This window comes from Paenibacillus daejeonensis DSM 15491, assembly GCF_000378385.1.
Lineage (GTDB): Bacteria > Bacillota > Bacilli > Paenibacillales > Paenibacillaceae > Paenibacillus_D > Paenibacillus_D daejeonensis.
On sequence record NZ_KB899663.1, the window covers coordinates 99,088 to 329,773 of the forward strand.

Below are 230,686 nucleotides of genomic sequence, written 5' to 3' on the forward strand. Positions count from 1 at the left end.
ATCACCGCAGGTATCACAGGACTGCCTGGCGTAGTGCCGCATCAGATTACCGAGGGTGGGCATTGTTCTTACTGGTTCTATATGTTCCGCGTCGATGAATCGCAGCTGACCTGCACACGCGACGAGTTCTCGGCAGCATTGGCAGCCGAAGGCATTCCGAACAGTGCCGGCTATATCCCGACAACTGTCTACATGAGCGAGCTGTTCCAACACAAACAGGCCTACCTGGGAAGCCATTACCCGTTCGAGCTGTCGGATGCGGAGTATGGCGAAGGGCTGTGTCCCAATGCCGAGGAGATCCTACGCAAAGCCATCATCGTACGGGCTAACGAGTTTTTCACGGATGCAGATATCGAGGATATTATCGCAGCCATTGGCAAGGTCGCGGATGCGTATGCCAAAGATTGAGGAAGGCGGGGGCGGGATCGTTCGATTCGGCGTCATCGGGGCGGGACTGATCGCGGATTTCCACCTCCGGGCGCTTCAGGCAATCCCCGGTGCAGTGGTGGTGGCCGTCTCCAGCCGCCGCGAGTCGCGGGCCCGCGAGGTGGGCGAGCGGGAGGGTTGCCCGTGGACGACAGACTACGGCGAGCTGCTGGCCCGGCCGGACCTGGATGCCGTCTGTGTCACAACCAGCAGCGGCAGCCATTATGAGATTGGGATGGCGGTCCTGCGTGCAGGTAAACATCTGATCATGGAAAAGCCGCTGGCCATGACAGGCGCGCAGTGTGAGGGGCTGGTAGAGGAGGCGCGATCTCGAATGCTGCTGCTCTCAACCATCTCACAGCGCCGGTTCGAACCTCAGCATCAGGCCATCCAGGAGGTGATAGCCGCCGGCAAGCTGGGCCGCCTGTTATTGGCAGAGGCGGAATGCCCTTACTACCGCGATCAAGCGTATTATGACAGCGCGGACTGGCGCGGGACCATCGCTGAGGATGGAGGGGCCTTGATGAACCAGGGCATCCACTCTGTCGATCTGCTGCTATGGCTGGTGGGTTCCCCCGTGCACAGGGTATATGGGTGTGTGTCGACGATGACACACCAGATGGAAGCGGAGGACATAGGGCTGGCGTTCCTTCAGTTTCGTAGCGGCACGCTTGGCAGGATTATGGTCTCGACCAGCATTGTGCCGGGATTTGTACCGAAGCTGGCGTTGTACGGTGAATACGGCACGATAGTTGTAGAAGGCTCGACGATCACGCACTGGTCTGTACCGGATATGGAGAAGCCGGTGGCTAAGAAGCCAGACGGGACCGGCGGCGGGGTGAGTGACCCAGGTGCAATTTCGTGGGAGCCGCATCGCCTGCAGCTCATGGGCATTGTGGATGCCATTCGCGAAGGACGGCCGGCTGCCGTCACGGGCGAGGATGGCTGGCGCGCAGTCGCTCTGATCGAAGCCATCGTCCGGTCCTCGGATGAGGCAGCCGAAGTAGGTGTGGACGGGGAAGGAAGCTAATAGATGTAGGGGCATGACATGCTGGAGGCGATTATTCAGACGTTGTATGCTGGAGTGTCTGGCTATGGCTACTGTGGATAGACGCCTTAGCAGGGGCATGGTACCCTTGAGACAGGAAGGAGCAGGTGCGTTATGACGATGAAGATAGGTATGATCGGTCTGGACACCTCGCATGTCCAGATTTTTGCCGAGATTCTGCATGATCCGGAGCACCCGTATCATATTCCGGGCGCCCGCGTCACCGCAGCGTATCCGGGTGGCTCGCCAGACTTCCCGCTCAGCATAGGCCGGGTTGAGGGCTACACGAAGTTCCTGTCCGATGCGGGAGCCGAGATTGTGGAGAGTCCGGCAGAAGTGGCCAAGCGGGTAGATGCTGTCATGCTGGAGTCGGTAGATGGCCGGGTGCATCTGGAGCAGTTTCGTGAAATCGCTCCCTTGTGCAAGCTGGTGTTCATCGACAAGCCGTTCGCCGTCACGAGCCAGGATGCAGAGGCAATCGCAGCACTGGCGCAGACTCACGGTGTGACGCTGATGAGCAGTTCCTCTCTGCGCTACGCGCAAGGGCTGGAGGATCTGCTCGCTGTAGAGGGCGAAGGCGAGATTCAGGGAGTCGATTGCGCGGGACCGCTGACGCTGGAGTCGACGCAGCCCGGGTTGTTCTGGTACGGCATCCATTGCGTAGAGATGCTCTACCGGGTGCTGGGACCCGGCTGTGTGAGCGTGCAAGCAGCGACCACCGAGCTGCATGATGTCATCACAGGTGTGTGGCAGGATGGACGAATCGGTACGCTGCGCGGCAACCGAGCGGGCAACGGTCGTTTCGGTATCACGGTGCACCGTGAACAGCGCAGCCGCTTCGTGGATCTGATGGAGCACCCGAAGCCATACTACGCCAGCTTGCTGGAGCAGGTGATGACGATGTTCCGGACGGGCGAGTCCGGGGTGCCGGTCACAGAGACGGTGGAGATCGTCCGCTTCATGGAGGCAGCCAACCGCTCCCGGGACACCGGTGAGAGCATCCTTCTGGATGAGGTGCCTGCGGCACGTTGATTGAGAAATGGAGAAGGCCGCCCCTGGTGTCACGTGTAATGACGCCGGGGGCGGCCTTTTTTTGCGTTGGGGCCGGTGTGACGCGATTCAGGTGGAAAATGTTACTTGAATGAAGCGATATCGCCGCATGAAAAGGAATTAAGTAACAAATGTTACTTGGTTTTGCGACAGATGCTGTCTGAGCACGAAATAGGTGCAGAATGTTACTTGAATGAAGCGATATCGCCACATGAACGGGATTTAAGTAACAAATGTTACTTGGTTTTGCGACAGATGCTGTCTGAGCACGAAATAGGTGCAGAATGTTACTTGAATGAAGCGATATCGCCGCATGAAAAGGAATTAAGTAACAAATGATACTTGGTTTTGCGGCATGTGCTGCCTGAGCACGAAATAGGTGCAGAATGTTACTTGAATGAAGCGATATCGCCACATGAACGGGATTTAAGTATCAAATGTTACTTAGTTTTGTGACATGTGCTGCCTCCCCGCCAAACGCCAGATCCAAGTAACATTTTGCCCTTAGTTCGTGGCTCTCCCCACCAGAAGTCGGATCCAAGTAACATTTTACCCTTGGTTCGTTGCTCCCCCGCCAAACGCCGCATCCAAGTAACATTTTACCCCTTATTCGTCGCTCTCGCCGCCAGAAGTCGGATCCAAGTGACATTTTACCCCTTATTCGTCGCTCTCCCCGCCAAACGCCAGATCCAAGTAACATTTTGCCCTTGGTTCGTTGCGCTCCCCGCCAAACGCGCATCAACGGCATAAAAAGTGGGCCCGAAGGCCCCTTACCAAACATCGGGTTAAGCTGCTTACTGCGCAGTTAAGGTCAAATTTAGTACGCCCATGCTGCCTGGCGTATCAAACCGCAGGGTGTGCCAGCCTGGCGTGAGAGTCACGGTGCCCAGATCATGCGTCGACGTACGAAGCGTCGAGGATACCAATGTCTCTGCCGCGAGCGGCGCATTGTCGATTGACGCTTGGTAGGCGGAATCGCCGATAAGTCGCTCCAACGTAACGGAGTAGTCGGCTGAGGCTGGAGCGGTGTCAGGCACAAAGATCGAGTAGGCGATACTGCCTTTGAAGGTCGTATGGCCATAGATGCCATTCGTAAACGGACCCGTGACGCTCACAGGAGCCAGATCCTTAAAGTGGAAGCGGTAGCTGTCAGCCGGACTAACGGCAACCGGCGGCACGTACGTTGACGAAGCAGGCGCTACACCCAACTCCAGCTCCGCCCCAATCGCACTGGCGAACGGGAAGTATAGCTGTGCGGGGTAGCTCAGCATGGAGCTGGCATCAACGTTCAAGTCGATGCTAAGCGGCGGGGCCATTCCGCCAACCATTTCCGTGCCCCCTGCTGCAGGAATAGCCAGACCACTATTAGGCATCGTGTCCGTCAGCCGGTCGAAGTCCGGTGTCAGGGTCACATCGTAGGCGATGCGGTACATCTCCCCTTTGGCCAGAGACCAAGGCAGGACCATACCCTCTGTCTCCAATAATTCGGGCATAACTGTCAGAACGGCATCGCGCGATGGATCAACCGTCCAGTCAGGTTCACCCGACGTCGGTGGCACAACGCGGGAGACCCGAACATCTAGCGAGGCAGGACGCACGGTTTCGGTTCCCAACTCGTCGAACCACACTACATCCGCGTATTGTCCTTCTCCGTTGACCTGAACATAGGTAACAACGGTCAGGGTTTCGTCTGGAGCAAGGGTGCCGTCATAAGCTTTTAGCGCCTTCAGATGCCGTGAACCCTGATACCACAGCCCCGTCTCCGCAGTCATGTCGTAAGCGTCCAGCCATACGTCTTCCTCCGGACCGATCTCAACACCAGCTTCCTTCAAATAGGCAAAGGCATGCATAGCGTCCCACACCAGCATGATCTCATGACTCTGATCGAGCACGGCTCTGGTCGTATTGAGTGGATTCTCGGCTGCATCATAGAAGAAAGCTCTATCATACTCGTACTCTCTCACCAGATACCAGAGCAGGCCGCGGGCGAGCTCCAGCATTTTGGCATCCTGCTTCAGGTAACCCAGTTGAGCCAACAGATGGGCTTTGGCCGCATTGACATTGTCCGACGCATCGCCAAGCGGGTTGCTGGCATCGTCCGGTATCCCCGTCGTTGATGGACCATACCCCGTATAATAGTAGGTTCTGCCTCTGTAGCTGCCCTTATTGAAGCCTGTGCGCGGAAATTGATAATACGCATAGTCGTAGACGGCATCCAGCAGCTCAGGGTCACCGTTGACATGATACGCATGGATCAAACGGGCGCCAATCTGGGCATTGACGTGGCCATCCGGCGAGTGCTTGGGATACGTATAGCCGTAAACATTGGTCCAGTTCCAGTTGAATTTATAGTCCCAACCGCCACGATAAGCTACATTACGTCCAGTGTCGAGCAGCGTCTGCCACTCGTCGGGGTAATGGTTGCGCACAAAATCGTTGTCCCCATCAGGCGTATACTGCGTATAAAAGCTGAAATTAACCATATCATCGGACCGGTCCCGGAAGCTGGGATCTCCAGTCAAACGGTTCATGACGGCATGGTTACCGGCCGCAGACTGGTTGCCGCCTTGGTAATACTCATTTCCCGGCCCTGTAGGTGACACAATGGGATTGTACGGCAAATCTCCAGCGAAAACACTTGAAGGATCATTCGGACCTGCCGCCACACCCACGGTCACTGGTAGCGTGGATAATTGACCAAGGGCAAGCTTGTTGTTAATCGGCGAGTAGGCATTCAGATAGTAGTAACCGTCCAGTCCAAAAAAGTGCCGCCGCACCAGCTCGCTCGTCCACACCGACCCTTGTGCAGGCGTGGTGGTCGCTTCGGGTATGAGAGACCAGTACACGTCTGGTGGAATTTCATTGGACCAGTCATAAGCCATCTCAATATCGGAAGCCAGGGTGCCGTCGGCCTTATACAAATCCAGCCACGGCTCGATTGTAATACCGTCCCACCGTGTCTCACCTACGCCTCCACCGGAGATCAGCTCCAAACGCAGCTGTGCAGCATCTTCAGGCTTCAGGAGCACCTGAGTCAGTCGCCGCCACTCTCCGGATGAATCAAAGGCCTCAGCTTCAAAAGGGGCCCATGCCCCCAGAGGCATGCCGGTTGCATCCAGCCAGGTCAAGCGTACACGAGACTGGTGTGTTGAATCCGTATCAACAATCTGGTACAGGACGTTGATTTTGAAGCGGCGGATGCCATCGACCAATGGGATAGGTGACTGGTTCAATATGACCTCCTCGGCGGTACCGCTGGTGGTGACCTGCATGGCTCCGCCGAGATCATGCCCCCCTGCGGCCAACCATTCGGTCGTCGCTCCAGACGAGGCGGGAGAGGTGACTGTGTCCCATCCATTGTTCGGAACCGGACGCTCAAAGCTGCCGTTCACGACCTGGTTTGCAATATCCTGAAACACGACTGTGTCTACCCAGACCAAGCCATACTCTACCTCCGCGACCACTGTAGCGCTAACCGCTCCCGGCGGGGCAGTGACATCGAGCTCTGCCGAAGTCGCAAAACGGTCATGCTCCTCGGTCATCAAGGTTGTGTAAGGATTGGACAAGGTGAGGCCATCGGCACTTTTGAACAGCACTTGCAGCCGAGCTTCGCCCGACACGAATGACGTCCGGTACTTAAATGATGCCCGGTAGGTCGAATAAGGCTCCACAGGGAGCGCGGCTTGGGTTAAGGCCGCGTGGTCGCCAGCCCCCGGCGCGTCTAGCCGCACAGCACTGCCACTATGCCGGTAGCCAGCTGTATTGGCGCGGGTAATGCTGCCTGAACCACCAGTATTGAAAGTCCAGCCGGGTAGCGAAGTGCCACTCCAACTGTCCAGGTTGGCATTGGTGAGCAGGTTGGGTCCGCGATCCGGGAGTGAGCTGTCTGTAATGACCACATCAACTTCCTCCTCTGGTCCGGTCGAGAATGTAATGGTTAGTGTTAGAGGGCCGGTCAGTTGAGCAGCCAGGAAGGCACGACTAATGACGATCTCTCCGCCAAGAATCCAATAGTCAGAGCCCTTGGTCAGGGTGCTCAAACCGTCCGAGAGGCCAGTGACGACCCGTCCGGTTAGGTCAATGGAGAGTGTCAGGTCTGCCTGCAGGGCAGGTTTTTTGTCGAAGGTCAAAACAGGCGGGGGTTCCACATAGGGAGCGAACCGGGCGAGATCCAGATCCAGCCGGCCGCCGTTACGGATATCCCATTCATAGGTAACGGATGCAGCATTTGCAGGAGCATTCACAATAGCAGAGTAAGGTGTGTAATTGGAAGCTGCGGTTGCAGGCAGCTGGACGACATGCGTCGGCGTAATGGCTGTCCCTTGGGAGGTTCGATAGGTGAGGCGGAAGTTGTGAATGGAGGTGGAGGTATTGGCGGGCTTGCGATAGACAAAAGAAACCTCATAGGGCTCGCCGCCGGTGACCGGGATACCGTCGACTCTCAGATCCGAACGGTCTCCTGCCAGAGGGGCGCGAAGCGACACGGAGCTATCCCCGTCGGCTACGTCTGCAGCCAGAGTGAGTCGCTCGACGGTGGCGCTTCCCACTTTTAACAAGGTCCAACCGGTGGGAGATGTGCCGTTCCAGCTCTCGAAACCGGGATTGGCGAGAAGATTGGTACTATTACTCCAGCCAGTCTGAGGATGCGAGACGACAAACAAAGATGTCAACAAAGCGAGAACCAACGTTCGAAGGATAAGCTGCGTATAGATGCGAGTGGGCATAAACATTCCTCCTGTATAGGATATGGATACGAGAACAGAAGGATGGTAGAGAAAAGGACAAATATTACATGTGTTGTTATGTACTTGTATGTTACATGTACCATCCCTGTATGGTATTGTAACGTCACCAACCCATTCTGTAAATGATTTTCTAACCACCTATGTGTGAGGGTGGAAGTTCTTTACATTAAACTTCCTTTTGAAGTATGTTTATATGGATAGATTCCATGCCATTGCATAGAGATAGGAGAGCGTGAACAAATGAGCGAGCATACTTCTGCTTTTGTGACCAGAGTTAGCTTTGAAAAGAAGCTTGAAGATTTGGGCATTACAGCCTTTCAACCATTAAATGAAGAGTGGTTAGTGTTCTCAGGGGCCGTAGAGGAAATTGAGCAACAACTAATCGAAGTTTCGAAAGAGGTACCCATTCTCTATTTTACGCACTCGGAGGACTTGGGATGGGAGTATGTGCTACTGGCAAGTGGTGAGGAAAAAGCGAGATTTAGTTATTCCTACATGATTGATCACGAAGCAGTAATCGAGCTGCTGGAGTCAAAGTATCCGAACCAAGACCCGCACGATCTGCTCTATGGAGATGCAGGAGATCTGGCCGAGGCAGTGAATGAGTTGATCGGTCAGTTTTATAATGATGGAGCTTATGAGGCACTGGTGCGGAAAGCCCTTGAATCAGTTGAATTGGATGCACTGGCTGTCCTTGGCAAAGAAGAAGACAGAATAGAAGCACTCAAGAAGGCCATTGCTTACCAGGGCCAAGAGATGAAGCATTCTGAAATCGTGGAGTACTTCCTGGCGATTATGAATCTGGAGGAAATTATCGCATGAGGTGTTGGAAGCAATGGTTGGCTGGCGGGCTCGTCGCAGGTGTGCTGCTAGGAGGCATGCCGACGATGGCTGCGACAGTGGATGATCTTGAAGGGCATTGGGCGGAGGAAACGATTCGTCAATGGATTGCAGAAGGAAGATTACAGGGCTATGGTGATGCAGAGTATGCTCCAGACCAAACGATTACTCGAGCCGAGCTTGTTACCCTAATGAGCCGCAGTTTCAAATGGAACGGTGAAGGGGAAGTGCATTTTGATGACATGCTTCCTACCCACTGGGCCTATTCAGAGATAGCGAGTGCTATTGCCTTGGAGTATGTCATAGGCTACGAAGATGGTACCTTTCGTCCCCAGGCAGTAGTGTCAAGGGAGGAAGCAGCCGTGATAACGGCACGTATGTTGGGGTTCGAACCCGCACCGAGGCTCCTTCTGTATGCGGATGCGGAAGATTTGGCGGAGTGGAGTCGGGACGCAGTATCGGCCCTTTTTCGTGCCAGCCTAATGGAGGGGGATCCTGATCGTCAATTTCGACCCAAGGCAGGCTTGACCCGGGCAGAGGCTATAACGTTGCTGCAGGCCGTCATTGAATACCAAGACGATTCCTGGGCCGATATATCTATTCCGGGCTATACTTTTACATCTTTTGAAGATAGCCTCTATCCGATCCCCACACGAAATTATATTGCGGTCCCCACAGAACGTTCCGAAGAAACTTTTACGGTGACAGTGGACATTCCTTACGAGATCACGACGCCAATGTCGTTCGATTTGAGTGAGGAGTTTGGTCCGAATGTTCATGGAGGGTGGCTCTCCGAAGAAGTGAGTTCATTTGAGCTTACATTAGACCCGGAAAAGTCCTATACCCTAACAATTATTTTATTTGCGTATGTCGGAATGCCTGCAAAAATGATTAATATTTATTTGGAACAGTAGATGGACAATTATTCTGCCTTTGAGTTTTTTGTTGAATACGTGTTAATCTGGCTGATTCTTGGCTTTACCTTGTTCCTGGCCTTAACATCCTTAGAACGTTTAAAACGCTATTACGTACAGGTATTTAAATGGTTTGGCTGGGGATTTACGATTCTGATGGTTGTATTATTTGTTCGTCTCCTGCTAAATCCTAAATTGATTTATGAACGAGTCGCAGATGATCCATTTATCCTGCTCGTCCCAGTATTAACATCTATTATTCTTATTGCGATTCAAAAGATATTCGACAAGGTTAAACAAAAAGAGAATCAGGAAACCTGATTCTATCTATTTGTGGCGTCGATTTGTGTGTAATTGTGCAAAAAATATGATGATTATTGTCGATATGCGCAACTTACGTCAAGGTATGCTATACTGAGTGCATCTTTCAAACAAAAGGGAGGCAAAGGTTGTGCTCAAAACTGGTTATATTGATGTGCTGTCGATTGTATCACGAAAAGTATATGACGCTGCAGCACATCTGATCGAGACAGCCAGCAGCTTAATCCCTGCAAATACATTTTGTATCGCTAATCTTGATCCAGATAACACGAAAGTCATCAAAGCGTTCAATCGCGAGAAGGTTATGCTAGGAGAAGGACTTGTGGTCGCTAATGAAGAGTCCTACTGTGCGCTTGTTACGGAGCACATGAAAGGTCCCCTTGTTATAGAAAACAATCTGACCCATCCGTTGACCAAGGATATGGATGCGACCGAGTTTGTAGGCGGCTGCTCCTTTTTGGGCGTCCCCATTATTGATGCTGAGGGTGAGATGTACGGCTCTTTATGCGCATTTGACCATGAGTACTATTCCTATGACCCCAAAGATGTTGAGTTAATGGTAGCGTTGTCCGATTTCTTCACCAAATTATTGGAGATGGAATTTGCATTAAATCAGCTGCGGCAAGCGGAAGAGAAAGTAGCGATGCAGATGAAGGAGAAGTCGAATCTGCTGGCCGTTCTCAGCCACGAAATCCGTACACCGATGAATGGTATTATTGGCATGACCTCACTGCTTCAATCGACAGATTTGACGGAGGAGCAGAAGAGTTATGTCGATGTCATTGAGACGAGTGGCTCTTCGCTACTGTCCATGATGGACCAGATTCTAACCTACTCCAAGAATGAAGCAGAGACCATTGAACTGGCGGATCACCCGTTCCAACTGAGTGAACTGTTCGATTACATCGGGAAGCTGTTCACACCAGAAGCCAATCGCAAAGGGGTACAATTCACTACCGAGCTGGATGCAAATATGACTTTGATCGGAGATAGCAACAAGTTCCGTCAGATTCTGATTAACCTGATCGGCAATGCCTTGAAGTTTACGGAGCAGGGGCAAGTGAAGCTGACGGTGCATGTGGAAGCAGGGGCGGGGGATACGGCTGTTATCAACTGTGAAGTCCGTGACACTGGAATTGGTATTCCGGAGGATCGGCATGAGTTGCTGTTCCGGTCATTCTCCCAAGTTCATGATGAGAAGGCCTCAGGCAAGTATAGTGGAGCAGGCCTGGGCCTCTCCATCTGTAAGCAGTTAGCCGAACGCATGCACGGCGATGTCTGGCTGATGGAGTCTAGCTCCGAGGGAAGCTGCTTCGCATGTCGAATTATTATGAGACAAGAGCAAGCGGTTAGCGTATAAGAAGATTTAGAGTAGACCTGCAGGCTTCGGCCTGACAGGTCTATTTTTTGTCACGCGAAGAGATCGCGGATTTGATATACTAGTAGGAAATGGAAAAGGGGTTAGAAGCATGTCGGAGTTGAAGCAAGGACTGGACCTTGAACGGATTATTTTCATCGGACGCACGTATGAAGAATATATAGCCATGTTTAATCTTACCGAAGCGGACATTCTGCAAAATGAAATCCTGGATTGCCCGGCAGGCGCTTGCTCCTTCACGGCTTACGCCAATCAGATGGGCGGTGATGTTACGGCAGTGGATCTCGCCTTCGCATTCGAACCCGAGGAGTTAAAGATCAAAGGATTGCAAGATATCAAACATGGCGTAGAGCAAGTGGAAAAGGTGAAAGCGGGCTACTTGTGGACGTATTTTGACAATACAGAGGCATTGAAACAGCACAGGATACGGGCGCTCGAAGACTCCACCGCGGATCGGCTGCAGCATCCGTCCCGTTACCTCCATGCCGTCTTGCCTGAGCTGCCGTTTGCCGACGATTCATTTGATATGACGCTGTCCGCTCATTTGCTGTTTATGTACTCAGAACGGCTGGACCTGGCATTTCACCAAGCTGCACTGCTGGAGTTGATGCGGGTCACACGCCGGGAGATCCGGATCTTCCCCCTGGTGGATCAGCAGAGTGAGCAGTCAGTTCATCTCGATCCAATCCTGGCATTAATTGAGCAGGAGCAGTGGCAGACAGAGGTATGCACCTCCAGCTATGAGTTTCAGCAGAATGCCAATCAATATTTGCGGATTTATCGACCCTAAACGGAAGAGGTGACGGATCATGCGGCTCTTGTTCATTCGACATGGTCAAGGAGAACATAATCTGCCTGTTCCTGATCGGCTGAATATTCTTCATCCTCGTCTTACGGAATTGGGGGTAGCTCAAATCAGAGAGCTTCAACGGAGGCTTAACGTCACTTCCAGGGACCTGATCTTTGTCAGTCCGACCGTTCGCACGATTGAGGCGGCTCAAATTTTAGTGACAGATGCAACCGATACAGCCATACTTACGTCTCCGCTGATCGGACCGAGAATGTACCCGCAGTTCGGAGAAGAAACAGATCCGTTGCATCCGAACTGGGCGCCGCTAAGGTGTGACCAGACGCTGACTCGGCAGGAAATTGAGCAAGCTTATCCTTCCGTTTGCATTGTGAGTAGGGAGCCGGCGGATTGTTGGGATGAGGGGATCAACCAGATGCCGACAAAGGATTTCTATGCAAGAGCTCGTGCGTTCTTGGCATCAATTAAGGTTCTGGATTTCAATAGAATACTCTTCCTTACCCATGACGGGACGATCACGAGCTACAGAGAGATGTTAGGGGAGGAAAGACTATCTCGAGCTGATTTTTTGGGCGAGGCGGGCATATACGAAATGCCTAATTCTTAAGACCAAGGAGGCAACCATGTCGAACCTTCAAGCCATCTTATTTGATCTGGATAACACCTTATTGGATCGGACACAGACGTTCCAGGCATTTACGGATCTATTTGCATCGACCTATTTTGCCCATCTTTCCTCTACGACAGAGCTGTGCGAGCTTATTATTGAACGGGATCAGGATGGCTATAAGGACAAACACCAGTTATTCAATGAATTGCTTGAGGAGCTGCCTTGGCGCGAACGTCCGACGGCCTCGGAGTTGATGGACTTTTATATGGCGGAGTACGTGAATAACGCGGTGCTGATGGAACAGGCCAAGGAGACGCTTGCGCTGGTCAGAGAAGCGGGCTACCTCACAGGACTAATTACCAACGGCAGGAATGAGGTTCAGTATGGAAAAATCGACCGGCTGGGCATCCGGGATGCCTTCGATGTCATCCTCGTATCCGAGGAGGCGGGAATAAAGAAACCGGATCCCGCCATTTTCAAAATGGCAGTCGAAAGACTGGGCGTAGATACGCAAGCCTGTCTATTCATCGGTGATCACCCCATCAATGATATTGAGGCAGCTGCCAAGCTGGGTATGAAGACCATATGGATTCAGGTCAATCAGCCTTGGCAGGAGGAACTGGCGACAACGCCCACTCATAGCATCAAGCACTTGGGGGAATTACGCGATTTGTTCTCAACACTATAATGGAATTAGCTGGAGGGACTATGCAGAATGAACGTAACCGTATATCATTATGAAGCTTTTTCAACACAACCGGGGAAAGGGAATCCGGCAGGCGTCGTTCTGAATGGGGAAGCGTATACCGACCAGGACATGCAGGCTGTTGCTCACCAGGTGGGCTTTAATGAAACCGTGTTCGTACTTCCATCAGAGCGAGCGGATGTGAGATTGAAATACTTCACGCCGGGTCATGAAATTAACCTGTGCGGACACGCTACCATGGCAGCCTTGTATGCATTGAAAACGAGAGGGTTTTTGTCGGATTCCAACGAGATTTTGATTGAGACCAATGTTGGGGTACTGCCGATCGCTTTTGAGATTGTGGATGGGGTGATCTATATTACGATGCAGCAGGACCAGCCGAAGTTCCTCCCCTTTCACGGGGATACGAAAGCCCTGGCTGTCTCGATGGGACTTCGCGAAGAGGACTTGGATGAAACACTGCCGATTGTGTATGGGAGCACCGGGACCTGGACCTTATTGATCCCCATCAAACAGCTGGACGCGTTTAAACAGATGAAACCCCGGAACGAGCAATTTCCCGATATTTTGACAGAGAACCCCCGCTCCTCCATTCACCCGTTTTGCTTGGAGACTTACGATCCCGAGGCATTCATGCATGCCCGGCATTTTTCATCGCCTTATTCCGGCACGGTGGAAGATCCGGTGACGGGCACGGCATCCGGTGTCATGGGTGCTTATTATTTGACTTATATCAACCCGAATGCGAATCATTTCAGATGCATCATTGAGCAAGGCCAGGAGATTGGCAAGGATGGAAGGGTTAGTGTGAAAATAGACAAAAACCGACAAGGGATGACGGTGACTATTACGGGTACGGCTAACTTTGTGAAACCTATGGAGGTTGTGATTCCGCATGACTAGGGTTCTGATGATTAGTGATATTCATGGTTGTCTTGCCCCATTGAAGGAACTCTTAAGCGAGATGAATTATCAGCCGGATGCGGACAAGCTCCTCCTGCTTGGCGATTATGTGGACCGGGGGCCTTGCAGCAGAGAAACGGTCGACTATATCATGGAGCTGATGCAATGCAATCGAGTCATTGCATTGAAAGGCAATCATGACCAGCGGTTGGTCGATTGGGTACGCAGCGTTGACGGGACAGTGACGGACAGGTTTTTGGCACATGGCGGCCTACAGACTATCCATAGTTACTGTAAGATAACATCCGAATTAAGCACAGAGGGATTTGAGCAAGCAAGGCAGGAGATTGGGAGGCACTACGAGCACCATCTCGCCTTTTTGGATTCGCTGCCTCTCTACTATGAGGATGACCAACATATTTATGTGCATGCCGGCCTTAACCCGAACTATCCTAACTGGCGAGACCAGCCGGCTTATGATTTCATGTATATTAAAGAGCCGTTCCATCGTTCACCTGCTTTGCGGAATAAAACGGTTGTGTTCGGCCATACACGGGCGGTCGAGCTCCATGGGTCGCCAGATGTCTGGTTCGGACCAGGGAAGATTGGGATCGACGGCGGATGTGCGTACGGCCTGCAGTTGAACGGGCTGATCCACGAAGGCGGAAGCTATTCTACCCTATGTATTCAAAATTCCCTGCAAGAGGAGATGTAAAATGACAGACATAACCTCCGTTTTACCCCACCGCTATCCATTTCTGATGGTAGACCGGATCGTCGAGTTGGAGTCAGGACAACGGGTGACGGGCTATAAGCTGGTAACTACGAATGAATGGTATATGTCGGAGCATGACCCTGTCATGCCTCATACGATGATCATTGAAGCCTTGGCGCAGCTTGGGGCATTTACGTCAATTCAAGGGGAGCACAGTATTGGCTTCTTCTCCTCGATGAAAGGTGTAGCGTGCTATGGTCAAGCCAGGCCCGGCGATCGTGTCGATATGACTTATGAGGTGACCAAGGCCAAGCGAGGTTTTGTCATGGGCAGGGCGGAAGCTTCAGTGGGTGGTCAAGTGCTTGTACAAGCGGAGGAGATCACGATTTTTATTCAATCGGGAGCGCGCGGGTGAGATGCCGTAGCGCTCTTTTTTTGTGTTACCTTCATTGTTCGGAATACATCACCAAGAGGCGAGTATTGATCATCGACCGGATGGACAGGCTCATGTAAGCTGAGATGGCATGAGATGAAGCACAAGGGGATTGCTAACCACGTGTCACGGAGTCGATAATTTGTAAGCGCTTCATATCCTGAGTGAAAAGGTGATGAGCAGATGAGACAGAGTTGGGTTCGAATGGTTCAATGGCTGGTAATGGTGGTACTGCTTACTGGAATCTGGGGGACGGCTGTCCCGCCACAGGCATTGGCATCTGATGCGTATGATGCGATGCGGGAAAAGCGCAAGGTAATGCTGACCGGTGAAACGGGACTGACCTGGACAGATCCTGATCTCACGGCCGCTGCGGCACGAATCACGGATCAGGCCGAGCAATACTGGTCGACGATGAATGTCTCGCCGTCACGGACACACCTGTGGAGTGACCAGGCGGGTACGGGTAACTCCATCCACATCCGCATCACTTACGAAAGACTCAAGGCGCTGGCACTGGCTTATGCGACGGAAGGCTCCGAGTTGCACGGTGACCCGACGCTGGCTACGGATCTGATTGGAGCGCTCGACTATATGTATGCAACCCGCTACCACGAGCATGTGACGACCACACCGAGCGGCACCAGCAATTGGTGGGATTGGCAGATCGGTATCCCGATGCAGCTGGGTGACATTGTTATCCTGATGTACGATCAGCTTACCCCGGTGCAAGTGACGAACTATATGAACGCGGTGGAGCGCTTTACGCCGCTAGTTAATCTGACGGGCGCCAATCGCTCTTGGAAAGCCATTGTGGTTGCCGTACGCGGTATCCTCGTCAAGGATTCAACCAAGCTAACCATGGCTCGTGACGGGCTATCGGCTATCTTCCCTTACGCCTTGAGCGGCGACGGTTTTTACCGGGATGGCTCCTTTATTCAGCACGCAACCATCCCTTACAATGGCGGTTACGGCTTGGACCTGCTGCTCGCGGTTAGCGATCTCATGGCCATGCTGCACGGTTCGCCATGGGAGGTGACGGATCCGAACAGCGCCAATGTATGGGGCTGGGTCTACGATGCCTACGAGCCGCTGATCTACAAAGGCGCAATGATGGATATGGTACGAGGACGCGAGATTTCGCGGGTGTACCGCCAGGATCATGCCGCAGGTCATGTTGCGATCCAGGGCATTCTGCGGTTAGCCGAGATCGCGCCAGCGCCCCAAGCGCTGGACTTCCGAAGGATGGTCATTGGCTGGCTACAGGCGGATACGTTCCTCAGCTTCTACGACGCTGCTCCGGTCCCGTTGATTGCAGAAGCCAAGACACTCATGACAGATCCGTCCCTTGCGCCCCGGGATGCGCTCATGCTGTACAGGCCGTATCCGGCAATGGATCGGGCGGTTCAGCACCGCCCGGATTATGCGATCGGTCTGGGGATGTACTCCAGTCGCATCAGCAGCTTCGAAGCTATCAATAGCGAGAATGCGAAGGCTTGGTATACGTCTGCAGGGATGATCAGTCTCTACAACAGCGACCTCGGGCATTATAGCGAAGACTATTGGCCGACCGTGGACCCTTATCGGCTGCCGGGCACAACCGTGTTGTCCCAGACGGCAACGCCAACCCATCGGAGCTCCAGTCCCTGGACTGGCGGAACGGTGCTGGATGAAGAAAATGGGGTCGCCGGAATGGATCTGAATTACTCGGGGCATGCGCTGAACGGCCGTAAATCCTGGTTCCTCTTCGACGACGAGGTGGTTGCGTTAGGCAGCGGGATCACGAGCACAGACGGCGTAGCGGTCGAGACGATTGTGGAGAACCGCAAGCTGGATAGCACCGGCCAGAACGCATTAACGGTGGATGGTGCCCTGAAGCCGCAGCTTCCAGGCTGGTCAGACACGTTGGTTGGCGTTTCCTGGATGCATTTGGCGGGCAGCAACGGACCTGGTGCAGATATTGGCTACTATTTTCCTCAAGCAACAGACGTCAAAGCCGTCCGCGAAGCGCGCACAGGCAATTGGCGCCAGATTAATATCCGGTCGGTGACGCCCACAACACCGGTCACCCGAAACTATCAGACCCTCTGGCTGGACCATGGCGTGAACCCTGCGGATGAGAGCTATCAATATGTTCTGCTTCCTGGCCGTTCGGCTGCCGAAGTGGCAAATTACGCAGCCTCTCCTGAGATCGAGGTGCTGGCGAATACACAGCTCGTGCAGGCGGTCAGAGAAACCGGGCTGGGCGTGACGGCGGTGAACATCTGGACGGATCAGTGGACGAGTGCAGGCGGCATTTCTGCCAACCGCAAATCCTCCGTCATGACACGTGAAGATAGCAATGGCGGATTGAGTGTTGCTGTCAGTGACCCGACGCAGTTGAACAGCAGCAGTATTGAACTGGAGCTGGACTATTCGGCTAGCAGCTTCACTGCCGAGCCGGGGATCACCGTTACCCAGCTCAGTCCAACGGTCAAGCTGACTGTTCAGGTGGCGGGCGCCAAGGGGAGGGCGTTCACGGCTTCCTTTGAACCAGGCACAGCGCCGCCACCCCCACCGCCGCCCGTCAGTATCATCCTGGACAATGCAGATCCTTCGGGTGTGACACGAATCGGAGCCTGGAAGACTGCCAGCACACAGATTGACCGGTATGGGCCCAACTATCTGCATGATGACAATCGCGACAAGGGAACCAAGTCCGTTGTCTATACGCCAGATATTCCGACCACCGGGAATTACCGTGTTTATATGATGTGGCCGGCACACTTTAACCGGTCAACAGCTATACCCGTGGACATCATTCATAGCGGCGGTTCCAGCAGTGTCACCATCGACCAGACGCAGAATGGTGGGGTGTGGGTGGAGCTGGGTAACTATCCATTCAATGAAGGAACCTCGGGCAGCGTAACCATCAGCAACACTGGTACAACGGGCTTCGTCGTAGCTGACGCCGTGAAGCTTGAGTTGGTCGAGTAGAGCCGTCTTACCAATAAAAGGGTTGACAGAACAGGCAACGCCGTTTTATGATGATTGCAATTCATTACGAAGGGAGGCCGATGGGTCATGACAATTACACATAGTAGAGCAGCAATTGCATATACACAACTCGATACCATCGGTCTTCATCGGACAACATGATGCGCAGATGACGTGCGTCGCGGGCGGGATCAGAGCTTGGCAGGAGGAACGGAAATGCCTTTCCTGCTTATGCTCTACCGCCAGAATGTCGAAGCCATGGCTATTCGAGCCATGGCTTTTTTGCATATAAATTTACCTGTAACGGAATAAGAAAGGACTAAACCTATCGTATGGAAACACAAATAAACCCATCGGGTGAACATGCCCGTTATCAACACGAGGTGGAGCTGCCGGGCGGACGCTTGCGCGTCTATGCCAATGAAGAGCAGTTTGCCACGCTGGACTACAAGGTCCTGGATATGGCCAATAACAATTTGCATATTCCTAACATTCGTTATATGAGCTATACTCCAGATGTACATGTAGGTGTCGGAACCTGCATTGGCACGACGGCGGTCTGGCAAGAACAAGGGGGCTATGTATCCCCATCTATTGTCGGCAGTGATATTGGCTGCGGCATGAGGGTGCATCTCACCAACCTCCACAAGCGGGACCTGCAAAGCGTAGAGCTTCGCCGCAAGCTGGTCCGGCGCATCGAGCGCTATCTGCCCATGGAGGCGCATCAGCGTGGTCAGTTCTCCGACATCCGGCTGGAGCATATCGTTCGCAAGGGGCTTCATGGCCTGCCTGGCAAGTATCTGCCGGACAGCTACACGCCGCGCAAATCGACGGCGCTGACCCATGTCGAGAGCAGCCGGTTTGCCTTTGACGAGAGCGTCCTGGATGCTATTCCGGACGCGACCTGGCACCGGGCGCACCGGCAGTTGGGAACGCTCGGCGGCGGCAATCATTTTGCTGAAATCCAGGCTATTGAGATTGCTGAGGAGCAACGTGAGATTGCGGAGGCCTGGGGTCTGTACGACGGTCAGATCGTTGTCATGATCCACTCGGGCTCGCGGGCCTGGGGCGGCGCAGTCAGTCAGGGCAGTACGGCAGGCTTCAGCCGGGTGATGCGCGAGCTGGGACTCGGCACCGCCGATCCCAAGTTGTTGTTCGCGCCACTAGATCATCCGGAAGGCCAGCGCTATGTGAATTTAATGTACTCCGCCTTGAATTATGCGGTGGTGAACCGGCATCTGATTGCCTACGCCATCCGCGAAGCATTCCGCGATGTATTCGGCACCAAATGCGAGCTGCCGACGCTCTACGACCTGATGCACAACTATGCCTGGACAGAACAACACGATACAGAGGGAGAGCTGTTCGTCCATCGCAAGGGTACCACACGGGCGCTGCCTGCCGGGCATCCTGACAATCCCAAGCCTTACCTCGGAACTGGACATCCGGCGCTCATTCCCGGGTCGATGGGGACGGCCTCGTATCTGATGGTCGGTCAGCCAGGCGGCGCAGAGAACTTCTACTCGATCTGCCATGGAGCCGGGCGCATCCGCTCGCGGTCTGCCACCAAACGAGTCGTGTCGGTCGAGCAATTCGCCCGTGCGATGAATGTGGGGACAGAAGATGAAGTGGTCGTCAACCACCATTCCCTCGAGTCCATCATCGATGAGTCACCGCAAGCTTACAAAAATGTAGATGAAATTATGGATAGTGTTACAGGTGCAGGGCTGGCAGCCGTTGTGGCCAAGTGCAAGCCGCTGGCTACGATCAAAGGAACCAAATAACGAAGGAAAACTTTGAGGAGGATGGGGATGGACGAGAAGCGCGTCATTGGACAAGGGAATACGGCAACCGTATATGCTTGGGGCGAGAACAAAGTGTTGAAGCTGTATCGTGCGGGGTATGCGGAAGATGCCGTAGCAAGGGAATTCGATAATACACAGGCCATTCGGGAGCTGGACTTTCCCAAGCCGATTGCGTATGAGCGGGTTGTGCATGAAGACCGACAGGGAATTATTTATGATCTCGTGGATGGTGATCCGCTGCTGGAATGGACGATGCGTACTGGCGATCTACAGGAGTGTGCAACGTATCTGGCTGACGTACATCGTTCACTGCTCAAGCAGCAGGTTTCTGGAGTTCCCTATTACAAGGATTTCTTGAGATGGGGCATCGAAAGGCCGTCGGTTGCCGATCCCGAGACGAAAACGGAGGCACTCCGTGTGCTGGACCAACTTGCTGATGGCGATACGCTCTGCCATGGAGATCTCCATCCGGGCAATATTCTATTGACCGATACCGGCCCGGTCGTTATCGATTTCCTAAATGTGTGCCGCGGCGTCCGCCATTACGATATTGCCCGCAGTGTGTATCTCATGCAGTACACCCCTTACTCTGCGACTGCTCCTGATCGTGAAGAAATGCTGCGGCTTAAAGTCCAGCTCACCGATCTCTACCTGGAGGCTATGGGTGTGACGCGGGAAGAGCTGGCCCCCTACCTTGAGGTTATCCGGGTCGCCCGCATGGGGGAGAATCCGGAGGAGTTCGAATGAATGCAGAGCAATTGAAGAAGGTGGCGCTGGGGTGGCCGGGCACAACGGTCCGCTGCCCGTTTTATCCGGATATGCCTGTGCTGTTCGTGGGCAGCAAGATGTTTGCCTTGCTGAGCACCTATGACGGTGTCGAGAGCGTCAATCTCAAGACTCTGCCCGAGGAGGCTTGGTTACAGCGGGAAACCTACCCTGGCGCGGTGATCCCTGGCTATCACATGAATAAAAAGCATTGGAATACTGTGCTCCTGGATGGTCGGGTTCCAGAGCCAGTCATTCTTACGATGCTGCAGGAGTCGTACCGACTCGTATGGGCAAAGCTGACCCGTGCCGAAAGAGAAGTGGTTGGTGAGCTTCCAAGATTTGAGGAGAATGGGGTGGAAGGATGAGTCAGGAGAAACTGTCCCATCCACGGTTACATAGCAAATGGCTCCAGCCGCATTCTCATGCTTGGTATGCCCAACTCGGTAGGCTGACAGGACGGTATGAATGGAACTGGCAATCCACGATCACAGAGCCCAACGGAGAGACCATGTTTGAGCGTGAGGTCGCAGGGGCTGTTCCGGGCAAGCGGGTCTTGATGTGGGCTGCGGCCATGGCGAGTTCGCCCTAAGGTGGAGTGAGGTAGCCGAGCAGGTCGTCGGTATTGATGCAGCCAGCGAGTATAACCGGTTAGAGATGGGAGACTTGCCGGGCAATGTCTCCTTCGTGACCGCGAATACGAAGGAGGCACTTCCCTTTTCGAATGGGGCATTTGACGTCGTGTACAATCGAAGAGGGCCAACCTCTGCTTACCTGGATGTGAAGCGTGTGCTGGCTCCCGGCGGGCGTCTGCTGTCCATTCATCCTGGCGATGTAGAAGCTAATGAGCTAGCAGAGATTTTTCCTGAATGGTGTGGATCGCCGCCAGCTCCCGGGACGCCAATTCTTGATGTTCTGAAGCAACGGCTGCAACAAGGCGGATTCGAGCATACCGAGATTGAAACTGTAACAAGCGTGGCTTACTTGCATGCGCCCATTGATGTGCTGCAGATGATACTGTTCGGGCAGACGCCTGCGTTGATTGAAGAGTTGAAATCTAGAGATTTGTGTGAAATCACACGACGATTTGAGCGCCATGCTACAGAGGCGGGGCTGGCGACGACTTTTGTGCGTTATCTGGTTCGGGCAACGGTCTAGTTGGAATGCGTCTTGTCTTTGACTCGATACCAATAGTGATAAGCCTCAGTATACCCCAGCTTGGCATAGAGCCGCAGCGCTGGCGCGTTCGCTTGAACGACCGCCAGATAGCTGCGGCTCGCGCCATGTTCACGACCCCAATGCAGCAGATGAAGCAGCAATTGCTCCCCCAACCCGCGATTCCTCAGTTGAGAGTCAATGACGATGTCATACAACCCGATGTAGTCCCCCTCTACAATCCCCAGACCGCAACCAACGACGTTATCTCCGCGATATAGCAACAGATAACCAGCATCTGCAGCAATCGAGCTCAGCATCTGGTACATCGTCTGCAAATGTTTTTCCTCCAACTGAGCCAATTCGCAAAAATGCTGAATCCATTTCTCAGAGAGTGGACCAATAGTCGCAGCTGTTTCTTTGGAAGTGGGCGGCAGGTCACTCAACTCCAGCGTTTGCACCATGGATGGTTCCACCACGTAGTACCCTCTGCGATCTAATTCTGTATCCAACTCTGCTGGCTCCGAGAAGGGCGTCAGCTTAAAAATGGTTGGCAAGTCTCGCCTACTGTAGCTATCTTCGCAGGTTGCAATTTTTTGATCCATAGACAAATTTGAGGCGTACATCGGGCTGACGGAGTTGGCCCGCTTCGTATACCCATTGGCAAACCGCAGCACCCAGCCATCATACAGCGTGGTTGTGAGCGGCTGCCAATGATTCAGGGTCATTTCCTCAAGCGTTCGGGCAGGTGCGGTCATCTAGCGGACTCCTCTCGGTATAATTGAATAATTATATATAATAATGAATAATTATTCAATTGATTCCGCTAAGACAGACCTTTCGGGCGGCATGCTGCTAATATGACGCATATATTCCGTTACTGGTTGCAATTGCGGCGGTAACCAATGGTTACTAATGGATTAGCGGAAAATATGCGTCGTATGCAACAATTTTTAATGAAAATCAGCATAATAACGGAAAATAGACGGCGTTTTATAGATGGAGCTTGGTAGGCGTGCGGATGTAGGCCTCCCCAAAAAACACCTTCACCCCTACGGCTACCGTGGGCATGAAGGTGCTGGGCCATGCTTTATGTGGCAGAGGGTGTTCTGCGTCTATTCCTCGGGCTTGTACACGCGTCCCCAGCCATAGCCGGCTTCCTCGGAGGTGTCCTCGGGCATGCCGGGCAAGATCAGGCCACCGTCTATACGCAGATTGACGCCCGTGATGTAGGACGCCTGCGGGGAGGCAAGCCAGGCAATCGCTTCGCCGATGTCGGCGGGTGTGCCCATCCGTCCCATTGGAATTTTTCGACCGAGTGGTTCCTCATAGGCATCCTGGTCCAGGTTATGCACCGTCGCGCCCGGCGCCACACAGTTGACTCGGATGCCATGTGGGGCCCACTCAAGTGCCAGGGATCCGCAGGAGCGAATGAGTCCGGCCTTCATCCCGCCATAGATGCTGTCGCCAGGGTAGGCACGTTCGCCGCGGGAAGACGTAATGAAGTGAATGCTGCCGGGAATCTCCTGTTCGATCATCGCTGCGGCAGCGTGCTTGGCTACCAGCATGGGACCAACATAATCCAATTGGACAATGGCATTTATATCCTCTGCCGACATCTCCATCAGAGGCTTGTTATTGCCGCCTCCCGCATTGTTAACCACCAGATCAATCCGTTCGCAGGCTTCGAGTGTTTCAGAGACCACTCGTTTGGCGTCCTCCGGTTTCGTCAAATCGCATTTCACCACGAATGGCTGTGCGCCAAAGGTATGGCGCATATCTTGGGCAAACGATTCAATACCCTCCGAGCTGCTGTGATAGGTAAGCGCCAACCGGTAGCCCTTTTGCGCCAGTACACTGGCGATGCCGCGGCCAATGCCCTGCCCGGCGCCAGTGACCAGTGCGACCCGGCTTTTTTGTTGTGGAGCGTTCATATTTTCAACTCCTTCCTAACGATTGATGGTACTCGGCATAATGCCGTTTCATTTCCTACATTACCCTTTTATAGCGGATGTTACTCCGGCAGAAATGCACATGGTACAATAAACAGACTACATACGGAGCAAGGAGCCATTTGATGAGAAAGCTATTTATTACCGATATTCACGGCGAGCATACGGGCTTGATGAAGTTGCTGGAGCATGCGCGGTATGAGCCGGCAAGCGATCAACTGGTCGTCGGTGGAGATATGGTCAGTCGGGGACCATCGAGCGGAGAGGTGCTGCGGGAACTGCGGAACTTGGCTATTGCATACCCAGAGCAAGTTATTGTGCTGACTGGCAACCACGAGGAAATGATGAGCTGGTATTATGACGGCCGTTCAGACATGTGGCTCACTCATGCAGGGAAGGGGACTCTGCCTTCATTGAAAAAGGCATTTCGCCGAGAGAGTGAACTCCGTGCGTGTACGGACTGGGTCGGTACTCTGCCGCTCGTATTCGAGGACGAGGATTATGTTTATACCCATGCGGGGTTGGTGCCTTATGATGCCCCGGATCGGCAGGACCGCGAAATTGTCTGGATGTCGGAGCTCGATTTCTACGCCTATCCCCGGGAACTCATTCTGAACTGTACGCAAGGCCGACCGATCATTCATGGTCATACCCCTTGCGAATTTATTCTTCATGACGGTGCCCGGATGAACTGTGACCTCGGCGCGCATACCTATGCCATTGAAGCCTCACGTTCCCTCGCGCTCGTCGATCTCACGCACCGCCTCTATTATGTATACAACATCGCTTCATGTCAGATCGCAGAGCGAACACTCCCTGGTCCATCCAGGTGAATTTTCCATTGCATAAAGCTATGAACAATTTTAAGCTGCCTCAGCGCGACGTAGTTCGCGTTTTTTTTGCATGCATAGTTGTGAGGAACCATGTGTTGTTTTCCAAGCTACTGCGCACCACTGACCGTTTAAATCGCTTGCGCGCCGCAACGCACAATAGGATGGGTATTCCGCCACACGCTAACGGAACTGACAGACGTTATCCAAGCACAAAGCCCTAGTTTTCAAAATCTAACGGAACTGAAAGACGTTATGCAGGCTAAAACCTACGTTTTTATTGGCGTTTTCCTTAAATAACAACGCTGAGTTCCGTTAGAATGTAAAAACACACTGAAAAACTAAGATAAGGTCTCTCAGTTCCCCTAGTGGTTGGCGATCCTCTATTATCGTTCTATTACCACGGTTGCTCATCAATAATCGATACTCTCGCCACGGAGCTTATTTTGCCTTAATTTATGCTTTCCGAAATGTAATGCAATCACTCAGGTCACTCATTCGGCGAGGAAGGTTAATTCGTTGCAGCTCGCTGTCGGGTGTTGGCTCCTGCGTTTGGGTAGCTGTCGGGGCGGGAAATCTAATGTTAGTTGTGAAAATTATCAAGGGCAGCTGCACGGTAGCAAGGCGCAGAAAAATAAATTTCATTCCACATGTAGCGGATTGCGTGCGATGTCCGTCTAAAAGGTTGGAGGTGGTTAACCGATGAAGCCGGCCGGCTCAGACGCATATGAACCCTACCCGGATGATCCTAACCGGGCTATAAGCAAGATGATGGATGCGCATGGCAATGACGTGTTGCGAACGGCTTATTTTTATACAAGGGACCGGCACCTCGCGGAGGATATCAGCCAAGAAGTGTTCCTGCGGGCTTACCGCAACTGGCGGGGATTCAAGGGAGACAGCAAGGTGCTGACCTGGCTGACCCGCATCACCCTCAATCTGTGCCGCGACAAGCTGGCGCTCCGCTCCGCCTCCGAACAACCGACCGATCCCGGGCTTCTGGCCCTGAACCGAATAGGCAGCGTGGAAGAAGAAGCGATGGCCCGATTGAATCGAAGCGAACTCCTGCGGCACTTGGCTAGCTTGTCGCTCCCCTACCGGGAAGTGCTGTATCTATACTATTATCTGGACTTCACCACGACGGAAATCGCCGAAGCGACCAGCACGCCTGAAGGCACAGTACGCGGCCGCTTGCATCGGGCAAGAGAACAACTGGCACGTGCGATGAAGAAGGAGGAAATAGGCGATGACGAATCACAACAAGGACGACAACGATAGAATGAATCGTTCACCTCAAGATGCTTCACACGACGCAAATACCAGATCCGCAGAGGATAGGGTGTTGGGACAGCAATTCAAAAGCGAGCTCGATACCCATCTGTTCGAAGATCTCAAATTAGATTCAAGTACAACAAAGGAGTGGATGAAGATGATTAACCAAACAGAAGCAGCAGCACCGAAAAAAAGCTGGTGGACAGCTGGACGGAAACGGGTGGTCACCGGAGCTGTCGCCGCAGCGATCATGCTTGGAATCGGTATTCCGCTCTTCCAGAATATCGATCCGGTGCCGGTTCCCGGTTCGGGTATCAGCCAGCCGGAGGGCACGGTAGAGCCTGCACCGGGTACCAATGGCGGAGCTGCCGGTCCCGGCAACTTAACGGAGGTCTCCCCGTTAGTTACTGAAGTTGTGGGTACGCTGGAGGAGGCGGAGGCCGCATTTGGCGGGCCGATTGTCCTGCCCGATGGCCTGCCCCAGGGCTATGAACTCAAGGAAATCGCAACAGTAGGCTATCCGGGAGAAGATGCCCTTCGGGTTCATTTCCAGTATGAAGCAGAAGGTGACGGACACCTGACGTTTAGCGTCGACAAACAGGAAGCTGTATACCCCGAAGATCTGTTCACGACTATAGAGCTTGGCGGTACCGAGGGGCAGGTATTTGCTCAACCCGCATTGACGGAACTATTCTGGAAGCTGGATGACATCCAGTATTCTCTTATGGGCACCCTCACAGAAGAGCAGGCCGTCGCGTTGGCGCAATCGACCCTATCCTAAGCGAAGCCTTACAGCATGCTATGAGCCGGATTCCATCCCCTGCGCGGGAAGGGGAATCCGGCTTTTCAACCTTCGTTGCCAGAACCGAAAAGCGATTGTTGAAACTTTTGCCTTCTATATATCGTATCTTTTACATATACCTAGGAGTCTAAAAAGCGGTAAAATAGGACAAGCGAAGAACATTTGCCAAACGGAGGTAGCCTCATGCGTACAATGGGACCCATGCCAACGAGAGAATACATAGCTGCAATTGAAGCTTCAGAAATGGACTATTTATCCGACCGGATGATTGCGATCCGCGAGCGTTCAGACAATCCGGAGGGGGTGGAGCTCAAGGCCGTTGGAGAGGCGGTTTGTTTCTACAGCCAAGGGATGCCTTGGCCTTCCTTTAATACCGTCAAGGGTGCTGGCGCTGCCGAAGCGGCGGCGATTGATGAGATGGTGGATTTCTACAAAACGAGAGAACGCAAACCGCAATTCGAGATTGTTCCGGGGATTGAGGATCGCCGGACGCTCCAAGCTTTGTCACAGCGGGGGTTCTTTGCATCAGGCACACATGCTTCGCTTGCGCTAGATCTGGCGGCCTGGGAGCCGAAATCCTTCGCCACGCCACGGGTTCGGATCAGCAAGCTGCAGGAGAGTGAGATTGAGACGTATGCAGCCATTCACTGCAAATCCTTTGGCTTGCCGGAGCATGGCATTGCCCCGGTGGCTGCCAATAACAAGGTGCTGCTGGGTCGACCGGGCTGGACGTTCTTCATCGCTTATGTGGAGGATCGTCCTGCCGCGGCAGCTGTTATGTATATCAAGGACCGCACGGCTTCGCTGACCTTTGCAGCCACGTTGCCGGAATATCGCAAGACCAGCTTGCACGAGCAACTGCTGCATCGGAGATTCTCCGAGGCCAAGCAGCAGGGCTGTGACCTGGTTGTCGGGCAGTGTGCGTTCTTGTCGCCAAGTCACCGCAATATGGAACGGGTTGGCATGAAGGTTGCTTATGTTCGGACCACCTGGACAGAAGCGTTGGGAGGTTAGGGGAAGTGAAGGTGAAGCGGATCGACCGGCGTGTGGCGCTGGAAGCGGGTGTTGCTGGTGTAATCACAGGAGGAGCGCTTGTTACAGGAGGTTTTATCGTCATGGGCATGGCGCAGACCAAGGCCTATGTTCCAGATATTGTTAACTCCTATGCAAGTGTGGACTATTTGCAGCAAAAGGTGTCTTTTGGCCATACGGGAAGTCAGTGGCCTGCTCTAGCAGTTGTCGGCATCTCGTCGATCCTGATGGGAATGATTTATTATCGGGTAAGAAGCAAGTATAAACGCCAAGCTTCACCACCATCCTGAAACCAAGGAGTGATGTGTAGATGAGCAAGTGGCAACTGCCGAGCAAGGGCGGCGTCAACCTGAAGGGGATCGATCCGCAAGACACGGGCAAGTTCAAGAACAAGCGTGAGACCGTCAAGGAAATGAACCAATTGCGCAAGGAATTGCAGGAGGAGCAGGAGAAGCTGGCCGCCAGACAGGAGCAAGCGCTGCTGGTTGTTGTTCAGGGGATGGACTGCAGCGGCAAGGACGGAGTGATTCGTCAAGTGTTCTCCGGTGTGAATCCGCAGGGAATATCCTCGTACAGCTTCAAGAAGCCGACGGAGGAAGAGGCCCGTCACGACTTCCTGTGGCGGGTCCATCGGCATGTACCTGATTTGGGGCGCATCACCACGTTCAACCGTTCTCACTATGAGGAGGTCTTGATCAACCGTGTGCATGGCCGCGTATCGGATGCCGAGGCGAAGGCCAAGTTCAAGCAGATCAATCAGTTTGAATCCCTGCTGGTGGATAACCGGGTGACTCTGGTCAAAATCTTTCTCCACATCTCACCAGAGTTTCAGCTCGAGAAGCTGCGCAAGCGGATCGAGAATCCGCGCAAGCACTGGAAATTCGATCCGAGCGACATTGAAGAGCGTCAGCATTGGGACCGGTATCAGGCCTATTACGAGGAAGCTATGGCACAGTGCAATGAGGCTGCCCCCTGGCATGTGGTCCCCGCAGATAACCGGTGGTATCGCGATTATGTTGTGCTGCGACTCACCGTCGAAGCGTTGCGCGGCATGAAGCTGAAGGAGCCGGATCCGGTGCCGGGGATCGAGAAGTATTTGGAGATGTTGAAGGACTCGGCTGACGTCCGTTAGTCATCAACCAGCCGATTCTCCACCATCGTTTGTTCTGAATGTAGAGGGGGGAGGTTCGGCATGCCAGTAAAAGGCCTGATTTTTGATATGGACAATACGCTGCTGCGGTCCCGCATTAATTTTGACCAGATGAAGCGGGAGACCTATGCGTATCTGGAGGCAGGCGGAATTCTGTCCGGTGATGTTGATTTGGAGCAGCATACGACATCTACGCTGATGCTGACGGCGGAACGCACCGGGCGAATGTCGGAGGCCATGATCGCGGAGATGTGGGACATTGCGAACCGGATCGAAAAGGCGGGCATGCACGAAGCTGCAATGGAACCGGGGGCTGCTGAATTGCTGCGGGCTCTGCATGGGCGGCTGCCTCTGGTCATTGTGACGAACAATTCGACCGAAGCCGCCGAGTTGGCCCTACGGGAAAATGGGGTTCACCAGTACTTCGATGATGTCATTGGCAGGGATCGGGTCAAGGCGATGAAGCCGGAGCCGGATGCCTTCTTGCTCGCGTTGGATGCTTATCCGGCCATTCCTACTGAGCATTGGCTATCGGTAGGGGATGCCTGGATTGACGGTGCGGCATCGAGCCGGGCGGGCATCCGCTTCATCGCCTACAACGGAGATGGGGAACGGATGCGGGCGATGGGCGTCGAGCCCTTCGGGGAGATTCAGGAGTTGGAGCAGCTGGTAGCGTTTTTGGATGCTGAGCGGTAATTCAGCGCCCAGTTGGCTGCGAGAACGGAAATAAATACCGCATGACAAACAGGAGGCGGCGTGCCTCCTTTAGATTATTCATAAGGTTCCCTTTGCCGATCGTATGTGCCCAGAGAGCTGATCCTGCCAATAAGCTTGATTTTTCATATTTATTTGAACCTCATGAAGCAAAAGGTCCAAATAAGCTTGAAATATCAAGCTTATTTGGTGATTTTCTTGATTTGCCCTGAAATAAGGTCGAAATTTCATATTCGTTGATCTAAAAAGAGCCGGAGAGGCACGGAATCGAATCTGGTCAACGCTTGTCTAGCAGAAAGCGACATCGGGAGCATATGCTGCGGAGCGTTCGCCTGAGAGCTTTTCGCAGAAAAGCTGGCTTCGGAAGCATACGCTGTTTACATCAGCGATCGGAAGATCTAAAGTAAGATTTCCCATCTACTTGGCTTATATTTTTCTGGAATGAAACGCGCTCGCGCCGTCAGAAGACGGCGGCAGCCGTTTCACCTTGGTAATAGTCTATACTATCAATTCGTTTGTTAGCTCCCCCCTCGCTTATCCAGCCTGACTTTCACGCCCTGACAATAACGACGGACTTCCGGTTTACATCAGCTTTGAATTTTTGGGAGTGAAGCTGGCTGCCCCTTCATAAGGCAATGTCTGCCGCTTCACCTTGCGCCTCTCCATCTCCTTTATCTCCCGTATGTACAGCCCATCCTCCATTTTCTCCGCGATCTCACACAGTCTTTCGATGTCCGAGAAGGAATATTTGCGCGTGCCGCCTGCGGTGCGCTCGGGAAAGATCAACCTTCGCTCCTCGTAATACCGAATTTTGCGTTCCGACAATCCTGTTAATTCGCTCACCAGTCCGATAGCAATGACCTTCTTCTCCTTGTACATCTTAAGTGTCACCCCTTCGTGTAAACGATCGGAATGGATCGCTAATCTCCTTACTATATTGGCGTATTTTTCGGTGCCTGAACATAGTTCTGTTAGATTATCTTACGTTAAAACTTTGTCGAAACGACTGTTAGCAAAAACAATGTTAGAAAATATAACGCAAATGAGTACAAGGAAAATATTCAGGTGCTATGCTTGGTTCCGAGAACGGCGCTCATGAAGGCGACGAAGGAGGAAGCAGAGTGACAGAACATGTGGGATCTCAAATGTCTCGAAGGCAATTTTTGATGCAAGTCGGCAAAGCTGGCGGTGCGGTGGCGGTCTATAGTGCCATGAGTACGCTTGGACTGCTGGGTCAGTCCTCCGCTGGTGCGGCAACACTGCCTCCTCCAGCTGAGGTGAACGCGGCAAGTCGGAACGGCAAGAAAATTGTCATTCTCGGCGCAGGTCTGGCCGGCATGGCAGCCGCTTATGAGATGTCCAAATCCGGATACCAGTGCGTGATCCTCGAAGCAAGGGCGCGGCCAGGTGGCCGGAACTGGACGATCCGGCGCGGCGATGCGGTGACTGAGGTGGGCGGGGTCAAGCAGGTAGCTCGATTCGACGAGGGATTGTATTTCAATCCGGGTCCGGCCCGAATTCCGCAGCATCACATCACGATGGATTATTGCAGGGAGCTGGGTGTCCCGTTGGAAGTGTTCGGCAACGTCAACGAAGCGTCTTACTATTATAGCGAAAACGTCGGTCCGCTCTCTGGCAAAAAGGTAACCAAACGCGCGGCTAAGGCGGATATGCGTGGCTATACGAGCGAATTGCTCGCCAAGGCGGTCAGCCAGAATGCGCTCAACCTGCCCCTTAGTCAGAGTGACAAGGAAAAGCTCGTCGCCTATTTGCGCCGCGAAGGCGATCTCAATGCGGACCTGTTCTACAAAGGGTCGGGGAGAAGGGGCTACAAGGTGCTGCCGGGCGGCGGTGAGACGCCAGGGGTGCAAGAAGATCCATATAATCTGAGTGCCATTATTCAATCCGGATTTGGCAATAGCTTCAGCTCCGAGTATTCCATTGATCAGCAGATGATGATGTTCCAGCCGGTAGGCGGGATGGATCAGATCGGCAAGGCTTTTGCCCGTAAGGTCGGACATCTCATTCAATACCAAGCCGTGGTGCAGCGGATCCGTCAGGGCGAGAGCGGCGTTGCGGTTACGTATCGCGCTGCGGACGGTTCGGTTCAGGAGGCAACGGGCGATTATTGTATCTGTACCATCCCGCTCAGCGTGCTGAAGGATATTCCGGGGGATTTCAGCAAGGAGATGAGTGAGGCCATTGGCAAAATCTCGTATGCGACGACTGGCAAGATCGGCTTCCAGTTCCGACGCCGGTTCTGGGAAATCGATGAGGGAATCTACAGCGGGATGACGACGACCAATATGGATATTAACCAGATCTGGTATCCGTCCCATGATTACTTGAGTCGTAAAGGCGTGGTTGTCGGTTACTATAACTTTGGCGAAGCGGCGGTACAGCTGGGTGACATGTCGCTGGCTGCACGTGAAGAATATGCGCTGAAGCAAGGGGCTAAGATTCATCCCCAATATCATAGAGAGTTCGAAACCTCCTTCTCCATCGCTTGGCAGAAGACGGCCTACAATATGGGGGGATGGGCGAGTTACTCCTCTGCGGACCGCAAGGATTATTATCCGACGCTGAACAAGCCGGATGGCCGGATCTATCTGGCCGGGGAGCATATGAGTTATTTGACAGGCTGGATGGCAGGGGCGTTTGAGTCGGCGCGTCTGACGGTCAAGGCCATTCAAGAGCGGGTCATGAAGGCTTAGAAGACAATATAGAAGATAAGGAGTGGCGCTATGAACAGCAAAAAGAAATGGATGCTCACCGTGCTCCTGGCCGCATCGGTCAGTGCGCTGAGCATCACGGCCTATGCGGCCAGCCCGCTGACGCCTAATAAATACACGGCTGAGCCGATTCATGAGGTGGAGTTTTATGGCTCTCCTACCTCGTCCATTGCCTCTGGCGTCTCGGTACCGCAAGATATGGCGTACCTCTGGACGAGCGGTACTGTGCCGCCGCAGCTCAACCGTGAGGGCAAAACGATTCATGAGCGGTTTGGGGATACCAAAACTCAGGCGGTCGGGATTCTGAAACGAATTGAAACGGACCTCAAGGCCAAAGGGCTGACGATGAAGGATGTAGTCTATCTCCGTGTCTATCTGGTTGCCGATCCCGAGAAGGAAGGCAAAGTCGATTATGATGGCTGGTTCGAGGCTTATGGCGAGTTTTTTAATACGGAAGACAATCCAACCAAGACGGCGCGTTCAACGCTGGCAGTTGCGGGGTTGGTCAACAGCGATTGGCTGATCGAGATCGAAGCGGTGGCGGTCTATCCCAAGAGGCGGTAATGCGTAACGGAGGGGTATAAGTGTAAACCAATTACAATGGAGGTGCAAGCCATGCTGCAGAGTATCGGAATCCCGGGACTGATCCTTATTCTGGTCATTGCCCTGGTTATCTTCGGCCCGTCCAAGCTGCCCGAGATCGGGCGGGCCTTCGGCCGAACGCTCAATGAGTTCAAGCGCTCAACCAAAGAGCTGGTGCAGGAGGAGGAGCCTCCGATTCGCGAGCTCCATGATTCACGGGATGCCCGCGAATCGCGCTCCAATATCTCGGTAATGGATGCCAAGCCGGAAAAACCGGCAGCGATGTAGCAAGTGTAAGTGGAGAGGGGGGTGACGGGAGGCCGTCCGCCTCCCTCTTTGCGCATCAGGAGAGGAGTGGGAGCATGGAGGAGACGATGAATTTGGTTGGCCATTTGGGTGAGCTCCGCAAACGGCTGATGATTACCATGGCGGCCTTTGTCGTGTCGCTCATCGTGGCTTTTTGTTTCGTTGAACCGATCTACGACTGGTTGACCCGGGGGCTGGAGGTGAAGCTCGCGCTGCTTGGGCCCAGCGATATCTTGTGGGTCTACATGCTCATTGCTGCCGTATTTGCTGCAGCGGCAACAATCCCCGTGCTGGCCTATCAACTGTGGGTGTTTGTTAAGCCTGCATTTACGGAGCAAGAGCATCGGGCAGCGTTTCGGATGATTCCGGCGGTGACCCTCCTGTTTATTGTAGGGATCTGCTTTGGTTACTTTATCGTGTTTCCAGTGGTGTACTCGTTTCTTGGCGGGCTCACGGACGGCCAGTTCGATATGGTGTATACTGCGGAGAAATATTTCACCTTCATGGTTCATATGACGCTGCCCTTTGGCGTGCTGTTCGAAATGCCCGCGGTGGTGCTGTTCCTGACCAAGCTGGGCATCCTCAATCCGCAGCGGCTGGCCAAGGCACGCAAAGGCGCTTACTTTGTGCTGGTCGTCGTGGGTGTGCTGGTGACACCGCCGGATCTCGTATCGGACATTCTGGTCATCATCCCGCTGCTGCTGCTGTACGAATGCAGCATTAGCCTGTCGCGCATCGTCTACCGCAAACGCCTGCAGCAGCAGGAGCGGGAGGCAAGCGAGGAGCATGGCGATGGGATGGTGAGGGCATAGACGGGCAATAAGCTGTTAAGCGAGCCTGGAACCGCGAAGTCAAATGTCTCCGAACCGTTTGACGGTCCGGAGATTTTTTGCGTTCGTCTAGATTCTGACGGTGGAATGACAAAAACAATGACAGGTTGTAACTGTCGGATCGGCATAGGCCCCCTATACAATGGTAACAACGAAAGGGAGCATATTGAATCCGGGAGGAATGAGCATGAGTTTTTTGGATAAGGTGAAGTCGGGACTGTCGGAAGCAGGCAGCAAGGCGAAGACGGCAGTCGAGGTCAACAAGCTGAAAATGCAACAGAGCGCCAAGCAAAAGGAGATTGAAAAGCATTACCAGACGATCGGCCGGATCGTCTTCCTGACGGCGATTGAGCGGGATACGGGAGAGCTCGGGGAGGACTACCAGCCCGAGGTCGAAGCGATCCTGGAGCTGGAAGAGGAGGTGCAGGCACTTCTTAAACAGATTAAGGTTCTCACTGGCGAGAAGGACTGTATCTGCGGCCAGTCAGTAGCAGTTGAGGTGAAGTTTTGTCCCTCGTGCGGACATACCTTCACCGAAGCGGAATAAGAGGCGGGGACGATGAGGAACCGTTTGTTAAAGATCACCAAAACAAAGCTGGCCCTCGCCGCAGCTGCGTTAGCGTTGATGCTGGCAGGGGCGGGCTTTATCTTTTTCCTCGGGGATGGCGAGGCCGTTGATCCGAAGGAGCAGACGGTCTCCGTACTGTCGGGACGCACAGGCTCCTACGAACCTGTCAAGGAACGGCCGGCCAGGCTGGTGTATCCGATCGGTGCCTGGGATACCGCCGTCCCCTACATTAATCCGTTCGGCAGCCAGAGCAGCTACCGCTCGGCGGCCTACCTGGCCAATCAGCAGCAGGAGCTGCGGTATATCGATCTGGATAACCGGGAGACGAGCCGATTGACGGCGGGGGAGAAGTGGGAGCTGGAGGTAGAATGGACCGATCAGGGCGCCGATCCGATCGACGATCTGATCGCATACGCCGTAGAGCTGGATTCGTCGTTCTACCGCGGTGTGCAGGAGGGACAGTGGATCATCCACGCCCGCGACCAGGAGGAAACCGACTGGTGGGCAATTGCCGCAGAGGGCGGCTCCGGATACCGGCTTACGGTGTATAAGGAGCTGCGGCTGCAGCCCGGTCAGACAGTGACGGCCGGAACCGGGGACTATGACACGTCCGAGCTGTACTTCGTCACGAACAATGAGAATCTGCGGTACCAGAGCCTGAAAGTGTCGCTTGACAAGGGCCAGCTTCAGTTGACGGGCAAGGGCAGTTATGTCCAAGGACAGTATCGCCGGGATCTCAGCTACACCCGGACACTGGATGCGGTGAAGACGCGGGATTACGTGCTTGGCGATCTGCCGCAGGACCCCTCTGTCCCATTGCTCTGGAAGATGACATGGAGCGCATCAAGCGACCCTGGTGAGATCGCCATCACGCTTGATGAAAAGGGAGAGCTGCAGCCGATCCGAGACGGCGAACGGCTCGGGGCATTGAAGGTGCGAGGCGCGCAGCTCGGCCATATTAAAGTCGAGGCTTCTCCGGGAGTGGCGCTGCAGCATCCGGAGCTGAGTCTGATGGGCGACCAGACGCCGGAGGGCGACACGCTGTTCTGGCTCCCGCCGGGCTACTGGAATGTTGTTGTCGAGCAGGACGGCCGTCCGGACGGCAACGCACCGCTGCGAACCAGACTGATCCCGGTCAGCAGCGGCGAGATGACGGAGCTGGATATGAAACCGCTCATCGTGGGGAGCTACCGCACGGTGGAGATGGGCGACGCCAGCGGCGCCGACAGTGAGCTGAAGATCGAATCCGTCAGCGAGCAGGGGGATACGGCAATCGTCCGCTTCATGCTGCTAGACGCGCAGAACCGGCAGTTCGTCCCCACGGTCAAGGATGTAGAGATTCTGGAAGGCGGGCAGCCTGGCAAGCTCGTCAAGCTGGAGCGACTGGAGACGCCGCCGAGCGTCGTGCTGGCGCTGGATTCCTCAGGCTCCATGGCAAAGTCGATGACTCAGGTGCTAAGTGCCGCCCGCAGCTTCATCGAGGGCCTGCCTGACCATACCTATATCCGGGTTATCGACTTTGACTCGCAGGTGCAGGTACTGGAAGGGACAACCAAGCAGGAGGTCCTCGCCGGTCTGTCGCAGGTCAAGGCCAAAGGCAATACGACACTGTACGATGCTATCATCCGGGGCGTCGAGCTGCTGAAGGAGAAGGAGCGTCCGACTGTGGTTGTCTTCAGTGACGGCGTCGACAGCGACGTCGAGAAGGCAGGCACCGGCAGCAAAGCGAGCAAGGAGGAGGTGATGCAGACGGTGCAAGCTTCTGGCATCCCGCTCTATACAATCGGATTCGGACCCGGGCACGATGCTTCGACGCTGCTGGAGCTGGCTGCGCTGTCGGATGGCACCTATTATGCAGCTGATGACACTGAGGCGCTGAACCATGTGTTCTTGGCGATCCGCGACAGATTGGGCAACCGGTTCGAGGCAACCTATCAGCGGCCCAATAAGCAGGCGCCGTCCGACGTGTCGGTCGTCTCGCTGACGCTGGACGTCAGCGGCTCGATGGACGTCGAGCCCGAGAGCGGCAACGGCGCATACCGGCTAGACAAGATGAAGGCGCTGTTCCACGAATTCATCAGTCAGAAGCCGGACAGCAGTCTGATGCAGCTGGTCAGTTTCTCCTCCGAGATCTCGTTCGAGCAGATGTTCACCAATCGCAAGCCGGAGCTGCTGCAATCGCTAGGTATGCTGCGGGCCGGCGGCGGCACGGATATCTTCAGCTCGACGGACCGGACGTACAACTCGCTGAGCAGGATTCCTTCCGACAAGCGGGTCATCGTCTATCTGACCGATGCGGCGCTGGACGTCGAGCTCGAAAGGAAGGCGGCCTTTGAGACATTGCTGACGAGAATTAAAGAAGAAGGCATCCAAGTTCTCTGGGTTGGCCTGGGGACAGAAGACGGCGAGGAAGCGTTCCGGTGGGCGGCTGAGAAGTCCGGCGGCTCGTATGTGATTTCGGAGGATCCCGCAGTCCTGTCAGAGGCGTTCAATGCGATGCTCGCCAAGGTAGAGCAGCAGCCAGCTGAGAAGGTAGCCCTGTCGCTATCCATTACCAGCCCGGCTGCGGACGGAGAGACTCGCGTCTATGACGCGAATACGCTTGCCGATTTTCCCTTGCAGCTGAGCGAAGATAACAAGGCCGTGCTTCAGACCATAAGCTATGAGCCTGGCGGCAAGATCGCCCAGTACGAAACTGGTGCGGCCTCGCTCCTCTATGGCAGCGATCTGCCCGGCCAAGAAGTGAAGATTCTTAAACGGATCCCACTGGATGCCGAAACCGAAAATAAAGCGATGGCATGGTCGGCAAGAGAGCTGCTATTCCTGAAGCGGCTGGGCGGTGTGGATGCGCCTGCGGGCCGTAGCTTCGTGGCTGTCGATATGGAGCTGGGGAGCACGCAGGCCAAGGGAGCGGCTTATGTCATCCCGGACTTTGCCTCCCACTTCTTCCTGGAGACCAACGGCATGGGCAGTTATCCCGCCTCCACGACAACTTGGCTAGCCGAAGCACCGCTGGCTCCGCCAGGCGAGAGCAGCGTGACGGTGAAGTCGGGGGAATCGGTACGCGGGATATTGGTCTTCCTGGTGCCGGATGAGCGGATGGAGCAAGCGGCGTTGCACTTTTACGACACTAACAACGGCCATCTGACCTTGCCTCTCATCGGTCGTACGGAGCGGTCGGAGATCGCACTGACGGCGCTGCCTACAACGGCGGAAGGCAAGCTCTCCGATACGTTTCGGCTGAAGCTGACGGCTGCCAGCGAACAGGACACTCTCGGGCCAGTCCAGTTCAAGCCGCAGACAAGTCTGTTCAAGGTTGTGGAGGGCGACCTGACCTCAGCCGTGCAATCCCGACTGAAGTTCGATCCGCAGCAGCGCTTCTATCTGAGGATGACGACCGGCAAAGGACCGTTCCTCGTCCCGGTCCATACCGGAACAGCGCTGCTCCCGCACGGTCTGTTGCGGCCAGTCACACTGGCGCCGGGCTCGACGAATAAGATAAGGCTTGCCTTCCAGATCCCGGCGGCGCTGCAGCAGACGCCATCAGAGCTGTATGTCGATCTGTTCGGCGTCGCAGCCATACTGCCGGTCGGTGGGAAGGCTCAGGAGGCAGGTCAGCCAGCCGCAGGCGAAACGGTATATCAGGGCCAAGGGGTCAAGCTGCGCGTCCATGCCCTCTCCCGGATTCAGGACATCGAGTCGAGCCGGGGCGACTACGTCGTTGCGGATGTAACGCTCATGGACGCCGCTGACGGCAATGGCGTCTCTGGGTTCCGTGATACCTTCCGGCTGATCCCGGAGGGCCGGGAGGAGGCGGATGGTCTGCGTCCCGACGAGATTACCGATGAGCTGGTATTCGGAATGGACCAGGACTGGTCTGTATTCGATGGCACCTCGCGGCGCGGCCTGCTCGTCTTTGCACTGCCGGAGGGTAGCGGAGACCGGGCTTGGAACCTGCGTTCCGAGCTGTTCGGCGAGCTGAGTCTGCCTGTCGGACAGAACAGCTATCCGGAGCCTGGACTGCTGGTCAAGCACGTAACCCTCCCGCAGGATAAGGCGTTTGATATCGCCTTGTCCACCGCCTTGACCGAGGCGATCCGCCATCATCGGGCTCGGGTCTCGGCAGATGCCGAGCGGGAGACCCTCCAGCTCGCCGTCCTGGATGAAGGCCGCGAACGACCGGAGCAGGTGCCGGCGCCACTGCCGGTGCTGCATGGGCTATGGCAGCTGTCGGAAGTGAAGACGATGGAGGCGATGCAGTCGCTCCTAGAAGAGGTGCGCTGGCTTCCTTCTTCCGATCCGTATTATGCGTACCGCCACTCTCCCGAGGCGGTGCTGACCCAGGGCTGGGGCACTGAGGGTGACTTGGCCCGGTTGACGGGAGGGCTGCTGGCAAGGCTTGGGGCTACGCCGTCGCTGCGCAAGGTAAAGCTGACGGAAGAGGGCAAGCAGGCGCTGCTCGAGCTGAGCGGCGCCGAGGAGGTCAAGGCCGAATATCTGCCGGCCTGGTCCTATGAGGATGAGGCGGGCGAAGCGCGTATCTTCGTGGTCCCATTCATGAGGGATCTGTCAGAGCTGGGCGGACTGTTGTACTACCCCGGCGCTCAGGACGTGCAGGCCCTGACGACCATCGAACGCATAGTCAGCGTGTCCTATCTGGTGATACCGCAAGACGACCAAGGGGTAGGCGGCATCACCGGCAGCATCGGCGACGTGCTGGGTGGTGGTGGTGGCGAATCTGAGCCAGCCGTAGAGGAGATCCGCGTGCTGGATGCCGCGCTGCGTCTGGATCAGCTCGGCAACGAGCCACTCGATATCCGGGCGGGAGCCTCGGGCGAGCTCTACACTGCCATACTGGAGAATGAGACGTTCCAATTGATCGGCAAGCAGGCCGTAGACATCAGTAAAAACACCATCGTCGGCGTACGCGTCGAAGTGCAGCTGCCTGGGGAGAAGCGGGTGCACGAGACAATGTTGAAGCCGGGAGAGTCGATCGATGGCGTGTTCCATACGATTGCCATCAATCTGCCTGATCTGCCGGAGCCTGCCACAGATACGCTTCAGCGAGCGGCAGACCGCGATTACAGTCAGGCTGGTAAACCGGATGACGCCTCCGCGCTGCGGTGGTATACGCGCAACATTATATATCGGTTTGTGACTAATCAGACGGCTTATGAGCGTGAACTGGCAGACAGTCTGGATGTTGTCTCCGGGCGGACCGACAAGGAGCGAGTAATCGTCGTTACTGTCCGTAGACCGAACAAGGGCGCCGAGCTGCATACGAGCATCGACCTGCAGCAGACCGCCAGCCGGCTGCATGCAGGCAGCGAAGAGGCGAAAGTGGCCTTCCAGATTGCCAGCGGATTGTTTGCCTCCCGTCTCGAGGGAGTGGTGCTGTCGGGCAAGCAGACGGACTTCATGGATATCTGGCTGCAAAGCCCGGAGGATACGCAGCTGTTCCTGAGTCTGTACAGCAACCGCCAAGCCGATCTCACCCACATGGAGGAAATGGAGCTGCCCGAGATTCTGATCGAGCGTGCGCGTACATCGATGAAGGCATTCCTAGTACCGGATCAGCCATCCATGATTGGCGGCGAAGCGCGCTGGGCCTGGCTGGAGATCGACCCGGTGACGTACGAGACGATCTCGGTGCTGGATACGGGCGAGCATGGGGGATTTGCGGAGTATTTGATGCAGCTGGAGAGGGTGTCGCCGGTCGGCGACGACTATCTGGCATTCATGGCGGGTGCATTCATCGGCGTCAGCAGTGCAGTCTGGAGCGTCGGCGCGTACGCGCTGGAGCTGGATGATTACGAGCAGATTATCAATGCGGCCAAAATGTACACGTACGGGCTTGGTGAAGTGCTGGGCGCGATGATGAGCAACAAAGACTTGCCGAAGCTGGAGTACAGCATCAGTCCGCTCAAGCTGAAGCTGGTCAACAGGGAGTTTGATTACCTGGCCAAAAGGGTTGAAAAGGTAAAGATGGGCAAGAGAGGGGATTATGGTGCCGATATCGTCGGCTTTGCCCAAGGCTTCAAAGCCGGAGCGGCTTATTATTTCCAACAGGCGGAGCCGCCGAAGCAGGAGAAGCCGGGTGCGCGGCCTGGGGCAGCCCCCAAACGATAAGTCACATCGGAGGTGCCGCTGCGAGTAGCGCGGCGCCTTCGAACGTATCTGTACGATTCGGGCGGCGTCTGCTACACTCATATCAAAGTGATGTAAAATGATGGATTATTCGAAGATAGAAGGTAGGCGGAGGACATGATTTCGATCCTCATTGTGGACGATCAGAGGCTGCTCCGGGAGGGACTGCAGACCATTCTCCAAATGGAGGACGGGCTGCGCATCGCAGGCATCTGCGCTAATGGGGCAGAGGCGCTGCAGGCGGCTCAAGCGCACAAGCCCGATGTCGTGTTGATGGATATCAAAATGCCCATATTGGACGGTATCGAGGCGATGAAGCGGATAAAGCGGGAGTTGCCCGGCACCGTAGTGCTGATGCTCACGACGTTTGCGGAGGATCGCTTCATCGTCGATGCGATGGCTGGCGGGGCGGATGGTTTCCTGCTCAAAGACATGCCCTCCCGGGTCATTGTGCAGACGATCCGCGAGGCGATGAACGGGGTGGTCATGCTGCCGGCGGCGATCGCTTCCAAGCTCGCGGCCAAGTTGTCCGTGCTCTCCGAGGAGCGGGCGGATGCACTTGATGAGACGAAGCTGAAGTCGGGCGGCTATGTGTTTACGGAGCGCGAGCGCAAGATTATCTTGCTGATGGTCGAGGGCTACAGCAATCGTCAGATTGCTTCGTTGCTCTTTATGGGAGAAGGAACAGTACGCAACTATATCAGCGTCATCTACAACAAGCTGGGTACAAGCGACCGTCAAGTGGCAATCGCCTTGCTCAAAGACTTGCTCTTGGAGGATGCGTATTGAAGCCGAAGCTGCTGGAGCGCTGGTCACTTGCCCTATGGCTGCTCGTATGCGGCATCACCTTCTGTACCTTCCTCCCTGCGCTGTTGATCGATCAGGACAGCCGGATGGACAGGGGGCGTGAACCCTTCGCGGCTCTGACTCGGGAATGGGAGGTAGGCTGGGGATCGCAGCAACCGGCGGCAGGGGGGTGGCAACCGCTGGATGCCGAGGCCCGCGCGGTGCTGGACGACTATGCCGGCGTCGTCTGGCTGCAGCGCAGCTTGCCGGAGCTGCCGTGGCGAAGCCCATACCTGTTGTTCTCGCAGATGCCGCGCTTCGAGGCTTGGTTGGATGGAGAGCCGCTGTATCGGTTTAATGTGGACGGTAAACAGAAATTTATCAATCCGCTGAAGTCAATGCACCCGGTACCGGTAGGCGGGGATGCGCGGGGACAACAGCTGCTGATCCGGGCAGTATGGGACGGAGAGACGCTCTTTGGCCACGATATGGTACTTGCCGGAGAGCTCGACCAGGTGTTGTATGCGCTACTGCACGCCGAGCTCTCTTATCTCCTCTATGGGCTACTCAGCGTGACGACAGGAGTCGTAGGTATGGTGCTGGCGATCAGGCGGCGGGAGGCGCTGTACGGCTGGTTTGCGCTGTTTGCCGGATCCATCGGAGGCGCGTTCCTGCTGTCATGCCGTTCACTGCAGTGGTTCGTGCCGATGCAGGGGGTGTATTACTGGCAGGAGCTGCTGACGCCGATCGCGATCTGGGCGTGTTTCAGCTTCTATGCCGCCGCCCTGTATGCAGACAACCCGAAGCTCCACCAGGCTATCCATCTGGCGGCCGCACTATATATGATACTGGCAGTCAGTACTGCAATCTGGCTGCCTCGGCTGTTCCTGGCCGTTGCGCCGGATGTGCATGCGATGCTTGCTTTTGCAGGATTCGCAGTTATCACATGCGCGCTGGCAGGGTTCGCGGTGGTTACCTATTCGTGGGTTCGTTCCCCCTGGCGCAGGGTCCAGCAGCCACACAACCAGCGGGAGGAGAGGACCTGGCTCATGCGGGGGTACTGGACTTTTACGCTGTGTGCACTGGTCAGTCTTGGCGCCGCGATGTTTCCGGGCTTGCTTACCCATCTGTTGAATACTCATTCCTATCTGTATCGTGTGTTCGAGGGACTGCTTCCCAACGGCCTGCTGCTGTTTATGATCTGCATGGTCATGTTCATGATCAGCAGGATGCGCCGGATCCATCTGGAGGCTGAACGAAGCGCTTCAGAACTGCTGGCCAAGCATCAGGAGCTGGCCTTGTTCCATCGCAATCTGGAAGGGCTGGTCGAGACGCGGACGGCGGAGCTGGAGAAGACGAACCGGACACTGGCCGTGACGCTGCGGGAGAAGGCGGAGACGCTGGCTGAGATGTCGGTGCTTGAGGAGCGTAACCGGATTGCCTATGAGATGCATGACGGGGTCGGCCATACCTTGACGGCGGCGATTGTACAGCTGGAAGCGACGAAGCGGCTGACGGAGCGAAACGGAGCGATGCCGACAGAGAAGCTGGACCTGCTGAGCGGGCTGGTGCGCAAAGGGCTGGACGATATCCGCCGAACCGTCCGGCTGATGAAATCGGACGAAGTTCAGCCACTGTCGCTGGAAGCGTCGCTGCGGGAGCTTCTGCAGTATACGGAGGACACGATGGAGATCCGGATCGACGCAGAGATTATACTGCCGGACGATCTGGAGCTGGGCCGGCTGACCGAGCAGACCTTGTATCACGCGCTCCAGGAAGGACTGACCAATGCGATTCGTCATGGCCGCTGTACCCATGCCCGCTTCACTCTGCAAGTCGTAAGAGACCTGCTGCAGTTCCGCCTCGTCAGTGACGGCGAGCCGTTCGGCGCAGCTGCGCCTGGCTTTGGCCTTAATTCGATGACAGAGCGTGTGGAGCTACTGGGCGGCGAAGTGTTGATTCGCTCAGACGAAGACGAGAGCGGTTCCCCCCGGGGCTGCCGGCTGTCGATTAACTTGCCCGTGGCGTGAGAGGCGCCGCGGGCTTTTTTTGTACTTGTAGAATTTATAGTTTCCGGGGCCCCCTCAAAGTACCTGATTACGCTTCGAAGCCAAGCCCCACTTTGTGGGGATATTTTATTGTGCCTTTTTATCCTTCGCCACCGGGCGCTGACAAGTGACAGCCATGACAACATTGATGACAGTCTGTAACTATTGCTGGCGGCTGGATTCTCCTACAATTAAGGTAATCCACTTCGAGTCAGGAAAGGATGTCATCTAGCGTGAAAGTCAAAACTACGGTCGCTATTGCCGCTCTCACCCTGCTGCTGATCGCCGGAGGCTGCTCTGGCGAGTCCGCCGACGAGACTACCCCTCCCGCTCCAACCCCCACCAATGAACAAGGCTCGATAACATTTGAGACGCCCGCCGGCGGCGAAATGACCGCATCAAGCGAGAACAAGCGCTCGGAGATGCTCCATGAAGATATTCCCCTTCCGGACCAAGTCATCATCTCTGCCACGATGGAACAGCCGGACCAAGGGGCCGTGACGATCTCGTTTGATGTCAAGCAGCCGCTTGAAGAGGTCATCCAGCTCTATAAGGATGCGATCACCACAAGTGGTTTTACGGAGACAATGCCTACCACGCAAGAAGAGGATCACTTTTGGTTTTCGGGCACAAGAGACAATGAGCAGTTGGTCGTTATCCTGAACAAAAACTTCGACCAGGATGGATGGGTATACGGCTCGATTGCCTACACCAACAAAGGATAAGGAAGTGATTAGAGGATGAACAACCGCAAAAAAGCGCACCAATGGCTGACGGTAACAAAAATGTTGGCTGTTCTCGTACTGGCCTTGATTGCTGTCGGACCGGCAGCGATGGCACAGCAGAATGTGAAGGTATATGTGGGAGGCCAGTCGTTGCAGTTTGGCGGGCAGCAGCCAGTGATTATCAAAGGAACGACGCTGGTGCCGTTCCGGGCCATGTTCGAGGCATTGGGCTTTGATGTGGTTTGGCATGCGGGGAGCAAGACGGCTGTCGGAACCAAAGACGGCTTGAAGATCGAGCTGACAGTAAATAAGGGCACAGCGCTTGTGAACGGCAAGTCCCAGTCGCTTAGTGTACCTGCACAGGTCATGAAAGGCAGTACTATGATTCCGCTGCGCTTCGTCTCGGAACATAGTGGCTATGAGGTGAATTATGCCAAAGAAGCGGGCGCGACAGTCATCCGGATTGGCGGTGGCAGTGGCGGTCCCGCGCCAGGTGGCGCGGGCGCTCCGAGTCCTGGTACAGGAGGGCACACGGTTGTCGAGCCGGGCATCGTCAAAGGCCGGGTTGTCGATGCCGAAGGCCAGCCGCTGCAAGGCGCTCTGGTGACGGCCGACAACCAATTGCTGTACAACAGCAATGCGCAGGCGGTAACAGACGCTAATGGTTATTATCGCATCCCGCTGGGCATGGAGGCCTCTACGTACATGGCATATGCCGAATACGCGACGACGCTTAACGGTCAGAAATATGTTATGGACCTTGTGTCTGTCAATGATGCCCCATTTGCCGGCACGGAAGGGGCGATCCGCGACTTCAAGCAGGTCCTGGACAGTTCCGGGCCATCGGGCGGCAGTGGCTACGTCCTGTTCTACATGATGGATCTTATCCATCCGCTCGATCCGATCGCCGTGCCGCCTGACCGCGACGATGTGACGCTGACGCTTAAGCCTGTATCGCCTGGGCTGAACGGCAAGGTCGGACAGACGATCGTAAGCAAGGGCAGCAATTCCAATAATGGATATGGTGTGCATCATGTTCCGATCGGCACGTACGAGATTAGCGCGACTTACGCGCCTCCCGGCGAGGAGCCGCAGCAGATGCTGATCCGCTTGGTGGAGCGGGGGCAGGATAAGCCATTCTATAAATCGGTAACGACAGATTTTGAAACGGTAGTATCCAAAATATATAGGATCCAACTGGAACTCAAGCTGGATGTCGTCCCGCCGCCGCCACCTTCCTACGATCCTGACGATTGGGAATGGTAAGTTGCTGGGACAAAATAAAAGAAAGGCGCTGACCTAACTATGAGTCAACAAGAGCTGGCAATGGACCAAACGGATATCGACAAGCATAAAGGCGTTGCGGCACTCGGATATATTATCTTTCTGATTCCGATCCTCGCGGCGCGGGATTCGCGGTACGCCATGTACCATGCCAATCAAGGGCTGGTGCTGCTGCTCGTCGCGGTGGCGATCAATATCATCGGCATGGTGATCCCAATCATCGGCTGGCTGCTGATTGCGCCGCTGGGGACGATCGGCGTCCTCATCCTAGCTATCATCGGTATCCTCCATGCGGTGAACGGGCAGAGCAAGCCGCTGCCACTGATTGGCGGCATCAAGTTGTTGAAGTGAGGAGATGCATGAACGTGACTAAGATACGGAAAAGCGTGGTGGCCAGCATTATGCTGGCCGCCATCCTGATGACGGTAGGATGTTCTTCGCCCCATAACAGGATGGGGCATACGGAAGACGGCAAGAAGACCACGTACTCAAGCGAACAGGTGCTTCCTGAAGATTTCCCCGACGATATCCCGTTCCCTTCAGACTATATTGTGACAGGTTCAATCACGACGGAGATGGGGCACACGGTCACCTTTGAGTCAACGGAGCCGTTTGAAGTCGTCGCGAACCTGTATAGAGACTACACGGAGCAAGCGGGATACGAGGAGAGTTACTTGATGGATGAAGCGGACTTCTACAATTATACAGGAGCCAAGGGTGATGAGAATTTTGTCAGTACTCTGACGCTCGATTTGGAGGACAACAAGACTGTAACCGGCATAATCGTCTATGGGAAGGGACGTTAGTCTGATGAAACGATTGAATGCCAAGTTCTTACCGATTCTGCTGGTCTTTGCGCTGCTGATCGGACTGCTGCCCGAACCAACTATTCGTGCGGTAAGCTCAGAGGGTTTATTCCCGATGCTGCCTCCAGATGAGTCCATCACGATATCGGAGCAGGTGCTCCAAGGCGATACGGCGATGCTGTCGGATCTTGCCCCCCCTGAATTGGAAGAAGCGCCGGCTTATATTACCGCTTCGCCCTATGTCATCCGGGGACGAGCGCCGCTCGGATCAGAAGTCACACTAACTATGCGGTGGGCCGACGGCATGCGTTATTCGTATCGGGGCTCAGCATCGGAACCGGTGTCAGGACAGCCGGATTGGGGTGCTTTTGCGATTCCTGTCGGGTTCACGGATCAGGGCGTACATGAATGGTCGGCCTATGCCGAGCTGGAGGGTCTGCGCAGCGCGGATTCCGTGGTCCGGCGGACGAACTTCGATTCCGTGGCTCCCAATGCGCCGTTCTCGGTCAGGATCAGCGAAGGTGAACCCAATCAGCTTGTTTTGGAATGGGAGCAGCCGCTAGTTGAGGGGCCGGGTGGCGAGGCGATCCCCGACGACAGTGTAGTTCACTACACCCTTACGCGCAACGGCGAACCCGCAGCCACGACATCGGATCTGTTCTATATCGATAGCGGGCTGGAGGAGATGACCTTCTATCGTTACGAAGTTCGAGCAGTCGACGCAGCGGGCAATGTATCGTCTCCCTATCCTGCCGAAGCGGCGACCTTTCATCGCAATGCGGAGCTGATCGCCCGGATTCAGGACGGTGAGTCGTATCAGCTGCAAAAGCCCGTTATGAGCAAAGATGGCGGGACGCTCGCTTTTGTCTCCGATGCGCCTGATCTGCCCGACGCGTCGGAGGAGGGGAAACCGGGCATCTACGTGTACAGGAGCTCCGATACTTCAATCTCCCGCATCGATGATACAAACTTGTATACAGAACGAATCACAAGAAAACTGGCAGTTAGCAGAGGTGGGCGTTATCTAGCTTACATCAAGCACGACGGGTTGCCTGGTCAAGAGAATGTCCACCTCTACGATCATACGACTCGTGAGATTACGGCGGTTACCGAAGCTTCTGTTGGCGCGATTCTCGATCTCAGTATGAGCGACGACGGGGCCAGGCTTGCCTTCGTCTCCGATGCAGATGGCATCGTGCCGGGGGATGAGGACGGAAGCCTGGATGTCTTCTTGTATACCCTGTCGGGCGGCGACATCCGGCGCCTGCCGAAGACAGATAATACTGGGCGCATGCTGGAGGACCCAGGTGCTGCTGTCCTGAGCGGAGACGGCAAGCAATTGTTTTTTCATGCGAGGAGAGCTAGTGAACCTGGCGGCTCGGGCTATTCGAATTGGGAAGCGTTCGTCTACGATGTGGCCAGCGGGGAGATCAAGCCGCTCGGGATCGAACTCGGCAGTGGCGAGCCCCTGTTTGTAACTCAAATCAGCCCTTCCTATGACGGCCGACACCTCGCACTGATCGCCAGTCAGGGGTTGCAGCCCAGACGTGCGTATATCCATGACAGAGAAGCAGGAACAACCGTGCCAGTGTATGCTGCGGGAGGCTTGCCTGGGGATGTCTCTGTTAGCCGGGCGGAGCTCGACGACGCAGGCCGCTATGTATTGCTTCACTATACAAACCGGAATTCTGTGAACGACCCGGCTGCCGGTCCGTTCAACTCGCGAGTAGGCGTCATTCGTTTTGATTGGCGGACACAGGAGTTCCGGTATGTCGGTAATCGTTCTCGAGAAACGGTGGAGGCGAGTATTGGCGGCGACGGCGAGCGGGCGGCATTCTTGGTCTACAAGTCGCTGTATACCGTCTGCCTCGCCGAGGAATGTCCTGATACCCCCCCGCCCGGTCCGGGGATCAGTCGGGTGCTGGTATCGGTGCAATCGCCTGTCAATGGTCATATTCCCTTAGAAGGCAAGCTGACTGTGGCCGCCTTCGGTCCGCCGGACGGCGAGCTGGCTGCCGTAATCGGGTACCGGGATCATACGGGGGAGTCGCAGGAGTCGCGCCTGCCCTTGCCGGAGACGGCGGGAGGTGCAGGTGTCTACCGGGAAACATGGCAGCTACCGCCTCACGTGCGGATGATTACGTCGCTCCGGGTAGAGTCGGTATCGGATCCGCAGGTTCGCCTCGATGTCGAAGAAGGCTTGCTGCCGATTCGAGTCGCCGGGGAATTGGAGGCCGTTCTGACTTCGGCGCACAGAGAAGGCCTGACAGGAGCTTATATCACGGTTCAAAGTCCATCCAACAAAGGGGCCGCCGGCACGGTCATCGATGGTCGGGACCGTTACCGTCTGTCGCTGCCGGAAGGCGACGACTATCGGCTTCGCATTGTGTCGCTGCAGGGCACGCTGCTGCAGGAGAGTGGGCCGGTTGCAATCGTGGGCGGAGAGCGAGTGGCGGCTGAAGTTACAGCGGAGCCGGTAGCGTCGCTGGCTGTTCGGCTGGAGCTGCCCACAGGAGCCGTGCTTCGCGCGGCTGAAGTTGTTTTTGTCCACTCAGATTCGGGGGAGAGAATTCGGACCAAAGCCGATCTCAATGGTAACTATGTGCTCCCTGGGGTCCATTATGCGGGAGCGCAATGGCGAATAGAGACGACGGTTCAGGAGCCTTACGCTACGCCCCCTGCGGATCAAATCACGCTGCTTCCGGGTAGCAATGTCAGAGTTTACCCGATGAGGCTGCAGCCGGACGGGGCAGTACAGGGAGTGGTCACGACAATGGATGGCAGTCCTGTGGCGGGGGCTCAAGTCAAGCTGCTGCGAAGCTCGGAAGGAGAAGTAGCCATCGCTCGAACGGACGAGGATGGTAAGTACAGGGTCGCTGCTCCGCGCGGCAGCTACAAGCTCACCGTGGTTCCGGCTGTCCCGCCCTTCAATGTCGATGCTTCTGCTGTGATCGATCTGGTGCCGGGCGTTGAGAAGAACCAAGACTTCAGCCTGGTGCCGCTGGAGCGGGCAAGGATTAATCTGAATGTGGTGCAAAAGCGGCTGCAGGAGGATTGGATGCGGATTCCGATCAAGGACGTCACCGCTTACAATTCCTACGCTATGACAGTTACAGGTACTAATGGCCGATATTCCAGTTGGTTGAATGTCAAAGAAAATGCCGTCATTGTCGACGGCAAGCCCGGCGACGGACTGAGGGTGTGTATTGATGGCGCGGCTTTTGGGATGACTGCTTCTTGTGTGAACGAAGTCCTGGATGACTATAACGAAGCGTCGGTGCGTCTGGAGATCGAAGAGAAAGCAAGGATTAGCGGTTCCGTGGCTTCATACAGGCCAGGAGACAACATCACTCTTATTACCCAAATCTACAATGAAGGCTGGCGTACGGTTAGCAGGAAATCCCAGATAGCAACCAGCGGGCACTTCGAGATTCCGCTTCCGGATACGGGCCGCATCAGACTTCAAATTCGTCGCACGGTGGCTTCCGTAATGACGACCACGACGGTAGAAAGGGAGGTCGGAGACGGCGAAATCCTGAACCTGGGCTCAGTCGAGCTGCGCGATGCAGGCGATTTGTTCTATGGTCTCGAGGGCAACGGACTGGATGTCCGCGGGGAAGCGCTGCCCGGAGAGAGTGTGAGTGTGCATGGTAGCTACCGCCTGCAGCCCAGACCTGCTCGTACACTGCAGGACGCTAGGCTACGGATCGAAGTGCCAGCCGGCGCTGAGCTCATCACGGGCAGTGTTGTGAAAGACGCCGTACCAGTCGAACCGGTCAGTGTTAGTGAGCACATCTATGAAGTGCCGATCGGCACTCTGACGGCAGGGGACGGAGGTTCAATCTCCTATCGGGTGCGGCTGGATCCGGATCTATCTCGTGCCGTCGATCCGTCTCTGCATATCGCTTATCGGTCATCATCGGAAGCGGCGCTAATCGAGGAGTTAATCGGCTCGGCGCGCGTGGTTCCAGTGCGTATTACGCTGACGGCACCGGAGCGCAGCAGCCGTGCACTCATTCAGGTCAGCGGGCGGGCGCCCGCCGGCAGTGAAGTTACTGTGTATGCCGGTGGCGTAGAGAGCGGTCTGGCCCGGGCGTCTTCCGGCGGGCTTTGGCGGACGGAAATCGTGCTGCCAGAGCGGGGAGATGCTCCACTCTGGGGTGAGGAAGCCACGCATCGACTTGTCGCGGTTGCGGCCAGTAACGGAGGCTACACTTCATCCAATGCGGCTTACGTTGCTTTTGACCCCCGCCTGCCGGTCATGACCGGGATCAGCATGAGGCAGACGGACGGGCGGGAATACCATTTCGACCCAGGTGAAGGCGTCGCACGATTTCCGTTTGTAGTTGTACCTTACAAAGATATTCGGTTTCGTATCCACTTCGACCATCCGGAACGGGTGACGAATGTCAGAGTGGCCTTCGATCATCAATCTTACGGAGCCTATTATTTGAGCAAAGAGGGCCATTATGAATCTTACGTCAGGCTGGGTAGTGGATTGTCCAGTCCCGTATATGTGACGTATGACGTGATCCCGCCGACGCTCCCGCCGGCTCCCGCCGTCGTCAGCGATGAGGCGGCTCAGGCTGCCGCGGCCAGGCTGCCTGCTGCGTGGAGCAAGGCGTCGTATGCGATACTCGATGATGAAGAGGCGGTCGAAGCCTTGGGCCTGGAAGCCGTAAAGCCTGCGGGACCTGGGGAATACCGATCTCGGGTCATTCGAACGACGATGGGCAACCCCGAAGGATATGTCGGTTACACCCAACTTACGGCGACAAGGACCAGGGGCGCCTCGGGCTCACGTCCTTACCGTGATGTGGCGACTGAAATGGAAGCGACGGACAAAGGTCTGCGGCTGACGATGCGGGCAACGTTCGATGCAGCCTTCCTAAGCGGTGAAGCCGCTGGAAGGATATCGGCTGACAGTGCCCGCAACAAAGACGATGTGGACCAAGTGGTCATCGCGCTGTCCACGCTGTATCCGACCAGCGGCGCGATAGGCGCGCTGGATATCGCCAACAACCTCCGCAGCTATGTAACCGATATGGATGATTTCTTCGACTATGCGGAAGAGCTGTTGAAATTCCAGGACGAGATTGCCTATACCGAATGCCACGCGCCGAGCCGGCAGCACTACCATGAGATGACCGAGCTGCTCTATCAGCGAGCTCAAAACGGGCTGGTCATTAAAAACGGCATCACGGGGATATCTCTTATTACCTCTGCGATCGGAACCGTGCCGGCTTGGCTGGGCTTCAGCTCCAGCCAGGTGTTGCTGAATCTCGGCTCGGCGGCGAAGAACGCGTGGCACGACCGATTGAACGAGCTGAAAGCAGACTTCAAGGAAAATCAGGCTTGGCGAGACACGATGGCGGGAGCCGGGGCCATCGACCGCTGCCGGACGCCCAAGGACGAGGAGCAGCGAGATGAGCGCGGAGAGCGCAGGGAGCGCCCGGACAAGGTGGCCGATCCAGTCTGGATTTGGGACCCCAGCGGTTATGTATACGAGGCTGTGCCAAGCAACCGTCTGGAAGGCGTCAAAGCCGTGTTGTATGAGCTTAATACGGATACCGGTGAATGGCTCCAGTGGGATGCGGAATGGTACCTGCAGCAGAATCCGCTGCATACTGACCAGGAAGGTCGCTATGGCTGGGATGTGCCGGAGGGTATCTGGCAGGTGCGTTATGAAAAGGATGGCTACGAGCCAGCGGAGAGCGCAGAGTTGACCGTACTGCCGCCTCACTTCGACGTTAATATCCCGATGGTGTCGCGCAAGCCGCCGACGGTCGCTTACGCTGCCGGTGACGACGCGCCATCGGTGGAAATCGCCTTCAGCAAGCCGATGCTTGCGAACAGTCTGCACACCGGCGTGATCCTGCTGGCAGATGAGGAAGGCTTGCCGGTGGCGGGCAGCATAACCGCTGTGTCGCCCGAACCGATGGCCGATGGCCGAACGGTCGCCAGCCGGTTTGTGTTCGAGCCTGGCCAGACGCTCGCAGCCGGCGCAACGTACCGGTTGACCGTGCTGCCGGAAGTGCTGAGCTATGCTGATGTCCCGATGACGAGTCCATTCGAGACTAAGCTGCTCATCCGTGCCGCGGGCGCACCGCCCACAGAGCAGGTTCAGGAGATGGAGCTGGTCCCGGGAGTGCGCGAGATGATTGTGAAATGGCAATCCGCCGAGTCTCCGGAGGCTGGCGCCGTCAGATTGTACTGGCGGCAAGCCGACGGTGAGTTTCATGGGCCGTTCGAACAGATGGCAGGGGAGGGCTTCTATGTCTTGAACGGACTGGAGCCCGGATCGCGTTATGAAGTCAGGCTGGCAACAGCAGGAAGAAACGGTGCGGAATCGGTCGGTGTCACGATGATTGGTGAGACGTTGGAAGAGCCGGAGTTCGAAGTGGACCAAGTACCGCCTGGCGAAGTGAGCGGCCTGGTCGTGCAGCGTGCCGGAGCGCAGGCCCTGCAACTGGCGTGGCGGGATCCGGCCGATGCAGACCTGCGTTCGGTCCGGATAGCCTGGCGGGCGAAGGGGGAGCGCGAGTACGGTAACGCCGTTAGCGTACCCGCAGGTAGGCAGGGACTGCGTATCGATTCTCTGTCCGTGAATACGGATTATGAAGTTCTGGTGAGCACGGTCGATCGCCGGATGAATCGTTCGGACGGACTTGCCGCGCAAGGCAGCACGAAGCAGCCGGCGGAGCCGCCGCCTCCCGGAGGTCCACCCCCGGGTCCGGTGCCGGGCGGCCCGCCTCCCGGAGAGAAGCCTGGCCCTGATCCGCAAGTCCCACCGCCAGGAGCTGGCAGTGCAGACGAGGAAGTGCAGGTTGGCCGTGCGGCGAGTACGTGGTCTGGCTTTGATGGAAGCATCGCCCTGGAGATCGTTGCCAACACCTTCGCCGACGGGCAGCGACTACGCATCCGACGGCTACAAGATACAGAAGCTCCAATTCCGTCTGGGATGCTGGTCTACAGCGACGCTTTCCGGATCGAGGCGGAGAGGATCCGTGAGTTTGGCCGGCAGCTCAGACTGCTCCTCGCCTATGATGAGAAACAGGCGCAAGGGCTTGATCTTCGCAAGCTCAGTCTCTTCCGCTATGAAGAAGGCTCCCGCAGCTGGAGTTATATCGGCGGCGTAAAGGACGCGGGAGGGCAGAGAATCGCCGCAGAAATCCGGCAACCCGGGGTTTATGCAATCCTGTCTGCGAAGACGACGTTTGCCGATCTGCAAGGTCATTGGGCTCGTGAAAGCATCGAAGTCTTGGCTGGACGGACGATTGTGAATGGGAGGCGCCCGGATCGGTTCGAGCCCTCGGGCATGTTGACCCGGGCGGAGCTGGCCAAATTACTGCTCGTCATGAACGGCGGCGCGGCAATGGCGGTTAACGGCAATCATGGCCATGACAGAAGGGTTGGCGCTGGCCCTAACGCCGCACAGGCATTTGCCGACGTGCCAAGTCATGCCTGGTATGCCTCTTATGTGAACGAGGCCGCTGCGGCGGGATGGATGCAGGGCAGCGGTACCGCCTTCCGGCCGGATGACTGGGTGAGTCGACAGGAACTGGCTGCCGTCTTCGTCCGATTGCTGGGATTGGAGGACAGGGCAGTAATAGCCATGCGGGAGATGCAGAATAGCGGAGCCATCCCTGGCTTCAAGGACGGCCAGGCCGTGGCTTCCTGGGCTGTCGGCTACGTGGAGACCGCGCGCTTGGCTGGGCTGATGAAGGGCGACACGGACTCCGCGTTCCGGCCTCTCTCAGGTGCCACCCGGGCCGAGGCCGTGATACTGCTGCTCCGCGCGATGGAGCAGCTCGGCTTGGTAGACCAGGCACTGTAAGGATATAAACTCATCTACTGGAGGAATCAATACGATGCAGATATCATCTAGCGCATACCAAAATTACAAGACGAAAGGATTGGCAGTGCTGCTCATCGCAGCGCTGCTGATCAGCCAGCTGGTATGGCCCAAACAGCCGTCCTACGGACAGACGATCAAACCGCTCACAGTCTATGACGATGCTGTATCGGATGAATTCGTGAACTATAGCTGGGCCAACCACAGCTTGGAGGAAACATCGATGGTACGCGGCGGCGAGCGCTCGATCCGCTTCGTGCCGGGCGAAGGGCAAGCGCTCTACTTCTACAAGCATCGCGTCATGAATGCAGGTGATTATAAGACTCTGCGCTTCTGGGTACACGGTGGGCCGGGCGGCGGCCAGCAATTCAAACTGATTCTCACACTCGGGGGAGGAGCGCTGGCGGAGATTGCTTCCAGCCAACTCTTCCCGGGCGGCGTGCCGGCTGGCGAGTGGCGTCAGGTCGAGGTGCCGCTGAGGCAGCTTGGTGTTACTGGTCTTCTCGACGGCATCCAGTTGTGGGGCCAGGGCCAGGGGAGCCAAGAGCCGCTGTACCTGGACGATATCGCCTTCTTCGGAGGAGACGGCGGCACTGATCCGGCGCCTGAACCCGATCCCGGCGGCGATCTGGAGGTGACCGGACTGGCTTTTGAGCATAGCGAGCTGGTCATCCGTCAGGGACAGACCCGGACCGCCGTCCTGCACATGATCCTGGAAGATGGTACGCGAACCGCGCCTCGGGAGGGAGTGGAATGGCTGATATCCGACGAAGCCGTCGCTACGGTAAGCGGAGGCAGAGTGCAGGCGCAGTCACCGGGCTCCGCGGTGATCCGCGCCGCCTATGGCAGCTTCAGCGCCCAACTGACGGTGCAGGTATTGGCAGTCGATCCGGAGCGGCCGGTCGAGTCGGTTGACGGACTGCATATCTTCGCTGATGCACTGGCCGAGACGGTAACCAATAACAGCTGGGGGGATGTGAGTCTGGATGAGACGGACATCGTCTACTCCGGCACGGAAGCGATCCGATTCCGTCCGATTGGCGATGCTGCACTCTATCTGTACAGCCACCGGATCCTGACGATGAATGAATACGACAAGCTATCCTTCTGGATCCATGGCGGTGAAGCGGGCGGCCAGGATGTACTGCTCAAGCTGACAGCCGGGGGGACAGCGGTATCGGAGCGCAGACTGGCTGAGGTGATTCCGGGCGGCATCCCTGCAGGTGAGTGGGCATATGTGGAGCTCCCGTTAACTGAGCTTGAGCTGCCTGACCGGCTGTTTGACGGTCTGCAATTCACAGGCGCTGCAGCGGGCGAGCAACCAGCGATCTACCTGGATGATATCGCCTTGACGGCCAAGCGTGCGGCGCAAGCCCGCATCGTCGAGATCCGCACCGACAAGCATGGGCTGGTCATGCTGCCCGGCGAGGTGCAACAGCTGGCGGGAGAAACGTTCCTCGCTTCCGGTGAGACCGGCGATATTACGACATTAGGCGAGTGGGCGGTCGACCGTCCCGAGGTCGCTACAGTAGAAGAGGGTCGCATCACGGCCCATGCCGAAGGCATAGCAAGAATTACGCTGTCTTATGGGGATTTCAGGACGGATGCATTTGTGCAGGTGACCGATGTCGTATCCGAGAACGTCTATGACGACCGGTTGGCAGCGGGTTACCGCAACTACAGTTGGCATGAGAAGGATTTCGCCCACACGGCCCAGGTTCGTTCGGGTCAGTATGCGATTGCTTTCGACCCGAGCGGCTGGGACGGGGTCTGGATCTCGGGCGAGCAGAAGAAGCAGGTTGATCAGTATTACGGCTTCCGGTTCTGGCTACATGGTGGGACGACGGGCGGTCAAGAGCTGCTCCTGCATGCTTATGACGGTGGACAGTCGATGGGGGCGGTGAATTTGGAACGTTTCTTGCCAGACCAATCGCTTCCTGCCAGTACATGGACAGAAGTGACAGTCAGTATGGCCGATCTGGGATTGGAATATGGCACGTTCGACGGCCTGATCCTGCAGGCGGGTACAGACCGCAGTCAGGGGCGAATCTATATTGACGATGTATCGCTGCTCCGCAACCCTTCGCCTGGAGAGCTGCCAGAGCCGCAGATGCCTGTAATCGGCATCCAGGTGGATCGAGATGCAGAGCGACTGCCGATCAGTAGCCAAATCTATGGCATAAACTTTGATGAGCAGCATCCGACGACCTCTAAGCTTGCGTTCCCATTGGAGCGATGGGGAGGTAACCAAACGACTCGTTACAACTGGGAGCTGGATACGGCCAACCGGGCGGCAGACTGGTTTTTTATTAATTATCCTTACGGCAATGACGATCCCGGCCAGCTGCCGTACGGCTCGACATCGGACCGCTTCATCGACCGAGTACTGGGGCGTGGAAACGATGTCCTGATGACGATCCCGACGATCGGTTGGACGCCGAAGGAGCGTGCGGTAAGCTCAGGCTTCTCGATCAGGAAGTATGGCGCGCAAGAAAGCTGGGCTCCTGAACTACGAGATGCTGGCAATGGTGTCCGGCCTGGAGGCGAGCTAATTACGGGCAATGATCCGGAGGACACCTCGAGGCGCGTCGACGAGACGTTCGCCACCCGCTGGGTAGAACATATGGCGCAGCTTTCAAACGGCGGGGTGCGATTGTATGCGTTGGACAACGAGCCGGAAATCTGGCATGTCACGCATCGCGATGTACATCCGGATGCGCCGACCTACGATGAGCTATGGGAGAAGACAAAGTTATACGGCTCGGCGATTAAAGCGGTCGATGACGATGCCCAACTGCTCGGGCCGGTATCCTGGGGCTGGTGTGCATACTTCTATTCTTCCGCGGACCAATGCGCCGACGGGCCCGACCGTCAGTCGCACGGCGGCACGCCGTTCCTGGAATGGTATCTTCAGCAGGTGGGGCGTCATGAAGATGAGACGAATGTGCGCCTGATTGATTATTTGACCGTCCACTATTACTCCCAAGAGACTGCAGTACCTTCTGCGGACGAGAGTCCGGCTACGGCCAAGCGTCGCTTCCAGGCGCTCAAGGCGCTCTACGATGAGGATTTCGTCGACCGTTCGTGGATTCAGGAGCCGATTCGTCTGATTCCTCGAATGAAGGAAATCATTGAGCGCAATCTGCCGGGAACGAAGCTGGCGATTACCGAGTACAACTTCGGCAACGGCAACGGCATCACCGCAGGCCTGGCGCAGGCGGAGGCGCTGGCGATCTTCGGCCGCGAAGGTGTCGATCTGGCGACCCGCTTCGGCAATTTTCAGTCCGATACGCCGATTGAAGATGCCTTCAAGATCTATCTGGATTATGACGGCAACGGCTCTCGGATCGAAGGCAGCAGCGTGCGCACGTACTCTACGCTGTTTGACGCCGTAGGTTCCTATACGATTGAAGGCAATGACGGCAAAACGTATGTACTGCTGTTCAACAAAGATACGCTGAGCCGTCAGATTGATCTGGATGTCGGTTTGGAACAGCCGGGTGCGGCTGAGTTGTATCGGTTCAGCGCCGCTTCCAGACTCGCCCCAGCAGGTGCGATCCGGCCAGGTGACGACGGGCGATTCGCCCTTACGCTACCGAAACGCTCGGCGACCCTGCTAGTGCTGAATGAAGCGTAAGCGTTAATTGGAAGATCATTTATTTGTTAAGGAGAGAACCCCATGGCTATTGTGTCTCAAGGCTTGCTGCGAACAGGCGGATTGATTCTACTGCTTGCCGGACTCGCTAATTTCATTACACACACCTTGCATCTGCAAGAGGACACGCCGCTGTCGCTGGAGCAGCTGCCGCATTTCCTGGATATGGCTGTCGGTACCCATATAGCGCTGTTTCTGGCGACGCCGCTGATGCTGATCGGGCTCACCACGTTGTTCATCAGGCATGCCGGCGCCATAGCCTGGTGGGGTTGGATCGGCTATGTGTGCTTGTTCTTCGCGTTCGTCATCGAATCGGTTCATTCCGTGCTCCAGGTCTACCAGTACCCTGTGTTGTTCGATGGCATCACCAGTGAAGAACAACTGGCGGCCGCTTCGGACATCGCCAACCGAACCCTGATGGCTGAAGGCTTCCCCAGCCTTCTTCAGATGGCGGGAGGAATCATGGTGCTGCTCGGCATTGTCGTGACGACGATCTCGTTTTACCGCGCTGGCGTTTTCTCCAAATGGCTTGCGCTTGGCTTTTTGATCATGCCCTCGACGTTGTTTTTCCCATGGGAATATTACGGCAGATTCGTCTTTCCGGTGTCCTTTCTGGTCTACGCCGTGTACGGTCTGCTGATGCTAACCGACCGCCGCGAGACCAAGAATTTTACGCTGAGCGCTTAGCATCCCTATAAGAACTAAGAACTGCCCTTCTGCCGTGTCCCTTGGCGGAGGGCAGTTTTTTTGTTTTGTTGATTTTTTACACTCCGGAATTGAATAGTATCATTTTTCGTTGTTTGGGCTTCTTTCGGGGGCCCCGCTCCGGGCGATACAATGACAACAGACAACACACGAGTCAAGGGGGATGCATGATGGCCCAGGTTTCCACAAGGGACGAGCTTGCGTCGCCGAACCGCAAGAAAAATCTTATTGTTCGTATGTTCAAGCAATGGGATATTCAATTAATGGTTTGGCCCGCACTGCTGCTCATTTTTGTTTTTCAGTACATTCCGATGTATGGCGTACTTATGGCCTTCCAGGATTACAGTATTTTCAACGGTTTCCTGGCGAGTCCGTGGGTCGGACTGAAGCATTTCGAAATGTTTTTTAACTCACCGGAATTTTATACCGTCATGCGCAACACGATCGTCATCAGTCTGTTGAAGTTTTTTATCGGCTTCCCGGCGCCGATCGTTCTGGCCCTCATGCTCAATGAGGTGCGTCACATGGCTTTCAAACGAATTGTTCAAACGGTCAGCTACCTGCCGCATTTCATGTCTTGGGTTATCGTTGCGGGCTTGGTGATGTCCTTGCTCTCCACAGACAACGGCAGTGTGAACATTCTCTTGGGCCAGACAGGCCTGATCGATGAACCGATCAGCTTCCTCTCCTTGCCGGAGCTGTTCTGGTCGATTCTGGTCTCCACCAATGTGTGGAAGGAGATTGGTTTTGGCTCGATCGTCTATCTGGCTGCTATTGCGGGTATCGATCCGAGCATGTACGAAGCGGCTTCCATGGATGGCGCAAGCAAATTCAAGCAAATCTTCCTGATCACGATTCCGTCGATTATGCCAGTCGTTATCATCTTCATGATCCTGGCAATCGGTAATCTGCTCAATGCCGGCTTCGAGGATATCCTCCTGCTGGCGGTCAACCCCGTGCTCCGAGAAGTGTCAGATGTCATAGACACCTATGTGTATAGGGTAGGCTTGCAGAACTCGAGGTACTCTTATGCCACGGCCGTCGGTTTGTTCAAAGCGGTCATCAGCGTCGGTTTGCTGACGATGGCCAACTACATTGCGCGCCGAGCTGGCAGCAGCCTCTGGTAGAATCACGGAAAGGCGGAGAATGAATTGATCAGGTTAACTTATGGCGACCGGTTTATGATGATTTTCATTTACACGGCGCTTGCACTCTTGGCTTTTATGACCTTTTATCCCTTCTGGAATGCCTTAGTCATTTCGTTTAACTCCGGAGCCGATACCGCCAGAGGCGGAATCACGTTCTGGCCGAGGATATGGACGCTAGAGAATTACAAAATCGTTTTCCAGGACGAGCGGTTGGTAGGCGCATTCTTCATCTCGATTGCCCGGACCGTCGTCGGTACCTTCTTATCCATCTTGTTCACGGCCGTCTTTGCCTATGGCATCTCCAAAAGAGAGCTGATTGGCCGGAACTTCTACATGGTACTCTGTATCATTACGCTCTACTTCAGCGGCGGCTTGATCCCGACCTTCCTGCTCATCCGGGAGTTGCAGCTGATGAATACGTTCTGGGTGTTCATTATTCCTTCGCTGATCAGCGTATGGAACATGATTATCTTCCGTACCTTCTTCCAGGGTCTGCCCAAGGGGCTGGAGGAGTCGGCCAAGATTGACGGCAGCGGCAACTGGGGCATTTTCTTCCGGATTGTCATCCCGTTGTCCGGACCTGTCATTGCGACATTGTCTCTGTTTACGGCGGTTTTCCACTGGAACGACTGGTTTGGTCCAAGTATCTATATTACCAATGAGAATCTTCTGCCGATTCAGACGATGCTCAAGCAGATTCTCAATTCCAATATTGTATCGGATCAGATGGCTCAGCTGGATTCCGCAGCGCAAGGTCAAATGTCCCGAATGCGCTCAGTAACTAGTAAATCGCTGTCTATGGCCACGATGATGGTCGCCACGATTCCGATTATTCTCGTGTATCCGTTTGTACAGAAGTACTTTGTCAAAGGCGTGCTGATCGGCTCGCTGAAGGAATAGGTTTGAAGCGCAAGCTTTAAATAGATAAACTTATAGATTGAAAGGGGAACGCAATACATGAAACCAACACGCAAATGGCTCACACCTGTCCTGTCCGTTGCCTTGTCCGCTGCCCTGCTCGCAGGCTGCAGTGGAGGCAACAATGGACCGGCTGCCAGTCCTGGTAATGGCGAAGCGCCGTCGAACGGCGAGCAGACGGGAGGGGGCTTTGAACTTGGGGCACAGCCGCTTTCCTTCACGATGTATGGCCACTATGACTGGTACACCATGCCACCATGGGGTGGGGACGAAGCGAGTGCCTGGATTAAAGAGAATAAAAAGGTAGACATTCAGGCGATTCACTCCGGAGGCTCCGCTTCACAAAAGCTAAATACGATGATTGCTACGGGTGACCTGCCGGATGCCATCTGGCTCGAGCGCTCCCAGGTTGAACGGTTGCGGGGAGCGGGACTGCTGGCGCCGCTCGATGAATATTTGGACAAGTATCCAAATCTGAAGGAATGGCTTGGGGAAGAGAATATCAATCTGCTTCGCTCCGAAGACGGACATCTGTATCAGATTCCGAACTGGTATACCCAACAGCCGAACGGCAACGGCGGTTATGTCGTAAACCGCAAGATCTACAAGGAGCTGGGCGAGCCCAAGCTGGAAACAACTGACGATCTGTATGAATACCTGAAGCAAGTGAGAGATAACTATCCGAACGTCGTACCATTCGAGCCATACCTCGGCAAGGACGGACAAGGACTGGACGTCCTGATGACGGCATTCCGGGAGGATGATCAGAAGTATACGGGCTTGCGTGCTGTTCCGAAGGGCGACCAGTTGACGTCGATCTTTGAGGATGACATCTTTATAGAAGGTCAGCAGTACGTATCCAAGCTGTTCCGTGAGAAGCTGATTACGCAAGATGCGCTGACGCAAACGGTGGATCAAGTGACGGAGAAGGTCATGACTGGCCGCGTAGCGGTCTATGCATCTGCGAGTGCGACAGACACGCCACAAGATGCGCATAATGAGTTGATCAAGGACGATCCGGATGCAGGCTATTTCATGATTTGGCCGATTCACAAGGAAGGGTTGGACAAGGACAAGATTTTCCCTGGTACCTACACGAGTCTGGGGTGGAATGTAACCGTCATCACCAAAGCGGCTGAAAATCCGGAAGCGATCTTCGCCTACTATGACTGGCTGACTGGACCGGAAGGACAGAGCACCATCATGTGGGGACCTGCCGGCAAGTTCTGGGATGGGATGGAAGAGGATGGCAGAACGCCGAAGTTTACAGAAGCTTACGTAACCGAAGCTGCGGAATTGACTCAGCTGCAAACCTCTACGAGCAATTTGAACTGGGCTGGCAACACGGTCTATGTGGATCGTACCAAAGCTGCTTTTGAAGAAAATCTGCCAGTAGAACAGCAGAACTGGGCAACGCGTTGGCAGCGTGAAATTACCTGGAAGACACAAAAGGATGCGACTGAATTCATTAATATTGATCCGCAGCCCGATTCGGAGGAAGGCATTATCCGCCAACGGGTAGAGGATATCTTCACCGAGATGCGTGCTAAGGTATTGTACGCCAAGAGTGATGAAGAGGTCATTGCCATTATCGAAAAGGCTGGACAGGACGCGGATGCGGCAGGTTATGATAAACTGCTGGCGTACAGAACTCAGAAATGGCAGGAAAATCTGGCTGCGATGAAGGGATAACATCAGCTACAATAGGAAACAGAGTCGGGTATGCCGGGAATCGGCATGCCCGACTTGCCATGTTACGAAGAATGGAGAGGATCAGGGATGTACCGAGTGCTGCTTGCCGATGATGAGAAGCTGGACCTGGAGGGGATGCGGACCTTTATTCCTTGGCAGGAGCTGGGGATGGAAGTAGTCAAGGGCGTGACGAACGGATTCGACGCCTGCCGCGTGCTAGAGACCGAGAAGATCGATATTCTGGTGACGGATGTCCGTATGCCTAACATGTCCGGCCTGGATCTGGCAAGACGAGCGCTGGAGATGAACGGGAGCATCCGGATTATTTTTATAAGCGGGTACCAAGATTTCAGCTATGTGAAGCAGGCGCTATCGCTCAATGCAGTGAACTACGTGCTGAAGCCGATGGATGACCAGGAGCTGATTGATTCCCTGGTGAAGGTGCGGGAGGCCCTGGATCAGGAGCGGGAACGAAGGGATGTTTATGGTCAGATGGGGCCAATTGTGAAGCAGCAGTACCTGCTTCAGCTGCTAGAGGGAACCATTGATGAGGCGTCGCTCTACAGTCTGCAATCTGATTATGGGATGGAGGATGTATGCTGGCCTGTGCAGGTGGCTGTCATCGAAATTGATGAACGGCCACTCGATCCATCTCCTGCCGACGGCAGCCTGGAACAGGTTATCGCGGCTTGCGAGGCACGCGGCATTTGTCATTATGCCAAGAAGAGCAGTGCGCGTCTGACGATCCTATTGGAAGCGAGCGAGAGGGAGATGCTGCCAGACCAGTTGGTCCAAGAGCTGCAAACGCTCCAGATGCCGCTAGTGCTGACCATTGGGATCGGCGGAGCGGCGACAGATTGGGAGGCTCTGGAACGCTCGTCGCGTGAAGCGCTGGAGGCGCTGGATCTGAAGATTTTCTACGGGAAAGGGCAGGTTATCGCGTATGGCGGACTGCAGCCTGCGGAGCAAGAGGATGCCCGTCAACTGGATGCCCGTCTGGAGTCGCTGTTTCTAGCGATGTCTGGCTATGAAATTGTTAGAATTCATGATGAACTGGACGAATTATTCAAGGTGGTCCGCAGCCTGCGCTCACGAATCATTCTGCGCAGTTATGCAATGTATATTTTGATGCGGCTGGATCAGTACCTGCAGCGGACCAACGAGGATGTGTATCAGCTGCTGGGGATGGATCTGACTCACTACGATGTGATTGACCAGTTTGAGACAATCCAGGACATTCATCGGTGGCTGCGCAGCCGGGTATATGAAATTTCGGAGACACTGCACACGAAGAAGCAAAAAAAGAACTGGCGTCTTATCCAGGAAATGATCGATTACATGCGGGAGCGCACGGGACAGACGATTACGCTGCGGGAGCTGGCCGAGCAGTTCTCGATGTCGCCCAATTACCTGGGGCTGATTTTCAAGGAAGAGACAGGCAAGAACTTTAGTGACTATTTCATCCAGCTTCGTATGGAGCGGGCAGCGGATCTGATGAAGTCGACGCATCTAAAAGTGTACGAGGTCGCTGACCAGGTAGGCTATCGGCATTTGCCTTATTTTAGCCGTCAATTCAAAGAAACGTTCGGTATGACGCCGCTGGAGTACCGTCGGTCATGAACAGGCCAGGTACGATTAGGGAACACCGCTATATTCCATTTGGCATCAAGCTCATGCTGACTTACGTCATCTTCATCGTCATCCCAGTCGTATTAATCGGCTACACGGCTCATTCCATGTTCACGGTGTCCATTCGTGACCGGACCCAAGACATCTACCGTGGCACGCTGGAGCAGATGCAGGACAATATTCAATATAAGATGAATGACATGTCGCGTGTGTCCGGGATGCTGTATTTTGATACCAGTTTGTCCTCTGTGCTCCGTCACTACGAGGAAGGCTGGGTGAGCTATGAGGCAACGACCAAGCAGCTGCTACCCAAGATTCAGACGACGGTCGAAGCGGCCAACAACCGGATGCGGCTCGTGCTTTATCTGCACAACACCTCGCTGCCGGAGATCTATCGCATCTATGGGGATGACGACCCGCTTGGCTTCGATGGCATTTTGTTTGATCTGTACCACGTTCAGCGAATCCAGGACCGTAGTTGGTATAAGAATTACCCTGAGGAAGTCTATGGCGAGACGATGCAGTGGCGGCAGATCGAACGGGATGGGGAGTTGGGGCATATTTCTCTGCTGCGGAGGCTGGTGGACACCACCTCTCCTCTGGAGGTCAACGAAATTGGATTTATGCGCATCACCATCATGTTGTCAGAGCTGCTGGAAAGTGTGGATTCCAAAAAAATCGGGGAGGGCACTCGAATCTATGTGGTTGATCAAGAGCAGCGCATTTTATTTGCTTCTGGCGTCACGGCGGAGGGGGAAGGTGGCTATTTAACCGGTGAACTGCTTTCGAATACATGGGTCATTGAGAGTGAACTGGAGGGTCTGGATTGGCAGCTGGTCGCCTTGGTGCCTACGGATATTGTCGAGGAATACTCGCGCAAGGTGAAGATGCTGACGATCATCATCAGTTTGGCTTGCTGTGTTGTATTTATCGTGGCCGGTCTGTTCCTCTCCCGGGTGTATTCCCGTAAGGTATCAAGGATTGTGCGGCAGCTGGATGCCTTCCAGGAAGGTGATTTTGAGAAAATGGTCCACTTCAAGGGCAAGGACGAGTTCAGCCGAATCTCCGTGGCGATCAATGAGATGGGGCAGAACATCGATGAGCTGATCCATGAAGTGTACATGACCTCAATGAAAAAGAAGGAAGCGGAGCTGGAGACGCTACAGGCACAGATTAATCCGCATTTCCTGTACAATACGCTATCTTCCATTAGCAGGCTCGCCAAGTTCGGCGAAGTGGATAAGTTGCAGCGCATGGTATTGGATCTGGCGAAGTTCTACCGGTTATCTCTGAACGAGGGGAGAACGGTCATCCCGGTCAGCCATGAGCTGGACCAGGTGACGGCCTACCTGAACATCCAGAAAACGAAGTTCGCCGAGGGCCTGGAAGTCATGTATGATGTCGATCCCGCGATTCTCCAGTACACAACGGTGAAGCTTATTCTGCAGCCCTTTATCGAAAATGCGCTGGAGCATGCCTGGTACGGCGAGCGGATTCATATCCGGATCGTAGCCAAGCTCGACGGAGACCGCATCGACTTCCGTGTCATTGACGATGGGGCGGGCTTTCCGCCGGATACGCTGCAGCAGCTGTCGGATCCGATGGCCCGCATGACACTGGGCTATGGCATCCGCAATGTCGATGAGCGCATCCGCCTGCACTACGGCGAAGCCTACGGCGTGACCGTCGCCAGCGGCCGCGGCATCGGCACCACGGTGCGAATTGTGATCCCCGCTGTGGTGGAGGGTGAAGGGGAAGGAGAAGGAGCGGGTCAAGGCTAAGCATAACGGGATGAACAGTTGGAGGAGCAAGGCGAGTATGGCTTTGCAGGGTATGATGCCAACGGTGAGTTGCACCAACCAATCCCCAGCTTGTTACTCGTCGTTAAGGCGTGAGCAGGCGGGGATTTTTGGCGTCTATTTGTGGATTTACTGAGGGTCGATGTCTGTTAATTGCGCTTTGGCTGCTGTAACGGCCACCAGTGCAGCTATTGGAGTCAAAATTGATGGGTTGGAATTCTAACGGACATGGGGGCGCTTATTGGAGTGTTTTCGCCGGTGTGTGGCCCATTTTTGGCCAAATAACTGCGCTGGTGGCCGTTAGAATGGGAAAGGTGTGTTTAGAGCTGAAATAAGCGCTGTGGTGGCCGTTAGCGCAGTAAGTATGTGAAGCTCTGGACCGTCGGCCATTGCTCTTCAAACCAATGAGTAAACCGTATCCGGGAGTGAAGGAAGGAACGTGTTACCTCGCGCATTTTCAAAGGACGCCGTCAGGCGTTTTTTTTATTGGCTGTAGGCTAGCTAGAATCATAGTTATTTCATGAGATGGTTAATTTATCTTAACTCCTTAAATCCTAGCACCCCTGGTACTCATATTGTTACCGTCAGATAGTAGATAAAATAATGTAAGTATTTATAACATATATTTTGTTGTTTCCTTTTATTTACGAATGATACGTTTGGTAGCATTCAGACAGGTTTGGAGGATAATGTTTGGTCGTTGTTGATGCCAACATACTTAGAAAAATGATGATTTTCATCGAATCGAGCGAGATAATGTATATTGTATACGCTTTATTCGCCAAAAATCCCTTTGTTAATTTACCTTACATAAATATATAATCCGGATGAGAATCTATTAAACAAGTTACATAGGAGGAGTAGAAAAAATGACAGAACTAGTAAAGGGAAGGTTCAGTAGAAAGGTTCTTGTTCCGTTGTTGATCTTGTCTCTGTTGGCCACCATGTCCAGTGTATTGGCAATTATGGTGCGCGCTGAGGAGGCGCCGGTTTTGCCGACATTCGATATTCCTGCTCTCTCCGAGGAGCACAAAACGTCTGCTTTGCCTAATGTCATTGTAGTGGCAACTGGCGGTACGCTTGCTGGTGCAGCGAGTAATGGTGATAAGACGAACTTCCAGAGTTATCGGGCGGGGACGTATCCGATGGCCGATCTGGTAGCTCAGCTGCCAAAACATAAAACTGCAGATGTGTCCACTTACCAATTTGGTAACAAGGGCTCTGGCGGTTACACGATTAAAGAACTCTATGATCTCTCGCTGGCGGTTGACGCTGCCTTGGAGATCTACGATAGTGCTGTAGTTACTACGGGTACAGACACAATGGAAGAGATCGCCTACTTCCTCGATCTGACGGTCCGCAGTGAAAAGCCAGTTGTTGTCACTGGTGCGATGCGTCCATGGGACGTTATTGGTACGGACGGTCCGGCCAACCTGTACCAAGCGATTAAAGTCGCGGGCAGTGGCAAAACGAAATGGTTCGGTACGGTAGTTATGCTGAACGATGTGATCTTTGCAGCTCGTGAAGTAACCAAGTCCAACTCGCACCGTATGGATACGTTCGATACGCCGATGTTCGGAGCTCTCGGTTACGTGGATGATCCTGCAGTTCGGATCTACAGAGCGCCTGCACGTGCCTTCAAGGCAGGTACACCGGAGTGGGCCACACCATTTGATCTGAAAACTATTTCCAAAGAAACGCTTCCGCAAGTAGGCATTGTCTACAACTATCAAGAAGCAAGCGGCGGAGCGATTCGCGGTCTGGTGGAAGACGGCGTGAAGGGTATTGTTACGGCAGGTACTGGAGCAGGCGGTATCTCTTCCGGTCTGAGCGCGGCCCGTTCAGCGGCAATCACTAACAATGGCGTAGTCTTTGTATCTACAACCAGGACAGGTTCCGGTTCAGTCTATGGCGGTTCCGGTAACACAGTGGCCGGGGATAACCTCAACGCTTCTCATGCTCGTATGATGCTGCTACTGTCGCTCGCTTTCTCTAATGACGTGAGTCAAATTCGTAGCTGGTTCCAATCCTTTGGTACGGCAGATGTTGAAATTTCGGTTGATGCGAACACGGTCCTGAGTACTTCGGTTGATGAGGAAATCGGACTGCCGGAGCTTGAAGAGCCGGTTGTAACTGAGCCTACACCTGAGACTGAAGAGCCTGTAGTGTCGGAGCCAGAGGTTACAGAGCCTCCGGTTGTGGAAGAAGAAGAGGTTGAGCCGGAGCTGCAAGAGACCGTGGTAACGCCATAAGCCAGAGGGGGAGAAGGCCATGAATTATATAGAACAGAACAGGATGCTGCGCAGACCGGTTACGGTCTTGCTCATCGTCGCGCTTCTGGCCTCGCTCTGGACCGGCTACTCGGTTGCTGTGAAAGCGGAAGAAGCGCCGGTGCTGCCGACCTTTAACATTCCGGCGTTGTCTGAGGAGCATCAGACTTCGCCACTGCCGAATGTCATTGTTGTGGCAACGGGCGGTACGTTGGCGGGAGCGGCCAGGAATGGGGACAAGACCAATTTTCAAAGTTATAGTGCGGGAACTTACACTGTCCAACGCTTATTAAGCGATATTCCCAAGCATAAGAATGCTGATGTAACGGGCTATCAATTCGGCAACAAAGGGTCCGGCGGCTATACCTTCGCAGAGTTGTATGATCTGTCGTTGGCAGTAGATGCTGCGCTGGAGATTTACGACAGTGCTGTCGTTACGACGGGCACGGACACGATGGAAGAGATTGCCTACTTCCTCGACCTGACCGTACGCAGTGACAAGCCGGTGGTGGTGACGGGGGCCATGCGTCCTTGGGATGTTATTGGAACCGATGGTCCTGCGAACCTGTACCAAGCCATCAAGGTTGCGGCAAGTAACAAAACCAAATATTTCGGTACCGTTGTTATGCTTAATGATGTCATTCACGCGGCTCGTGAGGTGACGAAGGCTAACTCGCATCGGATGGATACGTTCGATACGCCAATGCTGGGTGCGCTGGGCTATGTTGACGATTCGGCTGTACGTATCTACCGTCTGAATGCCCGGGCCATGAAGGCTGGTAAAGCGGATTGGGGCACGCCGTTCGATCTTCGGACCATTCCGAAGACGAAGCTGCCGGTTGTTGGCATCGCCTATAATTATCAGGAGGCGACAGGCGGCGCAATCCGCGGTCTCGTGAATGACGGAGCCAAAGGTATCGTCACTGCGGGTACTGGCGCAGGCGGTATCTCGTCCGAAATGAGCGCGGCACGTACCAGGGCCATCCAAGATCAAGGTGTCGTCTTCGTATCGACGACCCGTACCGGCTCAGGCAGTGTTGGCAGCGGTAGTGGCAACATCATTGCCGGGGACAATCTGAACCCTCAGCATGCACGGATTATGCTGATGCTCTCGCTCGCATTTACAGATGATGTGAGCACGATGCGCGGCTGGTTCCAGACGGTGGGGACGCAAGATTTCTCCATTAGTGATGACCGTGCCCCGTTCTGGGAGGCGGGCAGCAGGCTGACTGGCAGTGCGCTAACCCAATCGGGTGTGACCCTGCAGTGGCCGCGTGCCAAGGATGACTTGAATGTAGTCGAGTATGTTGTGTACAGAGCGGATCAAGAAGAAGCGATCGCTACTTTGTCTGCGGATACGAGATCTTATCAGGTCACGGTATTACGTTACTCGACGAACTATGATTTCACTGTAGTTGCCCGTGATGCTATGGGTAATGAGAGTGCGGCGTTGAGTGCGAGCTTTGTAACGCTGGCAATCGACGCACCGATTACTGGAGTTCCTGGTGGTGGTGTTCCGACTGAAGGCAAGGCAACAATTCCTGCAGGCGGAAGTGGAACCGTGAGTCTGGAGGGTCTGGTTACTGTAACGGTGCCTTCAGGTGCGACGAATGCTCAAATGGAGCTGGAGATCCGGAAGGTATTGGATACCGCGGGTCTGGTGACGGCTAACGATACGCTGGTATCATCCATCTTTGAGATTACGAAGAGTACTACGGGCAATTTCCTTACTCCTGTAAGTCTCTCCTTCAAGTTCGATCCTTCTCTCATTGGTGAAGGCAAGACAGCTTCGGTCTTCTGGTATGACGAGCAGGCCAAGCGTTGGGTAGAGGTTGGAGGAACCGTGAGTGGCGATATCATTACAGCTACTGTGGATCACTTCACCAAGTTTGCCGTATTCGCTGTCGATGCTGAGGAGTCCGAGCAGCCTGGCGGGCCGGAAGGGCCACAGGGACCTGAAGAGCCTGAGGTGCCGGTGAACTTTACGGATATCTCTGGACACTGGGCAGAAGCGACCATTCGCGCCGCAGCCTCGGCGGGGATCGTCAAAGGCTACGAGGATGGCACGTTCCGTCCCGGCAATACGGTGACGCGCGCTGAATTCGCTGTGATGCTCATCGGTGCCTTGGGTACCGAGGGGACAGGGGGAGCATTGAGCTTTGGTGATCGCTCTACTATCCCGGCGTGGGCCGCGCCTTCGATCGCAGAAGCGGTCAGGGCGGGCATCGTGAGCGGGTATCCTGACGGTACCTTCCGTCCAAGTGCGAATATTACGCGCATGGAGATGGCTGCAATGATCGCTAGTGCGAAAGGGCTGGATACGAGCTCTGGGGCGGCGACCACGTTTGCCGATAACGGGGATATCCCGGCTTGGGCACAAGGTGCAGTCAAGGCTGTCTATGACGCAGGTATTGTTCAGGGCCGCCCAGGCAATCTGTTCGCGCCGCGCGCCACAGCCACCCGTGCTGATTCGATTACAATGATTATGAATATGCTGGACCGTCCTTAATAGGGCGAACAGCCCGATGGAAAATCCCCGAACCGCTTGGCGGTTCGGGGATTTTTTTTGTGAGTTCAGTCTTTCTCGCTGCTCTTTTAGGCGCTGCGACTAATTTGGCGGGGTCTTTTTGGGCATGTTCGCACAATGATTCACCGGCGGGGATCTCTTATGATTAAGGAGACGCAAGAGAGAAAAGAAGGAGGGAGTGCTCCTTATGAACATCTTTACCGTTCGCTGTCAGGACAAGGAACAGGCGGCTGTGCGGCTGCCGCAAGGTCTTGTGCTTGTGGAAACAATGAATCGGGAATGTAGCAAGAACTGGCCGACGGATGTAATGGCGCTGCTCGAATCGGACCAATTACAGGGGTTGTCCGCATGGCTCGCGGATTTGGAGGCTGAGGTGACATCGAAGTTGCCGGCGCTGGCAAAAGAAGATTTCGCTTATGCCCCGCTAACTCGTCGCCCTCGGAAGATATGGGGTGTCGGCTTCAACTATGTGGAGGACGACGCCGCGCTGCTGCAAGTGGACCGTAGTGAGGAGCCGGTTGGTTTCATGAAGCCGGATACCGCGCTGATTGGATATGGCGATGCGGTGGTGCTGCCGCCCCAGTCCGAGCGCGTCATTGCTGAGGCGGAGCTGGCGATTGTCATTGGCAGGGAGTGCCGGGATGTGACGGAGGCCGAGGCGGAGGGATGCATCGCAGGCTATGCTGCCATCTTCGATATGGGTGCCGATGACATCCACCGCCGTAATCCGAGGTACCTGACACGCTCGAAGAGCTTCGATACCTTCTTCAGCTTAGGGCCTGAGCTCGTAACGCCGGATGAGGTGGCGGACATAGAGAAACTTCAGGTAACTACGGTGCACAATGGAGAGGTCATCGCTAGCAAGCGTGCGGGACTGATGCGTTTCCAACCTGTGTGGATCGTCGCGTTCCATTCTCAGGTGATGACGCTGCTGCCGGGAGATATCATCATGACAGGCACACCTGGGGCAGCCGTGGTTCGGGATGGCGACGTGATCGAGTGTCGGATTGAGGGCTTTGAGCCACTAGTCAATCGTGTGAAGGCGGCGCGGCGCTAGACTAGATGGCGACCGAGAACGAACGCATGCGAAAAATCGAGTTCGTTTGGGTGAGACAGCGCCCTTTGGGGCGAATGTATGCGAAAAACCGAATAGATTGGGTGCGATAAGGCGAGGTTGAGCTGAATAAACACGAAAAATCGAGTTTATTTCAACGAGACGACGACTTTGGAGCCAATGTATATGAAAAACCGAATAGATTTGGTGTGAGAGTATGAGATTCGACCAAATAAACACGAAAAATCGAGTTCGTTTGGATGGTTCGATGGCTGTGGAGCCAATGTATGCTAAAAAATAGTTTACCAACTGAAAGGAAGGATAATTATGCGTTATGACCTGCTGAAATTGAAGATGGATCACCCTGGAGATTTGAGTGAACTGGAGAAGCTGCTAGCTGATGGAAGTGTTCAGGCTGGTGACATTAAAGGCATCATTGCCCAGACGGAAGGGGATGGGTATGCGAGAGGGTACAGCACGCTGGCATTCCAGGTGCTGCTGTCCGGTTACCTGAATTGGACACATGAAGAGGTGTTCGACCGCATCCCGATGATGATGATCGGGAAGACAGGCGGCCTCATGAGCCCGCACTATACGTTGTTCCTCCGCAATGACGGAGCAGGCGGTGAGGCTACCGCGATGGGTTCGACCGCCATTGGCACAGCATCAGACGAAGCAACGGGCTCCACTGCATCCAATACCGATAAGCGCTTCGCCTTCGGCGTTGCCTCCAGTCGGGTGCTGCTGCCAGAGGAAATTGGCACGACTGTGCAGGTGGATGTAGCGGCGGAGACAGTGCGGGCTGCCATTGCAGATAGCGGCATCACTTCGCTCGCGGACGTGCATTGCGTGGAGATCAAGTGCCCTTGGGGCATTGGCGGCGCGCGCTCGAAGGCCTCGTCGGCATTGGGATCTGCAGTAGCTCTGGAGGAAGTGGATCGGGCTCGAATCGATGAATCGGCTATCAATGGAGACCCTAGCCTGTATTCGCTGCGTACATCGGTTTCGGCTGGAGGAGAGCAGACTGCCGTGCGGGTTATCGTCATGGGTAACCGTGCAGGAGCGGATAGCTCGCTGGTGGTTGGCTCAGGCGTGATGCAGGACAACTTCGATCTGGCCGGGTTGCACGAGGTGTTCAGCAGCATGGGGATGGCCTCGCAGCCCGTGCTGCCCGAGCAACTGCAGGGACAAGTACGCCAAGTGTTCGTGAATGCAGGCGCGGATGCGCTCCCTCATATCCGGGGGCAGCGTCACACCATGCACAGTGATGCGCTCAGCATGCACAGCGGCATCCTGGCCAAGGCAGTTGCTCATGCCGTGGTAGGTGGAGTAGTTGGCGATGCGACCATCCTATGCTCGGCAGGCTCAGAGCACCAAGGGCCCCAAGGGGCGAACTTGATTGCGGTCGTCGCGGAGGCGGCTGCTACGGGAGGTGTGCGCTAATGACACAATCCTGGCAGATTCGCGGGTTGTCCAACGAGCACGCTCATTTGGACAAGGGGATGCTTGTCCCTGGCAGCGCGGTCTATACCGATGCCCCTGCTCCGGTGCGCGGCGGCTGGACGCGGGAGCACAAAGCGGGCTTCACCAAGCAAGGGATTTATGAGCGGGCAGAGGCGGCGCTCCAGCAGATGCTGTCGTATGGCACGACTTACGTACGGACGCATGTCGATGTGGACCCGCTCGTCGGCCTGAAGGGAGTCGAAGCGCTGCTGGAGCTGCAGGCGAACTATGCCGACCGGGTCGTGATCGACTTGACGGCCTTCAATCAGGAAGGCTTCGAGCGTTACGCGGAGACGGAGGAATTGCTGGCCGAAGCGCTCCGAATGGGTCGCATGGGAATCGGTGGTCATACGCTGACTGATAGTGATGGACAGGCGCATATCCGTCGCATCTATGATTTGGCGGAGCGGCTGGATGCGCCATGGATTGAGTTTCACACGGATGAGAGCGGGAAGCCTGAGCATTTCCTGCTTCCTTATCTCGCAAGAGAGGCGGCGAGTCGGGGCTTGGGATCGCGCGTATATGCGATTCATTGCAATTCCCTGGCCAATGTTCCCGATGAGGCGGCAGAGGATGCGATCGGACTGATGGTCTCGGCCGGCTTGCAGGTCATTGTCTGTCCGACTGCAATTGCCACACGTGCCATCACGCGGACCAAGGACCTGCTGGCGGCGGGCGTTCGCCTGACACTCGGGAGCGACAACATGAGTGACCTGTTTAACCCGCTGGGGAGCGGCAATATGCTGCAATATGCCCAATTGCTCGCCTATGTCCAGCGTTTCTACGAGCCTGGCGAGCAGCAGGCGCTGCTGGATATGCTGCTGGCTGAGCCGGTGGATGCAGAGGCGGCGCTGAAATTGAGCCAACTGGATGCGGAGGTGCTGTACAGCACCGGTGATGTGCGCGAGCTGCTGACCCATGCCCCGCGCCCGGCCGCGATGCGCCGGGGGGCAGCATCTACTTCGAATTAGCCATCAGGATATGATGGATCATCAGGGCGATGCGCAGCTTGAGTAAGTCGATGGGGTCCTTGAAGGAAAGGCCAAGCAAGGATTCGCATTTGTTGAGACGGTAGAAGACGGTGTTGCGGTGCAGGAACATCGCGCTCGCCGTCTCTTTTACATTGCCGTTATGTTCCAGGTACGTATCCAGAGTAGCCAGCAGCTCCTGGCTTTCCTCGCTCTTGGCATAAGCCAGCGATTTGAGGATGCTTGCATAGAATTCACTCAGTTTGTGATAGGGCAGCAGACGAATCAGGTCAGGCACCTGTTGGACCCGGTAAGAGATGACGAGAGGATGCTGACTAATCTCTAGTGCATGCTTGAGTGCCAGTGTCGCTTCCTGATAGGCCCGGGGCAGACGGTCGAGTTGATCGGCCTGATTGCTAAGTCCGCAGGAGATCGCCCACTTGTCCTTGCCGCGATCCAGGTGCTCCTGGAGCTCCTGGATGAGTTGGAGCCACTCGCTCTCTTGCTGGCTGCCCGGTGTTTCTTCGGCAGTGGAGAAGATTAGGACGACATGCTCACCCTTGGTTGTGCTGATGGCGCGGATGCCGACAGCATCCAGGTAGGCCTGTACTTCGCGCATCAGATGCTCCAGCTCGGTCTGGCCCAACTGAAAGGTGTTGTGACCATCATAGGCATGTGACAGTGGCTTGCAGGCGACGACCCAGTGGTAGCCGTGAGCAGACAAGCCGTATTTCTCTCCCCGCTTCAGAATTTCATCCATCGTCGCAATTTCGTTATCCAGCAGCTCACCAAAAAATTCCTCCCGCAACCGGTTAGACCCTTCTTGCAAGGCATCTTGCTTGATGCTCTCGTACGCAATAATCTGAGCGGCTTGCTCCAGTGGCATGAGTGGCGTGCGAATCGAAGCATCGGTATTCATGACGATGATACAGCCTTTGAACATGCCTGATGCATGAATCGGGTAGAAGCCCATGCGCTCCCCGCGTTCGGTGGTGCAATAGGTGAGTTTGTTCTCTGATGCGCCTTGATGAACGATGAGCTGCAGCAGCTCGGATTGAAAAGCAGAGGATACCGCCCATTGGCGAGCGGTGGCGGACCAGCCGACAATCTGGCGCTTGCCGTTTTGAATCAGGATGGGATGATGGATGACACCGGTCAGGGTCTGGGCAATATCGGACATGCTGGCGCCATTGAGGAACAGTCGTGAGAATTTACGGTGGATTTCAAAGGTGCGCTCCAGCTCGACCTGCTTCTCATTGAGAATAATGCTGAGTACCTGGCTCATCATCTCCCCAAGAGAGGTGTCATTAGGCAGTGCAATAATCGGCATGCCCAGGCTGTCGGACTGATCGAGCAGCTGCTGGGGCAACTGCGCATCGCGGTCGTTAGCCTTGATGACGAGGCCTGAGCTCTGGGACAGGTGCATCTGCTGCAGGAACTGGAGGAAGATGTCGCTATTCTCCTGAATGACGTGCTCGGTGGTAAACAACAACTGATGGCGGCGCAGCCAAGTGGCGATGTCTGGCGCGTCCAAATGCCCGGCCGTTCGTGCCTGCGGTAATTTCACCATTACATTAACTGAATCGATTGAGCGACCAAGTCCTTCTGTGCCGCCAATAACGAAGGCGTCTGCAAATAAGGGCAGCTTCAGAATGCGTTGAATGGTAAGGGACATGGTGAATCCTCCTATGTTAGAATATATGACTTTTATAATCGCATGTGAACTGTTCTCCAATAGGAGGGGGTATTCTGTTGTGCACGGTGAACAACGGTAAACAGATGGATTTAGCTGGTGATTAATTAGGTTTTTGTACATGTTGCTCAGTTTGGAGGGGGTTGAATTGTGCACCGATACCATGGGATGACTATGTCATATAATATATCATTAATTTAGAAACAAGCAACAGCAAAGAATAATAAGAGAGATAAACTTACGTTAATAGGAGGAGAGCGACGATGCGAAAAAGAGTATGGCACGTGGCGATGTTGTGGGTGCTGGTATTGGTGGTAGCGGGGTGCGGTAATGCGGCAACCACGGCCCCTGCGGAACAGGGTGGGAACGTTCCTCCAGCAGAGAGTCAGAATGGTGAGACGAGTGAAAACGCGGGGGATGGCATCGATCTGCCACCAGCTGAGAAAACAAAAATAACGCTTCGACTGAACTGGAAGTACAAAGGTGAGTTTGCTCCATTCTATGTAACCAAAGAGAAGGGTATCTTCGAGAAGTACGGGCTGGACGTCGATGTCGCAGAAGGCTCAGGTTCCGTAGCTGTGCTGCAAGTGATCTCCCAGAACCGCGAGGAAATTGGCGTGACCTCGGCTGTGGAGCCGATCCAGGGGATCGAAATGGGAATGCCCGTCAAAATCATCGCTTCCTATATGTCCAAATCACCGATGATGCTGCTCTCTCATCCCGATACACCGGTGAACTCACCGAAGGACCTGGAGGGCAAAACGATTGTTTCTTCTTCCGGCTCTACGTTCACTGGCATTTATGAGCATTTCCTGAGCTTCAACGAGGTCGATTACGATCAAGTGGAACATATCATGGTCGAGACCGGCGCACGCAATACGCTGTTTCTGAATAAAGAGGCCGATGCAGTGGCTGTTTTCTCTACGAATGAATATCCGATTTTTGAGAAGAGCATGGGTCAAGAGCTCGTTCCTCTCTACCTTGCCGACTTCGGATTCGATCTGACAGGGTTGTCCCTTATTTCGAATGATAAGTTCATTGAAGAGAATCCCAACACACTCAAACGTTTCCTCGCTGCAGTAAATGAAGGCTTTGCCTATACGCTGGAGAATCCGGAGGAAGCTGCCGAGATCTCCAAGGCTTTGTTCCCTGATGTGGTGGATGAGGATATCGTCATTGAGCAGATCAAGCGCACAGGTGAGCTGGCAATCCGTCCAGAGGGTAAACCCTACGGCTGGTCGGATGGCGAGACGATGGAAACGATGGCCCAGCGGATGCTGGAAAGTGGACTGATGGACGCCAAACAATCTGCAGATCATTACTATACAAACGAATATTTGCCGCAATAGCGGCACACCACCCGAAAGGAGCCGTCCTTATGAAAGCTAGCTTCAATCTCAGGCAGGCGCTGTCCGTCAGCGCCACCTTTGTGGGATTTCTGCTCTTGTGGCAGCTGGTCTGTGTAATCTTCAGTATTCCTTCGTATCTGCTTCCGACGCCGACCGACATTATCGGGCGGATGATCCAGGACAGTGATGTGCTGCTTCGGCATAGCGGTGTTACACTTTTTGAAATCTTGGCAGGCTTCGCCTTATCAGTGCTGTTCGGTATTCCGGCTGCAGTCATTATCGTTTACTCCAAATACTTCTCGCAATCGGTGTTCCCGCTGCTGATTGGGCTGCAGTGCGTGCCGATGATCTCGATAGCTCCACTCCTGATTACGTGGCTGGGCTTCGGCATCGTCACCAAAGTCATGATTGCCTTCCTGATCTCCTTCTTCCCGATCATCGTCAGCTCCGTGGTGGGCCTCAAGTCGATGGAAAAGGAAATGCTTATGCTCGCAACGTCGCTTCGGGCCAACCGGATGCAGGTATTCCTTTACTTCAGGCTGCCCAAAGCGCTGCCTAGTATCTTCGGCGGGTTCAAGGTTGGCATTACGCTGGCAGTCGTCGGCGCAGTTGTCGCGGAGTTCGTCTCCTCCGACCGGGGACTGGGGTACCTGCAGCTCGTGGCTAACTCCCGGCTCGATATTACAATGCAATTCTGCGTGATCGTCATGCTAGGTATTATCGGCTTGACCCTCTACAATATCGTCGGTCTGATTGAAAAAATCGCGCTGCCGTGGTACCGCGCAGCCAGAGGAGGCGAATAATATGCCTGCGGAGCAGATTATTATCCGTGATGTGGAGAAGACGTTTCAGACCCGTGGCGGGCCTGTCCAAGCGCTGGCGAAGGTCAATCTGACCATCGAACCGCTGTCATTTGTCTCGGTAGTTGGTCCCAGTGGTTGCGGAAAAAGCACACTCATGAATCTGCTGGCCGGACTGGATGTGCAAACAGGTGGGACCATTCTAATCGGCGACAAACCGATGAAGGGGCCGCAAGAGGGGAATGCTGTCGTCTTCCAGAAGGACCTCCTGTTAGAGTGGCGGACCGTGCTGGCCAATGTCCTGCTGCCATTCGAGCTGCAGAATGTGACCTGGCTGGATCGCAAGGATCGCACGACGAACAAGCAGATGGCAGAGGACATGCTGAAGATGGTGGGGCTCGAAGGCTTCGGTGACAAATATCCGTTTGAGCTCTCCGGCGGCATGCGGCAGCGGGTTTCGATTTGCCGGGCGCTGATTCAGCAGCCTTCGCTCCTGTTGATGGATGAGCCTTTCGGTGCCCTTGATGCGTTGACACGGGAGCAAATGATGTATGACCTGCTCAAAATCTACAAGCGGTACAACTGCACCGTTATTTTTATCACGCACAGTATTGAAGAGGCCGTCTTCCTGTCCGATCGCGTGCTGGTCATGAGTCCAAGACCTGGCTCTGTGGTCGAGGATATTGCCATCGACCTGGATCGTCCACGGGGGATGAACACCCGAATGGATGCTCGCTTCCTCGGGTATGTGCGTCAGATCCGCGGCGTCTTCCAATCCCAAGGCGTCCTGGCGGAGGTGTAGCGATGGCGGACCAGAGCAATTACAACCTGGAACGTGTCCTGTCGGAACCGGCGGCCCTATTGGTTATCGATATGCAAAATGACTTTGTTCATGAGCGTGGGGCTTTTGCCCAATCGGGGTACCGCGTCAGCGGCTATCAGGCCATTATACCTGCGATGAAGGAGCTCATCGAGGCGGCGCGCACGGCTAGCGTACCTGTCGTATGGGTGGGGATGTCGCATAATGAGCTGAATGATGGCGAGGATGCCTGGAGCCAGCGGCGGGCGGGCAGTAATCACCCGGCCAGCTGCCGGACCGGCACGTGGGGTGCGGATTTGTATCATGAACTGGAGCCAGGGATGGAGGAAATGGTCGTCTGGAAGCACCGCTACAGCGCCTTCGTCCAGACGCGTTTGCACCAGCTGCTCGCTGACCGGGGGATCCGGACGCTGGTAGCTGTTGGGATCAACACCAATACCTGCGTCGAATCTACGCTGCGCGACGCGCATCTGATCGGCTATCATGTGGTGCTGGCACAGGATGCAACGACCTGTCTATTCTCCGACGCGTACGAGCCGAGCCTGCGCAACATTGAGCGCCACTTCGGTATCGTTAGCGATACAGCAACAATCATGCAGCGTTGGGCAGGTCAGGGCTCGTCGGTGCTGATGGAGTCATCCGAAGGATGAGGGATAAGCAGCAGTTACGAAGCGGACTTCCGCGATCTTAGCTTGCTGACCAGTCGTCTGAACCAGGCCATCTTGGAGCTCAGCATGAGAACAATCACGAGCAGCAGGACCAGTGAGATTGGACTGGTGACGATATTGCCGACAAAACCTCCGACGCTGCCCTGCGAAATCTCCATGCCGCGACGCAGGTTATTCTCAATGAGAGGCGTCAGAATAATGCCCAGCACGAGCGGCGCTAGCGGGTAGCGATACAGCTTCAGGAAGTAACCCAGAATACCGAAGAGGATCATCCAGTAAACATCTCCGATACTGTTATTGATGGCGAAACTACCGATAATGGAAAGCGTGATAATAATCGGGATGAGGATTGGCTTCGGGATTTCAATAATTTTACTGAAGATCCGAATGCCCGTCAGACCGAAGATCAACAGAAAGATGTTGGAGATGACAAGGCAGCTGACAATGATCCAGAAGAACTCAGGCTGCTCGGTCATGAGCATGGGCCCCGGACGCAAGCCATGGATATATAAGGCGCCAAGGAACAATGCAGTGCCGGAGTCACCAGGAATACCTAACGTCAGCGTGGGGATAAAGGCACCGCCAATGGATGCATTATTGGCGGATTCAGCCGCTACAACGCCTTCGAAGGCGCCTTTGCCGAAGGGACGGCTCGGTTTTTTTACCGTTCGCTTAGCCTGGTCATATGCCATCAGGGACGCAACCTCTGCCCCGGTACCCGGCAGGGCGCCCAGCAGCGTGCCTGTGGCAGAGCTGCGCAAGGTGAGCGGCAGGTACTTTTTGACTAGCCCCCAACTGGGAATAATCTTGTCTACCTTCTGCTTGATTGGTTTGGTCCGCTGCTTTAACTGCATCAGCGCTTCTGACAAGCCGAACAGGCCGATCATAACGACGATGAAGCTGATGCCGCCCAGCATAGTTGTACTGCCGAAGGTAAGCCGGGGCTGCGAGGTAAATGGATCCATGCCGACCATGCCGATGGTGATGCCCAGCGACGCGGTAATCAGCGCCTTGCTCATCGAGCCTTCTGTGAGACTACCAACCAGCAGAAGGGCCATCATCGCGAGCAAAAAGTAATCATAGGGCGAGAAATGAATGGCAAGTGAGGATACGATCGGCGAAGCGATCACCATCACGCCAATGCCAAAAAATTCGCCGATGACGGAGACAACGGTACTGAGTCCCATGACAACCCCAGCCAGCCCTAATCTGGCTAGCGGATACCCATCAATTGCGGTCGCCATGGCCGCGGGGCCGCCAGGTATATTAAGCAGAATCGCTGTGCGGCTGCTGCCGTACACTCCGCCTGTAAAAATCCCCACCATGACTGCCAATGCGGCATAGACATCCCATGTATACGTGAAAGAGAGCAATAAAGAAAAGGCCATTGTAACTGAAAGGCCCGGGATGGCACCGATATAGATGCCCACGAATACCCCTATGGCGACAAGGGCCAGTAGCTCGACATTTAGAAGTGGGACGAGAAACCCTTCAATGCCTGACATAGAAATCTCCACCTCATGAGTTTATGGGAATACAATTATGGGAGTACGATGTGGAAAATGGTGTAAAAGACCAGAATCAAACCCGCGACCGTACCTAACGATACCAACAGCTTTAACCAGGGTCTCCGCCAGTCCAAGAACATCATGCAACTCCAGAGAAACAGGAATGTCGTAATCTCAAAGTGTAAAAGCTCCACCAAAAACGCGTAGGCTGAAACACCGACTATGAGCACAAGAACATCTTTTGAGAAAAGATAGCTCCTCGCCTCGCGCAAACTGCCAAGCGTACCTCGTCTGCGTAGCAGACTTACAGCCTGAACACCAAGCAATAGCAGGATAAGCGAGATCACCGTCTGCGGTAGTGTCCCGGCATGATTCGTGTAGCCCTGATAGATACCAGGAAGCTTGAGGGATTCCAGGAACAAGGCGCCCACAACCAAAAATAGAAGGCCCACTAGCAGATATTCGCCCGGGCCCTGAGTTGGCAGCGGTGGGGAAGCGAGGTCCTGATCGAGCTCTTGTGAATGCTCCTCTGCCATGAGAATTCCTCCTTATCAACAAAAGATGGGGAGGGCTGTGTCAATCACCCTACCCCGAATGTCTTACTGACCCGGTCTTGGAATATCGAAATCCTCTGGTGAGGCTTGCGACTGGCCGGCATCATGGATGAGCCACGCCTGCTGGGACTGCCAGGCATTGATATGGTCCCAAGCGGCATCCCCGGTCAAGCCGAGCGGCGTATAACCGTTGGTCTGCAGGAAGCTCTGGAATTCCTCGTTCTCGTATCCGGCCTTGAAGGCTTCTGTTAGTGTAGCGACGACATCGTCGGGTGTTTCTTTCTTCACGAACACGCCGAACCATGGGCCAGTGGTCTCCAGCATCGATTGGGCCTCCGGCTTGACGGCCCCGAGTGCCGGCACATCCGGGATGGCATCGATTGGATCATTGGAAATCACGGCGAGACCTTTGAAGTCGCCTTGTTGCAGGTACTGCATGGCCGATCCCGCGGATAACACCGTCACATCGATCTGGTTACCCATCAGAGCGGTAATCAGCGGTCCATCGCCGTCGAAGGTGACGGGACTGAAGCTGGTGTCGAACAGGTTATTCATCATGATCGAAGCAACCCACGGCAATCCACCGACGCCGCTGACACCCATCTTGATCGTGTTGGGGCGTGCTTTGGCATCCTCCAGCAGATCATCAATGGAGTTATAAGGGGAATCCTTGCTAACGACAACGACGCCGGCAATTCGGGCAAAGATGTAGATCGGCGTGAATTCCTTGTACGTCAGATCAGACAGGCCAAGCACAGGGTACAGAGAACCATCGCCTGTATTGAAAAGAAGCGTGTAGCCGTCAGCCTTCTGGTCATAGACATATTGCTGACCAATTGTGCCGGATGCTCCCGTTCGATTGACCATAATGATATTCTTGCCGAGTGCTTCCTGAGCCCCGTTTACGACGGTTCGCGAGACCAGGTCAGTACCTCCGCCGGCCCCCCAAGGAACAATACCATTAATATTATTGGAGGGATAAGTGCCGCTTTTGCCGGACAGGGTGCAGCCGGTTAGGGATAGGACGATCAGCGACAGGCTAAGGATCAGAAGAATCTTTTGTTTTGCTTGACTCATGGATGCACATCCTCATAGATATAATCTTGCTAGATCGTGGTTCGAGTATACTTATTGAAGCCTAAGTCTTGTCCAATCCAAGGTGTCCGGCATCCGCAGATGACGGACGGGGGCAGGGGCTTCCGACAACAAGACCTGCACAGGCAGAGCTGCCTCGTTCAGAGCCTGCTTCAGATGCTCAGCGAGACTAATAATTCCGGGCAATTCCACTTCATAGTGGCAAAAATCAAGGAGTGCCAGCCCGACCTCAGCAGCATACAGCCGATCATCGTGCCGGACATCACCGGTAATCAGCAGGTCTGCTCCACGAGCAACCGCTTGGTCTATATCGGCTCGACCCCCGGCACCGACCTGTACAGCGATACTGTGGATTCGCCGATTATCCGCTCCGACGACATTGACCGGTCCGGTTACGATGCCGTGCAGACGTTGCAGTAGCTCGGATAAGCTGCAAGGGTTCGTTAATTCACCGACCGTACCGAACATGGCAAGTGTTCCTGGCGGTAGTCCAGGTCTGTCCGGAACGGGGATGGAGCGCGCATTAGCCTCCTCCGTTGTTGTCGCCAGGAAGCCATATCCTTCGTATAATGGACGAGATACGGGGGCGCCAGCGGCTTTCATCAGGGTGTCCGCTGTACCCCCCGGCAGGAAGTCCAGGTTGTTGTGGCAGACGACAAAGGCGATATTGTGCCGGAGCAAGGCCATAACGGCCCGGCCTTCGTAAGTATCTGCTGTCACGCGACGAATCCCTTTGTTCATCAAGTGATGATGGGTGACCACCATCTGGCATTGCCGGTCGATCGCTTCTTGAATAACAGCCTCGGTGAGGTCTACAGCAAGCAGGACCTTATCGACCGAGAGATCTTCTTCGCCTACGAGCAGCCCGGAGTTGTCTTTCTTGGCTACGCATTCAAATGGCATAAATGAATCCAGAATCTCGATGACTGATTTGCATGTGGTCAAACTCCATCGCCTCCATTATTACTTCTAGAACCACCATGTTACTCGGAATTATCCGTGCGGGTCAATCAGAATTTTAATGACAGGTTCTGTACGATCCACCATCAGCTCGAATGCACGCTGGGACTCCGCCAGAGGCAGGACATGGGTAATCAAGGGGCTGAAATCATAATTACTGTTGATGAGTTGTACCGCATCGGCAAAGTCTTGCTCGACAATCCCTCGACAACCGATAAGCGCCTGTTCGCCCGATACAAGACGGTAGAAATTAGCCTCCATCACTTGTGCGGTCATCGGCAGCATCACGATGGTAGCCTTGAGGCTGCTGAGTGCAAAGGCGTCGGTCAGAATGCCTCTGGCCATGGCAGTGACAATGGTTCCGCTAGCTCCAAAGCCTCCTGTTATACGAAGCACTTCTTCCACCGCATTATCGCGTAGCGGGTTAAATGTGCCTGAAGCGCCTAGCTTCATTGCAATCTCAAGATTATAATCAAGGGTATCCAGGCAGTACACCTCCTGATAACCCAGACTCTTGGCAGCAATCAGAGCCACAAGACCGATGGTTCCGGTACCTACGATGGCTATTGGTTTGTCGCGATCCAGATGGGCGAGTCTTCGCATGATGTGGAATCCGATGGATAACGGCTCTGCGATTGCGGCATTCTGCATGGAGATTCCGTCATCAATGGTATATAATGTGCGCTCCGGGACATTGACATATTCGGCGAAGAACCCCATCATCTTGGCGCTGCCAGCAACAATCTTGGTGGGACAGATATTAATCTGTCCTGCCTTGCAGTAGCGACAGGTTCCGCAAGGGATGGCATGGTTGACGACGACCTTGTCGCCAACGCGGTGATGCTTAACGTCTGGGCCGATCGCTGCGATTTCACCGACCAGCTCGTGACCAGGAATCATGGGCGGTTTGCGAAAGGGATGCTCATCATGGAACAGATGAACATCCGAGCCGCACAGACCGGCATAAAGAACTTTGATTAGCACCTCGTCAGCTTGAAGTTGCGGCTGGGCAGCTTCTTGGATGGCTACCTTGTGTTTATCAACGATAACTGCTGTGTACATGAATTTATTGCTCCTTACCTGATCCGAAGATTTGCTTGAAGCCTTTGACGCAGGCGCGGTATCCGTCCTCTAGCGAACCACCCGGCGGGATGTAGAAATTCTCAAGGGAGACGACGCCCTTGTAACCGTCTTTGCGCAGAGCGTCTGCAAGATCTGGCAGGATATCTGCCAGTGTTCCTTCACCGACGTTAGTGGAGGTGATGATACTTTTGCGGGTATCTACCGTACCATCCTTAATGTGGATGTGGCCAATCAGATCCTTCAGTTCTTCATACGCATCTGGAAAGGGAGTCTCATGATTAAATAAAGTGTTGGCTGGGTCCCATAGAATTCTCAAATGCGCGCTGCCCATATCCTCAATGAATTTGCGGGTCAAGTAGGCAGACGTTAGAAGCGTGTTGACACCGGTCTCAATCAACAGCTCGATTCCATGAGCTTCGGCCAGTTTGACAGGTTCTTCGAAGATACGCAGCATTTTCGGCCAGGTTTGATTATGGTAAGCGTTGCGAATGTCTGCGCCTTGATATCCCCAAATAGCCATTTGCTTGGAGAAGGTCAAGCATCTTACTTTCTTGCATCCCAAGTAGTTGGCGAGCTCAATTTGGGCTTTGATTTCGGCGAGGTGCTCCTTATACGCATCATCACCGAGCTCGATTTTCTGGGCCGATTGATCCCGGAACGCAAAGCCGCCAATGACGGCAGGTTGGATATCATATTGCTCCAGAAGCGCCTTGATGCGCTCGTTTTCTTCATCGGTATGAAAACCCGGCTTTTTGCCCCATACGAATTCAATATCTGCATAGTGCAAGCCATCAGCCTTCATTAAGGATAGCGCGTGCTCGAAGTCTCCATTGGGACCGCAGATATCGGATGGAATGGCCCCCAGCTTGTATGGCAGTGTTGGGTTCTGCGACTCAGTATACATGGTCATACTTTTCTACCTTGGATGGATGGTCGGGATCTGCGAATTGATTGAGCTTCTCCGGGTAACCGGCGGCGCGAACGATCTTCAGATGGGATTCGAGGGCGGCTTCGCTTTCCCAAGTTTCCATCATGACAGCAGCGTTTTCATCACGATTTATATACAACGCATATTCGATACAGCCCGGCTCTTGCCTCGAAGCATCTACCAGCGGCCGGACTACAGCGAGATATTCGTCCAGTACACCTGTTTTCAGGTAACGTTTGGCAACGATTTTGAGCATTGGAACCTCCATTGATACGAATTTAACCGCATTTGAATACAAGGAATTACGGGTTAGCAGCTATGCCTTGTATTATAGGGGATTCTATATCGTTTGACTCATTCGAAATGTCCATCTAATTGATAGATTCAGGCTATGAATTGCAGATGAGAATATAGTATAGTTAATTAACCGGAGAAGTTGGAATGGTGAATAGGAGGGGGACATCTTGAACTATAACTTATTGTTCTATTTTAAAGTTCTAGGTGAGACCGAGCATTTTGGGAGAGCGTCGCAAATTTTGCATATTGAGCAGCCCAGTCTCAGTCAGAGCATCAAAAGGCTGGAAAAGGAGCTTGGTGTTGCGCTGTTTGAGAAGCGGGGACGTAATGTGACCTTGACGGAGCATGGCCGGGCTTATCACCAGCAGATTAGTAAAGCGTTCGAAGCGATTGATTCCGCTACTCTGGAGTTGTATCGCAATGCGAAGCTGGAGACGATTACGATCTCTTCAGTCCACTCGCATCCCAAATCTCGCTTCTCCAGTTATGTGACCCAATTCCTCGGCTTGCCGGGCAATGAGCATATCAAAATTTCGATTTTTGAACGTCATACCCAGCAGTCCTTTGAAGCGCTTCGCAATCAGGCTTGCGATCTCATTGTCTGCTCCAGCAAGAATGAGGCGGATGATCTCGTCTATATTCCAGTGTCCCGCAACCGCGTGCTTCTGATTGTCCCTCTGGATCATCCGCTGGCTGTCCATGATGAGATTGATATACGGGAGGCGTTATCCTACAAGTTTATTTACCCGTTTCCTATCACTGGCATGCGAACCATCTTCGAGAAACTGTTTGCAGAGCTGGGAACCTTGCCGCCCATCGCCCTGGAAGCCGAGAGTGTGAATTTCACCGCTTCCCTTGTGGCTGACAACGTCGGCATTGCGCTCTCACCGGATTCTGAGCACCTTCAGATGTACGACATTAAGAAGATCAATCTGACCAATGAGGCAAGCACGTTTTATCACTATCTAGCTTATCCCCGCAACAAATCGTTGTCACCTGCAGCCAAGCAATTTGTTTCGTTCATTACCGCGGAAACGGCGGGGCGTCCAGACGCTCGCGAAGACGTCTAAGGTCGTCGATATGCAGCTGCGAGGCATGAGATTTCTTGCCGCCAGCCGATACGAAGGTCATGTCGGAGCCAAGACAGTCGCCCATCACACGCATGAGCGGGCTGACACTGCCGACTGCCCCTGCAATGACCGGTACGTGCAAAAAGGTTTGTCTCGCTTCATGAATGGCATCACTGAGGTCTGCCAGCTCCCGGACGTTCTTCACACGGGTAACGAGCTTGACGATGTCGGCGCCAGCCTGCTGCTCGGAGAGGAGCATCTCGCGAATCTGCTTCGGCTTCCAGCCTGTCTTGAAATTGTGGGTGGAAACAATGAGCTTGGTATTCCTCGCATGCAGGAGGTCCCGCCACTTGGCGATTTGCGTGGCGCCGTACTGCAATTCGATATCCACGAGATCGATCATCCCGGTTCCGCTCACTTCATCAATCAGTTGAAATTTGTCCTCTGCTGTGATGTCCAGTAAGCCGTCCTCTTCGGCATGTCGTGACGTGAAGATGATGGGCGTAGGGCCTGCTATCTCTCGCAATGCTGCTAAGGCCTCCAGAATCGGAGCGGGCTGCGGATACCCCTCATAATAATCAACCCGCCACTCGATCAAGTCGGGTCTACTAGCCATGATGCTCTGTGCATCGGCTATCAATTGCTCGCGTGTCCTGCTGACCAGTGGCACACACAACAAGTATGACTCTCCGCCAAACACCACATCCCGGACTTGGACTTGCGGTCGTTTCACGTTCTCCATCATCTTACCTAATCCCCTTTCAGACCTAGCCTTGCGTAGTGTGGACAAGAATACCTCACTTTTGGCAATTCGTAAATAGCCTGATTGTTTTGTTTAATACTTGTGGACTTAGATGATATACTATAAACAATTCATGGTTAAAATTTCAATAAGGGGCGCAAACGAAATGAGTCATACCCTCATATCTCCTCCTCTGGCGTTTGAAGTATTAGAGCATGATCGTGTCATTGCTAAAGTGCAGCTTGACTATCGTAATCAGACAGTGCAGGTGTGGCAAGATGAAAGCATCTCTCCCGTTTTTCTACCTTTTCCGGCAAAACAAAAAGTGCAGGTGAGTGATGTACTGGATTACTTCGAGAGCAGATGTTTCCCGCGCACAAGGCATCATAGAGAAAAAGTATTACAAGCTCTAGGCTTGCGTGAATATGTACCTACCGATATTGTAAAGAAGACACATGGCGTATTATATGACGATTATGTATGGATAAGATTTGCTGGTGAGGAGTTGAGGTGTGTTGATGTCCATCCCCGTTTTGCAAGTGAGCAAGAACCTCCGCCAGAGCTTTGTAACGAGCAGTAAAGGGGATCAACTAAAATGGAAGATCGGCAATCTGTGGGGCAAAGCGGACAAATTTGGTTATGAAGGCTTAGCCGAATGGGTATCGTATGAATTGATTACTCGTTCAAATATTGATAAACGATTGGTCGTTCCTTATAAACGTTGTCTTTTAATTGAAGATAATGATATAACCTATGAGGGTTGCTATTCGGAGGATTTTTTACTTCCTGGAGAAAGCATAATTACCCTGCACAGGGTATTGGAAAGTTATGGGGTGAACTTTGAACAACTTCTCCAACGACAAAGTGCCAAATCGGCCATTTTGTCGATTGTAGATTTTCTTAAAAGCACCCTAAAGTTAGATACACTAAATTATATTTCAGTCATGCTGTCACTGGATGCTTTCTTATTAAACGAAGATCGCCATCTTAATAATATTGCTTTTATCCACGGTCCAGCAGGGTATAAACTTTGCCCCTATTTTGACCATGGGTTAAGTCTGTTGTCTGACACCACAGATTATCCCATGACAATGCCTACTAGTATAGCTTTGCGAAAAGTGAAGGCCAAACCATTTAGTACTGATTTTTCTAAACAAGCTCGCGCATTAGAATCTCCACTTTCTTTTAATCGATCATCTGTTACGAGTTTTATTGATGAGAATGAAGCTGAACTCGGCAGAGTGGCGCAAATTCTCCGGACACAAATAAATAAATACCACTTCTTATTTCAATGAATGATTTAGTTATTCATGAAAAAGCGGGCATGCACCTTTGCATGTCCGCTTTTTTGCTAACCTATGACCCAATCCATTACTTTCGCGCCGGAGCGTGAGCTGGGGTTTCTTTTTCAATCATAAAGGTAATGACCACAAACAGTGCGAACGCCAGAAGGAGGAAGGAGCCGCCGACGATAAAATAAATGAGTACGAATGTATCGTTCCAGTTGAACGGATTGAGGAAGTACAGCCACATGCCCGAGCTGAGGCCAAATGATCCCGCCATGGCCATGACGCTCTGGAGCGATACGAGAGCTTTGCGGCGAATCTTGTAGACCTTGTAGAAGATGCCCCAGGCAAAGACGGATAGCCAGCCGACGACCAGCATATGCGCATGAATGGGGGTCATGGCATAGTCAGTGCGACCCGCCATGTCCGAGCCGATGAAGGTACCGATCACCCCGAATATGGCAGCGAACCGAATAAGTCGAATACTCCATGTTTGTTCCATCATTAGACCTCCATGATTAAGTTATAAGATGATATTGTTTGGAAACGAAACCGTGAATACACTACCTTCGCCAAGTGAGCTGTCCACCTGGATATCTCCATTATGAAGGGTGACGATTTCCTGTACAATGGCTAATCCCAACCCGGTCCCATTGTTTTTACGAGCTTCGTCCTCCCGGAAAAACCGATCAAACACTTGAGGCAGAGAAGTGGGAGCGATTCCGATCCCCGTATCCCGAAAAATGACAGAGACGTGGGTGGCATGTACTGTCAGCCCGATTTCAATGCTCCCGCCAGGCCTGTTGTACTTGATGGCATTGGTAAGCAGATTATCCCACACATTCATCAGCAGCTCCTCGTCTCCTCGAATGGTGAGCGGGGCCAGCTTGTACGACAAGTCAATCTCCGCTTCCTCCAAGCGCCAACGGTAACGGCGGATGACGCTTTTCAATTGCTCGTCCAGACGGAACTCTATCAGATTCATCGGATACATGGTTTGTTCCAGGGAGGTCAAGAGCAGCAGTTGCATCGTCAACGTGGACAGCCGTCTTGATTCCTGATCAATAATGGCTGCATACTCTAATCGCTGCTCTTCCGGTACCGAAGCCGATCGTAGCAGTCCTGCATAGCCCTGGATATTCATAAGCGGCGATTGAAAGTCATGGGATACATTACTGATGAATGCTTTGCGGGCCAGTTCATTGTGCTGCAGTTGAAGCTGCATCAAGTTAAAGCTGTCCGATAACTGACCAATTTCATCCTTGCGCTTAATATCTAATGGATAGCTGTAGTTCTCCCGGGCAATTTGTTTGGTTGCTTCGGTCAATTGGGCGATGGGCCTGGTTAACTGTCTGGCCAGCCAGAGCATACCAGCGATGTTGACGACCGCGATAGCCAGGATAAACCCGGCAAACACCGTATGAATATCGGACGAAATCCATTTGATATTGGGCCGCATAAACAGGCCATACCGCTCATCGTGATAGGTGAACGGGAGCCCGACCGTGTTGCGCAAATCGTTTGCAAAATGACCGAACAGAAAATTGCCGCTGGAATAATCTTGAATGCCATGGTAAATCCTGCGTTCCGTAATGACACGCATCGCTTCATCCGGGAGGGTCATATCCTCAAATGCCTCTCCGAAGACATGCTGATCCCCGTTTTCACTGTGCACATAGATTTGATAACCGAGTTTGGAGACGGATTCCAGGTAGCTGTCGAACCCGGCTTCGGTTTGATGCATTTGTTCCATCGCATAGACAATTTCTTGCGCAATCGCAACGTTCTGCTCATCGCTGCGTTCCTTGGTTACTCGTAGATAATATTGATTGGCCAAAAAAAATCCGCCCACAATGCTAACGACCAGTATACATAGCGTGGCCAGAATGAACTGCCGGTACAAGGTTTTCATCGGAGCATCTCCAGCTTATAGCCAATGCCGCGCAGCGTTAGAATCTCCACATTCGCATGATGTCGTTTCAGACGTTCCCGGATGCGGTTGATATGCGTGTTCAGTGTCATTTCATTGCCCTCGTAGTCCTCGCCCCACACATATTCCATCAACAGATGGCGAGTGACCGGCTGATGCGCTCTGGCAACAAGATGCGATAACAGTTCGAATTCCTTCAACGGGAGAATCAGGGTCTCCTGCTCAATCGTTACTTCATAGGTCTGCCGATTAACCGTCAGGTTGCCAATGCTTAGCTGTTCATCCAGTGTAGGCTTATACCTCCGCAGAACAACTGCTACCCGGAATAATAACTCTTTGGGCTCAAAGGGCTTCACCAGATAATCCTCTGTACCGGATAGGAAGCCGCGCTCCTTATCCTCCAACTGACCCTTGGCAGTCAGCAGGATGACTGGAATGGACAGGTCTTTGCTCAAAATACGCGTTAACTCAAAGCCGTTCATCCCCGGCATCATCACATCGACGATGGCCAGATGGATAAGTTCGCCATCGATGATCTCCAAGGCTTGCTCGGCATGATCAGCGAGTAGGACCTTGTGGCCCTCCTGCTGCAGATGAATGGATACGAGCTGTTGAATATTCGGATCATCATCAACGACAAGGATATTCATGCTGTCTGCCTCCATCTTTCGAATCAGTCATTGCGATGCTGGTTTTTGCTCTGGCTGGTTATCCTTTTCGAAGAAGAGAATCAGTGCTGGCAGGAGCATCCCACGTACGAGAAAGGTGTCCATGAGAATGCCGATCGCTACGATAAAACCAAAGACAAACAAATCCGCAATCGGCATGGTTGTCAGAGCGGCAAATGTTGCGGCCAGAAGCACACCAGCGGAAGAGATTACGCCGCCTGTGCGGGATATGGCTCGCTCCAGAGCCTCTTTTACCCGGTAGGCCTTGCGTTCTTCAAGGAATCGAGAAACAAGAATAATATTATAATCAATGCCAAGCGCGATCAGAAAAATAAAAGCATAGACCGGAACGCGCGTGCTGACGGCATCGAAGCCAAAAAACATATCCACCAGGAACAGTCCCAACCCGAGCGCAGAAACAAACGACAGCAGATTGACAGCCATCATATAGATCGGCATTTTCCAGGAGCGTGTTAATCCCATGAGTAGAACAAGAATTAGTAACGTCTCCAATACCATGATGACGACAATGTCCCTGTTGTTAACGGTTCTCTCATCTGCCAATTTGGCCGTAACGCCTGCCAGGTGCGCTTCACCGTCGATTGAAGCCGTCTCCATATACTCAGGCATCGAATCCCGCAAGGAACCTATAGCATCTAATGCTTCGGTAGAATAAGGATTGATCGACAGCGAGATGCTGAAGCTCAATGCCTGCTGATCATCTGTCTGATCGCCAAGTCGGACGGAAGCGACTTCAGGGTAGGAGGCAATCGCTTCTTGTAGCTGAGCGACGCTGTCCTCAGGAATCGATTCCTTGCCTACGACAAGCAAGGTGGATGGAGCGAGTGCTCCCTGGTCAAATTCGGTCTCGACGATTTCATAGCCAACGCGTGAAGGCATATCTTCGGGAAAGGATTTGACAGAGTCGAATTCAAAATTAAGATTGAATACATTCAGGGCACTCACGATCAAGAACACGCCTACGATGCCTCCGGATATGACGGGCTTGTTCACGACAAACTTGGCAATACCAGCCCAAGCGCCTGGTTTTTTTGCTGGATGGGCTTGTCCATAGACAGGCACCTTGGGCCAGAAGGCTTTGCGGCCAAACAGTGTGAATAGGGCTGGCACGAGGGTGATGGAAGCCACCATGATAATCACCATAGCCATACCGAACACTGGTGCGAAATTCTGATAATCGCGGAACTGGGCCAGGAACAAGACAAGCATGGCTGCCAGGACTGTCCCGCCTGCGAAGAATACCGGCTCACCGGTGGCTCGCATGGCCACTTTCATCGCCTCATGTTTGCTCTCATAGCGGTTCAATTCCTCCCGGTATCTGGAGAAGACAAACAACGAATAGTCAATGACGGCCGCAAAGAGCAAAATACTCATGATTGAAGTGGTTGAATTGTTAATAACCAATCCTGCGGCACCCATCAGGGCAACCGATTGATTGACGATTTGGTACACAATTACTGTCGCAAGAAGGGGGATGAACGCCAGTAATGGTGAACGGTAAATGACGATGAGCAGAACCAGAATAATAGCAATGGTCGCAAGGAGCAAGACAAAGTCTGCCTGCTCAAACAGCTTCACTGTATCGCCTGCAATGCCAGCCGGGCCGGTTACATAGAAGCTGACGTCCTGCATGTTCGCGGCAATAGACTGGCCAATGCCCAGCACCTCATTATTAATTTCGGCAAAGTCGGCACTGCCAAGTCCGGGCTCCAGCATCATCGGCAGCATCAAGGTGGAACCTCTCGCTGAGGTGAAGCTCTGGATGGCAGCTGGGGGGAGCTGGCTCAGGTCCACGATCGATTCAATACCGGGAATAGCCGCTGCCTGAATGCCCGCGACTATCTGCTCTGCGTCCTCGATATTCAGGGTACCCCTCTGCTCCTGATGAAATACGAGGATACCAGGCGTCCCGCGATCATTAGGGAAGTACTCCTCCAGCAGATGCTCGGCTTGCATCGAGGGGACCTTGTCCGGAAGAGATTGAAAATTCGTGACCTTGTAGTCATTCAATTGCGGACCTGCGCTGATAGCGATCATCAGGATAAACCAGCTCGCCAAGGTGATTTTCATTCCTTTTTTTGTAGACACCCAATCGGTAATCGCTTGAAGCCATTTGTTTAACACATGAATCCTGCCTCTCTGTATCAATTTTAATGTATCATAGCGAAGCTATATAAATTGAATCACAACTTTTTGTGGCGTTTCATTGAACGGGAAATTAATGGGGGGTTCTTGTGATGGAACCATTCGACAGCATCCAACGTCTAATTGGGTGAGAATGGAAACGGGGGTATAGAGATGAAGGGGTTAAAGAAAGCTATGCTGGTCATTGTGATGGCGCTGCTATCAAGCTCACTTCTGAGCGCTTGCGGGTGGTTTAAGGATGCGGAGTTGGCCGGTTATGTGTTGGAGGTGGATGAGAGCCGGCAAGTGGTGATGGTAGATATTTCAGATTATGTGAATCGTAAATATACTGAATATCCGGATATTGGCTACGCTTATGATGCTCACTATGATGCGGATACAAGAATAATGAGGACAGACGAAACAATAATTGGGGTGGAGGAATTAAAGATCGGGGACAAAGTCATCCTGGATGCACCAAAGCCGGAACCGCGTGCAGGTGGCGAGGGACGAGCAAAACAAATCACCGTCGTTGAGATGGAACAAACAGAGAAGTACAGAAGATTAACGGCCCATAGACCGAACGTCTATTTAACTAATGTGGTCTACGATCCGAACACGACGTTGCGTAACACGATGGAGGAATTTAACCAATACACCCCGGGGATCGAAAAAGAGGGACTGAATTGGATCGAGATGGTTCCAACTATGTCATCGACTACCGCAAGGAGTTCGGTTTTGAAGCGGATGAGATGATACTGGTGTTCGATCAAGAGGGACTCGTTTTCAAAACGGAGGATGTCCAAGAGCTGGCTGCCTGGCGGGAGGCTCAACAAGTAGAAGAGTATGGAAAATAAGTGGGGGAGAGGATACGGTGCGGGTGAGTTGGAGGCGTGTTGCAGGAACATTGTCCTTATGTGTGGGACTGACGGTGGGGCTGGTCTCAGTGTCGGCGGAAGAGAATGTTGGTAAAAAGACGTTGCCCGAAGCGTTCGATCAGTCCGTCATTGTTCCTTACGATTACCAAGGAAAAGCCTTCGTAAATGGCGTCAAAACGGATATCTGGGGAGAGTATGAGATCGTACAGCGGCAAGGGCGGGTTATGGTGCCGATCCGGCTGATGGGGACGTTGGCGGGTCATATTACGGATTCTGACGGCATGTGGCAGGCTGACTGGTCAGCTGAACGGCCAGATGAAGTTGTGCTGCGTAACGGCAATCTTGGCCTTTCCATCAAATTTACGGTTGGTGAAAGGACGATGGTAGTAGGTCAGGAGAAGCGGACGATCGATATCGCCCCGCAACGGATCGGTGACCGGATCGTGCTGCCCTTGCGCAGCGCTGCAGAGGCACTGAACACGCGTATCGAATGGTTGGATGGGCTCATCGTTATGAGTGAAGAGCCGATAGATCTGGTTCATCCGCAGACTTCGGGTCTTGTTAGCCGGGTCAAGAAGCAACTTGTGGATGCTCGTCCTCGACTGGATTGGTCGAGTGAGGGGCAAATGCTGAATCCACTGACGATGGTCGGATCAACCGTTTACTATACTGGTATTAAGGATGCGAACAGTGGAAGCTGGCATTTGTACAAGCGTGGAGTAGGCCAGCAGACAGGTGAATTGATAACTCTACCAGGAAACCCCCAACTGGGGACTGCCAAGCTAGTTGGGCAAGAGCTATTCTTTCTTACTCAGACCGAGCAGGGAACATCGCTATATGCTTACCACTTGGGCAATGAATCCATACGAAAAATTAGCGACGTAGCCAATTGGGATCCGACCTGGGGGTGGCTCGGGGAGATCAGATATATTGATGGCGAGTTGTACGTGATACTTCACTACGGGGACAATACCATGGGCAGCGACACGCTATACCTTGCAAAGGATGGCCGACTGGAAGAGGTCACATGGGCGAAGAGTTTTATTAACTATGCCTTCGATGACGCTTTTTTGTACGCAACTGATTTTCGATTTATGTACGGAATGGAAAATAATCTGTTTCGTGTGGACAAGGCCACTGGTGAGCGAAGCGATGTGGGTGTTCCCGAATACGCGTACGGTGTGATACGCGAATATAGCCCGACGGCGGAATCTTACCGCCATCATGAGGCCCTCTATATTCGGGATGGAATCGTCTATGCTCTAGGGTATCTGGGGGAAGACCGGCAAGATGTCGCGGCAGTTTATCGCATTGACCCTGAGAGCCGCACCCACACGAAGCTGACGGGGCATGCCGAGGATTTTTGGCTGATAGACGAGCACATCTATTACGTCGATGGTGTGGATGGATTCTTGAAAGCCGTCGACAAAGACGGTGGAGAGAGTTGGATCGTCCTGAATATGCAAATGAAAAACGTCCAGTTTGTTGATGGCAGCTTCTACTTTATGAAACCTTCGCACCCTGATGCTAGTACTGGCGTGCTGTACCAATATTTTGTTGGTCAGTTTGTGGCCCAGAATCTGCTCAAACAAAGAAGTGAGCTGCCCGTAAGCAGTTACGAAGTTGGCAAGTCCGGATTGTACTATATCCAGCAAGGCTATGACCCGGGACTGTTCAAGGTCGGAGCGGACGGCCGCAGTACGCGCTTGGTGAGCGACAATGTGCATTCCACCGCGCTAAGCGACGATGGGATCGTCTATACGCTGGCTTATGAGAAAGGCATATTCTCAGGCAAGTAAACCTTCAAGCCGTTTCGGGGTCACCGTTTGCAGTGATGTGCGGGACGGCTTTTTTGTCTATGTCGGGTGAGTCATCCTGGCCCGTTTGTGGCGAGAGTGTCGTTTAACTGTGCCTAGGTTGAAGTATCAACCACATGAAACCACGCTAACGGAACTGACAGACGCTATCCAAGCGAAAAGCCCTAGTTTTCAAAATCTAACGGAACTGAAAGATCTTATGGAGGCTAAAACCTATGTTATGATCGGCATTTTCCTTTAATAACGGCGCTGAGTTCCGATAGAATGCAAAAACACGCTGAAAAATCAAGATAAGGTCGCTCAGTTCCCTTACTGGTTGGCGATTGTCTATTATTGCTCCATACCCACGGTTACTCACTAATAATCGATGCTCTCGTGGGAAGCATTAGAGCCGAAATTCAGAAAGGCGATGCTGGGAAGCCCCTCCCCGCATCGCCTTCTTGTGCTCTCATTGTTTTTCATTGTGGCAGTAGTACTCAAAACAATTCTTTCTCTTGGGCGATCTGCAGCGCCTGCGTCCGGGAGGACACGCCAAGCTTGGCATAGAGGCGCGACAGATAGACACGGACAGTTCCTTCGGAGAGCGCCAGCTCGGCAGCAATCTGCTTGTTGGAGGCCCCGCGGCGGACGAGGCTTAGCATTCCGAGCTCACTCTCCGTGAGCGGTTCATCCAGAGGAGGAGAAGCAGGCCGAGTCGCCTGCTGGTCAACTGATTCATCAGCAAGCAGCTTAGCCAACAGTTCGCGGACATAGGAAGTCAGCTCGGTCTGTTGACTGGTTCGGTGAGACTGAAGATATGCTTGCAGCAGAGGAATAACCGCCCCGCCTGTATCCAGGAAGCTGCGAATATACCCGTTGGTGTAGGCCAATCCGAGCACACCAGAAAGCTGGTGCATTGCTACAGTGCGCTGACCTCGCTGATCGTGCAGCATAGCAAGAAGCAACCCGATCTCGATCATGCTAGAAACCAGACCTTCACGCTGCGCTTGGGGCAGTAACTGCTCCAGCATCTGAATCGCCTGTGAGTATTTGCGTTGCTGTCCGAGAAATCTGGCCCATGCAAGATACTCGGTTTCACGGCGTAAGGTGGGGATCGCTTGCAGGGACAGATGCAACAGTGACACGTCCTGCCTGGCTTTGCCGATCTCCATTCGGGAGAGATGAACCTGCGCCTTGATGGCGCGCAGTGCGGATAGCCAGCGTTGATCCGGATACTCGGCGGCCTTCTGCATGGCCTCCTGAATCCAAGCCAGCGCCAACTCTCCCTGTCCAGAGCTCATATACAGGCGCGTCTGCAGAATGCGATGGGGGACGAACAATCCAGGCGTGGTCTCCAACTCCCCATAGGCACCGATCGTATCAAGCAGCGTCTGGCACTCAACGAGACGATTCCACTCATAATAACCTTCAGCGAGTGAGAGCCTCACGTACAAATTGAACAAGGAATACGCCCATCCGTGCGACTCCAGCACTTGACTGAACCGTACGCCGACCTGTTCGGCTTCAGGGGATAACGCGCCTTTCAGCCCAATTCGGGTTCGGTTAATGAGAGGCTCCGAAACATTGAAATTGTAGCTGTAGAACGTGCCGTTGTCGATCAGCAGCCCCTCGCCCAGCCGATCCGCATAAGCCTGCCATTCTTCATAATTGCCGCTAAAAAACAGCAGATTGGAACGAATAAAAAATACGCCGGATGCGATGGAGGCCCGGTTGCATTCATCGTCTTCCGTCTCCAGACGCACTTCCAGCGTCTGTACGACCTGCTGGGCTTGATCGATCCTGCCGGCTACAGCCAGCACAAATGCATGAAGCATGAGCCAACCCGAAGATACTGTGTCAGGTTGTGAAGGCCGATGCTCCAGCCAGCGAAGCATGTTGGTGAACTCCCCTTGCCTAAGGATACTTTCCATATGCTGCTGCAGGAGCTGCTCGGCCTCGTCAAAGTCCTCTCCAGCCAGGGCGTAATGCATGGCCGCATCGACCATGCCCCGCTCGGCGCATGCGCGGCTTGCCAGGCAGCAGCCGCGTCGCCAGTCATCCGGATCTCGGTTGCGCAGCAACGTCCTTAGAAACTCGGCAAACAGGGGGTGATATCGATAAGAAGCGTCATCATCATCAATGGGCAAGAGAAACAGGTTGGCCGCTTCCAGACGCTGGAGTAGCTGCTGGCTGCGTGGCTCACCGGATACGGCACGACACAAGTTAGCATCCATTCTCTCCAGAATGGAGGTGCGAAGCAGGAAATGCTGCAGTTCCACAGGCAGCTGGCTAAATACCTCTTCAAACAAATAGTTCGCGACGGCATGTTTTCCTTCGAGGGGCTTGATTGTTAAGCCTAGAGTAGGCTGACCGGCATGGGATACCGCAGCGAGCTGCAACGCAGTTACCCAACCTTCTGACCGCTCGTGAAGGGTGCGAATCTCCTCCGGTGTGAGATGAAGGTTGTGCGTTCTGTCATAGAAGGCGCCAGTTTCCTCTTGGTTGAATTGCATGTTGGCATAGGTTAGAACCGACATCTGGTTACGAGCGAGCCAACGGCTGGTGGAGAACGGCAGGTCGCTGCGGCTGCCGATGATTAGGTGACCGGTGTCGGGGAGATACGAAATGGCATAAGCCAGGCTCTCATGAATGCGCCTATCCGAAATCACATGATAGTCATCGACGATAAGCACGACTGGTTCAGCCAGACTGTACCACTCGTTCATGAGCGCTTCAATAAAGTTGAATAAGGAGGCGTGTGGCAGCATGGAGGCAAGCGACTCGATCTGTGCGCCTGTCTGCTGCGAGACAGTGGCCAGTGCAGCTGCGAGGTAACGCCAGAAGCGCACAGGATCATTATCGAGCTCATCCAGCGAAACCCATGCGGTCCTGTGCTTGCTGGCATGCGCCCATTGACTGAGCAAGGTGGTCTTTCCACAGCCCGCAGGGGCGCAAAGTGCCGTCAAACGTCCGCTAACACTTTGATCCAGCTCGGACAGTAGACGACGGCGTTCGATATGTCCGGCCCGCAGGCGGGGCACGGTAATTTTGGCTTTTAACAGGGTGACATCGCCAGGATTTCCGGTAAACATCTAGCTTCCTCCGCTAATCAAGGTATTTCCTGTGTTTCCAGTATACACGATTTTTGTCGGATTCGGCTGTCGATTACATTTGTTACGTCCCCGATACAATTCCGCAGCATTCGGATATGTTCCAGATACATTAGATTGCTAGTGTAAGGGAAAGGTCCCGTTGCATGCCAAGCGTCTGCGAGGGAGAAACTACGTGCACGATACGCAGGCGAACGGAAAGGGTGAGTGCGGATGAAGCTGAATGAATTGCTGAAGAACGTGAACTATGAGTGGATTCAGGGAAGATTGGATCAGGATGTACAAGCCATTCATTATGATTCCAGAGAGGTGTCCGAGCAAGGCACATTATTCGTAGCGATCTGTGGCTTCGAGACGGACGGGCACCAGTATGTTGCAGCAGCGTTGGCAGCAGGCGCTACAGTGCTTATTGTGGAACGCGACATGCATCTGCCGGAACCGGTAACGATCCTCAAGGTGAAGGATGCCCGAATTGCACTCGCGCAGGTGTCCGCGGCCTTCTATCGTCATCCGACAGAGCAGATGCACTTGATTGGCATCACGGGCACTAATGGCAAGACGTCCACCGCATGGATGATCAAATCCATCTATGAGCAAACGGAGGGCGCTGTCGGCTGTATCAGCACCTTAGGCACTTTCCTCGGAGCGGACATGCTTCCCCAGTCTCACACGACGCCGGAAGCTCCAGTGCTGCAGCATCGGTTCCATCAAATGAAAGAGGCGGGGATTGACCATTGCGTCATGGAAGTCTCATCCCACGCCTTGCATCTCCACCGGGTTGACGGTAGTCTTTTTGACACTGCGGTCTTTACGAATCTGACGCCAGATCATCTGGAGCTGCACCAGACAATGGAGCATTATTATGAAACCAAAGCCAAGCTGTTCGCGATGACAGCCAAGCATAATATTATTAATCTTGATGATCCCTATGGCCAGCGGCTAGCTGAAGCGTGCAAGCCGATGGATGCTGAGTATATCACCTATGGCATAGAGAACGATGCTGATCTGACGGCCTCCGCGATTCACTATGGAGAGCATCATAGCGAATACCTTCTGGATACGCCTTCGGGCTCGGTACTAATCCGGGTGCCACTGCCGGGACGCGTCAATATATACAATAGTCTCGCAGCCGCGGCGGCGGCCTATGCAGATGGCGTGCCGCTGCAGATGATCCAGAAGGGACTGGGAGCCCTTCGTGGCATCAAGGGACGGTTCGAGGTTGTACACCAGGATGCCGAGCTGAAGGTAGTCGTCGATTTTGCGCATACCGAGGATGGCTTGGAACAAGCCCTGCGTACGCTCCGGCCGCATGTTGCAGGACGGTTAATCGTGGTATTTGGCGTCTATGCAGATGGCAGTGCGGCTGGCAGGGCGAAGCGGCTGGCCATGGGCAAGGTGGCGGACCGGTGGGCAGACCTCGCGGTGATCACAACGGATAATCCCAAGTGCCAGTCCCCCGCGATGTCAATCAGTGACATTCTCGCCGGTATGGATCCAAGGCGGCACCTGGCCTATGCGGACCGCAAGCAAGCGATCGAAGCAGCGCTTCAGATAAGCAGGAGAGGGGATGTTATTTTGCTGGCGGGCAAAGGACATGAAACGGTTCAAAAGATCGGCAACGGAGCAGAGCCGTTTCATGAGGCAGAAATTGTACAAGCTTTCGTGCAACACAGACTGACAACCCATGATATACTGGAAGGATCATCCCGATAATCTATGATAGAAAGCTTGGTGTCCTTCCTTTGACCCGAATGATGCATCTGCAAGCGCTCAAGCATCCCGACCGCGCGCATTATGAATGGTCTGGCGAGTGGCTGGAGCAAAACGAGGAATATGTCATGGTTCTGTGCAAGCCCGGCCGCAAGCTGGTGCACCACACCAAGAACAGCGTGTTCACCATTGACAATACATCGCTGGAGTTATTTTTCTTAAAAGAATGGTTCACGGTAGCCATCGGCATTGAGAATGGACAGGCCGTTTCCTATTACTGCAATGTGGCTATGCCTTCCATTATTACAGGAGACAACGTGTCCTTTGTGGATCTGGACCTAGATCTGATCAAGCGCCCCGGCGGTGACTGGCAGGTGGTCGATGAGGACGAGTTTGCTGCCAATAGTGTAACGTTTGCGTATTCCCCTGAGCTTCAGGCCAGAGCCAGAGAGGCATTGGCCCATCTGGTGGAGCGAGCGCGCAGCGGCCGTTTTCCTTTTGACGACAGTGTGCTGTCGCATCTGCCTGCCAGCTGAATTCACTAGCAACAAGCGCCCCCGCATTTGGCTCGGAAGCCAAATGCGGGGGCGCTTTGTTAACTTCATTATATTGAAATATCGAACACGCTGAGCTCGGTTATTTTGTCTATACCGGTCCGCGAGAGCGCTCGGGCAGTAACAACGTGCATGCTGTTCTCTGTCCATGCGGCGTGCCATGTCGTCTGCTCAAGACGGAACGTAGCAAGCGTTCGTCCATCCTCGCGGTCTAAGATTGACAGATATTCGCCATGTACCTTCTCGCCTTCATAATGGTGAATGACGGCAAGCTTACGGCCATCGGGACTGGGTACGACGTGGACAAAAGTTGGCGGGTCCTCTGCATTGGTTAATGGATAGCGCTGCTGCTCGGAACCATTCTCAAGGCTGAACAGGACAACGTCCCCCTGTGGCCTGTCGGCATGGACAAACAACGCGCTGTCAGGAATAACTAAGGAGCGCTCCGTATAAGCATCTGGCAGCTCGAACAGCTCAGAGACAGTCACGTGGGGACCGTCCAGGACGCGTACCACTTGTCCGTCAGCAATCGTTGCAATCAACCCTGTTCCACGCTCGTCGGCACAGCGTGCCGGTTCGGCCTGACCATAACAGAATAATGCGATTTCACGGCCATCAGGCGAGAGGTGGGCCGTCTGCGCTGGATAGTCCATGGGCAGTTCGTAGAGCGGCTGGTCTTGGCCGCTATCCGGGTTGAACAGCCGTGCGCTAATGGTCCCGTTCCAGAGACGTTGCTCCGAACTCGCCATCTCACCGCCAATTACTATAATCTGGCCATCGGTGCCGGTTGCGAGCGAGAAGCTGCCATTGGGCAGCAGGCTGAAATCAGTCAGCTCTGTCACCTGACTCGGCTCGCAAGGCTGGTCGAAGGAGCAGTGGTCCTTCGATGAGTTGAAGAACACTAAGGCACTGATACCAAGAGCGAGTGCGGCGACAGCACCGCCTATTTTTAGCTTGCGATTTACACTCATCGCGCAGGCTTAACCGTCTTGGCTTCATGCTCTTCAGCATTCAGCTTGGCGATTAGCTTATCCCCTTCGACATCGAGGTTAGGCAGCAGGCGGTCCAGCCACTTCGGCAGCCACCAGGCTTTGTCGCCGAACAGGGCCATGACAGCCGGCACCAATGCCATACGAATGAAAAAGGCATCAATCAGAATACCAATCGCCAAGGCAAAGCCGATTTGCTTGATCATAATATCATGGGTGAATATGAAGCCGGCGAATACAGCGACCATGATGACAGCTGCTGCAACAACGACACGGCTAGCTTGTTCGTAACCATGGATGACACTCTTGCTGCCGTGGTGTCCATGAACATAGGATTCACGCATCGAGGAGACCAGGAATACCTGATAGTCCATAGCCAGACCGTATAGAATGCCCGTTACCATAATTGGAATAAAGCTGAGCAGCGGACCACCCGTATCGAAACCGAACAGTTGGTTGAACCATCCCCATTGGAAGACAGCCGTAGTAATGCCGAACGTAGCAAGGATACTGAGCAAGAATCCGACGGTAGCCTTAACCGGAACGATAATCGAACGGAAAACCAGCAGCAGGATGATGATTGACAAGAGTACAATGATCCCAATGTAAATTGGGAAGACCTCTGCCAGCTTGGATGACATATCAATATTAATGGCCGTAAAACCAGTTACACCGATGTTCACGTCATACGCTTGGGCAAAGGCCGAATCCGGTGCACGAAGGGCAGTGACCAAGTCTTTGGTTTCCGCATCGGTCGGGCCCGTATTCGGAATCAAGCTAAGAATGGCGATCGTTCCATCCGGGTTCATGCCCAGAGGAGAGACAACAGAGACGTTGTCGACACCTTGGATGTCCTGTACCAGTTGGCCCATTACTTGCGGAGTAATCGCTCCACCCTCAGTAGCAGGCTCCGCCACTAGAACTAATGGACCGTTGAAGCCTTCTCCGAACCCATCAGAAATTGCATCATAGCTCTGTCTGGCTGAGGTGTCGAGGTTGGCGGTTGCACCAGAAGGCATGCCCAGATTCATCTGAGTTACGGGAATCGCAGCAACGCCCAGGATTCCAATGATAACAACAATAACCAGCCAGCGGAAACGAACGATGCCTTTGACCCAGCGTGCCGCAAAGCCGTGACTTTGTGCACCTGCTTTGGCGCGCTTCTCGCGAGCGTTGGCAGAGACGATTCGTTCACCAACCAGCCCAAGCAGGGCAGGCAGCAAGGTAAGGGCAATCAGTACATTAATGAAGACGGTGGCTGAAGCGACAAGGGCCATCATGCTCAGGAATGAAATGCCGATAACGAGCATACCGCACAGGGCGATGATAACAGTCAGTCCGGCAAAGAATACGGCGCTGCCCGCGGTCCCTACCGCTCTTCCAGTCGCTTCATGCGCTGATAATCCCTGATCCAGAATCAGGCGACGCTGACGATTGACGATAAAGAGTGCGTAATCAATGCCGACGGCGAGGCCGATCATCAGCGCCAGAACTGGCGTGAAGGAGGTCATCGTCATAAAATTGGAGAGGGCAAAGGCGCCTCCGACTCCGATTCCGACACCTACCAGAGCGGTAATAATCGGTAAACCTGCGGCAATCAGGGAGCCCAACGTCATAATGAGGACAACCGCAGCTACGACGAGACCAATAATCTCATGGGCTCCAATTGGAATCTCAGGCGTCTGCAAGGAGTCGCTTGGCAAAGCGGTAATACCTGTTCCTTGCTCCACCTCTGTCAGAGCTTCAATGACGTCATCGGTTACACCGGGTGGCAGCGAGTTCTGTTGAACGGTGAATTGGAATTGGAACAGTCCAATACTACCATCAGTGGCAATCAGCATGCCAGGGACCGGCATGCCATCAATCATGAGTGGCATGTACGGTGGCAGTTCAGCTGGCATCTCCGCTGGCATCTCAGCCCCGGCACCCGGATCAGCAGCGCCTTGCTCAGCACCAGCTTGCAAGTCTGCTTCGCCTGCACCCTGCTCCGCTCCAGTCGGCATACCGCCTCCCATATCAGGCATACCTTCCATTGCACCGCTCTGAGCAGCTGCAGCTGCCAATTCAGCAGGATTAATCACATACTCCAGTTCATAAACTTGATTAATGGTTTCCAGGATGGCACCGATCCGCTCGGGCGTATCCAGGCGCTCTCCCTCAGCAACTGTAAAGACAACGCTCGCTTGACCGCCAGAGGCTTCCGGCAGCTCAGCCTCGAGCTTATCAAGAACTTTTTGGGCTTCAGTGCCTTCAATCTTGATATCGGTACTGACGTTGATGCCATTCACGCCAAGCATCGCCAGCACGAAGCCAAGAATTACGATCCAACTCGTGATGACATACCATGGCTTGGCATAAGCTTTCTTACCTAGTTGATACAGAAAAGTTGACATACAGTAGATTTCTCTCCCTTAGCACTGATATTCTGGTCTCTACTTAAAACCCGTTACGCAAATAGCCGTACAAGGTATCCAAATATTGTTCAAACGGAGTGGCATCCTCTTTCTCATCCGCGACCGAATCCGGCAGGCGGACATTCAAGCTTCCATCGATAACAGGCATAATCGCACCATATAACGCGCCGGTCAGCATCTGCACATATCCCTCCGGATAGCGGCCCTGGGCCATCGCACCCAGTTGCTCTTGCGCCTCAACCTGCAGGCTTCGAAAGGCATTCAAGATGTAAGGCTCCAGAGAAGGGTGATGCTTCGACAGATCGATGACGTGACGCATCTTGGCGAACAGGTCTGCGGTAAGCTGTAATTTCAACAACGAATAGAGCTTGTCAAGAAAAGGCATTTCGTTGTCCAGGCTCGCTAGTATATGCTCGGCTTCCTTTTCCTTGCCCCGATCGAACAAAATGGCTGCGGTGGCGACAGCTTCTTCTTTGCAGGAGAAGTGATTGGCAAAGGTGCGCCGGGAATACCCGGCCAGCTGCACGACGTCATCGACGACAAAGCCGTCCATACCGCGATCCATAGCCAGCTCAAATGCTGCGTCCGCCAGTGCGTGTGCAGTGGCTTCTTTTTTGATATCACGCAAGCTTCTAGTATTCATTAGGTGAAAGTTTCGTCCTCCTTTTCCAGACGTATCTTGAATAACTAAGCTATACTTTAACACTTCGTTGCCCAATGTGCAATATTGCCTGAAAGGCAACTTGTGATTAAATATTGAACATGTGCTTCGCTTTAACGCATTGTATAAAACCCTTCTTATCCGACCACCCTATGGGGACTGTCATTTGCCGTTGGAGCGGCGAGAAGGGAAGATGCGTTTATGGCAAGCCGTAATTATAAAGCATTGATCGCCACGGCTTCCGTGCCGTTGATCATGACCTTGGGCAACTCGATCTTGATTCCTGTACTACCTACGCTGCAGCGGGTGCTCAAGGTCAGTTCGCTTCAGATCAGTATGCTTATCACAGTGTACTCGGTAGCAGCCATTCTGATGATTCCGCTGGCGGGTTACCTGTCTGACCGTTTCGGACGCAAGAGAATTATGATACCGAGCTTGATTATTGCCGGCGTAGGCGGATTGGTGTCCGGTCTGGCTCCTTTGTTTGCTGGAGAGGCTGTCTATGGCGTTATACTGGCAGGCCGGCTCATCCAAGGGATTGGAGCGGCTGGTGCCGCGCCTATTGTTATGCCGCTGGTTGGCGATATGTATAAGAGCGAGAAGGAGGTCAGCGGTGCTTTAGGAATTGTTGAGACCTCTAACACCCTCGGCAAAGTAGTCAGTCCCATTCTTGGCGCCTTGCTTGCTTTATGGACGTGGACGGCACTTTTTTTATCCATTCCCATCTTCTGTTTGGTCTCCATATTGCTGATTCTGTTCTTCATCCACGTTCCGTCCCGAGATAATAAGCAGCAAGCCCAGAGCATTCGGGACTTTGTAGCGACACTGGTAAAGACAGCCAAGGCTGAGGGGCGCTGGTTATCCGCCATCTTCATCATCGGTGCGACAGCCATGCTGGTCTTATTCGGCGTGCTCTTCTATCTCTCCGAGGTATTGGAGGAGGTCTATAAAATGACTGGTGTATTGAAAGGGGCCATGTTGGCCATTCCATTGTCGGCGCTATGCCTCTCTTCTTATTTGTCCGGCAAATGGATCGGTGAGAGCAAGCCTCATATGAAATGGGTGTCACTGATTGGCCTGGCGCTCCTAACTGCAGCGCTAATCGTTATTGCCAGTACGGAATCACAGGCTATATGGCTGTTATTTCTGTGCATGGGTGTCGGCGGAATTGGAATTGGCGCAGCTCTGCCTTGTATGGACGCGCTCATTACGGAAGGGATCGACAAAGAGCAACGTGGAACAGTCACGTCGCTCTATAGCAGTATGCGGTTCATCGGCGTTGCTGCAGGACCACCCCTTGTTTCCATTGGCATGAGTCGGTTTCCGGACTGGTTGTTCTATGGCCTGGCGGGCCTTACGATTTTGTCCATCCTTTACGGATTGGTTGCCATCAAGCCGGGAGATGGATCAGAATCCGATCGAGAGCCTGCTCCAGCCAGATTGCAACAAAGCAAATCGCCCACTTGATCTTTTACATTTTTACAGAAGCTCCTATCGCATAAAACCACTTGTTCCATGCCATAGTAACGCTATGCGCGCTCACCCTGGCTTCAGGATCAAACGGAATATTTTATGTGGATGGAGGCAAATGATATGCCCACGAATACCGCGGACAGACTAGCTATTGCCGCTCTTGGCGGTGTCAGTGAAATTGGAAAAAATATGTATGTCATTCAATATGGCGAAGATATTATCGCAATTGATTGCGGCTCCAAATTCCCCGATGAAACTCTGCTAGGGATTGATGTTATCATTCCCGATGTCGGTTATCTGCTGGAGCACAGAGAGCAGGTGAAGGCGCTCATTGTCACGCATGGTCATGAGGATCATATCGGGGGCATTCCCTATCTTATCAAGCAATTAAACTTGCCCATCTATGCAACCAAGCTGACGCTCGGTCTGATTGAACGCAAGCTGGGGGAGCATGGGTTGCTCGACATCACAGAGCGCCATCAAATTGATGCGGCGAGTCGACTGGAGCTAGGGCAGCTGAATCTGACCTTTTTCCGAACCAACCATAGTATTCCGGACTGTCTTGGCATCGTGATTGGGACTCCGCAAGGAAATGTTGTTCATACGGGCGACTTCAAATTTGACTTGACCCCTGTCAACCAGCAGTATGCCGACATTCACAAGATGGCGGGGATCGGAGAGAAGGGCGTCTTGGCCTTGCTCTCCGAGAGCACGAATGCTGAGCGCCCCGGGTTCACCCCTTCGGAGAGCAATGTCGGCAAGCATATCATGAAGGCCTTCGAAGATGCGACAGGTAAAATATTTCTTGCAACATTTGCCTCGAACATTAATCGGTTGCAACAGGTGATTGACGCTGCACGGCATACGAACAGGCGGATTGCGCTGCTCGGCAGAAGTATGGTAAATGCCGTTGAAATCGCGGCTCCGCTGGGCTATCTGCAGCTCCAGCCAGATATGCTGATTGAGGCCCAGGATGTTGGCCGGTACGCCCCGCATGAAGTGGTTGTTCTGTGTACAGGCAGCCAGGGGGAGCCCGCTGCAGCACTGGCCCGTCTAGCCAGCGGGACGCATCGTCAAGTCGAGGTACTGCCAGGTGATACCGTTATTATTGCTGCTACGCCAATTCCGGGCAATGAGCGCAATGTCGCCAAAGTGGTGGATCATTTATTTGACCGCAAAGCTCACGTCATCTATGGCTCCGGATCAGTAACCGGGATGCATGTCTCGGGACATGCCAGTCAGGAAGAGCTGAAGCTGATGCTGACTCTGATGAAGCCCAAGTATTTCATCCCGGTTCACGGTGAATTGCGTATGCTGCACCAGCACCGTCAGTTGGCAGAGGCAGTAGGTGTGGAACCGCAGCACATCTTCATTCTGGGCAACGGCGATGTCGTGGATATTGAGGGTGGCTCCGCCCGGCAGACACGCAAGATTCACAGCGGCGATACACTGGTGGACGGTCTGGGGATCGGCGATGTGGGCAACATCGTGCTGCGGGACCGCAAGGTGCTCTCCGAGGACGGCATCCTTATCGTCATCTTGTCCCTCAACCGCGTTGATGGACGCATGGTTGTCTCCAAATCCGATATCATCTCCCGAGGCTTCGTTTATGTCAGGGAGTCGGAGGGACTGATGGAGGAGGTCGGCCGTCGTGCAGTTGCCGCCATTACCCAACTGCAAGAGAACCGCACGAATTCCTGGTCCTTGTACAAACAGTCAGTGAAGGAAGCGGTGGGCAAGTTCGTCTATGCCGAGACAAAACGTCGCCCGATGATTCTGCCGATTATTATACAGGTCTAGCTAAGCGGATTTCCTCTACAGCTCGCCGCGGGCTTGGAAGCGCAGGGGAGTCGGGGTAGCCGGCACGGAACGTGAAGATGCAGGGCTGTCCGGAGAGACCTGGCAGCTGGCTGTAACCCTCGCCGAATGCCGAGGGTTGGCCCAGCTGACGGTCTCGGTCGATCCGTTCATGAGGTTGATTGAGCGGCTGCATGGCTATGCCCATCCGAGTGGCCAACAGCTGAATCCGCTGCCAGAGTCGCCCGGCGGCTACTAGCTGCCGGCGATCCGAGGGATCGGGTATGGAAATGCCGCCGAAGGCAGCGGCCGTCGGCACCTGCGTGTCTCTGGTTGACCCCAGCCAGTAATCGTGGGCCGTCTGTTCGGATACCGGAATTAGCTTGCCAACTGCCCGGACGAGGAAGCCGTTGCCTGTCGCATCCAGCGTGGTACCGTCTTTGCGGAGCTGCAGCTCATCCCAGCTCTCTCGATACCACCGGTGACTGTCTCGCGCCTGCTGTTCATCAGCGATAATCGCTTCGGTGGCTTGGATGATCAGGTCACCGACTTTTTGTTTGTCCTCGGCAGAGGTCCACCAGTGCAGCCGTGGTCCATCTCGATCTTGTAATGCAGCGAGCTCGCTCAGTACTTGATTCTCCATCGGTCGCGCTGTATCGTAGGCGCCTCTGTTCGTGTGCCGCTCAGGAATCGCCTCGTAGAGTGCAGCATGTGCAGAGCTTAATCCAAGTGAATGGTCTTGCATCTGCAGCCGGGCTACGTGAACCTGACGGAAATCGCCGCCATACACCGTCTCTTGCCAGCTGTGGTTGTGGGCAGCGGCTGTAACATGAAGATTCTCCAGGAAGCAGCCGAGGCTGAGGTACATTTCTCTATAGAACGGATCGATAGAACCGATATTGCGCGAGAGGTCCATATACACATCCAGAGTATCTCCGTCCACAGAGACCAGCCAAGGCTGTGTATTATGGGCGTTGGAGGCAAGAATAGCCGAGGCAAGTCCTCCCTCCAGCGGTTCACCTGCTGCTTGTGCGGCAGACCATTGCCTCCAGCCCGCGTATGCGGGTCCTTTTCCGGTGGAGAATACACCCCGGTTGATTGAACCCCATAATCCGCCGCTTGCGAGTAGAATGCCTCCGCCCGCTACTGCTTTTAGAAACGTACGACGGGAAAGGTTTGTTGGTGTTTTTTGCTCAGTGGTTTGCGTCTTCGTCATCAGGCTTTGCTCCTTCATTCAGATAAGGACGCAGCACGGTCAATAGCACTGCGATGCCTTCCTCCATTTGTTGTTCTGTCACTTCCATGCCATTCATCTCTACAAAACCGAGCCAATTGTTGGCGATCATCCAGCACGCCGCCAGCAACCTCCTCAATTGTTCCGGCTCCTCCAGACCTCTTAGGATGCCGGCCTCCGCAATTTGCCTGGCAAAGGCAGCCTGATCTACAAATCGCTGTTCAGTCATTCGAATATGACGTGATTTGAGCTCCCCATCCAAGCCAAGCAACACGATAGCTTCCCTGTAGAAGAAGCGATATTCCCATAGCAGGGTGTAGTTCAGGCGGAGCTTGCCCAGGAAACCATCCAGGGTAACAGGCTCTTCCGCAGCAAAGGTCCAGACCTCGTCCCAGCGGGTATACATCTGATCCAGAATGGCTCCGATGATCTCCGTTTTGTTGCGATAGTGGTAATACAAATTGCCGGGACTGATGCCTGCCGCCTTGGCAATATGATTGGTGGACACCTGTCCGGTGCCCTGTTGGTTAAACAACTGGACAGCGGCAGTCAGAATTTTGGTGCGTGTGGACATAGACATCTCCACCTCTAAATTAGAGTAATTACTCTAATTCTATCAGGGCTTATCTTTTTTGGCAAGTTGGGTGAGGCTGAAGAGAACATGCGAACTGAAGTATGGGGTGGTACAATGAGTGGAGACAGCACGCGTAGAAAGAAGGAGAATAGGGACTCATGTATGAGCTGAAAACCAAAGAAAATGACAACAGTGTACTGGAGTATATCGAATCGGTAGAACATCCGGGACGGCGGGAAGATGCTTACAGGCTGCTAGATCTATTCACCGAAACGAGTGGCTTTCCTGCGCGGATGTGGGGGAAGAGTATGATCGGCTTCGGCGCATATCATTATCGGTATGCCTCCGGTCATGAGGGCGATGCAGCGTTAGTTGCCTTTGCGCCAGGCAAGGCACGGATCAGCCTGTACCTCTCCAGCTGTGACCCAGATCGGGAAGAGCTGCTGGAGAAGCTGGGCAAGCACAAGGCGGGCAAAGGCTGCGTCTATATCAATAAAGTCGCCGATATCGACCCTGAGGTGTTGAAGGCCTTGATCACACATACGATTGAGCACCTACAGGCCACATATCCGGCCAATTCCGGGACTTAAACGTCAACAGCCTTTCTCCCGCAGCAAGCGGAAGAAAGGCTGCTTTTTTGGGGGAGCTCAGCGTCCACGGCGTCTAACTATAATCTCAGCACTCCCGACGTGTACAGCAGTACGAACAGCATCAGAATAGGCGCAATGTACCGGAGGCTGAACAGCCACAATCGGAACCAGGACGACCGCAAGCCACTGGCCTCGGCAACGTTCTTCCAGCGGTACCCGGCAAATATCGCAATCAGGACACCGATGAGCGGCAGTAGAATGTTGGAGGTAATGAAGTCAATCCAATCGAATAGGTTGCGCCCGCCAATCATTAGACCGGGCACCAATCCGTTGGACAGGCCCAGCGGCACGCCGAACAAGAAGCAGATGACAGCTACGGTCCATACCGAACGCGTCCGGCTCCAGCCCCACTGTTCCTTGGCAAAAGCGACGGGTACCTCTAGAATGGAAACCGCAGAGGTGATAGCGGCAATGGCCAGCAGGACGAAGAATAATCCGCCGAACAGCCAGCCTAGCGGCATCGCCGAGAAGGCGGCCGGAAGTGCGATGAAGACCAGGCTCGCCCCCTCGTCCGGAGCAATCCCGAAGGAAAACGTCGTCGGGAAGATGATCAAGCCAGCGATGAGCGCATAGATCAGATCACCGGCACCAATGGCTACGGTGGCTGTGCCCAGCGACTGACGCTTGTCCACGTATGCGCCATAGGTCATCAGGATCCCCATACCCAGGGACAGGGAGAAGAAGGCGTGTCCCAGGGCAATCAGCGCAGACTCCGGGGAGAGCTCGGAGAAATCCGGCTGCAGGAAGAACGAGACTCCTTCCGAAGCCCCAGGCAGTGTCAACGAACGGATCATGAGCAGCACCAGCAAGACCGCCATGGCCGGAATAAGAATCTTGTTGAATTTCTCAATGCCGGCGCTTACGCCTTTGGCGATGACCCAGCCGACCAGCACCATGGAGACAGCTTGCCAGATCAGCGGCCAGTAGCTGGAGCTGAAGGCGGTGAAGGTGCTGCCGAAGTCATCATTGGCAAACAGCTGTCCGCTGAAGGCCAGGATCGAGTAGTGAAGGGTCCAGCCGACAACGATGATATAGAAGGACAAAATCAGAAATGGTGTCAGCACCTGCAGCAGTCCGGCTCCCCGCCAGACGGGACCGCCCCCTAGCCGCACGAAGGACGAGGCGGCGCTTGCCCGGCCGCTCCGGCCAATGGCCAGCTCAGCGAGCAGGACGGGGAGGCCGACCAGAATCAGACAGACGATAAACAGCAGGAAAAAAGCGGCCCCGCCATTTTCACCGGTTATGTAAGGGAATTTCCACAAGTTGCCGAGACCGACAGAGCTGCCGATCGCCGCAATGATGAAGCCGACTTGCGAGAAGCGTTCTGTGGTGCTGCCGGCTCGATGATTGCTATTAGCCATACAATACCCCCTGAAGGAATGAAGTCGTATTGAGTTCATGGTTGCCATGGCACCGGACATTTATTCCAGCGACTGGCAGCAGAAATGAATCAATCGCTTTCATCTTTTAACCATGATGGATGGCTTTTATGCAGAATGAGAGTGTTTGGGAGAATAGGGCAGGGCTATTCATGATCGGGGAAGACACGGTGAGTAGGAGATTGCCGAGAAAAATAAGCGATGGCTGTCTGTCATTCCTGACAAGCTAGATGTCAGGAATCCCTCATTATAATTGAAGTTGTGAGCAAGATGTACAACTTTTTAATAATGGAGGTAAGAGCAATGACGATCTTAGTAACAGGTGCGACGGGGACGGTGGGGAGACATCTGGTAGAGCAATTGCTGAGTAAGGGAGAACAGGTGAGAGCCTTGTCGCGGAATCCAGAGCGTGCGGGTTTGCCACCAGCGGCAGAAGTGGTGAAGGGCGATTTAATGGAGCCGGCCTCGCTCATACCAGCGCTTACTGGCGTACAGGCGATGTATCTGTTTCCGTCAAGTGATCAGGAGGGCGCTGCGCTGGAGACGCCGCCGGAGGTGGTGAAGCTGGTCGCAGAAGCCGGTGTGCAGCGGATGACGTATCTGACGCTGTATGGCAGTGGGCCTGTGGAAGAAGCGATTCAGGCGAGTGGGATGCAGTGGACCTTCCTGCAGCCGGTAGGCTTCATGGCCAATGCGCTCGATGACTGGCAGGCCTGGGTTCGTAAGAAAGGAGAGGTGTCGGTATTCGGCGGCCACGTGCGGACAGCCATCATCCATGAGGCGGATATTGCCGCAGTTGCGTCGGTGACTCTGCTGGAGCCGGGGCACCATGAGCGGTGCTACACGTTGACTGGACCTGAGCTCATCTCGCCGCAAGAGCAAGTCGCGCTGATCAGCCAAGCGATCGGCCGCCCGATTGCCTTCATCAGCTTGTCTGAGCAGGAAGCGCGGGCACGCTGGGAAGATCAAGGCTACGATGAAGAAACCATCGCCTTCTTCGTCGAAATGAACAGCACGCCGCCCGAAATCGCGACAACCGTAGCACCCACAGTCGAACAAATAACCGGCCGCCCGGCCCAGTCCTTCGCCACCTGGGTGGAGCAGCACCGCCAGGCATTCCTATAGAAGCAAAAACGGGACGTCCCGTTTACACCCCCGGTGGGCACCTCCAAGTAAACTTTCTTTAACTGCAGCTTGGTTTGCTCCCCCGGTGGGCACCTCCAAGTAAACTTTCTTTAACTGCAGCTCGGTTTGCCCCTCCGGTGTGCGCCTCCAAGTAAACTTTCTTTAACTGCAGCTCCGTCCGCACCCCGTCAGCTGTCCCCAGGCATGAGAAAGTGGGGGGTGAGCCCAAGAGAGGATGTTAGGGTGAAGGATGTGATGAGAGTTAGGCGGACATAGCCCAAGCGGAGGCGCGGGAGTTCGGCAGGTTACTTAAGAATCGGAGAAAGTACGACATGCGGCCGTCCAACGAACACGAAATTTCGAGTATAGTGGTCCCCAAGCCATCGTGTGCACCTGGTGGACATGAAATTTCGAAAATAATTAGTCCCCGAGCCTCCATCGGCCACCGATAAGCACGAAATTTCGAATATAATTGCTCCCCAAGCAGTCGTCAACCGCCAATAAGCATGAAATTTCGAATATGATTGGTCCCGCCGCCGCCAACTACCCGACTGTTTCCACCAGCCAGCTAATCACACGCGTCCCCACGCATCAAATTAGTTCCTTGCCCGGGCATCGCCCCTCCTCACCCAACCTAGCTCCATCAGCCAATCAAACGCCACTCCCGACACTCAACCGTGCTCCACCGACCACTAAACGGCTCTTACTCCCCGGTAAGCTGCTGCACCGGGATGACGATGTCCTCCAAAACGAGGAATTGGTCGTCGCGTTCCGGCTTGCCGGAGCCGGCGATTTCCTGGCCGTGCTCGTCGATGCCACCGTGGTTCTCCGCGGTATAGACGTACAAGCGGAGCGTAGGGGTCACGATTAGCTCAGTTGCTTGAGGATCGAGCTTCTCGAAGGTGTGGCTGAATTTCCATTCCATCCCGCCGTCTTTCTCCTTGCCGCTACCGCCGTTCCCCTCACCAGCATACACGTGACCAAGGTTGTCGCGAACCTCGAATTCCACATCGACATCGTCCCATGCCGAATATAGGTCTTGGGCAATCAACGTTTCGTAATAAAGCATGAACGACATCGGCGACATGGAGAGACGGTCCAGCGTCAACTGAACACCCGAAGCCTCCACTGCATGCCCGACCATCTGCACCTGTTGGTCTGTTGCATCGAGCGCTACTGCGAAGCTCCATCGACCTTCGATGCGTTCATGGGTGTCACCTACAATGACCGCTTCAATGGGCCAATTCAGTTTTACGCTGTCGACTCCGTTGTGATCGATACTGCTGGTACGAATGATACCGGCATATTTACCGGCATCGATTTTAATGATGCTCTGTGAACCGCCGCCACCACTAGATCCCCGAAAAGACGGGGTGCCACTAATCATGGGCTGCTCGCCGAGATCCCTGTCGCTCTCGAGCGTGTAGGTCAAGGTTGCCACTTTGCCATCGAAAATCGCATCTCCCAGCGTAATCGTAATGCCCTTGCTCTCAGCACTCATGTTCATCTCGGTGGAGTATTCTTTATAATGTTCGAACAGGCCGCTCTGCGCACTGAGCCGGTCGGCCAGCTTGAAGACATCACCGATTAAAGGGATGCCAGCCGCATAAGCAGGGAACGTAATTCCCGTCGCGACCCCACCAACGGCAAGCAACATAACGGCTGCCGCCGAGTTGTGCCTCCACTTGCTTCGCTTCGGCTCACGCCGGATCGAGGCATGCAGCGACTGCTTCACCCGTTGGTGTTCAAGCTCATTGACCTCCACGTCCTCCACCTCCTGTACCTCCACCTTCAGATGATTCAACTGTTTGTATAGCTCCTTGTCCTTCATACCGTATATCCTCCCAGCCCCATATGATGTGCTTTCTCCTGCAGCTTCTTTTTGCCTCGGAACACCCGATTGTCCACCGCGGTTCGCGTCAGTCCCAGCTTCGCTGCAATGTCGTCCGTCCGCATGCCGAGCAGGTACTTCATGGTGAAAATATCCCGGTCCGTCTCGCTGAGCTGATGCAGCAGCTGTATGATGTCTGCTTGCTCCTCCGCAAGCAGCAGCTCTTGCTCGGCAGATGCTGTCTGCAGGATGTCAAGGTTCGTATCTCCGGCAACCTGCGCCTGCCGGCGGACCTGTTTGCGATAGGCGTCGATTGCCTTGAATCGGGCGATGGCATAGATCCATTTTCTGAAATCCTCCGAATTGCCACGAAAGGAATCGGCATGCTGCCATACCGAAAGGAAGCTATCATTGATGCACTCGTCGATCAGACCGTCGTTTCGGAGCGGCCCCAGAACCTTGATGATAGTTCCTTTGACGAGAGGTAGATAGCTATCAACGATATAATCCAGAGCGTCCGGTTTGTGGCGCTGCAGACGCCGGATAAAATTCGTGTCATTTGTTTTCATGCGTCGCGGGTCCCCTTCATAACGTTGTAAGAGCTCTTACACCCTAAACAACGCAGGAGGCGGGTATAATCTCTCAGGTATCTTGAACAATAAGCATGAGATTAGCAATTCAGAAGAAAACTAGGGGTGTTATGCCATGGTATACTACTGCATGTGCTAGCAAGAATCCGGAATTAGGGCTCCGATGAAGAGAAGGAAGAGAAGAGGGGATGAACGTGGAACAAACCAATGAACCGGACCACCATACGTCTGCCTTCGGCAGCAAAAGCAACCGGCTGATCGTGCTCGTGATGGTGCTCGGCGTATTCGTGGCCATTCTGAACGAAACCCTGTTAAATGTTGCACTGACACCGATTATGAATGATCTTGGCGTATCTCCTAATATAGCACAGTGGTTGTCCACCGGCTATCTGTTGGTCATCGCGGTCCTCATTCCAGCAACAGCGTTTTTGATCCAACGTTTCACGACCAGAGGCTTGTTCCTCAGCGCAATGGGCTGCTTCACGGCGGGGACGCTGATTGCGGCGCTGTCGCCCAGCTTCGGTTGGCTGCTCGTGGGCCGGATCGTTCAAGCCGGGGGGACGGCGCTCATGTTCCCGCTGCTGACGAATGTCGTGCTGGCTATCGTACCGATGGCCAAGCGCGGGGCAGCGATGGGCACGATCGGCATCGTCATCACCTTTGCGCCAGCGATCGGACCGACGCTCTCGGGGTTGATCGTCGCGCATTACAGCTGGCGGCTGCTGTTCTATGCCGTGCTGCCGATTGCTTTATTTGTCATCGTCTTTGCGTACTTTCGCTTGGGCAATGTGACAGATCCTCGCCCGACAAGGCTCGACCCGCTGTCGATGCTACTCTCGGCCGTTGGCTTCGGCGGTATTGTCTATGGCTTCAGCAGCGCGGGCGAAGGTCATGGCGAGTGGGGAGCACCGGCAGTCTGGCTGCCTATTGCCATAGGTGCGGCTTCGCTCCTAGTGTTTATCGTCAAGCAATTACGCATGCGGGAGCCGATGCTCGACCTCCGCGCGTTCAAGCATTCGATGTTCAGCCTCGCAGTTGTCATCATGCTGATCGTCATGATGGCGATGTTCTCCACGATGATGCTAATTCCGATCTTCCTCCAGAATGCGCTCGCCTATACACCATTGGAAGCGGGACTGGCGATGCTGCCAGGCGGGGTCGTCATGGGCATTATGTCACCGGTGACCGGCCGCTTATTCGACCGCTTCGGTGCCAGAGGATTGGCGATCGTCGGGCTGTTGCTCATGTCTGCGTCCCTGATCGGGTTTGCTTCCATGACGCTGGCGGTGTCCTATGTCACCATCATGGCACTGAATATGTTCTTCATGCTGGGCATCTCAATGCTGATGATGCCGATTATGACCAACGGGCTAAATGGTCTCCCACGCCTGCTCTACCCGCACGGCACAGCAATTACAGGAACCATCCAACAGGTCGGCGGTGCCGTCGGGATGGCGCTGCTGGTGACGATCATGACCACGCGATCAGAGCAATTCGTCCAGCAGGAGGGAGCTTCCGTTCCAGTCGAACAGCTCCAAGCACTGGCGATGACCGCCGGGATGAAGCAGGCGTTTCTACTGGCGCTTGGTCTGGTCGCTCTGGCTCTGGTACTGGCGCTATTCTTCCTCCGCCGCACGCAGCCAGACGACAGCGACAAATTGGAGGGTGTACCGGCACACTGAGGATCCCTGGCCGCAAAAAATAGCCCCCATCTCGAATGAGGTGGGGGCTGTTTTTTGCTTTTATTTATAATAAGAAGTCGTCAGCGGGACAAATACTTTTCCTCCGGCTTCAACATCCGCATGGATGAACAACTCTTGAACGCCGCCGATATCAATTTCAATGGTTTTCAGTCCCTCTCCTACAGCGATTGTCTCGGTTTTCAAGACAATATCTTTGCCGCTGTCATTAATCTTGAGGGTCTCAATGTCATGACCGATGGCAGCAATCTGCAGGACCAGCTTCTGATACTTCCCTTTGGGATACAGCATGAAGGAGCTGCCGCGATTACTCGGTGCGTTATCGAAGAAGACCTCTTTGTAATCCTTGCCGTTAAAGGTGGTCAGTGCAGGATCTTTGGTATGGTACATATTATTAAAGCCATCGGCAATCGGGGTACCTTCGGATTTTTCGCCAAGGGAAATCGTTTTAGTCTGAGGATCATAGGAAATGGCTACGTCGAGTGCGTTGGAGATCGCCCGAACCGGGAGATACGTTGTTCCATTATAGGTAATTGGAAGGGTAGGGACGCCCTTATCATTGGCTGGAACATAATCTTTGCCATGCAACTTGAATTTCAGCCCCGAATCAAAAAAAGCCTTGATTTCTTGCAAATTTGAAGCGGCCAATGCGCCCGCACTGCTGCCTACCAGCATACTTGCAACTGCAATGGAGGCAATCCATTTCTTCTTCAACCTAGTCACTCCTCGATCATATTAGAATGGATAAATTCTTAAAGACTAGGATAATTATACTGGGCGTGATAGGTATACACAAGGAGCTTTAGTCTCGAAAAAAAGCCCCGGAATCCCAATTCCAGGGGCTGCGCGTTACGATATAAATATCATTTATAATAGTAGTCCGGAATATCCGCCCAGCGCTTCTTCAGCTCATGTGCTGCTGCTTTGGGCTTGCGGTCCCGGGTGAACACGCCTTTCTTGTTGCCCTGGACCCGGAAGATGCCTTGGCTCGTGTTGAAGTCCGCGAAATTCCAGACATGCTCGCCTACGAAATTCCGGCACTGGTCGAAGCTCTTGTGATTGGCTTCCAGGAAGCGGACTTGGAACTCCTCTGTGAACATGACCGGATCGACATCATGGAAGCCGGCGATCGTGTCCGCGCCATATTCGGTCATGATAATCGGCTTGTCCGGGAACAGCTGCTGCCACTCGTCGAGCTCCTGCGACAGCTGGAGACTGGCGATCTCCCATTCGCCGCCTTCCACATACCAACCGTAATACCGGTTTAGACACAGCACATCGATCAGCTTGGAGATTTTGCAATGGGACGTGCCTTTGCCGACCATGGTGACGATGGTGACAGGACGGTGCTGGGGATCCAGCTCTTTGGTTAACCGGACCAGCGGCTCGAAGTAATCGTCCGCCCCTTCCTCATCAGCTGCAGGCTCATTAGCAATCGACCACATGACCACGCAGGCGTGATTTTTATCGCGAGCGATCAGTTCCCGGATGGCTGCCTGGTGGGCTTCCTTGGTCTGAATCTCCTCCCACGTCTTACGCTTCTTCGCATTGGACAAGGTAGCCATGAAATTGAGATGCAAGCCGACGGCTGCGACTTCATCAATAACGACCAGCCCTTCCCGGTCCGCCAGACGCATGATTTCCTCGGAATACGGATAGTGGGAGGTGCGGAATGAGTTGGCATTCATCCACTTCATCAGCCCAAAATCCATCACGTTGGCTGGCTCATTCAACGCGCGACCATGAATTGGCGTATCCTCATGCTTGCCGAAGCCCTTGAAGTAGAATGGCTTGCCATTAATCAGAAACTGGCCGTCACGCACCTCGACTGACCGGACACCGAATGGCAGCTCATACGTATCGTGCACATTGCCTTCCTTGCGGAGCTGGACCTGCAGCTTATACAAGTACGCATGCATGGGCTCCCACAGGTGCACTTGCGCAATCTCTATCGTTCCCAGGCTGCCAGTAGCTGTAGCGACGACCTGCTGGGCTTCGTCGATGACGGAGACCACAACGTCTGCGTCCCCCTGATAGTCAATGCTATAACCGACATTCGCGTTCTCGCCCAGCAGCTCGTGGGTCAGCGTAATGTCGCGGACGTAACTGGCAGGCGTGCTATAGATTTTGACTGGACGATGGATGCCCGCATAGTTAAAGAAGTCAAAATTCGGCTGATTGCGGACCACCTTTCCAATACCATCAATGTCCCGCTCTACCAGTTTGCCGACCGGCAGCGTCGATTCATCGAGGATGTTGTTGACTGCGACGGTCAGGCGATTGGCGCCATGTCGCAGCAAGGCATTAATCTCGGCCTCAAAAGGCGTATACCCGCCAGTATGCTCGGCAGCCAATTCGCCATTCATGTACACCTTGGCCTTGTGTGTGACAGAGCCGAAACGAAGGACGATCCGCTGGCTGAGCAGTAGCGAAGGGACTGTAAATTCTTGTTCATACCAGACCCAGCCCACATGATTGCGAATCTCGGAGGTCGCACCTGCATCATTGAACGAAGAAGGAACCGCCATCGGCATAGGTTCAACCAGCTTGTCTCGGTACCATTGATCAGCCAGGCCGTTGCCCAGATCAAGCTTGAACTTCCAGATGCCATTCAGGTCAATCACGGTTCGGGACTCCGTTACGATAGGATACAACATGAATTCATCACCTCAGGGTTAGAATGGAACACCTGCCGCGCGGGCGGCAGGTGCGAATGAGTTTAAGATTTCGAGTCAATCACCTTTTGAATACGGGTTTGTGCGTTCTGGATCGTGGTCTCCAGATCCTGACCGGAGAGCATCAGGCGATCAAATTCCTCAGTATAGATTTTCTCCAGCTCCGCGTGGTAAGGCACGGCCACTTTTGGACTTGTGGTCTTGGTGTTGTTCAGAACGTAGAGCAGCGATTCTTTGTCAATCATCTCCGGCGTTTTGGTGCCAGCAATCATCGCATCCAAGACTTGATTCAAATCGGCATCCTTCCAGGATGGGAAAGCCTTGCCTTGCAGCACAATTCCTTCGGTCGAGAACCAGCGGACGAAGGTATAGGCTGCTTCCTTATGCTTGGACTTGCTGTAGATGGACAGCACGTCACTGCCGACATTGGATGAAATCTCATCCTCCGCATTCATTTTTGGCAGGGGAGCAAATACGCTGCGGAAGTTGGCTGGAACGGTATCCGTGCCTCCCAGCTCAGGTACAAGGAACGAACCCATCACAATCATGCTCGTATCCTGGTTGAAATACTGCGGGCGGTAATTCAGCTTCTGGCTGATCACCTCGGAATATGGGGTCGCCGAGCCCTCTTGCTCCCCGCGCAGACGAAGCTCCAGCGATTTGCGGACCAGCGGATTATCCACGTTAGCTGTCGTGCCATCATCGGTCGTCAGGTTGGCATTCTCCTGGCTGCCCGTATTCGTTACAAAGTAGGCGAACATAGGCCAGCTGTGGAAGTAAGTCCCGTAGCGGGTCTTGCCACCTTCGCTCTTGGTCATCGCTTTGGCATAATCCATGTACTCATCCCAGGTCCAGTCGGTAGGCAGCTCAAGCCCCGCTTCCTTCAGATGATCCTCGTTAATGATCGTGAAAAATGTTGAGGATTTACCTGGCAGGCCATAGTAAGTACCATCAATGCTGGTATCGGAATTATATTCTGCACTCGGGTCGACATTGTCGTTGTCCAGGTAGGTGTCTAGCGGCTCAATCATACCCAGCTCCACGCGCTGCGACAGGAAGGTCATGTTACTGAACATGATGACATCCAGATCATCGCCGCCGGCAGCTGCCAGATCCAGTTTCTTGTAATATTCATTGGAGTTGTTATCTTCCGCAGACACGAACTCGACTTTGATATTGGGATGCTGCTTTTCGAATTCCTCGATAACGACATCCCAGTTGTCTGCTTTTTTGGCATACCAGCTCGAGAGCTTGATGGTGACCTGATCGTTTGAACCCGTGCCCGTACCTTCTTCAGCAGGCGTATTGCCTGGCGATGCGGAGGAGCAGCCGGCGGCCACCATAGCCATAATGATCAGAGATGCAGCCCAACCCTTGTGTTTCATTGTAAACATGTCATTTCCCCCTTATTTATCCTTTGACACTTCCCATAGCCACGCCTTCGATAACCTGCTTTTGGCCAATGATGAAGATGATCAACAATGGTAAGATCGCCGAGACGGCACCAGCCATCATGAGCGAGTAGAACTCTCCGCTGAAATCCGCGAATTTGCGAATCCCCAGTTGCAGAGTGAAGAGCGCGTCGGTACGCAGGAAGATGAGCGGATTCTGGTAATCGTTCCAGGTCCAGATGAACCGCAGAATCATGTAGGTGGCCAGAGCGGGCTTGACCAGCGGCAGGGCGATTCGGGCAAAAATGGTCCAGTGCCCAGCCGCATCAATGCGAGCCGACTCAATGATTTCATTGTGTACCCCCATGAAAAACTGGCGCAGCAGGAACGTGCCTAGTACACTGGACGCTGCAAGAAGAACAAGACCTGCATGGCTGTCGAACAGCCCAATCCAGCGATACATAATGAATTGAGGCACCAGGATCGCCTGGGTTGGAATCATAAAGGTCGCCAGCACGATGAGGAAGAAGGAATCTCGGCCCTTAAAATTTACTTTGGAGAAGCCGTAAGCCGCCATGGCGGATACGATCAGCGATACAGCTGTCGACATGAGCGTAACTTTGATGCTGTTCCAATAATAGAGCGCAAATGGTACAGCCCCCGCCCACACCTGGGTGTAGTTCTCGATGGCATTCCACCGCTCAGGGATCCACTTAATCGGATAGGTCATCACGTCCAGCTCGGGTTTGAACGAAGCGGATAACATCCATAAAAAGGGCAAGATAAACAGTATGCCCGCCGCTCCCATCAAGAGCGTTACAAGTACACGGTCAGGCCGGATCGTCAGCATGTTTTGACCTCCTTAATAATTGACCCATTTTTTCTGCCCGATCCATTGAATCAGTGTAATCAGCAGAATAAGCAGAAGCAAGATGATACCCATGGCTGAAGCGTAGCCGGAGTCCAGATTGATGAAGGCTACTTCGTACAGGTAGAAGACGATCACAGATGTCGACCCTGCCGGCCCGCCATTCGTTAGGACCATGATCAGGTCAAACACTTTGAACGAGCCGACAACTCCCGTGATCACCAGGAAGAATGTGGTCGGGGAAAGCATCGGCAGCGTAATGTTGAAAAACTGCCGGACCAGCGAAGCGCCGTCGACATCAGCGGCTTCATACAAATCCTTGGGGATACTCTGCAAGCCAGCCATGTAGATGACGAGATTGAAGCCCAGGGACGTCCAGACCATAATAATCATGACCGAGAGCAAGGAATAACTCGGATCTGCCAGCCACATAGGCGGATTCTCAATGCCGATGGATCGCAGGAAGCCGTTGATCGGCCCGTTGGTCGGGTGATACAGTACACGCCACAGGAGGGCAATGGCGACAAAGCTCGAAATGAACGGCATGAAATAAATGACTTTGAAAAAGGTTTTAAAATATGTCGCTTTGTTAATTAAAACCGCCAGGATCACGGAGATAAACAACGTCACAGGCACAACAGCAATCATAATAATATTGTTCATCAAGGAGCGATGAAATGATTCGTCCTGGAAGAGCGTCATGTAATTTTGAAAGCCGATGAATTCGAGCCCTCCGAGTCCAGCGATAAAGTTCCAATCCGAGAAGCTAATAATGCCGGACAGGAGGATGGGGATGATGACGAGCACCGTCGTCAGGATCAGCATGGGGCCGATAAAGAGATAGCCGGCAATCAGATCATAAAATGCCTGCTTGCGGTGGGATTTGCCCTTGGGCTGCTGGGCAACGCGCTTGGGAGCCTGCTCCACGTCTTTCACCTCGTTTGTATTGGATGTCTCCATTATAAAAAGCCGTCCCCAAAAACACATGGCACGATTTTTTCTATTTTAAAAAGATGACATGACATTATTTTTTCTGAAATGCAAAAATAATTGGATGAGTTCTATCCTGGTTTGACGTACGATAGAGACAATTAGAGAAGAAGGAGGATTGCGCTTGCACTGGGGCTCCCGTTTTAAGCAGCAATCGCTGCGGCAAAAATTGATCCTAACCTCCATTGCGTGCCTGGTATTACCTACAATTGGCATGATCCTGATTACCAGCCATTATTCCAAGCTGATTATTCGGGAGCATACGCTGGACAAAGCGACCCAATCGTTAACGATTGTGCAATCTCAAATTAATACCATCTTGGGAGAGATGGTGTCGGTGGCGAATTTTGTCCACTTTGACCCGGAGATCAAAATTTTGCTGGAGGAGGGCAAAACCAGTCCAGTTGCTGCCCGGCAATTGACAACCCGACTGGAGCAGGTGGCAGGCGAGACACTGGATTTGCGCCTGACACTACTGGATCGTGAAGGCCGGGCTTACTCCGACTATTCCTTTTATGAATTCAAGCCTATGGATTTTATAGCGCGGGACTGGTTTGACGAGCTGGACCGGATGTCATCCGGGTATGAGACCATGTTCCTGGGGGCCGAAGCCAACTATCTTGCCTCCCAGAAGGCCGATATGCCCTATGTATTTATTACGGCACGTGCGCTCAGGGAGAGCAGCACCAAGCCTCCATACGCCTATTTGATTGTGAGCCGTACGGAGGCCGCGATCCGGGAGCGTTTTGAGACGTTGGAGGAGGATGTGTTCCTGCTGAACAATGAACGCACAATTCTATCCAATCGGAATGTTGGTCAAATCGGGATGAATTTTGATTCCGTCTTGCCGCCACAGGAGGGTCTGAGCTCTCCGGATATCATTCACCTGAATGAGGCTAACCAGTTGTTCCTTACACTGCCGCTTGCCTACGGGGACTGGCGCTTGGTGAGTCTTGCACCTTACGAGCAATTGACAGGCAAATTAAACGGAATCTCCCGTTCGGGCCTGCTGCTCCAGGTTGGGTTTGCCGTCTGTTTTTTGCTGGTGCTGGCTTACCTATTAAGACGGTTTACCAAGCCGATTCATACGCTGGGCAAGGCGGCCCGGCAGATTGAAGCAGGCAATCTGGCGGTTCGTTCGAATATCCGTGGCGAGGATGAGGTAGGAAGCCTCGGGCGCTCCTTCGATCACATGCTGGATCGGATTCAGCAGATGATGCTGGATTACAAGAGGCAGCAGGAACTCAAGCGACAGGCGGAGATTGCCATGCTGCAGGCCCAACTGCATCCGCACTTTCTCTTTAATGTGCTGAGCTCGATCCGAATGCGGCTCTTATTGAAGAAAGATGCCGAGAATGCTAAGCTGCTGAGCACATTGTCGGCGATGCTGCGTGCCAGCTTATCCAGGCAGGAGGAGTTTGTCACGCTGGAACAGGAGATCGAGACAGCCAAGCAATATATGGAGCTCATGGGGTTTGCCATGCGCTATCCGACAGAGTCCGAGCTGAGCGTTCCGCCTGAGCTCCTGACGGTAACGGTTCCGAGACTCATCATGCAGCCCATAATTGAAAATGCATATAAGCACGGCTTCTCCAAACAAGGTGGACGAATCGTCATTGACATCAGCGAGGAGAACAGGAAGCTGATGATTCGAGTAAAGAATAACGGATCAGGGATCAATGAGGCGAGGGCTGCCGAACTCGAACGGCGGATGTCTCGTGTTCAAGAGGCCGGCGACAGTTCCGGCCCATCGAAGAGCGGCATCGGGCTGAGCAACGTCTATACGCGACTCAAGCTAATCTATGGGTCCGATTTTGAAATGAACATTCAGAGCCTGGATGACCATTGGACTGCCGTGATCCTGCGCTTTCCGCTGCATCCGGCGGGAGAGGAGGGGGCGAGTCATGTATAAAGTATTGCTGGCTGATGACCATCTGCCTGTCTTGGAAGTGCTCGAGAGCTGTATCCCCTGGACCGAGCTCAACCTGGAGCTCATCGGGGCTTGCTCAGACGGCCAAGAGGCCTGGGAGGCCTGCCAGGCGCATCAGCCCGACATCCTGTTGACGGATATCGGCATGCCGGTGATGGACGGGCTGAGCCTCATTGAGAAAGCCAAGAGCGTCAATCCGCAGTTGCAGGCGATTATTCTCTCTTGTCATGAGGAGTTTCACTATGCCCAGAAGGCTGTGAAGTTAAATGTATCGGACTATATTCTGAAGGAAAGCCTGGAGATTGAGCATGTCCAATCTGTACTTGTCCAGGCGGTCTCTCGTCTGGATGCGGAGAAGACCAGTCAGCACTCGCTTCAGAAGCTTCAGAAGATGGTGGAGAACAACTATGCGGTGATCCGCAGCCGGTTTATTCGGAGCTTCCTGGAGCAGCCGGTATGGGATGAGGGGGAGTGGGTGGAGCAGGCGGCGAATATGGGGATCAAGCTGCGCAGGGACATTCCCTATTTGCCAGTCGCGGCTTTTCCGGATCAGTCATATGCTCTGGAGCAGCGCTTTGGTGGCGCAGTGAATATGCAATTCGTCCTGGACAATGCGCTTCAGGAGGCTTTTGCGATCGAGGATTCCATTCTGTTCTCGCACTCAGAGCGCCACTATATTCTCCTGCTGCCGTTCCCGCGGACGATCGTTCGCAATATGCATGAAGAGCTTCGACAGGCGATGCGTAGAGCACAGCAATCCTTGGCCGATCATTTGCGGGTCAGCATTTCATTCTTCTATGGCCAACCTGAACAGGCGCTGAGCCAGCTGAAGAAGCAAATTCAATTCTTGCTAGCCAGCCAGACACTCCGCTTCTACGCCGGACAAGCTGCCATTCACAAGGCAGAGGTCGTGACCACAGCCAGCGAGGATTTGTTCATTCACTATGCGTATACTCTGCAGGAGCTGCGGGACTGTATCCAAGACGAGGATGCCGCGCGCGCTGAGACGTTCCTGAACAAGCTCAGCGGAGAGCTGCAGACGCGGAAGTACCCGGTGGAGAGCCTGAAGAGCTGGATTCTCAAAATGGTGTTGGAGCTGGAGCTGAAGTACACCGTTATGCAGCAGTTCGTAACCAACTTCGACAGCCAGTCCTATCAGCATTCCCTGGGTCAGCTGGAGACGCTGGAGGAGCTCATGGCCTGGTTCAAGCAATTCATGGCCAAGAAAATCAGTGGATTTCACGCGATGCAGCCATCGCTGCGCAAAGAAGTTGCCGAAGCGCAGCGCTATGTGCTGACCCATCTGAACGAAAAAATCAGCATGGATGCGGTGGCCAAGCAGGTAGGGCTCAATCCGACGCATTTCAGCCGGATCTTCAAGCTGGATACCGGCTCAACATTCGTGGAGTTCGTCACTCGCTCGAAGATGGAGCGCGCGTGTGAGCTGCTGAACCAGACCACCCAGACCGTCATCGAAATCGCCGACCAGCTGGGCTACGACAATCCCAGCTACTTCATCAAGCTGTTCCGCAATCACACGGACAAATCACCAGCGGAGTACCGCAAATCGATATAACAAGAAAAGAATAGGCACCGAGCTCGCCTTTGCTGCGAGTTCAGTGCCTCTTTTTTGTGGTTTAGGGATTATCGTATGCTGTAGAAAAGGCGCCCCCGCCAACGCTGGCTTTAACGCACCTTTGTTCCTCTATTCGCACGCATTCCCGCCACGCGCCGTCTGTAACGCACTTTTCTTCCTCTATTCGCTCGCATTCCCGTCAAGCGCTGTCTGTAACGCACTTTTCTTCCTCTATTCGCTCGAATTTCCTACACGCGCCAGCTGTAACGCACCTTTGTTCCTCTATTTGCTCGAACTTCCGACCCGCGTCGGCTGTAACGCACCTTTGTTCCTCTACAGTACGCTGCGAGCCACATAATCGGAGAACCTTGCAATGACTTTTTCTTCATATTTATACTTCCACAAAAATTCAGACATTGAAAATGGCCGAAGGGGGACGGAATCGAATCTGGTCCACGCTTTCTGGAAGAAAGCGACTTCGGAAGCATAAGCTGCGAAGCGTTCGCCTGAAAGCTTTTCGCAGAAAAGCTAGCTTCGGAAGCATACGCTGTCCCCGGATTTCAACCGCTAAAGCGGTTCGAAAATCAAGAAATCTGGGGACAACAGCGATCGTAAGATCGATCCGTGACCGTTGGCTCCTGTTTCAATAGGCTTAAATTCATCCATTAGCCTCATCCAAGGCATCGATAATGGCTTGCTCGGAGATGGAGTCGCCAGTGAAGGACAGGAGGGCGCGCAGCGGCAAAAATTTCACCATGGCCTGCAGCATCTCGTTCTGCTCCTGCTCCGCGCCGCCAGCGAACATGGAGCCCTCCAGTCCTTGCTTAATCAGATGGCGCAGCCGCTCAGGGGCGTCTTCGTTCCCCAGCAGGTCGCCGACCGTCGTATTGAGCGAGTAGGTGGCCGGTATGCGGACCGTGGATTCGACCGTACAATCCGCTTGCAGAACCAGCTGCTGAGAGGACGGGCCCGCCAGAATCGTGTAGGTGCCTGTATGGACATGCCAATCTTTCAATTGGACATTGTAGTAGGCGAAGGCACGTTTGTCCAGCGTAAGGGTGACAGTTTTCTCCTCACCTGGCTCGAGTGCCACTTTGGCGAAGCCTTTGAGCTCCTTGTCCGGACGGATCACCTGCTTCGTATTGTCCCGAACATACAGCTGCACAATCTCCTTGCCTGGACGGGAGCCGGTGTTCTTGACTTTGAGCGTGACGGTCAACGTCTCATCATCGCGCAGGTGGGCTTTGTCGAGCTTCAGCTTGCTGTAGGCAAAAGTGGTATAGCTGAGCCCGTAACCGAACGGAAACTGGGTGCGCATGTTCTTCGTGTCATAGTAACGATAGCCAACGAAGAGGCCTTCCCGGTATTCAACCCGGTCGCCTTCCCCGGGAAAGTTCAGGTAGGAAGGATTGTCGCTGAGCTGGAGCGGGAACGTCTCCGCGAGCTTGCCGCTAGGGTTGCGCACGCCATACACCAGATCAGCGGCGGCTCCGCCAACGGCTTGTCCGCCCAGATAGCATTCAAGCACGGCACTCACTTGGTCCAGCCAGGGGAAATTGATGACCGAGCCATTCATCAGGATGACAATGACTTGATTATGAACGGCTGCGATTTCGTGAATGAGCCGGTTTTGGTTGGCCGGCAGGTCCAGATGCGTTCGGTCATAGCCCTCCGACTCATAGCGGTCCGGCAGACCAGCGTAGATAACTATGACCTCTGCAGCTTTTGCCGCTGTAATGGCTTCGGACAGGAGCTCCTCGCTAGTCTCATCTGTAGCAAGATCATACCCTTGCGCGTACACGACCGATGAGGGCTGGTCCGCCAGCTTACGCATTTCCTGCAGTGGCTCGTCCAGTCGGGACGGATTGATATGCGAGCTTCCGCCGCCTTGATAGCGAGGCTGCTTGGCAAATGCCCCGATGACTGCTACTTTGGCAGCAGCCTCAATTGGCAGGAGATCGCCATCGTTTTTCAGCAGCACCATGCTCTCCGCAGCTACCTTGCGCGCTAGCAGGTGGTGTTGATCTGCATCATACGTGAAGCCTTCCTGTTTGGCATCAACCGCTTGGAAGATGACTCGCAACAGCCGCAAAACGGCTTGATCGAGCTCGGCTTCGGTTAACTGCCCACTGCTAATCGCGTCCAGCACCTTTTGTTCGCCTCTGCCGTTGCTTGCCGGCATCTCCAGCTCCAGTCCGGCAGCCAATGCGCGGTCCCGCTCATTCACGGCGCCCCAGTCGGAGACGACGAACCCTTCATGACCCCATTCATCCTTGAGGATGTCGGTTAGCAAGCGTTTGTTCTCCGAGGCAAAAGCGCCGTTCACCTGGTTGTATGAGCTCATGACCGTCCAGGGCTGGGCCTTCTTGACCGCGCCTTCGAAGCTGGCCAAGTAAATCTCCCGCAGCGTTCGCTCGTCAACAATGACATCTGTCGTCATGCGGCGATGCTCCTGGTTATTGGCTGCGAAGTGCTTCAGGGACGTCCCAACGCCCTGGCTCTGCACACCCTGGATATGACTGGCGGCCAGCTCGGAGGAAAGATAAGGATCTTCGGAGAAGTATTCGAAATTCCTTCCGCACAGTGGAGAGCGCTTAATATTAGTGCCCGGACCGAGCAGGATCGCCACGTCCTCGGCTTGGCATTCTTCACCCAGAGCAACGCCGACCTGCTCAATCAGCTCACGATCCCAGGAGCAGGCGAGCCCGGCTGCACTCGGAAAGCAAGTCGCAGGCACACTGTCGAATAAGCCCAGATGATCGCTGCCCTCTCTTTGCTTGCGCAAGCCATGCGGTCCGTCGGTCAACATGATCGAAGGGATGCCCAGGCGTTCAACGCCTTTAAGATGCCAGAAATCCAGACCGGAGCAGAGACCGGCCTTTTCCTCAAGTGTCATCTCGGCCATCAAGGCTTCCAAATTGCGTGCTGGCTGTGTCATGGAAATTCCTCCTCATAAGAGTAGAATTAAAAGTAGTAATCCCTTTCATCATAGACCATCGTTCACTGAATTAATGGTAGAATACCGTTATTTTTGGTACGATGTGAGTAAGGATTGGAGGGAGGGAAGGCGATGAACGAGAAATGGAGCGAGGCTGGCCTGCTGCTGCATGAATTATTCAAGCTGCCTGTTCATCTGGTGACGAAGGAGGGGAAGGTCGTGAGCAGGATTGGCCAGTCATTGGGGCACTCCATGCAGACCGATCTGGCGTTGTTCTTCACCACACCGATGCCTCCAGAGCGATCGGATACAAGAGTGAGTACACGAACAACTGCGGCTGGGGAGCGGCTTCTGTTGATTCCCTTGCCGGGTTCCACTGCAGATGCAAGCTGGCTGGCTATCGGGCCGTTCCTGTCTGATTCGGTGGCGTCCGATGACCAATCCCTGATTGTCCTGGGGAACGAGCAGCAGCTCCTAGTGGCACGGACCGGTTATTTTATGCTGCATGGTACTCTAATCGAGGAGCACGCGATCCGTCTGGATGAGCAGGCCGTATCCACTCCAGCCTATATTCAAGAGAGCCAAAAGCGGATCAACGACCGCAAGCTGCGCCAAGAGCTGCATCATGATTGGCAGGACGAGAGGCAGCTGCTGCGTTGCATCAGTGAGGGCAATCCTGATAAGCTGGCCGCCATGCTGAAGGGGCCTGATTTTATCAGCAATCCTGGTGTTCTGTCCAGAAAAAGCCAACTGCAAAACCAGAAAAACCTGACGATCACCGTCGTTACGCTGGCGACCCGTTATGCGATGGAAGGGGGCCTTCCCAGTGAAACGGCCTACCATCTCAGCGACCTCTACATTCAAAAGCTGGATGAGCTGCACCGCTTCAGCGACGTCGATGCCCTACTCAAGCGGGCGTTGATCGACTTTGCGGAGCAGGTCCGCAATGCCCACTGGAGTCACTGTTCGATGCCCGTGAGGCGAGCGGTTCATTATGTGCAAAATCACGTCTATGACAAATTCGATCTCGAACAGGCAGCACGCGTATCGGGATACACGGCAGATTACCTGGCCCGCCGTTTTAAGCTGGAGACAGGAAGGAGCTTTCACGACTATGTTGCTGAACTGAGGATCCGGGAGGCCCAAAACCTGATTCTCTACTCCACCCTGGCATTGTCCGAGATTTCGAGTCTTCTGCATTTTTGCGACCAAAGCTATTTTACCAAGGTGTTCAAAAAGTATACCGGCCAGACGCCGAAGCAGTATCAGAAGGGATTGGCCACAAGTCCCCCCTAATACTACAAAAAAAAGGGATGCTCGAATGATCAACATTCGAAGCATCCCTTCTTTGATAGCTCGTACCTGATTCCGTGATTGCTTATTGGCTCAACGTATAGCTAGGCAAGCTTGCTCCGGCACCAGGCAGCCGGTGGGTGGCAGAGTCGCCCTTGACGTAGCCGACCCGGATGGTGTCGCCAGGCTCGATCCAGCCCAGATAATCCAACCCCAGAGATACTTCGATGCCCGTGCTTGTTGCAGCATACTGGTATTCCCTGAGATCATCAATCTCATGCCAGGCCCAGCTGTTATTTACGCCAACATATTCGTACAGCAGCCCGCCCTCGACCAGATAGTCAGCGCCCGTTACTCCCCAGGTCAAGTCATCAAACCCGGTAGAGGTATCATTATCGATATCGATAAAGAATTGCGCTTTGGCGGCATTTAGGCCTGTTCCTTCAGCATACAGATACAGGTCCCATTTGGTATTATAAACCTTCAACTTCGTAACCTCACTGCTGCCCGTAGCAATGGAGCTGACAGGGCTCCAATCCGAGAATAACCCATCGATCACAATTCCACTTGAAATTGCCCCAGGTGTAACCGTAATCGCTGAGCTCTGGGCCGATTCATTACCGGAGTCGACGGCAGTGATTCGGAAGCTATAGGCCGTGCCGTTGGTCAAGCCAGTCACGATGTGGCTGGTTCCAGTCACGGGGCTAGACGTGATTTTCACGCCATTTTGGTAGATATGATAGCCTTGAACATCAGTCTCGGCATTGGCATTCCAAGTAAGACCTACTTGCGTATCTCCGCTAACGGCTGTCAAACCCGTTGGAGCAGATGGGGCTACCGTATCATGGTAGACAATGTTATCGATATACAAGGAGCCGGAGTACGTCGGTGACAGGTCGGCCGTATTGATGATTCGGATCTCAATGGACTTGACCTTGTCCGCTTGGAATCCATCCTTTGCTCCGTCCCATCCGCCAATATAAGTCCCATCTACCGCCGGATTCATGGTCACCGTCTGAAAGGAATCAGACAAGATTACCGGGTTGGTCCATACTTTGACGTCGTTATTGTAATCCTTCAGCTCGATCTCAAACGATTTGCCTGCAGTTAAAGGGGCGGAGGCTTTGACTTCCAGTGTTACTGTTCCTTCCGACAGGTCAACCGGAACAAACCACTCTTTGGACAGCATTTTTGCAGCATTCTTCCAGGCTGACGTTCCCAATACGGTCATGTCCAGGCGTGCCAAACCATTTTCAGCAGCTAGCGCAATGCTGTCTGGATTTGGCGGATCCGTTACGCCGCGCAGACTTTTCCAGTTGCCTACACCCTGCGTGAAATCGTCGATCACTGGGTTTGGCAAAGGCATCGATTGGATATCCAAACCACTGCCCCACGTGGCTTCTGTCATTCCGGTCACGAGCGCCTTCCAGTCATAGGAGGGGGCTTCGTTCAGGAACCGGGTTCCCATCGATGGCACGAAACCATTAGCCCAGGCACGGTCAACGCTGATCTGCATAATGGCGACTTGTTCGGTTGTTGTATCTTTGGCATAGTCATGGGTCATGCCATGGAACCACTTGTCCGATTTGACCGGTCTTCCGTTTTGATCCCGTTTTACCGAGCCATCACTGTTATATTGAAACCGGATTTTATTGATCTGATTGGCAATCCCATCTGACCAGATATACTCATTGCTGTCAGCAGGATAGGCGTGATACCACTCTACATTCATCCCGTTCTGATCCACTTCACTGCTTGCCCAGGTGGTTGTGAAGCTCTCGAACATTAAGCCGTCAATGGATCCGGCGACATCCAGGCTGTCCCCCGTCCCGTTAAGCAAGTGGAAGCCCCGATTCATAATAATCTTTTTGTCCGGAAATGCGGTTTTCATATCATTAATTAAGGTCGCCATCCCGGTGGAAGAAGCAGAAAAGTCAATATTTCTGGAAGGATCCACAAAGATGGAGGTGTCTACCGTATCGAGGAATACACCATCATAGCCTTTGGCATAGATCTCAGGCAACAGCTCATTGATGACCATGTCGCGCCAGAGCTGTTTGTTGGCGTCAATATAGTAGGAGTGCCAATTCAGGTTCTCAAGCGGGTCGCCATTGGCATCTGTGAAGTAGATATCAAGCGGATCTCCGTTGGCATCCGTTAAGATTTCTCTTGTTTCTCCAATGGAAATATACCCGATGAGGAAGGTCTCGGCATTCAAGTCCCGGATGTTTCTCAACGTTTGAACCGATACAACGTCAGCATCCGGCTCCAGCACAATGGCGTCATAATCGGCATACATGTTGAGGTCACCGTCAATAACCGCATCACCGGCATAGTTCACCAAGTAGTTGCGGATATTGTCCCAATTGCCGGTGGAGGCCGCGGGAGGTACAGTCGCAGTCAGTGCATAGCTAGGCAAGGTGCCGCCATTAGCCGGGATAACATCCGTGGCCGAATCATTGACGATATAACCGACAGCAATAGTGCTGCTAGTCGTAATGCCTAACATCGACAGGGGGATGGATAGCTCTACGACAGTGTCATTTTTGACATAATCCGTGCTTTGCAAGACACCAACCTGAGTCCAGGACCAAGCGCCGCCTTCATTTTTATAAACGATGGCATTTTCGATCAGATAGTCGGCACCATTGGTTGCCCAACTGCCTACATTAAAGCCGGTAGCGGTATTCTGATCGGTATCGATAAAGAATTGACCTTTTACATTCAGGCCGGTTCCTTCTACTTGCAAGAATAATCTCGCTTCATTGTTATGCGCCTTCAAAACCTTTCCAGAGACGGTATTCGTAGCTAGTGGAGAAATGGAGGACCAGTCCCCGGAGCTTCCATCAATAATGATAATTCCCCCAGCGTATGTTAGTGAACTTGACACAAATACTGCGAGAAGAGTGAGCATAATACTTACTTTCATCAGATAAGAGCGAAGGAGAGCTTTCGAAGTTTTCATTACTGAATCACCTCACCATTTTGTTTTTGTCACCACGATTAAACGGTCAAGCGGCTTCTACGATTTCGGAAAGGCCTGGTTCAGCGCATCTCCATTCACCTCCTTTTATAAAAACCCCTATGAATTCGAAAATAGCAACGAAAAATTTACGGAAAACTATTGCGTAATTTGGGGCAAACTTATACATGCATATTAGCTTTAACTTTCAAAATTGTCAATCCTTATCTTGGGAATGCAAAGCTTCGTCTTAATGCTAAATCTCTGTAGTTAAGTAGCTAGTGAACATCAATCGATACTGGAACCAATTCCAAAAAATAGTTTGACAATCGACCAGTCCTGCATTAAAATCAAACTATAATTTGGGGCAAACAAATACAAAATTAATAAATTGGCGCAAAAAAATGAGCCTGAGAGGACGAAGTTTATGGGGGAAAACATCAGAATGGCTTTTATCGGAGTGGGTGATATGGGATCGCATCATGCCATGGGTTTTGATCTCATTCCTGGCTGCGAGGTTAGCTACATATGTGATTTTGATGATCGGAATGTACAGAGAACGCTAAAGGAATTGAAAAACAGTCAGCCGATCATTTGTACAGATTATCGCGAAATTGTTAGTAATCCTGACATAGATGCAGTTGTGGTCAGCGTGCCAAACTATTTACATAGAGAAGTGGCCGTTCCCTTTTTGCAGGCGGGCAAGCATGTATTCCTCGAGAAGCCGGTGGCCCCGAATGTGGAGGATTGTGATGCGATCCTGGCTGCAGCCGAACAATCGGGGAAAATTCTGCAGATCGGTCTGGTTTACCGTTATTCCAATCTGTACCGCAGAATGGCCAGAGAGATCCAAGGCGGTCGCTTGGCCGACGTTCAGATGATGTGGTGCAAGGAATTCCGTGATCCGTTTCCGCCAGTCGACTGGTTCTATGATGCTACAAAATCGGGAGGGGCGTTGGTCGAAAAGAATTGCCATCATTTTGATATCTTCAACTGGATGATGAACGCCAAACCGGTTCGCGTGTTTGCGTCCGGCGGCCAACATCTCATCCGTCATGGTCACAGCAGAGTCATCACCAATTCATACACGCATTATCCGGCGAAGGAAATCGAGCATAGCTCCATCGTGGATCACGCTTGGGTCATTGTTGATTATGAGAATGGCAGCAAGGCGAATCTTGGACTGTGTATGTACTTGCAGCCTCGCAATCTAATGGAGGAAGGGCTTGAATTTGGATTAATCGGAAGCAATGGCGCTCAGATGCAAGCAAAAAGGGATAAAACGATCAGTATCTATGGCGGAGAAGATTATACAAAGGAAGAGATTAATGTGGATGTCCGGTCGGATTCGCTGGCTGGCGGGCATACCGGAGGACAAACGCAGCGAGCAGAATTCATAGCCTGCATTCGTTCAGGGCGCTCGCCTGTTGCTTCGGGAAGTGTAGGAAGAGATGCGTTGTTGGTAGCCTTGGCAGCGGAGAAGTCGATTCGCGAAGAGCGGTATGTCTATATCAATGAAATGGGATAGAGGGTGGTCTTTTGAACAGGCTTGGAAAGTTCGAGGATGCAAAATTTTTCCTATTCATCCTGCCATGGATGATTGGATTTACCGTGTTTTTTCTCATTCCTTTTGTAACGGCGGTCTACTATGCCTTCACGGATGCCAGAATCCCAGGCGCTGCGGATTTGAACTTTGTAGGTTTGGATAATTTTACGGCCTTATTCAATGATCGTATCTTTGGAAAAGCCATTTTGAACACCTTGTTTTTTGTGTTTGTGGGCGTCCCGGTCGTGACCTGCGGCATGCTGTTGCTCGCGATGCTGCTAAATGCGGATGTGAAGGGGATTGCCTTGTTCCGAACCTTCTATTATTTGCCTACCCTAGTTCCGATTGTTGCGACGGTCATTATTTGGAGGCTCGTCTTCAATAGCGAGTTCGGCATCTTGAATGCGATCTTGGGGACATTCGGCATAGCTAAGATTAGCTGGCTTGGTGAAGCATGGTCCATCAAACCGGTCATCGTCTTGCTGCAGGTATGGATTTCTGGTAGTGGGGTTTTAATTTTCCTGGCCGCACTGAAAGGTGTGCCGAAGCACTTGTACGAAGCTGCTGAAATTGATGGTGCAGGCAAATTGAGGCGTTTCTTTTCCGTGACCTTGCCCATGATTAGCCCGGCGATCTTATTCGTATTGGTCATTCAGACAATGTACAACTTCCAGATGTTCACCGAAGCGCTGCTGCTGGCAGAGGGTGGTCCGAATTATGCTTCCTACACCTACGTTTATGACATCTATAAGACAGCCTTTACGGAATTGAAATACGGGATGGCGATGGCACAATCCATGATCTTGTTCGCAATGATTCTGGTCGTCACGCTGGCTCTCCTGAAATCATCGAATCGTTTTGTCTATTATGAAGGGGAAAAGAGGGGGTGAGGTCAGGTGCAAACAAGTAGAAAGGTTGGTTCATCGTCCATTAAAGCCTACGTATTGCTTACTGGTGTCTTATGCTTATTCATTGGACCGCTCATCTGGATGCTGTCGACGATGTTGAAAACCAAAACCGAGACCTACCGGTTTCCTCCGACCGTCATTCCTGAGGAAATTACATTTGATGCGTTCCAGCGATTGTTCACGGTACAGCCTCTCATGTGGAAATGGATAGGGAATTCTGTGCTGATCGCAGTGGCTGTAGCGGTGGGCACGGTCATCTCTAGTTCCATTGCCGCCTACGGCTTTGCCAGATTTGAGAATCGATATAAAAACGCTTTGTTTCTAGTTGTGCTTACGACGCTGATGATTCCGGCATCGGTGATGATTATTCCTTCCTTTGTTCTGTTTGTGAAGCTGAATTGGATCAACACGTGGGCACCGCTGATCGTCCCCGCATGGCTGGGCGGAGCCTATTACATCTTTTTGTTCCGGCAATTCTTTATGAGCATCCCGCTAGAGCTTGATGAAGCGACGTTTTTGGATGGAGGCGGCAGATGGACCGTATTTCAGAAAATCATCATGCCGCTGTCGAAGCCGGTCATCATCACGGTTCTTATCTTCTCGTTCGTGTATGCCTGGCTTGATTTCCTGGGGCCATTCTTATATCTGAAGAGTAATGAGCTGTTTACCCTCAGTGTAGGACTGCAGCTGTTAATCGGACAGACGGGCCAAGACTTCCCTGCTCTGGCTGCCGGCGCATTCATCAGTATTTTGCCTATCGCTGTCATCTACTTCTTTGCGCAACGCTACATTGTGGAGGGGGTGGTGTTGACAGGCAGCAAGGGTTGACCAGAACGTCAGCAGTGCCGCAACACCTATTATGATTGAGGGGGAAATGTTCATTGAAAGAGCGAAAAGGGTATGTGTGGACATTAACAACGGTCTTGATGCTGTCAATCGTGCTGGCAGGTTGTAGTGGGAATTCGAATGTTGAGAGCCAGCCTAACTCATCGGGTGATAACAAACCGACGAATCAGTCGACTGGCGAAGAAAAGCCGCTAGAGGATGTCACCATTACGTACTCGCAATGGGGCACGGCAGAAGAGCTGCAAAGAACCCAGGAGTTGCTCGATGCATTCATGGCTGCGAATCCTCACATTACAGTCAAACTGGAAGGTAAGGATTGGGGCACGTATTGGGATGGACTGACGGCAGGGGCATCAGGTGGCGTGCTTCCCGATGTCATGAAAACAAGCTTTGCTTATGTGTCCAAATATGCAGAGTTAGGTATTTTTAAAGATCTGGATGGTTTACTTGCAGACCACGATTTTGATTTATCTGCCATTGCTGATGGCATGCTGTCAATGCACCAATTCGATGGAAAGCAAGTTTCATTGCCTATCGATGCAAACGTCATAATGTTCTATTACAATAAGGGGCTGTTCGATGATCCTGCCACAAACCCTAAGCAGGCGACTTACCCCTCTGCAGAGCCGACCTGGGAAGAGGTCCTGGATATTGCTACGAAAATGACCTTGGATACGAACGACAGAAATCCGGGGGAAGATGGGTTCGACCGTAACAATATTAAGCAATGGGGGATGTCCACAGTTCCAGGTGCCGATCTGGGCATGTTCGAGCCCATTCTGTTCTCCAATGATGCGAAGCTGATCAATGATGACGGTACAGTGGCGTTGGATACGCCGGAAGCGCGTGAAGTCCTTGACTTCTTTATTGACGCAACTGCACAGGGCATCAACACTTCACCTGCACAGATTGAAGGAATGGGAGGCGTTCAAAACCTCGCGATTACGACAGGTAAAGTGGCCATGAACCTTGCTGGCAGCTGGAACGTTGCCCATTACACAGATGCTGCGATTGATTACGGCATCACCCATGTGCCGAAATTCAAAACCACACAAACGGTGATTCAGCCTGCGGGTATCGCCATGAGCGCTACGACCAAACATGAAGAAGCGGCTTATCAGCTCATGTCTTGGCTTGCAGGTCCCGAAGGGCAATCTGAATTGGCCAAACAAGGCTTCGCTATTCCTTCTAACAGTCAAGCGGCAGATGCCTATCTTGAAACGGCGGGCGCTGAATTCAAGATCTTCCTGGATGCGCAAGCGTATGGTATTTCTGCCCCGTATAGTGTCAAGAAAACAGACCTGGTATTTACACATGGCACTCAAATTTTGCGGGATCCTCTGGCAGGGAATGGTGATGTGGACGCGGCGATCAAGGATCTGCAAGCTGCACTGCAATAATCGATCGATGCTATTGTAACTGATGAAATGTTATAAAAACTCATACATTATGTGGATGATTTACATCACGTAATGTGTGAGTTTTTTTCATGGTTTTTACCTCTGTTTTTTTCGAGTTTGCCCCAAAGCGTTTGATCTGCTATAACTAGAAGAGATGTAAGCTAGGAAGGGGGAAACCTTGTGGCAAAGCTGAAAGATATCGCTGATTATGTAGGCGTATCCATATCTACAGTGTCGCGAGTCATCAATCATGATGAGAGCAGAGTGGTGAATGCGGAGACGCGAAAGAAAATATGGGATGCGGCGCAAGCGATTGGATATAGAAAGAAACAAGCGGGAAAATTGCCCCAAACCAAAAAAGAAATGCATAAGCATTCTTTTCGTCTTGGGTGTGTCATAGCCGTTCCGCAGAACAAATACAATCATCCCTACTTTTCCGTCATTCTGGAGGGCATTGAGAAAGGCGTCCAGGCAGAAGGCTACCGATTGGAATTCCTGCACAGTATGGGAGAAGGGATAGACATCAGTGAGATTCAGAAGCTGGTGAAGGAACATGCGATCGATGGAATGATTGTTGTAGAAGGAATAGATGCTGAGGTGTACGCCTGGATCAAGCAGCATGTCAGAGTTGTCGTAGGCATTGATATTGCGGATCCGGAAGTGCCGGTGGTAGCCTATGACCGCGTATCAGCGGCCAGAGATGCTGTGCGGCATCTGATTTCTCGGGGGCATCGTCAGATCGGATTTATTGGAGGTGTCGGTCTGGGAGGCTCCATCGAACGAGAAAAGCGCTATAAAGGCTACAAGGAAGCGATGGATGAAGCAAAGCTTGAGATCGATCCGCACTGGGTGATCGATGTGAACTGGGATGTCTTGCAAAGCTACGAAATTGTCAAGCAAGCGCTGCTGCAGAACAAGGAGCGTCCAACGGCATTTTTCTCGGCCAGTGACATGATGGCGATTCCGGCGATGCGGGCGGTGACGGAACAACAGTTGGCGATCCCGGGGGATATTGCTTTTTTTAGTGTGGACAATATCGAGTTCTCGGCATTTACGTCTCCGCCGCTGTCTACAATATGTGTGCCCAAGCTGGAAATGGGAAGGGTGGCGGCCAATCTATTGCTCGATTATTTAAATCAGAAGTATAATATCCCGATCAGGGTTTATGTGCCTTATGAATTGAAATTACGTCATTCCTCGGGGGATGAATAGAGGAGTTACCTATACGGACGTTCGCAGCTGCAAGGAGCAATCCTGAAGCGTGTGGACGTCTTTTTTGTGTCTAACTATCATTGCCTTATAATGCATCTTGACAATCGGATTACTGGGTGTTAGAGTACACTCAATAAATCGCTAATATTCCTACCTAATTACTTGGTTAAATGTCGAATGTATGTGATATCCGACCATCAGGCAGCTGACTGTTCAAACAGAGGCACGCCCGGCGCACAAGGAGATCGTAAGGTATCTCTGCGCGCTGGGGTGCCTCTATTCGTTGGTTGACCATTAACCGGGACCATCAAAAAAAGGAGTGGTTAACATGTCTACCTCATCTTCGTTGTTGAACATCCAAGGACTGGATAAGAGTTTTCAGACGGAGCAGCAATCGGTACAGGCGCTTCGGCAGATTGAGCTGGATGTCAAGGAAGGGGAGTTCGTGACGGTCATCGGTCCGAGCGGTTGCGGTAAAAGCACCTTGCTGCGCATCATCGCAGGGCTGGACACGGGCTATGAAGGAAGTGTCAAGCTGGGCGGCCAGCCGATCACCGGACCGGGAATTGACAAGGGCTTCATCTTCCAGGAGCCGCGCCTCTTTCCCTGGCTCACGGTTGAGAAGAACATAGCGGCGGATCTGTCGCTGCGTGATAAGGATGTACGGCGGCGGGTCGATGAATTAATCGAGCTGGTGAAGCTCAAAGGCTTCGAGCAAGCTTATCCCAAAGCGTTGTCCGGTGGGATGGCGCAGCGCGTGGCGATTGCCCGGGCGCTACTGCGGAATCCGCGTATTCTGCTGCTCGATGAGCCATTCGGTGCCCTTGACGCCTTTACCCGGGCCCACATGCAGGAGGTGCTTCTGGATATCTGGGAGCGCAACGGCACGACGATGATCCTTGTCACGCATGATATTGACGAAGCCGTCTTCTTGGGGAACCGCATCATCATCCTTAAGCCGAGACCTGGGGAGATCCGTGGCCGCGTCACCGTCGACCTGCCGTACCCGCGCAAGAAGTCATCGGCCGGGTTCCAGGAATTCCGTTACAAGGTGCTGAACGAATTCGAGCGCATTGACGAGCTGGCCTTCGGTGAAGCGGGGGCGGGGATATGAGGAAGGAGGCGGATGTTCATGAGCGTGCGGCAGGATGATCTGGCAGAGGCAGCCCGCAAGCCGCTGCGCCGAGCATGGGTCATTCGGGGCTCCGGTCGCTGGCTATCCTCGCTGGCCTGGGGATCTGCGCTCCCGGTCGCTTTTCTCCTCCTCTGGCAGTGGCTCGGCGATCAGGAGCTGATCTCACCGCTGTTGTTCCCGACGCCGCTTGTGATCCTTGAATCCTTTGGCTGGCTATGGAATACGGGGATGCTGGCGGAGAACTTCGGCGCGAGCTTGTACAGGATGGCGGCAGGTTTCGGATTAGGCGGAGGACTTGGGTTGCTGTTGGGCCTGTTCGTCGGCCTCTCCCGAGGCATGGAGAAGCTGCTCGATTCGACGGTTCAGATGGTGCGGATGGTGCCCCATATTTCGGTAACCTTTCTCTTCGTTCTGTGGTTTGGAATCGGGGATACGTCGAAAATCATGCTGATTGCCAAAGGCTGTTTCTTTCCATTATATATCTACACCTTTCTGGGCATCCGCAACACCGACCGCAAGCTTTTCGAAGTAACCCGTGTGCTGGCATACAGCCGTTTCAAGCAAATTGTTCGGCTGGTGCTGCCGGCCTCAGTTCCGAACATCGTCGTGGGGGTCCGCCTCTCACTGGCTGTCGCCTGGGGCAGTCTGGTCGTTGCAGAGATGATGGGAGCAAGCTCGGGGCTGGGCTTTCTGATGATGGATGCCCGCGCCATGAGCGATACGCCGACCGTATTTGTCGGCATCGCACTGTTTACCGTACTTGGCGTCATCACCGATGTGATCGTTCTGCTTGTGGAACGGCGACTGCTCGCCTGGCGCGATAGTTGAGGAGAAATCATGCTTCCGAAGTGAGTTTTCCTTCGGAAAACTTAAGCGAATGCTTCCGAAGTGAGTTTTCCTTCGGAAAACTTTTAGGAGGAAACTCATGAGAGAACAGGCACATACATTGCCTTCCGGTACATTAACTGCTCAGCGGCGACGTGTTCGGACGGGCAGCGGCGGCTTCGGTCGTCACTTCCTCGTAGCGGCACTGCTGCCGGCGATCATTCTGGTCGTCTGGCAATGGGCCGGCAGCACCGGCCGTGTAAGCCCGCTGCTGCTGCCATCGCCGCTAGCTATCGGAGAAGCTTTTGTCCGACTGTCATTATCCGGCGAACTGTTCATTCAGTTATGGCATAGTCTTGTCCGGGCATCGACAGGCGTGTTCTACGGATCGCTGGCTGCCTTGCTGCTGGGAGGGATCGTCGGACTCTCACGCACCGTGCGCAAACTGGTTGATCCATCGCTGCAGCTGCTGCGGCTGACGCCAAGTCTGGCAACCGCGCCAATTATTATCTTGTGGTTCGGCTTCGGCGAGACGTCGAAAATCGTCATTATTGGGTTTGGGGCCTTTTTCCCCTTGTATATGAGTATGGTCCAGAGCATTCTTGGCGTCGATAGCAAGCTGACGGAGGTGACGCGTGTCCTGGCATTTGGCAGAGGCAAGCAGCTCACCCGGCTGGTGCTGCCGGCTGCACTGCCAGGCATCCTATCCGGCTTGCGGCTGTCGATTGCCTATGGCTGGCTGGGACTGGTCGTTGCAGAGCTGCTAGGCTCCCAGTCGGGCATTGGCTACCTGATGAGCCATGCTCAGACCAACTCGCAGCCGGAGGTGATTTTTGTAGGTGTCATAATTTTTGCAGTGATGGGCAAGCTCATCGACTTATTTGTTGTCACAATCGAACGCAGGTTACTGCGCTGGAGAGACAGTTTCACCGGCAATTAAGCATTTTACATTCAATCATCGGAGGCGTATAACTATGTACTCAACCAGATCAGCCACACAAACAAAGACATCCAGATCCCGCATTATTCTCAGCCTGAGCTTGCTATTAGTCCTTATGCTGGTGCTGCAGGCTTGCGGAGGGGGCAGCCAGCCACCTGCTGCCGGATCAGAGAGCAGAAGCGGGAGTAATAGCAGTGGAAGCCATACCGAACAAACTGCGTCAGAGGAAACGGGCAGTACGCCTCAAGCTTCTGTTGATACGCTTGTGTACGGCTTTGTCGGCACGAATCAGCCAGGCGCTATTGAAGGATGGGGCTTCCACACGGGTATCATTCAGGAAGAGCTGAAACCATACGGTATTAACAATGTAGAGCTTGTCCCGTTCCAGACCGGCCCGGATCTCAACGAATCTGTCATCAGCGGCCGGATCGATGTGGGGAACTCCGGGGATACACCAGCCCTGCTGGCCCGTTCCACTGGTGCCAAGACCCGACTGGTTAACTTCACCAATACCGAGGTCAACTCGGTACTCATTGGCCGCAAGGACGGTCCTCAAACCGTGGAAGAGCTGAAGAAGGTAGCCGTCGTCAAAGGCTCGTTAATGTACCGTTTCCTGGTGGGTTACCTGGAAGAGAAGGGACTAACCGACCAAGTGGAGGTTATCAATATCAACAGTATTCCCGACACCGAAGCAGCTCTGCTGCGCGGGGAGATTGACGCTTATGCATACGGCAGTGCCTTTTACTCCGGTTACAAGCTGCTGCAGGAAGGACACCCGCTGCTGGCTGAGTCGAGGGAATACCCGCATCTACTCAGTGTGAGCGTAGTCTACACCACGGATGATTATCTGGAGAAATTCCCCGGCTTCCAGGATGTATGGCGCGAAGCGTTGAGGAAGTCCTATGAGGATCTGAGTGCGAAGCCGGACGAATATTATGCCTGGCTGGCCGAGTCGACCGGCACGCCGGAGGAAGCGCTCCGCGAGATTCAACCGATTGAGCTGCTGCCGACAGAGGCGCTCTCTGCGGAAGGCATTGAGCGAATCAAGGCGTCCAAGGATTTTCTGGTTGCAGAGAATTTGGCTAGACGGGACTTCGATATCGACGAATGGATTGTCAACTAGACACCACGCGATTTATTGATATAAGGAGGCATACACAATGACACAATCACGCAAACGCCAACTGAAGCTCGGCATCGGCCTGCAGGGTGCAGGCGGACATTGGCGCGATCCGGAAGTAGAATCCAACGGTGCAGTAAGCATTGCAGCTTACCAGGAATATGCGCGCATCGCGGAGGCCGCCAAGTTCGACTTTGGCTTTATCGCAGACTCGGCTTACATTACCAAGCATTCGACCATTCCGTTCCTGAGCAGACTGGAGCCGATGACTGCGCTGTCGGCGATCTCGGCGGTGACGAAGCACCTGGGTCTGGTCGGCACATTTACGACCTCCTACAGCGAGCCTTACACAACTGCGCGGCAGCTCGCCTCACTCGATATCATCAGCGACGGACGGGCGGGCTGGAACGCCGTCACCTCAGCGCTGGAGGGAGTTGCCCGCAATCATGGGCACGACAAGCTGCATGACCATGCCCTCCGGTATCGTATTGCCAAGGAATATATCGAGGTGGTCAAGGGACTGTGGAATTCCTGGGAGGACGACGCCTTCACGCGCAATAAGGAGACAGGAGAGTATGTAGACCTCGACAAGCTGCACACCCTGGATCACGTGGGCGAGTTCTTCAAGGTTCAGGGCCCGCTCAATCTGGAACGGTCCAAGCAAGGACATCCGATTATCTTCCAGGCGGGCGCATCCGAGGCTGGACGGGATCTGGCCGGCCGCTATGCTGATGCGGTGTTCACCAGCTTCGAGGACGCGGATCTGGAGAAGGCCAAGCAGACGTACCGGGATATCAAGAGCCGGACCGCCAGCTACGGGCGGAATCCGGATGAAGTACTGCTGTTCCCGATGATTTCCCCGGTCGTTGGTGCGACGGCGGAAGAGGCCCAGGAGCGGTATGAGGAAGGCAACCAGTATATTGATGTGGATTATGCCGTCAAATACCTGAGCCGTTATTTCAGCTTCTTCGATTTCTCCCAATTCGACCTGGATCAGCCGTTGCCTGAGCTAGGCGATATTGGTCAGAACAGCTTCCGTTCCATGGCGGAATACTATCTGCGCATCGCCCGCGAGGAAAATCTGACCCTGCGTCAGCTTGCTTACCGTGCCACCAATCCGCGTGGCGACTTTGTCGGTACGGCTGAAGCCATCGCGGATAAATTCCAGCATTACTTCGAAGAGCGCGCCGTAGACGGATTCATCGTCGCCGGCTCGCATCGCAACCTGCGCAACTTCACCAAGCTCGTCGTACCGATTCTGCAAGAACGCGGCCTGTTCCGTACCGAATACGAATCCGATACGCTGCGGGGCAATCTGGGCGTTTCGTTCCCGGTGAACCGTTATACTGAGGCTCGCAATCAGACCGCTATCCACGGGTAGCTCACAAGAGGAGGAAACTACAATGACGATCACGATCGATGCCGCAACGATTAATCAGCAACCAATCTTCACCAGCCTGGAGGATGAACGGCAGCACCGGAAGGAGCGGCTCGCCGCAGCGTTCCGCGTATTCGCCAAGCTGGGTTACGAAGAAGGCGTCATGGGACATTTCTCTGTGCGCGACCCGGAGAAGACAGATCATTATTGGACCAATCCGTTCGGTCTCAGCTTTGGCCTGATTAAGGCCAGCGATCTGGTGCTAATGAATTACGAAGGCAAGGTAGTTCAAGGGCGCGGACTGGTGCATCCGGGCGGAATCCTGCTTCATCTGCCGATTCTGCGCGACAATCCACATATTATCTCGGCGGCTCACACTCATTCCATCTACGGCCGCACCTGGTCTGCCTTTGGTCGGCTCCTTGATCCGCTGACGGCGGAGGCGGCAGTGTTCTACAAGCGGCACGCCATATACGACAGCTTCGAACACGGCGAAGGCGACAATCTTGCCCAGGCGGTAGGCAACAACAAGGTCATTCTTCTTAAAAATCACGGCATTCTCTCGTTAGGCAAAACGGTGGAAGAAGCGGCCTATTGGTTTATCTCCTTCGAGAAAGCCAGTCATGGCCAGCTGCTAGCCGAAGCGGCTGGCTCGCCGACGCTGATCGGCGAAGCGCATGCTGAGCGAATTGCTAATTTCACGGATGAGAAGTTTGGCTGGCTCAACTTCCAGCCTTACTATCAATCAATTGTCACGGAGCAGCCTGAGCTGCTGAACTAATTATATGGAACCGGTCCGGTCACCCGGACGGAAACGGGGGAGAACATGGCAGCCAAACGAGTAAATACCATCACCGACTTAATCGGCGAAACGCCTGCGGTGCGCTTGAATCGTCTTGTGAGCGAAGGCGACGCCGAGGTGTATGTCAAACTGGAGTATTTTAATCCAAGTGGAAGTCTCAAGGATCGCGCTGCATTCAACCTGATATTGCAAGCGGAGCGCGCCGGGCGCCTGAAGCCCGGTTCGACCATTATCGAGCCAACCAGTGGCAACACGGGGATCGGATTGGCCATGAACGCGGCTGCCAAGGGCTATCAGCTGATTATTACGATGCCAAGCAACGCAACCAAGGAGCGCATAAACATTCTGAAGTCGTATGGTGCGGAGGTCGTCCTGACACCTGCGAGCGAGCGGATGTCGGGTGCCATCCGCAAAGCGCTGGAGCTGCAGCGGAACATTCCGGGCAGCTTCGTCCCCCAGCAGTTCGAGAACCCGGCCAATCCGGACATCCATCGGACGACAACGGCGCTCGAAATTCTGGAGCAAATGGACGGGGAGCTGGACAGCTTCATTGCAACAGCCGGAACCGGAGGCACCATAACAGGAACGGGAGAAGTGCTGCGTGAGCGGCTGCCTGGCATCCGCATTATCGTCATCGAGCCCAAGGGGTCGCCCGTGCTCTCTGGCGGCAAGCCGGGTCCTCACAAGCTGATCGGTGCAGGGCCGGGTTTCGTTCCAGGCGTCATCAATCGGGAGGTCTTCGACGAAATTGTCCAAGTGTCAGATAAGGATGCCATCCACACAGCACAGCAGCTCGCCCGGTTCGAGGGAATTCTCGTTGGCCCTTCGTCGGGCGCGGCCGTGTGGACCGCCTTGCGGGAAGCCCGGCGGCTCGGCGCGGGCAAGAAGGTGTTGTGCATCGCGCCGGATAATGGCGAGCGGTACCTGAGTTCAGGTATGCTTGGGGAGTGAGTGGCACGAGGAATCGGCACGACAAGCGAGTAATCAGACTAGGCTTGTTGCCGTCTTTCACTTGATACGACACCAGTCTGACAAAAGGAGCTGTATGTATGAACCATGATCCACACTACCATCCATATCCGTCATATCGCACACCAGCTTATGCCCGGCAAGGCATGGTGGCGACCTCGCAGCCTCTGGCTGCGCAGGCTGGACTGGATATGCTGAAGCAAGGAGGCAATGCAGTTGATGCTGCGATTGCGGCAGCAGCGGCATTGACGGTAGTTGAGCCGGGCTCCAATGGCATCGGGGGCGACGCTTTTGCTCTTGTCTGGCAGGATGGCAAACTGCATGGGCTTAATTCAAGCGGTCCGGCTCCTCGTGAGTTGACGATCGACAAGGTCAAGGCGGCTGGTCATGAGCGGATGCCGGCTTACGGCCCGTTGACCATCACGGTTCCCGGTGCGCCTGCTGCCTGGGCTGAGTTGTCGAGCCGCTGGGGAAGGCTGCCGTTGGAGCAGACGCTGGCTCCTGCCATCCGCTATGCAGAGGAAGGGTACCCGGTATCCCCTACATCTGCCCTCTACTGGGGGCGGGCGTATGAACAGTACCGGCGGGCGTTCGTCTACGAGGCGTGGTTTGACACCTTTGCCCCCGGGGGACGGCCGCCCCGTGCGGGTGAGCTCTGGCGCTCGCCGGGTCATGGCGAGACCCTGCGCAAGATTGCAGCGAGTGGCGCAGAGGCTTTCTACCGTGGAGAGCTCGCACATCAGATCGCTGCCACTGTGCAGGGTGCAGGCGGTTATCTGAGCGAAGATGACCTGGCCGCCTTCCGGCCCGAATGGGTAGAACCGATTCGCTCTGAGTATCGGGGCTATGAGGTCTGGGAGCTGCCGCCTAACGGACAGGGTCTGATCGCCTTGCTGGCGCTCAATGTACTGAAAGGCTTCGATGGTCTACGGCTGGGCGAGGTAGACACGTATCACAAGCAGATCGAGGCCATCAAGCTCGCCTTCGCCGACGGCCAGTTCAGCATCACCGACCCCGCGTATATGCGGGCGAGCGTGGAACGGCTGCTCTCAGATGCTTATGCTGCCGAGCGGCGGGCGCTCATTGGTCCGCGGGCAGGCTTGCCCGAAGCGGGGGAGCCTGCCCGGGGTGGTACGGTTTATCTCGCTGCTGCAGACGGTGAAGGCGGAATGGTCTCGTTTATCCAGAGCAACTTCATGCAGTTTGGCTCCGGCGTGGTTGTGCCTGGGACGGGGATTGCGCTGCAGAACCGGGGTCATGGCTTCTCACTCGATCCGGAGGCGGCGAACCGGCTGGAGCCGGGCAAGCGCACGTACCATACGATCATTCCGGGTTTCGTGACAAGGGACGGCGGACGTGAGGCAGTTGGACCCTTCGGCGTCATGGGCGGATTAATGCAGCCGCAGGGCCATGTGCAGACGATCATGAACACGCTCGATTTCGGCCTGCATCCCCAGGCGGCGCTGGATGCTCCGCGATGGCAGTGGACCGGTGGCCAGACCGTGCTCGTAGAGCCCGGCTTCCCGGTCTATATAGCCCAGGCATTGGCAAGGCTGGGCCACGACGTTAAGATCTCGGCGGATAGCGGATCGTTTGGCAGGGGCCAGCTCATCTGGCGCGACCCGGCTACAGGTATCCTGTGCGGCGGCACGGATTCACGGACGGACGGTATCGTGGCGGTGTGGTAGCGGTGGCTAGGGCAAGGAGGCAGGGCAAGGGAGGCGAGGGCAAGTTGCATGGACAGTTCAGCGGCCTTCGCCTCTTTGCTCTGCTTATCCCGTTGTCAGAAAGCTTGGCTGGTAGCGAATTTCCCGCGAGGATGAGTGACAGGGCGGATATCGCGGATAGGGCGAATTGTTATGGTGCATATTTTCCCTTATTAGCTGCATAACGGAGGTTCTACCGGATTTATGGAGCATATGTTCCGTTATTGGAAAACTAACCATTGGTTACCTTGGCATTGGCAGCGAATAGTGGAAAATAGAAGCCATATTCTTGATTTCATGTCCAATATGGACAGTATAGCGCGACGCCAACTGATGTGAAGCCGCTCACCTTGCATTTCTTATTTCGATTCGCTCTCCCAGGAGGTACAACTACAACATCTTTTGATGAAAGAGGGTACCGGGCGCTTGAAACAGCAAGGTGTCTAGAATCCGCTTCATCGTCCTTCGGTTGAGTCGGGCCACTGGGACGAAGAAAAGACCTGCAATTCTTTTGTGAAACTGGCTGTGTCGGGGTAAGGGCTCTGCAATTGTAGCAGCCGCTCGATCATGTGCCGCATCTCTGCCGATATCTCCAGTTCCTCCTGCCAGCTCGGTTCGGGAGCATCCGCTGCCCCGGTATCTGCAGCAGTCTCCGGTTCATACATGGAATAGAGCATGAACAACATAAAATGGCCGATATCTTCCAGATCGGACGCTGGTTCGGCGGCCTTCCTGGGTAGGGAGCGCGGGTTGCCGAGCCAACGGTTCCATCCGGCACGACGAGGAGATGGTTGCGCGAGAGGAGGTTCGCCAATTCTGCGAGCCAGGCCAAAATCAATCAGTTGGATCCCGCCTTCCCTAAACAGCACATTCGGAATGCGCAGATCGAGATGAACGTAACCCTTGGAATGGATGTAGTTGACTAGCTCCAGAAGCTGAAGGGTGATCGCGGCACACCGGCGCTCGTCGAAGCGCTGGCCCTGCCCGAAGATGAGCTCCTCCAGCGTGTCTCCCTGCAGATAAGACATAATCAAGAGATGGCTTGATTCGCGACCACCGGTGACATGCTCCCGAAAGGATGGCAAATTAGGATGCTGAAGTGTCCGTAGGACCTCTGCTTCCCTGGTCAGCAGATGATTCGCGAGTGCTCCTTTGCTGGGCCGGGCCTGCTTTACCGCGACCTGGCTGCCATCCTGGCTGTCCACAGCCAGATACGTCAGGCCGTAGCTGCCCTCGCCCAGCAGGCACTGTACGGTGTAGCGCTGCCTCAGTACAGCACCGGGGTCAAGCGGATAGTCCCGCCATGAGGCGAGAGCGGTGCGGATGAACGATACAAAGGCCATTGGCAGATGCTCCTAATCAGTAGTCGCAGACGCTCCGTCTGCCTGAAATCCAATCCTTATGGACTAATAGTAATGCAATTGCCCGACGGCCGCCACCGTCCCTCATTCTTTACATGCCTTTCAGTTTCTTTTCAGGTTGCCATGATAGGATAGGAGCAGAGGAGAGTCTCTCCCGGTTAGGCGCAGTGCTGCCTGATTGGAGGTCTTCCAGCCTTAGTTAGGCAGATGACAGCTGTTAATCCTTTGATGAGGTGATCACGATGTTGGATCGATTAATTAGGAAGGTTAAGCACGCATTAGGCGGCTCCAAGCAACGGGGCTATGGCAAGTATTCCAGCAGTGGACACAGAGGGCAAGGGCGGCATCCCGGCAATGGTCAGCAGGGCTACGGACGTCGATACTCCAGCAGTGGTCCCAAGGGTTACGGACGCCACTACTCCAGCAGCGCAGGCCATCGCGGCCGCAAGTATTCCTCATCCGATCACAAATACGGCAGACGCGGCGGCCACCGGCAGTATAAGAATCGCTTTGGGAGCTCGTCTTAGTCAAGGAAATACACGTATTCACAAGATAAAGCAGGTCCGCTTGGAATCGAGCGTGGATGTAAAACTACATTCAGTGGCTCGGGTCAGCGGGCCTTTTTGATTTTTACGAATGAGATTATATTGATCAACTGACTACTTGCAAAATTGAGCGGGGAAAGCAAAATGACTACTCATAATGGGGGCGGTAGCGTGGATCGAAATATGTCTCTGCCCTCCCCCCAAGGGGCCCAGCCACATACTCTGTATAGGGCGTGAATTGAAATGCCAGCGTTATGTCTTCTATTTTCCGCTATTCGCCGATTATCGCAACATCTGGAGGTTATATGGCGCATATTTTCCGTTATAGCCGAGGAAAACCTTAAAACTAGCTAGGAAAAACTGAAATAACGGAAAATATGTGCCGCTAGATCATGAATGACATCGAAATAAACAAAATAACGGAAAATAGAAGCTGTATTATTGCGCCAGCCGTGTGGTTTCTCGCAATCAGCGTCTGCCTCCTCCAATCGCCAAAAAGCTGCCACTCCCTCATCCAAGGGGGAATGGCAGCTTGCTTTAGTCCTGGATCTAGTTGGTAGTCCATTCCTCGACGCTCGTCGCATAGTAACGGTAGTCGTGGACATAGGAGGCTTCCATGATATCTGCAAAAGCCCAGTGCGCCTCGGTGAGATCTGACCACGGCGATGCCGCTGGCACCTCCAATGGCATGCGCTGCAGATAGCGATTCACGATCGTCACCGCTTCGGCTCGACTCACCGAGGCGTTGGGGCGGAACGTACCATCTTCGTAACCGCTGACCCAGCCGGCTCGCGAAGCAGCTGCGACCGCTGCAGCAGCCCAGTGACTGTCGGTGTCGGAGAAGCCTGGTACGGTGCCCGCCTCGGGCTGGGTGATGTTAACCAGTGCTTGGACCAGCTCTGCGCGTGTGACCTTGCGTTCCGGTGCGAAGCGTCCATCGCCGTATCCTTGAAGCCAGTTATGCTGGGTCGCCCACAGAATGTCACCCGCAGCCCAGTGGGTCTGCAGCACATCCTTGTACCCGGCGGAGCTCATACCCGGAGTTGGCTTATCAATGATTCTGCTCAAGATAGCGGCCAGCTGTGCCCGGGTCAGCCCATCGTTGGGGCGGAACGTCCCGTCAGGAAAGCCTTTAAGATAGGCGTTATGCTCACCCGATTCGATCAATGTAGGCTCCATTTCAAAGCTGTAAGGCACAATTGTCGTTCCTACATGAATCACACCTTGACGGATGTGACTGTCAAGCTCGATGGTCTCTTCTCGACTGTCGTTTCTGCTATCGTAGAGATCATATCCATCGGCCACTGCCAGGATGTAGTAGTCGCCAAACGCTGGGACCATCCAGGCATATTCGCCTGTAATCGAGCTAATCTGGCTATTGGCATTATCCTGTGGTGCAAACCCAGGCAGGCCAGGGAGATTTACCTTGGTGTCTGGTGTGCGACCCTTGGAGCGGTTAAGCTCTGTATCTGACCAATACAACGTGACGTTCACCCCGTGAATCGGGTTGCCAGTGATACGGTCGGTAATGATGCCGAAGGGATCAATCAGTTCGTCGTTGACTGTTGCATTGCCTTGACTGTCTACGATGAGATGCATGAGTTGTCCTGCCAGCAACTCACCTTGGCTATTTTTCGCTGAAATGACCAGTTGGTACTCGCCCGGTGAGAGAGAATTTAGAACCAGCTTACCGTCTTTGTCTACTTTATAATCGCCTGAGATCGCCAGGCCTTGCGGTGTATATACCTTCGCCTCCAGCGGCAACTGCAAGGTTAGACCCGCAGAAAGTGCTTGTTGACTCCTGGCAGAAAGCGTTACACTCTTGACCGGAGAAGAAGCAGGTGGCGCTATATATACCGGGGTGGTTGTCTGTCTGCTCAGTGTTCGGAAGCTAACAATGGGACTATAAGCTGTACCCAGCTCATTGGTAGCGTAGGAGCGGACATAATAAACCGTATTCTCTGTCAGTCCGTCCAACAAAAGGTCATAGGATTCAATGCCGCCTTCATCCGCTACAACGATCTTGCCATTGTCAACTGTAGGGTTCGGCGAAAGGCTGAAGATCACCCCGCGTTCAGTTACCGGCTTGCCGCCGCTACTAGCGATGTTGGATAGCACAATGGCGGACGTATATTGAATCTCTTGAATGGAAGTGGCAATGCCAGCAGCCGGAGTGAACAGTAAAAATTTATTGTTATTTAACCAGCTGTTGCGCTCGGGACGACGCAGAGTCGTTCCATAATAGGCGTTGAACTGGACGTACTGTTCCCCGTGGGTGACAGCAGGCATCTCAGTTTGCAAGCGCCAGTATTTGTAGCCATCGTTAATGAAGCTCAGTGAATTCACAAGAATTAGATCATAAGCCTCGCTGCCGATGATTGCCTCGACCCGGTCTGTCAGCATATCGGTTTCGGCTTCAAGAAGGAGGGCGTCACCAGGAATAAACTCGTTGTCACCATTCTCCAGATCCAGAATCCACCCGTCAATCCAATCCTCCACATCTGATTCCGCCAAGACCAGCACCTGGAAGGTGATATAGGATTCCAGTCGTCCGTCGCTGACAGTCAATGTTATCTGGGTAAGTCCGTTTTGTCCCGCTGCAGGCGTAATCGTAACTGTCCGGTTCCCGTCCTGCCCGCCAAGCGTAATACCCTGTATAGGAACCAGCGTTTCATCGGAGGAGCTAGTGTTGACAATCATCTGGCCGGGTGAAAGGATACCTCCACTAATTGTAAAAGGCAGGGTACCTGTCGACTCGTTGACCTTTAGTACTTGATTTGGGATAGAAGTTGCTATAGGCTTACTCGGCAACACAGTAACGTACAACTGTCTTTCTCCCGTAAGCGCGCCTCCCGGTCCGCTATTCCCTTCGTCGTCCACATGTACATCCATCGTCACTAAACCAAAAAAGTTGAGTGGTGGTGCATACCGCAGAGTAGCCAGTGCCTGATTAACAGCGGTCTTGCCGCCGCGAAGAGTAACAGAGGTGCTGCCATTGGCTCCAGCGATAATCGAGGTGCCAGTTGCAGTGCCTAAATGGATACTGCCCAGTGGCACACTCAACTGAAGCGTAATTTGAGCTCCAACCGTGTCTTCCGCGTCAACATCCAGAATGTACGTATCGTATAGCAAATCGACAGTGTCGGTATTTTCCATGATGGTAACAGATAAAGGTGCATCCGCATCCTCCACCCAAGTGGCTTCGATGATGTTGCCACTGATTTCGCGTCCGGTCAGATCGTTCAGGTAACTGCCCTCGCCTTCCAACATAGGCATGTAGCCGACCAGACCAGTTTCCTTACCCGTGAGCAGATTGTTTTTGTTGTCCAGCAGTTCTTGCTCTGTACGGGCAGTATCCCAGAAGCGTACATCACGGATTTTGCCCTTGAAATAGGCATCTTGGCCCCAATGGCTGCGCCCGATGTAGTTAATGGCACGCGGAGTATCAACGATGAGGCCAACATAACCGCTTGCTTTTAAAACACCGTCCCAATAAATGTAGCCCATGCCGGCATCATCAATAATGACTTCCACGTGAACCCACTCCCGAACAGGGAAGATGTCATTGACGATGATTTCGCCAGCCTGGTTGTCCATGGTGTAATTATGCATGAACATCTGGCCCGTGCTGCTGCGAAAGCCGACCATAATGTTCTGTCCGGGACTGCCGTTGCCGAAGTCGAACAGACGGGACCAGGCGGCATAAGGATTCTCCGCGTAAACCCACGCTTCAAAGGTCATCTCGCCTTTAAGCGCCAGATTGTTGACCGTTACATAGCTGTTAACGCCATCAAATTGAAGGAGTTTGGGCGTCAGCGGAAAGATCGGACGCGGCGCGTCATTGACTGGAGTTACGACGATGGATGCCGTCTGGGTACCTGCACTGTAAGCTGTCACGCCACCGTAAACGGTGATATCATGCTTGGTGCGGCCCAGATCTGTAGGCCCCTCGTCGTTGCTCAGATCCCATGCTCTGTAGCTGAGGGTCGCTGTTCCGTGCCAATCAGCAGCAGGGACGAAGCGAAGTCTGACATCGCTCTTAAGCATGCTTGCCGTTTGTGGTGTTAATGGTTCCATATTCCACCACGTATCATTATAATAGGCTTCCCATGATCCATAGCCTGTCATGCCATAGACGGCAATGCCGTATTGGCCAGTGTCGCTGGTAATGGATCCGTCAATCATTTCACTGACCAAGAGGCCAGCACCGCCGTTTGAATCTTCTTCGATTGCAGGAAACGCTGGCGCATGTGTTTCATCCATTACCGGCGCCTGTAGCGGCTCTGCATACAGGGACACAGGCAGTGCCAGTTGGAATAGTAATAAGAGACTCAAGGTGAATCCTGTCAGTGGTGCAAGTCTCAGCTTGAACATAGTAACCCTCCGTTATCATGTATAGTGTCGAAAGCAAGCATACTCCGCCGCTCTGGACATTTTCTGGACAAGAGTAGCCACAAAAAAATCCTCCTTATTCCGCAAACAGGAATAGGAGGACTGGGAGGGGCGCTTACTTCAACTTCACCCGCACTCGCTTGGTCATCAGCCGCATGACCGCCAGCAGAATGACGCAGACAAGGGCGAGCAGGGGCAGACTGACAGCTAAGGACATCCCACTGCTGAGCGCAGGCCAATCGAAACGTTCCGTGACCACCAGGGGCATATCGACACTGGGGCTGATAGCAAAACTAACGCCGATAAGCAGCATAACGGACCCGGCGATGGACACCATTCCGGCCAAGACGCCGTAGCGATAGAACATGCCATTGATAATCCAGCCGAGCAGGTAAAACAAGTACATCTGAAGGACCATGAGCGGCAAGACGGCCAGTTCTGATCCTTCGTAGCCCATGACAGGCAGCCATTCCATGTTCGGCATCAAGGCGTTAATAATGACATGGATGATTGCTCCAGCTGCTGTCACAACACCCGCTACAATCAGGGATGATACAGCCGCGCCTGTAAAGTATGATCTCCGCGTAATGCCTTGCTTGACGTAGAACGTCAGAAATCCGGAGACGGACATCAGGCCGAGTACCAACATGAATATACTGCCTGGCTGAACCGTAAAGTCCAGAAAGGAGCGGTTCATAAATGAATCGTCTCTGAGGTTTAGAAATGTTGCTTCGCTGGCGAAGTAACGCAGACCAAAAAAGAAAATGATCACGCCGCCCAGAAGATACAAAGACCAGGTTAATTGCCATAATGTCATGTCCTTGATGACTTTACTTGTCTGAGATTGGCTCATGAGGGCTCTTCCTCCTCTTCTGTCAGATGAATAAACAGCTCTTGCAGCGACACATGTCCGATCTCCAATCCCGCCGTGCGGCCCTGCTGATGCTGTTCTTCGGATAGCGTGCCATACACCATGACGGACTTCGTACCGCCGAGCTGCTGGGTGCTGAGCTGACGCAGCGGTGCTGCGAAGGCATCTACCGCTGCAGCAGGACCTGTCACGGAGACGCCGCGTTCCAGCAGTTGATCAATCGGTTCGTGCAGTAGAAGTTTACCTTGGTGAATAATGATCACATCCTCGAACAGATAATCCATCTCCGAAACCAGATGGGTGGAGAGAATGATCGTGCGCGGATGCCGCTCATAATCCTCCATAACCTCCCGGTAGAATATCTCGCGAGCCGGCGCATCCATGCCTACATACGTTTCATCAAAGATTGTAATGGGGGCCCGTGCTGCCAAGGCCAGCGTGGCGTTCAGCGCCGACTGCTTGCCGCTGGAGAGCTTGCTGGCTACTGTTTTCATCGGAAGCTTGAATCGTTTGGCCAGTTGCTCTGCATAAGCCATATCAAAATTGGGTCGGTACCGAGCAGCCGATTCCAGAAGAGCTTTGACATGATCGGTTTCATTCGAATAGTCAGTCTGGTGAGCGAACACCACCATGGGCATGATCCGGGTATTCTCAAACGGTGCTTCGCCATCAATCGTCACTCGCCCTTCATCAGGCTCTGTGTAGGAGGCCAGTAGAGAGAGCAGGGTGGATTTGCCGGCGCCATTGCGGCCAATCAAGCCGTAAATCCGAGGCCCAGGAAGCTCCAGCGAAATGTTCCGGATGGCTGTGCTTCTCCTGTCATAGCGGTAGGACACACGGTCCAGATGGATAGGGACGGTCATGATGGCTCACTTCCTTTCGATTGATCGAGTATTTGCTTCAGCTCGTTTGGTGAGATGCCCAGATTGCGAGCCTCATCGAGCATGGGCCTAACATACGTCTCTACGAATTTCTCCTTGCGCTGGACGAGCAGCCGCTCGCGCGCATCCTCGGCTACAAACATGCCTACACCCCGTTTCTTATAAATAATCCCTTCGTCGGCTAGAAGGTTGATCCCCTTGGCAACCGTAAGGTGATTAATTTTGTAAAAGCTCACAAGCTGTGTCGTGGATGGGATTTGCTCATGGGCTTGCAGCTGCTCGCTGACGATTTGGTTCTCAATGCGTTCCTTAATTTGCAGAAAAATCGGTTTGCTGTCGTCAAAGCTCTGGCTCATCTGGACCTCACCTCCCTTGGTTGTTTGTGTTATGGTTATATAGTCATGTATATAACTATAAGTGTGGTCGTGTGCATTGTCAAGAGGGCGCCTGCCTGAATTGCCTGATTGTCAAGCGTAAACGACGGGACTGTGTTATGATACGTAGGAGTAAAAAGCAGAACGTACACCTAAAGGAGAAATTATGACTTTTCAAGAACTGCAATTGATTGCACCGATACTAAAGGCCTTGAATGAAGAAGAATATACAAATCCCACCCCTATTCAAGAGCAGGCGATTCCTGCTGTGTTGGCGGGCCGGGATGTGTTTGGCTGTGCCCAGACGGGTACTGGAAAAACTGCGGCGTTCTCGCTGCCAATCGTGCAGCGGCTGCACGAGCAGCGGGCTAAGAGTGGTGGCAAAAAACAGATTCTCTCGCTGATTCTCACACCAACGCGCGAGCTGGCGCTGCAGATCAAAGAGAATATTGATGCCTACAGCCGATATACGGCTATTCGCTGCGTGGGCATTGTTGGTGGAGTCTCCCAGCGTGCCCAGGAGCTGGACCTGCAGCGGGGAGCGGACATTCTCATAGCTACACCTGGCCGATTGATCGATTTGCTCAACCAGAAGCTGGTCAATCTGAGCCATGTGCGCATCCTGGTGCTGGACGAAGCGGACCGGATGCTGGATATGGGCTTCATCAACGATGTGAAAAAGATTATTGCCGCGATGCCGAAGGAACGTCAGACGTTATTCTTCTCGGCAACTATGCCGCCTGAGATTACTCGACTGGTGAACAGTCTGCTGACAGACCCGGTCAAAGTAGAGATTACGCCGGTCTCCTCCACCGTAGATCGGATTGAGCAGTCTATCTATTTGGTAGATAAGGCTAACAAGCAGAAGCTCCTTGGCGATTTGATGCAGGATGCTTCCATTGCTTCGGCGCTTGTCTTTACTCGGACCAAGCACGGAGCAGACCGCGTGGCGCGTTTACTTGCTCGGGTCGGAGTAACTGCGCAGGCCATTCACGGTAACAAATCACAGAATGCACGCCAAAACGCGCTTAACAACTTCAAGAATGGTACCACTCGGGTTCTGGTTGCAACGGATATTGCTGCGCGCGGAATCGATATTGAAGACCTGTCCCATGTCATCAACTTCAATCTGCCGAATATTTCGGAGACCTACGTTCATCGAATCGGTCGGACGGGCCGTAATGGCATGAGCGGCGTTGCGATTTCGTTCTGTGAATTCGAGGAGCTGCCGTATCTGAAGGACATTCAAAAGCTGATCCGCAAGACGATTCCGGAGGTGACGGATCATCCGTACCCGATGCAGATTACGTCAGCGGCGCAGCTCGCGGCGAGCAAGGCAGAGGCGGAAGTGAGCGGTGCACCTGCTCGCAAGCGGGATGACGGCTCTAGCCGCAACCGCCGCTCCGGCGAGCGCAGCGGCGGCGGGCGCGAGGCAGGAGCTTCCGGCGGCCGGTCGGCGAAGCAAGGCCAGCCGTCTGCAGGCGGTGGCCAGCGCCGCGGCCGTGGCGGAGCGGGCCAAGGCACCGCGGGCGGGGGACGCTCGCCGCAGGCGCGTACGAGCGGCAGCAACGGTGGCGGCGGCCAGCGCCAAGGCAGCCAGGGGCAGGGCAGCCGCCCCGGCCAGCGCCGCTCTGGCGCGGAGGCTTAAGCGAGGGCGCAAGTGCTCGCAGGTGTGGCCAGTCTGGGCGTAGGCCTGGGCTGGCTTCTTCGCGTCTGGTGAGCGTCGGTTGTTGCGCCGCGGATTGGTCGCTCTAAGTAAAGAAACTTTCGCTGGAGCGGTTGTTTGGTGCGGATTGGTTACTCTAAGTAAAGAAACTTTCGTTGGAGCGGTTGTTTGGTGCAGATAGGCTGCTGTAAGTAAAGAAACTTTCGCTGAAGCGGTCGTTTGGTGCGGCTCGGGTCGCTCTAAGTAAAGAAACTTTCGCTGAAGCGGTCGATTGGTACGGCTCGGGCGCTCTAAGTAAAAAAACTTTCGTTAGAGGTAGCTGGTCGTGGGGAGTAGCACCGTGCTGGGCACTAGCGAGGATAGTTGATCATTTGGGACCTATACTCCGACGTTTCAGTACAACTGGATCGCAGGCTCCCCCTCTAACGAAACGGGGTAACGCTATTTACCCCTCATTTGGCGAAATGAGAGGCTCTGGACGAAACTGGTTAGTCTTATATTGCGGATTTGCTCGCTTTTGGCAGGTTTTTGCACCAATAAGACGATGACGTTTCTTTAGCGCGTGCACTTGCCTCATTTTGCCGGAATAGCGTTCTGTCGTTTCGTTAGCACAGCAGGGGGTGGCGTGGCAGAAGCAAGTATTAACTAGAGTGTAAGACACGGAGGGAGCGTTCGTTGATTAAAGTATTGTTCGTGTGCAGCCGCAACAAGTGGCGTAGTCTGACAGCGGAGACGATCTTCAGCAACAAGCTGCCGGGGATCGATGTGCGTTCGGCGGGAACGGAGCAGGGGGCTCGCATTAAAGTGACAGAAGGCCTGCTCGGCTGGGCCGATCTGATCTTTGTCATGGAGAAGCGACATCGGCAGCGGCTGGAACAGCGCTATCCGCAGGCACTCATCGGCAAGCGGATTGTGCGGATGGATATTCCAGATGTGTACCCGTACATGGATGAGGAACTGATTAGTCTGCTTGCGGCGGGTGTCGCGGAGTTCATTGAACTGCCCGAAGACTTCAGTCCATGCTGACGAAACGCCAGTCTATTACACGGGGATGACGTGTACAGCAGCAAAGTGGCGCAGTCTAACGGCGGAGACGATATTCAGCAAGTTCAACAGCATCCATTCGAGCGAGCCAGCTACTACAAGACAAAACCACCCGTATTCGTCAAATGACGAATGGGTGGTTTTTACGCTCTACAATGGGTGGTTTTTCGCTCTACATGGATCAAGCTTAGTCGGTCACCTCTGGTGTCACTTCTTTTCCGACACTATTCACTGGAACGGCGTTTTCGATTGCTTCGGGCGGAAGGTGAATGGGTGGTGCTTGATTGTAGGTGATATCGAAGCTCTCGGAAACTTTTCGTAAATGAACGATGTCGTCTAGCTTTACCGTGTATTCGCTTTCTAATTCAATTCGGCTCGGCAAATCATCCGCTTTGTTCACAACATAGCTGATTGTCATGGTGTCTGTCATTCCAAGATGATTCAGAGCCGATTCATCCAAATTCGTCTTTCCCCCTTGAACCTGCTCACCGGTTAGCTCAAGCCTAAGGATATAGTGATCGTCTTCCTCCGTCAATTGAACGTTCTCAGCATAATCCCTGAATCGATGAAATTGAACAAGCGGGCCATGATTGGCTTCACTTGACATTAGAGCATGCTTCTGTCGGTCGTCGGGAAGTTTGATCCAGTCCCCCGAGATGTTCATAAAGTAGCCTTCCTCTGTCACATAACTTAAAGTGTTTGACGTTTCTCCCGTTGTGTGATGATTGGTATCCCTTGCCTCATAAAACGCCGCTGGTTCTCTGGTGAATTCAGCTTGGCTGGAAATAAAGTTTTTTTCCGTGCTCAGTACCTCACCATCTTTATACATCGTAAATTCCTGCTCGGCTGTATTCCTGGACGAGTAACTATCCACCGAACTGCTAGCCTCTGTAATCCGATCTACAAGTGCTTCCATTTCCTCCTGAGGATCAAGAACGGCCGTATTGCTGCAGCCCACGAGAAGCAGTAGTGATAATGCGGCGGTAGCCAGCCACGCATTTCGTTTGATCATCATAACCTCCGTTCGATTGTGTGATACTTAAATTATGCCATATATGATCCCTCATTTCCATCTTGCTTGACTTAGTGGGGTTGCGGGTAACTACAAAGAACTGAGAATTCGAGCAGAGGAGGCTCCCGATCATGAAGCAGACAACTGCTGTGCACACCGATGTGGATTGGACGAATTGGCTGGCGGCGGACATTCCTGCGTCTGGTAAGGAATGGCTGGACCAGGAGCTTCAAGAACGAATCGACGATGTGGAGGAGTTGCGATGGCTGCTGGACGGAGTCAAGCACAAGCTGGATCTATTCGCGCGCACCTATCCGGACCGACCTTTAGAGCGAGAGCTGAGTGGGGTTTTTCGCACCCACCTGGAACAGCTCGAAGATCGTCAACAAACATGTGCAGCCGACCCGCTAGGTTGTGATTTGGATAGTTTCCTGGCAACGAAGTATGAAATTCGCATGCTGTACAAACAACTGGGAGCCGTTATTGAGGGCAGTGACTGGCAGTCGCCGTGCAAGCGTCTGGGTACGACTACACAGGAAACAAGCGAGCTCGGTTTTGCGCAGACGGAGGAAAATACGTACGAACGCAGCTACGGCAGCGAAGCCGTCAAGGCCTATGAGGCATTGGCACTGCGCGATTGGTATGGTCTCGACGTTTCATCGGATGCTTCCAGTCTCGGGTTCTTGACCAAGTCCGGAATGAAAGCACTAGAGCTGGCCTTGTTTGCATGCAAGCAAGATCGCGCTGGACGTCCGTTCTATATCCAGGAGGGGTTCTACGGTGAAGGGACTGACCTGGCAAAACTGGTGATAGATGAGGCGCAGGAGCTGACGCCCCAGGCGATATATGACGTACTGGAAAGCGGCGAGCCCGTAGGCGGGTTGCTGTTGGATCCAGGGATGAGCTGGCCGGCCAGACCTGCTATCGATCTGGAGGAACTAATGAAACGGGTTAGCCAGTACCGTCGACCAGAACCACTCTACCTCATCGTCGATCGGACACTGACCGGAATCGCCAATCCTCTGCTCACGCGTTACGCTTCCATACTGCCGAGCCAGGTTATAGTTGTCAGTATCGAGAGCACGATCAAATATCTGCAGTATGGAATGGATTTGACCAATGCCGGCTTCTTGGCGAGTAGCGGTTCGCGTCTTGCTGATCAGCAGGAGCGTCAACGCTGGATTGACCTGTTGGCGCTGCTGGATGCAGGGGCTTCCCCGCTCACAGCCCGTCAGCTGCCAGAGCCTGAGTTGAATCGGCTTACTGCAAGACTCGCACGTGTTAACCGTAACGCGGCCCTGCTCAGTAGCTTTCTGGACTATCAGCTGAGGCAGGGGACAATCGAGCATTACCAGGGTTCTGTGCCGATAGGCGAGACCTATCTTCTGGAAGGCGAGGCTTGGCGAGGATCCATCGCTTATGTCCGGCTGCCGGAATGCAAGACAGAGGAGCAAGTACAGCGGCGGATAGATGATTTTGTGGCGGCGGCTCCCGGGCGGAGTCACTTTATATCGGGTGGTAGCTTTGGCTTTGACACATTTCGCATGAACGCAGTCAGTGCCAAAGACGGTACAGAGGCTGCGCTTCGCATTTCTGTGGGCCGGGATCCCATCCTACAGCTACTGACCAAACTGCGGTATGTGGACCGTGAGCTATTTCGGCAATCCTGAGCATCTGTCAAAAGAAAGCCTGCGATCACGGATCTAAAATAAACTTCTCAAATATTTAGGTTAGCTATATAATATAATTATTGTAGAGGATAGAGCGGGACAGGAGGAGTAGCGGTGCATAGTGAAATGGAGCAGTTTGTCGCTCACCTGCAGAGGGTGAACCGTCATCTGCGTTCGTCCGTTTTTGAAGGGAATCAGCAACCGGTGACCCGTGTCCAATGGCTGCTGATGCGCCATCTCAAGCGCAGCGGCGGCAGCACGATCGGACAGCTGGCAGAGCGGCTGGACGTACGGGCCAGTACGATGTCGCAGATGCTGGACCGCTTGGAGAAGCAAGGATACCTGGTCCGGCAGCAGGACCCCGCCGATGCGCGCGTTAAGTTGATTCGGCTAACAGAAGAAGGTCACAGCGTCATTGCGCAAACCGAAAAACACTGGCTGGATTCACTGGCTGAGCCGTTTAACAAGCTGGAGCCGGAAGAACGGGAGCAGCTTGCCCGCCTGATGCAGCGGTTGGCCGATCAGATCCAGGGAGGAGAATGACAAGTATGCCTTACGGCAAGTATATCCGCAAGTACTGGAAAGGCTTCTCGCTGGCGATCTTTTTCCTGATGCTGGAGGCTGCCGCAGATTTAATGATGCCGACACTGCTGGCAATGATTATTGACCGCGGTGTGGCGAATCGGGATATGGATGAGGTGCTCCGGCTTGGCGGCATCATGCTGATCATCACCGCTGTGGGGGCGATAGCTGCGAGTATGCGCAATGTTTTGGCCGTGCTCGTATCCCAGCGCTTTGGCACAGAGTTGAGGTCCGATTTATTTCGCAAGATTCAATCGCTCTCCTTTCAGGAAATGAATAGGTTCGAACGGGCTTCGCTCATTACGCGGATGACCAATGACATTACGATCGTCCAGAATTTTGTCGGAGGTTTGATGCGAATATTCGTCAAGGCACCGATGCTGGGCATTGGCGCATTAATCTTGGCGATTCGGCTCAATGCCGGGCTGGCAGTCGTGCTGGGACTGGTCGTGCCGATTGTTGCGGTGCTGGTCATTATCAGCATGCGAATCGGATTCAAACGGTATATGAAAGTACAGCAGTCCCTCGACCGTATCAACAGCGCAGTTCGCGAGTATTTGGGAGGCGTACGTGTGGTTAAGGCGTTCAATCGTTTTACCCATGAAGTAGAACGCTTTCAAAAGACGAACGAAGAACAACGGCACGTCTCAGTACAGGCCATGCTGACCATGGCGATCTTCAATCCTCTAATTATGCTGACGGTAAATCTGGCGGTTGTCGCCATTTTGTGGGTCGGCGGCTCATGGATCAATAATGGGAATTCTTCTACGCAGGTAGGGGAGTTGGTGGCATTTATTAATTACATGACGCAGATTTTGTTTGCTTTGATGATGGTATCGATGGTGTTCAATATGTTTGTGCGCGCACGGGCGGGAACGTCGAGAATTAATGAGGTATTCGCCCGGACGAGTGGGATGGGAGACCAACTGGGTGGGGGAGAGCAGCTAGGAAAAGAGGCCAGCGGACGGATCGACTTTGAGCAGGTCGATTTTTCCTATCCCGACACGACGGGGCTGCCTGTCCTCCGTGGTGTTTCGTTCACCTGCCTGCCTGGGCAGACGGTCAGTATCATTGGCTCGACAGGCTCGGGTAAAAGCACGCTTGCGCAGCTCATCCCCCGTTTCTACGATGCGAGTAGCGGTAGAGTTCGGATGGATGGAATTGACGTTAGCCGTATCGATCCGGCCACACTGCGGGAGCAGATTGCCATCGTACCCCAGAAAACGATGCTCTTCTCCGGGAGTATCCTGGACAATATCCGCTGGGGGCGGGAGGATGCTACGCAGGCTGAAGTAGAGGAAGCTGCCCGGCTTGCGCAGGCTCATGATTTCATCGCGGCGCTCCCTGAGGGCTACGAATCCCGGCTCGGTCAGCGCGGCGTTAATCTCTCAGGCGGCCAGAAGCAGCGGATTGCGATTGCACGGGCGTTGATCCGCAAGCCACGTATCCTCATTTTGGACGACTGTACCAGTGCACTGGATACGACGACCGAGTCCCGAATTAAGGAAGGGCTGCGCGAGTACGCACAAGGGATGACCTGCCTGATGATTGCCCAGCGCATTACTTCCGTTATGGATGCAGACCAGATCGTGGTACTGGATGTCGGGGAGGTCGTGGGCACGGGAACGCACAAGACGCTGCTGCGGGATTGTGAAGTGTACCAGGAGATTTACAAGTCGCAGATTGGAAAGGAGCTGGATGCGTATGTCCAAGGCATCTCAAACGGATAGTTCCGCAGCGTCTGCGCCGCCGCCAATGCAGCACCGCCCCGGCAGGATTGGCGGCGGTCCGGGCCGTGGTGCGCCGGTTGCAAAACCGAAGGCCTTTGGACAGACGATCCGCCGACTATGGGGCGAGGTGAGCGGGGAGCGAAGGGGGCTCGGCTTCATCGCCGTGCTGGTCATTCTGCAAGCCGCGATTACCGTGCTGGGTCCGCTTCTGATCGGTAAATCAATTGATGCCATCGGCTTGGGTGATATGCGGCTGCTCTATCTGCTGGTCATCGCGCTCGGCGCAGCCTATCTTAGCGAGGCGGGCTTCACACTGGTCCAGGGCTGGATGCTGGCCGGGTTATCGCAGCGAATCGTTATGCGACTGAGGCAATCCCTGTTTGCCAAGCTGCAGAAGCTGCCGCTGTCCTATTTTGACAGCCGTTCGCACGGAGAAGTAATGAGTCGCCTGACCAATGATATTGATAACGTCAGCACAACGATCTCCCAATCCACGATTCAGCTTATGAGCGGAGTCATCGCGATCTTCGGGTCGCTTGTCATGATGCTGATCCTGAGCCCCTTGCTTACGCTGGCTGCGCTCATCACGGTACCGCTGGTCTATCTGCTGGCTCGGACGATTACGAAGCGGACCAGCATCATGTTCAAGGAACAGCAGGCGCAGCTGGGTCAGCTGAATGGTCACATTGAGGAGACGATCAGCGGCCAGGAGGTGGTCAAGGCCTTCAATCATGAGGAGCGGTCGATTCAGGATTTCGAAGTCGTGAATAACCGGTTGTATTCGGCAGCTGTAAAGGCTGGCATCTGGTCGGGTTTCATGATGCCGCTGCTCAGTGTTATCAATAATATCGGTTTTGCTGCAATCGCGCTCACAGGTGGGGTACTCGCCGTAAACAATATGATTACCGTCGGCGTCATCGCCAGCTTCGTGGGTTATTCCCGTCAGTTCGTGCGGCCGCTCAACGAAATTGCGCAGATTTACAATGTGCTGCAGGCAGGGGTCGCGGGTGCCGAGCGAGCTTTTGAGGTATTGGATGAGGCAGAGGAGACGGCGGACCGTCCTGATCCGCATCCGCTGGATAAACCACGCGGTCATGTGGTGTTCGAGGGTGTCAGCTTCGGTTACCGCGAGGACGTGCCAATTATCAGCGATGTCAGCTTCGAAGCGGCTCCGGGCAGCAGTACAGCTTTGGTTGGTCCAACAGGGGCCGGTAAGACGACGATCATCAATCTGTTAACGCGTTTCTATGACGTGACCGGCGGTCGTATTTTGCTCGATGGCCAGGATTTAAGGGACTACGCCCGTGACCAGGTGCGCAGCAGCTTCGGTATCGTGCTCCAGGATACGTATTTGTTCTCCGGCACAATCAGAGACAATATTATGTACGGCAAGCCCGATGCCACAGCCGAAGAAGTCGAGGCTGCAGCCCGGTTGGCCAATGCGGACGTATTCATCCGGCGGTTGAAGGACGGCTACGATACGCTGCTGACCGAGAATGGCGGCAATCTTAGTCAGGGGCAACGCCAATTACTGGCGATCGCACGCGTTATTCTAGCTGACCCGCCGATCCTTATTCTTGACGAAGCAACGAGCAGCATTGATACCCGAACCGAGCTGCATATTCAGGAGGCGCTGCTTGCCGTCATGAAGAACCGCACCACGTTCATCATTGCTCATCGCCTCAGTACGATCCGGGATGCCGACACGATCATCGTCCTGGAGGGTGGCAGCGTGGCTGAGCAGGGCAGTCATGAGGAGCTGTTGGCAGAGCAAGGGTACTATCATGAGATGGTCCACAACCAGTTTCGAAACCTTGAAATTCAGCCTAACCCGTAATAGGGCCAATGTCTTGCAGAGGGGTGTCCCACCGTTATCTCAGATGACGAGGGACACCCTCTTTGGCATGCAGATTAGTCTGGGGTAAAGGTAAGCAGTTGACAAATTAATTAGTAATAGTTATTATTACGATTAAATACACAAACCGAGGTGCTCCTATTATGATTAACAAAATACCCGTTACTGTGCTGAGTGGTTATCTTGGCGCTGGCAAGACCACGCTGCTCAACCATGTATTGAACAACCGGGACGGACTGCGCGTGGCTGTCATTGTAAATGATCTCAGCGAAGTGAACATTGATGCCGAGCTAATCGAAAATGGCGGCGGGCTGTCCCGCACCGATGAGAAGCTGGTCGAGATGTCGAATGGGTGCATCTGCTGCACGCTCCGGGAGGATCTGCTCCGGGAAGTGGAACGCTTGGCGCAGGATGGCCGGTTCGATTACATACTGATCGAATCCACAGGCGTCGGCGAGCCGGTACCTGTGGCACAGACATTCTCCTACATTGATGAGACGCAGGGCATCGATCTGACGCAGTTCTGCAGACTGGATAGTATGGTGACGGTTGTCGATGCTTATCGCTTCTGGCACGATTATGCTTCAGGCGAGTCGCTGATGGACCGCAAGCAGGCAGTGGGTGAGGATGATACCCGGGAAGTCGTTGACCTCTTAATCGACCAGATCGAGTTCTGCGATGTGCTAGTACTCAACAAGTGCGACCGGGTCGGGGAGCAGGAGTTGGACAATCTGGAGAAAGTACTGCGAGCGCTGCAACCGCGAGCCCGGTTCATCCGGACGTCGTATGGCCGGATTTCGCCATCGGATATTCTAAACACGGGTTTGTTTGATTTCGATGAGGCGAGCCGTTCTGCAGGCTGGATTCGCGAGATGGAGAGCGAAGGGCATACGCCGGAGACAGAGGAATACGGCATTACGTCGTTTGTCTATGAGCGGTCACGTCCGTTCCATCCAGAGCGTCTCATGGCCTGGATGAGTGACTGGCCGGAGGAGGTCGTGCGGGCCAAGGGCATCGTCTGGCTCGCTACCCGTCCAGATATGGCGCAGAGCATGAGCCAGGCTGGTCCTTCAATCCAGTTCGGTCCCGCCGGGATGTGGGTGGCTGCGCTGCCTGAAGCCGAGCAAACGATGATGCTGCAGGAGAACCCGGAGCTGGCGGAGAGCTGGCATCCGGTTCACGGCGATCGCATCAACAAGGTGGTGCTGATCGGGCTGGCCTTGGACCGCGGAGCGTTGACAGACGAGCTGGATCGCTGTTTGTTGACAGACACGGAGATGGGTGTGCCGGATTGGTCCATCCTGGAGGATCCGTTCCCTAACCAGACAGAGGTGCAGCTCGAGGAGCAACTACGAGAGGAGGTGCTGCAATGAGAGTAACGATCACGCTGGCCTGCACGGAGTGCGGCGACCGCAACTACACGACGACCAAGAACAAGCGTAACCATCCCGAACGCCTGGAGATGCGCAAATACAGTCCACGCCTGAAGAAAGTAACGCTGCACCGGGAAACTCGCTAAAAGTTAATAAAGGCTGCCTATCGTGACTCAGTCGATGGGCAGCTTTTTTACGTAAGTGGAAATTCTCATGCTGTTGAAAAAAGGCCGAAGAGGCACGGAATCGAATCTGGAGAAGCAAAGCGTTCGCCTTTGTCCCCGGATTTCACCCCTAAAAGGGGAAAAATCAAAGAAATCTGGGGACAACAGCGATCGGAAGATCGATCCGTGATTGTAGGTGTTTTTTTTTCAATAGCCTGTAATTCTGTGATCTACATCCGTTTGGAGAAGAAAATCATACTTCCCGGAATGGCAAGGAGGAGCGTTGCTGTCAACACATGGAGCACCTGTGTGCCATCTAGCCGTGAAGCATCGGCCCCATTTACAATAAGTAAAACCAACATCATACCCACCAAAGCAAAAAAGGTAACGTGTGTACTTTTGGTGCTAATATTTTTGGATCGTTCGTCTTTTGGGAAAATGTGCGGTGCTACATAAGCCATCAGCAACTGATTGCAACCCACTGCCAGCAGGAGCATGGACAGGGGGAACTCTCCATTCATCAATGGTTCGTAATTTATATAGATGGCGCATAACGTAACAAGGCTACCTGTAATCAAAAACAACCGTCTATTGTTGCGGCCTTCCCGCAGGTGCTTCATATCATCACTCCTCTATAAACAAGTCTTCAATTCGCGCGTTGAACAGTCTACCCAGCTTGAATGCAAGGGAAAGTGAGGGGTTGTATCGGCCTTTCTCCAATGAAATGACAGTTTGCCTGGACACTTCCAGTTGCTCAGCCAAATCATCCTGGGTCCAGCCGCGCGCCACGCGAAGCTCCCTAATCTTATTTTTCACATGTGCCTCCCCGTCGGCCAACATCTAGCGCTTTTTACTGTAAAGTAAACTTTACTTTGTTGTGTTCCGTATGTCAAGTTTCCTTTACGTTGCAATTTGAATATTTACACGTTATCCCAACTGAGCTACTCTTAAGCAATAGAGAGGAATTGATGTGTTGTGGCGGTCATGAGGATGATCTGGCGTTACATGTTGCCGTACAAGCTGATGTGCGGTGTTTTTGCTGTATGCATACTGGTGGAGGTTGCCTATATGGCGGCTGCCCCGCTCAGTCTTAAGTTTCTGGTTGACGAGGCGTTTGAGCCCCGCGATCTGCAGGTGTTCTGGATCATTCTGCTGGTGCTGCTGGTCGGCGGGATCCTCAATCTGAGTGCGGGGGCGCTGAGCGAGTATGCACTGGGTCATGTAAGCGGACGAGCAGCACGAGCCATGCGGAACGAGCTGTTCACCCATATTCAGAAACAGTCGCTGCCGTTCTATTCCAGGTATCGCGTGGGGGATTTGGTGACGCGATTTGCGTCGGATATGGGGGGCGTGGAGCGAGTCATCCGGGGAACAGCGCCGATGTTTCTCAAGGAATTGCTGAGCGTACTCTTCGGTTTGACGTTGTTGTTCTTGCTTGACTGGCAACTGACGCTGCTCGTACTCGCTTGCTCCACGCTCATGTTTATATTGCCACGATTCGTTCAGCGGCGGGCGGAGGAAGCGCATGCCAGCTATAAGGAGACGCAGGAACGATTCTCCAATACCATAGATGAGATGGTCAAAGGCCATAAAACGATCAAAGGCTTGCATCAGCAGCAGCGATTCCGTATCCTGGCGGGCGGTCAGATCGGCGAGCTGTTTCGGTCCGGCCTGAGACTGCATATGACCAGCTCGTTGATGGAGCGTCTGCCGCTGGCAGCTTTGTTATTGGTGAACGGTTTGATGATCGGGTTTGGCGGTTGGCTGATATTCCAGGATGCCATCACGGTTGGCGATTTTATTGCCTTCTTCACATTATTCATGATGGTCGGACAATCGGGCTCGAATCTGGCTTATCTCATTCCTGCCTTGATTGAGTCGAGCATAAGCATCCGTCGAATCAACGAAGTGCTGCAATATGAACCGGATGTACCGGAATTACCACAAGCACCGGATGTTGGGGAAACTTTTCAGACTCTGTCTATGCAAGGGGTCAGCTTCGGCTATACGTCAGAGACCCTACAGCTCCGCGAGACCAGCCTTCAGGTTGCAGCTGGCAGTTATGTAGCTCTGGTTGGACCTAGCGGCTCGGGCAAAAGCACGGCGCTTCAGCTCCTCTCGCGATTCTATGATCCGCAGCAGGGACGCGTGCTGCTGGATGGCAGGGATCTTCGGGAGCTAAGCGAGGCGTCGTTCCGGCGATTAGCCGTCTTGGTTACACAGGAAACGTTTCTCTTCAATACAACGATTCGGGACAATCTTATCCTGGATCGCGAAAGCATTGACGACGAAGAGATGATCGAAGCGGCCAAGGCCGCGCGTATTCACGACGCCATTATGCGGCGGCCTGATGGCTACGATACAATGATTGAGCACGAGGGCGGGTCACTCTCAGGCGGGGAAAGACAGCGCATTGCCCTGGCGCGGGCATTGATCCGTCAACCAGCGTTGCTAATGCTGGACGAAGTGACATCGGCGCTTGATCCGGCTTCCGAAGCAGAGATCAATGCGTTGCTGGAGAGTATCCGGGGACGACATACGATCGTTTCCGTGACTCACCGGTTGGCTTCCGTTGTACGGGCTGATGTTATCCATGTCTTCCATGAAGGACAAATTGCCGAATCCGGAACGCATGATGCTTTAGTAGCCAAGGGAGGATTATATGCCGAGCTGTGGGCCAAGCAGCACGGCTTCCATATCTCGTCGGATGGCCATAATGCGCGAGTCGATGGTCAGAGATTATCCCGGTTGCCTTTCTTCGCGGACATGGATGAGTCGTTGCTGAACGATGTAGCGGAGCGGTTCGAGAGTCGCGCCTGCAGGGAGGGCGAGCCCATTGTAGTGGAGGGCGAGGAGGGCGATGCCTTCTACATGATTGTCCGTGGCCGCTTTGAAGTGGTCAAGCGAATCGGTACGAATGATCAGCGAGTCGCCGTGCTGCAGGACGGGGATCACTTCGGCGAGATTGCATTGCTCCGCGACATCCCGCGGACGGCAACGGTGCGAGCGCTTGGAGCAGCGACGCTGCTGTCCATGCGGCGAGAGTCGTTTGAACGGCTGACTTTGGATTACCCACAGCTTAAGGCAGCTCTCGAGAAGAGTCTGGAAGAGCGGATGTCTTGACCATAATGAAGCATGAGAACAATAAAAGGAGCGTGGACCTATGTGCCGCAATATCAAGCCATTGTTTAATTTTGATCCTCCCGCGACCGATGAGGAAATTCAAGCTGCCGCTTTGCAATTTGTTCGCAAGATATCAGGTTTTACGAAGCCCTCCAAGGCCAATGAAGAGGCTTTTGATGCTGCAGTTCTGGAGGTGAGCGCAGCGGCACACAAGCTGCTGGATGCGATGGTCACACCGGCAGCGCCACGTGATCGGGAAATCGAAGCACAGCGCGCGCGCGAGCGTTCACAGAAACGCTTTGGCGATTCCCGGCAATAACGGCATTACGGAGGCTAATTGCCCGGGAAATACGTCGCATGACGGCGGATAATGACAGGATTGCTAGTGTGGGGACCATCTTTTGAGATGGTCTCTTTTTTGTCGTTGGTTGACTGCTGTAGCACACCTTTGTTCCTCTATTTGGTCTGCAACCCGTTGATTGTCTGCTGTAACGCACCTTTGTTCCTCTATTTGGTCTGCAACCCGTTGATTGTCTGCTGTAACGCACCTTTGTTCCTCTATTTGGTCTGCAACCCGTTGATTGTCTGCTGTAACGCACCTTTGTTCCTCTATTTGGTCTGCAACCCGTTGGTGGACTGCTGTAGCGCACCTTTGTTCCTCTATTTGCCCGGCAAGCCGTCGGTCATCTGCTGTAGCGCACCTTTGTTCCTCTATTTGCCCGGCAAGCCGTTGGTCGTCTGCTGTAACACACCTTTATTCCTCTATTTGGTCTGCAAGCCGTTGATTGTCTGCTGTAACGCACCTTTGTTCCTCTATTTGGTCTGCAAGCCGCTGGTTGTCTGCTGTAACGCACCTTTGTTCCTCTATTTGGTCTGCAAGTCGCTCCGCTTGTCGTCTGCCGTCAGAGCCAGGCATAAACGTCTCTGACAATCACTCGACAAGATGACTTAGTTATGGAATCCTTTGTTGACACTTCATTAAATAACAAAATATAATTATATATGATACTAAATGATAATATATTGGAGGTAAACGATGAAGCAGGGCAAGCTGGGTATTTGTATCATTGGCGCAGGCAGAGCGGGAATGATCCATGCGATGAATTTTTGCAGGAGCATCCCTCGGGCGTCCTTGCGTGCCATTGTCGATCCGAACCGGGAGACCGCCGAGCGGGCCGCCAAAGAACTTGACGTCGAGCAAGTGTATACGGATTATCGGGAAGCACTGGCAGATGAGACCGTGGACGCAGTCGTCGTCGTAACACCAACCGTTTATCACCGCGAGATCGTACTGGCTGCTGCGGCGGCAGGCAAGCACGTGCTTTGCGAGAAGCCAATGGCAATGAACGAGAGCGAATGCGATGACATGATTGCGGCTTGTAAGGCAGCAGGTGTCAAGCTCCAGCTGGCATTCATGCGTCGGTTCGACGAGAGCTTCGTGACTGCAAAACGCCAGATTGACGAAGGATTGATCGGAGAGGTTGTATTGGTCAAATCATTAACGAGAGGGCCGAGTACGCCCCAACCGTGGATGTACGATATTCGCAAAAGCAACGGTGCGCTGGCAGAGGTCGGCAGCCATGATATTGACGCCTTGCGCTGGTTCGCTGGTTCGGAGATAACGGAGCTCTACGCTGTAGGCGGCAACTACCGGTGCCGCGAGATCGCAGAGGAATACCCTGATTTTTATGACAATGTAGCACTTACAGTCCGTTTTGCAGACGGCAAGTCGGGCAGCATGGACGGCGCGATGGGCGTGCAGTACGGCTACGATAGCCGGGTTGAGATTCTGGGAACAGAGGGGGTGATCTTCCTGGGGCAGACACATGAGCGGACGATTCTGACAGCCACGAGAGACAAGCATCTGCACCGGCCGTTCATGAACAGCTGGCGTTCGCTATACAAGGAGGCTTATTGGGCCGAGGATTGCGATTTTGTGGACTGTATTCTGGAAGACCGCGAGCCTCGGGTCACGGGCTTGGACGGGAAAATGGCGGTCCGTGTCGTAGAGGCGGGCAATCGTTCCCTGAGCGAAGGCGGCGTCATCCGTCTGGGGAAAATATAAAAAAACAACCCTCGCCGACTAGGCGAGGGTTAGTTCTATATCCGCTTCATTCAGTTCGGCGCTCTGCTCCGGCGTGATCCGGCTGTCAGTAATCAGCAGGTCAATCTGTTCCGGGGCGGCAAACTGGACGAACGAATTTTTGCCAAGCTTGCTGCTGTCGCATAGCACGAAGGTCTGAGTGGCGACCTGCACCATCATTTTCTTGAGCTCCGCCTGATGAATGTCCGGGGTGGTGCAGCCCTTGGTCGCGCTAAAGGCGTTGGTGCCGAGAAAGACCTTATCGACATTCAGCTCAGCCAGCATGTTGGTTGCAAACGGGCCGACGGTACAGTGAAAGCTCTTGCGCAGGCTGCCGCCGATGAGCACGACCTGGACACCTTCATACGGCTCCAGACAACGGGCGATCTCCAAATCGTTGACGATGACAGTGAGATTGCGTCGATCACGCAATAGCCGAGCCAGCTCCAGCGTTGTCGTGCCTGTATCCAGAATGATGATATCTCCGTCATCAATCAGCTTGGCAGCGGTTTGCGCGATTTCACGTTTTTCCTTGAGGTCGCTCACATGTTTGCTCTGATGATCCGCTTCAAAGCCCACTTTGCCATAATCGCTCGGAATGGCGCCGCCGTGCGTCCGTTTGATCAAGCCGGCCGCCTCAAGATCCCTCAGGTCACCCCGAATGGTTGCCGGGGATACATTGAAGCGGGTTATAAGATCGGGCACGAGCACTTTCTTCTTCTCATTCACCCAGTTGACGATAGCTGCCTTGCGTTCTTCTGCAAACAGCGGATCCGTAGTTCTATCCATAAGGCAAGCTCCTATTCCCATCCGTATTAGCACTACTGTTAGATGAATTATATCATTTGTTGTTGTTTGAAGACAATAGATATCAAGCGATATTAAATAATCATTTACAATCTAAAAACGTTAACATATAATCACAATATGACAATAAAGAACAATAAACATCAGAAGGAGAGAGGCTCATGATGATAGCGGCAGAAATGGCCGGCATTCAAAATGTGCGACTGGTCAAGCGCTCCCGGCCGGAAATCGGCGATCACGAGCTGCTGCTCCGAGTCAAGCGTGCCGGCATCTGTGGAACGGATCTACGGATGATTCGCAATGGCGTACCGGGTGTCAGTGAGGAGACGCCGCGGGTGCTGGGCCATGAGATGAGCGGGATCATTGAGGCAGTCGGGACCCGTGTCAGCGGGTACGCTCCTGGTGATCACGTGGCAGTCGCTCCCAACATGGGCTGCGGTATTTGCGATAGGTGCGTTCGCGGCGATACGCATCTGTGCCCGGATTATCGTGCACTCGGCGTTCAATTGGACGGTGCTTTCGCCGAGTATGTGCGGATCCCGGAGCAGGCGGTGCGCAGCGGCAATGTTGCCATATTGCCGGAGGGAGTGAGCTTTGAGGCGGCTGTGCTGGCCGAACCACTTTCTTGTGTGTACAACGGCATTTTGCAATGTCCGATCCGTCTGGGTGACGATGTGCTGATTCTGGGAGCTGGCACCATCGGCATTCTCTATGCTCAACTGGCCAGGCGTGCTGGAGCAGGTCGGGTGTTCCTGGCTAACCGTTCCTTAGGTCGGCTGGAGTTGGCCAACACGATCGACCCCGCACTACTAACGATTCCTGTCGCGGACTTGGAGATGCGGATTGGTGAGCTCACCGGCGGACGGGGCGTCGATGTGTGCGTAACTGCCAACCCTTCACCAGAGTCGCAGCGCCAAGCTGTGGAGTTAAGCGCGTTGAACGGCCGCATCAATTTTTTTGGCGGGTTGCCCAAGGCATCGGAGCAGGTTAGCCTCAACACCAACGCGATCCATTACAAGCAGCTGATGGTGACTGGCTCAACCAAGGCGAATACCGCGCATTTTCGGCAGACGCTGCAGTTTCTGGCAAGCGGATTGATTGATGCTGCGCCGCTCATCTCGCAGACATATTCAATTGATCAATTCGATGAGGCACTGGCACATGCGATGAGCTCACAGGGAATTAAGACGTTGATATCGTTCGACTAGCGGGGAGGAAAAAGCATGCTTGTCTTGACTGCGGATATCGGGACACAAGGCACCAAGGTGGCGCTTGTCCGTGCGGACGGCACAATAGCTGGCAGCAGCTTTCGTCCGTCCAAGCTGCTGCATGGAGCTGGCGGCACGGTGGAGCAGGACCCTGCGGATCTCGTGCGCTCGGTGACGGAGGGAATGCGTGAGGTGCTGCAGCGCATTGGCAGCCGCTCTGTCGAAGTGGCCGCGATTGCTCTGGATGGACAGATGGCGGGCATCCTCGGAATTAATGAAGCCTGGGAGCCAGTCACACCTTATGATTCCTGGCTGGATACCCGCTGCGGCGCGATGCTGCCGGAGCTGCGTGCCTGGGGGGAATCGGAGATCATGGCCATTACCGGTGCCCCGGTCTCCATAGCCCATGGCGCGAAGAAGCTCTGGTGGCGGCGAGAACGTCCGGAAACCTACAGCCGCATCGCCAAATTCGTCGTACCCAGCGCTTATGTCGCTGGCGTATTGGCGGGTCTCCGGGCGGAGCAGGCTTTCATCGATGAGACGCATCTGCATTTCTCCGGCTTTGCGGATGGACAGGCAGGCGACTGGTCGGAGACGCTGCTGACGGCATTCGGAATGGAGCGGGGCAAGCTGCCGAATATCGTCAGACCGTGGGATATCATCGGCAGTCTGACTGCTGCATGGGCACAAGAATTGGGGCTGAGGCAGGGGACACCGATTGTGGCAGGCTGCGGCGATACGGCTGCTTCGGCGCTTGGAGCGGGGCTTGTGCGGAGCGGCCAGTTGCTGGACATCGCGGGTACAGCCTCGGTCCTCGCCTGCGCGGTGGACCGGTATCGGCCGGATGTGACAGGGAGGACGTTGATCTATGCCCGATCCGCTGTTCCGGGACTATGGGCTCCACTTGCCTATGTCGGCGGCGGTGGTCAGTGCTTGTCCTGGTACCGGGAGCAGTGGGCTGGCGTGGGGGAGGGCCTCACGTACAGCCAACTGAACGAGCTGGCTGCGGCCACGGCTCCCGGCTCCGACGGCCTGCTCTTCATTCCCCATCTCAGCGGCAGGGTCTGTCCGGCCGACGAGATGCTGCGCGGCGGGTGGCTCGGATTGCACTGGGGACACGGCAAGGGAGCCTTGTACCGTGCCATGATGGAATCCATCGCCTATGAATACAAGCATTACGCCGCTGCTGCTGCAGAGCTGGCTGGCCCGCTGAATCAGTCGGAGATCCTCTGCACGGGCGGTGGTTCGCAGGCGGAGGTATTCAACTGCATCAAGGCCGATGTGCTAGGCATCCCGCTCCGCACCGTCGGGCAGCAGGAGACCGCACTGCTGGGAAGTGCGCTGATTGCCGGCTATGCGGTCGGCCTCCATACGGATCTGGCAGATGCCGCCGAGTCGTGGACCATCCGCGAGCACAGCTACGAGCCGAATCCCGCCAACCGGGCAACCTACGACCGGGCTGCTGCCCGATACCGCCTCGCCGTGGATGGCCTCGCGGACTTGTACCGGCGTATGGCGTAGCTTTGCAAACGATGACTCTATCGCACGTGCACAAGCCACAGAACGTGTGAGGCGACGAGTGATGTGCACAAGCGACAAACGACGGTTCTGCTACAAGCTACGTGCTGCGACAAGCGACCTGTGCGACAACAAACGACGTTTAATGTGATTGCCCTGCCGCCATTTGCCGCCGGACCCTGGTGCGCTGGGAGCGGCGCGCGGCAAGAAAAACCATATATGTAAGGCGATAAGCACTGTAGCGGCAGTTACCATTCAACGACACACAATTGAAAGAAAGCAGGTGCATCATGCAACTGGAGCGCAATACGAGGCCTACGTTTTATTTTATCGGCGTCACGACTGGTCAATCCTCCATTATGAAGCTGTTCCCGCTATGGGCGGAGGCCCTGGGACTGGGGGATGCACAGATCAAGGGGATGGACATTGCCATCCATGCGGAGCCGGAGGCTTACCGCCAGGCGGTACGGCAGATCAAGGACGATCCGCTGGCGCTGGGGGCGCTGGTGACTACGCACAAGATCGACTTGTTCCGGGCTGCGCGCGATCTGTTCGATGAGCTGGACCCCTATGCAGTGATGTTCGAGGAGCTCTCCTCGATCAGCAAGCGGGACGGCAAACTGGTCGGCAGCGCTAAGGACCCAATCTCCAGCGGCTTGTCCATGGAGGCCTTTATCCCGCCTGGCTTCTGGCAAGCAGGTGGGGAAGCCTTCATCATGGGAGCGGGTGGCAGTGCACTGGCGATCTCCTCCTACCTGACGCGTCAGGAGCACGGGACGGATGTGCCTTCCCGCATCACGCTCAGCAACCGCAGCCAGCCGCGACTGGATTCCGCGCAGGAGCTGCTGAGTCGGATCGACACGGAGGTGCCGTTCCGCTACGAACTGTGCCCGCAACCCGAAGACAATGATCGTGTCCTCCACGAGATCCCGCCCCATTCGCTGATTATCAATGCTACTGGACTGGGCAAGGACCGGCCGGGCTCGCCGCTGTCCGATGACGCGCTGTTTCCGGCAGACAGTCTGGTCTGGGAGCTTAATTACCGGGGCGACTTGAAATTCATGCATCAGGCGCGGAGCCAACAAGCAACACGTGGGCTGCATGTCGAGGACGGGTGGGTATACTTCCTGCACGGCTGGACACAGGTGATTCAGGACGTCTTCCAACTGACCATCGATGAGCCGACATTCCGGCAGCTGGAAGACATCGCATTGCAGCTGCAGCGGGCGGCCAAGTGAAAGGAGCAACAGTACCGATGAACATATCCAACGACATGTCTCCCTTTTCCATATATTTCAGTCTCAACAACGGCCTCTCGGATACCAAGCCGTCGCTGAAGCGGATGCTGTCGCAGATGCGAGGCATGTATGCCGACGATACAGCCTACGCCAATCAACTGGCGCAAGCTGACTCCTTGCTGTATGAATTTCATGAGCTCGGCATCCCGGAATCGCCGGGCAACCTGGCTTTTGGCACGAGTATCGTCTATCCGGGCAAAGTGGGCAACGAGTATTACATGACCAAGGGGCATTTTCATACCATTCTCGATACGGCAGAGGTGTACTACTGTATTGGCGGGCAGGGGCTAATGCTGATGGAGAGTCCGGAGGGCGACTGGGCGGCAGAGCCATTCACGCCGGGACGGGCGGTCTATGTACCGGGTCGGTACGCGCACCGCAGTATTAATACAGGCCATGAGCCGCTCATTACCTTCTACACCTTCCGTGCCGATGCAGGACATGATTATGGAACCATCGAGTCCAAGGGCTTCCGTAACATTGTTATCGAACGGGACGGCCAACCAGCCATCATAACGAATCCAAAATGGGCCTAGGAGGCGGTCAACCATGTCAACCATCGTATTGGTGACGCCGAGGTCCTACGGCAAGCACAGCACTGAACCGATTGAGCTGCTGCGCCAGGCTGGCTGTGAGGTCCGCCTGAACCCGCACGGCCGCATTCTGACTAAGGAAGAGATGAGGGAAGCGATTCAAGGCGTACACGCAATCGTCGTCGGGGTTGATCCGTTGGATCGGGACGTCCTACAGGCAGCGGAACAGCTGCGGCTCATCGTCAAATATGGCGTCGGCACCGATAACATCGACCTGCAAGCGGCGGCCGAACGGGGAATTCCCGTCCTGACTACGCCCGGCGCCAATACAGAAGCGGTCGCAGACTATACATTCGGGCTGATGCTGGCCGCCGCCCGCCGGATCGTCCCGATTGACAGCGGCTGCCGCAGCCTCGATTGGCGCAAGCAGACCACGATCGATGTGAGCGGTCGTACGCTCGGTCTCGTCGGATTGGGCCAGATCGGCAAAGCGGTCGTGCGTCGGGCAGGCGGCTTCGGCATGCAAATTATTGCGTTTGACGCCTACCGCGATGAGACCTTCGCAGCACAGCATGCGGTACGCTACGCCGATACACTGGATGAGCTGTTGGCACAAGCGGATTTCGTGTCGCTGCATGTACCGCTGACCGGCGACACCCGTCATCTCATTGGCAGGGAGCAGTTGGGAAGCATGCGCCAGAGCGCGGTCTTGATCAACACTGCACGAGGCGGTCTGATCGATGAGGAGGCACTGCTAGAAGCACTGCAGCAGCAAAAAATTTGGGGTGCTGGTCTAGACGTGTTCGAACAGGAGCCGCCCGCGCGGCCAGAGCTGCTGACACTCGACAATCTCGTGATCGGCTCGCACTGCGCTGCCTCGACAGTACAGGCCATTGATAATATGGGCCATCTGGCGGCCCGTCATATTCTTGATTATTTAAGTGAGGTGAAGCACGGATGAAGCTTGGCATACATGCTTACGCCTGGTGCTCGCAGTGGAGCAATGAGACGCTAGATTTGATCGACCGGGCCCAGTCGCTGACCTTGGATTTTATTGAACTGCCGCTGATGACACTGGATACGTGGGATAGCCGCGCTGTGCGCGAGCGGCTGCTGGCGACCGGGATGGAGGCTGTCACTTCCACCGTCCTGCTGCGCGGGACGGACATCACAAGCCCCGATCCTGAGGTGAGGCGGCGCGGGATCGACTATCTCAAAGCCTGTGTGGAGGCGACAGCGGCGATCGGCGCGACCAGCTTCTCAGGCGTGGTGTACGCCGAGCATGTGAAGCCAGCCAATCGCAGACCAACGGAGCAGGAATGGACGTGGGCGGCTGAGGGACTGCGGGAGGCGGCCCGCCTGGCCGCCGCCCATGGTGTACAGATTGGACTGGAGCCCGTGAATCGGTATGAGTCCAATCTGGTTAACACCTGCGAGCAGGCCCTTCAATTGAAGTCGATGATTGACGAGCCCAATATCCGTATTCATCTGGACACCTACCATATGAACATCGAAGAGAAAAGCTTTGAGGAAGCCACCCTTGCCGCAGGAAGCGACTTGATCCATTACCACCTGTGCGAGAATGACCGTGGCATCCCTGGCACGGGCTTGGTGGATTGGGATGCGCTGTTCCGCGCACTGGCCCAGTTGGATTATCGCGGGTATGCGGCGCTGGAGTCGTTCGTTGATGTGACAGACAACATGAACACGTGGGTGTGGCGTCAGCTGGCGCCAAGCGGCGATACGCTGGTTGAGGAAGGCGTGGCCTTCATTCGCGGCATGATGAAGAAGCACGGGCTGGGAGCTCGATGAAGGGGGAGAAATAAGTGAGCAATCTGACAAACGGTGCAGATAGGATAGAGGAGCGAAGATATGCCGGCGGCTTCCCGAAGGTAGGGATTCGGCCGATCATTGATCGGCGCAAGCTGGTCAAGGCGGCACTGCGGGAGATGACGATGGAGCTGGCTCACCGGGCGGCCCAGGTCATTACGGAACATCTTCGCTATCCTGATGGCTCACCTGTCGAGTGTCTCGTGTACGACATCTGTATCTCGGGCATGCAGGAGGCGGCGGAGTGCGCGGATCGATTTGCAAGGGAGGGGGTAGGCGCAATCGTTACAGTAGCGGCAGGCTGGTGCTATCCGCTGGAGACGATGGAGGTCGACAGCCGGCTGCCGCACGCCATCTGGGGCTTCAATGGCACCGAGCGGCCGGGAGCGGTCTATCTGGCAGCCCTTCATGCGGCCCATAACCAGAAGGGGCTGCCTGCCTTCAAAATCTATGGCCGCCATGTCCAGGATCTTGAGGAGCGTGAGATGCCGGAGGATGTCAGCGAGAAGCTGCTGCGCTTCACAAGGGCGGCCCTGGCGGCGGCGCTGCTGCGCGGACGTACCTATCTGTCCATCGGCTCGGTGTCGATGGGGATCGCAGGCTGCATCGTTGACGAGGCATTTTTCCAGCGCTATCTCGGGATGAAGAATGCCTACGTGGATATGACCGAGGTGTCCAGACGGCTGGAGCGCGGCATCTATGATCAGGAAGAATATGAGCGGGCACTTGCCTGGGTGCAGGCCAACTGCAGGGAAGGGGCAGATCCTAATCCTCAGGAGGTACAGATCGAAGCGGAGCAGAAAGCCCGCAATTGGGAGACCGTGGTACAGATGACGCTGATTGTCCGCGATCTGATGATTGGCAATCCGAAGCTGGCCGAGCTGGGCTATGAAGAGGAAGCGTACGGCTATCGTGCAATCGCCGCAGGCTTCCAGGGCCAACGCGAATGGACGGATCACAGGCCGAGCGCGGATTTTCTGGAGGCCGTATTGAACAGCTCCTTTGACTGGAATGGGCGGCGTGCGCCGTACATTGTAGCAACAGAGAATGATAACCTGAACGCCGTGACGATGCTGTTCAGCCATTATCTGACGCATACGGCACAAATCTTCGCAGACGTCCGGACGTACTGGAGCCCGGAAGCGGTGGAGCGAGTAAGCGGGCATCGGCTGGAAGGCCCTGCTGCTGGCGGTATCCTGCATCTGATTAACTCCGGTCCGGCTGCCTTGGACGGAACGGGCGAGCAGCAGCGAGACGGCCAGCCGGTGTTGAAGCCGCATTGGGAAATCTCCGACAGTGAGGTGCAGCGCTGCCTGGACGCCGTCTCATGGCGGCCAACGTATATGGACCAGTTCGCAGGCGGGGGCTACTCTACCGATTACCTCACCCGCGGCGGCATGCCGGTAACGATCTCGCGGATCAACCTTGTGGACGGTCTCGGGCCGGTGCTGCAGCTGGCAGAGGGGTATACGGTGGAGCTGCCCGGGGACGTCCATGATCGGCTTGATCTGCGCACGACCCCGACCTGGCCGACCACGTGGTTTGCGCCACGCCTCATTCCGGGCGATCCGGTATTCGACGAGGTGTACACTGTTATGGAAACCTGGGGCTCCAATCACTGCGCGATCAGCTACGGCCATATCGGAGCGGACCTGATCACGCTGGCGAGTATTCTGCGTATTCCGGTAAACATGCACAATGTGGGCAGTAAGCAACTCCTGCGGCCAAGCGCTTGGACAGCCTTCGGTACCAAGGACCCCGAGGGCGCCGATTACCGGGCGTGCGCGATCTATGGACCGCTGTATGGCTAAGTCATCCTTGCCAGCCGAGACGGCCTTGACGACATTCATCCGCACTGTCGGCGGCGACATCACGCCAGCCGAGCTCGGATTCTGCCACAGCCATGAGCATCTCTTCCTGGCGGACGGCGCGCCTCGGCGCTTGAACCCGGACCTGTGGTTCGACGAATATGGCAAGAGTCTACAGGAGCTGAGCGACTACAAAGCGATTGGCGGCTCGGCGATTGTTGATGCCCAGCCGCTTGGCTGCGGGCGTATGGAGCGGGAGCTGGTCGCCGTCTCCCAAGCTGCGGGCGTCCACGTCATTGCCTCGACGGGGTTTCACAAGCTGGCGATGTATTCTCCGCAACATTGGATCCATCGGGCCAGCGAGGAGGAGTTATCCAGCCTCTTCATCTCCGAGCTGACGGCTGGTATGTATACAGGCACTGACCAGGGGGCCGAGCTGCCCCTGGATGGTCAAATCAGCGCCCGCGCCGGGCAGATCAAGACGGCGGTCGACGACGAGCGGATGGCCGATCCGAACAAGCGCTGGTTCGCTGCCGCTGCCCGGGCGTCATTGGCGACCGGTGCCCCCATCATGTGCCATACGGAGTCACTGGCGCAGGCGCGCTGGATGGCCGCCTATTATCGGGCGTGCGGGGTGCCGGCAGAGCGGGTCATCCTCTGCCATCTCGACCGGAGGCTGGAGCAGCGGGAGGCGCATCTGGCACTGGTGAGCGAAGGCTTCTACCTGGAGTATGATACAATCGGGCGGTTCAAGTATCATAGCGATGAGGCCGAGGCGACATGGATCGCCGCCATGCTGGCGGAGGGTGCGGCGTCCCGGTTGCTGCTCGGCCTGGATACGACCCGGGCCCGGCTGCGCGCATACGGCGGTGAGATCGGTCTCTGCCATCTCCGCGAGCGGTTCCTGCCGCTGCTGGCGGCTGCTGGGGCAACGGCGGATCAGCTGCTGCGACTCATGGAGCTGAATCCCGCGCAAGCCTTTGCATGGAGAACTTCGCGCTGAACACAAGCTAACATTCAAGTGAGGAGGCTGCTTGTAGGCTGCAAGGCAAGAAGTTTACTTGGACCGCTGGGAAGGGTACGTACAGGACGCTGTAAGGCAAGAAAGTTTACTTGGAGCACAGGGAATGGTGCGTGCGGGACGCTGTAACGAAAAAAAGTTTACTTGGAGCGCTGGACATGATGCGTACGGGACGCTGTAACGAAAGAAAGTTTATTTGGAACGCTGGAAATGGTGTGACGGGACGCTGTAACGAAAGAAAGTTTACTTGGAGCGCTGGGAAGGGTGCGTACGGACGCTGTAGCGAAAGAAAGTTTACTTGGAGCGCTGGGAAGGGTGCGTACGGGACGCTGTAAGGCAAGAAAGTTTACTTGGAGCGCTGGGAAGGGTGCGTGCGGGCGCTGTAAAGCAAGAAAGTTTACTTGGAGCGCCTGCCGAGTGATGGAGCGTCTGGCGCCGACCTTCCTTCCCGCACAGCTCTATAGCTGTCTATTCCTATCTATCCTATAGGAAAATGCTTATTATACATCAGACTATCATAAAAGTCAATAAAAACATTGAGTTTTGGGACAAGCTGTAGTATCCTGAGGAAGACTTAAATTTGGGAGGAGATGGAATCATGGAAAAGGACATGAACATGATGATGAACATGAACATGATGATGATGATGAACATGTGTATGGAGGAAATGATGTGCAAGATGAACTCCATGCAGATGATGATGGATTGTATGAAGTCCATGAATATGGAAGGTATGGACATGGAGATGATGATGTCCAAAATGCAGGAGTGCGACGAGAAGATGACGATGATGATGAATATGATGAGTGAGATGAAACAAACTTCGATGTAATCGATGCTGCGTGATTCGTTCTTATTCTGCCGGGCGATTCGGCAGGCGTATTCATCAGGCGGAGCAGACCACTGCATGCCTGATTTTTTTATGCGCATTTTCCCCGATTGGTGAGTTTCCCCAAACTGTGTGTTTCTACACATTAACCTTTCCGCAAGGCCAAGCCGATTTTGACCCGCTCGGATTTCAATTCCAGAATCTGCTCCAACAAACGTTGTTTCAAATCCTCATGACTGGTATGAACTTGCTTGTACAAGGCCAGCATCTTGCGGTTGATTTCGTCAAAGGAGCGCCAAAGCTGCTCACGAGTGGCGAGGTGAACTTCTTCCTTCACATGTGATTCCCGATCCTGCAGTTTGGCCAGCAATTCGTTGTACCAGGCTTGATCACCGATCTGGCTTGCATAGTTGAGCAGATCCAGATAATCATCCGTCCAGTTGCGTGCAATTGTGGTGTGGTGTGAAATCATATCCGTAATCTTCCTCTCTGCAAGTGTTATACCTAGTATTATACTCGGATTAGTGTATGATGGAACCCTTTTTCAAAAAAAATTGATTTTGGTACAATTATAGAAACGCTGATCGAGGGAGGAATTCGCCTGTACAAGCTGCTGGTGGTGGATGATGAGCATTATCACGTAGATGGACTGACGGAGCTGCTGCGGGCCCGGGAGCATGACCGTCTGGAGATATATGGTGCCTATTCGGCACAAGAGGCTATCGCTTGGATGGAAGGCATGAAGATCGATATTGTCATGTCGGACATTGCCATGCCCGGGATGGACGGATTGGAGCTGCAGCGGCAGATAGCCCGGTTATGGCCGCATTGCCGGGTTATTTTTCTTACGGGCTATACCGACTTCGAATATATTAAGAGCGCGATGAAGCTCGATGCCGTCGATTATTTGCTCAAGACGGAGGGAGAGGATACCATCCTCGAAGCGGTCGAGAAAGCAATTGCGAGCCTGGAGCAACAGAGCCGCTCCGGCGATGCGCTGCGCCGGGCAGAGCAGCAGCTGCACGCGATGCGGCCGGTGCTGCAGCGCGAATATATGCTCAGCTTGCTGGATCAGACGGCAGACACCTCTATCGACCGGCTCGCAGCCGGCTTCTCGGAGTGGCAGCTGCCGCTGACGGCGGAACAGCCAGTCCTGCTGCTGTATGGTGAACTCGGTGGATCAGAGATGGGGGAGGAGGACCTGGCCTCGCGCTCCCTGATGCGCTTTGCCGCCCAGAACATATCGCAAGAAATTCTTGGCCGCGAAGCCCGGGTCTACTGTTGTGCTCTGGAGCGAGACCGCATGATCTGGTTCATTCAGCCGGAAGATCCGCCAGAGGGCGCTGCTGCCGAAGCGGCTGTCTGGGAGAGGCTGATCCGCCTGGTCCATGGCAGTCTCGAGACCGTGCAGTCGACCTGCCGTCAGCTGCTCAAGCGATCGCTGCGCATGGCTTCGGATCAGGAAGCCGTTCCTTGGCCGCGTGTAAGCGAGCGCTTCGAGCATCTGAAGCTGCAATACAGCCGCGGACGGAGCAGCTTGGGGGAGGACCTGCTGATGGTGGCCGAGCGGCAGCCGGATATTCCCAACGCAGAGCAACTGAGGCATAGCTGGCGGCGCGAGCTGGATCGGCTCGGCGAGCTGCTGTACAGCGGTGAGACAACGATCTATCTGGCACGCTATTATGATCTAATGGCCGGCGTCCGGGAAGCATCGGAGCTCTACCCCGCGCTGCGCAAGCTTGTCTATTATGGTCTGGTGCATCTGGTGCTTGGCTTCGTGGATGCGCAGCGGCTGGAGGAGAAGGCAGCGGAGCGGGAGGATTATGACCGCTTGACGCGTTACGACGCCCATCACTCCTGGGAGGAGGCAACAGTGTATCTCGCCGAGCTGGCGGAATGGCTGCATTCGGTGCGCGAGGAGAGCCAGCAGAAGCAGGAGGAGCAGCTGATCGCGACCATTCATGCGTATGTACAGCAGCATCTGGATGGGGATCTGTCACTGGTCCGGCTTGGCGAGGTGGTGTCGCTCAGCCCGGTATACCTATCCCGGGTGTACAAGCAGCTCACTGGTCACAACCTGACCGAGCATATTCTGGAGATGAAGCTGGAGCGGGCCAAGCAGCTGTTGTCCGGCTCGGAGCAGCTGATTCAGGATATTACGCGAGAGGTCGGCTTCGAGTCGCCGGCGTATTTTACCCGCTTCTTCCGCAAATACACCGGCATTTCCCCACAGCAGTATCGGGATAGCTGGAAGTAGACCGCTGAATCACTGCTTGCTGGGATCATACTCGAACCCTGGATAGGTAACAACCGGCCATTTGACCTTGCGCAGCTTGTCGAGCACGTCCGCTCCGATATGCAGATTGCTGCCAACCAGCTCGGACGGGGTCAGCGCCAGCCACTGGTTGAGCGAGACATCCTGGAAGCGGTCGCTTTTGAACATCTCGAGGAACCAGACGGTCTCTGAACCGGTGTTCTGTACATAATGCCCTTGCGCAAACGGCACATAACCGACGTCACCTGCCCGGTAATCGAACGTCCGCGCCGAGCCATCGCCGCCGAAGACGGTCATCCGCGCCTGGCCGGTCAGATAATATTGCCATTCGTCATTATTGGGATGCCAGTGCAGCTCCCGCATCGCCCCGGGTTGAATCTCGACAAGCGCAGCCGCAATTGTTCGGGAGATCGGGAAGTTGGTAGAGTCGACGATCCGGACGCTGCCACCTGGTGTTCGCAGAGGCGGCTGCGCCAGCAACCTGTGCGTGAAGCCCAGCGGCACCGATCCATATGGCGACTCGACCCGCTGGGTTTCGATCGGACCGGGTATCTTGTCCTGATAGATGTACACCTGCTCGCTCGGTATATCTCGGAAGGCTTCCTGAGGCACGCCAAAGTTCGCCGAGAGCACCTCTGGCGGTGTATGGGCGAACCAATCGGAGAGCGACAGCGTGTTCAGATCGGAGAAGCTGCCGTCATCGAAGACGAGCAGAAACTCACAGCCCTCCTCCAGCCCTTGAATAGAGTGCGGAATACCTGGGGGAAAATACCATAGATCGCCAGGTCCGACATCGGCGATGAAATTGCGCCCGTACTGGTCCACCGCCGTAATTCTTGCCCGTCCAATCAGCATGTACGCCCATTCCGCTTGCTGGTGCCAATGAAGCTCGCGGACGCCCCCCGGCGTAAGGCTCATGTTGACACCGGCGAGCGTTTTTGCGATGGGCAGCTCACGCACGGTAATTTCGCGGGACCAGCCGCCGTGATTGAGCTGCATGTGCGCGTCCGAGAACGAATAGCGGAGGTTGGGGATAAGACCTGCATCCGTCTGGGGAGGGACAAGCAGATTAGGGTTTTGGCGGTCGCGCATAATGTCCCGTGGCCCCCGGTCCACGCCGCCTGCACCATCGCTGCGGATAGGCTGGGGGATCGGGCTGGCGGATTGCGGATTGCGATGGTTGCTATCCATTCGATTTGCTCCTCTCTGTACTGTCACTTTCAACCATACAACCATACCTATGAAGCGGCGGACTTGACCTATACCCCGTGGGCAGGTAGACAAAAGTCAAGCCGGGTTGAAATTGGATTATTGCCGCCTTGCCGGAACCCTTCGTATAATGGAGGCAATCACACGAGAACGGGGGATCCCAATGACACAAGCAGTGCAGCCGCTGGCGGTGAGCCGGTGCGGACGATATCTGGAGCGGGCAGACGGTTCAGCCTTTTTCTGGTTGGGTGATACAGCGTGGGAGCTATTCCACAAGCTGACCCGCGAGGAGGCGCAGGTCTATCTCGATATCCGGGCCGAGCAGGGCTTCACCGTCATCCAGGCGGTGGCGCTTGCTGAGCTGGACGGCCTTCAGACACCTAACGCTTATGGGAGGCTGCCGTTTCAAATAGTTGAGAGCGCTACCACCACCCAGGAGACGGAAGACGTTGATGCGCAAGAGACTGGATCCCATGCTGCGCCCAGCCTGCTCATTCCTGACACGGACGGACCGTATTCCTATTGGGATCATGTCGATGCCATCGTCTCTCTGGCGGCCGAGCGGGGGCTCTACATCGCATTGCTGCCGACATGGGGAGATAAATTCAACCGCAAGTGGGGGCTTGGTCCGGAAGTGTTCGCGCCAGAGAATGCCGCTTACTATGGGAATTGGCTGGGCGAACGATACCGCAGTCAGACGAATGTGATCTGGGTGCTGGGCGGCGATCGTCCACTGGAGAGCGAGCAGCACTGCGCGATTGTAGATGCCATGGCTGCCGGATTGAAGGAAGGGGACGGAGGGAGTCATCTGATGTCATTCCATCCGCCGGGGGCTGCCTCTTCAGCTGATCATGTGCATGATCGCCCATGGGTGGACTTTCATATGATTCAGTCAGGTCATGGGGAAGCCGAGATTACCAACTACCGTCGGATAGAGAGGGATTACTCGCTAACGCCGGTACGTCCGGTGCTGGATGCCGAGCCCTGCTACGAGGATCATCCCGTCGCTTTCCGACCGGAGAACGGCTATTTTGACGAGGCCGATGTGCGCCGAGCCGCCTATTATGCGATGCTCTCCGGCGCGTTTGGCCATACGTACGGCCATCACTCGGTCTGGCCGATGAGCGATGGCCTGTATGCTTCGGTGGCGTTTGACGAGCCGGGCGTGTACTTCATTATGTCTTGGAAGGAAGCGCTGCTGCGGCCAGGGGCCGAGCAGATGCGTCATCTGCGCAAGCTGCTGGAACGCCAGGTCTGGCCCCACTTGAAGCCGGATCAGGAGCTGCTGGCAGCCAATCTGGAGGGTGCAGCCTATTGCGTCGCCGCACGCTGCGGTAGCGAAGCGCTCATCTACAGCCCCCAAGGTCTGTATGTTGATGCCAGGCTGGATCGTCTCGGCAGCGGAGTGATTCAGGCGTCCTGGTATGACCCGCGCGATGGCAGCTGGTCAGAGACGGGGCAGCATGCCGCTAACGGCACAGTGCGCTTCTATGCGCCTACCAGCGGTCGGGGACAAGATTGGATACTCTGTCTGCGGAGGGAGGATGGCGAATGTACAAAGTAATCATTGTCGAGGATGAGATGCTGGTCCGCATTGGTCTGAAAAACTCCGTGGATTGGAGCCGTTACGGCATGGAGGTCATCGCTGATCTGCCCGACGGGCAAGCGGCTTGGGAGCTCTACGAGCGCGAGCGTCCGGATGTGATTATTACGGATATCCGGATGCCGCGTATGGACGGCATGGAGCTGATCGCCCATATCCGCAAGCAGGACAAGGAGACGCGGATCATCGTGCTCTCTTGCATGGAGGAGTTCGATCTGGCCCGCAAAGCGCTGGCGCTCGGTGTATCCAACTACATCGTCAAGCTGACCATGACGGAGGAGGAAATTGGCGGCGTGCTGGAGGAGGTGGCGGCGGAGCTTAGACAGCAGGAGCGTCCGGCAACGGCGGAGGAGCAGGAGCTCTCGACGGCCAATCTGACGTTGCTGAAGGAAAAGATGCTCAAGGACTTTATGTATTACGGCATCTTCTCGAGTGAAGAATTCGGAGCATTCGTCAAGCGTCATGGTCTGCGTCTGGAGCCCAGCCGATTGACGGCTGTTATCATGGAGATGGATCGCTATCCCCAGCTCAAGGCCAAGTTCAAGGACGAGCAGGGCCATCTGATTCAGATGACGCTCATGAACCTCCTTGCTGAGCTTACCCAGGGACACAAGCGCGGGGAGGTATTTCATCTCGATGAGAAGCATTATTTGCTGCTGCTGAGCTTCGGTGATCTGCCGTCAGAGCAGGCGATCCAGCAGGAGCTGCAGGTCGTGCTGCACCATATCGCCGCAACGATCCGTACGTATTTTAACGGCTCGGTCAGCTTCGGGATCAGCGGCGTGCTGGGCGGCTACCGCCAGCTGCCCAAGCTCTATGCCCAGGCGCAGCAGGCGCTTGAAGGCAAGTTCCTTACTGGCATCGGCCAGCTGCACTGGCCGGACCGCCAGCCCTCAGCGGAGCGGGTCACCGATCTGCTGTCCGAGCTGCGGATGCATGAGCCTCTTCTCCGTCTGCTCTCTCCGATGAAGCAGCAGGAATATGCCCATTACATTGACAGTCTCGAAGGTGGTCTGGAAGGTCCGCGCAAGCCGCTCGAAATCGTACTGCTCCAGCTCACCCAATGGCTAGGCACTGCGTTGTACGACAATGTGCCGGGGGAGAAGGCGCTGCTGGTTAGCATAACGGAGCAACTGGAGCAGTCCGATACGCTGCCGGATATGCTGGAGCTGATAAGCGGCTACGCCAGTGAGCTGGCCGAGCAGTCGCACAGTCAGCTGCATATGAGCGGTGAGATTACGAAGGCGATTCAATACATCAAGCAGCATTACACGCAGAATATCAGTCTTCAGATGGTAGCAGATCATGTGAATTTATCAGTGAGCTATCTGAGCAATCTGTTCAAAAAGGAGCTGCAAATCTCTTTTGTCGATTATCTGAACCGCTACCGGATTGAACGGGCCAAGGAGCTGCTCACCGGCTCCCAGCTGAAGTCGTATGACATCGCGGTACAGGTGGGCTTCTCGCCGGAGTATACGTACTTCAGCAAGGTGTTCAAGAAGGTAACGGGGCTGGGCCCCAATGAATACCGCAGGCAGTGGCTATCAGGAACGGGGAGCCCGCGATGAAGAAACTCGGCCGGTTCCAAAGCCTGCGCACGCAACTGATTATCAGCTTTATGGTAACGAGCCTGCTGGTGCTGCTGGCGGCTTCTTACTATATCTACTCGTACATGCAGGACATGATCCGAGACCAGAACGAGCGGTTTCTATACCAGCAGTTCCAACAGCTCGATCACAATGTTCATAGCTTGATCAATGATGTCGACCGGCTCTCCAGTCTGTTTCTGCGGGACGATGAGATGCAGGATCTGCTGGTTAATCTGAGGGACAAGAGCGAGCTGGAGTTTCTTGATTACAAGAATAGTCTGCATGCTCGCATTGCTACGTTCATCGACAACTACAGCTATGTGCATTCCATCTACCTGACGGCGGAGAACCAGGGCGTGGCAGGCGGCACGGGAATGACCACGCTGGTGCATTCGGATGCCGAGTGGAAGGAGCGTTTCTTCACCTCTGAGGCTTATCTTCGTTCGCAGGCTGAGTATCCCAAGCTGATTGTGGAGGGGGCCTTCCATGAGTCCTTTTATAATCCGTACAAAACCGCCGAGACCGGCGGTACCGTCATCTCGATGATGCGCGGCACCCGGGCAATTTACGACCCGCGCGTATCGGCGACGCTTATCTTCAATGTGGACGAGCGGTATTTTGCCTCCATCTATGCCAGCTCGCTCGATACGGAGGACGGCGACATGTATATAGTCAACGACGACGGCATGATCGTCTCCAGCAGCCGGCCGGAGCGGGTGGGCACCGCAAGCCCTTATCTGCCGCAGGAGCAGGGGGAGGCCGGAGATTACGGCAGTTATGATGCAACGGGCGAGCCGACGCCGGTACAGATCGTTTATTACAAGCTGCAGGACGCAGGCTGGTATGCGATGAAAGAGGTGCCGCTCAGTCTGTTCCGAGAACAGGTATACAGCATTCAGCGGATGATGATTCTGGTCTTCCTGATCAGCCTCTGTGTTATTTTTGCCACCACTTATGTCTGGCTTAAGAAGATGACTCGGCCGCTGCTTGACCTCTCCGACAAGATGAAGGATATGGGCCGGGGCGAGCTTGGCGTTACCTTCGATGAGGTACCGGACAATGAGCTGGGGACCGTGATCCGCCGGTTCAATGAGATGTCGCTCGGGATCGTGGATCTGGTGGAGAAGAATAATGCGATGCAGGAGCAGAAGCGGGAGCTGGAGATTGAGGCGCTGCAGTACCAGATTAATCCCCACTTTTTGTACAATACGCTGAATATGATCCGTTGGATGGCTTCGATGATCAAGGCAGACAATATCGTCAACAGCGTAGTCGCGCTCGGCAATATTTTGCGCCCGGCCTTCACGAGTAAGGATGCCATGTGCACGCTGGCGGACGAGCTCAAATATCTGGAGAATTACGTCAAAATCATCAACTGGCGCTTCAACAACAGTGTGGAGTTCGAGTTGGAAGTGGCGGATGACCATCTGGATTGCCAGGTGCCGCGTTTTATCCTGCAGCCGCTGGTGGAGAATGCCATCTCCGCCGCCAAGCAGGGGGCGGAATACGCCATCCGCATCCGCATTCGCACGGTAAGCGAGGGCGGTCTGCTGCGGATCAGTGTCATTGACTCCGGCGCTGGCCTCTCGGATGATCAGCTGGAGGAATTGAACCGCAGGCTGGATGCAGGGGAGCGTCGTGATGCGGCTGAGACGGGCGGCGACACGGTAGTCAGCGGCTCCAGCGGCAGCGGCATCGGCCTGCACAATGTCAACAAGCGCATCCGTTTGTACTTCGGCGATGCCTACGGCCTGCGCTTCGAGCCCCGCGAGCAGGGCGCCGAGGTCGTGGTCCGCCTGCCGGCGCTCCGCAAGGACGAGACGGTGAACCGGCCGTAACCAAAAGGCCTGTCCCATGAGTCCCCAATAAAAAGGGTGCACGAGAAACCATAGGTTCTCCGTCCACCCTTTTTTGTTGTAAACAATCAGCGGAACGACACATGCTGGGACGCTAACGGACACCACAGCCGCTATTTCGCCCAAATCGAGTCACTTTGAATTCTAACGGCCACCAGCGCAGTTATTGGAGGGGTTTCGAGCCTACAGTGGTCTGTTTGGCCACAATAGGCGCATATATGGCCGTTAGAAATGATGAGCTCCCTTTTTAGGGAAAATAAGCGTATATATGGCCGTTAACCGGGAGGACAGCAGTGAGGAGTTCAAGCAAATCGCAAAATCGTTCAACATGCTGCGGGACGCTGCAAGTCAGAGATAGATTATTCAATTGGATCGGTAGATCGTTCATTTTATGGAGTGGGCCGGGGCAGTAAGATGAGAGTATAAATCAGCACCAAGAAGAGGAGTCAAGCGATGGAGACAGCCTACGAAACCAAAAAGCAATCCCCGGCCAAAGCGGCTCCGAAGGTTAAACGCCGCAAAACCGGCACCTTTCGGCGAGACGGCATCAAGCTGCTGCTGATGGCCATCCCGTTTGTTCTGCTTGCCTTTGCCTTTCACTACGTCCCGCTCTTCGGGTGGATCTACGCCTTCTTCGATTACCGGCCCGGCATCCCGCTCTCGCAGGCGGAATTCACCGGTCTGGCAACGTTCCGGGCGATGCTCTCGGATCCCGAGATGCTGCGGGTACTCACCAATACGCTGGCACTTAGCTTCCTGGCGATTCTGACAGCACCGCTGCCTCTGATTCTGGCCATCCTGGTCTCCGAGGTCAAGGTCGAATGGTTCAAACGGCTCGTCCAGACGACATCGACACTGCCCAACTACATCAGTTGGATCATCGTGTTCTCTCTGGCGTTCAGTATGCTCAGCTCGGAGGGAGCGCTCAATCAGATTCTCATGAATCTGGGCATTATCAACGAGCCGCTGAATATTCTCGGTAACTCCGACCGTGTCTGGTCGGTACAGACGATGCTGCTGGTCTGGAAGACGGTCGGCTGGAGCGCCATTATTTATCTGGCTGCAATCGTCAGCATCGACAGCGAGCAGTACGATGCCGCCAAGGTGGATGGCGCCGGTCGCTTCCGCAGCATTTGGCACATCACCATTCCAAGCATTATGCCGACGTTCCTTGTTCTGCTCTTGCTGTCCATCAGTAACCTGCTCTCGGCAGGCTTTGAGCAATACCTGGTCTTCACCAACGTCATGGTCGCCGATCGTATCGAGGTGCTGGATCTGTATGTGTACCGTCTCGGTCTGGTCCTGCGGGATTACCCGTATTCGACAGCGGTCGGAATCTTCAAGTCCGTCATCAGCGTCTTGCTGCTGTTCATGGTCAACGGACTGTCCAAACGCATAAGAGGCGAGAGCATCATCTGATGAGCCAGGAGAAGGAGTGAGCAAGTCATGGTCAGAAAAATGTCCGTTCCCGATATGATGTTCAGCGTCGCCAATTATCTGTTCCTGTCGCTGCTGGTCATCGTAACCATTTATCCGTTCTATTATATCTTCATTTATTCCATCAGTGATTCGTTCGAAGCGCAGAAGGGGGTCTACCTCTGGCCAGCCGGCTTCTCCCTGGAGAGCTACAAGACGACGATTGGCCTGCGGGGGCTGCCGGATGCGGCGCTGGTATCGCTGATGCGGACGGTGCTGGGTACCATTATCACGGTGCTGAGCTGTTCGTTCTTCGCCTACTTGATTACCAAGCACGAGATGCCGCTGCGCCGGCTGATTTACCGGTTCGTGCTGATTACGATGTATTTCAATGCGGGCTTCATTCCGTGGTATCTGACGATGCGGGCATACGGGCTGCAAAATAACTTCCTGCTCTATATCCTGCCGACCGCATTGACCGGGTTCTATGTCATCCTGATCAAGACGTTCATTGAGCAGCTGCCGCAGTCGCTGGAAGAATCAGCGAAGATCGACGGCGCAGGGTACTTCACCATTTTCACCCGCATCATCTTCCCGCTGTCGATGCCAATTATCGCGACCATCGCGGTGTTCGCTGCAGTAGCGCAATGGAACACCTGGTTCGATAACTTCTTTCTTGTCGAGGATCCGAAGCTGCAGACGCTGCAGCTGGTACTGTACAACTTCCTCAATCAGTCCAACAGTATCGCCAACATGACGACGCAGGAAATGACGCAAAATGCGGAGGCGCGCACGATGACGCCACAGTCGATCCGCATGACGATTACGATGCTCGTCACTTTACCGATCGTTCTGGTGTACCCGCTGCTGCAGCGCTTCTTCGTCAAAGGCATTATGATGGGTGCGGTCAAGGGTTAGGCAGAATTATCCAGCCCGGCGTCCGGAGAAAAGACTGGGCAACGCGCTGATAATTATATACGATGATAGTATCCATGGGAGGTTACACGAATGAGAAAAAGAGGGCTCAAACGATCTGCCGCAATGATGATGCTGATCCTGGCCATGCTGGCGTCCGCTTGCTCTGGCAACAACACCAACAATGCGCCGAACACGGGAACCACCGAGACGCCAGGCACCGAGAACACAGGCGCAGAAACGCCGCAGGAGCTCACTACACTGCGCGTATTGGTTGTCGAGCCAGGTACCAAATGGAACACGTATCCTGATAGCGCGATTGCACAGGAGATCGCCCGCAAAGTCGGCGTCAAAATCGAATACGTCGAAGCGGATGACAACAAATTCAACGTGATGCTTGCTGGCGGCGATCTGCCGGACATTGTCCGCGCTGACCCGAATAAATATGCCAAGCAGCTCATCGACGGCAACCTGATTATTCCGATGGATGACCTGTTGGCTGAGCATGGCGGCGACATTACTGCCAATGTGCCAGGCGTAATCGAGTATGGCAAGCAGAACTGGAGTGCCGGGCAGGGCAAGGTTTTCTTCCTGCCGCCACAGGTTCAAGCCAAGCCGAGCCCGGTTGCCAAGACAATGACGATCGGCCCGACGATCCGTTGGGAATACTATAAAGAAATCGGCACGCCTGAAATCAAGAACTCGGATGATCTCCTGAATGTCTTGGAGCAGATTGTCGAGAAGCATCCGACCACCGAGGACGGCAAGAAAATCTATGGCGTGTCCATGTGGCAGGACTGGGGTCTGTGGCCGTACAACATTCCGTTCGTATTTGACACCCAGCAGCTCGCTGCCAACACCGACATTATGGTGAAGGAAGAAGGGGCAGACAACTACATTAATTTCCTGACCAATGAGACGTCCTCATTCTGGAAGGCAATGGACTTCTACAATCAGGCTCATCTGCGCGGCTTGCTCGACCCGGATGCGCTGACCATGAAGCACAATGACTATCTGGCCAAAGCAACCGCAGGGCAATTCGTCGTCGGACCGGCAACCTGGGCTATGGGCGACTTTAATTCGCAGAATGCCAAGGATGGCAACGGGTATGTCGTCATCCCGGCCGGCAAGCTGCTGTGGAGCGGCGGCGTTGGGCCACTGGGCTGGGCGGACAAGAGCTATGCGATCTCCAAGAGCTCGAAGAACCCGGAGAAAGCGATGGAGTTCCTGAACTACCTGTACTCGTATGAAGGTGCACGCTCTATGTACAGCGGTATCGAAGGCGAGCATTGGGAAATGGTAGACGGCAAGCCGGTATTGAAAGACGAGACGTTTGCACTCAAAACCGAGGGCGGAGCCGCATGGGAATCCACAGGCATCGCACTGGACCGCAACCTGATTGGCCTGGGTTCGAGCGCTGAGGACCCTGCCACAGGTACGCCTGTCGATCTGTTCACGACCGTCGATGCATTGGCGAAGAACGTGACTGCCCTCGAAAAAGACTTCAGCGAACACTTTGGCGCATCCTATCCTGGTGAAGTGGTGCAAAAACTCGTAGAAGCGGGCACATATAATGATTTCAGCACGCCTTATCAGGGCCTCAGCGACGATGAGATTGTGGCCCGGGCGACAATTGTGACCCCGATTCTGGATGAAGAGCTGACCAAGATCGAAGCCCAGCTCAAGGAGCTCGGCGCTCGTCATGCGGCACGGATTATCCTCTCCAAGAATGAGGCGGAGTTCGAGAAGAACAAGCAAGACGCGATCAAGGCATTTACGGATGCAGGCGCAGAGAAAATTACCGAGTACTATACAGCGGCCTATACGGCTGCCAAAGAAGCAGCTGGCGTGAAATAAGCCTGCACGATAAGTTGCAAAAAAGACGATGTCAGGGAACTCCTGCATCGTCTTTTTTTTATGCACCCAAGACAAGGCAAGCCCATCTCAAAATCGTTCAAGCTGCCAAGCGGGACGCAGGGAATCGTTCAAGGGATTCGTTAGATCATTCATGGCTCAGCACTGGAAATCCATTATGCTGAAAGAGGGCCAATTACATCAGGAAAGGAAGTTGCCGCACAGGGCTTCAAGCGCAAGCAGATAAGCATGAGGGGGTGTCTGACGGTCAAAGGGCCGAAGCGATTTACACGAGAACTGCCAAATCATCGTCCATGAAGGAGAGGATTGAATCCATGTTCAAGACGACCAAACGGTTGACGGCTATGGCCAGCTCCATTGCCTTACTCGCTACGCTGGCACTGCCGCCTGGCGACGTAGTTATGCCGAGCGCCTCGGCAGAGGAAGCAAGTGGTGCCTATACGATTAATATTGATACAGATACAGTCATTAACGAGAATTTTCTCGGCGTTGGCGTGAATATCATCCCGGGTAACCTGATGCCGCTCTCGACCGGTTACGGCTACGAGCAGCCGCACTGGGAGATCGATCGCAAGCGCATCCGCACGATTCGTCCCAAGGTCGCCAGGGTCTGGTTTCAAGTCGACTGGGTGGAGCCTGAGAAGGGGGTTTATACTTGGGACAGCGACAAAATGAAAGCGTTTTACCCCTATTTGGATGCGCTGAAAGAAGCCGGAACCGAGATTGAGTTCAACTTCGGCTGGAAAAACGGCAGCGCCATCCACGACTGGTTCGGCATCCCTGGGGTGGATCCGTATATCAGCGCTCCGGCGGATCTGGATGCTTTTGCTCGTACAGCCTCCGCTACGCTGCAGGAGCTGATCGACAACCGCGGGTACGACAATATCAAGTATCTGACGTTCTACAATGAGCCCAATGGCAACTGGGATTATGAGACGGGTGGAACGCAGGCCTACGAGATGCAGTACTACGCTGATATGCTGATCCGGGTGAGTGAGCAGCTCGAGACCGACAATATGCGGGACCGCATCGAAATCTGGGCACCGGAGGAGACAGGAGCCCCGGCTTGGACCGCGTTCATGCATGACTATGCCGACGAGCATATTGATGGCTACAGCTTTCACGTCTACGGCTCCTCCCACGAGGAGCTCGGACAAGTCATTGCGGAGCGGCGCAACGCCGTCGGCGACAAGCCGATCCACATGACCGAGTTCGGCTGGTCTGCCGACGATATGAGTGGCTGGGATGCCGGGTTCGCCAACCATGTGATCCGGGCGGCCAATGAAGGCCTCAAGTCCGCTCTCGTCTGGCAGCTGCACGGCGTCTGGCTCAATGATCCGGACGGGGACACGAACGGCAACTATACGATGTGGGACTCCATCATTCAGGGTCTGACACCGAAGCGTACCTACTATTCCGCCGGCTTGCTGTCCCGTTATGTGCCGGCGCACAGTGACGTGCTTGCTGTGGAGAGCGGCTCGCCTGACGTGCGGGCGGCAGCGTTCCGCACCGCAAGCGGCGACTATACCCTACTGGTGGAGAGCAAGGCGGGCGAGGCGAAGGAGTTGACCTTTGACTTCGGCGATACCGCGATCGGCAAGACCTTCACCAAGCATGTCTACCAGGACGATGTGCTGCGCGAAGGCAATGCCCTGCTGGCGCCAGCCTCGGGGAGCTTCTCGGCCTCATCCTCGTTCACAGATGCGACCATTGATGACGATTACAGTGTCATCATCTATACGACTGAAGCTGCTCACACGCAAGTAAAGATCGATCAGATCGAGCCTGTGGTGAACGGGGCGGATACGCTACAGATGTCCGCAGAAATCATTGACGGTAGCGGCGAAATCACGTGGAGCGTCGTCGGCGATCACAACAGCACCATTGATGCAGCGGGCTTGTACACCGCACCGGATGTGAGCACGCAAAAGCGGGTGGCTATCATGGCCGCGAGCGCGTCCCATCCAGAGGCCTATAATGTGGCCCTGGTCACTGTTAATCCGCGGCAAACCGCAGAGCGGGTGGATGCGCCGGTCTTCAGTCTCCCGTACGGTGTCTACCCTTCGGCAGAGGCTGTGACGGTAACGACCACCACACCGGATGCCGACATTTATTACACGATTGACGGCACGACGCCAACTACCGACTCGGAACGCTACACCAAGCCGGTCATTCTAACCAATGGCACGGTCCAGTTGTTCCAGGCCATTGCCGTCAAGCCGGGACTGGCAGATTCGGGGGTGACCCGGGCCTACTACCGGATCCAAGACATCAGCAATGCGCCGGACGGCTACAGCTTCTGTACGTATGAGAATGGCTATTGCGATTTTGAAGGCGAAGCGGTGGTTGCCTATGGGGCGGATGGATTGTTCAACTATGCCCTGTTGACGGGCGGCACAGCTTGCTCCAACGACGTGTTCGGCGATCCCAACCCCAATGCGGCCAAGCGCTGCTTCTATTCGCATGATATTCCAGATGAGCTGCCGCTCATTACATTCTATAATGCTGGGTTTGAGAAGCCCGAGGTCAGCACAGTCCGACAGGGACCGATGACCAACGGCTGGTCATTCAATGAGCGGGCAGGCGTGTTGACAGCGGTCAATGCTTTTGAGCCGCCACACCAGCCAGCAGGGCGTCAGGCCGCCTTCCTGAAGACGGATAGCGGGATCAATGGCGTAATCAGCCAGAAGATCAACTTCAAGCCAGGCACGTATGCGGTCAGCTTCATGGCGGCGAACCGAACGAGCTTCGGCGGCCAGCAGACCTTTGATGTGCTCTTCGACGATACCGTAATCGGTTCGTTTGCCCCTTCGGGAGTGTACACCTCGTTTTCTACAGCGAGCTTTGAGACAACGGGCGGTGTGCATACGATTGCCTTCGTAGCCACATCGGACACCGGTGACAATACAGCCTTTATTGATCAGGTCAAAATCGGACTGCCGCAGGCTCCGCAGCCACCGGCTTTCCTGAACAGCGGCTTTGAATCACCGGAGATCACAGTCTCCTGGGGTGTGCGGCCTGGACCGCTGACCGATGGCTGGAGCTTCAGCAGCAATGCAGGCGTGCAGCGGAATGGCTCGGCCTTTGGTGCAGCGAATGCGCCGGAAGGTGTGCAGACGGCGCTGCTCCAGACCAACGGCGGTGTGGCTGGCGCATTCCAGCAGGAGCTCAGCTTCCCGGCGGGCAGCTTCCGGTTAACCTTTGAGGCGGCCAAACGGGATTTTGGCGGCCAGCAGGCCTTTGATGTACTGCTTGGGGACACGGTTATCGGTTCCTATACGCCCGATTCCCTAGCGTTCAAGTCTTACCGTACCGATGTATTCGAGATCGCGGCACCGGGCAAGCATACGGTCCGCTTCCAGGCGACGACAACCACAGGCGATAATACGGCCTTTGTGGATGATGTGCAAGTGCATATCGTCGAGGCTGATGCTGACTCGACTGCGCTGCAAGCCAAAGTAACCGAGATTGAAGGCGAGCAGCTGGCGGCAGATGATTATGCCGCCACCACATGGGTGGCGCTTACGCAGGCACTGGATGATGCGCGGGCGTTGCTGACCCAGGGCGGCGCCTCCCAGGCCGAGCTGGACACGGCCCTGGCGGCACTTATTGCTGCCAGAGCAGATTTGGCGCCCTATGTGCCGGTGCTGGCTAACGGCGGCTTTGAGACCCCAGCCACGAACAGTGTGCGCAACGGTCCCATGACTCATGGCTGGACCTTCACGCCGACCGCAGGTGTGCAGCGGAATGGCTCGGCCTTCGGTGCGCCTGCTGCGCCGGAAGGCGTGCAGACCGCTCTGTTGCAGACCAAGAATGAGGCGCAGGCCGTTATTGCGCAGAGCGTGCGCTTCACGGCTGGCACGTACAAGATCGGCTTCCAGGCAGCCGGCCGCAGCTTCGGCGGTCAGCAGACGGTGGAGGTGCGCTTCAATGGTACGGTCATCGGCACGTTCAACCCGGCTGCAGCAGGGTTCGAGCCGTATGAGACGGACACCTTTACAGCCAGTAGCGGCCAGCATACGATCACCTTTGCCGCGGTTGGCGTGGGAGGGGACCGAACTGCCTTTATTGATGAAGTGGTGCTGGAGCAGGTACAGCAAACGGAACCGGAACCGGAGCCTGAACCAGAGCCTGAACCAACTGACGGTGCGACGGGCAAGCCCGGCCGGGCACAGCTGTCGGATAACAACGGTCATGATACGGGTCTAAGAGATGGTGATTACACGATTACGATGAATCTGTGGTGGGGCGACAATGCGAGCACCTATCGTTTGTATGAGAACGGAGAACTCATCGATACCATTAAGCTGAGTCCGGCTACGCCCGCTGCTCAGCGAGCGACGACTGATATTGTCGGACGTGTAAATGGGACGTATGTGTACACCTGTGAGCTGGAGAACCGTCACGGGATATCAGCCTGCGGTCAGCACACCGTCACGGTAAGCGATGCTTCGCCGGGCAAGCCTGTGCTCTCCCACAATAACTGGGACCGGGATGGCGAATATACGGTGACGATGAATCTGTGGTGGGGAACCAATGCTACGACCTACAAGCTCTATGAGAACGGAACGTTGATTGATACGCAGCAGCTGACTGCTGCCACCCCGCGAGCGCAATTAGCAGCTACTGCTGTGAGTGGACGCGCGCCAGGCATCTATGAATACACAGCCGAGCTAAGCAATGCGGCTGGTATCACTACCAGCCAGGTCATCAAGGTGACCGTCCAGTAAATAGAAGTTATCGACAGCAGACGAACATCACTTCTGCTCTAACGGCCATATATACGCTTATTTGCCCTGAAAAGGTAGCTCATCATTTCTAACGGCCATATATGCGCCTATTGTGGCCAAACAGACCGCTGGAGCCTCAAAAACCCTCCAATAACTGCGCTGGTGGCCGTTAGAATTCAAAGTGACTCGATTTGGGCGAAATAGCGGCTGTGGTGACCGTTACAAAATTTCTAATCGACACGCTCATGGTGTCCGTTAGAGCCCCAGCGCGCTTCGTTCCGTTGATTTTCAAAACAAAAAAGGGTTGGACGGAATACCTAACGGTTTCTCGTCCAACCTTTTTGTTTGGGGACTTATTGGATAGCCCCTTTTTTTTGTGCATTCCTATAACTAAGAAATTCACCCAGGCGGCCCAGGCGGCGGCCAGAGCATAGTTCAGGTTCAATTAGAGAATACGTCGCAAATATTCCGTTAAAATCCGTTATACATTTTCCTTACATTCTCAACAGTATCAAAAACCTGACTTTGCGCGGCAGATCACAAGCGATAATCTGTCGGACGTTTTCGATAGATTGTGGGATAGAATGCCCCCAACTAGTTCTTTATACTTAAATTATAGAGGTTGTTCACGATTTAAGAGGATTTTACTATCAGCCACAACAGGAGGCCCTATGCAGATTACAAGACACCCCCAGAACCCCATCGTTGTGCCCGGTCTATTCGAATGGCGCAAAGCAACAGTATTCAATCCAGCCGTTATTATTGAGGACGGCAAGTTCTATATGATCGAACGGACAGCAGGCTCACTCACACCATGCAAAAACTATCTCGGCCTGCTCGTAAGTGAAGACGGCGTCAATTTCACACATGTCACGGATAAGCCAGTCCTCACCCCGGACGAGCTGGGCTTCCCGTATGGCAGTGTCCAGGACCCGCGCGTCGTGAAGATTGACGACACCTTCTACATGAATTATGCGGTGCGTCCATGTGCCATGAACTACTATCCGACAGGGACCGGAATTCCGGAGCGTTCGTTCCCGCAATATCCTGACGGATGGGGCGAAGAGGATGTTCACTGGCGGACTCGTTCGAGCATTGCGACCTCCAAGGACCTGATCAACTGGGAGTTCCTGTGCGATACGACACCGCTGGATATTAACGACCGCGATAACATCCTGTTCCCGGAGAAGATCAATGGCAAGTACGTACTGCTGCGCCGTCCGGAGGAGTATGTGGGTGAAGCTTACGGAACTGAGAAAGCAGCGATGTGGATTACCTACTCCGATGATCTGATCAACTGGGAAGAGCCGAAGCTGCTGGCCAAAGCCGGTGCTGGCGATTGGGAGCAAAAGAAAATCGGCGGCTCCACGCCTCCTGTTAAAACGGATAAGGGCTGGCTTGTGTTGTATCACGGTGTTGACTACGATACGGTCTATCGTGTAGGGGCGCTGCTGCTTGATCTGGAGAATCCCGAAAAAATTATTGCTCGGACCGATAATTATTTTATGGAGCCGGAGACATACTATGAGAAATTCGGATTCCAGCTTCCCAATGTTATTTTCCCGACAGGCAATGTCGTCAAGGACGGACTGCTCTATATCTATTATGGCGTGACTGACACCGCAATTGCGTTAGCAACCGTGCCAGTCGATGATTTGGTAGAGTATATCCTGGATCCAACGACCTAATACTGTGCGAAAAAGGAACGGGCCCGGGCGCCCGATTTCCTGATTGTGATATGTAAACGTTATCAAATAAGTTATATTTTCCTATTAAAAACATGACTTTTAACCCAATGTCAGATAATTTTAAACTGGAATCTAAAAAATATCGGATATAATCATAAATTTCGGGTATATAGCTTGCCAGAAATGTCCGGTATACTACGTATATAACATAACTTGATTGAAAAACATTCATAGAAGGTCAAGTTAACTAACACAAATCTTGCGAAAAGAGGGTTCAGACATGAAAAAAGGTAAAACAGCTCGTGTCACAATGCTATCTACACTGGTTGCAGTCATGGCGTTTGTCTCCGCATGCGGCGGCGGCGGTAATTCCGAAGGCAACGGTGGCGAAAGCGGCAGCGGCGGCGGGGACCAAGTTACATTGACAATGATGCATCCTTGGACAGCTCCAAACCCGGACAACGACGTTTATAAAGCACGGATCGCAGCTTTTGAAGAAGCGAATCCAGGTATCAAAATCGAGCAGGACAGTGTAGCTGCGGCGCAGTACAAAACCAAATTGTTCACCCAAGCAGCAGCAAACAATCTGGCTGACATTAATGTCGTATGGCCTGGCGCTGACCTTGATCCTCTCGTTAACGGCAACCTGCTTCATCCGCTGAACGATTATATGGACAACTGGGATGGATTGGTTCGTGAAGGCTCCCTGGTTGGCTACAGCAAGAACGACAATCAATATGCCATTCCTACCAAACAAAACTTTGTAGACATCATTTACTACAATAAAGAACTGCTGGCTCAAGCGGGCCACGATACATTCCCGGACACCTACGAGGGCTTCATCACGATGATTCAAGATTTGAAAGCAGCAGGCATCACGCCAATTTCTCTGGGCAACAAAGAAAAATGGCCTCTGCAATCGTCGTACATGTCCGTGCTGACGCAACGTTTTGCCGGTGCTGATTTCCTGCAAAAGGTAGTGGACGGCGAAGCAGACTTCAATGATCCGCAATTCGTCAAAGCTGTGGCTGTTATCGACGAGTTGACCAAGCTGGAAGCATTCAACGTGGATGCGAACAACATGGATTCCGTACAAGCGCAGGACTACCTGATTCAAGGTAAAGCGGCGATGCACATCTCTTCCGCCACTGTTGACGGCCGGATCCGCATCAACAACGAAGAAGGCGACAAATTCGGTATTGCCCTGTTCCCGGCTGTAGAAGGCGGAGCGGGTGAGCCAGGTATTGCTGCTGGTGTATCCCAGTTCGGTATCGCGATCAAGAGCGAGCTCGATCAAGCGAAGCATGACGCTGCTCTGAAGTTCATGGAGTACTTCGTAAGTGAAGATCTGTACAAAGACCTGACTAGCGTCGGCATCATGATTCCTGCTGACATCGAAATTCCTGAAGATGCCAGCCCATATCTGAAAGAGATGATGGAGCTGACAAGCAAAGGCTCGACACCGGTATTCGATGCAGTAATCCCTACAGCTGCTGCCAAAGAATTCGAAAACGGATTGCAAGCTTTGACAGTTGGCAGAGGCACGCCTGAAGGTGTAGCGCAAGACACGCAAAACGCACTTGGCCAATAATTCGGTTCGCTAAACGGCTGCCGACACAACTACACACAAGCCCAATGAAGAAAACCCGACAAGCGGGTTTTCTTCATTGAAGGGCCTGCTGGCAGAACAGGAGGACGCCTGATGCATACATTAAAACGGACGAAGCTTGCCATTTTCTTAGGTCTGCTTCCGTCTTTGATTATTTATATCGGAATTGCTGTCGTACCAATTGGATTGTCATTGTATTATTCCTTGTTTAATTGGGACGGCATTACGGATAAAGTATTTATCGGTTTTGACAACTTCACGAAAATTTTCGGAGACGATATCTTTTGGCTGTCTGTCAAAAATAACGTCATCATTATGTTGACGGGTCTCGTTGGACAGATTCCGCTTGGTCTTGCCATTGCCCTGCTGCTAAATCGCAGCCTCAAGGGTGCGAGCTTTTTCCGGACGGTCAGCTTTCTCCCCGTTGTCATCTCCTCGGTCATGGTCTCTCTCATCTGGGGCATGATCTATAATACCGAATATGGATTTTTGAATGGCTTCCTTGGTTTGATTGGTCTGGAGAGCTGGCAGCGCAACTGGTTGGGCGATCCGTCCTGGTCGATGATTTCCCTGAGTGTCGCTTATATTTGGCAGAATTTCGGGTTGTACATGATCATTTTCCTGGCAGCCTTGCAGAACATCCCTGCCGAGGTCAATGAGGCGGCTGAGCTGGACGGTTCGACTGGACTGCATCGGGTTTTCCGTATTACAGTACCAATGATCCGTTCAACCATTCTGGTGGCTGTCATTTACAGTATCAGTAACTCCTTCCGTGTCTTCGATTTGGTTCAGATTCTGACGGGCGGCGGTCCGGCGCATCAGACGGAAGTCATGACCGTCTACATGTACAATGCGGCGTTCTTGAGCAGACAGTTCGGCTTCGGTAGTGCCGTGTCGATCCTGATCTTGCTATTCAGTCTGATCGTTGTGTCTCTGGTCAATAAAGTCGGACGCGAAAAAGACGCCTAAGGAAGGAGGAATCCCCATGATTGAAAAAAGATCGCCATTGGCAAGTATAGTATCTTATTTGTTCCTGTTTTTAGTTGCGGTATTTAATATTGTGCCTTTGTTCTACATGGTTGTCGGCTCCTTCAAAACGGAGAGTGAGCATGCGGCCAGTCCGTTTGCCATGCCGAATGCGCTGCAATGGGAGAACTATTCCCGAGCGTGGGAAGTCGCCAATATGGGCACGTATTTTATGAACAGTTTGATCGTTACCTTCGGCTCGCTGATTGTAACCGTGTTTCTTGGCTCGCTGGCGGCATTCTTCCTGGCGCGCTTCAAGTTCAAGCTGAGAGGCTTTACCTACGCCGTGTTCCTGCTTGGGATGCTGGTACCGATTCATGCTACACTGATTCCGATCTTCATGATTATGAAGAACCTGAGTCTGTTGGATACCTATGCTTCACTGATTTTGCCTTACACGGCATTCCATCTGTCCCTCACGATCTTCATTCTGGAAGGCTTCATGCGCGGCTTGCCCAAGGATCTTGAGGAATCGGCGGTTATGGATGGTGCAGGCATTTACCGGATTTTCTGGTCAATCATCCTGCCGATTACCCGGCCGGCTATGGCGACCGTACTCATTCTGAACTTCATTTACAACTGGAATGAATATCTGTTCGCCCTCGTTCTGATCAGTAAAGAAGCGATCAAAACGCTGCCTCTGGGTATCGCCAGTTTCGTCGGTATCGAGACGGCAAGCTTGACGCTACAGATGTCGGCCCTTACAATTGCACTTATTCCGATTATTATTTTCTACCTGCTGCTGCAGAAGCAGTTGGTTAACGGAATGACTGCTGGTGCAGTAAAAGGCTAGTGGATTGAGGCCGCCACACCTGGAATGGAGAAAGGGGCTTACAGGGTATGAAGCTGCGTCTGATGCAGAATTTCGGGCTCAAACGCAAAGCGTTTGTCATCTTCTTGCTGCTGGTCATTTTTCCTACACTGGGTGTCGGTGTGATGGTGCAGACCAAATTTAAAGATATTTTGCGGGAACAGTATGTCAATGCAACGATTCGGAATTTGGATTCGGTAGCTGGACAATTGGAAGAGCAGACGGCCCTGGTTGAGGATATCGCCAACTATCTGATCTTCAGTCCGGCGCTGAATACGTATCTCCGGCCGGGTGCCCGCGAGTACACCGTTGCTACGGAACGGGCGAAGGATGATGTAGAAGGGTTCTTGACCTTCCATCTGATGTCCAAGTCGTATATCCGCTCTGTGGATATCCGTGGTTATAACGGCAATAGCATTAGCATCGGCGAGCCGATCAATGGTGCCGAGGAGCCATGGCTCGAACTCGCAGCCAAGCGCAGAGGCGGCATCGTATGGAGTGAAGGGTATAATGCCCCGAGCGGCTGGAACAGGGAGATCCATGTGGTGTCCCTGTTTCGCGTTCTGAATGCGTACCCTAACATTACGAATCCGCAAGGCGATCTGACGATTCGTATGGACCAGGCGCAGATTGCCAGGTTGTTGCAGAATCAGGTGTACCGGGAAGGCGGCAGTGTGCATGTGCTGAACCGGGAGGGCAATTATGTCCTGCATTCCCAAGTGGAAGCGCCTCCGGGATTTGACCCGCGTGAAGCGCTCGCAACGATGAACCAAGCGGGCTTGAGGTATATGATGCTGAATGCTAAGGGCAAGCCCTACCTGACGTTTACTCGGACGATGGACACGACGGGGTGGACGATTATTACAGCGGTTCCGGAATCGTACGTGAATGCCCAATCGGCTGGCGTCCGGTATGTCATGACGATGATCCTGTCCCTGGTCTTAATGCTGGGGGTGCTGGCGCTATTCGGCTTCCATTATACGATTATCCGGCCGATCCTGCGGTTGAAGAACGAGACGAATCGGGTCAAGCTAGGCGATTACAGTGCTCAGCTGCCGGTTGATTCTCATGACGAGATTTCGGATCTGAACCGCAAATTCAATGAGATGGTGTTGACGATCAAAGAGCTTATCGAACACAAATACAAGCAGGAGCTGCGGGAGCGCGAGTCAGAGCTGCGGCTGCTGCAGCAGCAGATGGATCCGCACTTCCTCTATAATACACTGGATATGATTCGTTGGACCGCCCGCTTGGAGAAGGCGGAGAAGACGAGTCACCTGATTGAAACCCTCTCGCGCTTCTTCCGTTCCAGTATTGGCGGAGGGCATTATGTATCGACGGTTGGTCAGGAGCTGCAGTTTGTGCAGTCCTATCTGTACCTGCAGCAGCGGAGGCTGGGCGAAAGATTCCAATATGCGCTGTATATGGAATACGATCTAGCGGATGTATCAATTCTGAAGACGACTATTCAACCGCTGGTAGAGAACTATATCAAGCACGGCGTCAGCCGCAAATCCGCCCATAATGTCATTACCGTGCGTTGCTACGCAGTGGGTGACGAGGTTTGGATTGATGTACAGGACAACGGTCCGGGTATTGCCCCCGACAAGCTGGAGGCGATCCAGGAGATGTTGGTCGGCAGAGCGCTAGAGAGTCAGGAGCGTTCCGGGGCGATCCGGAACATACATGAACGGCTATCGATCTACTTCGGGGAAGGTTACGGGTTGTCTGTTGTCTCCAGTACGCCAGCAGGCACAGTCCTGCGCCTCATTATTCCCAGAACCAGCCGACGGGAGGGCGAAGAACATGAGCAACTTGCACAGACCGCAGGATCAAGTGATCCGGATGCTGGTCGTGGACGATGAACCGGTAATCTGCCAGGGCTTGCGCATGACCATTGATTGGGCTTCGATCGGCATTGAGGTCGTAGGTGAAGCGTATGATGGCGAACAGGCATTGGAAATCGTCGAAGAGCAGCACGTTGATTTGCTGATTAGCGATATTCGTATGGAGGGCATGAACGGTCTTCAGTTAGCTGAACAACTGAAGGAGAGTCACCCGAATACGCAAATTATTATTTTGAGTGGTTACGAGGACTTCGAGTACGCCCGGCAATCGGTGCGGCTCGGAGTTTTCGACTATCTGCTCAAGCCAGTGGACATCGATGCGCTTGTAGAGGTCGTGAAGCGGGTAGCGGGCGAGATTCGCAAGACCAAGCGGATCGGTACACGTGAAGAGGACCTGCTCTGGTTCACAGCAGCTATCCGGGGAACGCCCTCCAAGGCCGCAGCGCCGGACCGCAGGTTGTGGCAGGGTGGCAAACTCCGGATTTTAACGAGCCAGCTGTCCGCGTTTGCCGAAACGTATGCCGAGTTGTCTGCGGATGACTATGAAGCGCTGCTGGAGTCATGGTCCGGCACCATTCGCGAGGGATTGCAGGAAAGAGGCTTGCGCTCCATGTCGGTCTTTGATAACCTCAACCTGATGGTAACCCTTATTGTGGACGAGGCCAGCCATGATGAGGGATGGTGGGAGGCTGAGCTGGAGGCGATGATGGGCAGCTGGCCGGGTGTCAAGCCGATGTATTGCGCCCTTTCTCCTGCCTACGAGAGCTTGGAGGAAACGACCATGGCCTACCAGATCTCAAGGCAGTTGCTCTCCTATTATGTGCTGGAACAGCAGGCGGTGCTGCTGCCCTCGTATGAGGCGCGGCTGCGGCGTCAGCCGCTGACGGAGTTTCATGATCAGGAGTGGCTGCAACTGGTGACGACGGCTCTATTTGGCAAAGATGCTGTGGAGGTTCGCTCGCAGGTCATGCAGTTGTTTGACACCCTGCAGGACCACTGCCTGCTGTTGCATGAAGCGGCCAAGGTGTATGAAGAGCTGATGGTGCTGCTGCGCCAACGACTCCGTCAAAGTGGTCTCAGCGAGGTGGAGAGTAGCCGTCAGACGCCCATTGATCTACATGTGTACAATTCCTACGAGAGCATCCGCCAGTTGGCTGCCAATGAGGTGGAGCAGCTGCTGGAGCTTGTAGACCGGGGTGCGAAGGAGAAATCCAACTGGATTGCCGAAAAGGCGGTTGGCTATATGCGGGAGCATTCGCGTACCGACCTCAAAGCCTCTGAAGTCGCTTCCTGGCTGAAAATCACGCCAAGCTATTTTAGTTATATTTTTAAGAAACATACGGGCAAGAGCTTCACTGAGTACATGAATGAGCTTCGGATCGGCCATGCCAAGCAGCTGCTCGCAACAACGCACGACAAAGTGTTTGAGATTGCGGACCAGGTTGGCTACCGGGAGTACAAGTATTTTGTGTCGGTGTTCAAGTCGGTGGCGGGCATGACACCCAAGGAATACCGGGCCATGAATGTCAAAGGGTAGTGGGCACGGAACAGACAATTATATCATCAGGAGTTGAACAGGAGGCATCATGGATATCTATAAGAATGCAGCGCACACCACGGAAGAACGGGTAGAGGATCTGCTCTCACGGATGACGCTGAAGGAAAAAGTCGGTCAAGTCAATCAGCATATGTATGGCTGGGACGCTTATACGCGTACCGGTTCGGAAGTGGAGCTAAGCGAGGCATTTAAAGAACACGTCGCCTGGGGCGGCGGCATGGGCGCGCTGTACGGGCTGTTCCGTGCTGACCCCTGGTCGGCGGTTACATATAAGACAGGAATACCGACGATGGACAATGCGCGTTTTGCCAATCGAATTCAACGCTATGTGATCGAGAATACCCGTCTGGGCATTCCAGTGCTGCTCTCCGAGGAGTGCCCGCACGGGCATCAGGCACTGGACGGTACACTGCTGCCGGTCAACCTGGCGGTCGGTTCGACCTGGAATCCTGAGCTGGCGGAGCAGGCCTATGGACTCGTAGCGGCTGAGCTGCGGGCACGCGGGGCGCATCTGGGTCTGGTGTCTGCGCTGGACATGCTGCATGAGCCGCGTTGGGGGCGTTCGGAGGAATGCTACAGCGAGGATCCGCATCTGGCTGCCCGCTTCACGACAGCTGTTGTACGCGGACTTCAGGGTACGGAGGCCAGTCAGCTCAAGGATGACAACAAAGTCGCGGCCATTCTCAAGCATCTGTGCGCGCAGGGCGCTTGCCAGGGTGGACATAATGCGGGTCCTGCACCGATTGGCGAGCGCGAGCTCCGCGAGGTCCATCTGCCAGCGGCACAGGCTGGCAGCGAGGCTGGTGCAGCGGGATTCATGGCGGCTTATAACGAGATCGACGGTATTCCTTGTCACGCGAACCCTGAACTGTTGAACGGGATTCTGCGGGAGGAGTGGGGCTTCGACGGTCTCATCATGGCGGACGGTACGGCGGTTGACCGGCTGCTGGCACTGACCGGAGATTATCCTTCGGCAGCAGCGCTCGCGCTCTCCTCGGGTGTCGATTTGAGTCTGTGGGACAAGGCGTTCACGACACTGGAAGCGGCCGTGGAGCAGGGGCTGGTGGATACTGCTCACCTGGACGAGGCTGTGCGCCGGGTGCTGACGCTGAAGTACCGTCTCGGGTTGTTCGACAACCCGTATACGGATGAGGAGCTGCCAGCCAAGCGGGTCAAGTCGGCGGAAGCGGTAGAGGCCAATCTGGCGCTTGCCCGTGAAGCTGCTGTGCTGCTCCGCAATGAAGGCGGCGTGCTGCCGCTGAGCGGAGAGTCGCGCAAGATTGCAGTAATTGGTCCCAACGCGGATCAACTGTATCATCAGCTGGGTGACTACACGAGCATTCAGGCCGAAGGCACGGGCGTTACGGTGCTGCAGGGTATCCGGGATCTGGCTCCGGCTGGCGTCGAGGTCCAGTACGAGCAAGGCTGTACGGTGCGGACCGATGACCGTTCGGGCTTCGCGGCAGCAGTTGAGGCGGCCATGGGAGCGGATGTGGCCGTATTGGTCATTGGCGGCAGCAGCGCCCGTCGCTTCGACGAGGTGTTCGACAGCAACGGGGAAGCGATTATCGCTGACGGCCCACCGTCGGACATGGACTGCGGCGAAGGCGTTGACCTCGCTGAGCTGGGACTGGGCGGCGTCCAGGAGGAGCTGGTACAGGCTGTGGCAGCAACCGGAACGCCGGTTGTGGCTGTGATTATCCAGGGTCGGCCGCATGCCTTGAGTGCGATTGAACCGCATTGCCGGGCGATCCTCTGCGGCTGGTACCCTGGCACTGAGGGGGGCCGGGCAATCGCCGAGATCCTGTTCGGCGAGGTCAACCCGAGCGGCCGCTTGCCGGTGTCGCTGCCACGCTCCTCGGCTCAGCTGCCGATTTACTACAACCGCAAGAACCTCGGCCGTTCGCGTCCATACAAGGATATGGAAGAGACTGCGCTGTATCCGTTCGGATTTGGTTTAAGCTACACAACGTTTGCGTATGATGCGCTGCGTGCAGCAGATGCTAGTGGATCGGTAGTTGAAGCTGGCGGCGAGGGTGCCCTGGAGGTACGTGCTGCTGACATTGAAGCCGGAGCTACCGTCGAAGTCAGTGTCGAGGTAGCCAATACGGGGGAGCTGGCAGGCAGTGAGACGGTGCAGCTCTACATCCAGGCGTCGCGTTCAACTGTCACCCGTCGTCTGCTGGAGCTCAAGGCGTTCCGCAAGGTCGCTCTGGCCCCGGGCGAGCGGACCACTGTGACACTGACGCTGGGCAAAAACGAGCTCGCGATCTGGAACCGTCAGATGCGCTTCGCCGTGGAGCCATGCCACCTCCGCGTACTGGTCGGCTCAAACGCCGACAGTGCCCAGGAGCTCGCGCTGCATCTGGTTTAAACTATGCACAAGGAAAGGCCCCGACCGGGATGGTCGGGGCCTTCTTGTTGCGTGTGGACGCTGTCGCTGCCAGCCTCATCTTGCCCCATCTGCTAGCCGCTGTTGCACGTGGCTGCCGCATGCTGCTATTATTGTGCGTCGCTGAAATGAGGGCACGCGTCAGTGCGATTGCTCGTCGCTAGGCTAACGAAACTACAGAACGCTAATTGAGCGACCAGAATGGCGCGAGTTCATTGCAGCTACTAGTTGCTGCGCTAACGAACCTGCAGATCGCTATTTCAACGAAATGAGGGGCGCGAGTCAATGCAATTGCTCGTCGCTAAGGCTAACGAAACCACAGAACGCTATTGCGGCATAAAGAGGCAGATGCGCACTCTAACGAAACTTCATCTTCTTATTGGTGCAAAAACGTGCCCAAAAGTGATTAAATCCCCGTAATAAGACTACCCAGATTCGTCCAGACCTCCAAATCGCTACATGAGGAGCGAATAGAGATACCTAGTTTCGTTACAGCGTCCCGCACGCATCATGCACAACGCTCCAAGTAAACATTCTTTAGTTAGAGCACCCCGCACGCATCATGCCCAGCGCTCCAAGTAAACTTTCTTTAGTTAGAGCAGCCCGCACGCACCCTGCCCAGCACTCCAAGTAAACATTCTTTAGTTAGAGAGCCCCGCACGGACCCTGTCCAGCGCTCCAAGTAAACTTTCTTTAGTTAGAGAGCCCCGCACGCACCCTGCTAGACGCTCCAAGTAAACATCTTTAGTTAGAGAGCCCCGCACGGACCCTGCACAACGCTCCAAGTAAATTTTCTTTAGTTAGAGAGCCCCGCACGGACCCTGTCCAGCGCTCCAAGTAAACTTTCTTTAGTTAGAGAGCCCCGCACGCATCATGCCCAGCGCTCCAACATTCTTTAGTTAGAGAGCCCCGCACGGACCCTGCACAACGCTCCAAGTAAACTTTCTTTCGTTGTAGCGCATGCACTGGCCGTGCCAGCCGCTCCAAGGCAAGTTTCTTTCGTTGTAGCGCCCGCACTCGCCAAGCCAGCCGCTCCAAGGCAAGTTTCTTTCGTTGTAGCGCCCGCACTCGCCAAGCCAGCCGCTCCAAGGCAAGTTTCTTTCGTTGCAGCGCACGCACTCGCCATGCCCGCCGCTCGAAGGCAAGTTTCTTTCGTTGCAGTGCATGCAATCGCCAAGCCAGCCGCTCGAAGGCAAGTTTCTTTCGTTGTAGCGCATGCACTCGCCAAGCCAGCCGCTCGAAGGCAAGTTTCTTTCGTTGTAGCACCCCGCCCGCGCCCAGCACTATGCGCCCGCCAATCGAGCCACCAGGCTTGGCGCCAGTTAGCCCACTGGCTCAGGCATCCGGTAGGGCTGCTGCTCGTGCAGGAGGGCGTAGGTTTGTTTGGCGATCATCCACTCTTCGTTGGTGGGGATGACCATGACGTAGACGCTGGAGTAGGGGGCCGAGATCAAGCGGGCGCCACTGCTGGAGCGCTGGTTGCTATTTTCGTCGAGTGCGACGCCCAGGTAGGAGAGGTTGCGGCAGATGCGACTGCGTAGCGCAGCTCCGTTCTCGCCAACGCCGCCGGTGAAAATAATCGTGTTAAGGCCGTTCATGGCAGCGGCATAAGCGCCAATATATTTGCGTATGCGGTACTCGTACATCTCCAGCGCCAGCTTGGCGTCGGCATCGCCCGAGTCGGCGGCCTGGCTGACCTCGCGGACATCGCCGCTTCTTCCGGAGACGGCGAGAAGACCGCTGGATTTGTTCAGCATGCTGCTGACCGTGTCGCAGTCGAGGGCTTCCTTTTTCATGAGGTAGGGGAGGATGGCTGCATCGATGTCGCCTGTCCTGGTGCCCATCATGAGACCTTCCAGGGGCGTCATGCCCATACTTGTATCGACGGAACGGCCATTTTCAATTGCGGTGCAGCTTGCGCCGTTGCCGATATGGCAGGAGACGATTTTGAGCTCGTCCAGCGGGGTTTGCACCAGGAGGGACGCTTGTTCACTGACATACTCATGCGAGGTGCCGTGAAAGCCGTAGCGGCGAATGCCATGCTTACGGTACCATTCCTTGGCAATTGGATAACGGTAGGCACATGCAGGCATAGATTGGTGAAAGGCGGTATCGAACACGGCGACCTGGGGTACGCAGCCCAACAGCTGTTCAACAGCTTCGATACCTGTCATATGGGCAGGGTTATGGAGCGGCGCCAGGTCGTACAGCTCACGGATTTGTGTTTTTACCTGTTCATCTATAAAGGTTGCAGCTGTAAAGGTCTCGCCGCCATGCACGATGCGATGGCCAATCCCGTCAATATCCCGTAGATTGTGAATGACGCCATGCTCTGGATCCGTAAGCTTGCTCAACATGACTGCCAGCGCCGCCGCATGATCAGGCAATGGCAAATGCTCCTTGCGCTCGGGACCATGCTGTCCTTGTTCGAGCATAAAGGATTGCGGGCTACCGATACATTCCATTCGTCCCTTAACCAGCATAGTCTCTGCAATCATGTCATAGAGTTGATACTTCAATGAAGAGCTGCCTGAATTGATAACGAGTATGTTCACATTTCTCTCTCCCATCCGCTAAGTAGTTGCAGCCCCTCAGCATGAAGCTGGTGGCTGGCAAGGCTGCGGCGCAGGAGGTGACCAAGCGCAGGAACATCCCGTACCGCAGTCGCTGTCTGATTTTATTACATCAAATATCCCTGTACCGTACTGTGAGGAATGACACAGCCCGCAGTGACAGAACCGCGACGAAACCAAGTAAAAAAAGTCACGTTTACTTGTGATTATTTTCACATACAAGGGGTGGCTGAGAGGGTAAACTGAGAACAGTAATAGAAATCACAGCGCAGAGATCCGCCCCCAGGGCTTACAGTCAGACAGGCGGCCGGGTCATCTGCCATCAGCGAAAGGATGAATCGACATGGCGATGAAAGAAGCGGAACTGAGACCACGGACCGGAGCGTCAGCCGAGGGGCCATGGCGGGGCTTCGTAGAGGGCGCCTGGCAGCAGCGGATCGATGTGAAGGATTTTTTGGATCAGAATATAAAGGCATACACCGGCGATGAGTCGTTCCTCGCACCACCAACGGAGGCCACCACAAGCCTGTGGAACCAATTGCAGCAATTAATGAAGCTGGAGCGGGAGCGCGGTGGTGTACTGGATGTGGATGTGCATACTGTCTCCTCGATCACGTCGCATGGCCCTGGCTATATCGACAAGGAGAAGGAGCAGATTGTTGGCCTGCAGACAGATGCGCCGCTCAAGCGCTCCATTCAACCGTTCGGCGGGATCAAGATGGTGCTGGATGCCTGTAAAGCTTACGGCTATGAGCTCCCGGAGGAGCTTGTCCACCTGTTCACTGAAATCCGCAAAACGCATAACCAGGGCGTCTTTGATGTCTACACTGCGGACATGCGTAATGCGCGTAAAGCAGGAATCATCACTGGTTTGCCTGACGCCTATGGCCGTGGCCGTATTATTGGGGATTATCGGCGGGTGGCGCTCTATGGTGTGGATCGGTTGATTGCAGGCAAACGCCAGGAGTTGAAGGAGCTGGAGCGCGAACCGATGTCGGAGCCGGTGATCCGGCTGCGGGAAGAGCTCTCTGAGCAAATTCGCTCACTTGGGGAATTGAAGGCGATGGCCGCAGCCTACGGTTACGATATCTCGGAGCCGGCCACCTCTGCGAAGACGGCATTTCAATGGTTGTATTTTGCCTATCTGGCAGCCATCAAGGAGCAGAACGGAGCAGCCATGAGTCTGGGCCGGGTATCTAGCTTCCTGGATATCTATGTGGAGCGGGATTTGAACGAAGGCGTACTGAGCGAACAAGAAGCGCAGGAGCTGATGGACCAGTTCGTCATGAAGCTGCGGATTGTCAAATTTCTGAGAACGCCGGATTACAATGAGCTGTTCAGCGGCGACCCGACCTGGGTGACAGAATCGATCGGTGGCATGGCGGAAAATGGCTCGACGCGGGTGACCCGCAGCTCGTACCGGATTCTGCATACCCTCTACAATCTGGGGCCGGCGCCGGAGCCCAATCTGACGGTACTCTGGTCGGAGCAGCTGCCGGAGCGGTTCAAGCAGTATTGTGCCAAAGTCTCCATTGAAACAAGCGCGATTCAATACGAAAATGATGACTTGATGCGTCCAATCTTCGGCGACGATTACGGCATCGCGTGTTGTGTGTCGGCGATGCGGATCGGCAAGCAGATGCAGTTCTTCGGCGCCCGCGCCAACCTGGCCAAAGCCCTGTTATACGCGATTAACGGCGGAGTCGACGAGAAGCTGGGACTTCAGGTCGGTCCGGTCAGAGCCCCGATCGCTGGCGAGCAGCTGGATTTTGAAGAGGTGATGGCGCGTTACGATGAGGTGCTGGATTGGCTGGCAGAGCTGTACATTCAGACGCTAAATGTCATTCACTATATGCATGACAAATACGCCTACGAGCGTCTGGAAATGGCGCTGCACGACCGCGACATCCTCCGAACCATGGCCTGCGGCATTGCCGGATTGTCAGTGGCTGCCGACTCGCTGAGTGCGATCCGCTACGCGAAGGTTCGTCCCGTCCGGGACGAGCGCGGCATCGCAGTTGATTTCGAAATCGAAGGGGAGTACCCGCAATACGGCAACAATGACGCTCGCGTCGATGACATCGCCGTACAGCTGACAGAGTCCTTCATGGCGAAGCTGCGCAAGCATGAGACGTACCGCGATTCGCTCCCCACCATGTCGGTGCTGACCATTACATCGAATGTGGTCTATGGCAAAAAAACCGGCAGTACCCCGGATGGCCGGGGTGCGGGTGTACCTTTTGCACCAGGGGCTAATCCGATGCACGGGCGGGATAAAAAAGGCGCACTGGCCTCGCTAGCTTCCGTCGCCAAGCTGCCGTATGACAGCTGCCAGGATGGGATTTCCAATACCTTCTCGCTGATCCCTCGGGCGCTGGGCAAGGAGCCGCAGGCTCGGGTCAGTAATTTGGTCTCGTTGCTTGACGGGTATGCCGGCAGCTCGGGACATCATCTCAATATCAACGTGTTTGACAGCGATCAACTCATTGACGCTATGGAGCATCCAGAGCAATACCCGCAGCTGACCATTCGGGTCTCGGGGTACGCCGTCAACTTCATCAAGCTAACCCGCGAGCAGCAGCTCGATGTGATCAATCGGACGTTCCACGGCAAGGTGTAACGGAAAGGAGGTCAAGGTCATGATGAAAGGACGAATCCACTCGATGGACACCTTCGGTACGGTGGACGGTCCGGGTATCCGGTTTGTGTTGTTCATGCAGGGCTGCGCCTTGCGTTGTCAGTTCTGCCATAATCCCGATACGTGGAGTATGGCTGGTGGTAGTGAAGTAACGGTCGAAGAGGTGCTGGCGGAGATTGAACCCTACGTTGCCTATTATCAGCGCTCGGGAGGCGGCATTACAGTCACTGGTGGTGAGCCGACGCTGCAGGCCCCTTTTGTAGCGAGACTGTTCCGCGAATGCAAACGTCGCTGGGGGCTCCATACGGCGCTGGATTCGTCCGGATTCTGTGACCCTGGCCGGGCCGCCGAGCTGCTGGACGCGACCGATCTCGTTCTGCTCGATCTGAAGCAGATGGACGCTGGCCGCCACAAGCGGCTGACCGGCCAACGGCATGAGCGCATCCATCGTTTTGCCAGGCATCTGACGAAGATCGGCAAGCCCATCTGGATCCGCCATGTGCTGATTCCCGGCGTAACGGATGAGCCCAAGGACCTGAGGCTGCTGGGCCAATTCGTCTCGGAGCTAGGCTCGGTGGAGAAGCTGGAGCTGCTACCGTACCATCGGATGGGCGTCTTTAAATGGCAGGCGCTCGGACTTGATTATCCGCTGGAAGGCGTGCCGGAGCCTGAACCTGAGGAGGTCGAGCGAGCCAGAGCACACATTGAAGAAGGACGACATCTGGCAGGTAACTTGAACGCTGCCGAGGTCTGGGCCACTGGAACGTTTGGCAAGTGAGGTAAAGGTGAAGGTGAGCTAAATAACTTGAAGCGATGGACTGGCGAGATATAAGTGAATAAGGAGCGAGAATGGAAGTCGGCATTTAATATGAACCGTGATGTTCAAACCAGAACCCACAAAGTATTAAGGGAAAGACTCCCATCGAGTGGGGTTCGATAGCATACTGACCGCGAAATAACCCCTGGCAAGAGAAAAATCTTAGAGCTTATAATTAGATTCATGTTCAAGTCTATTAACTACAGATGGAACCTCTACGAAAACGAGAACTCACGAAAGTCACGAAGAACGGGACTTGCGATACTGACCTTCTTAACATGGCCACCCTACCCTCAATTAAAATATTCTTTTTCTTATGTTTAACGTGAATTACGAAAGTGAAGTCTCATAAAAACATAAAAGAGTGCCCGAATCTTTAGTAGAATGGTGTTTGTCGAGAACATCACCAACCAAGAGAGGAGCACCCTTAAGGTGAAGTCTACCACAAAAATCATGTCGTTGAAAACGGAATTTTCTATGAGAAACGCAACAAATTTTGCAGGCAGTAAAGTCATTCTTGCCTTCCTTGAATCGATACGGTTTAATCAAGCGCTTCGGTCCCTTGGTCAAGCCAAAGCGATGAATGCCATCTTCCCCACACATCGGATTCTGCAGTACCTCATCATCGGCTGGCTCCTCGGCTGCGAGCGTCTCTTTCACTTCAAATCCTTGGAGAGCGATGCCTTGGTCGCTCATGCGCTGGGCGGTCGGTTGCCGCACCACACGTTGTGATTTGCTTCGGCTAGGCAAGGCTCATGAGCAGCTGGCGCCAGCCCTTCGAACCTTAAATCTCGACCTCATCGCACCCCGGCTGCCGAAATTGTTGATCTTGGACCTGGACTCCACCGCGGAGACCGTGTTATGGCAACCAACAGGGAGCGGAAGTGGGCTACAACAGCCTCAAGCGAGGGAGAAAAAGTTTACATCCCTTGCTCGTTTATGAAGGTGCCTCGCGGATGCTGTTGAACGCCTGCCTACGTCCCGGCAATACAAGCAGTTCGACCGATGTCCTGCCGTTCGCTCAGCAGACGTTAGCTCTGCTTGGTTCCCATCAGGTACGCTATGCTCGCTTCGACAAAGGCTTTGGAGGCGAGGACTTCTACGCCTTCTGGGAGGCACAGAAGATCGGCTATGTCGGCAAACTAAAATGGACGCCGCGTCTTCAGCAACAGGTGAAATCCTGTGAGCAGTGGACGCGATTTGTCGACGAAGAATGGATTATAGAAGGCATATCCCTTCTCTATCGAGCGACAACATGGGAGAAAACACGCCGCGTTGCCGTCATCCGCAAGATGCCGCGCTGGGACGGGGATCAGTCACAGCTTGAACTCGACTTGCTTTGGCAGTACGAAGCCCTAGTGACGACCGAAGCCTGGGAAGCCATCGACGTATGGCGATTCTACAACCAGCGCTGCTGCATGGAGAATTACATTAAGGAAGGCAAGAATGGCTTCGCCATCCACCGCATTCCTACGCAGTCGTTTGCCGCCAATGAGATCGACCTGCTCTTAAAGCTGCTCGCCTACAATCTCTTTGAACGCTTCAAGCACCACTGTTGTGATCCGATTCGTCAGTCGTACACCATCCAGCGGATGCGCCGAGAGTTTTTCCGCTCTGCCGGTACACTTTTGTATGTCATGCTCGTCAGATGACCTTAAAGCTGGCTGTGTCCTTCCAAAACCAAAGGGTCTGGCGACAGATGGAGCAGAAAAGTATTTTATTGGAATGAACGTATAATCCCAACTTATGTCTTGGAAGTCCCGATCCCCCTTCATGTGGGGAGGGGGAAGGTCCAGCCTTATTTCATCTTATCTGGCTCTATATGAAAATCCCTAATCCATAATTGGGTTATATATCAAATTATGGATTTCTCAAACCCCTGGTTTTATGGGCTCTCGTAATTTAGGTTTAATCAGAAATATCACTATGAATAAATGTCATTTGTTACAGAATAATTATCCTTTTTGTGGATGCCCCTTCCACATTTCCAGATATTTCGATGTCTCCTTGACTCTAAATCTAAGGTTTTCAGTTGTTGAATTAATTTTAATAGCTGGAACTAGAATTAGTATCGGCTCATATTCCGGCATCCCAAAAGGAGTTAACTGAGCACTATCTATAACATTGATTTCAGTTCCTTTGTAATCTACATATTTAATAGTATTCCTATGATACTGATCGCTCATTTCCCCTCTATAGTTAACTACTGAAGGATATAAACCTTGGTCCTCTAAAGTTCTTACAGTGGTTTCAATAGCTTTACAGCAATTTTCAAGCTCTTCAATAGAAGGGAAGTTACTCCCATTATGTTTGTGTTTTATTCTATTTCGTATATTTGAAACTTGGTTCATTTCCAAATTTCTGGTAACTTTTTTTAATATTGATATTATATTAGTTACTTCTGTGACGCTAACATCTAATAGCAATAATTTGTGCTTAAAAGGAAAATTAACTAAATTTGTTGACTCATTAAAATGAGGCATCTGTTCCTCATTTCTCTTATAATCATCGCTTTTAGTTATATGTTCTTCACACATATTAGCCAGTATTCCGAATCCTGTTATCAAAGGGAACAGAGTATTCTTCCCATTCTGATCTAATGTTAAGACTTCGTTCGCTCCAAAAGGCCTTCCGTTTAATGTTTTTGCTAGAAAATCTAAGCCTTTATCGAAATTATATGAGAATCTTGTTTCTATAAAATGATCTGACAATAACATCCATGAAACAAAAGACAATGAATTTTCTAATATTTCTTCTAGCGATACAAAGAAGTTTACCGCTTCGCTTCTTATAATTTCTTTATCATCTTCATCTCTTGAAGTGATTTCGGTAACTACGCTCTTAAACTTAGAATATCTTTCCCAAAATGTTGACTGGGTAAGTGGAAAAGATTCCTGATTAAACCCAAGCTTCCATAGTATTTTTTTTATAATCCTTTCATCTTCAAGTTCGTTTTCTGGAAAGAAAAAGTAACCGTATTTAAGATAGGCAAAGCAACCTTGTATATGTTCCCTAGTATCAAGTAATAATTCATTAACGATTACTTTTGGATCTTTATCTAAAAGATACTTATTAAGTTTTTCTAAAAAGGTCGTACCTTTAGAATGACGCAATTTCCATTCAAGCTTAGAGCGTTCTTCTGCGTATAATTCTTCAATTAGATTTCTTAATCTAGTAAAACCTATTGCTTGACCATGTATAGTTGGCATGCTTCGAATTCCTAGATGAGAACATTCAAGTGTCATTTTAAGCCAACCATATGGTCCTCTTCTCGGAAATGAGTCTCTAGTCTCGGTAATAGGAATATTTATACCACCATTTTGAATTAGATTTTCAAGACTTTCAACAATCTCCTCATCAGTAAGCAATAGTATTATTTGGAGGCACTCATTTTTCATAAGACCTTCCACAATTTCCTCGCTTGCCATCCTCCATTTATCTTTATATTTTTCTGTCATTGGCAATAATCTGCGGATTGATTTGGAATGTTTAGTAAATAGCTCGTTTAATAATATTCTTAATTCGTCGTCTGTGAACGCATTAGCCAGTAACCAAATAATATCTTCCAAATGGAAATCTTCATGCCAATCAATTAAATCCCTCTTTGTTTCGATTTGAAGTACTAAATCTTCATTTTGTGGCCCCTCGTAATCTTTCATCTTTTCCTGAAGAAAATCCACTAAATTTCGAACTATATTGTTTCCACTTTTAAAAGTAACTACATGAAGACTATTACAAGTAGGATCAGAACAGTAAGATAAAGGAGCGTATAATGAAGAATGATGTATTCTGTTTTCTAATGATTCAAGGAAACCAAACGGACCTACTACTAAATTGTTTACTTGAAAGACTCCCGCAGGCGTATTATCTAATAATAAGTTTGTTTCAGTATAATTTAATTCTTCATTATCAGAATGAAATTTAGTATTAAATTTTAAGTACAAATCCATACCGTATATCCATGGGAAGATGATCTTTCTTTCGCTAATATCCATTTCAAGGATTTCAAGAATTTTTGGAAGGTTTGTGCGCTTGGCATTAATCAAAGCGTCTTTGTGGAAACATAGAATTAAAAATGCGAAACAAATCTCATCTATGGTGACATCTCTAAATTCCTTTAGTATTATATTTTTCCATTTTTCTCCATAATCAGTGAGTGCTACATGCTTGCTAATTGATGGTGGTCTATAGCCTTCTTCTAAGATGCAATTACTAAGTAGATTGAATAAAGGTAATAAACCTCTAATGTCAGTTGTCTCATTTTGATTTTCAACGATCTCCACTTTAAGACTCATGATTTACCCCTCTCGTTAATGAACATATGTAATATTATGATAACACATGTTTCTTAGAAATATAGTAAAATTTACTACCTTTTACGTGGTGGGAAAGTATCTCGAAAGCGAGAAGATTTGAACTTCAGTTTGAAGATAGTGGCACATGAGCTTTTACAGAAATAGTTTTTGGAGTATGCAGAGTTAAAGTCTGGTGTGCAACTATTTAAATGATTTCAGGAATAGTATGAAAGAGCCATCCAAATAAAGTATGTCTGATTCTCTGAGGACGAACCTTACGTGTTTTATTTCGGGGCGTAAGGAAACTACCTTAAAATCTACGAGAAGAAACCCGTAGCCATCATCAAGGTGTCGGCGGCTCTTTGTGCTGGCGTACGGCGTCGAGGAATGCGCGCATCTGGGGGGACATCCAGCGTTCCGGATGGTAGCAGGCGAAGATTTGGCGAGGTGCCTGTTCGCCGGGGAGCGGGGCGTAGGCGAGGCGTCCCGCTTCAATTTCCTCGCGGATGGCCATCTGCGAGATAAAGGTGACGCTCTTGCCGAGCATGAGCGTCCGCTTGATCGTCTCCAACGAATCCAGTTCCATACCGAGCTTCAGCTCAACCTCGTGCGTCGCCGCCCAGCGGTCAGTCATCTCCCGGGTCGTGGACTGCTGCCCATGCAGCAGGAAGGGGTACGCCGCAATGTCCTGGGGAGTAAGGTTACGTAGACCGCCAGCCCCTTCCTCGTTGTTTAGCACGAGCGCACCCGTTGAGGCTGCTGCTTGTCCCGCTGCCCCGCCCTGCGTATGCTCTGCCGCCGCTCGCTCAAGCTCACTCGTCCGCGCACCGACGGCTTTGCCAGCCGCCCCCACACGATCACCATCTCTTGCTCCGGCCATACCCACCCCCGCACGATCAACGCTTGCCCCGGCCATAGCCATCCCCGCACGATCGCCCTGCACCCCGACCTCAGCTAACTCACCTCGCGTCACGTCCAAGCTGCCCTGCCCAGCTGCGCCAACCCCACCAGCCAGCGGATGATCAGCGGCAAAAGCCACGACCATCCGGTCCTCGCAGAGTGGCTCACAGTACAGCTCATCGGCTTCGGCTTGTTGGGCGGCGATGAAGCCGAGGTCGATACGCCGCTCGGCGAGGAGTTGGCGGATGACCGGAGCCGTGCGGATGGTCAGCCGCACCTCGACCTGTGGGTAGGTCTCGTGGAAGTGGTGGATCCACGCGGGCAGCAGATAGGTGCCTGCGACATAGCTGGCCCCGATATGGAAGGTGCCTCGCTCCGGCGTGCGTTGCTCTGCCATTACCCGCCCGGCCTCCAGACCGAGCGAGCGGATTTGCCGGGCATAATGCAGCAGGGCTTTACCGGCACGAGTTAGCTCGTATTTGCCACCATACATCTCGAAGAGCGGTACCCCATACTGCTCCTCCAGACTTTTCATATGAAAGGTAACCGTCGGTTGTTTGACGCCCAGGGCGCCAGCGACTGCGGTTATTTTTTTGTGCCGATCGAGCAGAACGAGGATGTCCAGCTTGATAAATTGCAACGGGAATCGCCTCCGAAAGCTGATATTACCCTGGAGTATAGATTAAATCTATGCAGATGTATAGATTGTAATAGTTTATTTAATAAACACTTAACACTACGAAAATATAAAGCAGATGTTTGGGGATTATGCTGTAATCAGCAAATACGAGAGGGGAGTGGAGCACATGGAGGTGGCACTAAGCGGCGTAACCAAGACATTCGATGGAGCAACCGCGCTGCATCCGCTGGATCTGACAATCACATCAGGCTCCTTTACAACACTGCTGGGACCTTCGGGATGCGGCAAAACCACCTTGCTCCGTCTAATCGCCGGACTGGAGCAGCCGGACAGCGGCTCGATTCACATCGGCGGCAAAACGGTATGCGACACCAGCAAGCGAATTTTCCTGCAACCGCAGCAGCGGGAGCTGGGCATGGTATTTCAGGATTTTGCACTATGGCCGCACATGACGGTATATGAAAATGTCGCCTTCGGACTCAAAGCCAGAGGCCGGCGCAAGGAAGTAGCCACACAGGTGGCGGAAGCGATTGAGGCTGTTCGGCTCCAGGGGTTCGAGAAGCGCTATCCGCACCAGCTCTCGGGCGGACAGCAGCAGCGGGTAGCCTTTGCCCGGTCGATTGCGGCCCGTGCGAGTTTGATTCTCTTCGATGAACCGCTCAGCGCACTCGATGCCATGCTAAGGGATGAGATGCGGGAGGAGCTCGTCCAGATGGTCCGCGAGCTTGGGGTCACAGCGGTCTACGTCACCCATGATCAGACGGAAGCGATGGCGATGTCCGATACGATTATCGTCATGCAGCAGGGCAAGGTCCTCCAGCGGGGTGAGCCGGAAGCGATCTACCATACGCCGACGCATCCGTTTGTCGCCCAATTCGTGGGCCGCTCTAACTGGGTTGAACGGGATCGTCAAATGGTTCGTCCCGAGCACATCCGGTGGACCGCAAGGCCGGGTGATCGGGTCTTCGAAGGAACGGTGAGCCGGATCTCGTATCTGGGTGATCGTTATGAGGTGGCGGTGAAACTGACGGACGGCACGATCTGGACCGCGTATCATCACGAGCGGATGGCCGTGGGCGGACAAGTACGGCTGGGCGTTGCCGAGCAGCATATCCATACGCTGGGCGATCCGGCCCGGCAGACGAACAAAGCAACAGAAGGACAACAGCAACACCAAATCAGGGAGGTTATCTACCAATGAAAACGACAATAAACAGTCCACTTACATCTGCATCCAGACCATGGCGGGGATCGCTGGCGATGCTGCTGCTCGCGAGCAGTCTGCTGAGTGCCTGCGGCGATGCCGGCAATGCCAACACAGGCAGCAATACCAATACGCCAGCCGCTGGCAATACCAATACACCGAGCCAGCCGGTCGCCGAGCAACCAGCGGAGCAGACACCAGCACCATCAGGCAAGGTTGTCGTCTATACCGCTGGTCCGGAAGGGCTGGCTACCAAGATCAGAGAGGGCTTCGAAGCAAAATATGGCGTAACGGTCGAGCAATTTGACGGTACAACCGGCAAGGTGCTGGGACGTCTGGAAGCGGAGAAGAGCAACCCCGTAGCTGATATTGTTGTCCTCGCCTCCTGGCCGTCCGCCATGGCCATGAAGGCTGAGGGCTGGACGCAAGCCTACCCGGAAGCGGCAGAGGTAGACAAGCTGCAGGCGGACTGGGTAGATGCCGACCACCATTTGTTTGGCTATAGCGCATCGGCACTTGGTATTACGTACAATACGAAGCTTGTCGATGAGCCGCCTGCGGACTGGGCAGATCTGGCTGATCCGAAGTGGCAGGGCGTTGTGAACATTCCCGATCCATCGCTGTCCGGTTCGGCTCTTGACTTCATCTCGGGCTATCTCAATGACCAAGGCAGTGAGGACTGGTCGCTGTTCGAGCAGCTCAAGTCTAATGGCGTAGCGATGGCAGGCGCCAACAAAGAAGCGCTCGATCCGGTCATTACCGGGGCCAAAAGCATCGTCATGGCTGGTGTGGACTACATGGCATACAGCGCCAAAGCCAAAGGAGAGCCAGTTGATATTGTCTATCCGGAGAGCGGCACCGTCATCAATCCACGGGCGGCTATGATCATGAAGACATCCCCGAACCTGGAGAACGCGCAGCTGTTCATCGACTATCTGCTGTCTGACGAAGCGCAAGCCCTGGTTACCGGAGCCTACCTGCTCCCAGGAAAAACTGACATTCAAGCGGACAACCGCGTTAATACGCAAGATATCAAACTGCTGGACTATGACTGGAACTGGATGAGCGAACAGGGCGAAGCGATCAGCACGCGTTTCCTGGAGCTGTTCAAGTAAACCATGGATAACCCGCACCGCGGGGGGCTCAGGCTCCCCGCTGCTTCGTGGCAGATGGGACTGGGCATGCTTCTCCTGGCTGTGCTGGTTCTTGCCCCACTGACAATGGTACTGCTGCATAGCCTGTTCCCCGATGGCACGTTTGACGCGTTCGCTCCGCTGCGCGTGCTGTCCGACCCGGCTCTGCTGCAGATTTTCTGGAATTCGATCGCACTTGGCGGTTGGGTTGTCTTCGGATCGACGCTGCTGGCGCTACCCATGGCCTTTCTGGCAGCCCGGACGACGATTGGCCGACATGCCTGGCTGGATGTCGTGCTGATCATTCCGTTCATGACGCCACCGTACATCGGCTCCATGGGCTGGATCCTGTTCATGCAGCGCCGCGGCTTTGCGGAACAGCTGCTGCCAGCTGCAGCCGGACTAACCCCGGCGTTTTTCAGCTTGCTGGGCATGGTAGCGATTATGAGCTTGCATCTGTTTCCGTTTCTGTACCTGATCCTTCGCAATGCGCTAATGCGGATCGGCGGTTCGCTGGAGGAAGCGGCGAGCGTGCATGGCGGCGGCATGATGTACCGACTGCGTCGGGTGATCCTACCGCTCTTGCTCGGCAGCTACGCGATGGGGGCATTGCTTGTGTTCGTGAAGACCATTGCCGAGTTCGGAACACCAGCAACCTTTGGCCGGCAGATCGGTTATTATGTGCTGACAAGTGAGATCCATCGTTTTACATCGAGCTGGCCGATCGACTTCGGCAAGGCAACGGCCCTTGCATCCGCCCTGCTCGGGGCCTGCCTAATGTTCTGGTACATTCAGAACATCATTAGCCGACGCCACCAATACCGGACACTCGGCGGCAAAGGCATGCGCACACGCATGGTGCCGCTCAAGGGCTGGCGGGCTGTGCTCGGCTGGAGCTATACGGGCATGTTGCTGCTGCTCGCGATCGGCATTCCGTACTTCTCCATTATCGTAGCTTCCATGCAGAAGCTGAGAGGAGACGGGCTGGCCTGGAGTAATCTGACGCTGGCGCATTATGGGGAACTGCTGCGGCCTGGCTCCAAGGGCTGGCAGGCGCTGATCAACAGCATGGGGCTGGCGGCGCTGGCCGCTACCGTTGCCGTATTAATCGGTACCTATCTCGTCCTGCAAATGGGCAGTATGAAGCGGTTGTCGCAGCGCAGTCTTGATATGTTCAGCCTGCTGCCGAACACCGTGCCCGGCATCGTGATCGTAGTCGGACTGATCCTGCTCTGGAATGCACCCTGGATGCCAGTCTCCATCTACAATACGTACACGATGGTCGTCCTGACCTACGTGGTATTCTTCCTGCCGTATTCCGTTCAATATATCAAATCCTCGGCGGCTCAGATTGACGGTAGCTTGGTGCAGGCGGGCCGGGTCTTCGGCGGTCGGTCCTGGTATGTGTTCCGGCGCATCGTGCTGCCACTGCTCATCCCAGGCATTCTGGCCGGCTGGATGATGACCTTCACCATCTCAGCTCGTGAGCTGGTCGCATCGCTCATGGTGCTGCCGCCGTCGATGCAGGTCACAGCAACGTATATCTTCAGTCAATTCGAGCAGGGCGAGGTGTCGCTCGGTATGGCGATGGCGGTCGTTTCCGTGGGGCTGACAACGCTGGTGCTGGTCATCATGAATCATCTGGGTGCTGACAGAAAGTGAGGACGTCATGACAGAACACATAGAAGTAGCGGTATGGGGAGGCGCAGGCGAGCATGGACGCTCCTGCTATCATTTCCAGGCGGGAGAGACGTCAGTTCTGCTGGATTGCGGAGGCAAAAAAGAACACGGCGGCCAATACCCGGCCTTGGTTGCTCAGTTGGTACGGAAGCTCAAAGCGGTTTTTCTCTCCCATGCGCACGAGGATCATATGGCAGCCCTTCCTCTGCTGCTCCAGCACGGCTACACCGGAGAGGTCTGGCTGACGCGGGAGACGCACCGCCAGCTGCCTGGGTATGCCAAGGCCTGGCGGCGTTATGTGCAATCTCGCGGCGGTACGGTGCCTTACGGTCCTTATGATTGGGAGCGAATGCGTTACCGGTTCCTCGACGACGAAGCTCCTCAGGGAGAATGGGCAAGCATCGCGCCCGGACTGAGAGCAGCCTGGGGGCCGAGCGGTCATCTGCCGGGAGCGGTCTGGCTGCTGCTGGAGCTGGAGGGACGCTTGGCATTCTTCTCTGGTGACTACAGCTCCGAATCAACACTTCTGCAATCAACGCTGCCGCCAGCGGCTCTCTTTGCAGGAAGATCCATCGAGCTGGCGCTCCTCGATGCAGCCTACGGAGATGCTCCGGGTACCCAGACTTCGCACCTGATTGAATTGACAGACAAACTGGCTGAGGTACATGCGCGCGGCGGTCACTCCTTGCTACCGGTGCCGACCTGCGGGCGCGGCATGGATCTGCTCGTCGAGCTGATCGAGCGTCTGCCTGAGCTGCCGATTGCAGCCGAGGCCAGCCTGACGTTGGAGTGGGCAAGGATGCTGCGCCCGGATCTGGCGGCTCATTGGCTGCGTGATGAGGCCCCGGCCAGACTGGCATCCGCGATGCGTCGCATCCGCACTGTTACTACAGATTCGGAGCGGCGCCATCTGCTGAGCGACGATCCGCATGTGATCCTGTCGCCTGACGGAATGATGCTCGCCGAGCCCGCACTCACCTATAGCCGTCTACTGCGCGGCGACCCCAGGCATGCGGTCATCTTCACGGGCCACCGCAGCTCGGATGCCCGGACAGATGAGCCTTATTCGGCAGAGATCGCGAGCTGTCGATATAAGGTTCATCAAGGCCTGCCGGACGTGCAGCAGATGCTCAGGAAGCTGCGTCCGCAGCGCGCCTTGCTGGTCCATGCCGAGACTGGAGCAACTGCAAGGTTGACCAGCCACTTGCTCCGGCAAGGTTATTCGGCTCTGAATGAGACACAGGTCTGGCAGCAGCTTCCCCGGGCAGACGAGAGCATGACCAGTTAGCTAATAGATGATCAGTGCTAAGAGTTCCTGAATTTGAGGTCAATCGAGCTGACACAACAGGTTCTCTTTCACACGACCTCAGTATCCGACGAACACGAAATTTCGAGTTTATTTTGGCGAAAATTGATTTTGGGGTTGAATAGATATGAAATTTCGAGTTTATGGCGTACTTTTGCGTGAAAT

General features: G+C 54.1%; 174 protein-coding genes and 1 pseudogene (1 of these 175 cut by a window edge). 128 read left to right on the plus strand and 47 right to left on the minus strand.

What is annotated here, in order from left to right; translation table 11 throughout:
* The 3 genes from F556_RS0115660 to F556_RS0115670 all read left to right on the plus strand — a co-directional run.
* Positions 1-408, plus strand: the 3' end of a protein-coding gene (locus F556_RS0115660; protein ID WP_020617923.1) for a DegT/DnrJ/EryC1/StrS family aminotransferase. It extends 849 nt beyond the left edge of the window; only the last 408 of its 1,257 coding nucleotides appear in the window; its start codon lies off the left edge, out of view; it ends in the stop codon at positions 406-408.
* Positions 395-1,456, plus strand: coding sequence for a Gfo/Idh/MocA family protein (locus tag F556_RS0115665; protein WP_020617924.1), 1,062 nt, complete (start codon positions 395-397; stop codon positions 1,454-1,456). The genes F556_RS0115660 and F556_RS0115665 overlap by 14 nt, the downstream gene beginning before the upstream one ends.
* A 132-nt stretch (positions 1,457-1,588) precedes the next feature.
* Positions 1,589-2,506, plus strand: a complete 918-nt coding sequence (locus F556_RS0115670; RefSeq protein WP_020617925.1) for a Gfo/Idh/MocA family protein — start codon at positions 1,589-1,591, stop codon at positions 2,504-2,506.
* 812 nt (positions 2,507-3,318) lie between these two features.
* Here F556_RS0115670 and F556_RS0115675 read toward each other — a convergent pair.
* Positions 3,319-7,248 carry a X2-like carbohydrate binding domain-containing protein gene (locus F556_RS0115675; protein ID WP_020617926.1) on the minus strand — a complete coding sequence of 1,310 codons (3,930 nt, stop codon included), beginning with the start codon at positions 7,246-7,248 and terminating at the stop codon, positions 3,319-3,321.
* Positions 7,249-7,509: 261 nt separating this feature from the next.
* Here F556_RS0115675 and F556_RS0115680 point away from each other — a divergent pair, with 261 nt between their 5' ends.
* From F556_RS0115680 to F556_RS34190, 16 genes are all read left to right on the plus strand, one after another.
* Complete coding sequence (locus F556_RS0115680) at positions 7,510-8,091, plus strand: hypothetical protein (RefSeq protein ID WP_020617927.1); 582 nt, start codon at positions 7,510-7,512, stop codon at positions 8,089-8,091.
* A gap of 65 nt (positions 8,092-8,156) precedes the next feature.
* Positions 8,157-9,023, plus strand: a complete 867-nt coding sequence (locus tag F556_RS0115685; RefSeq protein ID WP_169447598.1) for an S-layer homology domain-containing protein — start codon at positions 8,157-8,159, stop codon at positions 9,021-9,023.
* Positions 9,024-9,344 (plus strand): hypothetical protein, encoded by a 321-nt coding sequence (locus F556_RS0115690; RefSeq protein WP_020617929.1) that lies wholly within the window; start codon positions 9,024-9,026, stop codon positions 9,342-9,344.
* Positions 9,345-9,474: 130 nt separating this feature from the next.
* Positions 9,475-10,704, plus strand: a complete 1,230-nt coding sequence (locus F556_RS0115695) for a GAF domain-containing sensor histidine kinase (RefSeq protein WP_020617930.1) — start codon at positions 9,475-9,477, stop codon at positions 10,702-10,704.
* 109 nt (positions 10,705-10,813) lie between these two features.
* A complete protein-coding gene (locus F556_RS0115700) occupies positions 10,814-11,512 on the plus strand; it encodes a class I SAM-dependent methyltransferase (protein ID WP_020617931.1) in 699 nt (232 codons plus the stop codon).
* Between the two features lie 19 nt (positions 11,513-11,531).
* Positions 11,532-12,137 (plus strand): histidine phosphatase family protein, encoded by a 606-nt coding sequence (locus tag F556_RS0115705; protein WP_020617932.1) that lies wholly within the window; start codon positions 11,532-11,534, stop codon positions 12,135-12,137.
* A gap of 16 nt (positions 12,138-12,153) precedes the next feature.
* Complete coding sequence (locus tag F556_RS0115710; protein ID WP_020617933.1) at positions 12,154-12,828, plus strand: HAD family hydrolase; 675 nt, start codon at positions 12,154-12,156, stop codon at positions 12,826-12,828.
* Positions 12,829-12,855: 27 nt separating this feature from the next.
* The gene (locus F556_RS0115715; protein ID WP_020617934.1) at positions 12,856-13,749 is read left to right on the plus strand and encodes a PhzF family phenazine biosynthesis isomerase; all 894 of its coding nucleotides are present in this window, start codon (positions 12,856-12,858) and stop codon (positions 13,747-13,749) included.
* Entirely contained in the window at positions 13,742-14,464 is a 723-nt protein-coding gene (locus F556_RS0115720) for a metallophosphoesterase family protein (RefSeq protein ID WP_020617935.1), read from the plus strand. Before F556_RS0115715 ends, F556_RS0115720 begins: the two co-directional genes overlap by 8 nt.
* A gap of 1 nt (position 14,465) precedes the next feature.
* Complete coding sequence (locus tag F556_RS0115725) at positions 14,466-14,879, plus strand: 3-hydroxyacyl-ACP dehydratase FabZ family protein (protein ID WP_020617936.1); 414 nt, start codon at positions 14,466-14,468, stop codon at positions 14,877-14,879.
* Between the two features lie 201 nt (positions 14,880-15,080).
* Positions 15,081-17,873: a polysaccharide lyase family 8 super-sandwich domain-containing protein gene (locus tag F556_RS34175; RefSeq protein ID WP_083938013.1), complete on the plus strand. Its 2,793-nt coding sequence runs from the start codon at positions 15,081-15,083 to the stop codon at positions 17,871-17,873.
* A 332-nt stretch (positions 17,874-18,205) separates the two neighbouring features.
* Entirely contained in the window at positions 18,206-19,657 is a 1,452-nt protein-coding gene (locus F556_RS0115740; protein ID WP_020617939.1) for an RtcB family protein, read from the plus strand.
* A gap of 27 nt (positions 19,658-19,684) precedes the next feature.
* Positions 19,685-20,425 carry a phosphotransferase enzyme family protein gene (locus F556_RS34180; protein ID WP_020617940.1) on the plus strand — a complete coding sequence of 247 codons (741 nt, stop codon included), beginning with the start codon at positions 19,685-19,687 and terminating at the stop codon, positions 20,423-20,425.
* Positions 20,422-20,811 carry an MmcQ/YjbR family DNA-binding protein gene (locus tag F556_RS34185; RefSeq protein ID WP_020617941.1) on the plus strand — a complete coding sequence of 130 codons (390 nt, stop codon included), beginning with the start codon at positions 20,422-20,424 and terminating at the stop codon, positions 20,809-20,811. Before F556_RS34180 ends, F556_RS34185 begins: the two co-directional genes overlap by 4 nt.
* Positions 20,808-21,035, plus strand: coding sequence for a hypothetical protein (locus F556_RS38800; protein WP_245583076.1), 228 nt, complete (start codon positions 20,808-20,810; stop codon positions 21,033-21,035). The genes F556_RS34185 and F556_RS38800 overlap by 4 nt, the downstream gene beginning before the upstream one ends.
* Positions 21,005-21,601 (plus strand): class I SAM-dependent methyltransferase, encoded by a 597-nt coding sequence (locus F556_RS34190; RefSeq protein WP_245583077.1) that lies wholly within the window; start codon positions 21,005-21,007, stop codon positions 21,599-21,601. The genes F556_RS38800 and F556_RS34190 overlap by 31 nt, the downstream gene beginning before the upstream one ends.
* Here F556_RS34190 and F556_RS0115770 read toward each other — a convergent pair.
* Complete coding sequence (locus F556_RS0115770; protein WP_020617942.1) at positions 21,598-22,356, minus strand: GNAT family N-acetyltransferase; 759 nt, start codon at positions 22,354-22,356, stop codon at positions 21,598-21,600. The two genes, F556_RS34190 and F556_RS0115770, sit on opposite strands and share 4 nt — an antisense overlap.
* 357 nt (positions 22,357-22,713) lie before the next feature.
* Complete coding sequence (locus F556_RS0115775; protein WP_020617943.1) at positions 22,714-23,532, minus strand: SDR family NAD(P)-dependent oxidoreductase; 819 nt, start codon at positions 23,530-23,532, stop codon at positions 22,714-22,716.
* A 143-nt stretch (positions 23,533-23,675) separates the two neighbouring features.
* Between F556_RS0115775 and F556_RS36330 the strand changes: the two genes are divergently transcribed.
* The 7 genes from F556_RS36330 (at position 23,676) to F556_RS0115810 (ending at position 29,332) form a co-directional block, all read left to right on the plus strand.
* Positions 23,676-24,383: a metallophosphoesterase gene (locus tag F556_RS36330; RefSeq protein ID WP_020617944.1), complete on the plus strand. Its 708-nt coding sequence runs from the start codon at positions 23,676-23,678 to the stop codon at positions 24,381-24,383.
* Between the two features lie 699 nt (positions 24,384-25,082).
* Positions 25,083-25,658, plus strand: a complete 576-nt coding sequence (locus F556_RS0115785; RefSeq protein ID WP_020617945.1) for a sigma-70 family RNA polymerase sigma factor — start codon at positions 25,083-25,085, stop codon at positions 25,656-25,658.
* 151 nt (positions 25,659-25,809) lie between these two features.
* On the plus strand, positions 25,810-26,433 hold the full coding sequence (locus F556_RS0115790) for a hypothetical protein (protein WP_157272778.1): 624 nt from the start codon (positions 25,810-25,812) through the stop codon (positions 26,431-26,433).
* Positions 26,434-26,637: 204 nt separating this feature from the next.
* Positions 26,638-27,468 carry a GNAT family N-acetyltransferase gene (locus F556_RS0115795; protein WP_020617947.1) on the plus strand — a complete coding sequence of 277 codons (831 nt, stop codon included), beginning with the start codon at positions 26,638-26,640 and terminating at the stop codon, positions 27,466-27,468.
* 5 nt (positions 27,469-27,473) lie between these two features.
* Entirely contained in the window at positions 27,474-27,776 is a 303-nt protein-coding gene (locus F556_RS0115800) for a hypothetical protein (protein WP_020617948.1), read from the plus strand.
* Between the two features lie 20 nt (positions 27,777-27,796).
* Positions 27,797-28,618, plus strand: coding sequence for a PPK2 family polyphosphate kinase (locus F556_RS0115805; RefSeq protein WP_020617949.1), 822 nt, complete (start codon positions 27,797-27,799; stop codon positions 28,616-28,618).
* 60 nt (positions 28,619-28,678) lie between these two features.
* Positions 28,679-29,332 carry an HAD family hydrolase gene (locus F556_RS0115810; RefSeq protein ID WP_020617950.1) on the plus strand — a complete coding sequence of 218 codons (654 nt, stop codon included), beginning with the start codon at positions 28,679-28,681 and terminating at the stop codon, positions 29,330-29,332.
* Positions 29,333-29,932: 600 nt separating this feature from the next.
* Here the strand turns inward: F556_RS0115810 and F556_RS0115815 are convergent.
* Positions 29,933-30,229, minus strand: a complete 297-nt coding sequence (locus F556_RS0115815) for a MerR family transcriptional regulator (protein ID WP_020617951.1) — start codon at positions 30,227-30,229, stop codon at positions 29,933-29,935.
* Between the two features lie 242 nt (positions 30,230-30,471).
* Here F556_RS0115815 and F556_RS0115820 point away from each other — a divergent pair, with 242 nt between their 5' ends.
* From F556_RS0115820 to F556_RS0115945, 25 genes are all read left to right on the plus strand, one after another.
* Positions 30,472-32,064 carry a flavin monoamine oxidase family protein gene (locus F556_RS0115820; protein WP_245583078.1) on the plus strand — a complete coding sequence of 531 codons (1,593 nt, stop codon included), beginning with the start codon at positions 30,472-30,474 and terminating at the stop codon, positions 32,062-32,064.
* Positions 32,065-32,094: 30 nt separating this feature from the next.
* The gene (locus F556_RS0115825) at positions 32,095-32,646 is read left to right on the plus strand and encodes a RidA family protein (protein WP_020617953.1); all 552 of its coding nucleotides are present in this window, start codon (positions 32,095-32,097) and stop codon (positions 32,644-32,646) included.
* A gap of 51 nt (positions 32,647-32,697) precedes the next feature.
* Complete coding sequence (locus F556_RS0115830; protein ID WP_020617954.1) at positions 32,698-32,952, plus strand: twin-arginine translocase TatA/TatE family subunit; 255 nt, start codon at positions 32,698-32,700, stop codon at positions 32,950-32,952.
* Between the two features lie 74 nt (positions 32,953-33,026).
* Complete coding sequence (tatC, locus tag F556_RS0115835) at positions 33,027-33,782, plus strand: twin-arginine translocase subunit TatC (RefSeq protein WP_020617955.1); 756 nt, start codon at positions 33,027-33,029, stop codon at positions 33,780-33,782.
* 205 nt (positions 33,783-33,987) lie between these two features.
* Complete coding sequence (locus F556_RS34200) at positions 33,988-34,347, plus strand: zinc ribbon domain-containing protein (RefSeq protein WP_020617956.1); 360 nt, start codon at positions 33,988-33,990, stop codon at positions 34,345-34,347.
* A 12-nt stretch (positions 34,348-34,359) separates the two neighbouring features.
* On the plus strand, positions 34,360-40,497 hold the full coding sequence (locus F556_RS0115845) for a vWA domain-containing protein (RefSeq protein WP_020617957.1): 6,138 nt from the start codon (positions 34,360-34,362) through the stop codon (positions 40,495-40,497).
* 135 nt (positions 40,498-40,632) lie between these two features.
* Positions 40,633-41,304: a response regulator transcription factor gene (locus F556_RS0115850; protein ID WP_020617958.1), complete on the plus strand. Its 672-nt coding sequence runs from the start codon at positions 40,633-40,635 to the stop codon at positions 41,302-41,304.
* Positions 41,301-43,331: a sensor histidine kinase gene (locus F556_RS0115855; protein ID WP_020617959.1), complete on the plus strand. Its 2,031-nt coding sequence runs from the start codon at positions 41,301-41,303 to the stop codon at positions 43,329-43,331. Before F556_RS0115850 ends, F556_RS0115855 begins: the two co-directional genes overlap by 4 nt.
* Positions 43,332-43,582: 251 nt before the next feature.
* The gene (locus tag F556_RS0115860; protein ID WP_020617960.1) at positions 43,583-44,074 is read left to right on the plus strand and encodes a hypothetical protein; all 492 of its coding nucleotides are present in this window, start codon (positions 43,583-43,585) and stop codon (positions 44,072-44,074) included.
* Positions 44,075-44,089: 15 nt separating this feature from the next.
* Positions 44,090-45,340, plus strand: coding sequence for a stalk domain-containing protein (locus F556_RS34205; RefSeq protein WP_020617961.1), 1,251 nt, complete (start codon positions 44,090-44,092; stop codon positions 45,338-45,340).
* Between the two features lie 39 nt (positions 45,341-45,379).
* On the plus strand, positions 45,380-45,709 hold the full coding sequence (locus F556_RS0115870) for a magnetosome magnetite crystal formation protein family (protein WP_020617962.1): 330 nt from the start codon (positions 45,380-45,382) through the stop codon (positions 45,707-45,709).
* Positions 45,710-45,723: 14 nt separating this feature from the next.
* On the plus strand, positions 45,724-46,164 hold the full coding sequence (locus F556_RS0115875; protein WP_020617963.1) for a hypothetical protein: 441 nt from the start codon (positions 45,724-45,726) through the stop codon (positions 46,162-46,164).
* Between the two features lie 4 nt (positions 46,165-46,168).
* Positions 46,169-54,001, plus strand: a complete 7,833-nt coding sequence (locus F556_RS0115880) for a carboxypeptidase regulatory-like domain-containing protein (protein WP_169447599.1) — start codon at positions 46,169-46,171, stop codon at positions 53,999-54,001.
* 34 nt (positions 54,002-54,035) lie between these two features.
* Complete coding sequence (locus F556_RS36335; protein ID WP_020617965.1) at positions 54,036-57,656, plus strand: glycoside hydrolase family 44 protein; 3,621 nt, start codon at positions 54,036-54,038, stop codon at positions 57,654-57,656.
* Positions 57,657-57,698: 42 nt separating this feature from the next.
* A complete protein-coding gene (locus F556_RS0115890) occupies positions 57,699-58,361 on the plus strand; it encodes a hypothetical protein (RefSeq protein WP_020617966.1) in 663 nt (220 codons plus the stop codon).
* Positions 58,362-58,549: 188 nt separating this feature from the next.
* Positions 58,550-59,506 carry an ABC transporter permease gene (locus F556_RS0115895; protein ID WP_020617967.1) on the plus strand — a complete coding sequence of 319 codons (957 nt, stop codon included), beginning with the start codon at positions 58,550-58,552 and terminating at the stop codon, positions 59,504-59,506.
* Positions 59,507-59,530: 24 nt separating this feature from the next.
* Positions 59,531-60,427, plus strand: coding sequence for a carbohydrate ABC transporter permease (locus F556_RS0115900; protein ID WP_020617968.1), 897 nt, complete (start codon positions 59,531-59,533; stop codon positions 60,425-60,427).
* 57 nt (positions 60,428-60,484) lie between these two features.
* A complete protein-coding gene (locus tag F556_RS0115905) occupies positions 60,485-62,137 on the plus strand; it encodes an extracellular solute-binding protein (RefSeq protein ID WP_020617969.1) in 1,653 nt (550 codons plus the stop codon).
* A gap of 87 nt (positions 62,138-62,224) precedes the next feature.
* On the plus strand, positions 62,225-63,757 hold the full coding sequence (locus tag F556_RS0115910; protein WP_020617970.1) for a response regulator: 1,533 nt from the start codon (positions 62,225-62,227) through the stop codon (positions 63,755-63,757).
* Entirely contained in the window at positions 63,754-65,547 is a 1,794-nt protein-coding gene (locus F556_RS0115915) for a cache domain-containing sensor histidine kinase (protein ID WP_020617971.1), read from the plus strand. The genes F556_RS0115910 and F556_RS0115915 overlap by 4 nt, the downstream gene beginning before the upstream one ends.
* Before the next feature lie 887 nt (positions 65,548-66,434).
* On the plus strand, positions 66,435-67,817 hold the full coding sequence (locus F556_RS0115925; protein WP_020617973.1) for an asparaginase: 1,383 nt from the start codon (positions 66,435-66,437) through the stop codon (positions 67,815-67,817).
* 19 nt (positions 67,818-67,836) lie between these two features.
* A complete protein-coding gene (locus F556_RS39180; RefSeq protein ID WP_020617974.1) occupies positions 67,837-70,344 on the plus strand; it encodes an asparaginase domain-containing protein in 2,508 nt (835 codons plus the stop codon).
* 205 nt (positions 70,345-70,549) lie between these two features.
* The gene (locus F556_RS0115935) at positions 70,550-71,419 is read left to right on the plus strand and encodes a fumarylacetoacetate hydrolase family protein (protein ID WP_020617975.1); all 870 of its coding nucleotides are present in this window, start codon (positions 70,550-70,552) and stop codon (positions 71,417-71,419) included.
* 324 nt (positions 71,420-71,743) lie between these two features.
* Positions 71,744-72,859 carry a ring-opening amidohydrolase gene (locus F556_RS0115940; RefSeq protein WP_020617976.1) on the plus strand — a complete coding sequence of 372 codons (1,116 nt, stop codon included), beginning with the start codon at positions 71,744-71,746 and terminating at the stop codon, positions 72,857-72,859.
* The gene (locus F556_RS0115945; RefSeq protein WP_020617977.1) at positions 72,859-73,890 is read left to right on the plus strand and encodes an amidohydrolase family protein; all 1,032 of its coding nucleotides are present in this window, start codon (positions 72,859-72,861) and stop codon (positions 73,888-73,890) included. Before F556_RS0115940 ends, F556_RS0115945 begins: the two co-directional genes overlap by 1 nt.
* On the opposite strand, the gene F556_RS0115950 is transcribed toward F556_RS0115945, so the two are convergent.
* Positions 73,877-75,562, minus strand: coding sequence for a PucR family transcriptional regulator (locus F556_RS0115950; RefSeq protein ID WP_020617978.1), 1,686 nt, complete (start codon positions 75,560-75,562; stop codon positions 73,877-73,879). The genes F556_RS0115945 and F556_RS0115950 overlap by 14 nt on opposite strands.
* A 281-nt stretch (positions 75,563-75,843) precedes the next feature.
* Between F556_RS0115950 and F556_RS0115955 the strand changes: the two genes are divergently transcribed.
* Genes F556_RS0115955 through F556_RS0115970 form a run of 4 tightly spaced genes read left to right on the plus strand, consistent with a single transcriptional unit; the run spans position 75,844 to position 79,199 of the window.
* On the plus strand, positions 75,844-76,929 hold the full coding sequence (locus F556_RS0115955) for an ABC transporter substrate-binding protein (protein WP_020617979.1): 1,086 nt from the start codon (positions 75,844-75,846) through the stop codon (positions 76,927-76,929).
* A 29-nt stretch (positions 76,930-76,958) separates the two neighbouring features.
* A complete protein-coding gene (locus F556_RS0115960; RefSeq protein ID WP_020617980.1) occupies positions 76,959-77,732 on the plus strand; it encodes an ABC transporter permease in 774 nt (257 codons plus the stop codon).
* 1 nt (position 77,733) lies between these two features.
* Positions 77,734-78,531 carry an ABC transporter ATP-binding protein gene (locus F556_RS0115965; RefSeq protein ID WP_020617981.1) on the plus strand — a complete coding sequence of 266 codons (798 nt, stop codon included), beginning with the start codon at positions 77,734-77,736 and terminating at the stop codon, positions 78,529-78,531.
* 2 nt (positions 78,532-78,533) lie between these two features.
* Positions 78,534-79,199 carry a cysteine hydrolase family protein gene (locus F556_RS0115970; protein WP_020617982.1) on the plus strand — a complete coding sequence of 222 codons (666 nt, stop codon included), beginning with the start codon at positions 78,534-78,536 and terminating at the stop codon, positions 79,197-79,199.
* A gap of 14 nt (positions 79,200-79,213) precedes the next feature.
* On the opposite strand, the gene F556_RS0115975 is transcribed toward F556_RS0115970, so the two are convergent.
* From F556_RS0115975 to F556_RS34220, 7 genes are all read right to left on the minus strand, one after another.
* Positions 79,214-80,722 (minus strand): tripartite tricarboxylate transporter permease, encoded by a 1,509-nt coding sequence (locus tag F556_RS0115975; RefSeq protein ID WP_020617983.1) that lies wholly within the window; start codon positions 80,720-80,722, stop codon positions 79,214-79,216.
* A gap of 35 nt (positions 80,723-80,757) precedes the next feature.
* Positions 80,758-81,261, minus strand: coding sequence for a tripartite tricarboxylate transporter TctB family protein (locus F556_RS0115980; protein ID WP_020617984.1), 504 nt, complete (start codon positions 81,259-81,261; stop codon positions 80,758-80,760).
* 63 nt (positions 81,262-81,324) lie between these two features.
* Positions 81,325-82,356: a tripartite tricarboxylate transporter substrate binding protein gene (locus F556_RS0115985; RefSeq protein WP_020617985.1), complete on the minus strand. Its 1,032-nt coding sequence runs from the start codon at positions 82,354-82,356 to the stop codon at positions 81,325-81,327.
* Between the two features lie 51 nt (positions 82,357-82,407).
* Complete coding sequence (locus F556_RS0115990; protein ID WP_020617986.1) at positions 82,408-83,319, minus strand: Nif3-like dinuclear metal center hexameric protein; 912 nt, start codon at positions 83,317-83,319, stop codon at positions 82,408-82,410.
* A gap of 48 nt (positions 83,320-83,367) precedes the next feature.
* Complete coding sequence (locus F556_RS34215; RefSeq protein WP_020617987.1) at positions 83,368-84,396, minus strand: zinc-dependent alcohol dehydrogenase; 1,029 nt, start codon at positions 84,394-84,396, stop codon at positions 83,368-83,370.
* Between the two features lie 4 nt (positions 84,397-84,400).
* Positions 84,401-85,327 (minus strand): sugar phosphate isomerase/epimerase family protein, encoded by a 927-nt coding sequence (locus F556_RS0116000; protein ID WP_020617988.1) that lies wholly within the window; start codon positions 85,325-85,327, stop codon positions 84,401-84,403.
* Positions 85,311-85,601 carry a putative quinol monooxygenase gene (locus tag F556_RS34220; protein ID WP_020617989.1) on the minus strand — a complete coding sequence of 97 codons (291 nt, stop codon included), beginning with the start codon at positions 85,599-85,601 and terminating at the stop codon, positions 85,311-85,313. The genes F556_RS0116000 and F556_RS34220 overlap by 17 nt, the downstream gene beginning before the upstream one ends.
* 208 nt (positions 85,602-85,809) lie before the next feature.
* Between F556_RS34220 and F556_RS0116010 the strand changes: the two genes are divergently transcribed.
* The gene (locus F556_RS0116010; RefSeq protein WP_020617990.1) at positions 85,810-86,712 is read left to right on the plus strand and encodes a LysR family transcriptional regulator; all 903 of its coding nucleotides are present in this window, start codon (positions 85,810-85,812) and stop codon (positions 86,710-86,712) included.
* Here the strand turns inward: F556_RS0116010 and F556_RS0116015 are convergent.
* Entirely contained in the window at positions 86,666-87,457 is a 792-nt protein-coding gene (locus F556_RS0116015) for a type I 3-dehydroquinate dehydratase (RefSeq protein WP_020617991.1), read from the minus strand. The two genes, F556_RS0116010 and F556_RS0116015, sit on opposite strands and share 47 nt — an antisense overlap.
* 109 nt (positions 87,458-87,566) lie before the next feature.
* Between F556_RS0116015 and F556_RS37785 the strand changes: the two genes are divergently transcribed.
* Together F556_RS37785 and F556_RS34225 are read left to right on the plus strand one after the other, a co-directional pair.
* On the plus strand, positions 87,567-88,034 hold the full coding sequence (locus tag F556_RS37785; RefSeq protein WP_211222600.1) for a hypothetical protein: 468 nt from the start codon (positions 87,567-87,569) through the stop codon (positions 88,032-88,034).
* Complete coding sequence (locus F556_RS34225; protein WP_157272780.1) at positions 87,967-88,749, plus strand: hypothetical protein; 783 nt, start codon at positions 87,967-87,969, stop codon at positions 88,747-88,749. Before F556_RS37785 ends, F556_RS34225 begins: the two co-directional genes overlap by 68 nt.
* A gap of 76 nt (positions 88,750-88,825) precedes the next feature.
* Here F556_RS34225 and F556_RS0116025 read toward each other — a convergent pair whose 3' ends face one another.
* Genes F556_RS0116025 through F556_RS0116040 form a run of 4 tightly spaced genes read right to left on the minus strand, consistent with a single transcriptional unit; the run spans position 88,826 to position 93,429 of the window.
* Positions 88,826-89,242 (minus strand): hypothetical protein, encoded by a 417-nt coding sequence (locus F556_RS0116025; RefSeq protein ID WP_020617993.1) that lies wholly within the window; start codon positions 89,240-89,242, stop codon positions 88,826-88,828.
* 21 nt (positions 89,243-89,263) lie between these two features.
* Positions 89,264-90,652, minus strand: a complete 1,389-nt coding sequence (locus tag F556_RS0116030) for a sensor histidine kinase (RefSeq protein ID WP_020617994.1) — start codon at positions 90,650-90,652, stop codon at positions 89,264-89,266.
* On the minus strand, positions 90,649-91,320 hold the full coding sequence (locus tag F556_RS0116035; RefSeq protein WP_020617995.1) for a response regulator transcription factor: 672 nt from the start codon (positions 91,318-91,320) through the stop codon (positions 90,649-90,651). Before F556_RS0116035 ends, F556_RS0116030 begins: the two co-directional genes overlap by 4 nt.
* Before the next feature lie 27 nt (positions 91,321-91,347).
* Positions 91,348-93,429 carry an MMPL family transporter gene (locus F556_RS0116040; RefSeq protein ID WP_051108726.1) on the minus strand — a complete coding sequence of 694 codons (2,082 nt, stop codon included), beginning with the start codon at positions 93,427-93,429 and terminating at the stop codon, positions 91,348-91,350.
* A 228-nt stretch (positions 93,430-93,657) separates the two neighbouring features.
* On the opposite strand from F556_RS0116040, the gene F556_RS0116045 reads away from it, so the two are divergent.
* A complete protein-coding gene (locus F556_RS0116045) occupies positions 93,658-94,239 on the plus strand; it encodes a hypothetical protein (RefSeq protein ID WP_020617997.1) in 582 nt (193 codons plus the stop codon).
* A 124-nt stretch (positions 94,240-94,363) separates the two neighbouring features.
* Positions 94,364-96,160 carry a copper amine oxidase N-terminal domain-containing protein gene (locus F556_RS0116055; protein WP_157272781.1) on the plus strand — a complete coding sequence of 599 codons (1,797 nt, stop codon included), beginning with the start codon at positions 94,364-94,366 and terminating at the stop codon, positions 96,158-96,160.
* Positions 96,161-96,654: 494 nt separating this feature from the next.
* Here the strand turns inward: F556_RS0116055 and F556_RS0116060 are convergent, their stop codons facing one another.
* Positions 96,655-99,249, minus strand: coding sequence for a winged helix-turn-helix domain-containing protein (locus F556_RS0116060; RefSeq protein WP_020618000.1), 2,595 nt, complete (start codon positions 99,247-99,249; stop codon positions 96,655-96,657).
* Between the two features lie 231 nt (positions 99,250-99,480).
* Between F556_RS0116060 and F556_RS34230 the strand changes: the two genes are divergently transcribed.
* Positions 99,481-100,980: a UDP-N-acetylmuramoyl-L-alanyl-D-glutamate--2,6-diaminopimelate ligase gene (locus F556_RS34230; RefSeq protein WP_020618001.1), complete on the plus strand. Its 1,500-nt coding sequence runs from the start codon at positions 99,481-99,483 to the stop codon at positions 100,978-100,980.
* Between the two features lie 38 nt (positions 100,981-101,018).
* Positions 101,019-101,513, plus strand: coding sequence for a DUF402 domain-containing protein (locus tag F556_RS0116070; protein WP_020618002.1), 495 nt, complete (start codon positions 101,019-101,021; stop codon positions 101,511-101,513).
* Between the two features lie 68 nt (positions 101,514-101,581).
* On the opposite strand, the gene F556_RS0116075 is transcribed toward F556_RS0116070, so the two are convergent.
* From F556_RS0116075 to F556_RS0116085, 3 genes are read right to left on the minus strand one after another with little or no spacing between them, the layout of a single operon-like run.
* Positions 101,582-102,502 carry a WD40 repeat domain-containing protein gene (locus tag F556_RS0116075; RefSeq protein WP_020618003.1) on the minus strand — a complete coding sequence of 307 codons (921 nt, stop codon included), beginning with the start codon at positions 102,500-102,502 and terminating at the stop codon, positions 101,582-101,584.
* The gene (locus F556_RS0116080; protein ID WP_020618004.1) at positions 102,499-104,913 is read right to left on the minus strand and encodes an MMPL family transporter; all 2,415 of its coding nucleotides are present in this window, start codon (positions 104,911-104,913) and stop codon (positions 102,499-102,501) included. The genes F556_RS0116075 and F556_RS0116080 overlap by 4 nt, the downstream gene beginning before the upstream one ends.
* A gap of 43 nt (positions 104,914-104,956) precedes the next feature.
* Positions 104,957-105,577, minus strand: a complete 621-nt coding sequence (locus F556_RS0116085; protein ID WP_020618005.1) for a TetR/AcrR family transcriptional regulator — start codon at positions 105,575-105,577, stop codon at positions 104,957-104,959.
* Positions 105,578-105,796: 219 nt separating this feature from the next.
* Here F556_RS0116085 and F556_RS0116090 point away from each other — a divergent pair, with 219 nt between their 5' ends.
* Both F556_RS0116090 and F556_RS0116095 read left to right on the plus strand, forming a co-directional pair.
* Positions 105,797-107,062 (plus strand): MFS transporter, encoded by a 1,266-nt coding sequence (locus F556_RS0116090; protein WP_020618006.1) that lies wholly within the window; start codon positions 105,797-105,799, stop codon positions 107,060-107,062.
* A gap of 126 nt (positions 107,063-107,188) precedes the next feature.
* On the plus strand, positions 107,189-108,868 hold the full coding sequence (locus tag F556_RS0116095; RefSeq protein ID WP_020618007.1) for a ribonuclease J: 1,680 nt from the start codon (positions 107,189-107,191) through the stop codon (positions 108,866-108,868).
* On the opposite strand, the gene F556_RS37165 is transcribed toward F556_RS0116095, so the two are convergent.
* Entirely contained in the window at positions 108,855-110,081 is a 1,227-nt protein-coding gene (locus F556_RS37165) for a twin-arginine translocation signal domain-containing protein (protein ID WP_020618008.1), read from the minus strand. The genes F556_RS0116095 and F556_RS37165 overlap by 14 nt on opposite strands.
* Positions 110,059-110,673 (minus strand): TetR/AcrR family transcriptional regulator, encoded by a 615-nt coding sequence (locus F556_RS36345; RefSeq protein WP_020618009.1) that lies wholly within the window; start codon positions 110,671-110,673, stop codon positions 110,059-110,061. The genes F556_RS37165 and F556_RS36345 overlap by 23 nt, the downstream gene beginning before the upstream one ends.
* A 158-nt stretch (positions 110,674-110,831) precedes the next feature.
* Between F556_RS36345 and F556_RS0116110 the strand changes: the two genes are divergently transcribed.
* Positions 110,832-111,263, plus strand: a complete 432-nt coding sequence (locus F556_RS0116110) for a DUF1801 domain-containing protein (RefSeq protein ID WP_020618010.1) — start codon at positions 110,832-110,834, stop codon at positions 111,261-111,263.
* 77 nt (positions 111,264-111,340) lie between these two features.
* On the opposite strand, the gene F556_RS0116115 is transcribed toward F556_RS0116110, so the two are convergent.
* Complete coding sequence (locus F556_RS0116115) at positions 111,341-112,684, minus strand: sodium-dependent transporter (RefSeq protein WP_020618011.1); 1,344 nt, start codon at positions 112,682-112,684, stop codon at positions 111,341-111,343.
* A 321-nt stretch (positions 112,685-113,005) separates the two neighbouring features.
* On the opposite strand from F556_RS0116115, the gene F556_RS0116120 reads away from it, so the two are divergent.
* The gene (locus F556_RS0116120; protein WP_020618012.1) at positions 113,006-113,827 is read left to right on the plus strand and encodes an NAD(P)H-binding protein; all 822 of its coding nucleotides are present in this window, start codon (positions 113,006-113,008) and stop codon (positions 113,825-113,827) included.
* A gap of 703 nt (positions 113,828-114,530) precedes the next feature.
* Here the strand turns inward: F556_RS0116120 and F556_RS0116125 are convergent.
* Positions 114,531-115,658: a DUF4179 domain-containing protein gene (locus tag F556_RS0116125; protein ID WP_020618013.1), complete on the minus strand. Its 1,128-nt coding sequence runs from the start codon at positions 115,656-115,658 to the stop codon at positions 114,531-114,533.
* Positions 115,655-116,227, minus strand: coding sequence for a sigma-70 family RNA polymerase sigma factor (locus tag F556_RS0116130; RefSeq protein ID WP_020618014.1), 573 nt, complete (start codon positions 116,225-116,227; stop codon positions 115,655-115,657). The genes F556_RS0116125 and F556_RS0116130 overlap by 4 nt, the downstream gene beginning before the upstream one ends.
* Before the next feature lie 209 nt (positions 116,228-116,436).
* Here F556_RS0116130 and F556_RS0116135 point away from each other — a divergent pair, with 209 nt between their 5' ends.
* A complete protein-coding gene (locus tag F556_RS0116135; protein ID WP_020618015.1) occupies positions 116,437-117,930 on the plus strand; it encodes a DHA2 family efflux MFS transporter permease subunit in 1,494 nt (497 codons plus the stop codon).
* A 60-nt stretch (positions 117,931-117,990) separates the two neighbouring features.
* Here F556_RS0116135 and F556_RS0116140 read toward each other — a convergent pair whose 3' ends face one another.
* The 5 genes from F556_RS0116140 to F556_RS0116160 form a co-directional block, all read right to left on the minus strand.
* On the minus strand, positions 117,991-118,662 hold the full coding sequence (locus tag F556_RS0116140; RefSeq protein WP_020618016.1) for a stalk domain-containing protein: 672 nt from the start codon (positions 118,660-118,662) through the stop codon (positions 117,991-117,993).
* A 149-nt stretch (positions 118,663-118,811) separates the two neighbouring features.
* A complete protein-coding gene (uidA, locus tag F556_RS0116145) occupies positions 118,812-120,605 on the minus strand; it encodes a beta-glucuronidase (RefSeq protein WP_020618017.1) in 1,794 nt (597 codons plus the stop codon).
* A 62-nt stretch (positions 120,606-120,667) separates the two neighbouring features.
* Positions 120,668-122,017 (minus strand): ABC transporter substrate-binding protein, encoded by a 1,350-nt coding sequence (locus F556_RS0116150; RefSeq protein ID WP_020618018.1) that lies wholly within the window; start codon positions 122,015-122,017, stop codon positions 120,668-120,670.
* Between the two features lie 16 nt (positions 122,018-122,033).
* Positions 122,034-122,864: a carbohydrate ABC transporter permease gene (locus F556_RS0116155; RefSeq protein WP_020618019.1), complete on the minus strand. Its 831-nt coding sequence runs from the start codon at positions 122,862-122,864 to the stop codon at positions 122,034-122,036.
* A gap of 12 nt (positions 122,865-122,876) precedes the next feature.
* On the minus strand, positions 122,877-123,842 hold the full coding sequence (locus F556_RS0116160; protein WP_020618020.1) for a carbohydrate ABC transporter permease: 966 nt from the start codon (positions 123,840-123,842) through the stop codon (positions 122,877-122,879).
* Positions 123,843-123,996: 154 nt separating this feature from the next.
* On the opposite strand from F556_RS0116160, the gene F556_RS0116165 reads away from it, so the two are divergent.
* The 3 genes from F556_RS0116165 (at position 123,997) to F556_RS37790 (ending at position 127,736) form a co-directional block, all read left to right on the plus strand.
* Positions 123,997-125,784: a sensor histidine kinase gene (locus tag F556_RS0116165; protein ID WP_020618021.1), complete on the plus strand. Its 1,788-nt coding sequence runs from the start codon at positions 123,997-123,999 to the stop codon at positions 125,782-125,784.
* The gene (locus F556_RS0116170; protein ID WP_020618022.1) at positions 125,777-127,378 is read left to right on the plus strand and encodes a helix-turn-helix domain-containing protein; all 1,602 of its coding nucleotides are present in this window, start codon (positions 125,777-125,779) and stop codon (positions 127,376-127,378) included. Before F556_RS0116165 ends, F556_RS0116170 begins: the two co-directional genes overlap by 8 nt.
* 121 nt (positions 127,379-127,499) lie before the next feature.
* Positions 127,500-127,736 carry a hypothetical protein gene (locus F556_RS37790; RefSeq protein ID WP_157272784.1) on the plus strand — a complete coding sequence of 79 codons (237 nt, stop codon included), beginning with the start codon at positions 127,500-127,502 and terminating at the stop codon, positions 127,734-127,736.
* Between the two features lie 300 nt (positions 127,737-128,036).
* Here the strand turns inward: F556_RS37790 and F556_RS0116175 are convergent, their stop codons facing one another.
* Positions 128,037-130,316 (minus strand): beta-glucosidase, encoded by a 2,280-nt coding sequence (locus F556_RS0116175; protein WP_020618023.1) that lies wholly within the window; start codon positions 130,314-130,316, stop codon positions 128,037-128,039.
* Between the two features lie 132 nt (positions 130,317-130,448).
* On the opposite strand from F556_RS0116175, the gene F556_RS0116180 reads away from it, so the two are divergent.
* The gene (locus F556_RS0116180; protein WP_020618024.1) at positions 130,449-131,612 is read left to right on the plus strand and encodes a helix-turn-helix domain-containing protein; all 1,164 of its coding nucleotides are present in this window, start codon (positions 130,449-130,451) and stop codon (positions 131,610-131,612) included.
* Between the two features lie 82 nt (positions 131,613-131,694).
* On the opposite strand, the gene F556_RS0116185 is transcribed toward F556_RS0116180, so the two are convergent.
* On the minus strand, positions 131,695-134,358 hold the full coding sequence (locus tag F556_RS0116185; protein ID WP_169447602.1) for a fibronectin type III domain-containing protein: 2,664 nt from the start codon (positions 134,356-134,358) through the stop codon (positions 131,695-131,697).
* 658 nt (positions 134,359-135,016) lie between these two features.
* On the opposite strand from F556_RS0116185, the gene F556_RS0116190 reads away from it, so the two are divergent.
* The 13 genes from F556_RS0116190 to F556_RS0116250 all read left to right on the plus strand — a co-directional run bounded on the left by F556_RS0116190 (position 135,017) and on the right by F556_RS0116250 (position 149,340).
* Complete coding sequence (locus F556_RS0116190) at positions 135,017-136,099, plus strand: Gfo/Idh/MocA family protein (protein ID WP_245583079.1); 1,083 nt, start codon at positions 135,017-135,019, stop codon at positions 136,097-136,099.
* 11 nt (positions 136,100-136,110) lie between these two features.
* Positions 136,111-137,007, plus strand: a complete 897-nt coding sequence (locus F556_RS0116195) for a carbohydrate ABC transporter permease (protein WP_020618027.1) — start codon at positions 136,111-136,113, stop codon at positions 137,005-137,007.
* 6 nt (positions 137,008-137,013) lie between these two features.
* Positions 137,014-137,853 (plus strand): carbohydrate ABC transporter permease, encoded by an 840-nt coding sequence (locus F556_RS0116200; protein WP_020618028.1) that lies wholly within the window; start codon positions 137,014-137,016, stop codon positions 137,851-137,853.
* A 53-nt stretch (positions 137,854-137,906) separates the two neighbouring features.
* A complete protein-coding gene (locus F556_RS0116205) occupies positions 137,907-139,271 on the plus strand; it encodes an ABC transporter substrate-binding protein (protein WP_020618029.1) in 1,365 nt (454 codons plus the stop codon).
* A 180-nt stretch (positions 139,272-139,451) separates the two neighbouring features.
* Positions 139,452-140,483, plus strand: a complete 1,032-nt coding sequence (locus tag F556_RS0116210; protein ID WP_020618030.1) for a LacI family DNA-binding transcriptional regulator — start codon at positions 139,452-139,454, stop codon at positions 140,481-140,483.
* 328 nt (positions 140,484-140,811) lie between these two features.
* Entirely contained in the window at positions 140,812-141,597 is a 786-nt protein-coding gene (locus F556_RS0116215; RefSeq protein ID WP_020618031.1) for an ABC transporter ATP-binding protein, read from the plus strand.
* Between the two features lie 18 nt (positions 141,598-141,615).
* Entirely contained in the window at positions 141,616-142,446 is an 831-nt protein-coding gene (locus tag F556_RS0116220; RefSeq protein ID WP_020618032.1) for an ABC transporter permease, read from the plus strand.
* Positions 142,447-142,543: 97 nt separating this feature from the next.
* Positions 142,544-143,383 carry an ABC transporter permease gene (locus F556_RS0116225; protein ID WP_020618033.1) on the plus strand — a complete coding sequence of 280 codons (840 nt, stop codon included), beginning with the start codon at positions 142,544-142,546 and terminating at the stop codon, positions 143,381-143,383.
* A 34-nt stretch (positions 143,384-143,417) separates the two neighbouring features.
* Positions 143,418-144,506 carry an ABC transporter substrate-binding protein gene (locus F556_RS0116230; RefSeq protein ID WP_020618034.1) on the plus strand — a complete coding sequence of 363 codons (1,089 nt, stop codon included), beginning with the start codon at positions 143,418-143,420 and terminating at the stop codon, positions 144,504-144,506.
* Between the two features lie 37 nt (positions 144,507-144,543).
* Positions 144,544-145,884 carry an LLM class flavin-dependent oxidoreductase gene (locus F556_RS0116235; RefSeq protein ID WP_020618035.1) on the plus strand — a complete coding sequence of 447 codons (1,341 nt, stop codon included), beginning with the start codon at positions 144,544-144,546 and terminating at the stop codon, positions 145,882-145,884.
* The gene (locus tag F556_RS0116240; RefSeq protein WP_281167911.1) at positions 145,862-146,662 is read left to right on the plus strand and encodes a class II aldolase/adducin family protein; all 801 of its coding nucleotides are present in this window, start codon (positions 145,862-145,864) and stop codon (positions 146,660-146,662) included. Before F556_RS0116235 ends, F556_RS0116240 begins: the two co-directional genes overlap by 23 nt.
* A gap of 45 nt (positions 146,663-146,707) precedes the next feature.
* A complete protein-coding gene (gene cysK, locus F556_RS0116245; RefSeq protein ID WP_020618037.1) occupies positions 146,708-147,634 on the plus strand; it encodes a cysteine synthase A in 927 nt (308 codons plus the stop codon).
* A 98-nt stretch (positions 147,635-147,732) separates the two neighbouring features.
* Positions 147,733-149,340 carry a gamma-glutamyltransferase family protein gene (locus F556_RS0116250; protein WP_020618038.1) on the plus strand — a complete coding sequence of 536 codons (1,608 nt, stop codon included), beginning with the start codon at positions 147,733-147,735 and terminating at the stop codon, positions 149,338-149,340.
* A 473-nt stretch (positions 149,341-149,813) separates the two neighbouring features.
* Here the strand turns inward: F556_RS0116250 and F556_RS0116255 are convergent, their stop codons facing one another.
* Entirely contained in the window at positions 149,814-150,701 is an 888-nt protein-coding gene (locus F556_RS0116255) for a serine/threonine protein kinase (RefSeq protein WP_020618039.1), read from the minus strand.
* Between the two features lie 260 nt (positions 150,702-150,961).
* On the opposite strand from F556_RS0116255, the gene F556_RS0116260 reads away from it, so the two are divergent.
* Positions 150,962-151,246: a hypothetical protein gene (locus F556_RS0116260; RefSeq protein ID WP_083938018.1), complete on the plus strand. Its 285-nt coding sequence runs from the start codon at positions 150,962-150,964 to the stop codon at positions 151,244-151,246.
* A gap of 567 nt (positions 151,247-151,813) precedes the next feature.
* Here F556_RS0116260 and F556_RS36350 read toward each other — a convergent pair.
* From F556_RS36350 to F556_RS0116285, 4 genes are all read right to left on the minus strand, one after another.
* Positions 151,814-155,638 (minus strand): S-layer homology domain-containing protein, encoded by a 3,825-nt coding sequence (locus F556_RS36350; protein ID WP_020618042.1) that lies wholly within the window; start codon positions 155,636-155,638, stop codon positions 151,814-151,816.
* Positions 155,639-155,771: 133 nt separating this feature from the next.
* A complete protein-coding gene (locus tag F556_RS0116275) occupies positions 155,772-156,509 on the minus strand; it encodes a hypothetical protein (RefSeq protein WP_020618043.1) in 738 nt (245 codons plus the stop codon).
* Positions 156,506-157,390 (minus strand): ATP-binding cassette domain-containing protein, encoded by an 885-nt coding sequence (locus tag F556_RS0116280; RefSeq protein ID WP_020618044.1) that lies wholly within the window; start codon positions 157,388-157,390, stop codon positions 156,506-156,508. The genes F556_RS0116275 and F556_RS0116280 overlap by 4 nt, the downstream gene beginning before the upstream one ends.
* Entirely contained in the window at positions 157,387-157,764 is a 378-nt protein-coding gene (locus F556_RS0116285; RefSeq protein WP_020618045.1) for a GntR family transcriptional regulator, read from the minus strand. Before F556_RS0116285 ends, F556_RS0116280 begins: the two co-directional genes overlap by 4 nt.
* Positions 157,765-157,948: 184 nt before the next feature.
* Here F556_RS0116285 and F556_RS0116290 point away from each other — a divergent pair, with 184 nt between their 5' ends.
* Both F556_RS0116290 and F556_RS0116295 read left to right on the plus strand, forming a co-directional pair.
* Positions 157,949-159,430, plus strand: a complete 1,482-nt coding sequence (locus F556_RS0116290; protein ID WP_020618046.1) for a DEAD/DEAH box helicase — start codon at positions 157,949-157,951, stop codon at positions 159,428-159,430.
* A 696-nt stretch (positions 159,431-160,126) separates the two neighbouring features.
* Positions 160,127-160,474, plus strand: a complete 348-nt coding sequence (locus tag F556_RS0116295) for a low molecular weight protein tyrosine phosphatase family protein (protein WP_026297333.1) — start codon at positions 160,127-160,129, stop codon at positions 160,472-160,474.
* 205 nt (positions 160,475-160,679) lie between these two features.
* Here the strand turns inward: F556_RS0116295 and F556_RS0116300 are convergent, their stop codons facing one another.
* Positions 160,680-161,504: a DUF6612 family protein gene (locus tag F556_RS0116300; protein ID WP_020618048.1), complete on the minus strand. Its 825-nt coding sequence runs from the start codon at positions 161,502-161,504 to the stop codon at positions 160,680-160,682.
* 131 nt (positions 161,505-161,635) lie between these two features.
* Here F556_RS0116300 and F556_RS0116305 point away from each other — a divergent pair, with 131 nt between their 5' ends.
* From F556_RS0116305 to rpmG, 6 genes are all read left to right on the plus strand, one after another.
* Positions 161,636-163,174, plus strand: a complete 1,539-nt coding sequence (locus tag F556_RS0116305) for a hypothetical protein (protein WP_020618049.1) — start codon at positions 161,636-161,638, stop codon at positions 163,172-163,174.
* Positions 163,175-163,288: 114 nt separating this feature from the next.
* Positions 163,289-163,717: a MarR family winged helix-turn-helix transcriptional regulator gene (locus F556_RS0116310; RefSeq protein WP_020618050.1), complete on the plus strand. Its 429-nt coding sequence runs from the start codon at positions 163,289-163,291 to the stop codon at positions 163,715-163,717.
* Between the two features lie 5 nt (positions 163,718-163,722).
* Positions 163,723-165,486 carry an ABC transporter ATP-binding protein gene (locus F556_RS0116315; protein ID WP_020618051.1) on the plus strand — a complete coding sequence of 588 codons (1,764 nt, stop codon included), beginning with the start codon at positions 163,723-163,725 and terminating at the stop codon, positions 165,484-165,486.
* Entirely contained in the window at positions 165,461-167,323 is a 1,863-nt protein-coding gene (locus tag F556_RS0116320; RefSeq protein WP_020618052.1) for an ABC transporter ATP-binding protein, read from the plus strand. The genes F556_RS0116315 and F556_RS0116320 overlap by 26 nt, the downstream gene beginning before the upstream one ends.
* Before the next feature lie 161 nt (positions 167,324-167,484).
* Positions 167,485-168,714 carry a GTP-binding protein gene (locus tag F556_RS0116325; RefSeq protein ID WP_020618053.1) on the plus strand — a complete coding sequence of 410 codons (1,230 nt, stop codon included), beginning with the start codon at positions 167,485-167,487 and terminating at the stop codon, positions 168,712-168,714.
* Positions 168,711-168,860 carry a 50S ribosomal protein L33 gene (rpmG, locus tag F556_RS0116330; RefSeq protein WP_020618054.1) on the plus strand — a complete coding sequence of 50 codons (150 nt, stop codon included), beginning with the start codon at positions 168,711-168,713 and terminating at the stop codon, positions 168,858-168,860. The genes F556_RS0116325 and rpmG overlap by 4 nt, the downstream gene beginning before the upstream one ends.
* 248 nt (positions 168,861-169,108) lie before the next feature.
* On the opposite strand, the gene F556_RS37795 is transcribed toward rpmG, so the two are convergent.
* A complete protein-coding gene (locus F556_RS37795; RefSeq protein ID WP_020618055.1) occupies positions 169,109-169,498 on the minus strand; it encodes a DUF2178 domain-containing protein in 390 nt (129 codons plus the stop codon).
* A gap of 4 nt (positions 169,499-169,502) precedes the next feature.
* Positions 169,503-169,694: a helix-turn-helix transcriptional regulator gene (locus F556_RS0116340; protein ID WP_020618056.1), complete on the minus strand. Its 192-nt coding sequence runs from the start codon at positions 169,692-169,694 to the stop codon at positions 169,503-169,505.
* A gap of 168 nt (positions 169,695-169,862) precedes the next feature.
* Here F556_RS0116340 and F556_RS0116345 point away from each other — a divergent pair, with 168 nt between their 5' ends.
* The 4 genes from F556_RS0116345 (at position 169,863) to F556_RS0116355 (ending at position 174,066) form a co-directional block, all read left to right on the plus strand.
* Entirely contained in the window at positions 169,863-172,001 is a 2,139-nt protein-coding gene (locus F556_RS0116345; protein WP_157272786.1) for an ABC transporter transmembrane domain-containing protein, read from the plus strand.
* 40 nt (positions 172,002-172,041) lie between these two features.
* On the plus strand, positions 172,042-172,320 hold the full coding sequence (locus F556_RS0116350; RefSeq protein WP_020618058.1) for a DUF2277 domain-containing protein: 279 nt from the start codon (positions 172,042-172,044) through the stop codon (positions 172,318-172,320).
* A 51-nt stretch (positions 172,321-172,371) separates the two neighbouring features.
* Positions 172,372-172,929: a hypothetical protein gene (locus F556_RS38815; RefSeq protein WP_157272787.1), complete on the plus strand. Its 558-nt coding sequence runs from the start codon at positions 172,372-172,374 to the stop codon at positions 172,927-172,929.
* A 108-nt stretch (positions 172,930-173,037) separates the two neighbouring features.
* Complete coding sequence (locus tag F556_RS0116355) at positions 173,038-174,066, plus strand: Gfo/Idh/MocA family oxidoreductase (RefSeq protein ID WP_020618059.1); 1,029 nt, start codon at positions 173,038-173,040, stop codon at positions 174,064-174,066.
* Positions 174,067-174,084: 18 nt separating this feature from the next.
* Here F556_RS0116355 and F556_RS34250 read toward each other — a convergent pair whose 3' ends face one another.
* The gene (locus tag F556_RS34250) at positions 174,085-174,873 is read right to left on the minus strand and encodes a DeoR/GlpR family DNA-binding transcription regulator (RefSeq protein WP_020618060.1); all 789 of its coding nucleotides are present in this window, start codon (positions 174,871-174,873) and stop codon (positions 174,085-174,087) included.
* Positions 174,874-175,052: 179 nt separating this feature from the next.
* Between F556_RS34250 and F556_RS0116365 the strand changes: the two genes are divergently transcribed.
* From F556_RS0116365 to F556_RS0116405, 9 genes are all read left to right on the plus strand, one after another.
* Entirely contained in the window at positions 175,053-176,099 is a 1,047-nt protein-coding gene (locus tag F556_RS0116365; protein WP_020618061.1) for an alcohol dehydrogenase catalytic domain-containing protein, read from the plus strand.
* 15 nt (positions 176,100-176,114) lie between these two features.
* On the plus strand, positions 176,115-177,620 hold the full coding sequence (locus tag F556_RS34255) for a xylulokinase (RefSeq protein ID WP_020618062.1): 1,506 nt from the start codon (positions 176,115-176,117) through the stop codon (positions 177,618-177,620).
* 287 nt (positions 177,621-177,907) lie between these two features.
* The gene (locus tag F556_RS0116375; protein ID WP_020618063.1) at positions 177,908-178,855 is read left to right on the plus strand and encodes a shikimate dehydrogenase family protein; all 948 of its coding nucleotides are present in this window, start codon (positions 177,908-177,910) and stop codon (positions 178,853-178,855) included.
* Positions 178,856-178,872: 17 nt separating this feature from the next.
* Positions 178,873-179,451, plus strand: a complete 579-nt coding sequence (locus tag F556_RS0116380; RefSeq protein WP_020618064.1) for a glucose-6-phosphate isomerase — start codon at positions 178,873-178,875, stop codon at positions 179,449-179,451.
* A 13-nt stretch (positions 179,452-179,464) separates the two neighbouring features.
* Positions 179,465-180,409, plus strand: coding sequence for a phosphoglycerate dehydrogenase (locus tag F556_RS0116385; protein ID WP_020618065.1), 945 nt, complete (start codon positions 179,465-179,467; stop codon positions 180,407-180,409).
* Positions 180,406-181,260 carry a sugar phosphate isomerase/epimerase family protein gene (locus F556_RS0116390; protein ID WP_020618066.1) on the plus strand — a complete coding sequence of 285 codons (855 nt, stop codon included), beginning with the start codon at positions 180,406-180,408 and terminating at the stop codon, positions 181,258-181,260. The genes F556_RS0116385 and F556_RS0116390 overlap by 4 nt, the downstream gene beginning before the upstream one ends.
* Positions 181,261-181,274: 14 nt before the next feature.
* Positions 181,275-183,089 carry an L-fucose isomerase gene (locus tag F556_RS0116395; protein ID WP_020618067.1) on the plus strand — a complete coding sequence of 605 codons (1,815 nt, stop codon included), beginning with the start codon at positions 181,275-181,277 and terminating at the stop codon, positions 183,087-183,089.
* Positions 183,070-184,089: a phosphotriesterase family protein gene (locus tag F556_RS0116400; protein ID WP_020618068.1), complete on the plus strand. Its 1,020-nt coding sequence runs from the start codon at positions 183,070-183,072 to the stop codon at positions 184,087-184,089. Before F556_RS0116395 ends, F556_RS0116400 begins: the two co-directional genes overlap by 20 nt.
* 616 nt (positions 184,090-184,705) lie before the next feature.
* Entirely contained in the window at positions 184,706-184,939 is a 234-nt protein-coding gene (locus F556_RS0116405) for a hypothetical protein (RefSeq protein WP_020618069.1), read from the plus strand.
* A 142-nt stretch (positions 184,940-185,081) separates the two neighbouring features.
* On the opposite strand, the gene F556_RS0116410 is transcribed toward F556_RS0116405, so the two are convergent.
* Positions 185,082-185,408 carry a hypothetical protein gene (locus F556_RS0116410; protein WP_020618070.1) on the minus strand — a complete coding sequence of 109 codons (327 nt, stop codon included), beginning with the start codon at positions 185,406-185,408 and terminating at the stop codon, positions 185,082-185,084.
* 147 nt (positions 185,409-185,555) lie between these two features.
* Between F556_RS0116410 and F556_RS0116415 the strand changes: the two genes are divergently transcribed.
* Positions 185,556-187,193, plus strand: coding sequence for a response regulator (locus tag F556_RS0116415; RefSeq protein ID WP_169447603.1), 1,638 nt, complete (start codon positions 185,556-185,558; stop codon positions 187,191-187,193).
* Between the two features lie 9 nt (positions 187,194-187,202).
* Here the strand turns inward: F556_RS0116415 and F556_RS0116420 are convergent, their stop codons facing one another.
* Entirely contained in the window at positions 187,203-188,402 is a 1,200-nt protein-coding gene (locus tag F556_RS0116420) for an oxalate decarboxylase family bicupin (protein ID WP_020618072.1), read from the minus strand.
* 181 nt (positions 188,403-188,583) lie between these two features.
* Here F556_RS0116420 and F556_RS0116425 point away from each other — a divergent pair, with 181 nt between their 5' ends.
* From F556_RS0116425 to F556_RS0116495, 14 genes are all read left to right on the plus strand, one after another.
* Entirely contained in the window at positions 188,584-189,984 is a 1,401-nt protein-coding gene (locus tag F556_RS0116425; RefSeq protein ID WP_020618073.1) for a glycoside hydrolase family 140 protein, read from the plus strand.
* Entirely contained in the window at positions 189,972-191,591 is a 1,620-nt protein-coding gene (locus tag F556_RS0116430; RefSeq protein ID WP_020618074.1) for a response regulator, read from the plus strand. The genes F556_RS0116425 and F556_RS0116430 overlap by 13 nt, the downstream gene beginning before the upstream one ends.
* Positions 191,588-193,450, plus strand: a complete 1,863-nt coding sequence (locus F556_RS0116435; RefSeq protein ID WP_020618075.1) for a cache domain-containing sensor histidine kinase — start codon at positions 191,588-191,590, stop codon at positions 193,448-193,450. Before F556_RS0116430 ends, F556_RS0116435 begins: the two co-directional genes overlap by 4 nt.
* A gap of 471 nt (positions 193,451-193,921) precedes the next feature.
* A complete protein-coding gene (locus F556_RS0116440; protein WP_020618076.1) occupies positions 193,922-194,887 on the plus strand; it encodes an ABC transporter permease in 966 nt (321 codons plus the stop codon).
* A gap of 27 nt (positions 194,888-194,914) precedes the next feature.
* The gene (locus F556_RS0116445) at positions 194,915-195,802 is read left to right on the plus strand and encodes a carbohydrate ABC transporter permease (RefSeq protein ID WP_020618077.1); all 888 of its coding nucleotides are present in this window, start codon (positions 194,915-194,917) and stop codon (positions 195,800-195,802) included.
* A gap of 90 nt (positions 195,803-195,892) precedes the next feature.
* The gene (locus F556_RS0116450; RefSeq protein WP_020618078.1) at positions 195,893-197,656 is read left to right on the plus strand and encodes an extracellular solute-binding protein; all 1,764 of its coding nucleotides are present in this window, start codon (positions 195,893-195,895) and stop codon (positions 197,654-197,656) included.
* A 311-nt stretch (positions 197,657-197,967) separates the two neighbouring features.
* Positions 197,968-202,404: a chitobiase/beta-hexosaminidase C-terminal domain-containing protein gene (locus F556_RS38595; protein ID WP_157272789.1), complete on the plus strand. Its 4,437-nt coding sequence runs from the start codon at positions 197,968-197,970 to the stop codon at positions 202,402-202,404.
* Positions 202,405-203,075: 671 nt separating this feature from the next.
* Positions 203,076-204,092, plus strand: a complete 1,017-nt coding sequence (locus F556_RS0116465; RefSeq protein ID WP_020618081.1) for a glycoside hydrolase family 130 protein — start codon at positions 203,076-203,078, stop codon at positions 204,090-204,092.
* Between the two features lie 280 nt (positions 204,093-204,372).
* Positions 204,373-205,683: an extracellular solute-binding protein gene (locus tag F556_RS0116470; RefSeq protein WP_020618082.1), complete on the plus strand. Its 1,311-nt coding sequence runs from the start codon at positions 204,373-204,375 to the stop codon at positions 205,681-205,683.
* Positions 205,684-205,794: 111 nt separating this feature from the next.
* The gene (locus F556_RS0116475; protein WP_020618083.1) at positions 205,795-206,670 is read left to right on the plus strand and encodes a carbohydrate ABC transporter permease; all 876 of its coding nucleotides are present in this window, start codon (positions 205,795-205,797) and stop codon (positions 206,668-206,670) included.
* Between the two features lie 16 nt (positions 206,671-206,686).
* Positions 206,687-207,520 (plus strand): carbohydrate ABC transporter permease, encoded by an 834-nt coding sequence (locus tag F556_RS0116480; protein WP_020618084.1) that lies wholly within the window; start codon positions 206,687-206,689, stop codon positions 207,518-207,520.
* Positions 207,521-207,567: 47 nt separating this feature from the next.
* Entirely contained in the window at positions 207,568-209,403 is a 1,836-nt protein-coding gene (locus F556_RS0116485; protein ID WP_020618085.1) for a cache domain-containing sensor histidine kinase, read from the plus strand.
* On the plus strand, positions 209,345-210,922 hold the full coding sequence (locus F556_RS0116490; RefSeq protein WP_020618086.1) for a response regulator: 1,578 nt from the start codon (positions 209,345-209,347) through the stop codon (positions 210,920-210,922). The genes F556_RS0116485 and F556_RS0116490 overlap by 59 nt, the downstream gene beginning before the upstream one ends.
* Before the next feature lie 49 nt (positions 210,923-210,971).
* On the plus strand, positions 210,972-213,317 hold the full coding sequence (locus F556_RS0116495) for a glycoside hydrolase family 3 N-terminal domain-containing protein (protein ID WP_020618087.1): 2,346 nt from the start codon (positions 210,972-210,974) through the stop codon (positions 213,315-213,317).
* 1,340 nt (positions 213,318-214,657) lie between these two features.
* Here the strand turns inward: F556_RS0116495 and F556_RS0116505 are convergent.
* The gene (locus F556_RS0116505) at positions 214,658-215,890 is read right to left on the minus strand and encodes an acetate/propionate family kinase (protein WP_020618089.1); all 1,233 of its coding nucleotides are present in this window, start codon (positions 215,888-215,890) and stop codon (positions 214,658-214,660) included.
* Between the two features lie 361 nt (positions 215,891-216,251).
* On the opposite strand from F556_RS0116505, the gene pflB reads away from it, so the two are divergent.
* The 3 genes and pseudogenes from pflB (at position 216,252) to F556_RS34260 (ending at position 221,092) form a co-directional block, all read left to right on the plus strand.
* Entirely contained in the window at positions 216,252-218,528 is a 2,277-nt protein-coding gene (gene pflB, locus F556_RS0116510) for a formate C-acetyltransferase (protein ID WP_020618090.1), read from the plus strand.
* Positions 218,529-218,550: 22 nt separating this feature from the next.
* A complete protein-coding gene (gene pflA, locus F556_RS0116515) occupies positions 218,551-219,324 on the plus strand; it encodes a pyruvate formate-lyase-activating protein (protein WP_051108728.1) in 774 nt (257 codons plus the stop codon).
* Positions 219,325-219,816: 492 nt separating this feature from the next.
* A pseudogene (locus F556_RS34260) lies at positions 219,817-221,092 on the plus strand (IS1380 family transposase).
* Positions 221,093-221,318: 226 nt separating this feature from the next.
* On the opposite strand, the gene F556_RS0116525 reads toward F556_RS34260, so the two are convergent.
* Together F556_RS0116525 and F556_RS36355 are read right to left on the minus strand one after the other, a co-directional pair.
* A complete protein-coding gene (locus tag F556_RS0116525) occupies positions 221,319-223,658 on the minus strand; it encodes a hypothetical protein (RefSeq protein WP_020618092.1) in 2,340 nt (779 codons plus the stop codon).
* Between the two features lie 343 nt (positions 223,659-224,001).
* Positions 224,002-225,198, minus strand: a complete 1,197-nt coding sequence (locus tag F556_RS36355; protein WP_020618093.1) for a LysR family transcriptional regulator — start codon at positions 225,196-225,198, stop codon at positions 224,002-224,004.
* A 166-nt stretch (positions 225,199-225,364) separates the two neighbouring features.
* On the opposite strand from F556_RS36355, the gene F556_RS0116535 reads away from it, so the two are divergent.
* Genes F556_RS0116535 through F556_RS34275 form a run of 4 tightly spaced genes read left to right on the plus strand, consistent with a single transcriptional unit; the run spans position 225,365 to position 230,503 of the window.
* On the plus strand, positions 225,365-226,399 hold the full coding sequence (locus F556_RS0116535; protein WP_020618094.1) for an ABC transporter ATP-binding protein: 1,035 nt from the start codon (positions 225,365-225,367) through the stop codon (positions 226,397-226,399).
* Entirely contained in the window at positions 226,396-227,517 is a 1,122-nt protein-coding gene (locus tag F556_RS0116540; RefSeq protein WP_020618095.1) for an ABC transporter substrate-binding protein, read from the plus strand. Before F556_RS0116535 ends, F556_RS0116540 begins: the two co-directional genes overlap by 4 nt.
* Before the next feature lie 3 nt (positions 227,518-227,520).
* Positions 227,521-229,197, plus strand: a complete 1,677-nt coding sequence (locus tag F556_RS0116545; RefSeq protein WP_040716721.1) for an ABC transporter permease — start codon at positions 227,521-227,523, stop codon at positions 229,195-229,197.
* A 7-nt stretch (positions 229,198-229,204) separates the two neighbouring features.
* Entirely contained in the window at positions 229,205-230,503 is a 1,299-nt protein-coding gene (locus F556_RS34275) for an MBL fold metallo-hydrolase (RefSeq protein WP_020618097.1), read from the plus strand.
* The last annotated feature ends 183 nt before the right edge of the window (positions 230,504-230,686 follow it).

Bases quoted from the DNA above. Each gene is read 5' to 3' on its own strand.
- F556_RS0116315 (WP_020618051.1), top strand. From the start codon at position 163,723: ATGCCTTACGGCAAGTATATCCGCAAGTACTGGAAAGGCTTCTCGCTG.
- F556_RS0116225 (WP_020618033.1), top strand. From the start codon at position 142,544: ATGAGAGAACAGGCACATACATTGCCTTCCGGTACATTAACTGCTCAG.
- F556_RS0116075 (WP_020618003.1), bottom strand. From the start codon at position 102,502: ATGAGTGTAAATCGCAAGCTAAAAATAGGCGGTGCTGTCGCCGCACTC.
- F556_RS34230 (WP_020618001.1), top strand. From the start codon at position 99,481: ATGAAGCTGAATGAATTGCTGAAGAACGTGAACTATGAGTGGATTCAG.
- F556_RS34250 (WP_020618060.1), bottom strand. From the start codon at position 174,873: ATGGATAGAACTACGGATCCGCTGTTTGCAGAAGAACGCAAGGCAGCT.
- F556_RS0116060 (WP_020618000.1), bottom strand. From the start codon at position 99,249: ATGTTTACCGGAAATCCTGGCGATGTCACCCTGTTAAAAGCCAAAATT.
- F556_RS0116000 (WP_020617988.1), bottom strand. From the start codon at position 85,327: ATGACCATGTATACTGAGTCGCAGAACCCAACACTGCCATACAAGCTG.
- F556_RS38595 (WP_157272789.1), top strand. From the start codon at position 197,968: ATGAAGGAGAGGATTGAATCCATGTTCAAGACGACCAAACGGTTGACG.
- F556_RS0115700 (WP_020617931.1), top strand. From the start codon at position 10,814: ATGTCGGAGTTGAAGCAAGGACTGGACCTTGAACGGATTATTTTCATC.
- F556_RS0116115 (WP_020618011.1), bottom strand. From the start codon at position 112,684: ATGGCTAATAGCAATCATCGAGCCGGCAGCACCACAGAACGCTTCTCG.
- F556_RS0116475 (WP_020618083.1), top strand. From the start codon at position 205,795: ATGCATACATTAAAACGGACGAAGCTTGCCATTTTCTTAGGTCTGCTT.
- F556_RS0116400 (WP_020618068.1), top strand. From the start codon at position 183,070: ATGGACCGCTGTATGGCTAAGTCATCCTTGCCAGCCGAGACGGCCTTG.
- F556_RS0116160 (WP_020618020.1), bottom strand. From the start codon at position 123,842: ATGGAGACATCCAATACAAACGAGGTGAAAGACGTGGAGCAGGCTCCC.
- F556_RS0115985 (WP_020617985.1), bottom strand. From the start codon at position 82,356: ATGAGTCAAGCAAAACAAAAGATTCTTCTGATCCTTAGCCTGTCGCTG.
- F556_RS0115945 (WP_020617977.1), top strand. From the start codon at position 72,859: ATGACACAATCCTGGCAGATTCGCGGGTTGTCCAACGAGCACGCTCAT.
- F556_RS0116030 (WP_020617994.1), bottom strand. From the start codon at position 90,652: ATGAAAACCTTGTACCGGCAGTTCATTCTGGCCACGCTATGTATACTG.
- F556_RS0115975 (WP_020617983.1), bottom strand. From the start codon at position 80,722: ATGTCAGGCATTGAAGGGTTTCTCGTCCCACTTCTAAATGTCGAGCTA.
- F556_RS0116250 (WP_020618038.1), top strand. From the start codon at position 147,733: ATGAACCATGATCCACACTACCATCCATATCCGTCATATCGCACACCA.
- F556_RS39180 (WP_020617974.1), top strand. From the start codon at position 67,837: ATGAATTATATAGAACAGAACAGGATGCTGCGCAGACCGGTTACGGTC.
- F556_RS0115725 (WP_020617936.1), top strand. From the start codon at position 14,466: ATGACAGACATAACCTCCGTTTTACCCCACCGCTATCCATTTCTGATG.
- F556_RS0116355 (WP_020618059.1), top strand. From the start codon at position 173,038: ATGAAGCAGGGCAAGCTGGGTATTTGTATCATTGGCGCAGGCAGAGCG.
- F556_RS0116440 (WP_020618076.1), top strand. From the start codon at position 193,922: ATGGAGACAGCCTACGAAACCAAAAAGCAATCCCCGGCCAAAGCGGCT.
- F556_RS0115790 (WP_157272778.1), top strand. From the start codon at position 25,810: ATGATTAACCAAACAGAAGCAGCAGCACCGAAAAAAAGCTGGTGGACA.
- F556_RS0115710 (WP_020617933.1), top strand. From the start codon at position 12,154: ATGTCGAACCTTCAAGCCATCTTATTTGATCTGGATAACACCTTATTG.
- F556_RS0116085 (WP_020618005.1), bottom strand. From the start codon at position 105,577: ATGAATACTAGAAGCTTGCGTGATATCAAAAAAGAAGCCACTGCACAC.
- F556_RS0116465 (WP_020618081.1), top strand. From the start codon at position 203,076: ATGCAGATTACAAGACACCCCCAGAACCCCATCGTTGTGCCCGGTCTA.
- F556_RS0116380 (WP_020618064.1), top strand. From the start codon at position 178,873: ATGAACATATCCAACGACATGTCTCCCTTTTCCATATATTTCAGTCTC.
- F556_RS0115880 (WP_169447599.1), top strand. From the start codon at position 46,169: ATGAAACGATTGAATGCCAAGTTCTTACCGATTCTGCTGGTCTTTGCG.
- F556_RS0116525 (WP_020618092.1), bottom strand. From the start codon at position 223,658: ATGAGTCTTAAAGTGGAGATCGTTGAAAATCAAAATGAGACAACTGAC.
- F556_RS0115805 (WP_020617949.1), top strand. From the start codon at position 27,797: ATGAGCAAGTGGCAACTGCCGAGCAAGGGCGGCGTCAACCTGAAGGGG.
- F556_RS0115680 (WP_020617927.1), top strand. From the start codon at position 7,510: ATGAGCGAGCATACTTCTGCTTTTGTGACCAGAGTTAGCTTTGAAAAG.
- F556_RS34180 (WP_020617940.1), top strand. From the start codon at position 19,685: ATGGACGAGAAGCGCGTCATTGGACAAGGGAATACGGCAACCGTATAT.
- F556_RS0115810 (WP_020617950.1), top strand. From the start codon at position 28,679: ATGCCAGTAAAAGGCCTGATTTTTGATATGGACAATACGCTGCTGCGG.
- F556_RS0116365 (WP_020618061.1), top strand. From the start codon at position 175,053: ATGATGATAGCGGCAGAAATGGCCGGCATTCAAAATGTGCGACTGGTC.
- F556_RS0116535 (WP_020618094.1), top strand. From the start codon at position 225,365: ATGGAGGTGGCACTAAGCGGCGTAACCAAGACATTCGATGGAGCAACC.
- F556_RS34185 (WP_020617941.1), top strand. From the start codon at position 20,422: ATGAATGCAGAGCAATTGAAGAAGGTGGCGCTGGGGTGGCCGGGCACA.
- F556_RS0116110 (WP_020618010.1), top strand. From the start codon at position 110,832: ATGTATGAGCTGAAAACCAAAGAAAATGACAACAGTGTACTGGAGTAT.
- F556_RS34275 (WP_020618097.1), top strand. From the start codon at position 229,205: ATGACAGAACACATAGAAGTAGCGGTATGGGGAGGCGCAGGCGAGCAT.
- F556_RS0116470 (WP_020618082.1), top strand. From the start codon at position 204,373: ATGAAAAAAGGTAAAACAGCTCGTGTCACAATGCTATCTACACTGGTT.
- F556_RS0115890 (WP_020617966.1), top strand. From the start codon at position 57,699: ATGGCTATTGTGTCTCAAGGCTTGCTGCGAACAGGCGGATTGATTCTA.
- F556_RS0116155 (WP_020618019.1), bottom strand. From the start codon at position 122,864: ATGCTGACGATCCGGCCTGACCGTGTACTTGTAACGCTCTTGATGGGA.
- F556_RS0116175 (WP_020618023.1), bottom strand. From the start codon at position 130,316: ATGACACAGCCAGCACGCAATTTGGAAGCCTTGATGGCCGAGATGACA.
- F556_RS0115775 (WP_020617943.1), bottom strand. From the start codon at position 23,532: ATGAACGCTCCACAACAAAAAAGCCGGGTCGCACTGGTCACTGGCGCC.
- F556_RS37785 (WP_211222600.1), top strand. From the start codon at position 87,567: ATGATATACTATAAACAATTCATGGTTAAAATTTCAATAAGGGGCGCA.
- F556_RS0115970 (WP_020617982.1), top strand. From the start codon at position 78,534: ATGGCGGACCAGAGCAATTACAACCTGGAACGTGTCCTGTCGGAACCG.
- F556_RS0116410 (WP_020618070.1), bottom strand. From the start codon at position 185,408: ATGATTTCACACCACACCACAATTGCACGCAACTGGACGGATGATTAT.
- F556_RS0115955 (WP_020617979.1), top strand. From the start codon at position 75,844: ATGCGAAAAAGAGTATGGCACGTGGCGATGTTGTGGGTGCTGGTATTG.
- F556_RS0116130 (WP_020618014.1), bottom strand. From the start codon at position 116,227: ATGAAAACAAATGACACGAATTTTATCCGGCGTCTGCAGCGCCACAAA.
- F556_RS0116420 (WP_020618072.1), bottom strand. From the start codon at position 188,402: ATGGATAGCAACCATCGCAATCCGCAATCCGCCAGCCCGATCCCCCAG.
- F556_RS0115670 (WP_020617925.1), top strand. From the start codon at position 1,589: ATGACGATGAAGATAGGTATGATCGGTCTGGACACCTCGCATGTCCAG.
- F556_RS34205 (WP_020617961.1), top strand. From the start codon at position 44,090: ATGAACAACCGCAAAAAAGCGCACCAATGGCTGACGGTAACAAAAATG.
- F556_RS0115720 (WP_020617935.1), top strand. From the start codon at position 13,742: ATGACTAGGGTTCTGATGATTAGTGATATTCATGGTTGTCTTGCCCCA.
- F556_RS0116435 (WP_020618075.1), top strand. From the start codon at position 191,588: ATGAAGAAACTCGGCCGGTTCCAAAGCCTGCGCACGCAACTGATTATC.
- F556_RS0116025 (WP_020617993.1), bottom strand. From the start codon at position 89,242: ATGGAACAAACATGGAGTATTCGACTTATTCGGTTCGCTGCCATATTC.
- F556_RS0116445 (WP_020618077.1), top strand. From the start codon at position 194,915: ATGGTCAGAAAAATGTCCGTTCCCGATATGATGTTCAGCGTCGCCAAT.
- F556_RS0116495 (WP_020618087.1), top strand. From the start codon at position 210,972: ATGGATATCTATAAGAATGCAGCGCACACCACGGAAGAACGGGTAGAG.
- F556_RS0115845 (WP_020617957.1), top strand. From the start codon at position 34,360: ATGAGGAACCGTTTGTTAAAGATCACCAAAACAAAGCTGGCCCTCGCC.
- F556_RS0115935 (WP_020617975.1), top strand. From the start codon at position 70,550: ATGAACATCTTTACCGTTCGCTGTCAGGACAAGGAACAGGCGGCTGTG.
- F556_RS0115705 (WP_020617932.1), top strand. From the start codon at position 11,532: ATGCGGCTCTTGTTCATTCGACATGGTCAAGGAGAACATAATCTGCCT.
- F556_RS0116430 (WP_020618074.1), top strand. From the start codon at position 189,972: ATGTACAAAGTAATCATTGTCGAGGATGAGATGCTGGTCCGCATTGGT.
- F556_RS0116215 (WP_020618031.1), top strand. From the start codon at position 140,812: ATGTCTACCTCATCTTCGTTGTTGAACATCCAAGGACTGGATAAGAGT.
- F556_RS0116305 (WP_020618049.1), top strand. From the start codon at position 161,636: ATGAAGCAGACAACTGCTGTGCACACCGATGTGGATTGGACGAATTGG.
- F556_RS0115825 (WP_020617953.1), top strand. From the start codon at position 32,095: ATGAACAGCAAAAAGAAATGGATGCTCACCGTGCTCCTGGCCGCATCG.
- F556_RS0116080 (WP_020618004.1), bottom strand. From the start codon at position 104,913: ATGTCAACTTTTCTGTATCAACTAGGTAAGAAAGCTTATGCCAAGCCA.
- F556_RS0115915 (WP_020617971.1), top strand. From the start codon at position 63,754: ATGAACAGGCCAGGTACGATTAGGGAACACCGCTATATTCCATTTGGC.
- F556_RS0115965 (WP_020617981.1), top strand. From the start codon at position 77,734: ATGCCTGCGGAGCAGATTATTATCCGTGATGTGGAGAAGACGTTTCAG.
- F556_RS0116485 (WP_020618085.1), top strand. From the start codon at position 207,568: ATGAAGCTGCGTCTGATGCAGAATTTCGGGCTCAAACGCAAAGCGTTT.
- F556_RS0115980 (WP_020617984.1), bottom strand. From the start codon at position 81,261: ATGGCAGAGGAGCATTCACAAGAGCTCGATCAGGACCTCGCTTCCCCA.
- F556_RS0116300 (WP_020618048.1), bottom strand. From the start codon at position 161,504: ATGATCAAACGAAATGCGTGGCTGGCTACCGCCGCATTATCACTACTG.
- F556_RS0115940 (WP_020617976.1), top strand. From the start codon at position 71,744: ATGCGTTATGACCTGCTGAAATTGAAGATGGATCACCCTGGAGATTTG.
- F556_RS34200 (WP_020617956.1), top strand. From the start codon at position 33,988: ATGAGTTTTTTGGATAAGGTGAAGTCGGGACTGTCGGAAGCAGGCAGC.
- F556_RS0115910 (WP_020617970.1), top strand. From the start codon at position 62,225: ATGTACCGAGTGCTGCTTGCCGATGATGAGAAGCTGGACCTGGAGGGG.
- F556_RS0115685 (WP_169447598.1), top strand. From the start codon at position 8,157: ATGGCTGCGACAGTGGATGATCTTGAAGGGCATTGGGCGGAGGAAACG.
- F556_RS0115905 (WP_020617969.1), top strand. From the start codon at position 60,485: ATGAAACCAACACGCAAATGGCTCACACCTGTCCTGTCCGTTGCCTTG.
- F556_RS0116280 (WP_020618044.1), bottom strand. From the start codon at position 157,390: ATGACCGTCCCTATCCATCTGGACCGTGTGTCCTACCGCTATGACAGG.
- F556_RS0116275 (WP_020618043.1), bottom strand. From the start codon at position 156,509: ATGAGCCAATCTCAGACAAGTAAAGTCATCAAGGACATGACATTATGG.
- F556_RS0116480 (WP_020618084.1), top strand. From the start codon at position 206,687: ATGATTGAAAAAAGATCGCCATTGGCAAGTATAGTATCTTATTTGTTC.
- F556_RS0116320 (WP_020618052.1), top strand. From the start codon at position 165,461: ATGTCCAAGGCATCTCAAACGGATAGTTCCGCAGCGTCTGCGCCGCCG.
- F556_RS0116375 (WP_020618063.1), top strand. From the start codon at position 177,908: ATGCAACTGGAGCGCAATACGAGGCCTACGTTTTATTTTATCGGCGTC.
- F556_RS0115795 (WP_020617947.1), top strand. From the start codon at position 26,638: ATGCGTACAATGGGACCCATGCCAACGAGAGAATACATAGCTGCAATT.
- F556_RS34175 (WP_083938013.1), top strand. From the start codon at position 15,081: ATGAGACAGAGTTGGGTTCGAATGGTTCAATGGCTGGTAATGGTGGTA.
- F556_RS38815 (WP_157272787.1), top strand. From the start codon at position 172,372: ATGACAGGATTGCTAGTGTGGGGACCATCTTTTGAGATGGTCTCTTTT.
- F556_RS0115740 (WP_020617939.1), top strand. From the start codon at position 18,206: ATGGAAACACAAATAAACCCATCGGGTGAACATGCCCGTTATCAACAC.
- F556_RS0116290 (WP_020618046.1), top strand. From the start codon at position 157,949: ATGACTTTTCAAGAACTGCAATTGATTGCACCGATACTAAAGGCCTTG.
- F556_RS37795 (WP_020618055.1), bottom strand. From the start codon at position 169,498: ATGAAGCACCTGCGGGAAGGCCGCAACAATAGACGGTTGTTTTTGATT.
- F556_RS0116120 (WP_020618012.1), top strand. From the start codon at position 113,006: ATGACGATCTTAGTAACAGGTGCGACGGGGACGGTGGGGAGACATCTG.
- F556_RS0116090 (WP_020618006.1), top strand. From the start codon at position 105,797: ATGGCAAGCCGTAATTATAAAGCATTGATCGCCACGGCTTCCGTGCCG.
- F556_RS0116190 (WP_245583079.1), top strand. From the start codon at position 135,017: ATGGCTTTTATCGGAGTGGGTGATATGGGATCGCATCATGCCATGGGT.
- F556_RS0116135 (WP_020618015.1), top strand. From the start codon at position 116,437: ATGAACGTGGAACAAACCAATGAACCGGACCACCATACGTCTGCCTTC.
- F556_RS34215 (WP_020617987.1), bottom strand. From the start codon at position 84,396: ATGTACACAGCAGTTATCGTTGATAAACACAAGGTAGCCATCCAAGAA.
- F556_RS36345 (WP_020618009.1), bottom strand. From the start codon at position 110,673: ATGTCCACACGCACCAAAATTCTGACTGCCGCTGTCCAGTTGTTTAAC.
- F556_RS34255 (WP_020618062.1), top strand. From the start codon at position 176,115: ATGCTTGTCTTGACTGCGGATATCGGGACACAAGGCACCAAGGTGGCG.
- F556_RS0116040 (WP_051108726.1), bottom strand. From the start codon at position 93,429: ATGAAAATCACCTTGGCGAGCTGGTTTATCCTGATGATCGCTATCAGC.
- F556_RS0116015 (WP_020617991.1), bottom strand. From the start codon at position 87,457: ATGATGGAGAACGTGAAACGACCGCAAGTCCAAGTCCGGGATGTGGTG.
- F556_RS0116260 (WP_083938018.1), top strand. From the start codon at position 150,962: ATGTTGGATCGATTAATTAGGAAGGTTAAGCACGCATTAGGCGGCTCC.
- F556_RS0116035 (WP_020617995.1), bottom strand. From the start codon at position 91,320: ATGAATATCCTTGTCGTTGATGATGATCCGAATATTCAACAGCTCGTA.
- F556_RS36330 (WP_020617944.1), top strand. From the start codon at position 23,676: ATGAGAAAGCTATTTATTACCGATATTCACGGCGAGCATACGGGCTTG.
- cysK (WP_020618037.1), top strand. From the start codon at position 146,708: ATGGCAGCCAAACGAGTAAATACCATCACCGACTTAATCGGCGAAACG.
- F556_RS0116255 (WP_020618039.1), bottom strand. From the start codon at position 150,701: ATGGCCTTTGTATCGTTCATCCGCACCGCTCTCGCCTCATGGCGGGAC.
- rpmG (WP_020618054.1), top strand. From the start codon at position 168,711: ATGAGAGTAACGATCACGCTGGCCTGCACGGAGTGCGGCGACCGCAAC.
- F556_RS0116235 (WP_020618035.1), top strand. From the start codon at position 144,544: ATGACACAATCACGCAAACGCCAACTGAAGCTCGGCATCGGCCTGCAG.
- F556_RS0116405 (WP_020618069.1), top strand. From the start codon at position 184,706: ATGGAAAAGGACATGAACATGATGATGAACATGAACATGATGATGATG.
- F556_RS0116230 (WP_020618034.1), top strand. From the start codon at position 143,418: ATGTACTCAACCAGATCAGCCACACAAACAAAGACATCCAGATCCCGC.
- F556_RS0116390 (WP_020618066.1), top strand. From the start codon at position 180,406: ATGAAGCTTGGCATACATGCTTACGCCTGGTGCTCGCAGTGGAGCAAT.
- F556_RS0115960 (WP_020617980.1), top strand. From the start codon at position 76,959: ATGAAAGCTAGCTTCAATCTCAGGCAGGCGCTGTCCGTCAGCGCCACC.
- F556_RS0116125 (WP_020618013.1), bottom strand. From the start codon at position 115,658: ATGAAGGACAAGGAGCTATACAAACAGTTGAATCATCTGAAGGTGGAG.
- F556_RS0115675 (WP_020617926.1), bottom strand. From the start codon at position 7,248: ATGCCCACTCGCATCTATACGCAGCTTATCCTTCGAACGTTGGTTCTC.
- F556_RS0116285 (WP_020618045.1), bottom strand. From the start codon at position 157,764: ATGAGCCAGAGCTTTGACGACAGCAAACCGATTTTTCTGCAAATTAAG.
- F556_RS0115895 (WP_020617967.1), top strand. From the start codon at position 58,550: ATGGCCCAGGTTTCCACAAGGGACGAGCTTGCGTCGCCGAACCGCAAG.
- F556_RS36350 (WP_020618042.1), bottom strand. From the start codon at position 155,638: ATGTTCAAGCTGAGACTTGCACCACTGACAGGATTCACCTTGAGTCTC.
- F556_RS0116450 (WP_020618078.1), top strand. From the start codon at position 195,893: ATGAGAAAAAGAGGGCTCAAACGATCTGCCGCAATGATGATGCTGATC.
- F556_RS0116220 (WP_020618032.1), top strand. From the start codon at position 141,616: ATGAGCGTGCGGCAGGATGATCTGGCAGAGGCAGCCCGCAAGCCGCTG.
- F556_RS0115770 (WP_020617942.1), bottom strand. From the start codon at position 22,356: ATGACCGCACCTGCCCGAACGCTTGAGGAAATGACCCTGAATCATTGG.
- F556_RS0116325 (WP_020618053.1), top strand. From the start codon at position 167,485: ATGATTAACAAAATACCCGTTACTGTGCTGAGTGGTTATCTTGGCGCT.
- F556_RS0116150 (WP_020618018.1), bottom strand. From the start codon at position 122,017: ATGTTTACAATGAAACACAAGGGTTGGGCTGCATCTCTGATCATTATG.
- F556_RS36335 (WP_020617965.1), top strand. From the start codon at position 54,036: ATGCAGATATCATCTAGCGCATACCAAAATTACAAGACGAAAGGATTG.
- F556_RS0116345 (WP_157272786.1), top strand. From the start codon at position 169,863: ATGAGGATGATCTGGCGTTACATGTTGCCGTACAAGCTGATGTGCGGT.
- F556_RS0115830 (WP_020617954.1), top strand. From the start codon at position 32,698: ATGCTGCAGAGTATCGGAATCCCGGGACTGATCCTTATTCTGGTCATT.
- F556_RS0116045 (WP_020617997.1), top strand. From the start codon at position 93,658: ATGAAGGGGTTAAAGAAAGCTATGCTGGTCATTGTGATGGCGCTGCTA.
- F556_RS0115665 (WP_020617924.1), top strand. From the start codon at position 395: ATGCCAAAGATTGAGGAAGGCGGGGGCGGGATCGTTCGATTCGGCGTC.
- F556_RS0115715 (WP_020617934.1), top strand. From the start codon at position 12,856: ATGAACGTAACCGTATATCATTATGAAGCTTTTTCAACACAACCGGGG.
- F556_RS0116385 (WP_020618065.1), top strand. From the start codon at position 179,465: ATGTCAACCATCGTATTGGTGACGCCGAGGTCCTACGGCAAGCACAGC.
- F556_RS0116540 (WP_020618095.1), top strand. From the start codon at position 226,396: ATGAAAACGACAATAAACAGTCCACTTACATCTGCATCCAGACCATGG.
- F556_RS0115785 (WP_020617945.1), top strand. From the start codon at position 25,083: ATGAAGCCGGCCGGCTCAGACGCATATGAACCCTACCCGGATGATCCT.
- F556_RS0116350 (WP_020618058.1), top strand. From the start codon at position 172,042: ATGTGCCGCAATATCAAGCCATTGTTTAATTTTGATCCTCCCGCGACC.
- F556_RS38800 (WP_245583076.1), top strand. From the start codon at position 20,808: ATGAGTCAGGAGAAACTGTCCCATCCACGGTTACATAGCAAATGGCTC.
- F556_RS0116490 (WP_020618086.1), top strand. From the start codon at position 209,345: ATGAGCAACTTGCACAGACCGCAGGATCAAGTGATCCGGATGCTGGTC.
- F556_RS0115870 (WP_020617962.1), top strand. From the start codon at position 45,380: ATGAGTCAACAAGAGCTGGCAATGGACCAAACGGATATCGACAAGCAT.
- F556_RS0116545 (WP_040716721.1), top strand. From the start codon at position 227,521: ATGGATAACCCGCACCGCGGGGGGCTCAGGCTCCCCGCTGCTTCGTGG.
- pflB (WP_020618090.1), top strand. From the start codon at position 216,252: ATGGCGATGAAAGAAGCGGAACTGAGACCACGGACCGGAGCGTCAGCC.
- F556_RS0116180 (WP_020618024.1), top strand. From the start codon at position 130,449: ATGAACGAGAAATGGAGCGAGGCTGGCCTGCTGCTGCATGAATTATTC.
- F556_RS37165 (WP_020618008.1), bottom strand. From the start codon at position 110,081: ATGACGAAGACGCAAACCACTGAGCAAAAAACACCAACAAACCTTTCC.
- F556_RS34220 (WP_020617989.1), bottom strand. From the start codon at position 85,601: ATGCTCAAAATCGTTGCCAAACGTTACCTGAAAACAGGTGTACTGGAC.
- F556_RS0115690 (WP_020617929.1), top strand. From the start codon at position 9,024: ATGGACAATTATTCTGCCTTTGAGTTTTTTGTTGAATACGTGTTAATC.
- F556_RS0116070 (WP_020618002.1), top strand. From the start codon at position 101,019: ATGATGCATCTGCAAGCGCTCAAGCATCCCGACCGCGCGCATTATGAA.
- F556_RS0116095 (WP_020618007.1), top strand. From the start codon at position 107,189: ATGCCCACGAATACCGCGGACAGACTAGCTATTGCCGCTCTTGGCGGT.
- tatC (WP_020617955.1), top strand. From the start codon at position 33,027: ATGGAGGAGACGATGAATTTGGTTGGCCATTTGGGTGAGCTCCGCAAA.
- F556_RS0115850 (WP_020617958.1), top strand. From the start codon at position 40,633: ATGATTTCGATCCTCATTGTGGACGATCAGAGGCTGCTCCGGGAGGGA.
- F556_RS0115815 (WP_020617951.1), bottom strand. From the start codon at position 30,229: ATGTACAAGGAGAAGAAGGTCATTGCTATCGGACTGGTGAGCGAATTA.
- F556_RS0115925 (WP_020617973.1), top strand. From the start codon at position 66,435: ATGACAGAACTAGTAAAGGGAAGGTTCAGTAGAAAGGTTCTTGTTCCG.
- pflA (WP_051108728.1), top strand. From the start codon at position 218,551: ATGAAAGGACGAATCCACTCGATGGACACCTTCGGTACGGTGGACGGT.
- F556_RS0116425 (WP_020618073.1), top strand. From the start codon at position 188,584: ATGACACAAGCAGTGCAGCCGCTGGCGGTGAGCCGGTGCGGACGATAT.
- F556_RS0115950 (WP_020617978.1), bottom strand. From the start codon at position 75,562: ATGTCCCTTACCATTCAACGCATTCTGAAGCTGCCCTTATTTGCAGAC.
- F556_RS0116170 (WP_020618022.1), top strand. From the start codon at position 125,777: ATGTATAAAGTATTGCTGGCTGATGACCATCTGCCTGTCTTGGAAGTG.
- uidA (WP_020618017.1), bottom strand. From the start codon at position 120,605: ATGTTGTATCCTATCGTAACGGAGTCCCGAACCGTGATTGACCTGAAT.